The organism is Microlunatus kandeliicorticis (genome assembly GCF_014137855.1).
GTDB lineage: Bacteria > Actinomycetota > Actinomycetes > Propionibacteriales > Propionibacteriaceae > Microlunatus > Microlunatus kandeliicorticis.
Window position 1 is genome coordinate 345270 of record NZ_JACGWT010000003.1, and the last position, 228692, is coordinate 573961.

Consider the following 228692-nt stretch of genomic DNA (forward strand, 5'->3'; position numbering starts at 1 on the left):
AGCAGCTGCTGGTCAGCCTGCCGGTCACCGTGGTCTCGGTGACGCTGTACGGCGCCGGCTTCGACCGGGCGGTGGTGGTGGCCACCCGCGGACCCGGCGAGGACGGCGACCCCACGACCACACCGGCGCCGGCGCCGGCGGCGCCCGGACCGGCACCGGCCGTCAGCCACCCCTGAGCGCCCCACGACCCGATCGGTGCCGGCTCAGCGGTGGAGCTCGACCCCGTGGTCACCGCCGTCGACCTCGATCCGCAGCACGGCCCGGTCGGCCTTACCGGCGGGGACCAGGAAGGCCACGCCGATCCGGGCCGGCTGGTCGTAGGCGAGGGGCGCGTCGTCGGTGGCGCTGCAGGTGAGCCGTCGGGGCCGGGCGATGCGGTAGGTGACGGTGTCGTCGGTCTGCCAGACGTCATCGCCGGCTCGGAGGCTGACGTCGCAGAACTGCTCGTCGAGCGGTGACCGGCGGTCGTGGACCGTCCGGGTGAAGGTGACGAACACGATCTCGGTCCCGGCGGGGGCGCGGACCGGATCGTCTCCGGCCTCGTCCGGCGCGAACCGCGTGCCGACCGCGAACCGGTCGAGCCGGTAGTCGACGCCCGCCACCGTGACCGTGCGTCCCGGGCCCGCGGTGGCGTCGGGCCCGAGCGGCTCGAGGGCCAGGTAGGCGTGAGCCCCGGTGGCCAGCGCGACGAGCAGGGCGATCGCACCGGCGACGGCGGCGAACCGCGGCGCCCGGCCCGGCCCGGGACGCGTACTCATCCGGTCACCCGGACGGTGGAATCGGGCACCCGGACCGCTCCCGGGTCGATCGCGGTGGCCGCCGTCAGACCCAGGTCGACCCGCGTCGCCCGGGTGTAGAAGTCGAAGGCACCACCGTCGGCGTCGATCACCAGCCGGGACCCGGGGACGTGCTCGGGCGGCACCTCGAAGACCATGGTCGCGGTGCGGGTGAAGCCGGCCTGGGTGGTCGACAAGCCCTGCGAGACGAACTCGTCGCGGGGCTCGTAGGACAGCCCGGTCGTGGTGAGCAGGGTGACCCGGCTGAAGAGCCGCTGCCGGTGCCGGACGTCGACGGCGAGCCGGACCAGCACCAGCCGTTGCCGGCTGACGAACGGGTCGCCGTACGAGCGCGACGCCGAGCGGGCCAGCCGCACCTGCTGGACCGTGGTGGTCAGGTCCGGCTCGACCACGGACTGCCCGACCCGGCCGTCGACCCAGTCGCGCCGGACGTTCGTGGCCGGGTCCGGGGTGACCGCGGTCAGCACCAGCGCGAGCAGCACGCAGACCACCAGGGCCACCCAGCCCGAGCGGGCCCGGGTGCGCGCGCCGGTCACCGGCGGACGTCCCGGACCGGGGCGCTGACGTGGCCGACCGGCCCGGTCAGGCTCCAGTTGTCGTCGTCGAGGTAGGTCGGGCGGGAGTACTCGTCGCGGAGCACCACCTGCACCACGGCCGGCACCCGAGGTGCCGGCGGTTGGACGCTCTTCCCACCGCGAGCCGTCGGCGCGGGCCAGGCGTAGTCGAGGACCAGCGGCCGCGGGACGTCCGGGTCGAAGCCACCCTGGTAGCCGGCGGTGGGCACGGTGGTCGGTTGCGGGTCCGGCGCCGGACCCCCGGGGACCAGCAGGGTCACCAGTCCGGTGGTGGGGCCGTAGGTGGAACGGTCACCGGTCCAGGTGAGCCGGAGATGCAGCCGCAGGGTGGTCGGCCCCGGGGACCCGTAGGCGTCGGTGTCGGACAGCTCGACCCGGTCGACCACCACCTGCCAGCGGGCGAGCTCGACGGTGGCCCCCGGCGCCCAGCGGGCGGCACCGACCGGCGGGGCGGTGCGGAAGCCGCCGAACGCAGCGACCAGCCCGAGGACGATCACCACGGCCGCGGCGACGAGCGCCGCCCGGCCCGTCGGACCACGCAGCGCGGCGGCCACGGACCGGTTCGCCGAACCGCCCGTCGCCCGGCCCGTCATCCGGCGTGACCCCTGCACGGGGTCACAGTAGAGGCGGCCGGGTCCGGGACCCGGGCACCTGCGAGGGCCGGGAACGGCGAGAATGGCGCCCATGAGCGACCACACCGCCGAGGGCGACTTCCGGATCGAGCACGACACGATGGGCGAGGTGCGGGTGCCGGCCGCGGCGCTGTACAAGGCACAGACCCAGCGGGCGGTGGAGAACTTCCCGATCTCCGGAGTGCCGATCGACCCGGCGCTGATCGCCGCGCTCGGCCGGATCAAGGGAGCGGCCGCGCGGGTGAACGCCGACCTCGGGGTGGTCAGCCCGGAGATGGCCGAGGCGATCGCCACCGCTGCCGCCCGGGTGGCGTCCGGCGAGCACGACGGCGAGTTCCCGATCGACGTCTTCCAGACCGGGTCGGGCACGTCGAGCAACATGAACACCAACGAGGTGATCTCCACCCTGGCCACCGAGCTGCTCGGCGCCCCGGTGCACCCGAACGACCACGTCAACGCCTCGCAGTCGAGCAACGACGTGTTCCCGAGCGCGATCCACATCGCGGCCACCGACAGCCTGGTCAACACCCTCGTCCCGGCACTGGCCCACCTCGAGCAGACCCTGGCCGCCAAGGCCGACGAGTTCGCCGACGTGGTCAAGAGCGGACGGACCCACCTGATGGACGCCACCCCGGTCACCCTCGGCCAGGAGTTCGGCGGCTACGCCACCCAGATCGGCTACGGCATCCAGCGCGTCCAGGCCACCCTGCCGCGGGTCAGCGAGCTGCCGCTCGGCGGCACCGCGGTGGGCACCGGGATCAACATGCCCGCAGGCTTCGCCGCCGCGGTGATCGCGATCATCGCCGAGGACACCGGGCTGCCGCTGACCGAGGCGAAGGACCACTTCGAGGCCCAGGGCGCGCGGGACGGTCTGGTCGAGGCCTCCGGCGCGCTGCGGACCATCGCGGTCAGCCTGAACAAGATCGCCAACGACCTGCGCTGGATGGGCTCCGGGCCGCGCGCCGGGCTCGGCGAGATCGCCCTGCCGGACCTGCAGCCGGGCAGCTCGATCATGCCGGGCAAGGTCAACCCGGTGCTCTGCGAGGCGACCACGATGGTCTGCGCGCAGGTGATCGGCAACGACGCCGCCCTCGCCTTCGCCGGTGCCGGTGGCGCCTTCGAGCTCAACGTCATGCTCCCGGTGATGGCCCGCAACCTGCTCGAGTCGATCCGCCTGATCGCCAACGTCAGCCGGCTGCTCGCCGATCGTTGCGTCGCCGGGATCACCGCCAACGTCGAGCACTGCCGCACCCTGGCCGAGTCCTCGCCGTCGATCGTCACCCCGCTCAACCGCTACATCGGCTACGAGGACGCCGCCGCGGTGGCCAAGCAGGCACTCAAGGAGGGCAAGACGATCCGCGAGGTCGTGGTCGAGCGGGGTTTCGTCGGCGACAAGCTGACCGAGGAGCAGCTGGACGCCGCGCTCGACGTCCTCGCGATGACGCGCCGGGCGCAGTGAGGGTCGAAGGACTCCCGCCCCGGAGCGGCAGCCCGCACGGAGTGCGGTGCTCGGCCGACTCCACCCAGACGCCGGCGGCCGCCCGTCCGAGCGCGGGGGTGGGGACAGGGTGGCCGGGTGTGGTCGGGCGTCTGAGCGGGGCGCGATGCAGACCCGACGGAACTGCGGACGCAAGGCGCCCCGCGAGGCGGGCGGGACACCCTATCCCCACCCCCGCGCGGAGCGCACCCACCGAGCCCAGCGCGCTTCGACAGGCCAAGCGCGCTTCGACAGGCTCAGCGCACGGGCTCAGCGCACGGGCTCAGCCGGTTAGTACCAGCCGTTGGCGCTCTTGAACGCCCACCCACCGCAGGGGGTGCCGTAGCGGTCCTTGAGGTAGGACAGGCCCCAGGTGATCTGGGTCGCGGGGTTGGTCTGCCAGTCGGGGCCGGCCGAGGCCATCTTCGACCCGGGCAGTGCCTGCGGGATGCCGTAGGCGCCGGACGCCGCGTTGGTGGCGTTCACGTCCCACATGCTCTCGCGCATGATGATGTTGTTGAAGCAGGCGAACTGGTCCGACCCCCAGCCGTACTTGTTCTGCATGATCTGACGGGCGATCGAGCGCGGGTCGGTGGTGCCGGGCAGGTAGCCCTGCTGCTTGATCAGCGCGGCCCGGCGTGCAGCCGCCGCCTTGGCCTTGGCCTCGGCGGCCTTCTTCTTGGCCGCCGCCTCGGCCGCCTTCTTCTTGGCCGCGGCGAGCTGGTCGACCACCTGCTGCTGGCGCGCGCTGGCGTAGACCTGCTTGTCGTCCGCGGCCGCCGCCTGCGGGTCGACCGAGAGCGCGAGACGGGTGGCGTCACGCGAGGTGTCACCGATCCGCGACGCCGCGTCGCCGATCGGCGCGGTAGCGCCGGGCGGCGGCGCGACCGGCGGCGTGGCGTTCGCCGAGGACCCGCTCAGGACGGTCCCGATCACCGCGGTGGCGGTCACCGCGGACAGGCTCGTACCGATCAGGGCGTGTTTGAGGATTCGACGCACCGGGGCACCCTGCCACAGCCCCGTTACCGAAACGAAATCTTCTTAACGATCCAATAGGCCGTTTTGTGACGAATGCGACAGAAATCGATCAGAGTGGCACGTCTTCGAGCATCTCTGTGACGAGCGCCGCAATCGGCGACCGCTCCGAGCGGGTCAGGGTGACGTGCGCGAAGAGCGGGTGACCCTTCAGCTTCTCCACCACAGCGACCACGCCGTCGTGCCGTCCGACCCGCAGGTTGTCCCGCTGGGCGACGTCGTGGGTGAGCACCACCCGGCTGTCCTGACCGATCCGGCTGAGCACGGTGAGCAGCACGTTGCGCTCCAGGCTCTGGGCCTCGTCGACGATCACGAACGCGTCGTGCAGCGAGCGTCCCCGGATGTGGGTCAGCGGCAGCACCTCGAGCAGCCCGCGCTCGAGGATCTCCTCGATCACCACCTTCGAGGTGACCGCGCCGAGGGTGTCGAACACCGCCTGGGCCCAGGGGGCCATCTTCTCGCCCTCGTTGCCGGGCAGGTAGCCGAGTTCCTGACCGCCGACCGCGTAGAGCGGACGGAAGACGACCACCTTGGAGTGCTGCCGGCGTTCGAGCACGGCCTCGAGCCCGGCGCAGAGCGCGAGCGCCGACTTGCCGGTGCCGGCGCGGCCGCCGAGCGAGACGATCCCGACCGACGGGTCGAGCAGCAGGTCGAGGGCGACGCGCTGCTCGGCCGAGCGACCGTGGATGCCGAAGGCGTCCCGGTCGGCGTGGAGCAGCCGCACCTCCTTGCCCGGCATCACCCGGGCCAGCGCGGTCCCGGTGGGCGCGACCAGCCGGACACCGGTGTGGCAGGGCAGCCCGCGGGTCACCTCGAGGTCGGCGCTGCCGTGGGCGTAGAGCCCGTCGAGCTCGCCCGTGGTGACCTCGACCTCGGCCATCCCGGTCCAGCCCGACTCGACGGCCAGCTCGGCGCGGTACTCCTCGGCGGTCAGGCCGACCGCGGAGGCCTTGACCCGCATCGGCAGGTCCTTGCTGACCAGGGTGACCGACCGTCCCTCGGCGGCGTAGTTGAGCGCCACGGCGAGGATCCGGCTGTCGTTGTCACCGAGCCGGAAGCCGTCGGGCAGCCGGGTCGGGTCGGTGTGGTTGAGCTCGACGTGGACGGTGCCGCCGACGTCGTTGACCGGGACCGGCGCGTCGAGCCGGCCGTGGGCGATCCGCAGGTCGTCGAGCTGACGGAGCGCGCTGCGGGCGAAGTAGCCGAGCTCGGCGTGGTGCCGTTTGGCCTCGAGCTCGGAGATCACCACCACCGGGAGGACGATGTCGTGCTCGGCGAACCGGCGCATCGCGTGCGGGTCGCTGAGCAGGACCGAGGTGTCGATGACGTAGGTGCGGCGGCCGTCGGGGGTGGGATCGGTGGCCTGCGCGAGGTGCTGAGCAGTGGTCACGGTGCTGCCCTTCTGGAGGCCGCACGCATCCACAGCGCCCGGCCCCACGGTCAGGTGGTCGGCCGGGCGGTCGGGTCGAAGCCGACCCGTGATCGATGAACCGTCGAAGGACGGTGCATGCATCGCCTCCCAGACGGGCCGCTTCCCCACGGCCCGTGCCTCGCACGCTACGGTCCGCGCACGGCGGCTCCGGCACGACGCGCCGATCCTTCACGCAGCCGTCATATCCGTGGCGATCGGCGCGTCACGCCGGTCACCGGACCGGCGGTCAGCCCCCGAAGCGGCGCTCGCGCTGGGCGTAGGACCGCAGCGCGCGGATGAAGTCGATCTTGCGGAAGTCGGGCCAGAGCGCCTCGTGGAAATAGAACTCGCTGTGCGCCGACTGCCACATCAGGAAGCCGCTCAGCCGCTGCTCCCCCGAGGTGCGGATGATCAGGTCGGGGTCGGGCTGACCGCGGGTGTAGAGGTGCTCGGAGATGTGCTCGACCTCGAGCGTCTCGGCCAGCTGCTCGATCGAGGTGCCGTTGCGGGCCTGCTCGGCGAGCAGCGAGCGGAAGGCGTCGCGCAGCTCGTGCCGCCCGCCGTAGGACACCGCGACGTTGACCAGCATCCCGTCGATGTCCTTGGTCTCCTCGGCCACCGCGCGGAGCTCGGCGGCGGCGTCGGCGGGCAGCAGATCGAGCGCGCCGACCGGGTGGATCCGCCACCGGCGGGCCGCGGCCAGATCACCGACGAGACCCGAGATGACCTCCATCAGCGGGCCGATCTCGCTCTCGTCGCGTTCGAAGTTCTCGGTCGAGAGCACCCAGAGGGTGACGATCGGGATGCCGACCTCCTCGCACCAGCCGACGAACTCCCGCAGCCGGGCGGCACCGGCCTGGTAGCCGACCGCGAGCGGCTGCCCGGGAGCGTTCGCCCGGGCCCAGCGCCGGTTGCCGTCGGCCAGCACGGCGACGTGGTGCGGCAGCCGGGTCCGGTCGAGCTCGGCGATCAGCCGGTGCTCGTAGGTGGAGTAGAGCAGGCCGGACGGGTGCAAGCGGTCCACGAGTTCGCGCACCCGATCGAGCCTGGCCATGGCGTGAGGGTAGCCCCCGGCGGTGTGCCCGCCGACCGCCGTCGGCGCGCACGCGCGGGCCGGGCCCCGAGCGGTCCGCGGTCAGGCCGGACGACCGGACCTGACGGTTCCCGCGGCCGGCGTCTGAGCCGGCGACTGGGCCGGTGACTTGGCGGGTGCCTTGGCCGGTGTCTTGGCCGGTGTCTTGACCGGTGTCTGGACCGGTGTCTTCGCGGGGGTCTTGGCCGGTGTCTTCGCGGCGGTCCGGGCGGGCAGCCCGCGCTCGCGCCGGTCCTGCTCGAGCGCCCGGGTCAGCGCGGCGACGGTGGCGGTGAGCTCGTCGAGCTTCTGCTCGACCTCCTGCGCCTGGTCGCGCTCCTCCTCGCCGATCTGCTGCACCAGCCAGGCGGCCAGCGAGGCGGTGATCAGACCGAGCAGGGTGATCCCGCCGATCATCACCGCGACCGCGACCACCCGGCCGGTATCGGTGGTCGGGAAGTGGTCGCCGTAGCCGACGGTGGTCATCGTCTCGACGGCCCACCACAGCGCGTCCCCGAAGGTCTTGATGTTGGTCTGCGGGTTCGCGCGCTCGGCGTCGAGGATGGCCAACGAGCCGCAGAACAGCAGCAGCGCGCAGCCCGCGCCCGCATAGATCGCCACCCGACCGCGCAGCCCGCGCGAGGCACGCCGGTTGAGGAACCGGATCATGCTGGCCAGCCGGAGCAGCTTGAGCGGCCGGAACAGGCTGAGCACGATGATCGCCAGGTCAAACAGGTGGAACCAGATGTAGCGGCGCCGGTTCCGGTTGAGCGCGAAGCGGCCGATCGCGTCCACCGCGAACAGCGCCCAGGTCACCCAGACCACCACGTGGCACAGCCGCACCAGCCACGGGGCCATCCCCGGCTGCAGGATCGGCCAGGCGTACCCGACGAAGAAGAGGACGGTGGCGGCGACCAACGGCCAGGTGGTCAGCCGCTCCCAGCGGCGCAGCGGCGCCGAGCTCCCCCGGGAGGCCTTCTTCGGAGCGGACGTGCTCGGACCGCCCGACGACTTCGCCGGGCCCCCGGACGTCGCGGCGCTCACAGCCGCACGGTAGGTCGCCGGGGGCCGACTGCGCGAGCACCGTTCAGTCGCTTCGCAGTCTGCGTCCCCGTCCGGGCAGGCTGACCGCTCCGAACCCCTCGACGACCGGTCGCCGGACGTCGAGCGGCAGCGGTTCGTCCGTCGACTGAGAAGCGGCCTCTCGACAGCGTCCACCGATGGTCACCAGAACCTACGCTCCCGTAACCTACGGTCTGTAAAGTTGATTCCGACCCGGAGAGGAGCTCCATGGCCCACAGTGCCCCGACCGTTCCCACCCGACCTGCGGGCGACGCCGCACCGAGCCCGGCGGAGTCGCTGGGCCAGGTCGTCCGCCAGGTCAAGCCCCGCCTGCGCGGCTGGTTGCACGCCGGCATCACGCCGGTCGCGGTCGCCGCCGGCATCGTGCTGGTCTGCCTCGCTCCGACCGGGCTCGGCAAGCTCGGCGGCGCGGTGTTCCTGGCCGCCTCGCTGCTGCTCTTCGGCACCAGCGGGATCTACCACCGCTTCACCTGGGGTCCGCGCGGCGAGGCGGTGCTCCGCCGGATGGACCACGCCAACATCTTCGTGTTCATCGCCGCCACCTACACCCCGATGGCCCTGCTGATGCTCACCGGCTCGGACCGGGTGCTGCTGCTCAGCCTGATCTGGGGCGCGGCCGGTGCCGGGCTGGCCTTCCGGTTGCTCTGGCTCGGCGCCCCGCGCCGGCTCTACACCGTGCTCTACCTGGTGACCGGGTGGACGGCGCTGTGGTGGATGCCGACCTTCTGGCGGACCGGCGGCCCCGCGGTGGTCGCGCTGATCCTGGCCGGCGGGCTGCTCTATACCGTCGGCGCGGTCGTCTACGCCCGCAAGAAGCCGGATCCCTCGCCGCGCTGGTTCGGCTTCCACGAGGTCTTCCACGCCTGCACCATCGCAGCGTTCGTCACCCACTACGTGGCGATCTCGATCCTCACCTACTCGGCCTGAGCCGCGGTCCGGCGCCGGGCGCAGCGCTCAGAGCGCGGCGAGCTGCTCGGCCAGCTCGGCGGGCTCGGTGACCGGCAGCCGGCAGACGAAGTGCCGGCAGACGTACGCCGTCGGCCGGCCGTCCCGCAGCGGGCGGTCGGCGAGCAGCGCGACGCCCGACTGGTCCGGGCGGCCGACCACCACGACCGAGCCGGCGGGCGCCGCCCGGCGGGCCAGCGTGGCCAGCGCGGCGGTGGCGGGGTCGTCCGGGTCGCCGGCGATCGCGACCTGAACCGCGGACTGCCGGAGCCGGGTGACCGTGGCGGCCAGCAGCCAGCCGGCGAACCGGGGTGCCCGCCGGACCAGCACCGCGGCGGAGTCGAGCGCACGCTCGGCCCGCCGCTGCCAGCGCAGCTCGCCGGTGAGGTCCGAGAGCCGCTGCAGGGCCAGCACCGCCGCGCTCGTCCCGCTCGGGGTCGCGTTGTCGGTGGGGTCGCGGGGCCGGGTGACCAGCGTCTCGGCGTCGGCGGCGGTGTCGTAGAAGCCGCCGTCCGCCGCACCCTCGGCGCCGTCGGGTCCCGTCCCGAACGCGGTCAGCACCACCGCGGCCAACGCCTCGGCGCGCCCGAGCCAGGGGTCGGGCCCGAGCACCTCGGCCAGCCGAACGCAGGCCTCGGTCAGCGCCGCGTAGTCCTCGAGCAGCCCGGCAGCACTCCCGGCCACGCCGTCCCGCGAGGTCCGGCGGAGCCGTCCCGCTCCCCCGGCGGCGCCGGCGTCCCAGTGCAGCCGCCAGACCAGCTCCGCCGCGGTGCGGGCCGCGTCGAGCCAGTCCGGACGCTCGAACACCCCGGCCGCCTCGACCAGTGCGCTGACCGTCCAGCCGTTCCAGGCGGCGACCACCTTGTCATCGCGGGCCGGCCGGGCGCGTTCCTCTCGCGCCGCCCACAACCGCTCGCGCACCACGGGCCAGCGGCCGTCGTCGGTGAGGGTGCGGGCGTCACGCCGGGTCAGGGTCGAGGTGCCGCGCTCGAAGCTGCCGACGTCGCTCACCCCGAGCTCGGCCGCCGCCCGGGCACCGAGCTCGTCGCCGAGCACCGCGGCCAGCTGCGCGGGCGTCCAGACGTAGAAGGCGCCCTCCACCGGACGGCCGTCGGGGCCGGGCGAGTCGGCGTCCAGGCTGGCCGCGAACCCGCCCTCCGGCGTGCGCAGCTCGCGGAGCAGGAAGCCCACGATCCCCGCGGCCACCTCAGCGAACTGGGCCGCGTCGGGTCCGTCGGGGTCGCGCCGCCAGGCGTGGGTGTAGCAGCCGAGCAGCAGCGCGTTGTCGTAGAGCATCTTCTCGAAGTGCGGCACGGTCCAGGCGGCGTCGACGCTGTAGCGGGCGAAACCGCCGCCGAGCTGGTCGTGGATGCCGCCGTCGGCCATCGCCCGCAGCGTCCGGGTGGCCATGGTCACCGCCGGCTCGCCGCCCTCGCGGAGCAGCGCCTCGATCACCAGGGACGGCGGGAACTTGGGCGCCCGGCCGAACCCGGGGTGGTCGGTGTCGAAGTCGCCGTGCAGCAGGGTGACCGCCTGCTCGACGTCGGCGTCGTCGAGCCGGTCGTCGCCGCTCGAGGGTCCGAGCGGGCCGCCCGCCAGCCGGGCCAGGTCGGCGACGATCTGCCGGGCCCCCTCGCTCACCTCGTCGCGGCGCTGCTCCCAGGCCTCCGCGACCGCACCCAGCACCTGGCGGAAGGCCGGCATGCCGTGCGCGGGCACCGGCGGGAAGTAGGTGCCGCAGTAGAACGGAGCGCCGTCCGGGGTCAGGAAGGCGGTCATCGGCCAGCCGCCCTGGCCGGTCATCGCCTGGACGGCCTGCATGTAGACGGCGTCGATGTCCGGCCGCTCCTCGCGGTCGACCTTGACGGCGACGAAGTGCTCGTTGATCAGCGCCGCGGTCTCCGCGTCCTCGAACGACTCGTGCGCCATCACGTGGCACCAGTGGCAAGCCGCGTACCCGACGCTCAGCAGCACCGGGACGTCGCGGCGCCGGGCCTCGGCCAGCGCCTCGTCGCTCCACGGCCACCAGTCGACCGGGTTGTCGGCGTGCTGGAGCAGGTACGGGCTGGTCGCGCCGCTCAGTCGGTTCGCCACACCTCACCGTACGTGTCGGCGCACGGCGCGCCGGGCGGCGGGTTCAGCCGGCGGGGACAGCTGAACGGACCCGGCGCGGCCGGTGGTGGACCAGCAGCACCAGCAGCATCAGCGCGGCGCAGACCCAGGCAGCGCGGTCGCCGAGACCCGCACTGGAGAAGGCACCGACGAACACCCCGGCCACGAACCCGGCGAACGGCACCAGCAGGCTCCGCGGCACCCGCCAGCGGCCGGCTTCCCGGCCGGTCAGCGCGGCGAGCGTGGCGTTGATCATCCGCACCGAGTTGCTGGTCATCACTGTGGTGGTGAACGCCGAGTCACCGACCTGCCGGAAGCCGGCGATCTGCATCCCGGAGACGAAGGCGACCGTGCAGGTGACCGCCGGCTGCGGGAAGGTCGGCGGCAGGAAGCCGACGGCGGTGAGCACCGCGACCTGGAGCAGCAGGGTGAGCAGCTGGAGCGTGCGCTCGCGGCGAGTGCGGGTGACCTCGGTCGCCGACCGGCTCAGGACCCAGGCGGCCGCCACCCCGGCGGCGAAGGCCAGGTAGGTGACCAGCGGCAGCCAGAACGCGATCACCTCCGGGGCGACCGCGCCGATCGCGATCAGCACCAGGTTGCCGGTCATCGCCTCGGCGAACACGTGCCCGTGCTGCAGGAACACGTAGGCGTCGACCGCACCGGTGGCCAGCATCAGCAGGGCGCCGGCGGTCAGCGTGAGTGCGGGGTCCGGGGCGGCCGGTCGGGCGGCGCGCGTCCCCGGCCTCGGATCGGCAGAGGTCTCGGCAGAGATCGCGGCGGAGGTCTCGGCCTCCGCGTCATGCCCCGTCACCGTGAACCGGGAGACCGGTTCGGGAGGGGCAGGCGGCACCCGAACCCGAAGGCTGGGTGCCGCGGCGGCCCGTCCTCCCCCCGAAAGCGGGCCGTTGCGAACAGTCTGGACGATGAGGGGACGACTCGGGGTCGGGACAACACGTCTCTCAGACTTTTCTTGCCGATCCGGCGCCGCGAGGAGGCGGCGTTCAGCCTGGCCGGCGGGTGTCGGAGGCGGTCTCGCTACTCCCCGACTCGACCGCCGCGCCGCTCGCAGCGTTGGTCCGGACCCGCTCGCGCGCCTGCTCCTGCGCCTCGGTCTCGGCGCTGGGGATCTGACCGACGTTCGGACCGGGCGCCCGGCCGTAGGTCTCCTCGTCGCTGGGCAGGTCACCGATCCGCCGGAACTGGCGCCGCATGCTCCGGTAGAGCACGACCATCACCGCGGCGAGCACGAGCGTGATGATGAACGGCGTCCAGCCGGGCTTCACCACGTTCGGGTCGATGTCGAAGACGGTCACGGCTGCAGCCTACGCCCGCCCGCCGGGCCCGGGCCGGGTCGCGATCCCCGCGAAGAGGTCGTCCTCGGGCGCCTCCGGCGAGCCCTGCGCCGGCACCAGGCTGCGGGCCAGCTCGAAGTCCTCGGTGGGCCAGGCCTCCCGGTGGATCTCCAGCGGCACCGCGAACCAGGCGCCCTTCGGGTCGACCTGGGTGGCGTGGGCGAGCAGGGCCTGGTCGCGGACCGCGAAGTAGTCGGCCGCCGGTATCCGGGTGGTCAGCCGCGCCTCGTGCGCCGGGTCCGGCTCCCACTCGGCCAGCCGCTCGGCGTAGGGCGAGGTGAGCCCGTGCGCCCTCATCGCGGCGTCGAGCGCGACGAACCGCTGCCGGTGGAAGCTGAACTGGTAGTAGAGCTTGAGCGGCTGCCACGGCTCGCCGGTGCCCGGGTAGGCGTCGGGATCGCCGGCCCGCTCGAAGGCCAGCACCGAGATCTGGTGGCAGCGGACGTGATCGGGGTGCGGGTAGCCGCCGTTCTCGTCGTAGGTGGTCATCACGTGCGGCCGGAAGGCGCGGACCACCTCGACCAGCCGGCCGACGGCCTCGTCGAGGTCGACCAGGCCGAAGCAGCCCTCGGGCAGCGGCGGCTTCGGGTCGCCCTCCGGCAGCCCCGAGTCCACGTAGCCGAGCCAGACCTGGTGGATGCCGAGGATGTCGCGGGCCCGCTCCATCTCCTGACGGCGGATCTCGGCGATGTTCGCCGCGACGTCCGGCCGGTCCATCGCCGGGTTGAGGATCGAGCCTCGCTCGCCGCCGGTGCAGGTGGCGACCCAGACCTCGACACCCTCGGCGACGTACTTCGCGGTGGTCGCCGCCCCCTTGCTCGACTCGTCGTCGGGGTGGGCGTGGACGTTGAGCAGGCGCAGCGGTTCGCCGGCCTCGTCCAGCCGGAGCGGCGGGTGCAGCGAGTGTGGGGCACGGGACGTCACCGGGCCATGCTGGCAGACCGGCCGCCGCGCGCTCGCCGGTGCTCGCACCGGCCCGGCGGCGGGGACCGGGCCCGGCAGCGGAGACCGGGCCCGGCAGCGGGGACAATGGCTGCGTGCCCGATTCCACCGCGCAGGCCGAACGGGCGCGGATCGCCGCCAAACTGGCCGCCCGCTACCCGCCGCCGCGGTTCCCGAAGGCCGCGTTGGTCGGCCTGGTGGCGGTGCTGGCCGCCGGCTTCCTCACCTGGCTGGTCTGGGCGGCCTGGCTGCACGCCGAGCCGGCGGTGACCGCTCAGGTCTCCGCGTTCGCGTTCCCCTCCGACACCCGGGCCGACGTGACGGTGACGGTGCAGCGCCGCGATCCGGCCGAGCCGGCCAGCTGCCGGGTGATCGTCCAGGCCACGAACTTCGAGAACGTCGGCGAGATCGACGTGGTGGTGCCGGCCGGCACCGACAAGCTGGTCGACGCCAAGGAGACGATCCGGACGCTCCGTCGCGGCACCTCCGCCTCGGTCAGCTCGTGCCGGTTGATCGGCTGATCCCCGCGACGATCCCGCCGGAACGGGCTGCCCGGACGCACACCGCTTGATAGCCTGGCGGAATGTCTGAAACCACCTCGTCCCAGACGATCTGGCTGACCCAGGACGCCTACGACAAGCTCCAGCAGGAGCTCGAGTACCTCACCGGGCCCGGGCGCGCCGAGGTGTCGGCGCGGATCGCCGCGGCCCGCGAGGAGGGCGACCTGCGCGAGAACGGCGGCTACCACGCCGCCCGCGAGGAACAGGGCCAGCAGGAGGCGCGGATCCGCCAGCTCACCGACATGCTGCGCCGGGCCGAGGTCGGCGAGGCGCCGGACAACCCCGACGAGGTCGTCCCGGGCACCAAGGTGACCATCGCCTTCGGCGGCGACGAGGACGACACCGACACCTTCCTGCTCGGCTCGCGCGAGCTGCTCGGGGTGGACGACTCGGTCGACCTCAACGTCTACAGCCCGCAGTCGCCGCTCGGGTCGGCGATCCTGGGCAAGCACAAGGGCGACGCGGTCAGCTACCAGGCGCCCAACGGCAAGGACATCGCGGTCACCATCGTGGCCGTCGAGCCCTACCAGGGCTGAACACCCACGGACGCACGAACGGGCCCGGACGGATCATCCGTCCGGGCCCGCTCACGTCCGCGCTCGTCCCCCGGCGCCGCTCGCCGGGATCGGCTCGCCGGATCAGCTCGTCGGCAGCGACCCCGCCAGCAGCGTGGCCGCCTCGGCCGGGGTGAGGGCACCGCTGGCCACCTCGGCCAGGATCTGCTCCCGGCTCGGCGCGGCGGCCGGCTCCCCCGGCTCGGGCTCGGCGAGCCCCAGCTTGGCCAGCAGCTGGGTGAACCGCAGCCGCGCCGTGGGGTAGCTGACGCCGAGGTGGCGCTCGACCTCCCGCAGGTTGCCGCGCGAGGCGAGGAACACCCGGAGCGTCTCGAGGTCGGACTCGTCGAGCGCGCAGAACTCGCAGCTGCGGAAGACCCCGCCGATCTCGGTGCCGCACGAGGTGCAGCCCAGCCGGGTCAGCGCCAGCCCGTGCCCGCAGACCGGGCACTGGCTCGGCGGCCGGTGCAGCTCCGCGGCGGGCGTACCGGAGGTCATCAGGCGGTCGGTCCGGTCTGCCCGGCCGTTTGTCCGGTGGTCTGTTCGGAGCCGACCCGCACCGTGGCGTGGCCCATCAGCACCTCGACCTCGAGTTTGCCGCGCCCGTCGCCCATCACCACCTCGTCGCCCGAGCCGGTGTGGCCGCCGCCCCAGCTGACCTTGCCGAGCTGGGCGTCGGTGCTGACCGTGACGTCGGAGTCGTCGCTCAGCTGGATGCTCAGCGAACCCGACTCGGTGCGGATCCGCGACCGGCCGCCGGTGATCGTCCCCTTCACCGTGGCCTGACCGGCCTGGATCAGCGCGTCGCTGACCTGCGCGACGTCCAGCAGCTTGGCGCCGCCGGCGGTCACCCGCACCTTGCCGAGCCGCGGGACGCGCTCGGTGTGCAGGCTGCCCGCGGTCACCTCGACGTCGACGGTGATCGACGGGTTGACCCGCAGCAGCAGCTCCTTGCCGAGGCCGAGCGAGCGGAAGTCGTCGAGGTTGCGCGGGGCGCCGCGAAGGATCTGGAACCCGTCGACCGACGCGCCGAGCTCACCGTCGCTGGAGATCTCGAGCACCGAGCCGTTGCGCCGGAGCACGTGCGGCCCGTCCGCCGAGACGGTGGCCACCGAGGACTCGCCGATGATCCGGACCCGCCGGCCGATCGCCCGGACGCTGATCCGGTCCACGCCGCCGGGCGCGGTGACCCGGTTGACCCGGATCCGCCCCGGGGTCTCCTCGTCCTGCGGGGCGCTCGGCGTGACGGGCGCAGCGGCCGGGGCCGTCGCCGCCGGGCCCACCGGCTCACGGGTGTGGGTCGCCCGCTGCGGCCGGTCGGTGCTCTCGGCCCAGGCGTCCCCGCTCTCCTGCTCCACTGTCCCCGCGCTCTCCTGGGCGGCGGAGCCGGCTGCCGCGGACGCGTCGGTCGGGCCGCCGGACCCGGTCGTGGGACCGGTCGCCGACAGTGCGTCGATCCGTCGGGCCGCCTCGGCCGGGTCGATCCGGCCGGCGGCGAGGTCTTCGAGGATGGCCGGGAGTCCGGTGTCGTTGCTCATGCCGACCACCGTAGGTCCGCGGTTTCCATTCTGGAAAGGACTGCTTTCTACTTTCAGGGTCGGGTCAGGGTGGCTGACGGCTGCACCCCCGATCCTGTGCTGGAGCTGAGCCCGAGGGTCCTCAGCGAGATTTCATTTGCATGCATCACACAAACAAAAATATGCTTGCGGCATGCAATTGTCTGGATGGCAGCCCCGGACCCCCGAGGAGGGTCTGATCGCCGCGTTGATCCGCGTCGGGCGGATGTTCAAGTCCGCCGGCCGCGAGGCCGACCCGCACACCTACTGGCTGCTGCACATGCTGCGCTGCCGCGGGACCGTGCGGATGACCGATCTGGCCGCCGACCTCCAGCTCGACACCTCGACCGTCTCCCGGCAGCTCAGCCAGCTCGACAAGGCCGGTCTGATCGTCCGCTCCCAGCACCCGGACGACGGGCGGGCGCAGGCGGTCTCGATCAGCCCGGCCGGGACCGAGCTGCTCGACCGGGCCCAGGAGGAGCGGGTGCGGTTCGTCACCGAACGCACCGCCGACTGGGCTCCGGGCGACCTGGCCACCCTGACCCGGCTGCTGCTCGCGTTCGCCGGCGAGGACGCCGGCCGCGAGGAGACCCCGCACACCACGGAACCGCGCGACCGGTCCGCCGGCCGCACGCCCACCGACGCACGTACGCACGAACTGGAGCACGCATGATGTCCCGCAGATCCCGCCCGCAGGTGCAACCGCGGCACGCCCTCATCGAGGACGACCGGCCGGTGATCAGCACCGGGCGCAGCATGGCGCCCGCCGCCCCGCAGGTCGGCGCCGCGACGCCGGCCGCCGCCCCGGCCGGCGGGGGTGACGTCACCACCGCCGGCGGTGACTTCCTCAGCCACAAGCAGATCCTGGTGGTGCTGGTCGGCCTGATGGCGGGCATGTTCCTGGCCGCCCTCGACCAGAGCATCGTCGGCGTCGCGTTGCCGAAGATCACCTCCGAGCTCGGCGGCCTCGACAAGCTCTCCTGGGTGGTCACCGCCTACCTGCTGACCTCGACCGCGGCCACCCCGCTGTGGGGCAAGATCTCCGACCTGCTGGGTCGGCGGCCGATCTTCCAGACCGCGATCATCGTCTTCCTGATCGGCTCGGTCATCTGCGGCTTCGCCAAGCCGGTGTCCGACTGGTTCGGCGTGTCGGGCATCGACATCATGATCGCGGGCCGGGCCATCCAGGGTCTCGGCGGCGGCGGTCTGATGTCGCTCGCCCTCGCGGTGATCGGCGACGTGATCCCGCCCCGCGAACGCGGCCGCTACCAGGGGCTCTTCGGCGCGGTCTTCGGCGTCTCCTCGGTGGCCGGTCCGCTGCTCGGCGGCCTGTTCACCGACCACCTCGGCTGGGAGTGGATTTTCTTCATCAACCTGCCGATCGGCATCGCCGCGCTGATCATCACCTCCTTCGCGCTCAAGCTGCACCACGTCAAGCGCGAGGCCTCGGTCGACTACCTCGGCGCGGCCACGGTGGTCGGGTCGGTGACCTCGCTGATCCTCTACCTCAGCTGGGCCGGTCCGGACCGCGGCTGGACCTCCGCGATCGGCATCGGACTGCTGGTGGCCACCGTCGTCCTCGCCGGGCTGTTCGTGCTGGTCGAGAACAAGGTCAGCGAGCCGATCATCCCGATGCAGCTGTTCCGGCACTGGACCTTCGCCGGCAACATCATCTTCGCGATGATCATGGGCATCGGCATGTTCGGCGGCCTGATCTACCTGCCGATCTACCTGCAAGCGGTCAAGGGCTACAGCCCGACCGAGTCGGGTCTGGCCATGCTGCCGCTGGTCGTGGGCATGTTCACCAGCTCGATCAGCAGCGGCCAGATCATGAGCCGGACCGGCCGCTACAAGTGGATGCCGATCGTCGGGTCGGCCGTGGTCGGCGGCGCGCTGCTGCTCTTCGCCCAGCTGCACACCGACACCCCCTACTGGCACATCGCGCTGCTGATGCTGATGTTCGGCCTGGGCCTCGGTCTGACCATGCAGGTGGTGGTGACCGCGGTGCAGAACTCGGTCGAGCGCAAGCACCTCGGCACCGCGACCGCCTCGGTGACCTTCTTCCGGTCGATGGGTGGCGCGGTCGGCACCGCGCTGTTCGGCGCCATCCTCAACACCCGGCTGGCCCACCACCTCAAGGAGGTCGTCCCGGCGGCGCTCCAGGGCCGGGTCAGTGGCAGCTCGGGCGCGGTCAACGACGTCAGCGCGATCCAGCGGCTGCCCGAGCCGGTCAAGGGCTGGGTGCTCGAGGCGTTCACCCGCTCGATGGACGACATCTTCATGGTGGCCGCGCCGTTCATGCTGGTCGCCCTGCTGATCGCCGTCACCCTGCGGGAGAAGCCGCTCCAGGGCCGTCAGGCCGCCGGCGGGCAGCCGTCGCAGCAGCAGGACAGCGTCGCCGAGGAGCGGGAGCTGGTGGCCGTCGGCCACTGAGACCGACGCCCTCGTCAGGGCTGGCCGGCGGGCGCCGTGACCGAATCGTGAGCGAATTCGGTCCGGCGCCCGCCGGTTTTCGGCAACCAAAAGCCCCGACGCGGCATCAGGAAGAACGAGAATGGGGTTCGAGCAATTCGCGATCGGGACGAAAGTCACCGATACTGGCATGACCCGCACGGCCGGCGGCAGCCGGGTCCGCGGTGGGTCGTGCCGGACTCGCTCAGCCTCAGGCGGTCCCGGACACCGGATCCGCTCCTCTCCGCAGATCCGCCACCCGATCGAAAGAGACACGATGAAGCACCTGGTCAGGACCCCGATCACCCGAGGGCTCTCGGTCGCCGCCGTGCTCGGCCTGCTGGCCGTCGCCGGCTGCGGCAGCGTCCCCTCGCCGGGCCCCGACACCTCCGGTCAGGGCGGCACGACCAAGACCGGCACCACCACCGGCGGCGGCGGGTCGAACACCCCGAGCAGCACGCCGGAGGCGCCCGAGCCGGTCAGCTTCAGCACCAGCGTGGCCGACGGCGCGAAGAACGTGAAGGTCTCCTCGATCGTCTCGGTGAAGGCGGCCAACGGCACGCTCGACTCCGTCCGGGTGAGCACGACCCAGAAGAGCGAGTCCGGCAGCACCAGCAAGGTCACCGTGGACGGCGCGCTCAACGCCGACAAGACCACCTGGACCGCCTCGGAGGCGCTCGACCCGGGCTCGACCTACACGATCCGGATGAGCGGCGCGAACAGCGAGGGCACGCAGCAGAGCAGCACGGCGACCTTCAAGACCCAGTCGCTGACCCTCGACGAGCAGACCTTCCCGACGGTGTTCCCCGGCAAGGGCACCACCGTCGGCGTCGGCATGCCGGTCATCCTGACCTTCGACGTCCCGGTCAAGGACCGCGCGAACGTCGAGAAGCACCTCGCGGTGACCACCAGCCCGAAGCAGACCGGCACCTGGCACTGGGTCAGCTCGACCGAGGTCCACTACCGGCCCAAGACCTACTGGCAGCCGGGCACCAAGGTCAGCGTCGACGGCAACCTCAACGGGGTCAGCGCCGGCAACGGCGTCTACGGGCAGAAGTCGGTGGCCACCTCGTTCACCATCGGCCGTTCGCAGATCACCAAGATCGACCTCAAGCGCGACGTGGCCAAGGTCTACCGCAACGGCAAGGCCGTCCGGACCATCTACGTCAGCGCCGGCAAGCCCGGTTGGGAGACCCGCAGCGGGATCAAGCTCATCATGAGCAAGGAGACCAACAAGCGGATGACCAACCAGATGATCGGCGCCGCCGAGGAGTACGACCTCAACGTCGCCTACGCGCTGCGGATCACCAACTCGGGTGAGTTCCTGCACTCGGCGCCGTGGAACGCCGGCTACTTCGGCCGGGTCAACTCGAGCCACGGCTGCACCGGCATGAGCACCGCGGACGCCCGCTGGCTGTACGAGACCTCGCTGATCGGCGACCCGACCGTCACCACCGGCACCAACCGCGGGATGGAGAAGGTCAACGGCTGGTCGGACTGGAACATCAGCTGGAACGACTACAAGGCCGGCTCCGCGCTCTGACCGGCGCCGCCGCACGCGCGGTCTGCTGAGCCGAACGCCCCGGACTCCGACGGAGTCCGGGGCGTTCGGCGTCTGCGCGCGGCGCGGTCAGGTGTGCCGCGGGGCGGTGAGCTGACCGGCGGGTCCGGGCTCCCGGAGGATCCGCTCGACGAAGCTCTTGGTGAAGGCGAGCACCGGGACCGCGATCAGGGCCCCGACGATGCCGGCGATCACCACGCCGATGGCGATCGAGAGCAGCACGGCCAGCGGGTGCAGGTGCACAGCCCGGCCGAGCAGGAAGGGCTGCAGCAGGTGTCCCTCGACCTGCATCACCAGGATGATCACGCCGAGCATGATCAGCGCCTGCACCCAGCCGAGCGCGACCAGCGCGACCAGCACGGTGAGGAAGCCCGAGACGAAGGCGCCGACCAGCGGGATGAAGGCACCGATGAACACCAGGGCGGCCAGCGCCGGGGCCAGCGGGACACCGAGGATGAGCGCGCCGATCAGCACGCCGAGGGCGTCGACCAGCGCGACCAGGATGGTCGCGCGGACGTAGTGGCCGAGCGCCTCCCAGCCGTGCCGGGCGGCCGCGTCGACCCGGCCGCGGGACCGCTCGGGGAAGAACTTCGTGACGAAGCGGAAGATGCCGCGGCCGTCGTAGAGGAAGTAGAACAGCGAGAAGATCATGATCGCGAAGCCGGCGAAGAAGTGCCCGACCTGCGACCCGACGTCGGCGGCGTAGGTGGTGATCGTCGACTGCGACTCCTTGAGGAACTGCGTCACCCGCGACGTGAGCTGCGAGGTCTGCCAGAGCTCGGGGTTGAGCTTGAGCGGACCGTTCTCGAGCCACCCGGTGAGCTTGGAGAAGCCCTGGGTCGCGCTGTTCACCAGGCTGTCCGACCCCGACACGATCTGGGTGATGATCAAGGTCAGCGCCCCCGCCACCACGGCGAACCCACCGATCACGGTGATCGCCACCGCCAGGCCGCGCGGCAGACCCCACTTCTTCAGCCGGTTGGTCACCGGGGAGAGCAGCGCGCAGAGCAGGACGGCGATGGCCAGCGGGATCGAGACCTCGGAGAGGTAGCCGAGCAGCCAGCCGACGCCGCCGACCAGCGCGGCGATCAGGAACAGCCGCCAGGTCCACCCGGCCCCGACCCGGAGGGCGAGCGGGATGTGGCGCTCGGCCTCGGCGGGTTCGCTGGCGGGAACGCTGCGCCGGGCGGCGCCGAGACGTGCGGGCAAGACGGGACCTCCTGGAACCGGCAGACGACCAGACCGGCCCGAGACGGGGACGTCCCGCACCCGCTCCGGTCCGCCTACCGTACTGGAACCTGTGCGTCGTCTTGGTGAGGTGCGGGCCAGACTGGGCGCGTGATCCGCGCCCTGTCCACCCGTCTGCGTCGGGCGGACGGAGCCGAGCGACTGCCGCGCGAGGTGGGGGTGCTCGCCGTGGTCGCCTTCTGCGTCGCCGTCGGGTTCGGCGTGGTGGTGCCGGTGCTCCCGGTCTTCGCCCGCAGCTTCGGGGTGGACAACTTCGCGGTGGGAGCGGTCATCTCCGCCTTCGCCCTGATGCGGCTCTGCGCCAGCCCCTTCGTGGGCCGGCTGATCCGGGCCTGGGGCGAGCGGGTGGCGCTGGCGGTCGGCATCGGCATCGTCGCCCTGTCGAGCGGGCTGGCCGGTCTCGCTGCCACCTACCCGCAGCTGCTGGTGCTGCGCGGGATCGGCGGCATCGGGTCGGCGCTGTTCACCGTCTCGGCCACCAGCCTGCTGCTGGCGGCCGCTGGACCGGCCCGGCGCGGCCGGGCCGCCGGGCTGTTCCAGGGTGGGTTCTTAATCGGCGGGATGGCCGGGCCGGCGATCGGCGGGGTGCTGGCCGCGATCAGCCTGCGCGCGCCGTTCTTCTTCTACGCGGCCACCCTGGCCGTGGCCGGCGCCGTCGGGCTGGTCCTGCTGCGCTCCCCCGCCCGGCCGGCCGTCGACCCCGACGCGGTGGCCGGGATCCCGCAGCCCGAGGTCGACCGGACGGCCGTGCCGCTGCGCCGGATCGTCGCGGACCGCCGATTCCAGGCCGCCTGCCTGACCAACCTCGCCCAGGGCTGGACCTCGTTCGGCGTCCGCAGCGCGCTGGTGCCGGTGATAATCACCGAGGTGCTCGACCGCCCGGCCAGCTGGACCGGGATCGCCTTCGCCTGCGCCGCGGTGGTGCAGACGCTCGCGCTCTACCCGGCGGGGACGTTCGTCGACCGGGTCGGACGCCGGCCCGCGATGGTCGGTGCCGGGCTGCTGGCCGCCGTCTCGATCATGGCGGTCGCGCTGGCCCCGAACCTCACGGTCGCCGTGATCGCGCTGTGCGGCTACGGGGTGGCTGCCGCGTTCCTCGGCACCGCCCCGGCCGCCGCGGTCGGCGACGCCGGTGGCGCCCGGGGCGGCACCGCGGTCGCGGTGTTCTCGATGTGCTCGGACGCCGGGGCGATCGTCGGACCGCTGGTCGCCGGTGCGCTGGCCGACGCCGTGTCCTTCCCGGTGGCCTTCGGGGTCGGGGCGGCGCTGCTCGCGCTGGCCGCGCTCAACGCGCTGCGGATGCCCGGCGGGGTGCCCGGCGGCGGTCCGGCCCCGGCCACCGGGAGCACTACGGTGGCCCGGTCATGACCGAGCACCCCGATCGATCCCAGGCCATCTCCCCCGAACCGGCCGGACGCGAGCTGCCCGCCGACCTCAGCCCGGACTGGGCGGCCGCGCTCGCCCCGGTCCGCGACCGGATCGCCGCCCTGGGCGACTTCCTCCGGGCCGAGAACGCCGCCGGCCGCGGCTACCTGCCCGCCGGCGCCCAGGTGCTGCGGGCGTTCGCCCGGCCGCTGGCCGACGTCCGGGTGCTGGTGGTCGGCCAGGACCCCTACCCCACCCCCGGTCACCCGGTCGGGTTGTCGTTCTCGGTGGCCCCGGACGTCCGGCCGCTGCCACGGAGCCTGGTGAACATCTACACCGAGCTCGAGGCCGACCTCGGCATCCCGCCGGCGGTCACCGGCGACCTCACGCCGTGGTTCGAGCAGGGGGTGCTGCTGCTCAACCGGGTGCTCACCGTCCGGCCCGGCCAGCCCGCCTCGCACCGTGGCCGCGGCTGGGAGGAGGTCACCGCCTGCGCGATCGAGGCGCTGGTGGCCCGCGGTGGCCCGCTGGTCGCGGTGCTCTGGGGCCGGGACGCCCGCTCGCTGGCCCCCGTGCTCGGTGGCGTCCCGCGGATCGAGAGCGCCCACCCCTCACCGCTCTCGGCCCGCTCCGGCTTCTTCGGCTCGCGGCCGTTCAGCCGGGTCAACGACCTGCTGGTCGCCGCCGGCGCCGACCCGATCGACTGGCGCCTCGAGCGCTGAGCCGTCGCTGGGGCCCGGCCGCCCTGCGACACGCTCAGGGCACCGTGGGCCGGGTCGGGCAGTCGCCGCCGACCCGACCGCTCTTCGCCCCGCCGACCCCCCTCTGACCGCGACTTTGCGGCCGTTCCACGCACTCTGCGTCTGCTGCAGCAGCCGCACAGTGGGAGGAACGGAGGCAAAGTCGGGATCGGGGGCGCGGGCGGACAGGCCGAACGGATGCGCACGTCGGTGCGGCGCGAGTCGGTCCAGGCCGTGCGGGTCAGTCCAGGGCGCGGTCCAGGTCGGCCAGCAGGTCGTCGACGTCCTCGATCCCGACGCTGAGCCGGACCAGGTCGTCGGGCACCTGGAGGGCGGTCCCGCTGACCGAGGCATGGGTCATCCGGCCCGGGTGCTCGATCAGCGACTCCACGCCGCCGAGCGACTCGCCGAGGGTGAACACCTCGGTCCGGGCGCACAGGTCGAGGGCCGCCTGCGGACCGGCGGCCACCCGGAAGCTGACCATCCCGCCGAACCGGCGCATCTGCCGCGCCGCGACCTCGTGCCCGGGGTGGCCGGGCAGCCCCGGATAGAGCACCTGCGAGACCTTCGGGTGCTGCTCGAGGAAGGCGGCGACACGTTCGGCGTTGTCGCTGTGCCGCTCCATCCGGACGGCGAGCGTCTTGAGCCCGCGGAGCACCAGCCAGGCGTCGAACGGGCCGGGCACCCCGCCGATCGCGTTCTGGTGGAAGCGGAGCGACTCGGCCAGCGCGTCGTCGTTCAGCACCAGCGCGCCGCCGACCACGTCGGAGTGGCCGCCGCAGTACTTGGTGGTCGAGTGCACCACCACGTCGGCCCCCAGGGTCAGCGGCTGCTGCAGGTAGGGCGAGGCGAAGGTGTTGTCGACCACGACCAGCGCCCCGGCGTCGTGGGCCAGCGCGCTGAGCGCGGCGATGTCGGCGACGGTCAGCAGCGGGTTGGTCGGCGTCTCGATCCAGAGCAGCCGGGTGCTCCCGGGCCGGAGCGCGGCCGCCACCGCGTCGGGGTCGGCCAGGCTGACCGGGGTGTGCTCGAGCCCCCACCGCTGGTGCACCCGGGCCACCTGGCGGTAGGTGCCGCCGTAGGCGTCGTCGGGCACCACCAGGTGGTCGCCGGGCGAGGTCAGCGCCCGGATCAGGGTGTCCTCGGCGGCCAGACCGGAGGCGAAGGCCAGCCCGTGCCGTCCCTCCTCGAGCGCGGCCAGGCACTCCTCGAGTGCGGTCCGGGTCGGGTTGCCCGACCGCGAGTACTCGTAACCCTGCTTGAGGCCCTGGCGGAGCCCGCCCACCCCGTCCTGGGCGTAGGTCGAGGTGGCGTAGATCGGGGTGACGACCGCCCCGGTGGCGGGGTCGGGGTCCTGGCCCGCGTGGATGGCCTTGGTGGAGAAGCCGGTCATGGCCGCGAGGCTAGTCCGGGAATGGCCCCGGCCCGGTTCCCGTTGTGCTGAGCGGACATCTCGTAGAGAGGCAGACTGAACTCATGTCGTTCTTCGCGCAGCAGAAGGTCACCATGGTCGAGCAGGACCGCGCGCTCCGCGGCCGGTCGACCCCGGTGCTGACCCAGCCCACCTTCCACACCGTCTTCGGGACCCCCGTCGACGCCACCCCCGAGGGTTCGGAGGTCGCCTACTTCGGGCTCGGCTGCTTCTGGGGCGCGGAGAAGATGTTCTGGCAGATCCCCGGCGTGACCTCGACCGCGGTCGGCTACCAGGGTGGCTACACCCCGAACCCGACCTACGAGGAGGTCTGCAGCGCCAAGACCGGGCACGCCGAGGTGGTCCGGGTGACCTACGACCCCACGAAGGTCAGCTACGCCCAGCTGCTCAAGCGGTTCTTCGAGGACCACGACCCGACCCAGGGCATGCGGCAGGGCAACGACGTCGGCACCCAGTACCGTTCGGCGATCTACGCGACCAGCCCCGAGCAGCTGGCCACCGCGCTCCGGGTGCGCGACGAGTTCCAGGTCGAGCTGAGCCGGGCCGGCTACGGCCGGATCCGCACCGAGATCCGGGAGGCGCCGGAGTTCTACTACGCCGAGGACTACCACCAGCAGTACCTCGACAAGAACCCGTTCGGCTACTGCCCGATCCACGCCACCGGCGTGGCCTGCAACCCGTCGGCCCAGGCCGAGCAGGGCGTTCCGGTCGACGAGACGGCTCGCTGAGCGTGCGCGGCAGCGCCGAGGCCGCCAAGGAGTGGTCCGAGGCCCGGATGCGGGTGGTGGCGCTGCTCCGCGGCGTCCAGGCCACCGCGCCCGAGCGGCTCGGCGAACGGGTGCCGGCGTGCCCGGACTGGACGGTGCTCGAGCTGCTGAGCCACGTGGTCGGGCTCGGCGCCGACGTCCTCGCCGACCGCGAGGACGCCGTGCATGCGCCGGAGTGGACGCAGGCCCAGGTGGACGCCCGTCGCGACCGCACCCTCGACGAGGTGCTCGCCGAGTGGGCCGGGTTCGCCGACGCGATGCACCGTTACCTGAGCGAGGTCGACACCCGCCCGCTGGGTGACCTGGTCATCCACGAGCAGGATCTGCGCGGCGCGCTCGGCGAGCCGGGCGCCCGCGACACCGCCGGGCTGCGGGCCATCCGCTACCGGATGGCCCAGCGGCTCGCCGACCGGTTGGAGGGCCGGGCCCCGCTCCGGTTCGCCGGCGAGGACTGGACCTGGACGTCCGGTCCGGGGGAACCGGGGGTGGTGCTGGCCGCCGACGGCTTCGACGCGTTCCGGGCGCTGACCAGCCGGCGCAGCGCCGACCAGCTCCGCGGCTGGGTGGTCGAGGGCGACCTCGAGCCCTACCTCGAGGCGTTCGGCGGGCTGGGCGCGCTCCCGGCCGCACCGCTGCCCGAGGGAGCAGCGACCCGCCCGGACCGACCCGCGTGAGCGGTCAGCGGTTCGGGCGGGTCCGCCACAGCCAGGCCAGCCCGAGGAAGGGCAGCACCAGCGGGACGAACCCGTACCCGATCCCGTAGGTCGACCAGACGGTCGCGTCGGGGAACAGCGCCGGGTCGGCCACCGTCAGCGTCCCCACCACCAGCACGCCGACCAGCTCGAAGGCGATCGCGCCGATCGCGACCCGCCGTGAGGCGCGGGTGCCGAGCCCGAGGGTGATCGTCGCGACCACGTAGACCAGTCCGGAGACCAGCGAGAGCCAGTAGGCCAGCGGGGCGCGGTCGTACTGGATGAGGAGCTGGACCACGGCCCGGGTGGTGGCGGCCAGTGCGAACACCCCGTAGACGGCGACGAGGATCCGGCCCGGCCCCCGGTTGGTGCGACGCTCGGGGTTGCCGACCCGCCGCGGCTCAGCCACCGGGGGTCCAGAGCACGAGCAGGCGCAGGGTCATGGCCAGCACGCCGGCCTCGGCCACCGCGAGCACGGCGGGCGCCCACCGCGAGCGGTCGGTGAGGGCCCAGACCGTGGCCAGCGGGAGCAGCACCAGGATGCCGATCAGGTAGCCGACCGTGGTCGCGTACTCGGCCGGGCGGAAGCCGCCGGCCAGCCGGACGAACCCGATCACCGACTGGACCAGGGTGACCAGCTCGGACAGCGCGACCCAGCCGAGCAGCGCCCAGCTGGTGGTCCGGTTCCGTGCGGTGCTGATCACCGCCCAGACCACCCCGACCGCGGCGACGGCGATCACCGCGTAGGCCAACCCGTCGATCAACGCACTCCCCTTCTGCCCACCGTCCCGAGCCGGACGCCGCGGTGTCCCGCGTGCGGTCGAGCCGAGCGTAGTCACCGGGGCCAGATCCACCCGCCCGCCGGTACGACCGCGGGATGAGGCGGACGTACGCCGCGGGCCGATGCGGCGGCCCGCGGACCGCGCCAGGGTGGAGCCCGTGACCAGCGCGCTCCTCGACCGCCACCCCGCCGACCGCACGCCCTCCGCGATGACTGCCGCAATGACCCCCGCGATGAACACCGACAGCGGACGGCGTCGGGTCCCGCACCGCGGCCGGCGCTGGGCCGCGCCGCTCGGTGCGCTGCTGGCCGTCGCGCTGCTGATCGGCTTCGTGGCGGCCGGGGCCTCGCGGATGGTCGAGGTGACCGCCCCGGACCGCGCGCCCGCCGCCGCCCTCGCGACTGCGACCCACCACCACCGGCCGGCCGGGTACGGCGCTTCGCTGTGGCCGCTCGGCTTCACCGTGCACTGGAACGACGGCACCGACGAGACCCACCTCTGGTGGTGAACGACCCCGCGGCCGCTCCGGCATGATGACGGGGTGCGGGTGCTCGGACAGGACGGCGACGGGACGACGGTGGCCGACTTCCGGCTCGAGCACGGGGACGACCCGGTCCGCGCGCTGGCCCGGCTCGGCTGGGCGACCGACCACCCCGAGCGCGCCACCCGCGACGCCGACGACCTCGTCCTCGCGCTGCGGGTCCGTCCCGCCGCCCCGACGCCGCCCGAACGGGCCCGGGCGCACGTCCGGCGCGACCGCGACGTCCCCGCCGACGCCGTCCCGGTGGTCCACCAGCGCGCCGCCGCCTACGCGGTGGTGATCTCGGACCGCGGTCTGCTGGCCACCACCTTCTCCGCACTCACCGCCGCCGGCGGCCGCTGGGGCCTGCCCGGCGGCGGGATCGACCCCGGCGAGCAGCCGGCCGACGCGGCCGTCCGCGAGGTCCACGAGGAGACCAGCCAGGACGTCGAGGCCGAGGGCCTCGCCTACGTCGACACCGACCACTGGATCGGTCGCAGCCCGCGCGGCGTGATCGAGGACTACCACGCGGTCCGGCTGGTCTACCGGGCGCGCTGCCCCGCGCCGACCGACCCGGTGGTGCTGGACGTCGGCGGGACCACCGAGACCGCCCGCTGGATCCCCCTCGACGGCTGGGCGGACCTCGACTGGGCCTGGGGTTCGCGACGGGTCCTGCAGGTGCTGCTCGACCCGTCCGCCCGGCGCTGAGCCGGCCTAGCGGACGTCGCCGAGCAGGTCCTGCCGGGTGAGCACCCCGGCGGGCTTGCCGTCGTCGAGCACCAGCAGTGCGTCCTGCTCGGCCAGCGCGCCGACCGCGGCGTCCACCGGCTCGCTGGCCCCCAGGGTGGGCAGGGGCGGCTCCATCACCGACTCGACCGCGTCGGCCGGCCGCGCGGTCCGCCCGAACAGCGCTCCCAGCAGCCCGCGCTCGCTCACCGAGCCGACCACCTCGGCCGCCATCACCGGCGGCTCGGCCCGCACCACCGGCATCTGCGAGACGCCGTACTCGCGCAGGATCTCCACCGCCTCGGCGATGGTCTCGTTGGGGTGGGTGTGCACCAGCGCGGGCAGGTCGCCGCGCTTCTCCCGCAGCACGTCGCCGATCACCCGGACCGCCCCCTCGGGGCGGGCGGAGAAGCCGTAGCGGGCCAGCCAGCCGTCGTTGAAGATCTTGGTCAGGTAGCCCCGCCCGGAGTCCGGCAGCAGCACCACCACCACGTCGTCGGGGCCGAGCTCCCCGGCCAGCCGGAGCGCGGCCACGGTGGCCATCCCGCACGAGCCGCCGACCAGCAGCGCCTCCTCGCGGGCCAGCCGCCGGGTCATCGCGAAGCTGTCGGCGTCGCTGACCTCGATCACCCGATCGCAGACGCCGCGGTCGTAGGCAGTGGGCCAGAAGTCCTCGCCGACGCCCTCGACCAGATAGGGCCGCCCGCTGCCGCCGGAGTAGACCGACCCCGACGGGTCCGCGCCGATCACCTGGACCCGGCCGCCCGACACCTCCTTGAGGTAGCGGCCGGTGCCGCTGATCGTCCCCCCGGTGCCGATCCCGGCGACGAAGTGGGTGATCCGGCCCTCGGTCTGCTCCCAGATCTCGGGCCCGGTGGTCTCGTAGTGGCTCAGTGGGTTGTTCGGGTTGCTGTACTGGTCCGGCTTCCAGGCGCCCTCGATCTCGCGGACCAGCCGGTCCGAGGTCGAGTAGTAGGAGTCCGGGTGGTCAGGGTCCACCGCGGTCGGGCAGACCACCACCTCCGCTCCGTAGGCGGCCAGCACGTTCCGCTTGTCCTCGCTGACCTTGTCGGGGCAGACGAACACGCAGTGGTAGCCCTTGGCCTGGGCCACGATGGCCAGCCCCACCCCGGTGTTGCCGCTGGTCGGTTCGACGATCGTGCCGCCCGGGCGCAGCGACCCGTCGCGCTCGGCCGCCTCGATCATCCGGACCGCGATCCGGTCCTTCACCGAACCACCCGGGTTGAGGTACTCGACCTTGGCCAGCACCAACGGGGCCAGCCCGTCGGTGACCCGGGAGAGCCGGACCAGCGGGGTGTTGCCGACCAACTCGATCAGCGACTCGACGTAACGCACGGGCCGAGCCTAGAGGGCGGTCCCGCTCCCCGGGATCACGAAGTCCCTGGAACGACGACAGCCCGGGAACGACGAAGGCCGCCACCCCCGAGGGGCGGCGGCCTCCGGCCGTCAGGACGACGCGCTCAGCGGCGGATGTAGGACAGCAGCCGCAGGATCTCGACGTAGAGCCAGACCATGGTCACGGTCAGGCCGAACGCCCCGCGCCAGGACTCGCTGGCCGGCGCACCCATGGCGACCCCGCGCTCGATGTAGTCGAAGTCGAGCACCAGGTTGAGCACGGCGAGCACCACGCCGACCGCCGAGACCAGGATCATCAGCGGGCTGATCGCACCGGTCACGCCGCCGACCAGCCCGAGCCGGGCGCCGAACAGCGAGAACACGAAGTTGATCAGCATGGCCACCGCGAAACCGATGGTGGACAGGAAGACGATCTTGCGGAACTTCGGGGTGACCCGGATGTTGAAGATCTTGTACGCGGCCAGGGTGACGCCGGCGGCCGCGAAGGTGCCGATCACCGCCTGGACGACGATCCCGTCGTAGAAGGACTCGAAGACCTTGCTCAGCATGCCGATGAAGACGCCCTCGATGATCGCGTAGGCGAACACCAGCGGCGGGCTGACCCGGCGACGGAACGAGACGATCATGACCGCGACGAAACCGACCAGCGCCGACAGCACCAGGGCGGGCAGCATCAGGCTGACCGGGATCAGCAGCCACGACACGGCCGCGGACAGCATCAGCAGGCCCAGCACGATCGCGGTCTTGGTGATCACGTCGTCGAAGGTCATCCGGGCGCCGGAGTCGACCGGGCCCGAGCCGTAGGGCGTGCCCAGCTGCTGGCCGTAGGGGTCGTACTGCTGGCCGTAGCCCGGCTGGCCGTAGCCCTGCGGGGCGAACTGCTGGCCGTATCCCTGGCCATATCCCTGGCCGTACTGCTGGCCCGGGGCTGCCGGCGTGAACGCGTCCTTCTTGGAGAGGATCGGGTTCGAACTGCGCAACATCAAGGTCCTCCTGGTCGCTGAGCTGGATTGCTCGCTCCTCCAGTGTAGGTGCGGGAGCCGGTCCGGCCGCCGCCTCCGAACCTGTCGGTTCGCTGTGAGATCAGCCCACCGGGTGCGGTCCGGCCGCCCCGGCCGCCGTCACCACCGCCTGGTGACCGGGCAGCAACGAGCGCAGCCCGTGGACCAGGTCGGCGACCGACGCGTCGAGATCGAGCTCGGGTCGGCGGCCGGGCTCGACGCCCTCCGCGCCCCAGCCGCCCGGCTCGGCGGTGCGCCCGAGCACGCGGTGGAAGGTGACCACGCCGTGGATCATCGCCAGCAACGGCACGGCCAGCAGGTCGCCGCGCTCGATGCCGGCGTCGAGCAGCAGCTGGGCGAGCTGGTCCTGCATCCCCGCGACGCTGGCCGCCGCCGCGGCCGCCAGCTCCGGACGGTGCGCGGCCTGCAGACAGATCTCCCAGAACGTGAAGGGTTCGGTGCCGTAGAGCCAGATCAGCCCGCGGGCGACGTCGTCGACGGAGGCCATCCAGTCCGCCACGCTGGACCCCACCGGCGGCAGGGTGGCGAGCATCTCGCCGACCCGCTCGTGCCGGCGCACGCGCAGCTCCTCGATCGCCTCACCCAGCAGGTTGTCGAAGCCGCCGAAGAGGAAGCGCACCGACTCGTGGCTGACCCCGCACCGCAGCACCACGAGGTCGAGCGTGGTGTCGTGGAGACCCTGGGTGGTGAGCAACTGGACCGTGGTGTCGAGCAGCCGGTCGCGGCGCTCGGAGACCACACCCACCAGCCGCGGGTCTCCGGGTTCCATGGCCTTAGTTTGGCATCCAAAACGATCAATCGCGCATGCCGGATGCGCGGACGGGACGCCGGGCGAAGCACTTTCAGCGCTTGCGCGCCGCGCCGGGCCCTGCACCCTGGTCAGCGCGCGATACGGCCTCGACCGAGGCGCTCGCACCGTGCCCCCGATGGGATTCGAACCCATACTGGAGCGGGTTTAAGCCACCTGCCTCTGCCGTTGGGCTACGGGGGCCCGCTCGGGTCGGGCAGCACGATCGTAGGACGTGCGGTCGGCGTTCGCCTCCCGGTCACCGGCCGTTCACCGCGGTCTCGTTGGCTCTGCAGCCGTGACCGACTCCTCGAAGCGGCGGATCGCCGCCGGCGCGCTCGCCCTCGGGCTGGCCGCCTCCCTCGCCACGACGACGGCTCCGGCCGCCCCTGCCACGCCGGCCCGGATGACCTCGATGGCGCAGCGCCCGCCGGGCACCGTGTCGCTCCGGGTCTTCACCGAGCAGGTGCCGCGGCTGGCGACCTTCGGCGGCGTGGCCGTCGACGGCGACGGCTTCGGCTCGGCGGTCGCCCCCGTCCCCGGGCACCGCGACGAGGTCTACGGGCTGACCGACCGCGGGCCGAACGTCGACGGCCCCGACGGCAGCAAGATCGAGCCGCTGCCCGACTTCACCCCGGCGATCGGCCGCTTCCGGCTCCGCGACGGCAGGGCCGAGCTGCTCCAGCGGATCCCGCTGCGGGCCGCCGACGGCACCCCGTACAACGGCCGCGTCAACAGCCAGGCGAGCACCGGCGAGACCATCACCGACCTCGACGGACACGTGCTGACCCCCAGCCCCTACGGCTACGACTCCGAGGGCCTGGTCGCGCTCCGCGACGGGACCTTCTGGGTCTCCGACGAGTACGGCCCCTTCATCACCCACCTCGACCGGCGCGGGCGGGCCATCGCCCGGCTCTCCCCCTACGACGGGTCGCTGCCCGCCGAGCTGGCCCGCCGCACGCCCAACCGCGGGATGGAGGGGCTGACCATCACCCCCGACGGCCGCACCCTGGTGGGGATCATGCAGTCGGCGCTCACCCAGCCCGACGCGGGCAAGCCCAAGAAGGTCGCGGTGACCCGGATCGTCACCGTCGACCTGCGCAGCCACCGGACCCACGAGTACGCCTTCGTGCTCGACGACCCGAGCGCGAACGACACCGCGGTCAGCGAGATCACCGCGCTCTCGGCCACCCGGTTCCTGGTCGACGAGCGGGACGGCGCGTTCGGGCCCGGCGCGTACAAGAAGCTGTGGGAGGTCGACCTGCGCGGGGCCACCGACATCGGTCCGCGCAGCACCGTCGGTCACTACGACGCGACGAACGGTGGTCTGCTCGTCGACGGCCGCACGGTCGAGGCGATCGCGGGCACCGGTGACGTCGCCACCACCACGGCCGCGCTGCGAGCGGCCGGGATCACCCCGGTCAGCCAGAAGCTCCGGCTCGACCTCGGCGCGCTCACCGACGCCGTCGACCCCGACGGCGGCTTCTTCGACCACGACAAGATCGAGGGCGTGGCCGTGCTCGACCACGGGCGGACGCTCATCGTCAGCAACGACAGCGACTTCGGGCTGGGCGGCAGCACCGGCACCACCGCACCGTTCGGGCTGGTGCCCAAGACCACCCCGCAGGGCGGCGTCGACCGCGGTCAGTTCCTGGAGATCCGCTTCTCCTGAGCCGCCGGCCCGGGGCGGGTGGCGGGCCGGGGGCCCGTCAGCCGCCCTCGGGCTCGCCCTCGTTGCCGGGGGTGGTCGCCGACGGCAACGGGCTGGGCGGCGCGGTCTGCTCGTTCGACGCGCTGGCGCTCGCCGAGGCCCGGGCCGAGGAGGACACGCCGTCGTCCGGCGTCGCCGAGCCGCTCGGCGCCGCCTCGCCGGAGGCCTGTCCGCCGGCCTGCCCGGCCTGGCCCGACCCCTGTTGCTCCGCGCCGAGCCTGCGGCGGGTGGACTCGGGGAGTGCGGAGACGTCGCCGGTGGTGATGCGGCGGTCGACGATGCAGCTGCCGTCGGGCAGGAAGTGGACCGGCTGGACGCCGGTGATCAGGCCGGTGGCGTCGTCGCGGAAGTAGACGTAGACGTCGGCCTGCTTGCGGGGCGGGCTGAACGGCGTGCTGAACGAGGTGATGATCGGCTGGGCGATGCCGCCGGCGGTGCCCTGCTGCAGCGCGACCGTCCACGAGCCGTCGGTGTGCGGGATCACGGTGGGCCCGGCCTGGACGTGCATGTGGCCCCAGGCGACCAGCTTGGCCGGCGGGTTCGGCGCGGTGACGATCGGCTGGGCAGCCAGCGGCTGGTGCACCAGCATCATGTCGACGTCGCGCCCGGCCGCGGTGTTGAGCAGCCGCTGGCCCATCTGCTGCTCGGTCTCGTTGCGGACCTGGATCCGGGTCAGGCTGAACGGCAGGTTGTACTCCGGGTCGCCGTCGCCGAGGTAGCGGACGCCGCCGACGTCGGCCACCCGGCCGGTGAGCCCGATCGCGCCGACCCGGGCCATCTGCTCGGCGGTGGTCGGCGAGTCGTGGTTGCCGCGGATGTCGATGAAGGGCCGCTGCGCGGCGATCTCGCGCTCCTTGGCCACGCAGGCGCGCTCCACCGCGGTGCCGTTCATGGTGTCGTCGCCGGAGCTGAAGACCTGGACCGGGTCGGCGTAGCTGACCACCCGGCGGATCACCTCGGTCATCGCGATGCTGCAGTGCAGGTCGGAGAAGCCGACGATCCGGCTCTCGCCCGGCTGCGGCGTGGCCAGCCGACTGCTCTGCTTCGTGAACGAGGCCGAGGCGGTGACGATGTAGTCCTGGATCGCGGCCAGCTGGCGGTCGGCGAGCACCCGGATGCCGTGGATGCCGCGGTCGAGCAGGTCGGCGAGCAGCGGCGAGTCGACGGCCAGACCGGCGAAGCGGGTCCCGTCGGCCACCGAGACCGGATAGCGCACCTGCTCGGGGTCGGCCGGCACCGGCCGGAGCGTCGAGGCGACCACGACCAGCACGAGGGTCCCGTAGCCGATCCAGCTCCGCGGGCGCCGGGTGGCCTCGACCAGCCGCGGGCTGAGGTAGTAGCGACGCAGCCGCCAGACCAGCGCGAGCCCGACCAGCACCAGTTCGGCCCGGACGGCGTTGGTGACCAGTGCGTCGGACAACCGGTCCCGGACGCCGCGGATGGTCTGGTCGGGGTCGGTGTAGAGCAGCGTGTAGGAGTCGAGCGTCTCGGCGTTGAGCCCGGGCATCGCGGTGCCCGCGCCGCCGGTGCTGCCGCCCAGCCCGCCCTCGAGGCCGCCGACCTCGACCCGGACGCCGACCGGACCGAACGACTGCGGCAGGTAGGCGTTGCCCAGGGGTCCGAGGTCGAGGTCGACCTCACCGGAGAAGTTCGTCGAGAACTGCGAGCGCTGCGGGCCGAGGAAGTCGGTCACCGTGGTGTGCGAGACGGCCCAGACGGCGGCCAGCGGGGCGGAGAGCAGTCCGGCCAGCGCCAGCGCACCGAGGGTGCGCAGCACCCAGTCGGTCCACGGGTGTCGGATCAGACGTCGCACCGGTCCAGGCTACGAAAGACCGGCTCACCGCTCCTGAGCACGGCGGGTCCGGAACGCGCGCTGAGCCGGTCGAGGCGCCCTTCGACAGGCTCGGGGAACGTCGACGGGCTCGGGGCACCGCAGGCCCGGAACGCGCGCTGAGCCCGTCGAAGCGCCCTTCGACAGGCTCAGGGAACGTCGACGGGCTCAGGGAACGTTCGACGGGCTCAGGGCTTGTGGGGCGGGCTCAGGGCACGGTGGGCGGCGTCGCTCAGCGGCCGAGGAGCTCGAGGGCGATGCCGTCGAGGATGTCGGACTCGCTGACCAGCAGGGCGTCGGCGTCGACCCGTGCGGCCACCCGGGTGGCGATCAGGGTGCCGGCGGTGATGACGTCGGCGCGGCCGGGATGCATCGAGGGCAGCGTCCGGATCTGGTCGGCGGTGGAGACCCGCAGCCGGTCGAACAGGCCGGTCAGCTGGTCCCGGCTGATCCGCGCCCCGTGGACGAGGCTGCGGTCGTAGGCGGGCAGCCCGAGCGCGACCCCGGCCAGCGTGGTGGCGGTCCCGGCCACCCCGATCCAGCTCCGGACCGGGTTGAGGTCGACCGGGCTGCGGTCGAGCAGGCCGTCGACGAACGCCGTCGCGCGGGCGAGATCGTCGGCGGTCGGCGGGTCGGCGGTCCAGAACCGCTCGGTCACCCGGACCGAGCCCATGTCGAGCGAGACCGCGGCGTGCACGCCGTGCTCGCGGTCGCCGACGATCAGCTCGGTCGACCCGCCGCCGATGTCCATCACCAGCACCGGCTCGGCGTCGGACGGTGCCCCGGTCAGTGCCCCGCGGAACGACAACCGGGCCTCGGTGTCGCCGCTGATCACGTCGGGGCCGACCCCGAGCCGCCGGACGATGCCGGCGGCGAAGGCGTCGCGGTTGCGGACGTCGCGGGTCGCCGAGGTGGCGACGAACCGGATCCGCTCCGGCCCCACCCCGGCCGTGGTGATCGCCTCGGCGTAGCCGTCGACCGCGGCGAAGGTACGGGCCAGCGCGTCCGGGTGCAGCTCGCCGGTGGCGTCGACGCCCTGGCCGAGCCGGACGATCTCGGTCCGGCGGTCGAGCTCGTGCAGCCCGCCGTCGGGACCGGTCTCGGCGATCAGCAGCCGGATCGAGTTGGTGCCGCAGTCGATGGCGGCCACCCGGTCGGTCATCGGTCTCCCCCGTCGGTCTGCTGGTCGGTGTGCTGGTCGGTGTGCTGGTCGGTCTGCTGGTCGGTGAGACACGGCGGCGACCAGAACGCACCGATCCGGTCGAGCGCCTCGTCGCCGACCGGGTTGACCCCGCGGCCGGCGGCCAGGGCGTGCCCGACCAGTGCGTGCAGGCACTTCACCCGGTCGGGCATCCCGCCCGCGCTGACGCCGTCGATCTCGGGCACCGGGTCGCCGTCCAGCGCACGGCCGAGCGCCGCCCGGTCGTCGAGGTAGGCCCGGTGCGCGGCGCGGTAACCCCCGGCCAGCTCGGGGTCGGTGCGGAGCCGCTCGGTGAGCTCGGTCATCAGACCGGACGCCTCCAGCCGCGAGCACCCGGCGACCGCGTGCGGGCAGGTCAGGTAGTAGGTGGTCGGGAACGGGGTGCCGTCGGGCAGCCGAGGGGCGGTGGCCACCACCCCGGGCCGGCCGCAGGGGCACCGCCAGGCGACGCCAGCCGTGCCGCGGGCCGGTCGGCGCAGCTGCCGGCCGAGGGTCTCGAGGTCGGCGGGGGTCACGGGTTCCACGGGGCGGCAGTCTTCCAGAGCCGCCTCAGCGCTTGGGCGTGCTCTTCTCGGTGATCGTCGGTGCCGCGGTCGGCTTGGCCGGCGGGGCGTCGGCGGTCTTCACCGAGCCCCACAGGTCGTCCCACCAGGGCTTCGGTGCCGGCGGCGGCTGGTCGGCCCCGCTCGGGGCGGTGTTCGCGCCGACCGGGACGCCGTCCGGGCCGATCACGTGATAGCCGGTCTCCCCCGGCACGACCCACCCGAGCCGCGCCCGTGCCTGGGTCTTGACGTAGTCGGGGTCGTTCCACCGGGTCAGCTGCGACTGGAGCTGGCCGATCTGCTGCTCTCGCTGGGCGATCTCCACCTGGGTGGCCGCGATCTCGTGGCGCTGGGAGAGGTAGATCCGCAGCGACGACGCGTACGAGATCACCAGCACCAGCAGCACCACGGTGAGCGCGATGGCCCGGGTGGTCAGGCTCGACCGGCGTCGCAGCGCGTCGAGCATCCGGGTCTCGGCGACCGTGGCCGGCTGCCCCGGCCGCGACCCGGCCGCGGAGGCGACCGTCGGCGTCGGCTCGGTCCTGGTCGCCGCCGGGCTCGTGCCGGTCGGCTCGGACGCCGGTCCGGACGTCCGGGGCCCCCGGCCGCCCGCCCGGGGGCGTCGGGTGCCGGTGGCCGCGCCGCGTCCGCCGCGACCCGGCCCGGACCCGGGGCGGGAGGGAGATCGTCGGGTCGGCATCGGCGGCTCCTGCTCTCGGATCGGGCGGGTCGGGACGGTCGGGGCTGGGGCGGTCGGGAGGGGCGGTCGGGGCTGGTGCCTCAGCCGGTCAGCGGCGGAACCGCGGGAAGGCCGAGGCGCCCGCGTAGCGCGCCGCCTCGTCGAGGTCCTCCTCGATCCGGAGCAGCTCGTTGTACTTCGCGACCCGGTCGGTCCGCGCCGGGGCGCCGGACTTGATCTGCCCGCAGTTCGTCGCCACCGCGAGGTGCGCGATGGTGGTGTCCTCGGTCTCGCCCGAGCGGTGGCTCATCATGCAGGCGAAGCTGCTCCGCTGGGCCAGCGCGACGGCGTCGAGGGTCTCGGTCAGCGAGCCGATCTGGTTCACCTTGACCAGCAGCGCGCTCGCCGCGCGGTCGGTGATGCCGCGCTGCAGCCGCTCGACGTTGGTGACGAAGAGGTCGTCGCCGACCACCTGGACGCGGTCGCCGATCTTGCCCATCAGGGCCGACCAGCCGGCCCAGTCGTCCTCGGCCAGCGGGTCCTCGATCGAGACGATCGGGAAGTCGGCGATCCACTGCTCGTAGATCGCGGTCATCTCGTCGGCCGACTTGGCCGCACCCTCGAAGGTGTAGCTGCCGTTCTCGAAGAACTCGGTGCTGGCCACGTCGAGGGCCAGCGCGATGTCGGTGCCGACCGTGAAGCCGGCCTGCTCGATCGCGGTGGAGATCAGCTCGAGCGCGGCGCGGTTGGCCGGCAGGTTCGGGGCGAAGCCGCCCTCGTCGCCGAGCCCGGTCGACAGGCCCTGCTTCTTCAGCACCGACTTGAGCGCGTGGTAGACCTCGGCGCCCATCCGCAGCGCGTCCGCGAAGGTCGGCGCCCCGATCGGCGCGATCATGAACTCCTGGACGTCGACGTCGGAGTCGGCGTGCGCGCCGCCGTTCACGATGTTCATCATCGGCACCGGGAGCAGGTGCGCGTTGGCCCCGCCGACGTAGCGGTAGAGCGGCAGCTCGGCCGACTGGGCGGCCGCGTGGGCCACCGCGAGCGAGACGCCGAGGATGGCGTTGGCGCCGAGCTTGGACTTGTTCGGGGTGGCGTCGATGTCGATCATCGTCTGGTCGACCAGCCGCTGCTCGCTGGCCTCGAGGCCCTCGAGTTCCGGGCCGAGCTGCTCGACCACGTTGAGGACGGCGCGGGTGACGCCCTTGCCGAGGTAGCGCGACGGGTCTCCGTCGCGGAGCTCCACCGCCTCGAAGGCGCCGGTCGAGGCACCCGAGGGGACCGCCGCGCGGCCTTCTGACCCGTCGTCGAGGATCACCTCGACCTCGACCGTCGGGTTGCCTCGGGAGTCGAGGATCTCGCGTGCGCCGACGAACTCGATACTGGCCACGAACTGCTGCCTTTCTGCTGTCCTGCGTGCGTGTCTGGGTGCGCCCCGGGCGGGCCGGAGCCGATCGTCGGAAACCTATCCGGCGGGGCGGGCTGCCCACGCGCGGACCCGTTCCGCGGACCGTCCCGGCCACCTCCCCGGATCGACCGCGCGAGCGACCGTGCAAGCGACCCGGCGACCTCGACGTCGAGACCCTGGTCAGGGTATCGGCCGGCCCCGGCACGGAGCGGGGTCTCGCCGGGCGCGTCCGCGACTTTCCGTGCGGGACCGCAGCCGGCTCCGGCGCCGAGTGACCCCGGGCCGGGAGAGGGTGGAGCGGGTCCGACGGATCGCCGTCGCGGTGGTCGCCGGAACCAGGGAACGGGCGCGGTCAGGGGGTGGTGCTCGTTCCACCGCCGGGGTTATGGTCGCGAGGTCCCTCACAGCGGGCACCCAGCCTGCCGCGCGAGATCGTCGCGCCGGACCGGGCACACACCACAGATCGTCAGGCACGTCATCCCCCCGACGGAAGGAACTCCATGACCTGGAGCACCAGATCCACCCGCCAGCTCGGTCTCGCCAGCCTCGGCCTGGCGACCGCCGGCCTCGCCGCCGCGAGCTGGGCGGTGGCGCCGACCGCGAGCAGTGCGGCCACCACTCCGAACCGGACGGCCTCGTCCGCCGCGACCGCCTGCACGGTCGACAGCGGTGCCCGGAAGGTCCCCGGCGCGCACGCCAAGGACCCGAACACCCTGAGCGCGGCCGCCACCGCGGCGGTGGAGGCCAAGGCCCGCGACCGGGCCGCGGCCCGGGGTCTGACGCCGAACGCGTCCGGCGCGCTGGCCCGGACCCCGCGCTCGGCGCCGACCTTCGAGCGGGCCACCGCGAAGCGGGCCTTCACCAGCACCACCATCTCGGTCTACTGGCACGTCATCACCAACGGCAGCGCGGGCAAGCTGAGCAGCACCGCGATCAGCAAGCAGATCACCGTGCTCAACAACGCCTACGCGCCGGCCGGGTTCAGCTTCAAGCTGGTCCGCACCGACACCACCACCAACGCCGACTGGTTCGACACCACCGGTCCCACCGGGGGCACCGATGGCGACGCCGCGGACGCCAAGGCGATGAAGACCAAGCTGCACGTCGGGACGAAGTCGGACCTCAACATCTACTCGGTGGCCTTCTCCGACGGCACCCTCGGCTACTCGAGCTTCCCGTTCGCCGGGTCGCTGGCCCTCGACGGCGACGTGATCGACTACCGGAGCCTGCCGGGCGGCAGCTACACCGACTACAACCAGGGCGACACCGCGACCCACGAGATCGGGCACTGGATGGGGCTCTACCACACCTTCCAGGGCGGGTGCAGCGACACGAAGGGCGACTACGTCTCCGACACCGCCGCCGAGGCGAGCCCCGCCTACGAGTGCGACACCAGCCGCAACACCTGCGCGAAGCTGCCCGGCAACGACCCGGTGACCAACTTCATGGACTACACCCCGGACGCCTGCATGAACCACTTCACCGCGGGCCAGAACACCCGGATGCAGAACATGTGGCTGACCTACCGCAAGAGCCAGGCCTGAGCGACCCGGCACGACCGACGGCGCCCCGCCCCGCACCGCGTCCACCGGACCGGTGCGGGAGCGGGGCGCTCGCCGTTCCGGCCGGTTGCCGGGGCGGGAACAATAGGGCCCGGCTCGTCCGACTCGTCCTCGGGCCCGCGCCCCGCGCGGTGCCCGCCTGCTCGTCCCTGGGGGTCCGCCATCAGCACGCCCGCACCCACGTCCGCTCCTGATACTGCCATCGACGCCGGGGCGCCGTCCGCCCGCGAACGGCAGCCGGTGCTGCTCACCGTCGACGACGACCCGTCGGTCTCCCGGGCCGTCGCCCGTGACCTGCGCCGGCGGTACGGCTCCGAGTACCGGGTGGTGCGCGCGGACTCCGGTCCCGACGCCCTCGACGCGCTCCGCGAGATCGGCCGGCGCGGGGGCCGGGTCGCGGTGATCCTGGCCGACTACCGGATGCCGGTGATGAACGGCATCGACTTCCTGGAGCAGGCGATGGACCTGTTCCCCCGGGCCCGCCGGGTGCTGCTGACCGCCTACGCCGACACCGAGGCCGCGATCGACGCGATCAACCTGGTCGACGTCGACCACTACCTGCTCAAGCCGTGGCAGCCACCGGAGGAGAAGCTCTACCCGGTCATCGACGAGCTGATCGCCGGCTGGCTGGCCAGCCCCGACCCGGCGGCCGGCGAGACCCGGGTGGTCGGGCACCACTGGTCGAGCCGCTCCTACGAGGTGCGCGACTTCCTGGCCCGCAACCAGGTCCCCTACCGCTGGTTCGCCGCCGACGAACCGGACGGCGCCCGGCTGCTCGCGGTGGCCGAGGCCGATCCGGCCGCGATCCCGGTGGTGCTCACCCCGGACGGCCGGGTGTTCACCGACCCCGACCTCACCGAGCTCGCCGCCGCCGTGGGGCTGCAGACCACCCCGACGGCCGAGCTGTACGACGTGGTCATCGTCGGCGCCGGCCCGGCCGGGCTGGGAGCAGCGGTGTACGGCGCCTCGGAGGGTCTGCGGACCATGCTGGTCGAGCGCCGGGCGACCGGCGGCCAGGCCGGGCAGAGCTCGCGGATCGAGAACTACCTGGGCTTCCCCGACGGCATCTCCGGCGCCCAGCTGACCGACCGCGCCCGCCGGCAGGCGGTCCGCTTCGGGACCGAGATCGTCAGCGCGCAGCCGGTGACCGGGCTCGAGGTGACCGGCCCGACCAAGACCCTCACCCTCGGCGACGGCAGCCAGGTCCAGGCCCGTGCGGTGGTGCTGGCCACCGGTGTCGCCTACCGCCAGCACGAGGCCACCGGGCTCGCCGGTCTGGTCGGCCGCGGCGTCTACTACGGCTCGGCCGCGACCGAGGCCGAGGCCTGCGCCGGCCAGCACGTGGTGGTGGTCGGCGGGGCCAACTCGGCCGGCCAGGCCGCGGTGTTCTTCTCCCGGCACGCCAGCCGGGTCACCCTGGCCGTCCGCGGGCCCGACCTGGCCGCGTCGATGTCGAGCTACCTGATCGACCAGATCGCCGCGATCGACACCATCGAGGTGCGCACCTGCACCACCGTGGTCGAGTGCTGCGGCGACGAGCACCTCGACTCGGTCACACTGCTCGACGCCAACACCGGCGAGAGCACCGAGGTGCCGGCCAGCCACGTGTTCGTGTTCATCGGCGCCGTCCCCTCGACCGAGTGGCTGCCCGAGCGGGTCGTCCGCGACCCCCGCGGGTTCGTGCTCACCGGTCCGGACCTGGTCCACGACGGTCGGCGACCGGCCGGCTGGGCGCTCGACCGTGACCCGTACGTGCTCGAGTCGAGCGTGCCGGGGCTGTTCGTGGCCGGCGACGTCCGGGCCGCCTCGGTCAAGCGGGTGGCCTCGGCGGTCGGTGAGGGCGCGCTGGCCATCACGCTCGTCCACGAGTACCTGGCCCGGCACTGACATCCCGCCGGCCCCCTCGCCGGCCTCATGGTCGAGCGCGGCGGCGGTCGGCCGGGAAGAGCACCCCTCCCGCGGGTGTTGAATGGAGTGAGGAGATCTGATGACCGACACCACCAGCACCGACACCACGAGCACCGACACCACGAGCACCCCGCACGACGGCGAGGGCGGCGACCGCCTCACCCCGGAGCAGCTGCGCGAGCTGTTCCTGTTCGAGTCGCTCGACCCCGGGAAGCTCGACTGGATCGCCGCGAACGGTCACGTGGTGCACCGCGAGGCGGGCACCCGGATCTACTCCGAGGGCGAGCCGGCGACCTGCTTCTTCGTGCTCCTCGAGGGCACCCTGACCATGGCCCGTACGGTCGGCGGCAGCGAGCTCGAGCTGGTCCGGAGCAACCAGCGCGGCGTCTACCTCGGCGCGACCACGGCGTTCGTCCAGTCCGAGACGGTCCCGCCCTACCAGGGGTCGGCCAACGCCATCACCGACGTGACGCTGCTCGAGATCGACGCCCGCGCGTTCGGCGGCAAGATCCGCACCTGGTTCCCGATGGCCATGCACCTGATGGAGGGCCTGCTGCTCGGGATGCGGCGGAGCAACGAGCGCGTCGCCGAGCGCGAGCGGCTGCTGGCCCTCGGCCGGCTGTCGGCCGGTCTGACCCACGAGCTCAACAACCCGGCGGCGGCCGCGGTCCGGGCCACCGCCAGCCTGCGCGAGCGGGTGGCCAAGATGCGCCGCAAGCTGGCGCACCTGGCCGGCGGACGGCTCTCGGCCGAGAGCCTGCGCAACCTGACCGACCTGCAGGAGCGGGCGGTCGAGAAGCTGGCCAAGGCCCCCAAGCTGACCCCGATGCAGGCCTCCGACGCCGAGGACGAGCTGACCGACTGGCTGGAGGACCACGGCCAGGACACCGGCTGGGAGCTGGCGCCGACGCTGGTCGCCTCGGGCATCACCCCGGACTGGCTGGAGGAGAACCTGATCGGCGCGCTGCCCGGGGAGAACCTCGGCGACGGCGTCCACTGGCTCGCCTACTCCCTCGAGACCGAGCTGCTGATGAACGAGATCGAGGACGCCACCGACCGGATCAGCTCGCTGGTCGACGCGGCCAAGCAGTACAGCCAGATGGACCGTGCTCCGCACCAGGACATCGACGTCCACGACGGGCTCGACTCGACCCTGGTCATGCTCAGCGCGAAGCTGAAGAAGTTCGACATCATCGTGGCCAAGGAGTACGACCGGACGCTGCCGTCGGTCCCCGCCTACCCGGGCGAGCTCAACCAGGTCTGGACGAACCTGATCGACAACGCCGTGCACGCGATCAAGGCGGCCCAGCAGGCCGGCGGCACCAAGGGCGGCACGCTGACCGTCCGGACCCGGCGCGACGAGGAGCACGAGTCGGTCGTGGTGGAGATCTGCGACACCGGTGTCGGGATCCCGGACGAGGTGCGCGGCAAGATCTTCGAGCCGTTCTTCACCACCAAGCCGACCGGCGAGGGCACCGGGCTCGGGCTGGACATCAGCCACCGGATCGTCACCCAGCGGCACGGCGGCGAGCTCAGCGTCACCTCGGAGCCGGGCGACACCCGGTTCGCGGTCCGGCTGCCGCTCAAGGAGCCGGCCGAGATCTGAGACCGGCGGCCAGGCGCGGCGCGCGTCGTCCGCCGTTTGTCGGGCGGGACGGCGGGTACCGGCCGGGTGACCATTCCATGACGGAAGGAGCACCATGGCCACCGGAGAGACCGGGTTCGAGGACGTCAGCTTTGATCTGATCAGCGTCCAGTACCACTCGCTCAAGGCCGGGCACGACTACGGGCAGTACGTCCGGGACGCCCGGAACGCCGGCCTCGAGGACGTCGCCTCGTTCTTCGAGGAGATGATGGCGCAGGACTCCGAGCGAGCCCGCCGCTGCCACGACTTCCTCACCCAGGTCGGCGGCACCCCGGGCAGCTGAGCCCGTTCAGCGTGGACGGCGGTGCAGCAGCGCGCCGACCGCCCCCGCGGACGACCGACGCAGCGTCCGACCGATTCGGCGCACGACCGACTAGCGCCGCCGGTTGCGCCGCGCCAAGCCAGGGTGACCGCGACATCCCTTCGGCCATGGGCTCACCCTGGGCCCGCCGGAGCTACCCGCCGTCGGGTTCGCCCCGGACCCGACCCGCACCGGCCGGCGCTGAACCCGGCCTGAGGTCGCCTCCCTCTCGCCGGCCGATCCCGGTTGGATGGGCCGATGCCCACCCGTCGCCGCCTGCTCGCCGGAGCGGCCGCCGCGTCGATCGGTGCGGCAGCCGGGTGCTCGACCGACGAGCCCGGTCCGCGGCCCGACGGCTCCACCCCGCCACCGACCGCGTCGGCGAGGTCCACACCGGCCCCGCCCGCTCCGGCCAGGCCCGCCACCGCCGACGCCGCGTTCGACGTGGTCGCCGAGAACGCCCGGCCGGGTGACCCGGACTGGGGGATCACCGGCGCGAGCCCGTCGAACCCATCCGTCGAGGGCTGGGCCGACCGCAGCAGCGTTCCGGTCGGGGGCGCGTTCGGTCTGCACGTGAGCAGCCGCGCGGGCGCCTTCCGCGTCCGTGCCTTCCGGATCGGGTGGTACGGCGGCGCGGGCGCCCGACTGGTGTGGACCTCGCCGACCGTCGCCGGCCGTCGGCAACCCGCCCCGCGGGTCGCCCCGGTCACCCGCACGGCCCGGGCCGACTGGTCCCGCACGCTGGAGGTCGACACCTCCGGCTGGCCGCCGGGCTGCTACCTGCTCCGGCTCGACGCCGAACGCGGCAGCGGCCGACGGTTCGTCCCGCTCACCGTCACCGCGCCCGACGTCCGCGGCCGGCTGGTGATCATCAACGCGCCGGCCACCTGGCAGGCCTACAACACCTGGGGCGGTTACAGCCTCTACCAGGGTCCGGACGGCGCCCTGGCCAGCCGCTCGCTGGAGGTCACCCTCGACCGGCCGTACAGCCAGCAGCACGGGGCCGGCCTGTTCGCCGTCTACGAGCAGCCGCTGGTCCAGTTCGCCGAGCGGCTCGGGCTCCCGGTCGGCTATCTGACCGGCCCGGACGTCGCCGGGGACCCGCACGCGCTCGACGGCGCGGTGGCGATGGTCTCGCCCGGCCACGACGAGTACTGGTCGCCCGAGCAGCGCCGGCACGTGACCGCGGCCCGCGACGCCGGCACCAACCTCGCCGTGCTCGGCGCCAACGCCTGCTACCGCCGGATCCGGCTCGCGCCGTCCGACCCGTCCTCGGGTGCCCGGCCCGCGCGGACCGTGGTCTGCTACAAGGGCGACTACGCCCTGGACCCCGGCTACCGCGCCGGCGACCCGGCCACCACCGACTACCGGCTGGCACCGGACCGCGACCCGGAGAGCCGACTGCTGGGCGTCCTCTACGAGGGCTTCCCGTGCGACGAGCCGTGGCGGGTCACCGACCCGGGCGCGTGGGTGTTCGCCGGCACCGGCGTCCGCGCCGGCGAGAGCTTCCCGCACCTGGTCGGCGTCGAGTTCGACCGGGTCAACCCGGCCTACCCCACTCCGCGTCCGATCCAGGTGCTCGCCCACTCACCCGTGCTGATGGCCGACGGTCCCACCCACGCCGACGCGTCCTGGGCCACCCTGCCCGCCGGCGCCGGCGTGTTCGCCAGCGGCACCATGCGCTGGGTCGAGGCGCTCCGCGCCCGCGGCCCGGGGCGACCGGGCCACGACCACGGACTCGACGGTCGCACCGGCGCCTTCGTCCGCCGGGTGACCGCCACCGTGCTGCACACCTTCGCCGCCGGGCCGGCCGGCCGGATCCACCCCGCCACCGACGACCTCGACCGGGTCTACGGCTGAACCGATCGACCGCGGGGGGTCAGCCGCGCTCGGCGGCGACCACCCGCGCCTCGAGCGCGCGGAGGGCGTCCCGGGTGGCCTGTTCGGCGTCGATCCCGCTGGCCTGCGCGCGGGCGACCAGCGCCAGCAGCGCGGGGCCGAGCTCGTCCGCGCTGATCGGGGTGGCGTCCAGCTCGACGTCGACCCGGTGCGACCGCGCCCGGCCGACCACCTTGGCCGCGCGGGAGAGCGCCGACATGTCGGGGATCCCGTCGAGGGCCGAGCTGCGCTGCTTCTCCACCGCCTTGCGCCGCTCCCAGAGGTCGAGGAGGTCATCCGGGACGTCCTCGCCGGCGAACACGTGCGGGTGCCGGCGGACCAGCTTGTCCGCGATCCCGGCGGCCACGTCGTCGAGGTCGAACGCGCCGCGCTCGGCGGCGATCTCGGCGTGGAAGTAGACCTGGAAGAGCAGGTCACCGAGCTCCTCCCGGAGCTGGACGTCCCCCGCCTCGGTGTCGCCGGCGACCGTCTCCAGCGCCTCGACGACCTCGAAGGTCTCCTCCACCAGATAGGGCACCAGCGAGCGGTGGGTCTGCTCGGCGTCCCACGGACAGTCGGCCCGCAGCCGGTGCATCACCTCGGCCAGCCGGAGAAGCTCGCCGCCGGTCACGGGGTCTGCTGCAGCACCTGCGACAGCGAGCCGTTGCCGGCGATCACGGTCACGCTCTGCCCGGGCTGCCAGCTGCCGTAGCGCGGGTTGACCACCACGTCGGAGCCCGCGATCAGCTTGGCGAACTGCTGCTCGCCCAGCCGCTTGGTCATGATCGAGGTGTCGGCCACGTCGTAGACGAAGTCGCGGGCCGCCGGGACGGACAGCGCCTGCTCGCTGAGCTCGGCGTCCCGGTCGGCGTCGGTGATGGTGATCCCCTGCTGCTGCGCGACGTGCTCGGCGATCTCGCCCTGGATCAGCACGGTGAGCACCTGGTCGCGGCTGAGGGTGTTGCCGGATCCGGCCAGCACCTCCCCCGCCGCGGTGACCGACTGCTCGAGGGTGGACCGGCTGATCTTGCTGCCGTCCACCACCGCGGCGGCGTCGGGTGACTCGGTGCAGCCGCTGACCAGGACGCCGGCGACGAGCAGCGCCGAGACGACCGACCAACGACGGCGACCCGTGGTCCTATTCACTGCGGCATCCTCCTCGGTCGCGACGCCGGCGTCGCGGAGTCCGGTGGGTGGGTCCGGGCTCGGATCCTACGGCACCCGCCCCGCGCGGGACGGCAGCCCGGGACCGGCGCCGCGACGCTCAGGCGGCCGCGGCGGGCCGGCTGAGCAGCACCGCGTTGATCACCTCGGTGCACCACCGCAGCAGCTCGGCGTCGCGGACCGGGGCGCCGCCGATCACCGCGGTCTTGGGCCGCGGCACCAGCATCAGCCCGGCCGCCTCCTTGACGACGCTGCCCGGGTAGAGGCGCTTGAGCCGCAGCTGCTGGCTGTCGAGCAGCGACACCGGGGAGAACCGGATCTGGTTGCCCTGACTGATCACGTCGGTCAGCCCGGCCTGCCGGGCCACCAGCCGGAACCGGGCCACCTCGAGCAGGTTGGTCACCGCAGGACCGGGAGCGCCGTACCGGTCGGTCAGCTCGGAGACCACCGCGGCGATGTCCTCCTCGCCGCGGACCTCGGCGATCCGCTTGTACATCTCCAGCCGCAGCCGCTCGGACTCGACGTAGTCGACCGGCAGGTGCGCCTCGACCGGCAGCTCGATCCGCACCTCGGGCTCGGGCTCGCGGTCGTCGCCGCGGAACTCGGCGACCGCCTCGCCGACCAGCCGGATGTAGAGGTCGAAGCCGACGTCGGCGATGTGACCGGACTGCTCGCCGCCGAGCAGGTTGCCCGCGCCGCGGATCTCGAGGTCCTTCATCGCCACCGCCATGCCCGCACCCAGGTCGGTGTGCGCGGCGATGGTGGCCAGCCGGTCGTGCGCCGTCTCGGTGAGCGGCTTCTCCGGCGGGTAGAGGAAGTAGGCGTACCCGCGCTCGCGGCCGCGACCGACCCGACCGCGGAGCTGGTGCAGCTGGCTGAGGCCCATGGTGTCGGACCGCTCGATCAGCAGGGTGTTGGCCGTCGAGATGTCCAGACCGGCCTCGACGATCGTGGTGCAGACCAGCACGTCGGCGCGGCGCTCCCAGAAGTCGACCATCACCTGCTCGAGCCGGTGCTCCCCCATCTGGCCGTGCGCGGTGGCCACCCGCGCCTCGGGCACCAGCTCGCCGAGCCGCCGGGCCACCTTGTCGATGCTCTGGACCCGGTTGTGGATGTAGAAGACCTGGCCCTCGCGGAGCAGCTCGCGGCGGATCGCCGCCACCACCTGCGCCTCGTCGTAGGGACCGGCGAAGGTGAGCACGGGGTGCCGTTCCTCCGGCGGGGTGGTGATGGTGCTCATCTCGCGGATGCCGGTGATCGCCATCTCCAGCGTGCGCGGGATCGGGGTGGCCGACATCGCGAGCACGTCGACGCTGGTCCGCAGCCGCTTGAGCTGCTCCTTGTGCTCGACGCCGAACCGCTGCTCCTCGTCGATGATCACCAGCCCGAGGTCCTTGAACTGGATCTCGCCGGACAGCAGCCGGTGGGTGCCGACCACCACGTCGACGGTGCCGTCGGCGATGCCCTCGATGGTCGCCTTGGTGTCCTTGGCCGAGACGAACCGGCTGAGCGGGGCGACGTTGACCGGGAAGCCGGCGTACCGGTCGGCGAAGGTCGCGTGGTGCTGCTGGACCAGCAGCGTGGTGGGCACCAGCACCGCCACCTGCTTGCCGTCCTGGACGGCCTTGAACGCGGCGCGCACCGCGATCTCGGTCTTGCCGTAGCCGACGTCGCCGCAGATCAGCCGGTCCATCGGGATGACCTGCTCCATGTCGTGCTTGACCTCGTCGATGCAGGCCAGCTGGTCGGGCGTCTCGACGTAGTTGAACGCGTCCTCGAGCTCGCGCTGCCAGGTGGTGTCCGGCCCGAACGCGTGGCCGCGGGAGGCCTGCCGGGCCGCGTAGAGCTTGATCAGCTCCGAGGCGATCTCACGGACCGCCTTGCGGGCCCGGCTCTTGCGCTTCGACCAGTCCGCGCCGCCCATCTTGTCCAGCGTCGGGGACTCCCCGCCGACGTAGCGGGTGATCTGGTCGAGCTGGTCCATCGGCACGTAGAGCCGGTCGCCCGGTTGGCCGCGCTTGCTCGCCGCGTACTCGATGATCATGTACTCGCGGACCGAGCCCCCCACCGAGCGCTGGGTCATCTCGACGTAGCGGCCGACGCCGTGCTGCTCGTGCACCACCGGGTCGCCCGCGGTCAGCTCGAGCGGATCGATCTGGTTGCGCCGTTTGGCCGGCATCCGCCGGGTCTCGCGGTCGGTGCTGCGCTGGCCGGAGAGGTCGGAGGCGGTGAACAGCGCGAGCGAGACGCCGTCGAGCAGCACCCCGTGCCGCATCTCGCCGCAGCTGACGGTGACCAGCCCGGCCGACGGCGCCTCGTCGAGCTGCTCCGCCAGCCGGGCCGGGATCTCGCGGTCGTTGAGCAGCTCGGTCATCCGCCGGGCCGTGCCGCGGCCCTCCGCGACCAGCACCACCCGCCAGCCGTCCCGGGCCCGGCCGGCGATGTCGGCCACCGCCGCCTCGGTGTCGCCGCGGTGCTGCTCGACCGGGTGCGCGGCCAGGGTGCGGGACTCCACGCCGACGCCGCTGACCCGGGTGGAGAAGTCGACGATCTCGCCGTCCTCGGTGCGGACCGGCTGGGTCGCCGTCTCGGCGTCCGGGCCGGCGCTGAACGGCGACAGCGACCACCAGGCCAAGCCGTGGCCGAGCGCCACCTCGCGGACGTCGGCCAGGCTGCGGTAGGCCGAGGCACCCAGGTCGATCGGGGCCTTGCCGCCGCCGGCCGCAGCGGCCCAGGAGGCGCCGAGGAACTCCTGGCTGGTGGTGACCAGGTCCTGCGCACGGCCGCGGACCAGCTCGGGGTCGGCGATCAGCACGTGGCAGTCGTCGGGGAGCAGCTCGACCAGCAGCTCCATGCCGTCGACCAGGGCAGGGCTCAGCGACTCCATCCCCTCGACCGCGTGGCCCTGGGCGATCCGCTCGCACATCTCGGCCAGCTCGGGGTGGTCGGCGGCCAGTTGGGCGGCCCGGGCGCGCACCGCGTCGGTCAGCAGCAGCTCGCGGCACGGGCTGGCCACCACCTCGGTGACGGTGTCGTCGGCCGAGCGCTGGTCGGCCACCGAGAAGTGCCGGATCTCCTCGACCTCGTCGCCGAAGAAGTCGACCCGGACCGGGTGCTCCTCGGTCGGCGGGAACACGTCGACGATCCCGCCGCGGACGGCGAACTCGCCCCGCCGCTCGACCAGGTCGACGCGGACGTAGGCGGCCCCGACCAGCGCCGCCGCGAGGTCGTCGAGGGCGAACTCCTCCCCCACCGCGAGCCGGACCGGGGTCAGGTCGGCCAGCCCCTTGACCTGCGGCTGCAGGACGCTCCGGATCGGCGCGACGATGATCTTGAGCGGGGTGGCGTCCGGGTCGGGGTGCACCAGCCGGCGGAGCACGGCCAGCCGGCGACCGACGGTGTCCGAGCGCGGGCTGAGCCGCTCGTGCGGCAGCGTCTCCCAGGCCGGGTAGTAGGCGACCTGCTCGGGCGGCAGCAGCGAGCCGAGCTCCTCGGTGACCGCCTCCGCCTCGCGGTAGGTCGGGGTGACCAGCAGCACCGGACGGTCCGCCCCGCCGCGCTCGGTGCTCGCGGCGAGCACCGCGGCGACCAGCGGACGGACCTGCGGCGGCGCGGTCAGATCGAGCGCGCTGACGGTACGCGAGCGTGCGTCACCGACGAACTCCGAGACGCTGGGGTCGGTGGCGAACAGATCGACGAGTCCCGCCAAACTCACCGGACCAACCTACCCGTCCGCACCGACACCCGGGACGGCCGGACGGAGCGCCGCCGAACCCCGGCTCCGCCGCCGGGCTGCGCTTCCTGAGCGGACGGTTCGTATCACTGCCATTGCGAAGCTCAATAGCAAGGCTATCCGGCTGGTCTTCGCCCGGACCGCGGGTGATGATGGACCGGCCCGAACGTTCCTTCGCGTCCACGAAGCCGGTGTTCACCAGGTGATCCAGCCCTGATGTGCCGGGCCGCAGTGCGGCCCGACGGACCCACCTCGGGTCCCCTCGTCTCTCTTCCCCACTCCCCCACGTCTCGTCCGCACGCGCGCCCACGTCGCCGCGCGTCCCGGCCGGTCGCCGCGCGCCCGGCCCCTGCCTCACTGCTAATCGTCACCGCTCGTCTGGAGACCTTCTGATGTCCGGCCCCACGGCCACCCTGCTGCCCTTCCGCAGACCCCGTCCGATCCCGTCCTCCGCACCGCCCGTCGATCCGGCCGGCTCGGTGCCCGACGCCCCGGGGTGGTGGCCGCGGATCCGGCCGCACCTCGCCCGGCACAAGCTGATCGTCGGCTCGGCGATGACCCTGGCCGCCCTGTACGCGGCGCTGACCGCCTTCGTCCCGCTGCTCACCCAGCGGATCGTGGACGACGCGATCGTCACCCACCGGCTGCCGGTGGTGCCGATGATCGGCCTGCTCGGCGCCGCCGGTGTGGTGATCTTCCTGCTCTCGGCGACCTGGCGCTACCTGTCGGCCAAGGCGGCGCTGCGCGTCCAGCACGACCTGCGCAACGGGATCTACGACACCCTGCAGCGACTCGACTTCACCGGGCACGCGCAGCTGCAGTCGGGCCAGCTGGTCTCGCGGGCCAGCAGCGACCTGCGCTGGATCCAGGTCGGGATGGGATGGCTGCCCGAGGTCGCCTCGACGGTGATCGGGATCAGCGTCTCGATCGTCATCATGATCACGCTGTCCCCGCCGCTGGCCGCCGTGGTGGTGGTGATCATCGTCGTGGTCTTCGCGGTCACCCACCGGATGCGGACCCGGGTGCACGCGGCCGGTTGGGACGCCCAGCAGCGCGAGGCCGACATGACCACCGAGGTGGAGGAGTCGGTCACCGGCGTGCGGGTGGTCCGGGCCTTCGGCCAGGAGGACGCCGAGACCGCGCGGCTGCACCGCACCCTGCTGGCCATGTTCGCCGCCCGGGTCCGGGCGGTGCGGTTGCGCGCGCCGTTCTTCGCCTCGCTGATGGCCGGCCCGCAGGTCGGCCAGGTGATCATGCTCGCGCTCGGCGGCGGCCTGGTGCTGACCGGCCACCTGACCATCGGCGTGTTCCTGGCCTTCTCGTCCTACCTGACCGGGCTCGCCGGCAAGACCCGGGTGGCCGGGATGATCCTCAGCAACTTCCCGCAGACCCAGGCGGCGATCGAGCGGGTCGGCGAGATCCTCGACCTGCGTCCCTCGATGGTCGAGCCGGCCGAGCCGGTCCGGGCCACCGGCGCCGGGGCGATCAGCTTCCGGGACGTGTCCTTCGGCTACGCCGACGGCGACGGGCACCTGGTGCTCGACGGCTTCGACCTCGACGTGGCCGCCGGCGAGTCGATCGCGCTGGTCGGGCCGTCCGGCTGCGGCAAGTCGACGGCGATGCAGCTGGTGCCGCGGTTCTTCGACGCGGTCGACGGCCAGGTGCTGGTCGACGGCGTCGACGTCCGCGACCAGTCCGCCGCCGAGCTCCGGCGCCGGGTCGGGGTGGTGTTCGAGAACAGCTTCCTGTTCTCCGACACCATCGCGGCCAACATCTCCTACGGCGTGCCCGACGCGACCCCGGAGCAGATCGAGCGCGCCGCCCGGGCCGCGATGGCGCACGACTTCATCACCGCCACCCCGGACGGCTACGACACCGTGGTCGGGGAGCAGGGCATGACCCTGTCGGGTGGTCAGCGGCAGCGGGTCGCGCTGGCCCGCGCGATCCTCACCGACCCCGACGTGCTGCTGCTCGACGACGCCACCAGCAGCGTGGACGTCGCGGTCGAGCGCGAGATCCACGCCAACCTCGGCCCGTTCCTCGAGGCACGGACGACGATCATGGTCGCCTACCGCGAGTCGACGGTCCGGATGGCCGACCGGGTGGTGCTGGTCGAGGGCGGCCGGGTGCTGGACACCGGCAGCCACGAGGAACTGTTCGCCCGCAGCCCGCTCTACCGCGACCTGTTCGGCGACCTCGCCGAGGACGTCCCGGCCGGCACCGCCGGTGGCGAGCAGGCGGCGGCCGAGCTGCTGCCCGCGGCCCGGCGCGGCGAGTTCGAGCCGACCGCCTCGTCCTGGGAGTCGCGGGCCGACCAGACCGGCCGGCTGCCCGCCGCGCTGCGCTCGCTCTCCGAGCCCACCTCGCCGCGGATCGCGGCCCGGATCGCCGCGCTCCCCGACTTCGGGGACACCCCGGGTCTGGACCTCGAGGCCGAGGGCCGCACGCAGGAGCGGTTCACCCTGCTGCACTTCCTCAAGCCCTACCGGTTCGGGCTGCTCGCCGGCCTGCTGCTGGTAGCCGCCGAGGCGGTGCTCAACCTGATCAACCCGCTGCTGATCCGCGAGGGCGTCAACCTGGGCATGATCGGCAAGTCGACCACCGCGCTCGCGCTGGTGACGGCGGCCACCCTGGCGCTGGTCACCGGGCTGTTCTTCGTCCAGCGCGGCTCGCAGCTGCAGACCCAGCGGACCACCGAGCGACTGCTGGTCGCGCTGCGGTCGCGGGTCTACGGCCAGCTGCAACGGCTGGGCATCGACTTCTACGACCGGACCCAGACCGGCCGGGTGATGACCCGGATGACCTCCGACATCGACGCGATCGCCGAGCTGCTCCAAGTCGGGTTGATCAACCTGATGATGGCGGTGCTGACCTTCTGCGGCATGTCGGTGGTGATCGTCGGTCTGGACTGGCGGCTCGCGCTGATCGTGCTCTGCGTGATCCCGCCGGCCGCGCTGGGCACCTGGTGGTACCGCCGCCGGGCCTCGGTCGCCTACGACGAGGCGCGCGAGCGGACCTCGCTGCTCAACGCCAACCTGCAGGAGTCGCTGGCCGGCATCCGGGTCACCCACGCCTACCTGCGCGAGCAGCGCAACCTGACCGCGTTCTCCGGGCTGGGTGGGGACTTCATGCTGTGGTCGCGGCGGAGCGCGTTCGCGACCTCGACCTACGTCGGCATGATCGAGTTCCTGTCCACCGCGGCCACCGCGGCCACCCTCGGGGTCGGCTCGGTGCTGATCGGCAACGGCTCGCTGGCCCTGGGCACGCTGCTCGCCTTCCTGCTCTACCTGGCCCAGGCGTTCGCGCCGGTGCAGCAGATGGCGACCGTGTTCGACGTCTACCAGCGCGCCCGCGCCGGCCTGGTGAGGATCCGTGAGCTGCTCGGGCTGCAGACCTCGACGCCGGTGCGCGCCGACGCTCTCGACCCGGGTGCGGTCCGCGGCGAGATCGAGCTCGAAGGCGTCCGGCTGCGGTACGCCGGCACCTCGACCGACGCGCTCAAGCGGGTCGACCTGCGGATCCCGGCCGGTCAGCGGGTCGCCTTCGTCGGCCGCACCGGGGCCGGGAAGTCGACCACGGTCAAGATGGTGTCGCGGTTCTACGACCCGACCGAGGGCCGGATCCTGATCGACGGCGAGGACCTCGAGCACCTCGACCTGGCGCGCTACCGCCGCCAGCTCGGCTACGTCCCGCAGGAGCCGTTCCTGTTCAGCCGGTCGGTGCGCGACAACATCGCGTACGCCCGGCCGGAGGCGACCGACGCCGAGATCGAGGCGGCGGCCCGGGCCGTCGGCGCGCACGAGTTCATCTCGCGGCTGCCCGACGGCTACCACCAGGTGATCACCGAGCGCGGCCGGTCGCTGTCGGCCGGGCAGCGCCAGCTGCTCTGTCTGGCCCGGGCGCTGATCAACGACCCGGCGATCCTGATCCTCGACGAGGCGACCAGCAACCTCGACCTGGCCAGCGAGCGCAAGGTCAACCAGGCGATGCGGGTGGCCTCGCGCGGCCGGACCACGCTGGTGGTCACCCACCGGCCGCAGTCGCTGCACTGGGTGCAGCGGGTGCTGGTGGTGGCCGACGGCGAGATCGTCGGGGACCACGAGGCGCGTCGCTATCTGAGCGAGACCCTGGGCTCCGGCTCGGCCGACGACGTCACCGAGTCCGAGGACGTCGCTCTGGCCGGCTGAGGCTCCGCGTGGCCTGGGCCTGTCGAGGGGCGGGGGCACCTGCGCTTCGACAGGCTCAGAGCGCGTTCCTCACCACGGTGCCCGGAGCCCGTCGAAGGGCGGGAGCACCTGCGCTTCGACAGGCTCAGCGCGCAGACTGGGCGTGCGAGGGCGTCAGGAGTTGAAGGTGTTCTGGGTGCGCTCGAGGCCGACGGTGAGCAGCGACTCCACGGCGTCGGCGGCCCGGCCGACCTCGATCTCGAGGTCGGTGCGCGCGCCCGCGGGGAAGTTGCTGAGCAGGAAGTCGGCGGGGTCCTGGCGGCCCGGTGGACGCCCCACGCCGAACCGGACCCGGTAGAAGTCGCCGGTGTCCAGGCTGCGGCGCATCGACTTGAGCCCGTTGTGGCCGTTGTCGCCACCGGCGAACTTGACCCGCAGCTGACCGAAGTCGATGTCGAGCTCGTCATGGACGGCGACGATCCGGTCGGGCGCGATCTTGTGGAAGGCGGCGAGCTTGACCACCGCCGCGCCGGAGTCGTTCATGAAGGTGCGTGGCTTGACCAGCACCAGCCGTGGGCTCTCGGCCCCGGGCGGGCCGAGCCGGGTCTCGGCGACCTCGGCGCGCATCCCCCGCGGCGCGGCGAACCGCACACTGCGGCGTCGCGCGAGCTCGTCGACCACCATGAAGCCGACGTTGTGGCGGTGACCGGCGTAGGTCGGGCCCGGGTTACCGAGCCCGACCACCAGCCAGCTGTCTGCCATCGTGAGACGAACGACCTGCGCGCACCGGTCCGCACGGGACCGGCAGCGGTCAGGACTCGGAGTCGCCCTGGTCGGAGGACTCGGACCCGTCGGCGGACTCGCCGCCCTCGCCGTCCTCCGAGGACTCCTCGTCGGTCTCGGCCAGCGTCGGCTCGATGCCCACCTCGGCCTCGGCCTCGGCCAGGTCGGCCTCGATCTCCTCGGCGGTCGGCGCGTTGCTGACCCCGACGACCAACAGCTCGGGGTCGTCGACCAGGGTCGCGCCGTCGGGCAGCTTGAGGTCGCCGGCCAGGAACTGGGTGCCGGCGGTGGCGCCCTCCACCGAGACCGTGATCGCCTCGGGGATCCGGGTCGCCTCGGCCTCGATCGAGACGGTGTTGCGGTCGGTCACCACCAGGGTGTCCGGAGCCGCCTCGCCCTCGACGTGGACGGCCACGTCGACGGTGACCTTCTCGCCGCGGCGGACGATCAGCAGGTCGACGTGCTCGATGAAGCCCTTGATCGGGTCGCGCTGGACCTGCTTGGGCAGCGCCAGCTGGGACCGGCCGTCGACGTCGACGTCGAGCAACGCGTTGCTCGCGCGCAGCGCCAGCTGGGTCTCGTGGCCCGGCAGGGTGATGTGGATCGGGTCGGTGCCGTGCCCGTACAGGACGGCGGGCACCTTGTGGGCGCGACGGATCCGGCGGGCGGCGCCCTTGCCGAACTCGGTGCGCATCTCGGCGGTCAGCTTGACCTCGGCCACTTCGACTATCTCCTCGAACTTCGGAACTCGGTTGTGATGTCAGCGTCGCGACGACGCGACTGCCCGGAGCGAACCGGACGAGGTCAGTTTGATGACAGGCCCAAGAACTGGGCGGAACGTAGCGTCCTTGTCGATCACGGTCTGACCTGCCGACCCTCGCCGAGGCAACCGGTACAGCTTAGCCGACCGCCCCCAGGCCGTCACATCGCGACCGGCACCGTCGCCGGACGCTCAGGTCACCCCGACCGGCGACGGTCAGGACTGGCCGTTGAACAGGCTGGTGACCGACCCGTCCTCGAACACCTCGTGGATCGCGCGGGCGATCAACGGCCCGATCGAGAGCACGGTCAACCGGTCGAACCGCCGCTCGGGCGGGATCGGCAGCGTGTTGGTGACGATGACCTCCTCGAAGGCGGAGGCCGACAGCCGCTCGATCGCCGGCCCGGACAGCACCGGGTGGGTGGCCGCCGCGATCACCTTCTTGGCGCCGCGGGCGACCAGCGCCTCGGCGGCCTGGCAGATGGTGCCGGCGGTGTCGATCATGTCGTCGACCAGCAGGCAGACCCGGCCGCGGACGTCGCCGACGACCTCGTGCACCGCCACGGTGTTCGCGACGTTCGGGTCGCGGCGCTTGTGGATGATGGCCAGCCGGGTGTTCAGCCGGTCGCTCCACATGTCGGCCAGCCGCACGCGGCCGGCGTCCGGGCTGACCACGGTCATCTCGGAGGTGTCGTACTTGTCGACCACGTAGTCGGCCAGCACCGGCAGCGCCCAGAGGTGGTCGACCGGCCCGTCGAAGAAGCCCTGGATCTGCGCGGCGTGCAGGTCGACCGACATCAGCCGGTTGGCCCCGGCGGTCTTGAACAGGTCGGCGATCAACCGGGCCGAGATCGGCTCGCGGCCGGCGTGCTTCTTGTCCTGCCGGGCGTAGGGATAGAACGGCGCGACCACGGTGATCCGCTTGGCCGAGGCGCGCTTGAGCGCGTCGACCATGATCAGCTGCTCCATCACCCACTCGTTCACCGGAGCGGCGTGGCTCTGGATGACGAAGGCGTCCGAGCCGCGGACCGACTCCTCGAACCGGACGTAGATCTCGGAGTTGGCGTAGTTCAACGCCCGGGTGGGGACGATCTCGACCCCCATCAGCTCGGCCACCTCGCCGGCGAGCTCGGGATAGGCCCGGCCCGAGAACAGCATCAGGTGCTTGTCGTTGGGCCGCTTCACTCCGGTCACGCCTGGTCTCCCCCGTCCTGCGGGGCGCCGTCCCGGCCCCGGGTCCGCTGCTGTTCCTGCTCGTGGTGCGCGTGATCGGCCGCGTCCGGCGGGCGCGCCCCGGCCCGGTCGGCGGCCGCCGCCGTCCGGGTGTCCGGCCGGCGCCGGAACACCCAGCCGTCGACATTGCGCTGCCGGCCGCGGGCGACCCCGAGCTGACCGGGGCGAACGCTCTCGGTGACCGCCGACCCGGCGGCCACGTAGGCGCCGTCGCCGACCTCCACCGGATGGATCAGCACCGACCCGCTGCCGACGAACGAGTCCCGGCCGACGCTGCTCGGGTTCTTGGACACCCCGTCGTAGTTGGCGAAGATCGTGCCGGCGCCGATGTTGCTGCCCTCGCCGATCTCGGTGTCACCGGCGTAGGTCAGGTGCGGCACCTTGGCCCGCTCGCCGATCCGGGCGTTCTTGGTCTCGACGAAGGTGCCGATCTTGCCCTCGGCCCCCAGCACCGTGCCCGGCCGCAGGTAGGCGTACGGCCCGACGCTGGCGCCGGCCCCGATCACCGCCAGGCTGGCCTGGCAGCGGGTGACGGTGGCACCCTCCCCGACCTCGACGTCGACCAGGGTGACGTCCGGGCCGATGACCGCACCCTCGGCCACCGTGGTGGCGCCCTCGAGCGAGGTGTTGGGCAACAGGGTGACGTCGCTCGCCAGGTCGACGTCGGCGTGCACCCAGGTGCTGGCGGGGTCGACGACCGTCACGCCTGCGAGCATCCAGCGCTCGAGCAGCCGGCGGTTGATCTCCGCACCCATCCGCTGCAGCTGGACGCGGTCGTTGACCCCCTCGACCTCCCAGCGGTCGGCGGTCAGGTGCGCCCGGACCGGGCGGTGCCGGCGACGCGCGATGCCCAGGACGTCGGTCAGGTAGAGCTCGCCGGTGACCGGGCTGGGCACCAGCTCGTCCAGCGCCCCGGTGAGCACGTCGGCGGCGAAGACGTAGATGCCCGAGTTGATCTCGCGGATGGCCCGCTCGGCCGGGCCGGCGTCCTTGTGCTCGACGATCCCGAGCACGTCCCCGGCCTCGCCGCGGACGATCCGGCCGTAACCGGTCGGGTCGTCGACCTCGGCGGTCAGCACGGTGATCGAGGCCCCGGCGTCGCGGTGGGCGCCGACCAGGGCGGTCAGCGTCGCCGAACCCAGCATCGGCACGTCGGCGTAGGTGACCAGCACCTCCCCGGACAGCGGGCCGGTCCGCTCGGTGAGCACGCGGAGGCCGCACCGGACCGCGTGCCCGGTGCCGTAGGCGTCGTCGGTCTGCACCGCCACCGTGACGTGCGGGGCGATCTCGGCCAGGTGCGCCTCGACCTGATCCCGCTGGTGCCCGACGACCACGACCACGTGCTCGGCGCCGGCCTCGACCGCCGCGTCGACGGCGTAGTTGAGCAGCGAGCGGCCGGCGATCTCGTGCAGCAGCTTCGACCGCCGGGACTTCATCCGGGTGCCGGCCCCCGCGGCCAGGATCACCGCGGCCGCGACGCCGTGGCTCGGTGTCGTCAGATCGGTGTCGGGGTCGGGTCCGACGGGGCCGGTGGGGGGCGTCGGGTCGTCCGGGTTCCCGGGAGAGGCGGTCGCCACGCTGCTCCTCGCTGTCGCGCTGTCGGTCGGCCGGCGGTGCGGTCGAGCTCGTCGGGCGGCGCTCCCCGGGTAGGAGTCGAACCTACGTCGCTGGTCCTGATTCAAAGTCAGGCGGGCCCTGCCGGCAGACCAACCGGGGATCGCACGGCCGGACCGCCCCCAGGTCGTCGACTTGGTCACTCCCGCGGATCGGCCGAGGCCAACCTTACGCAGGTGGCTGCTCGGTCCGCACATCCTCCACGGCCCCGGTCCAGCCGTCACCCAGAATGGGGTCTCCGACCCGGGGAGCCACGAGGAGCAGCGATGACCGAGAGCAGGGAGCGGTCGCGGCGCGGCCGGGTGCGGATGAGCAGCGCCGAGCGTCGCGAGCAGCTGATCGACGTGGCCCGGCGGCTGTTCGCCGAACGGGGCTACGACCAGGCCTCGGTCGAGGAGATCGCGGCCCGGGCCGAGGTCAGCAAGCCGGTGGTCTACGAACACTTCGGCGGCAAGGAGGGGCTCTACGCGGTGATCGTCGACCGCGAGGTGCGGACCCTGCTCGACGTGATCCGCGGCTCGCTCAGCCGCGGCGAGGACCGCGAGCTGATCGAGTCCGCCGCGCTGGCCCTGCTCGACTACATCGAGACCCACACCGACGGTTTCCGGATCCTGGCCCGCGACTCCTCGGTCGGCACCACCGGCGGCTCGCTGGCCAGCGTCCTCGGCGACGTCGCCGACCGGGTCAGCGAGCTGCTCGCACCGGAGTTCCGGCGTCGCAAGCTCGACCCGAAGGCAGCGCCGATCTACGCCCAGATGCTGGTCGGGATGATCGCGCTGACCGGGCAGTGGTGGCTGGACAACCGCAAGCCGCGCAAGCAGGACGTCGCCGCCCACCTGGTCAACCTGGCCTGGAACGGGCTCCGCGGGCTTGAGGCCAAGCCGCGGCTCCAGGGCACCCACGACCTGTCCTGAGGTCGGCGCGCGAGCCCGGCCACCCTCCGCCGTCGCCGACTTGGTGGGTGATCGCCGAGCCCGTATCGTTGGCGGCGTCTAGATCGATTCAGAAAGAGCGCCTCGATGACCGCCCTGCTCGCGCCCGCCGCGACCACCCGCACCCCGCCGCTCGGCAGCCCGCGCTCCGTGCTCGCCGTGACCCTGATGTTCGCCGCCAACGGCGTGATCCTGGGCAGCTACGGTGGCGCGCTGCCCTCGCTCCGCGACCGGCTCGACCTCAGCGCCGTCCAGATCGCCGTCATGCTCTTCTCGGCCGGCGCGGCCGGGCTGGTGGCCATGCAGCTCGGCGGTCGGCTGACCGACCGGATCGGCGCCCGGACGATCGCCCTGGCCGCGCTGCCGATCCTGGTGCTCGCCGCGGTGACCCTCGGGCTGGCCCCGGTCTATCCGGTGGCCGTGGCCGGGGCGGTGCTGGTCGGGTTCGGCAACGGCGCGATGGACGTGGCCATGAACGCCCTCGGCGTCCAGGTCGAGTCGGGACGGCGGGCCCGCGGCGGTGGCGCGGTGATGAGCCGCTTCCACGCGTTCTGGTCGCTCGGCCAGTTCACCGGGGCCGCGATGGTGCTGCTACTGGCGGGCGTGTTCACCCTGCGCGGGGCGGCCGTGGTCGCCCCGGTGCTGCTCGCCGCCGCGCTGGTCGCCACCGTCGCCTGGCTGGTGCTGCTGCGGATCGCCCCGGTCGCCGTCACCGTCGACCACACCGTCGACGGCCGCAGGACGAAGATCCCGCGGGCCGCCTGGGTGCTCGGCGCGATGGCGCTGGCCTTCGGGCTCTGCGAGGGCACCGCGGTCGACTGGTCCTCGATCCACGTCACCGACGTGGCCCGGGTGGACTCGACCACCGGGTCGCTCGGGCTGATCGCGGTCAGCGGGTTCATGGTGCTGATCCGGCTGCTCGGCGACCGGCTGGTCGACCGGTTCGGGCACCGCGCGGTGGTCCGGTTCGGCGGCGCCTGCGCCGCGGTCGGCTACCTGGTCGTCACCCTCACCCACCCGCTGCCGCTGCTGGTCGACGGTTGGGCCCTGGTCGGCTTCGGGGTCGGGATGATCGCCCCTCAGGTCTACGCCACCGCCGGGCACCTCGGCGGCGGCCGGGTGCTCGCCGTGGTGGTGACCTTCGGCTACGCGGCGTTCCTGGCCGGTCCGGGCCTGATCGGCTTCGCGGTCCGACACGTCGGCGTCCAGCACACGATGGCGCTGCCCGCGGTGCTCAGCATCGGCATCATCGTGCTCGCCGCGACCATGCCGTCGCACCACGCCCGCGGGACGGAGCCCGAACTCTCTCGACGTCAAGAGTCTTGATCTAGAATCCCGGTCATGGCCGGGTCCGCCGCACGCACGTCGACGAGCGCGTCGACGTCCGCGCCCGCGAGCAGCTCCCGGGCCACCGACGCCGAGCCCGGTGCGCAGGCGCGGGACGAGGTCGACAGCCTGGTCGACGCCTGGCAGCGCGAACGGCCGGAGCTGGACGTCTCGCCGATGCACGTGCTGTCGCGGGTGACCCGGCTGGCCCGGCACCTCGACCGGGCCCGCCGGGACGCGTTCGCCGCCCACGAGCTCGAGTCGTGGGAGTTCGACGTCCTCGCCGCGCTCCGCCGCGCGGGGGCGCCCTACCGGCTCTCCCCCGGCCAGCTGCTCCGCGAGACGATGGTCACCTCGGGCACCATGACCAACCGGGTCGACCGGCTCAGCGCCCGAGGGCTGGTCACCCGCACCGACCACCCCGAGGACCGTCGGGGCGTCCTGGTCGGGCTCACCCCGACCGGCCGCGCCGCCGTCGACGCCGCCATGGACGACCTGTTGGCCGCCGAGCACGCCATCCTCGACGACCTCGACCGCGCCGAGCTCGACGCGCTGGCCGGCACCCTGCGTCGGCTGACCGTCGCCTACGAGGGCTGACCCGCCCGACGGTCCCGTCCGCTCAGTCGGCCTCGCCGTCCGGCGCCAGCCCGGCGACCACGATCTCCACCGCCAGCAGTCCGGCGCAGACCACCCCGGTCAGCACCTCGGGGAAGGGTGTGAACGCGGCGGCCAGCACGGCTAGGACGGCGACCCCGAACGGCACGGCGGTCCGCGGTCCCGGGTCGTGCCCGCGGACCTGGAAGAACCAGATCCCGGCCAGCAGCACCGCGACGGCCCCTGAGAGCAGCAGGGCCGATCCCAGACCCGAGTCGGGCGCGCCCTCGCCCTCGTGCAGCCCGACCGCGGTCCAGTGGTCGACCCGGGCGGCCAGCCCGGCGCCGACCGCCGCGGCCGAGGCGAAGATCAGGTAGTGGCCGAAGCCCCACAGGTAGTGCCAGCCACGGCCGGCGCCGCGACCGCGCTCGAGCACCGCGGCGGCGGGCCGGGAGAAGTACAGCCACCAGACGCTGAAGACGATCAGCACCCCGCCGACGATCACCGCGGCCAGGTGACCGCGCTCGGCGTCGTCGGCGCCCAGCGCCTCGGAGATCCCGTCCGCGCTGGAGAGGATCACCTCGCCCAGCACGATGATGAAGAACAGGCTGTAGCGCTCGGCGACGTGGTGCGCGTGCCAGCTGGTGGGGCCGGCCCGCTCGGCGATCACCGGCACCGCGAGGTCGGCAACGATCAGCAGCAGGAAGACCGGCAGTCGTTCGGCCAGCGGCACCAGCAGGGCGCCCACCCAGGCCGCCTGGACGATCAGGATGCCGACCGCGTAGCGCCGGCAGGTCCGGCGCCGGGCGGGGTCGTGCCGGGCGGCCCGCAGCCACTGGACGACCAGTGCGATCCGCATGATCAGGTAGCCGATGATCACCGTGGTCGGGTGCTCGAACAGGTGCGGGACGCCGGCGGCCAGCACCAGCGAGCCGAGGATCTGCAGGATGGTCAGCAGCCGGTAGACGACGTCGTCGTTGTCGTAGGCGGAGGCGAACCAGGTGAAGTTGAGCCAGGTCCACCAGATCGCGAAGAAGGCCAGCGCGTACTCGGGCAGCCCGGTCGCCAGGTGCTGCGCGGCGGCGTCGTGGTGCAGGGTGGCGGCGGCCCGCGAGACCGCGACCACGAAGCACAGGTCGGTGAGCAGCTCGAGCGGCGTGGCTACCCGGTGCGGCTCGGCCGGGTCGCGGGACCGCAGGACCCGGACGGCCGCGGGTCGGAGCGGGCCGGGCAGGACGGACACGGCGGCAGCCTAGTGAGCCGGCCGCCGCCGGTCTGCGGCGTCAGCCGATGATCCGCGCCCCGGGCGCCGGGCCGGTGGCCCGGCGGACCGTGCGGCAGACACCGTCGGCGCTCAGCGCGACCCCGAGGTCGACCGCGGCGGTCTCGGAGCCGACCAGGAAGGCGACCGTCGGGCCGGAGCCGGAGACCAGCGCGCCCAGCGCGCCGTACTCGAGGCCGGCCTCGAGCGTCCGGGCCAGCTGCGGCTGCAGGTCGATCGCGGCGGGCTGCAGGTCGTTGGTCAGGGTGGCCCCTAGCCGGGCCGGGTCGGCGGCGAGCAGCGCGTTGAGCATCTCGTCGGGCACCTCGAAGTCGGCCGGGGCCGGCGGGTCGCCGATCTCGTCGAACCGGCGGTAGACGGCCGGCGTCGAGAGCCCGTGCTGGGCGAAGGCGACCACCCAGTGAAAGGTGCCGCGGGCCATCGCCGGCACCACCGACTCGCCGCGGCCGCTGCCGATCGCGGTCCCGCCGAGCAGCGCGAACGGCACGTCGGAGCCGAGCTCGGCGCCCAGCTCGCGGAGCGCCTCGGGGCTGACGTCGAGGTCCCAGACCACCGCGCAGGCCAGCAGTGCGGCGGCGGCGTCGGCCGAACCACCGGCCAGCCCGCCGGCCACCGGGATCGACTTGCGGACCGCGAGCTCGACGCCGACCGGCTCGTCGGCCGCGTACCGCTCGGCGAGCAGCCGGGCGGCGCGCAGCGCCAGGTGGTCGTCGCCGTCGGGGACCAGCTCGGCGCCCTCACCGGTGGTGGTCACCTCGAACACCCCGGGCTCCGCGAGCGTGGCCTGGACCTCGTCGAAGAGCGAGATCGCGTGGTAGACGGTGGCCAGCGGGTGGAACCCGTCCTTGCGCGGCGGACCGACGCGGAGCGCCAGGTTCAGCTTGGCCGGGGCCCGCACCCGGACGCTGCTCGGTCCAGGGGGGATCGGAGAGGCCACCCGGTGAGCGTAGTGGCGGGTCGCGGGCGGGCCCGGCCCGGGTGATCCCGGCCGGTCGGGCGTCCTCAGTCCAGGCTGCGGTCGGGGTGGGCGGCGAGCCAGTCGGCCGCCCGCCGGGCCGAGGCCCGCGACAGCCACCCGTCGATGATCAGCTCGGCCAGCTGGCGCCGGGTCAGCTCCCCGAGCCGCGAGGCCCGGACCAGCACCGAGAGGTGGCCGTCGAAGTGCGGCGTGGTGAACGCCGGGTGGTCGGGGTCCTGCACCAGCGCCAGCTTGTCGGCCTCGTCAGGCACCCAGAAGACGATCACGTCGTCGTAGCGCTCATCGGTGTCCGGGTCGAACGCGTCGGGTCGCGGGTTGCGGAAGAAGACGAAGCTCTTGCCGCCGACCTGGTAGACCGCGTTGTCCCGGCTGCCGCCGACCTGCTGGACGTGCGGCATCGACGTGGCGATCGCGTGCACGTCGGCGACCGTGGCCGGCCGGTCGGCACCGCGCCCCGCCACCACCGCCGCCCGCTCAGGCCGGGTCCGGCAGCTCGAGCTGCACCCGGGAGATCTGCTCGCTGGCCCCGCCGATCAGCGCCCGGTAGCGGTTGTGCTCCTCGTCGGCGTCGTAGGCCCGGTAGGACTCGACGTCGGTCCAGTCGTTGACGATGGCGAACGTCCACCCACCCGGACGGAGCCCGGCGTCGCGTCCGACGGTCATCGACAGCTGACCCGGGAGCCGGAGCCCGGCGACGCCGGCCAGCCCCTCGTCGAGCCGGCGCGAGGTCTCCTCGTCGGCGTCGTCGGCCAGCCGCCCGGTCACCACGTTCCTGATCACGGCGTCATCATGCTCCGGGACGTCAGGTCCGCGCCCGCGGCCCCGGGGTCACCGGCAGCCGCTCGGCGATCCGGGCGAACGCCGCCACGTCGAGCGTCTCGCCCCGTGCCGTCGGGTCGACCCCGGCGGCGGTCAGCGCCTCGCTGGCGGCGGCCGACGAGCCGGCCAGCCCGGCCAGCGCCGAGCGGAGCATCTTGCGGCGCTGGGCGAACGCGGCGTCGATCACCGCGAACACGTGGGCGCGGTCGGCGGTGGTCTCCGGCGGCGGTCGGCGGGTGATCCGGACCAGCCCGGACTCGACGTTGGGGACCGGCCAGAACACCGCGGCCGGGACCGACCCGACCCGGGCGGTCTCGGCCCACCAGGCCATCTTGGCCGAGGGCACGCCGTAGGTCCGCGACCCCGGGCCGGCGGCCAACCGGTCGGCCACCTCGGCCTGCACCATCACCAGCCCGTGACGCCAGTCCGGGAAGGTCTCCAGCAGGTGCAGCAGCACCGGCACCGAGACGTTGTAGGGCAGGTTGGCCACCACCCGGGTCGGCGTCCGTGGCAGCGTCCGGACCGCCAGCGCGTCCGCGGTGACCACGGTCAGGGCGTCGGCGTGCTCGGGGCTCCGGTCGGCCACGGTGGCCGGGAGCGCGCCGGCCAGCAGCTCGTCGATCTCCACCGCGACCACCCCGGCCGCCGCGTCGAGCAGGGCCAGGGTCAGTGACCCCAGCCCGGGGCCGATCTCCAGCACCACGTCGTCGGCGGTCACCCCGGCCGTGGTCACGATCCGGCGGACCGTGTTGGCGTCGACGACGAAGTTCTGCCCGCGCTGCTTGGTCGGCCGCAGCCCGAGCCGGGTGGCGAGCTCGCGGACCGACCGCGGGTCGAGCAGACGCGTCACGGACGCCAGTGGATCACACGGCGGACGGCGACCGGGAACGGCGACGGGACACGCCCCGAGTGACTCGGTGCGTGTCCCGCAGCGCGTGTTCGGGGCCGGAGGCTCAGACGCCGGCCTTGCCGCTGCACACCGGCCAGGCACCCCAGCCCTGCGCGGCCTGGACCCGCTTGGCCACGGCGATCTGGGTCTCGCGGCTGGCGTTGTTGGGCATCCCGGTGCCGCCGTAGGCCCGCCAGGTCGACAGGGTGAACTGCAGGCCGCCGTAGAAGCCGTTGCCGGTGTTGATGCTCCAGTTGCCGCCGGACTCGCAGGCCGCGATCCGGTCCCAGACGCTGCCCGAGGCGACGCTCGGCGCCGAGCCGGAGGACGAGGAGCCGGACGAGCCCGAGGAGGACGAGCTGCTGGAGGGCGCCGGCGCCTCCTTGGTGCCGACCAGCACGATCCGGGTGACCGGCTGTTTGGTCACCTTCGAGCCGCTGGTGACCTGCTTGAACACCTTGCCGTCGTGCAGGGTCTGCGTGTAGGTGGTCGTCCGCTCGCCCTCACGACCCGGGTTCTCGATCTTGGTCTTGCCCTTGTCCAGCGAGCTCGAGTTCTTCCGGACGGTGGCGTAGTCGACGTCGGTCTTCTTGGTGATCTTCTTGACGTCGACGCGGGTGAAGGTGAAGGCGTTGACCTCGGTGAGCTCGGCGTCGGGGTCGACGCTGAGCAGGTCATTGCTGTCCTTGGTGATCTTGGCCGCGGCGAGCGCGTCGCTGACGGTGTCCCCGGTGGTCTGCACGGTACGGGTCTTGCCGCCCGCGGTGATCTTGACCGTCTTGAGGGTGTCGACGTCGAAGCTGATGCCCTGCCGGCCGATCCCGGCGCTGCGGCTGGTCGACAGGTCGGCCCCGGCGTTCTGGATGCCGGCCAGGTCGAGGGCCTGCTGCACGGTGGTCGCCGTGGTCCAGAAGGTCTTGCGCTCACCGTCGACGGTCACCGCGACCGGACGCCCGTAGCGGACCGCGATCAGGGTGCCGTCGCTGATCTTGCTGTCCAGCCCGGGGGCGACGACGTCGTGCGGGCCGACGGCGATCTTCTGGGCCTTGAGGACGTCGCCCACGGTCGAGCCGTAGGTGGTCAGGGCGCGCTGGCTGCCGTCGACGGCCAGCGTCACCTTCGAGCTCGCGCTGGCGACCCCGAAGGTGCCGCCGATGAGGGCGAGAGCGGCACCGCCGGCCGCCACGGGAATGATCTTGCGCACAGTGCTCCGCTTCGCTCGCGACCCGTGTCGGTACTGTCGGGTCGTGTGGTCTCGGTCACCGGCCGGACCAGTGGGTACCAGTGCGCCGGGTCGCAAATGCTCGTGGGAGCCTGCCAAATCCTTTCGAAGATCACAAATTGGTAACCACACGGGTCGCTCTGACCACCACGATCACACCGGCCCCTTTCCACCGCTGCATTCATCGGACCAGTGCGCGTGGTGGATCACCTCCGAGCGCGGCCGCCGGCCGCGACGCGCGGCGGACCCGGCCGCGCCCGGGCTCGTCGCGGGGTGGCCGAGCGTGACCACACCGACCAGCGCACGATCGTGCGGCACCCCGAAGTGGCCGGCCACCGGACCGACGGCCGCCTCGGGAACCCCGGCGAACGCCGCCCCGAGCCCGGCGTCGACGGCGGCGTAGAGCAGCGCCTGGACGCTCATCCCGGCGTCGACCCACCAGTAGGGCACCGACCACGGCAGCTGACCCGGCGCCCGGCCGTCACGGGCCGACGCCGGCCGCTTGTCGGGCTCGGCGTAGCGGGCCCGGTAGGCGGCCTCGGAGGTCCACACCAGCACCAGCACTGGCGCCGAGCTCATCCCGGCCAGCCAGCGGTCCGGCGGCCCGCCCGCGCCGGGTGCGCCTGCGACCCCCAGCCGCCAGAACGCCGCCCGGTCGGCGTCGGCGGTCAGCACCAGCAGCGCGACGCCCTGGCTGAACCCGGCCGACGGCGTCCGCCGGGCCGCCTCGAGCACCGTCTCCAGCACCGCCGGGTTCACCGTGCGGTCCGGGTCGTAGGCGCGCACCATCCGGCGGCGGCGGACGACATCGCCGAACTCCATCCCGGTCGCCGGTCAGCCGGCCGACGGCCAGGGGCCGCCGAAGGCCGCCGAGGTGTTGGCGTCGAGTGCCCGGCAGACCTCGGCCAGGTCGGTGCCGAGCGTCTCGGCGATCACCCGGGCGGTGTGCGGGATCAGATAGGAGGCGTTCGGCCGTCCGCGGTAGGGCTCGGGGGTCAGGTAGGGCGCGTCGGTCTCGGTCAGCACCCGGTCGAGCGGGGTGATCCGGAGCGCCTCGCGGAGCGCACCGGCGTTCTTGAAGGTCACCGTGCCGGCGAAGGACAGGTAGGCGCCGCGGTCGAGACAGGCCCGGGCCACGTCGGCGTCACCGGAGAAGCAGTGCATCACCCACCGCTCCGGCACCCCCTCGGCGTCGACCACCGCGAGCACGTCGTCGTGGGCGTCGCGGTCGTGGACGACCACCGTCCGGCCGTGCGTCCGGGCGATGGCCAGGTGGCGGGCGAACGACTCCCGCTGGGTGCGCCGGCCGTCGTCCTCGCGGGTGCGGAAGTAGTCCAGCCCGGTCTCCCCCACCGCCCGCACCACGGGGTCACCGGCCAGCGCGTCGATCGCGGCCAGCGCCTCCTCCAGGGCGTCCGGGCCGTTCTCGGCCAGCCGGGCCGCGTCGTTGGGGTGCACGGCGACGGCGGCCACCACCGAGGGCCAGGTCCGGGCCGCCTCCACGGCCCACCGGGACCCGGCGACGTCGCAGCCGACCTGGACGATCCGGGTCACCCCGACCGACGCGGCGGCCGCGACCGCCGCGGCCGGATCGAGGTCGGTGCGTCCGTCGGCGACGTCGAGGTGACAGTGGCTGTCGGCCACCGGCGCGGGCAGCGGTTCGGGACGGGCCGGGCGCTCGAGGTTGCGGCGTCGGCCGGTCTCGTCGGTGCCGGCGCGGCGCTCACGCGGCGCCGGCGGCTGGGCGGTGCTCACCGGCCCAGCCTAGGAAGCTCCGCTCCGCGGGCTCGGGGGTGTGGCGATCAGTGGGCGGCGAGCCCGCTCCACCGGAGCACGGTGGGGCGGCCGCCGACGTGCTCGACGGCCGGGGCCGCCGGTCGCTGCAGCTGGCGGACCCGCTCGCGGAGCCGGAGTCGCGCCGGCGAGGTCACCACCGACCCGGGGACGGCCGCGGGAACGGTCTCGGCGGTGCCGGTCTGGGTGGGCTTGGTCTGGATGGGCTCGGCCTGGGTGGGCTGGGACTGGGTCATGGTCACTCCGGCGGTTCGGGCGGGCGGGTGGAGGGCCGGCGCCTCGGTGCGGTCCGGATCCCGACGCTCACAGCCTGCCCCCGCCGACCAAGCCTCCGCCCGGCGCGAGCTTCGGATTCGGCCAGCGTTAACGCAGGATTTCCCGGGCCGAAACACGCCGCCGGTCAGGCCCGGGCGCGACGGGCGGCGAGCACCGCCTCGTAGAGCTCGTTGCGGGCCACGCCGGTCCGCTCGGCCACCGCGGTCACCGCCGGTTTGAGCCGTTCGCCGCCGGCCACCGCGGTCTCGACCTCGGCCACGGCGGCGTCCGGATCGACCACCGCCGGTGGTGCTCCGCCGACCACCACGGTGATCTCGCCGCGCACGCCGTCGGCCGCCCAGGCGGCCAGCGCTGACAGCGGGCCGCGGCGGACCTCCTCCCAGGTCTTGGTCAGCTCCCGGCAGACCGCGGCCGGCCGGTCCGGCCCGAGCGTCTCGGCCATCGCGGTCAGGGTGGCGGCCAGCCGGTGCGGCGCCTCGAAGAGGATCAGCGTCCGTGGCTCGTCGGCCAGCGCCCGCAGGGCCCGGTCGCGCTCGCCCGCGCGGCGGGGCAGGAAGCCCTCGAAGCAGAACCGGTCGACCGGGAGACCCGAGACGGCCAGCGCGGTGAGCACGGCCGATGGCCCGGGCACCGCGGTGACCGGCAGCCCGGCCGCGACCGCCGCGGTGACCAGCCGGTAGCCGGGGTCGGAGACCGACGGCATCCCGGCGTCGGTGACCACCAGCACCCGCGATCCGGACCCGACCGCGGACACCAGCTCGGCGGTCCGGGCCGCCTCGTTGCCCTCGAAGTAGGACACCAGCCGGGCCCCGGTGGAGACACCGAGCCGGTCCAGCAGCGCCCGGAACCGGCGGGTGTCCTCGGCGGCGATGACGTCGGCACCGGCCAGCTCGGCGAGCAGCCGCGGGCTGGCGTCCCCGGCGTCGCCGATCGGGGTCGCGGCCAGCACCACCGCCGCGTGCGGTCGCTCGGGCGGGGTGTCGTGGGCCACCCGCACAGCCTGTCACCGCCCGGCCACCGGGCCCACCGGCGCGCCCGGACACCCGCTCGCCGCGTTCCGCAGGACCGGGCCGGCTCAGGTCGGCTCCCTACTATGACCCGGTGACGCACGAGGCCCTGCTGGCCGAGCAGACCCGGCCGGCACCCCCCGAGCCCCGGGCGGACGTGCCGACCGCGGCGCCGCCTCCGCCCCGCACGGTCGACCGGCTCCGCGACCCGATGCCGTCCGACGCCCTGCTCAGCTGGGTGCTGACCGTGGCCGTCACCGCGCTGGCCTTCGCGATCCGGCTGGTCCACCTGGGCCGGCCGAGCCGGCTGGTCTTCGACGAGACCTACTACGCCAAGGACGCCTACTCGCTGCTCAAGTACGGCTACGAGCGCAACTGGCCCCAGGACGCCAACGCCTCGATCGTCGCCGGCCACCCGGACGTGATGCTCAAGACGGCCGAGTTCGTCGTGCACCCGCCGGTCGGGAAGTGGCTGATCGCCTCCGGCGAGGCGATCTTCGGGATGAACTCGTTCGGCTGGCGGTTCGCCTCGCTGGTCTTCGGCTGCCTGCTGATCGCCGTGCTGATCCGGCTGGTCCGGCGGATCAGCCGCAACACGGTGATCGGCTGCCTGGCCGGCGTGCTGCTCACCTTCGACGGGCTGCACTTCGTGATGTCCCGGACCGCGCTGCTCGACATCTTCCTGGCCTTCTTCCTGGTCGCCGCGGTGGCCTGCCTGGCGGTCGACCGCGACTGGTTCCGCGACCGGTTGGCCCGCGCGATCGAACGCTCCGGCGGCGCCGACCTCGCCCGCCGCTTCGGACCGGCACAGCTCTGGCGGCCCTGGCGGCTGGCCGCCGGCGTCTGCTTCGGGCTGGCGCTCGGGACGAAGTGGAACGCGCTCTACGTGCTCGCCGCGTTCGCGCTGCTCACGCTGGCCTGGGACGTCGGCGCCCGCCGGCTGGCCGGTGCCGGCCCCCGGGCCTGGTGGGCGGTGCTCCGCGACGGCGTGCCCGCCTTCGTCTACCTGGTCGTCGTCTCGGTGGTGGTCTACGTCGCCACCTGGACCGGCTGGCTGACCACCTCCGGCGGCTACGACCGCGACTGGGGCGCGCAGAACCCGCAGGCCACCACCACCCGGCTGCTCGGAGCGCCGCTGGCCTCGCTGCTGCACTTCACGAAGGACATCTACGCCTTCCACACCGGCAGCTACATCGACAGCCAGACCCACACCTACGCCGCCAACCCGTGGGGCTGGCTGATCCTGGCCCGGCCGATCGGCATCGACGCGGTCAACGGCATCAAGCCCGGCACCGACGGCTGCCTCGGGCCGGACAACTGCCTGCGGGTGATCAGCGGGATCGGCACCCCGGCGCTGTGGTGGGGCGCCGTCTTCGCGCTGATCGCGGCGGCGATCCTGTGGATCGGCGGCCGCGACTGGCGGTTCGGGATCCCGGTGGTCGGGGTGCTGAGCGCCTGGCTGCCCTGGTTCCAGTACACCGCCCGGCCGCTGTTCTTCTTCTACGCGATCGCGATCATCCCGTTCTCGGTGGCCGCGGTGGCGATGGCGCTCGGGCTGCTGGTCGGCCCGGCCCGGCCGGCCGACCCCCGCCGGCGGCTGTGGGGTGGCGTGGCCGCCGGGGTTTTCGTCGCGCTGGTGTTGGCGAATTTCGCCTACCTCTACCCCATCCTCACCGACCAGCTGCTGCCCTACCCGTCCTGGCTGTCCCGGATGTGGTTCCGCAGCTGGATCTGAGGCACAGAGCCGTCGGGGCCTGGGATTTTGCTGTGTTGCGACGAGGTGACAACCAGACCCTTGCTGGCTGAAGCTTTGTCGACCGCAGTTAGAGTCTGGCGGTGGTCGCCCGGCCCGGCACGCCGCCGCGCCCGGTCACGACGGCCACCCGCCTCGGGGAAAGGACACCGCGTCGATGGGTAGATACCTCGTCCGGCGACTGATCAACTACATCATCTTGTTGTTCGTCGCCATCTCGCTGGCCTACCTGCTGGCGGCGACCGCGCTGAACCCGCGGGCGCTCTACGAGGTCCGCAACCCGCCGCTCCCGCCGGCGTCGATCGAGGCGTCGCTGCGGCAGTACAACCTGAGCGACAAGGTGCCGATCCTCGAGCGCTACTGGATCTGGCTCAAGGGCGTCCTGTTCCACTGGAACTGGGGCTACAGCCCCACCGGCATCCCGGTCGGCCCGGAGGTGGCCCGGCGGATCGGGGTCAGCACCCGGCTGCTGGTGCTCGGCACCTTCATCGGCATCATCAGCGGTGTCGCCGCGGGTGCCTGGAGCGCGGTCCGGCAGTACGGCGTCCGGGACCGGGTGCTCACCGTGATCTCGCTGATCCTGCTCTCCACGCCGACCTTCGTCAGCGCGACGATCCTGATCATCCTGGCCACCGACTTCAACAACTCCACCGGGATCCCGTTCTTCGAGTTCACCGGCGAGACCGGGCAACAGGGCACCGAACCACTGGCCTGGCTGTGGGACCGGCTCCAGCACCTGTTGTTACCCACGCTGGTGCTGGTGATGGTCAACTTCCCGTTCTTCGTCCGGATCCAGCGCAACCTGATGCTCGACTCGCTGGGCGCCGACTACGTCCGGACCGCACGGGCCAAGGGCCTGCGCAAGGAGCGCGCGGTGATGAAGCACGCGCTGCGGACCTCGCTGATCCCCACCGGCACCTACTTCGCCTTCAGCGTGGCCACGCTGTTCACCGGCGCCGCGTTCACCGAGACGATCTTCTCGTTCAACGGGTTGGGTCAGTACGGCGTCACCACGATCAGCGGCAACGACGTCAACGGCACCGTCGCGGTCACCGCGTTCAGCGGCGTCTGCGTGCTGGTCGGCGCGATGCTCTCCGACGTGATGGTGGCGATCCTCGACCCGCGGGTGAGGCTGAGCTGATGTCCCCGACGCGTTCCCAGACCGTGCCGACCCGAGGAGAGTGGGCCTCATGAGCGAGCAACTGATCGGCGAGCAGGTCGTCGCCGCGGAGCTCTCGGGCGAGACCGACAACCCGACGCCGGAGGAGCAGCGCAGCGGCAAGCGGCTCAACCGCCGGCAGCTGATCGTCCGCCGGTTCCTGCGGAACAAGACCGCGGTGGTCGGCCTGGTCGTCTTCCTGCTGCTCGCGCTGCTGGCCATCGTCGGCCCCTACGTCACGCCATGGGGCTGGGACCAGATCGACGACAGCTCGTTCCTCTCGCCGCCGAGCGCGAGCCACTGGCTCGGCACCACCCAGGAGGGCCGCGACGTGCTCGCCCTCACCATCAAGGGTCTGAGCAAGTCGATGCTGGTCGGCGTGCTGGTGGCGCTGCTGTCCACCTCGATGGCCGCGCTGGTCGGCTCGGTGGCCGCCTACTTCGGCATGATCGTCGAGAAGACGCTGCTGTGGATCATCGACCTGCTGCTGGTCATCCCCTCGTTCCTGATCATCGCGGTGATCAGCACCGGCGGTCCGCAGGGCGCCTACTCCTGGCTGCTGCTGGTCCTCCTGCTCGCCGCCTTCGGCTGGATGCTGACCGCCCGCGTGGTCCGCAGCCTGACCCTCGCCCTCAAGGACCTCGACTACGTCCAGGCAGCCCGGTTCATGAGCGTGCCGGCCCCGACGATCATCGTCCGGCACATCCTGCCCAACATCTCCTCGCTGCTGGTCGTCGACGCCACCCTGAACGTGGGCGGGGCGATCCTCGGCGAGACCGGACTGAGCTACTTCGGCTTCGGCATCCAGCCGCCGGACACCTCGCTCGGCACCCTGATCGCCGACGGCCAGAGCAGCGCCACGGTGTTCCCGTGGATCTTCCTGTCCCCGGCGATCCTGCTGGTGATCATCGTGCTGAGCGTCAACGCCATCGGCGACGGCCTGCGCGACGCACTCGACCCCAACTCCGGCGCCAGTGGGAGGGCGATGTGAGCACCGACACCACCGACCGGTCGACCGCGACCGCGGCCCCGCGGAAGCAGCGGCGCACCACCGAGGGCACGGTCCTCACGGTCCGCGACCTCAACGTCACGTTCCCGAGCGAGGCCGGTCCGGTCAAGGCCGTCCGCGGCCTCAACTTCGACCTCGCCGCCGGCGAGACGATGGCCATCGTCGGCGAGTCCGGCTCGGGCAAGTCGGTCAGCTCCTACGCGATGATGGGGCTGCTGCCGCAGAACGCGCGGATCACCGGCTCGGTCAAGCTGCACGGCGACGAGATCCTCAACCTCGACGACGCCCGGATGTCGCGGATCCGCGGCCGCGAGCTGGCGATCATCTTCCAGGACCCGCTGTCGGCGCTGACCCCGGTCTACTCGATCGGCGACCAGATCGTCGAGGCGATCCGCACCCACGACAAGTCGGTGCCCAAGGCCAAGGCGATGAACCGCGCCGTCGAGCTGCTCGACCTGGTCGGCATTCCCAACCCGCAGGTCCGGGTGCGGTCCTTCCCGCACGAGTTCTCCGGCGGGATGCGGCAGCGCGCGATGATCGCGATGGCGATCGCCAACGACCCCGACGTGATCATCGCCGACGAGCCGACGACGGCCCTCGACGTGACCATCCAGGCGCAGGTGCTCGAGGTGCTCAAGACCGCGCAGCGGGAGACCGGTGCCGCGATGATCATGATCACCCACGACCTCGGCGTGGTGGCCGGGATCGCCGACCGGGTGACCGTCATGTACGCCGGTCGGCCGGTCGAGCAGGGCAGCGTCGACGAGATCTTCTACGCACCGCGGATGCCGTACACCATCGGGCTGCTGGGCGCCGTCCCGCGGCTCGACGCCAGCGAGAAGCAGCCGCTGGCCAGCCTCGAGGGCAACCCGCCGTCGGTGGTCAACCTGCCGCCCGGGTGCCCGTTCGCCCCGCGCTGCCCGATGCACCAGCCGGACTGCCTGACCGCCGAGCCGCCGCTGGTCCCGACCGACCGTCCCGCGCACACCGCGGCCTGCATCTACTCCGACACGATCGCCACCCGGGAGCTCGGCTACGCCGACATCTTCCCGGTGCCCGACCTGCGGCCGTCCAGCCTGGAGCAGGCCCCCCGCGAGAGCCGGCCGACCGTGCTCGAGCTGCAGGACCTGCACCGGCACTACCCGCTGATGAAGGGGGCGATCTTCCGCCGCCGGGTCGGCACCGTCTACGCCGTCGACGGCATCGACCTGGAGATCCGCAAGGGCGAGACCCTCGGCCTGGTGGGCGAGTCCGGCTGCGGCAAGAGCACCACGCTGCTCGAGGTGCTGCAGCTGAAGCCGCCGACCGAGGGCAACGTCGTCGTGCTGGGCAAGGACGTCCGGGAGATCAGGAGCGGGGCGGAGCGGCGCGAGCTGCGTCGGGACCTGCAGGTCGTCTTCCAGGACCCGATGGCCTCGCTCGATCCCCGGCTGCCGGTCTTCGACATCATCGCCGAGCCGATGACCGTGCAGAAGATGGACAAGCAGGCGGTCGAGAAGCGGGTCCGTGAGCTGATGGCGCTCGTCGGTCTCGAGCCGAGCCACGCCGACCGCTATCCCCAGCACTTCTCCGGTGGACAGCGGCAGCGCATCGGCATCGCCCGGGCCCTCGCGCTCGAGCCGAAGCTGCTGGTGCTCGACGAGCCGGTCTCCGCGCTCGACGTGTCCATCCAGGCCGGCGTGATCAACCTGCTCGACGAGCTCAAGACCCGCCTCGGTCTCTCCTACCTGTTCGTCGCGCACGACCTTTCCGTGGTGCGGCACATCGCCGACCGGGTGGCCGTGATGTACCTCGGCAAGCTGGTGGAGGTGGGTGACGTGGACCGGGTGTTCGACCACCCGACCCACCCGTACACCCAGGCCCTGCTGTCGGCCATCCCGCTGCCGGACCCGGAGAAGGAGCGCAGCCGGCAACGGATCCTGCTCACCGGTGACCTGCCGAGCCCGGCGAACCCGCCGTCGGGGTGCAAGTTCCGCACCCGCTGCCCGAAGTTCCAGACGCTGTCGGAGTCGCAGCAGCAGCTGTGCATCGACACGCCGCCGGACCTCTTCGACCTCGGGGTGCCCGATCACCGCTCGGCCTGCCACTACAACGCCGAGCTGCAGGTCATCTGAGTCCTGTCTGATGATCTGCGGGTCGCGAATACACGTAAACGGCCGCGATCGCGCAATTTGTTAGCAGGCTGTAACCGGCAGCGCTCGGTCGCGGCAGGGTGAAACCCGTAGAGTCACCACGTTATCCGGGTGGTCCGACCGCCCACGACAGGTTTCTTGGAGGACATGTGAAGGCACGAAAGCTCTTGGTGCTTCCGGCCGCGGGGGCGCTGGTGATCCTGGCGGCCTGTGGCGGCGGTGGCGGCGGGACCGGCTCCGGAACGGGTTCCGGCTCGGGCAGCAAGACCGCCGAGGCGCTCCCTGCCTCGGCGATCAACCCGCAGCCGCGGGACGCGATCGCCGACGGCGGCGAGCTGCGCCTGGCGGTCGAGGAGTTCGGCGGGCAGTGGAACACCCTGAACGTCAACGGCAACACCGGCGACAACAACACGATGATGGGGCCGATGCTCCCCACCCTGTTCGACTACAACGACAAGGGTGACTACACGCCGGACCCGAACTTCCTGAGCTCGGTGAAGTCCAGCGACTCGAGCCCGGAGGTCGTGACCTACAACCTCAACCCGAAGGCGGTCTGGGGCAGCGGTCGCAAGATCGACTGGACCGACTTCGAGGCCACCTGGAAGGCCTGCAACGGCCAGAACACCCAGTTCCAGTGCGCCAGCACCCAGGGCTACGACCAGATCGCCAGCGTCAAGGAAGGCACCAACGCCCAGCAGGTCATCGTGACCTACAAGGCGGCCTACCCGGACTGGGCCGGCACCTTCGGTCTGTTCCCCAAGGAGGGCGTGTCCTCCTCCAGCGTGTTCAACAACGGCTGGAAGGACATCACCAAGATCAAGGACTGGCTGGCCGGTCCGTTCACGGTCGACAGCTTCGACCAGACCCAGAAGATCCTCACCCTGGTGCCGAGCCCGACCTGGTGGGGTGACAAGCCCAAGCTGAGCAAGATCACCTTCAAGGCGATCTCCACCCCGTCGCAGCCGGCGGCCTTCGCCAACAACGAGATCGACACCTTCGACGTGGGCGTCGACGCCAGCGCGTTCGCCAAGGCCAAGGCCGTCAGCGACGGCGAGGTCCGCGCCGCAGCCGGTCCGGACTTCCGGCACATCACGCTGAACAGCAAGGCGGGCGCCCTCAAGGACCTCAAGGTCCGGCAGGCGATCGCCCAGGGCCTGAACCGCAAGCTGATCGCGGAGTCCGACCTCGCCGGCCTCAACGAGCCGGTGGCGCCGATGAACAACCACATCTTCGTGAACACGCAGACCGGTTACCAGGACAACGCGACCCCGGCCGGCGTGAACTACGACCAGGCCAAGGCGAAGCAGACGCTCGAGAGCGACGGCTACACCATGGGCTCGGACGGGTACTACCAGAAGAACGGTCAGGACCTGACCGTCAGCTTCGCCGCCCTCGACGGCATCAAGGTGAGCCAGAACGAGGCGCTGCAGGTGCAGAACCAGCTGAAGTCGGTGGGCATCAAGGTGACCATCGCCAACACGCCGGTCTCGAAGTTCCAGGACGGCTCGCTGCTGACCCAGCACGAGTTCCAGATGGTGGCCTTCTCCTGGCTCGGCACCCCGTACCCGTTCTCGGGCATCGGCCAGATCTACGGCACCGGGAGCGAGAGCAACTTCACCCAGCTCTCCATCCCCGAGGTCGACAGCCTGGTCAAGCAGATCAACGTCGAGACCGACAAGACCAAGCGGATCGAGCTGGCCAACCAGGCCGACAAGCTGATCTGGGAGAACGTGCACAGCATCGTCCTCTACCAGCGTCCGCAGAACACCGCGGCCAAGAAGAAGCTGGCCAACTACGGCTCGTTCGGCCTGTCCAGCGTGATCTGGCAGAACGTCGGCTTCACCAAGTGAGCTGAGAGCCCGTGACAGGTCCACCGACCTGATCACCGGCTGATCGAGGGCCCGGCACCGACACGGTGCCGGGCCCTCGTGCGTCCGCACCCTGAGCCTGTCGAAGGGAACCACGCGCCCTGAGCCTGTCGAAGGGCCCTGAGCCTGTCGAAGGGCCCTGAGCCTGTCGAAGGGCCGGTCCCGACACCTTCCCCGCGCTCCCCCGCTGGGCTAGAGTCGGCGCTCGAACCGGCCGGGGGTCGGGTCGCGGTCGTTCACCGAACACCGCCGGGGGACGTCGTCACCACCCTGGAGACCCCCGTGGACCACTTCCCCGCCGCACCGGCCCCGAGCCGGCCCCGCGCCGCCTTGCTGCTCGGCACCCCCGTGATCACCGCCCTGATCGGGCTGTCCGGTCCGCCGACGAGCGCCGACGCCGCCCAGGCCGCCACCAAACCCAGCGCCACCACGGCGTTCCGCCTCCAGGTGGTCAAGAGCACCGTGACGGAGCGGACCAGCCGGCACCGCAGCACGCTGGCCCGGCAGAAGTGCCTCGACACCCTGGCGCAGGCCCAGGCGTCACGGATGGCGAAGAAGCAGACGCTCTACCACCAGCCGCTCGGGCCGGTGCTCGACCGGTGCGGTCTCCGCGAGGTCGGCGAGAACGTCGCCTACGGCTTCCCGTCGGCCAAGGCCACGGTGGCCGGCTGGATGCGGTCGCCGGGCCACCGCGCGAACATCCTGCACTCCTCGTACCGCCGGATCGGCGTCGGCGCGGTCAAGGACAGCCACGGCCGCTGGTGGGTCTGCGAGCTGTTCGGCCGCACCGCCTGAAGCGGGCTCAGACCACGCGGAAGACGAAGCTGAACCGACGGTCTTCCTCGGTCAGCCGTGACGGCCGCAGCTGGTAGCCCGGCAGCACGCCCGGCCCGCAGGCCGCCGTGCCGACCCCGTGCTGGCGGTGGTCGAGCGTGAGGTGCACCGCGCCGTCCGGGACCAGGTCCGGGGTGTGGTCGGCCGCGGTCAGCGTCTCCGCCGACCAGGGCCGCGCGGCGAAGCCGAACTCGGGTCCGGCCACCGCGATCCCGTGCCCGTCCGCCCCGGTCAGGGCGACCTCGGAGGCCCGACGGGAGCCGTTCTCCTGCGGCCGGACGTAGTCGATCTGCAACCCGTCGACGTCCGAGCGGAACGTCCCCCACCGCTGGCTCTGCCCGGTGTCCGGGTAGGCCTGGCCGGGTCCGCGCCCGGACCAGCGGACCTGGTCCAGCTCGCCCGGCAGCGTCAGTTCGACGCCGATCCGCGGCCAGGTCCCGTCCCAGCGGCCCATCGCCTCGTCGACGGTGAGCTCGGCGCTCAGCCCGAGCGTCTCGCCGTCGCTGGTCCAGCGCAGCTCGAGCTCGCAGAAGTGGTCGGCGGTGGCGGTGCCGATCCGCTGCCGCACCGCGAAGGCGTCGCCGTCCGCGGCCGCGGAGAGCACCCGGACGCGGAGCCGGTCGAGACCCTGGCGGCGCCACTGGTCGGCCTCGATCGGTCCCTCGCTGCCGTCCTCCTCCCAGCCGCGACCGTTGTCGTTGTCGGTGGGCGCGCGCCACAGGGTGAGCGTCGGGCCGGTGACGGCGTGCGGGCCCAGCGCGACCAGCTCGCCGGTGGCCGGGTCGAACCGGCCCGGGCCGAGCTCGACCACCCCGCCGGTCGGTTCGGACGGCACCACCGGGGCCACCCCGCCGGTCGGGGCGGCCGGTGCGACCGGACGGACCGACTGGCCCCAGGCGATCTCGTGGCCGGCCGGGGCCCAGGACGAGTCGGCGGCCAGCACGGCCTGCACGGTCAGCACCGCGCCGGGGCGGTCAGCGGCCGCGGCCTCCGCGGGCAGGGCGGCCTCGACCGACGAGCCCGGCTCGACGTCGCCGACCGCGAGGTCGCCGCCGGCCAGCTGCTCGCCGTCCGCGTCGACCGACCAGCGGAACGCGAAGGCGGTCAGCCCGGCGACGTCCTGGCGGTTCTGCACCCGGACGCCGGACCAGTCGTCGGCCACCTCGACCAGCAACGGCGCGTACACCTTCTTGAGGTCGTGGAGCCCGGGCCGCGGCACCCGGTCGGCGGTGACGAGACCGTCGATCACGAAGACGCCGTCGTGGACCGGCTCGCCGAAGTCGCCGCCGTAACCGAAGCAGCTGACCCCGTCGCGCTCCATCCGGATGCCGTGCTCCAGCCACTCCCAGATGAAGCCGCCGTTGAGCCGGTCGTGGGCCCGGAACAGGTCGAGGTACTCGGTCAGCCCGCCCGGCCCGTTGCCCATCGCGTGCGCGTACTCGCACTGCACGAACGGCAGCGCCCGGCGGTGCGCGTCGAGCGCCGGGTCCTCGGTGCTCGCCTCGGTGCCCAGCCCGACCTGCTCGCAGTAGTCGGGCGAGGCGTACATCCGCGAGTAGACGTCCTGCCAGCCCGAGTCCCAGTCGCCCTCGTAGTGGATCAGCCGGGTGTCGTCGAGCTCGCGCGCGGCCTCGGCCATCGCCGGCAGGTTGGCCCCCACCCCGGCCTCGTTGCCCGTCGACCAGCTGAACACGCACGGGTGGTTGCGGTCGCGGGAGACCATCGTCCGCATCCGCGTGACCAGGGCGTCGGTCCAGGCCGGGTCGTCGGACGGGTTGCGGCGCCAGGCCGCGTAGATGAAGCCGTGGGTCTCGAGGTCGCACTCGTCCATCACGTAGAAGCCGAGCTCGTCGGCCAGCTCGAGCAGCAGCGGGCTCGGCGGGTAGTGCGAGGTGCGGATGGCGTTGACGTTGAACTGCTTCATCAGCTCGAGCTCGTGCCGGACCAGCTCGGGCGGGATGACCCGGCCGAGGTCCGGGTGGTGCTCGTGGCGGTTCACCCCGCGGAGCAGCACCGGGCGTCCGTTGAGCAGGATCCGGCTGTCGGCGACCGAGACGGTGCGGAAACCGATCGGCAGCTCGACCCGTTCCAGGTCGGTGCTCACCACCAGCCGGTAGAGGGTCGGCGACTCGGGCGACCACGGCTCGGCGCCGGCCACCTCGACCGTCGTCCCGGGCTCGGTGCGGACGTCGAGCTCGGGCAGCTCGACCGCGACCGGCAGGCCGGCGTCGACCCGCACGGAGAGCCGGCCGCCGCCGTCCCAGTCGGCCCGGACCCGGACGTCGCGGATCGCGCCGTCGGGGGTCGGGACGAGCGTGACGTCGCGGAAGATCCCGGGCAGCCACCACATGTCCTGGTCCTCGACGTAGCTGGTGGCCGAGAACTGGGCGACCCGGACGACGAGGACGTTGTCGGTCGGCCGGAGCACACCGGTGACGTCGAACTCGTGCGGCAGCCGACTGCCGCGGGTGGTCCCGAGCCGGGTGCCGTTGAGCCAGACCTCGCCGGCGTTGTCGACGCCGTCGAAGCGGAGCAGGGCGGCGGGACGCTCCCCCGCGTCGGCGAACCCGGGCAGGCTGGTGTCGACGTCGAACCGCAGCCGGTGGTCACCGACCGGGTTCTCGTCCGGCGGGTTGGGCTGGTCGACCGGGAACGGGAACTGGACGTTGGTGTACGCCGGCGCGCCGTGGCCGTGCATCGGCCAGCTCGACGGCACCTCGAGGTCGACGAACCCGCTGGCCTCGTCCCGGTCGTCGAAGTCTTCGGCCTCCACCCCGAGCGGGGCGCCGGCCAGGTCGGGCGACCAGTGGAACCGCCAGGAACCGTTGAGCGACTGCCGTCCCAGGCTCGACCGGAAGGTCGCGTGCGGTGGCAGGGTGCCCTCGGGACCGGCGGGGTCGGCCAGCCGCATCCGCTCGGCGAGCGCGGTGCGGGCGGAGACGCTGAGCCGGGCGGCGGACGGGCTGTTCATCGGTGGGACTCCGGTCTGCAGGGTGCGGGACGCGATCCGGGAGCGCCCGACGCGTCGTCCCACGCTATCGAAGCCGCCCACGCGGAGCGCCCCCGCGGTGAGCCCGTCCGCGGACCGCACACCGGCTGGTGACGGACCGCCGGCCGGGCCGCACCCGCTCCGACCAGGGCAGAGAGCCGGGCCACCGGTCCGGTCGCACACGACCGGTGCCGCCGTCAGCCGGCGCTCAGGTCGCCAGTAAGGTCTGGACCACACCGGCTCGCCTCCCGCTCGGGGTGGGCCTCGGATCCGGGGGGATCGATGCGGAGTCGAGCAGATCTGGCGTCCCGTCTCAGCGCGGCGATCGGCGCCCGCGTGGCGCGGGTGGCCGCCGTCGGAGGCGGCTCGTTCGGCCGTCCCTACCGGGTCACCACGGCCGCCGGCGACGAGTTCTTCGCCAAGGTCGCCCCGCCCGACGGTGACGGGATGCTGGCCCACGAGGCCGCCGGACTGCGCTGGCTCGCCGAGGCGGAGGCCTCGGGCGGCACCCGCGTGGCCCGGGTCGTGGTCAGCGAGCCCGACCTGCTGGTGCTCGACTGGGTTCCCGGCGGGACGGTGTCCCGTGCGTCGGCCCGGCGGTTCGGGGCGGCGCTGGCCGCCACCCACGCCCTCGGGGCGCCCGCGTTCGGCGCGCTCCCGGGCGTGGCCACCGGCTTCATCGCCAGCGAGCCGCTGCCGGACACGCCGCCGGTGGACCGCTGGTCGACCTTCTGGGCCGAGCAGCGGCTCCGACCCTTCCTCGACCGCGCGGTCGCCGCGGGGGCGATCGGCGACGAGGACGCGGACGCCGTCCGGGCGGTGGCCGACGACCTCGACCGGTACGCCGGTCCCGACGAGCCGCCCGCGCGGGTGCACGGCGACCTGTGGTCGGGCAACGTGCTCTGGACCGAGCCGGACGCGGTGCTCATCGACCCCTCGGCCCACGGCGGCCACCGGGAGAGCGACCTGGCCATGCTCGCGCTCTTCGGCCTGCCGCACCTCGACGACGTCCTCGAGGCCTACCAGCGCGCGGCACCGCTGGCGGAGGGGTGGGAGCGGCGGGTCCCGCTGCACCAGCTCTATCCGCTGCTGGTGCACGCCGTGCTCTTCGGCGGTCACTACGGGCGGGCGGCCGGGGCGACCGCGCGGACGGTGCTGGCGGCCGCCTGAGCCGGCTGTCCCCGTCCTGACCAGGGCACCGAGCCGAGGGCCGCGCCCGGGAGCGGCCTGCGCGGCGGGCTCCGCTGTGAGAACGTGCAGAGCGGATCCGGGCCTTCCTCCGCTCGGCGGGCGTCATTTCCCGAAATGTTTGCGATGATAGGCGGGACGCTTGTCGTCCGCGGTCTGGGTGCGGCGGGAGGCGCCCCCGAACTCCCGCTGCACCCTCCCCCGCGTCGGCCTGCCCCTGCAGGTCCGTCGACCGCACCGGCCGACCTCGGCCTCTTGCCCCCTGATCATGCTCGCCCGCACCGTGGTGCAGCCGCCGTCAGCTGTTGCCGAGCTGCTCCGCCGCCTGGTCGAGGCCTCCGGCGATGACGTCGAGCAGCCGGGTGAGCTCGGCCCACTCCGAGCGCGGGACCGCGTCGAAGGCCGTGGCCATCCGCCGGCGCGAGTCGGCCAGGATCCGCCGCCCGCGGTCGTCGAGCTCGATCATCCAGCGTCGCCGGTCGGCCGGGTCCTCGGTCCGTCGGGCCAGTCCGGCGCTCTCCAGCCGGTCGACCACGCTGGTGGTGGCCGCCGGGGTCAGGCCGAGGTTGGCGGCCAGGGCGGTCTGCGACTGGCGGCCCAGCACCTGCAGCGTGGTCAGCGCATGGGTCTCGGTGACCCCGACCCCGGCCGCCGCGGCCAGCACCTGGCGGTAGTTCTGGCCCGCGCGGAGCAGGTTGCGCAGCGCATCGACCGGCTCGGCGTGCTCGCGGGTCACCATCCGTCGCTCCTCACCGTCGTCGGGCGGCGGGGGCCCGCCGCCCCGCAAGGTAACCCATCGCGGTGTCCCCGGGCGTGGTCCCGTGGGAGGACCTCTCCCTCCGACGGGTCGGACCGGGTACTTATTGACCAGGCCGAGAACCGGGTGATCGGTCGCCCGCGACGCATCCGCCGCCTACACTCCTCCGCCGTGGACACTGCGCCGACCTCCGCGAGCGCGCCGACCCCGGCCCGGGTGGTCGTCGCCGACGACGAGGACGACCTGCTCGAGCTGGTCGAGCTCAAGCTGCGCCGAGCCGGCGTGGACGTCGTCGGCGTCTCCTCGGGCGCGGAGGCGCTCGAGGCCTACCGGGCCGCGCGCCCGGCGGTGCTGGTGCTCGACGTGATGATGCCCGGGCTTTCCGGGCTCGACGTGCTCCGCGAGATCCGGGCCAGCGACCCCGAGCTGCCGGTGATCCTGCTCACCGCCAAGGCCCACGACGTCGACCGCCACGAGGGACTCGACGCGGGCTGCACGGAGTACATCACCAAGCCGTTCTCGCCCGCCGACCTGCTGAGCCGGGTCCAGAGCTACCTCGCGGCTGCCTGAGGCCGGCCACCCGGCACGACCGCCCTCAGCGGACGTCGACGCAGTCGCTCGACCCGGAGACCGGCGCGGTGCTGCCGTTGCCGGCGTAGGCGAACCGGTAGCAGCCGTCGGCCCCGGCCTTGGTGGTCGTCCGGATCACACCGCCGCTGCCGGCGGTCACGGTCCTGAGCGTCTTGTAGGTGCTGCCCTTGGCCGTCGAACGCCACTGCAGTGCCACCTTCTGACCGGCGTAGCCACTGAACCGGCCCTGCTGCCAGTCGGCCCGCTGCAGGGTGCCCGTGACGGTGATCGTCCTGCCCTTGCGGATCGGCTCGGGGGCGGCGTCGGCGCCGAGCCTGGTCGCGCGCTTGAGCGTGAAGCTCGGGCCGCTCGCGGTCTGGGATCCCGCCGCGCTCTTCGCGGTCAGGCTCGTCCGCCAGGTGCCGGCGTCGTCGTTGCGGACGTCGTGCCGGGTGAAGGTGACCTGCACCGCCCAGTAGTTCTGACCCTTCTGCTCGCCCGCACCGACCTTCACCGCCTCGGTGAAGCCGTAGGAACCGGGGCTGCTCAGTCGGAACCGCACGCTCGTCGTCGCGCAGCCGTTGTCCTGGACGAGCACCGCGAAGGTGACCGCCTGCTTGTCGGTCGTGCCGAGCGCGCGGGCATGGACGTCGGAGTCGGCGGCGAGCACCGTCGGGGCCTTGCAGGTGGCGGCCTGGGCGGTGCCGGGGAGCAGGACGGGCAGCACGGTGCTGCCGGCGACGGCCAGACCGGCGACGGCGGCGCGGGCGAAGGGACGGGACGGGGTCATGACGGGCTCACTCGGGTCGGTGGGGGCGGGACACGCCCGCGGCTGGGAGCCCGCTGAGACGCACGCGGAGCGTACGGCCCGGCAAGGGTCATTCCGGGGGCTGAGCCGGGGTCTCAGCAGATCCTTGGCCGGACCTCACTCCACCGGCATCGAGCACATGGTCGCCGGACCCGGCGTCCTCATCTGCAACGAGTGCGTCGCGCTGTGCACCGAGCTGTTCGCGTCCCGACGGCCGCCGGGCACGCCGGAGGTGCCCTACTGGCAGCAGATGGACGACGACCAGCTGCTCGCGCAGCTGCCGCGGATCGCCGCCGTGGCGACCCAGGTCGAGGACAACCTCGGGATCTGGATCCGACGCGCGCGCGACCGGGGCATCAGCTGGGCACGGATCGGGCAGGCCATCGGGATGACCCGGCAGTCGGCCTGGGAGCGGTTCGCCGACGGCGCCGGGCGATGATCAGCTCTCTGCTCGGCGCACCGGGCTCGGGCAAGTCCTCGCTGGTCGAACCGTTGCGCCGGCTGCTGCCCGGACCCCGTCGTGCTCGACTGGGACGCCCTGATGGACCCGGCGGGCGAGCTGGCCGGCGCACCGATCCGCCGGACGCCGTCGACCTGGCCCGCCTACAGCCGGTTGGTGCGCGCGGTGACCGAGATCGTCGGCCCGGGGGACGTGATCTTGCTCGGAGTCTGCACCCCGGACGAGCTGCCGGACTGGCCCGACGGCCGCTGGATCCTGCTCGACTGCGACGACCAGGAGCGACGCAGACGGCTCGCGGACCGCGACGACGAGGGGCGAACCCAAGCAGCGCTGGAGGATGCGGCGGCCTACCGGGACCTCGGGATGGAGCGCATCGACACCCGTCGGCAGCCGCTCGCCGAGGTGGCCGAGCGGATCGCCTCCATGATCAACGGCCGGATGGATTGAACCTTTCGCTCAACGGGGCGGATCAGCCGCGTCCTCGCGGTCGGATCCGCCCCGCCGAACGCACTCCGGGACGAAAACGACTTGGCCCGACGTCACCGACCTGATGATCATGGCGGGATGCCGAGCGACGCCGACCGAACCAGGCAGTACTACGACGCGCTCGGCGAGCGCGAGTGGACGCGGCTGACCGACAGCGTCGCCGGGCGGGTCGCCTTCGAGGTGCACCGCCGGTTCCTGGCCCGGTTCGTCCGTGCCGGTGATCGCGTTCTCGAGATCGGCGCGGGACCCGGCCGCTTCACCCTCGAGCTCGCGGCGCTCGGTGCGCGGATCGTGGTCACGGACCTCTCGCCGGTGCAGCTCGAGCTCAACCGGCGCCACGTCGGCCCGACCGACGCCGAGCGCCGGGTGGAGCAGCGGATCGAGTGCGACGTCCGCGACACCGCGGGCTTCGGCGACGGCGCCTTCGACGCGGTCGTGGCCTTCGGCGGACCCCTCTCCTACGCCTTCGAGGAGGCCGAGCAGGCTGTGCGCGGGCTGCTGCGAGTCGTCGGGCCGCGCGGCGTCGTGCTCGCCTCGGTGATGTCGACGCTCGGAACCTGGCGGCAGGCGCTTCCGTCGGTCACCGGGGTGGCCGAGCGGGTCGGCGACGAGGTCAACGACGCCGTACTGGCCGACGGTGATCTTCGACTGATCGACCGGACCGAGCACGCCTGCCGCATGTTCCGGTGGCGGCAGCTCCGCGACCTGGTCGAGCAAGCCGGGGGCAGGGTCGTCGCCGCGAGCGCGAGCAACTGGGCGTCCCTGGGTGATCCGAGCGTGCTGGAGCCGCTCGAGCGAGACCCCGACCGTTGGCGCCACTTCCTCGACAACGAGGTGGGCGCCTGCGCGGAGCCGGGTGCGCTCGACGGCGGGACGCACCTGATCTTCGCCGCGACCTCCGCGGCCTGAGCGTTCAGCCCGCCGGGCGCAGCGAGCGCAGTGCGCCGGGCACCTCGGCCGGGCTGGCGCAGATCACCGCAGCACCCGCCGCCTCGAGCTCGCCCGGATCACCGGCCCCCCATCCCGCGCCGACGCAGGGCAGGCCGTGCCGGCGGGCGCCGAGGACGTCCTGGGCGCGGTCGCCGACCAACACCGGATCGCGGGTGCCGGGGTGCGCCTCGAGGCCGAGCCGGACCACCTGCTCCTTGTGCCGGACCGCCCCGTCCAGGGTCGCGCCGTGCACGCTCGCGAACGCGTCGAACAGCCCGACCGCGGCGAGGATGTCGCGAGCGAACACCTCCGGCTTGCTCGTCGTCACCGCGAGCACGGCACCGGCGGCGCCGAGCGCAGCCAACAGGTCGGGGATCCCCGCGAAGACGGTGACGTCGAACATCGCGCCCGCCCGGTAGTGCGTGCGGTAGGCGTCGACGGCCGCGTCGAGCCGGGCGGCCGGCACGCCGAGGACGTCGACGAAGCCCTCCTGCAGCGGTGGGCCGACCATCGCGTTCAGCTGCGTCGGAGTCGGAGCCGGCAGACCGAGCGCCGCGGCCGCGAACCGCACGCTGGCGTGGATCCCGGGGGCCGAGTCCACCAGCGTCCCGTCGAGGTCGAAGAGCACCATCCGCCCCGCCACCGAGAGCCCGGGAACTGGATCACCCATCGAGCCCGCTGACCTCGTAGTCGCGGGCGATCCCGGCGGTCTCCCGACCCCAGACGCTGCCGGCGATCCGCTGTTGGTGGGCGCGGAACGCCGCGGCGTCGGCGAACGTCTCCTCGACCCGCCAGACCCGCGGGTTGTCGGTCGGGTCGACGGCGAAGGCGAGGCAGCCGGGTTCGGCGCGGGTCAGGGCCACGTGCTCAGCGAGGAGCCGGCGGACGAGCGCCGTCTGGTGCTCGTCCGCACAGATCAGCCGGCCGGTGAGGTGGACGGTCACGCTCGATCCTCGCGCACCGGCGAATCCGTCACGGCGCACGGGAGCAGCCCGCGAGCGGACGACAGCCTCCTCACCTCTCGGGCCAGACGATCGCCTCGTACTGCGCGCGCAGCCGCCGGCCCTGGACGGGGCTGACCGACTCCACCCAGGTGATTCGGCCGTGCAGGTGCTCGCGAAAGTGCGGGTGGCGCTCGCGGTTGGCCGCCTCCGGGCCGTGCCGGCGAGCGTCGTGGAGCACGGCCCGCAGCCGGTCCCGGTCCGAGCGGGCGATCCCGGGCCGCCGGTTGGTGACGATGCCGGTGACGGTCTGCCGCTCCCCGGTGCGCCGGACGCGGCTCTTGCCCGGGTGCACCACGAAGCCCTCCGCGACGATGATCGTGGACACCGTGGCCAGCAGCGCCGCCGGTCGCGCGACCGGACCGGAGAAGGTCAGGTCGTCGGCGTAGCGGCTGTAGACCAGACCGGCCGTCTCGGCGTACCGCTGGAGGCGGTGGTCGAGGCTGAAGCAGGCCAGGTTGGCCAGCGCCGGCGAGGTCGGTGACCCCTGCGGCAGGTGCCGGCTGCGGAGGGTCGCACGCAGCCGGTGGCGCTCGCTCGGGTCGCCACCCGCCGGCATCCCGCTCAGCACCCAGCCCGGGGTGGCGTGCGTCGACAGTCCGGTCAGGACCCGGACGACCGCTTCGGGGAGACCCATCGTCCGGTAGAGCCCGCCGACTCGGGCCGCGGTGATCGTGGAGAAGAACGACCGCAGGTCGAGCGCGACCACCGTCGGGGCGCCAACGTGCCGGGCCGCGTTGGTGATCGCGCTCCGCCCGCCGACGAAGCCGTGGGCCGCGGGGTGCACCGGCACCCAGGCCAGGATCCGGTCGAGGATCCGCCGCTGCACCGCCCGGAGCAGCGGTCCCGGCGCCTCGAGCAGCCGGGGCGCCGCGTGCGGACGGGACCGCCAGCGGTGCTCGAACGCCTGGTAGGGACCGGGCGGGCTGCGGCGCTGCAGCCTCGCCGTGTCCGCGAGCCAGTCGAGCTGGTCGAGCGGCACCTCGAGCAGCCTGGCCAGCGCGACGAGGTCCGGCAGGTCGGGCACCGGCCACCGCCGCCGTCCCATCCGGCCCGGTACCGGCGCCAGCACCCGGACGCGCAGCGGCTCGTGCTCCTGCCGCACGGCGTGGGCGATCTCGGTCAACGGCGTCGCCAGCAGCAGGAAGCGGGCGAGCTCGTCCGGCCGGTCGGTCGGTGGTTCGCGGTAGGCGGCGAGGACCGGCCCGACGACCCGTCCGGCCCACTCGCACGGACGGCCGAGGGTGCGGGTCACCGCCGCCTGCAGGGCGTCCGCAGTCCAGTCCTCGGCCGCGAGCAGGCCCCAGGCGATGCCCCGGGCCAGCCCGTCGTCGGGCGCGAGGGTCACGGGGACGCCCCGGGGACGGTGCGACTCCCGCCGGGTGCCGTCGTCGCCGTCACGGCGGGTGTGAACGGGCATCTGGTGCCGGATGTGGTGGTGACGCCCGGCGACCTGTCGTGCCTCCGCGGGTGCGCTGCTGCGCGAAGCGCAGGGCGACACCCGCCGGCCTGCGGCAAGGTGACACTGCGTGCGCCGGAGGGAACCTCGGGCGTCGACCGCCGGAGCGGGCGAGATCTCGCGGACGTCACCACCACCGAGCCATCGTCGCACCCTGCGTCCTCGGCCGAGCCGGACAGCAGGTTCGCCCAGCCACCTCGATCACGCGGCACCCCGCGCCGAGCGCGGAGGCCGCGCCGCTCGGCACGGCTGCCCGGGCCGGCGGCGGACGCGATCAGGTCCAGTCGCCGTCGGCGGTCCCCAGCCGCCCCCGGCCGAGCGGCGTCACCGGGACGGCGGCCAGGCTGGTGATGCCGATGTCGAGGAGGGTGGCGCGGGAGAGGCCGACCGCCCCGAGGGTCTCCATCCCCTCGATCAGCGCGCAGAAGAACGCGCCGAGCGAGTCGGCGTCCGCGCTCTCGTCGATCTCCCCGGCCTGCTGGGCCTCGGCGATGCAGGCGGCGTAATGCGTCCGCATGGTCTCGAAAGCGGCCGCCGCCGTCGAGGCGACGGCCGGATCCCGGCCGGCGAGCTCGACGGCCGCCTTGGTGAACAGCGACGGCGGCGCCTGCGCGGCACCGTGCTCGACGGCCACCGAGACCAGCTGGGCCCGGATCCGGGTGATCGGGCTCTGAGACCCGTGCCGGATCGCCTCCACCGCGTCCAGGGCCTCGGCGGTGTCGGCGAGGAAGGCGCGCATGAACAGCTCCTTCTTCCCGCCGAAGACGTTGTAGAGGCTCTGGCGCGCCAGGCCGGTGGCCTCGAGCAGGGTGTCCAGTGAGGTCCCGGCGAAGCCGGACTCGGCGAACGCCTCGCGGGCGCGGGCGACGACCTCGGCTTCATCGAACGAGCGTGGTCGCGGCATGGCGTCCTCCTGACGAGTTCTTGACTGATCGGTCTATTACGGGCTAGTTTGAGACCAGTCAGTCAACAATATGTCTGGAGGGACAGGACATGACAGGGGTGCTGGAAGGCAAGACGGCGCTGGTGACCGGCGGGACGTCGGGGATCGGCCTGGCCGTAGTGCGGACGCTCGTCGGCGAGGGCGCGCACGTGGTGCTGTCGGGCCGGCGACAGTCGGCCCTCGACGCGGTGGTCGCCGAGCTGGGAGACGGCGTGACCGCGGTCCGGGCGGACGCCTCGGACCCCGCCGGGGTGGCGACGTTGTTCGAGGCGGTCGCCGCGCGCGGCTCCGGGCTCGACGCGGTGCACGCCAACGCCGGCGTCGGTGAGTTCGGTGCCCTGACCGAGGTGACTCCGGAGGACATCGACCGCACCTTCGGGACCAACGTCCGCGGCACCGCGCTGACGGTCCGCGGCGCGCTGCCGCACCTCAACCAGGGCGCGGCGATCGTCGTCACCGGCTCGACGTCGGCCCGGGGCACCGAGCAGGGCTTCGGCGTCTACGGCGCGTCGAAGGCGGCGCTGACCGTGATGACCCGCACCTGGGCTCTCGAGCTGGCGCCCCGCGGCGTCCGGATCAACACCGTGGTGCCCGGGCCGACCGAGACCCCCGGGCTCAAGGGGCTCGCCCCTCAAGACCCGGACGCGCTGTTGACCCAGATCGCGGCCGGGATGCCGCTCGGCCGCCTGCTCCGGCCCGAGGAGGTCGCCGCCGCGGTGCTGTTCCTGGTCTCGCCCGCGAGCTCGGGCATGACCGGCAGCGAGCTGCTCGTCGACGGCGGCAGCACCCTCGGCTGAGGGGCCGCCCGGCGCTAGGCGTCGGTGGCGAGCTGCAGGTCGGCGGCCACGACGACCGGCAGATCGAGCGGGAGTGCGGCGACGCCGATGGCCGTCCGGGCGTGGGCACCCACCTGCTCGCCGAAGACGTCGAGGACGACCTCGGAGAACCCGTTGACCACCGCCGTCGTGGCCGGGTAACCGGGCTGGGCGTTGACGAAGCCGCTGACGCTCAGCCAGGCCTCGATGCGGTCGAGATCGCCGATCGCCTGACGCACGCTCGCCAGCACCGACAGGGCGGCGACGCGCGCCGACTGCTGCGCCTGTTCGAGCGAGACCACGTCCGGCACCCGGCCGAACGGCCCCATCGGTGAGCCGTCGGACTGCTGGGCGCCGTGCCCGGAGACCAGCACCCGGGTCCCGACGACGCGCACCCAGCTGAACCAGACGCGCACGTTCGGCGGCATGACCGGACAGGCGGGCAGCTGGAGTCCCAGCTCGCGCAGTCGTTCCTCGACGGTCATCAGCACCCTCCTGGGGGGGCTCGTGTCCCGGGTCTCAGGACCGGGGGTCAGGTCGCAGCATGGCGCATCCGGTGGCCGTCGTCGTCCGGATCGCGGCCTTCGGGGTCGTCGGCCCTAGGCCGTTGCTCCCGCGTGCTGAACGGCGAGGTCGGTCGGTCGAGCCGCACCCCGTCCACGGTGATGTCGATCAGCTCGTTGTAGAAGGCGATCCGGCCCGCGATGGCCTGGACGGCCGGGTAGGGCTCGGCGTAGGACCAGGCGATGTCGCTGAGGTCCGGGCGGTCGCGGAGGCTCCAGTAGCGATCCGCGACCCCCTTGTACGGGCAGTGGCTCCGGGTGTCGCTGGCGACCAGCAGCCCGGGCCTCAGATCTGCTTCCGGGAGGTAGAAGCGGGTCGGCAGCGAGGTCTCGAGGAGCAGGACGGGTGCGTGGCTCTCGGCCAGGACCTCGCCGTCCACCGAGACGACGACGTGCCGGCTGCTGGCCAGTGCCTCGACGCGCTTGTGCGGATCGCGCGGGTGACCGGCGACGACCTCGTCCTCCTCGCGCCAGTCGATCGACGCCGGCCGCCACGTCAGCACGATCCGGTCGCCGAGCGCCGGGTCGTCACGCCGCCAGGCCGCCCGCGGCACCCGCCGGTCGCCGATGACGAGGTCGAAGACCTCCGAGACCGGCCCGTGGGGCTCGAAGAAGTCGAACCCGGCCGGCGCCGGCGTAGAGGTGGGGACCAGGAGGTCGAGGCGGACGTCCGCGCGGTCGACGGCGTAGTTCGGCACCGGGAAGGTCTCTTCCCAGAACAGCAGCGGTGTGCGGGTGTCGACCACGACGGTGTCCCCGACGCTGCCCCGGACCCACTTGTCGATCGGTTCGGTCTCCACGATCCGAGCGTGGCACTGTCGGCCGTGGCTGTCGATCATCGGCTGCGCGGCGGTGCCGCGGTGCCAGACTGCGCAGATGGGCGACCCGAGCGACGACCTGTTCGAGGCGGAGATCCGCGGCCACCACAGCATGCGTGATCACCTGCTCGATCTGCTGACCGACGCCGAGCTGTCGTTCGCGCTGCCGGGACGCAACCCGACCCTGGCCGGGCTGCTCGTCGAGCTGGGCCACCTGCAGGGCGTCTACAGCCACTCCTTCGCCACCTTCGACCTCGACTGGGACCACGTCGAGGTCGAGCCGCCGGACCGCTCGACCGTCGCGGCCTTCCGGACCTGGTTCGGTGTGCAGGACGCGGCGATGAAGGCGGCCCTGGAGCGACTGAGCGACGCCGACCTGCGGGCCGAGCGGATCGACCGGGGCGACGGGTTCGTGGCCTCGCCGTTCGTCCAGCACCAGATCTACCGCGAGGCCGTCTACATCTTCTACGGCAAGGCGAGCGTCTACCTCCGGGCCCTCGAGATCGACGCCGGGCCGAGCTGGGCCGCCTGGATCGGCTGACCCGTCCGGCGCACCGGAACCGCACTGCTTCAGGGGACGACGATGATCTTGCCCCGGACGCTGCGGCTCTCGATCGCGGCGAAGGCCGCCGCAGCCTCCTCCAACGGAAAGGTGCAACCGACGCGCGGGGTGATGGCGCCGTCGGCGAGGTAGCCGGTGAGCTCGGCCAGGACGCCGTCGGACTGCGCACCCTGACGGATGACCGTCAGGCCGAGGGAGTCCGCCTTCGCCTGGTCGATCTCACCGATGACGGTGACGAGGGTGCCACCGCGCTTGAGGATGCCGTACGACTTCTCCAGCGACGCGCCACCGACGGCGTCCAGGACGGCGTCGACGTCGCGGAGGTGCTCGGCGAAGTCGGTGGAGGTGTAGTCGAAGACCGCGTCCGCACCGAGCTCGCGGACGAGATCGAGGCCGTCTCCGCTGGCCGTGGTGACCACGTGCGCCCCGCGGAGCTTGGCCAGCTGGACGGCCGCGGATCCGACCGCGCCGGAGCCGCCGCTGATGAAGACCTTCTGACCGGGTCGCAACTTCAGGCTGTGGTCGATGGCCTCGACCGCGGTGGTCCCGGCGACCGGCATCGAGGCGGCGTCGGTGAAGCTCAGGTCGCCGGGGATCCGGGCGAGGTTCCCGGACGGGACGAGGGCCCGTTCGGCGAACGCGCCGCTGCCGCCGAGCAGGGTGTAGGCGTTGCCGTAGACGCGGTCGCCGACGGCGAAACCGGTCACGTCCGGACCGACCGCGGCGACCACGCCGGCCACGTCACCCCCGAGGGTGGCCGGAAAGTGCAGCGGCATGAGCGCCTGGGCGTAGCCGGCGCGGAGGGTCGCGTCGAGCGGGTTCAAGGCGGCGGCCTCGACGTCGATCAGGACCTGGTCGCCGGTGGGAGCGGCCAGCAAGACGTCGGTGACGCTCAGGACGCTGTTGTCGCCGTACTCGGTGATCTGCAGTGCACGCATGGATGAGCTTCCTTCTCTGGGGTCGGTCGTGAGGTCGGTCGTGAGGTCGGTCGTGAGGTCGGGAGTGATTGAGAGCGGCGGGTCACCGGTGCCGTCGAGGCCGCAGCTGGTCCCGAGCTCGGTGAGCTCGAGAACCCTCGACAGGTCGAGCTCCAGGGCCGGCCGCCGGCCGCTCGGTGCGGGAGTGCTCACGCCGAGACCCCTGCAGCGGCGCGGGCGAGGACGTCGGCATACACCTCGACGCTCTGCGCCCCGGCAACGGCCAGCCGGCCCCCGAGGACGGCGAACGGGACACCGGTGACGCCGAGTTCCCGGGCCTGCGCCTCGTCGGCGTGGACGTCGTCGGCGTACGCGTGGCCCGCGAGCACCCGCCGGGTGTCGCCCTCCGGGATGCCGTGACGCGCCGCCGCGGCCACCACCTGCTCGGGGTCGACGGGGTTGCTGCGCCCGGCGAAGTACTCGGCCTGCAGGTCGGTGAAGAAGGCGGTGCCGACCTCTCGCTCGTTCGCGAGCTGGAGGACCCGGTGCACGGCGAAGGTGTTGCCGACGGGACGGTCGACGACGAAGGGAAGGCCCTCGGCGGCGGCCTGGCGGGCCATCGCCTCCTCCCTCAGCCGTGCTTGCTCAGGACCGACACCGTGGGCGCGGGTGGCGACCTGCAGCAGCGGCTCGGTGGTGCCGGTGGGCCACTCCGGGTGCAGCTCGAAGGAGTGCAGGACGATCTGCGCGGCCACGCCGCTGGTCTCGATCGCCCGGACGAGTCGGTGCTCGCCGAGATAGCACCAGGGGCAGGTGAGGTCGGTTCAGACGTCGACCCGGACCCGTGTGCTGGAGGTGACTGAAGGATCTAGGGCTGAAGACATCTGGACCTACCATCAAGGCGCAACCGCACGCTTTGTGCGTAATGCGATGATGAGCCCCTCGGAGGAGGCTTACAAAAGGCACATCGGTGTTCGCAGCAGTGGGCACACCGGTGTGCGTGGACGGAGGGTCGGACGTGACGTCAGCAGCGGGAGTGCACCCGTCGCCGGTCCGCGAGGCGGGGGTCTGTTCGGGGTGGCCCAAGGAGAGCGGCTTCATCCGCGAGGTCCTCGACCGGATCGGCGACAAGTGGACCATCTTGATCATCGGCACCCTGCGCGACGGACCCCTGCGCTACACCGAGCTGCACAGCGTGGTGCCGGGCATCTCCCAGCGCATGCTGACCCTCACCCTGCAGCAACTGGCCCGCGACGGCCTCGTCACCCGCACCGCCCACCCGGAGGTCCCGCCCCGCGTGGAGTACGCCCTCACGCCGCTGGGCCGGAGCCTTCTCGACGTGGTGATGGCGCTCTCGGCCTGGGCCGTCACCCACTACGAGACGGTGGCCGCCAATCGACGAGCCGCGGACGAGGCGACCCGCTGAACAGCCCGGCGAGCCATGCGCCGTGCGTGCCACCACGGAGATGATCGCGACCGGCGGAACCGGGAATCGACGTGAGAGCCGCGATAGGAGATGTCGAGCGAAGTGTGGTCCTAACAGGGGCAAGCTCGAAATTTCTGCTCAAGCTTCGTTCCCTCTGCTCCCCTGCTACGGCCGTCCGCGACGAGTCCGATCCGGCGCCTGAGCCGCCCCGTCAGCATCAGCTGCAGCGCCGCCTGACCGACGACGAGACCGCGGTGCTGGCGGCGGAGTACCAGGCCGGCATCAGCATGAGTGAGCTCGCGCAGCGCTGGCGGATGCACCGGACCACAGTGGCGGCGCAGCTGCGCCGGGCCGGCGTCGAGCTCCGCCGCCAGGGCGTCCCGGACGGCCAGCTTGCTGAGGCTGCCCAGCTCTACCTGGACGGCTGGTCTTGCCACCGGCTCGGCGAGCGCTACGGCTGTGACGCCGAAGCCGTCCGACGGAAGCTCGTCCGGTACGGCGTCCCGATGCGGAAGCCGTGGGAACGCTAGTCCATTCCGGCAGCGGCCCGCTCGTCGTCGAGTCGACGCTGCTCTTGGTCGAGCAGCGCCCGCATGGCCGGCAACAACTGCCTTGGGTCTGGATCCGGTCGGAGCCGCGGGTGCACCGTGATTCGAAACGTCGAGCTCGGAACCCGACGACGGCCGGAAGTCGCAAGTGGTTGGGCCGAGTTGGCGGGCCGTTGTTCTGCCTTGGCCTGGTGCAGCGACTGCAAGGCGCGACCGGCGCGCTGCGGCAACGATGGGTGTACGCGCGAGACGACCTGCCGGTGAACGATGGCTTCCTGGTCGGACAGATCGTGGCTGGGACGGTAGAAGTCGTGGAGGCTGCGCTGGTCTTTCGACGACAGGCAGGAGAAGAAATTAGGTTTGGCGAGCCAGGCATCTATAACCAACAGGCGGTCTTGCAGGTAGCGTTGGTTGGTGAGTCGGGGCATTGGCTATAACGATACCCCCCCCCCCCCCGATTTTGCAACCAACTTTAAGCGATGTACAACCGGTGAAATACTTCAAAATCGCCAGCGCGAGCACTTTCATGCCCTCCTTAAAAGCTGTAAAATAACAAAACATCAACCGCAACTTCAGACCAGCTCGCTGATTACGAGGCGCTCATGAAACCCGGCTATGCCAACCGTTCTCAACTCAAAGCCTGGGCAGACTCAGTCCAGGCCCAAACTCAACTACCTCGTCTGATTCGTCGATTGATTCTCGAGACCGGAGCAGGCATTCTTCGTCTTGGCATGTCGGCGGACGAAGGCGTCTCGGTTGGTGGATGGGATGGGACCGTCTATGCGCAGGCCGCCTCACCTTGGGTGCCAGCCGGATTGTCAGTGTGGGAATTGTCCGTGAACAAGAGCCCCGGGACCAAGGCAACAGATGATTACTTGAAGCGTCAGGATACGCCCGACGGGAGCCCAACAGCCGAGGCTACTTACATCGAAGCAATCATGAGGACCTGGGCTTCGAGAGATCAGTGGGCGATGGATCGCCAAGCCGATGGAAGGTGGAAGGAGGTGCGGGCGTATGGATTGGACGACATCGCGACATGGCTGGAGTCTGCACCACTCACCTGGGCCTGGTTTTCCGAAGAGCTCGGACTGAGACCAGACGGGCTTAGGACAGGATCATCATTCTGGGCGGCTTGGTCAGGGGCCACGGAGCCCGCCCTTTCTCCAGGCGTCGTGCTTGCTGGTAGGGGCGAACAAGTACATAAAATCCGTGAAGTCGTACAGAGTCGATCCGTGACGACAGTGTCTGGATCGTCCGTCGAAGAGATTTGTGCCTTCATCGCAGCATTTGCTGTGAAGTGCGATGATGAGGGGGACGACGGTGTGCTGTCACGTCTTGTATTTGTCGAGGATCCCACCACCTGGCGGGGACTGTTGCGGGCTCCCCACCCAGAAATACTCGTACCCCTCGATCCATCGTTTGCGGACGATGTTGGCTCAGGGAATATACATGCCGTACTTGTCCCTACCGACGGTCAGGGTGGGGACATTAGCTTAGGACCCGTCGATAGCCAAGCCGTTGCCGAATCGTTGAGAACGTCCGGCGTCTCCGACCTCCGAAGGTCGGAACAACTGGGCAAGCTAGCTCGACGAAGTCTCAGCGCATTTCGTCGCCGCATCGCATCCAAGCCAGCACTTCATCAACCACGCTGGGCAAAGGGCGCGGTTCACCGGGATGTGAAAGGGTTTCTCTTAGCCGGCCGCTGGAACGACGCAAGCGATGGAGACCGCAGCCAACTTAAATTCCTAACAGGGCTATCGGACGACGGACTTCATAATCGCGTTTCAGATCTCGCTCTAGCGGACGACCCATTCATCACGGGACTAGGGTCAACTTGGTCACTCGTGTCACCGGTCGACGCCTGGTTGCTCTTGAAATCTTCGCTGCAAGAGGAGGACTTTAAGAGATTCGAGACCGTCGCAGTGACGGTCCTGGGTGAAGGAGATCCTACACTCGACATTGATCCGGGCGAACGTTGGTGGCGCACGTCGATATCAGGAACAGGTAAGAAGTACTCGCCGCAGTTAACGCGTGGCCTAGCTCGGAGCCTTGCGCTGCTCGGCACGCTCGGTAACGACGACGTTGGAACCGTTCATTCGGGTGCCGACTGGGCATCGAGCATTGTGAGGACACTGCTTGCCGCAGCCAACTCCGACGAGAGCGGCAGAGGCTGGGCATCGATTGCCGGGCAACTGCCGCTCCTTGCTGAAGCAGCACCAGGAGCCTTCCTTGATGCTGTGGAGGAGGCTCTCATCGGCAACGCAGTTGTAGCGCGAGCCTTCTTCTCTGATGGTCCAGATAGTCACCCCCTAACCACGAGTTCAATGCATACGCATGTGCTGTGGGGACTTGAGACGACTGCATGGTCAAGTGAGTACTTCAGTCAATCGGTCGACTTGCTCTGTAAGCTCGATTTGGTCGACCCTGGAGGTCAACAGGCCAACCGGCCGGCCAACTCTCTTCTCAACATCTTGCGACCCTGGCATCCCGACACGGCCGCTTCGCCCGGAAGCCGCTTGATGGTGTTCGACAACATCCGCAAGAACTACCCTGATCGCGCTTGGAAGCTTGGATTGGCACTTCTGCCAGAAGCTCACGGCAGTGTCCACTTCCCGACACGCAGCCCTGAGTACCGGGAGTGGAAGCCCGACAAGACATCAGTACCGGCTGCCGAGTACTGGGGGTTCATCGCCGAGGTACTTAATCGTTGTATACAGGATGCGGGAAACGACTGGGATCGTTGGGCTGAAATCTTTGATCGATATGCGAATCTCGCACCGAGTGATCGAGAGAAGATTCGAGCTAGCTTCCAAGGACAGATTCCAAATCTCACCTCGGGGTCCGATCGGGCAAAGCTATGGAGTCATGTCCGAAAAGTGATTGCTGATCACCGCGAGTTCCCGGAAGCTGCTTGGTCACTTCCCGAAGAGGAGATTGTCAAACTTGACGACCTGATAGAAAAGCTGGCGCCCCCAGAGCCCCACGCACAACACGAGTGGCTCTTCCAAGACTGGTCTCCACATTTGGAAGGGGCTCGCATTCTGGATAACTATGACACATACGAAGCATTACTGGAACAGAAACGTGAAGAAGCGATTGCTTCAATTGTTGATTCAGAGGGCCTGACCCAGATATCACAACTAGTTTCAAACGTCCGAGTACCTGAGGCTGTTGGGTGGTCCCTCGGTGGGGCGCGCCCAATCTTCGATGATGAGCTCCTGGAGAGCCTCAAGCTCAGTGCATCGGCAGCTGAGCGTCAACTTGCCGAGCGCTACTTTGCTCGACGCTTCGTGGATGAAGGTTGGGATTGGCTTGAAGGCCTGCTGACGAAGCGCCCTGAATTGTCAGCATACCAACGAGCATTGCTTCTGCTACTCAGTCGGGACTTTCCCAGGTCCGCCGACACTGCGGAACAAGACGCGGAGGTAGCAAAAGTCTTCTGGTCCCACTTCTCGCCCCCTACGGCTTGGGGAATAACTTTGTTTTCATTGAACGTGCCGCGACTGGGTTGATAGCTAATAGCCGTAATGCAGCTGCTGCGAAGTTGCTTGAAGTCTACTTGACGAGAAGCGATTTCGAGGTGTCGACGGCACAACTTTTTCTCCTCATGAACGTGCTCGAAAGGCTGGCCACCGATACGGCCGACCCTGAGTTGGACGCTCTACGCCAGTATGATTATGAGTCTTTGTTTGAAGTCCTCGAGACTCATCGATCCAGCCTTGATGCAACCCGCCTGGGTCGTCTCGAGTGGCAGTTCCTGCCTGCGCTCGGGTACAGCCCAAGTGTGCCTGTACTTTTTGAGGAACTGGCGAAGGATCCGAAGTTTTTTGTTGAGGTCATCTCGACGGTCTACCGACGGCACGACGGCGAAGAGGACGCGGAAAATATGCAGGAGCCAGCCAATCGCGAGACCATGGCAATGAACGGGTATCGGTTACTCGAAGCGTGGGATGTCCCGCCCGGGTTTGACGGAAATGCTATGGACGCGAAAGCCCTAGCCACGTGGCTCGAGGAGGCAACGCCGCTGCTGCACGAACGAGATCGCTATCGCAGCGGCTTACATCAGTTTGGACAAGTCCTCGCCTCATCGCCTGCTGATCCAGATGGAACTTGGCCGGGGACGGCCGTAAGAGAGGTCATTGAAGCAGCCGAGACTGATGCCATTGCCTCAGGATTGTTTCTCGCAATCGTGAACGGCCGGGGCGTTACAACGCGAGCCCTCGGAGAAGGCGGCGAGCAAGAACGTAAGCTGGTTGAAAAGTATAGCGACTTGGCACAAAAGTTGCAGGACGGGTCACCGAAAACAGCGAGAATCCTTCGCAAGGTGGCTAAATCATACCAATCGGATGCTCGCAGAGAAGACCTCGAAGCAGAGAGCTTCCTGAGCGGGATGGACGACTAGTCACTTCTCGCCAATACATGAAGCAGTATCGGTACATGCCACCCTTGTCAGCGTTCGGCCGGAAACCATGTACCGATGACCATCCGGGGACAAAGCTCGAAATTCTGTAACAGGGGTCGCGCACAGACTTCGAGCGCCGACAGTGTCGATGCTGATGTACCGACGAACGCAAAAACCGCCCCTGTAACAGGGGCGGTTTTCACACATATGTTCTAATGCTGGTGGAGCTAAGGGGATTCGAACCCCTGACCTTCTCGTTGCGAACGAGACGCGCTACCAACTGCGCCATAGCCCCGGATGGGTCGCCGTCCGGCCTTGACGGCCGGAGTGCGGCGACCAGAGTAGCACCGACCCGCCCCTGCCTCCGAGTCGAGCGCCGGAGGCTGCGGCTACTCGCCGACCGCCCGGCCGAGGTCCTGCTCGTCGGCGGTCCGCGGCGCCTCGGCGACCGTCGGAACGGTCGGCCGGACCAGGCCGACCGCGGGGCCGTCGGCGGTGACCGGGAGCCCGAGCCGGCCCGACGACGTGACGTCGGGAGCACTCAGGTCGATGGTGCGGACAGTCCGCGGAGCTAGCGGCTTCGAGACGTAGGTCGGCATGGTGATCGGCAGCGGGTCCCACAGCCCCACGGTGTTGGCCGACGCCGGGCTGGCCGCGGCGACGACCGCGGGCTGGGTCTGCGGCTTGAGCTTCAGGTCGGTCCGGCGCAGGAAGACGGTCTTCTCGTCGTTGCCGTGGCAGATCCGCGCGAACCGTGCGTCGAGGTTGCGGCGCATCGCGCGGACGCTGAACCGCGAGACCACCACGAAGGCCACCAGCAGGCCGCCCGGCACCGCGAGCCAGGCCCAGTCGATGAAGCGGCCGGCGCAGGCGCCGAGCACCAGCGTGACCACCGCCATCAAGATCAACAGCACCCGTCGCCGCCGGCCCGCGGCCACCAGCTCCATCCGGCGGAGCTCGCGGATCGCCGCCCGGCGCGTCATCGGGGTCGAGATCTCCACCGCGACCATCGGCGTCAGATCCTGATCAAGGACCGGCGCGGTGCCGGACCGGACGATCCGCACCGAGTCGGAGAAGCGCTCGCGCGGATCGGTCTCCGCCCGCGACTCGTGATCACGGCGACGGAGGTAGGTGGGGATCAGGAAGGCGAGCCAGGCCACGGCGATGGCAGCGTAGATCAGGCCGGTCATGCTCACACGACGAACTTAGGTGCTGCGCCCCGCTCCCCCGGTGACGCTGGCGGGTGTGTCGGCCGGAACACCCTGTGATCAGGGAGATCTCAGCGCGGGCTCGGCTTCGGGACGGGGTCAGGCGGGCGCCGACGGACGCAGCCGCTCCCACCTGTTGATCATGCCCTCGGGCACCTCCTCGGCGTTCAGCGCGAACACCAGATGATCACGCCACTCGCCGTCGATGTGCAGGTAGCGCGGCCGCAACCCCTCCGGGCGGAAGCCCAGCTTGGTCACCACCCGGAGGCTCTTGCCGTTCTCGGGCCGGATCGCCACCTCGATCCGGTGCAGCCGCATCACCCGGAAGCAGTAGTCGCAGGCCATCGCCACCGCGGTCGGGACGATCCCCCGGCCGGCCCACTGCTGATCGATCCAGTAGCCGACCTGCCCCCAGGACGCCGAGCCCGCCACGATCCCGCTCACCGTCAGCTGCCCCACCAGCTGCTGGCGGCCGTCCGGGTCGGCGTAGACGATCAGCCAGGGCAGCATCCGGCCCTCGCGGGCCTGCTTGGTCAGCATCCGCACCAGCGCGCCGTAGCTGTGCGGTCCGGCCTGCGACCCGGGCGGCATGGTCGCCTCCCAGGGCCGCAGCCAGTCGAGGTTCCGCCGCCTCACCCGCTCCCACTCGGCTCCGTCGCGGAGCCGCATCGGCCGCAGGGTGACCCGGCCGTGGGTCAGCGTGACCGGCCACCGGTGGGTGCCGTACTGGCCGATCAATGGTCCTCGCCCCGCAGCTGGGCCACTGCGTGCGGCAGCACCGGCCCGAGCACCGCCATCCCGTCCCGGACGCCGCCGCGCGAGCCGGGCAGGTTGACCACCAGCGTCCGGCCGGCCACCCCCGCAACACCACGGCTCAGCACCGCGGTCGGGACGCCCTGGGCCAGCCCGTGCGCCACGATCGCCTGGGCCACCGCGGGCAGTTCGTAGTCGAGCACCGCCCGGGTCACCTCGGGCGTCCGGTCCGCCGGGCCGATCCCGGTGCCGCCGGTGGTCACCACCACCGCGACGCCGTCCGCGACGGCCCGTCGGAGCTCCGCGCCCACCGGGTCCCCGTCGGGAACCACCACTGCCGGCTCGACCGCGAACCCCAGCCCGGCCAGTGCCTCGACGACGATCGGGCCGGAGCGGTCCTCGTAGACCCCGGCGGCCGCCCGGTCGGAGGCGGTGACCACCCTGGCGGTCGGCCGCTCGCCGGCCGGTTCAGCCACCGCCGGACCCCGGGTCGCGGACCCAGTCACCGCGCCGTCCGCCGGTCTTCGCCTCGACCCGGACGTCGGTGATCACCGCCCCGCGGTCGACCGCCTTGATCATGTCGATCATCGCCAGCCCGGCCACGCTGACCGCGGTCAGCGCCTCCATCTCGACCCCGGTCCGCTCGGCGGTCCGGACCGTCGCGGTGATCAGCACCCCGTCGTCGACCACGGTCACGTCGCAGTCCACCCCGGTGATCATCAACGGGTGGCAGAGCGGGATCAGCTCGGGGGTCCGCTTGGCCGCCTGGATCCCGGCGATCCGGGCCACCGCGAGCGCGTCGCCCTTCGGCACCTCGCCGGTCCGCAGGGCGGCGACCGCCGCCGCGGACAGCCGGACCCGGCCGCTGGCCGTCGCCGTGCGGACGCTGACCGGCTTGTCGCTGACGTCGACCATCCGCGCGGCCCCGCGCTCGGTCAGGTGCGGCAGCCGGGCGGGGTCAGCCGGCTGCGTCGGGTCCGTGGTCACCGCTCACTCGTCGCCGAGCAGCCAGACGTCCACCTCGTCGCCCTGGGCCACGAAGTCGACGTCCTCGGCGAGCAGCACCAGCGTGTTCGCCCGGACCAGCCCGCCGAGCAGGTGCGACCCCGGTCCGCCGACCAGCGACACCGCCCGCCCGCCGTCGCGGTCGCTCTCGACCAGCCCGCGGGCGAACTGTAGCCGGTTGGGCAGCGACCGCATCGGGTGCGCAGCGCGGCAGCGGACCGGTTCGCGCTCGTAGGGAGTGGCACCCATCAGCCGCCGGATCACCGGCCGGACGAACGCCTCGAACGAGACGAAGCTGCTCACCGGGTTGCCAGGCAGCATGATCATCGGCACCCGGTCCTCGCCGATCAGCCCGAACCCCTGCGGCTTGCCCGGCTGCATCGCGACCCGGGCGAAGTCGGTGGCGCCGAGCTCGGGCATCACCTGCTTGATCACGTCGTAGTCGCCCTCGCTGATCCCGCCGCTGGTGAGGATCAGGTCGGCCCGGACGAGCTGGTCGGAGATCAGCTGCTTGACCGCGGCCGGGTCGTCGTCGACCAGCCCGACCCGGAACACCTGCGCGCCGGCCGCCTTGGCCGCCGCGGCGAGCAGGTAGGAGTTCGAGTCGTAGATCTCCCGGTCGCTGCTGAGCCGGTGGCCGGGCTGGACCAGCTCGGTGCCGGTGGAGACCACCACCACCCGCGGCCGCGGCCGCGGCCGCACCGTCACCTTGTCCAGGCCGATGCCGGCGAGCAGCCCGATCGCCCGCGGGCCGAGCCGCTGGCCCTCGCGGAGCACCACGGTGCCGGCGGCGACGTCCTCGCCGCGCCGGCGCACGTGCTGGCCGAGCACCGACGGCTCGACCACGGCGACCTCGCGCTCGCCGCGGTCGGTCGCCTCGTAGGGCACCACCGCGTCGGCGCCGGGCGGCAGCGGGGCGCCGGTCATGATCTTCATCGCCGACCCGGGCGAGAGCCGGTGCGGCGCCACCTGGCCGGCGGCGATCTCCCCGACCACCGGCAACCGGACCGGGGTGTCGCTCGAGGCCGTCTCGACGTCGTGCGCCTGGACGGCGTACCCGTCCATCGCCGAGTTGTCGAAGCCGGGCAGGTCGACCGCCGCGCTGACGTCCTCGCACAGGCACAGCCCGACCGCGTCGAGCAGCTGCTGGCTGAACGGCGGCAGCGGGTCGACGCAGGTCAGCAGGTAGTCGCGGTGGTCGGCCATCGCGCGCAGCCCGTCGACGGTGTCGGCGGGCGGGGCGGGCAGCGCCGGCCGCTCGGTGCGCTCGACCAGCGGCCGTTCGGAGTCGCGTCGTCGACCGAACAGGGGCATGGGCCCCACCCTAGTGTTCGACCACGGCCGAGCCGCGGACCTCGGCGCCGGGGTGCGGGTCCTTGTCGCCCACCGGCGTCGGTGCCGACCAGTAGCGTGAGGACATGGCCAGCAGCAAGCCGCCCGCCGCCGAGCTCGAGGTGGGCGGCCGCACGGTGAAGATCACCAACCCGGACCGGGTCTACTTCTCCGCGCGGGACGAGACCAAGCTCGACCTCGCCCACTACTACCTCGACGTGGCCGACGGGATCACCCGGGCGCTGTACGAACGACCGTGCATGCTGCACCGCTTCCCCACCGGCACCGACGGCGAGAAGGTGCACCAGAAGCGGCTGCCGCACGGCGCCCCGGACTGGGTGGAGACCGTACGGGTCACCTTCCCGCGGTATGCGCGGACCGCCGACGAGCTCTGCGTCACCGAGCCGGCCATGGTGGTCTGGGCGGTGCAGATGTCCACCGTCGAGTTCCACCCGTGGAACAGCCGCCGTGCGGACGTGGAGAAGCCCGACGAGTGGCGGATCGACCTCGACCCCGGGACGGAGTGCGACTTCGCCCGGGTGCAACGGGTGGCCGGAGTGGCCCACGAGGTGCTCGACGAGCTCGGGGCGGTCGGCTGGCCGAAGACCTCGGGCGGGAACGGGCTGCACGTCTACGTCCGGATCGGTGCCGAGCACGGGTTCGGCGACCTGCGCCGGGCCGCGCTGGCCTTCGCCCGCGAGGTCGAGCGGCGCACCGACGACGCGACCACCACCTGGTGGCGCAAGGACCGCGACCCGTCGAAGGTCTTCGTCGACTACAACCAGAACACCCGCGACCACACCATCGCCGCCGCCTACTCCGTCCGCGGCAACCCCGAGGGCACCGTGTCGACGCCGGTCCGCTGGGAGGAGATCGACGACGTCGACCCGCGCGACTTCACCATCGCCACCGTCCCGGCCCGCTACGCCGAGCTCGGCGACCTGCACGCGGGCATCGACGACGCCGTCTTCTCCATCGCCCCGCTGCTGGAGTGGGCCGACCGGGACGAGAAGCAGGGCGCCGAGACGCCGCCCGAACCCGAGGCCTGACGACCGCGCTTCGACAGGCTCAGCGCGCGTTCCTCGGCGACCACCCCGTGCCCTGCGCTCAGCGCGCGTCCCCCAGTGGCCACCCGGGGCCCTGAGCCTGTCGAAGGGCCAGGGCCGTGCTCCCCCGCCGCGCTTCGACAGGCTCAGCGCGCATGCTCCCGGCGCGCGAGCTCCCCGGCGCGCTTCGACAGGCTCAGCGCGCGTTCTCAGTCCAGGACCAGGTGCTGGCGGCCGTCGATCAGCTCGCGGACGGCGTCGGCGTGGCCGGCGTGGGTGGCGGTCTCGACCAGCAGGTGCACCAGCACCTCGGTGCCGGTCGCGGGACGCCAGTCGCCGAACAACCCGTCGGGCCACCAGGCGACCGGGGCGGCCAGGTCGATCCCCGCCAGCACGGCGTCGCTCCGGCCGCACTCCGCCGTGTAGCCGGCCACGGCGTCCGCGGCGCTGATCCCGGCCCCGAGCCGCCAGCCGTCCTGGTTCGCCGCCAGCAGCTCGGCCGCGCGCGGATCACCGCCGAGCACCCCGCTGACCCAGAACAGCTCGTCGTCGTGGGTGACGTGGCTCAGCAGCTGGGGCAGCGTCCAGCCCGAGGGCAACAGCACCCGCTGGGCGGTCTCCTCGTCCAGCCCGTCGAGCGCGTCGAGCAGGTGCCGGCGCTGGGCGGCCAGCTGTCCGAGCAGCTGCTCGCGCACCGGGTCGGGTTTCGGCCGGGACGGCGGGCCGGCGGGCGTTCCGGCGTCATCGCTCATGACCGTCACGCTAGGGCCTGCACGTAGACTCGTGGGTCGTGATGCGGACGATGTTCAAGTCGAAGATCCACCGGGCCACGGTGACCCACGCGGATCTGCACTACGTCGGTTCGCTCACCATCGACGCCGAGCTGATGCGGGCCGCCGACCTGCTCCCCGGCGAGCAGGTCTCGGTGGTCGACGTGACCAACGGCGAGCGGCTCGAGACCTACGTGATCGAGGGTGTTCCCGGCTCCGGGGTGATCGGCGTCAACGGCGCCGCGGCCCACCGGATCCACCCGGACGACACGGTGATCATCATCTCGTACGGCCAGTTCGACGACGCCGAGGCGCGGACGTTCACCCCGACCGTCGTGCACGTCGACCGCCAGAACGCGATCCTCGGGGTCGGCTCCGACCCGGCCGAGTCGCTCGACGACCGGGCGGCCACCCCGGTCGGCGCCCTCCGCGCCGCGCAGGGCTGACCGCCGTGCCTCGACGGGTCCGGATCCCCGACCTCCAGGCGGCCAAGCGCGAGGGCCGGCGCTGGGCGATGCTGACCAGCTACGACACCTCCACCGCGGCGATCTTCGAACAGGCGGGCGTCGAGGCGCTGCTGGTCGGCGACTCCGCCGCCAACACCGTCTACGGCTATCCGAGCACCCTGGCCGTCACGGTCGACGAGCTGATCCCGCTGGCCGCCGCGGTGGTCCGCTCGACCAGCCGCGCGCTGGTGGTGGCCGACCTGCCGTTCGGCTCCTACGAGCAGGGGCCGGCCCAGGCGCTGGCCACCGCCACCCGGTTCATGAAGGAGACCGGCTGCGCCGCGGTCAAGCTCGAGGGCGGGGTCCGGATGGCCGCCCAGATCGCCGCGATCACCGCCGCCGGCATCCCGGTGATGGGACACATCGGCTTCACCCCGCAGTCCGAGCACGGCCTCGGTGGTTACCGGGTGCAGGGCCGCGGCGAGCAGTCCGACCGGGTTCGCGCGGACGCCCGGGCGGTGGCCGAGGCGGGCGCGTTCGCGGTGGTGCTCGAGATGGTCCCGGGGCCGCTGGCCACCGAGATCACCCGCGAGCTGCCGATCCCCACCGTGGGCATCGGCGCCGGGGCGGGCACCGACGCCCAGGTGCTGGTCTGGCAGGACATGGCCGGTCTGACCCCGCGGACCGGCAAATTCGTCAAGCGGTACGCCGAGCTCGGCACCGTGCTCGGGGACGCGGCCCGCGCCTACGTCACCGAGGTGGCCGAGGGCACCTATCCGGGACCTGAGCACACCTTCGACCTGCCCGCCGACCCGGCGTGAGGCGACGGTGAGGGTCGCGCGGTCGAGGGCCGAGCTGGCCCAGCTGCGGCCCGAGCTGACCGGTCGGCTGGGTTTCGTCCCCACCATGGGCGCGCTGCACGACGGGCACCTGTCGCTGGTCGAGCAGGCCCGGAGCCGCGCCGACGCGGTCGCGGTGAGCATCTTCGTCAACCCGCTGCAGTTCGGGCCGACCGAGGACTTCGACGCCTACCCGCGACCGATCGAGGACGACCTGGCCCGGTGCGAGGCGGCCGGCGTCGCCCTGGTCTTCGCCCCCACCGCCGCCGACCTGGTCGGCACCGACCCGCAGGTCCGGGTCAGCGCCGGGGCGCTCGGCACGGTGCTCGAGGGCGCCAGCCGCCCCGGGCACTTCGACGGCGTGCTCACCATCGTGCTCAAGCTGCTGCACCTGGTCGCGCCGGACGTCGCCGTGTTCGGCCGCAAGGACGCCCAACAGCTCGCCTGCATTGAGGCGATGGTCGCCGACCTGGACGTGCCGGTCGAGATCGTCGGCGCGCCGATCGTCCGCGAGCCGGACGGGCTGGCGCTGTCCAGCCGGAACGCCTACCTGACGCCCGAGCAGCGGGCCGACGCGGTCGCGCTCTCCCGGGCCCTGACCGCCGCGGCCTGGGAGACCGACGCCGAAGGCGCGCTGCGGGCCGGCCGACGGGTGCTGGCCGCCGCCGAGGCCGCCTCGCCCTGGGTGGCCACCGACTACGCGGCCCTCGTCGACCCGCGGACGTTCGCGCCGGTCGGCGCCGACCACCGCGGTCCGGCTCTGCTCGCGCTGGCCGTCCGGGTCGGCAGCACCCGGCTGATCGACAACCGGCTGCTCGAGCTCACCGGGCCGTGAGCGACGACCCGACCGCGGCCAAGCGAGCGCTGCGCCGCGAGCTGCTGGCCGCCCGCCGGGACCGCCCGGAGGCGCTCCGGGCCCGGTCGGACAAGGCCCGGCTTGCGGTGCTCGGCGCGCAGCTGGCCGCCACCGCGCCCGCCTGCGTGGCCTGCTATCTGTCCGCGCCGCCCGAGCCCGACACGGTGAAGCTGATCGGTCGGCTCGCCGCCGCCGGAGTGGAGGTGCTGCTCCCGGTGGTGCCGGCGGTCGACCGGGCCGGTGGGCTGCCGGAGCCGGACTGGGCGCTCTACGCCGGCCCGGACCGGTTGGCCGAGGGCGGCTTCGGGATCGTCGGGCCCACCACCGCCCCACAGGGCGCCGAGGCGCTCGGCGGGGCCGAGCTGATCATGCTCCCCGGGCTGGCCGGCACCCGGCACGGTGACCGGTTGGGCCGGGGCGGCGGCTGGTACGACCGGGCGCTGGCCCACGCGACCCCCGGCGTCCCGACCGTGCTGCTGCTCGACGACGACGAGGTGCTCGAGACCCTCCCGACCGAGCCGTGGGACCGCCGGGTGAGCACGCTGGTCACCCCGCGCGGCTGGATCGACTGCGGTTGAGCCGCGCCCCCGCCGCTCACTCCTCCCCCTGGAGCGGCGACGGGGGCGCGTGGTCCTGTTGGGCCGGTCAGCTCGCCGGCACGAAGGCCGAGCGGTGCACGGTGACCACCTGGCCGGCGTCCTGGATGCCGACGAACCCGGCGATCGCCCACGCCGAGGCGTAGAGCCGGCCGTGCGACCAGAGCAGACCGGACGGCATCGTGACGGCGGCGAAGGTCTGGTGACCGCAGCGGTCGATCCGGACGATCCGGCCCACCGTGCTCGGGTCGAAGTCCGGCCCGGGCTCGCCGGCCGGGGCGCCGTAGGTCACCTCGGAGGCGTAGACGTTCCCGCGCCGGTCGAGGGCGACCCCGGTCGGCGCGTCCAACCCGCTGATCACCCGCAGGATCCTCCAGGTGCGGGCGTCCAGCACGTAGATCCGGCCCTGACCCGGAGCCTCGGCCGAGAGCCCGGACACGTACAGCGTGTTCCGCGGACCGGCCACGATCCCGGTCGGCACCGGGTCGCACCCGGTGCCGTCGGCGGTGTTGTTGCCGGTGTTCCCCGAGCAGAGACTGCCGGTCCGGACCAGCGGCAGCGCCTTCGCCCGGGTCACCGCGCCGTCCCGGAGCCGCACCCGCAGCAGGTCGTTCGCGCCCGCGTCGGCCACGATCACCGAGTCGCGGTGCACGGGGTCGGGGACCACGTAGTAGGGGTTGCTCAGGCTGTCGGCGTCCGGACCGGTCTGCTGGACCTGTCCGTCGGGGTTGTTCGCCTTCTCGTAGGCGAGCAGGTCGGTGATCTTGCGGGGCGTCCCGCCGTCGCGGGCCACGAACACCGAGGCCGCCGTCGACGGCAGCGGGGTGTCCTGACCTCCGCCGGTGACGATCACCAGCCACCGGCCCATCCGCGTCACGCCCTGCGGCTGCGCGTCGCCGAACCCCGTCACGGCGACGCTCTTCGCCCCGGTCCATCGGTCGATCCGGGTGATCTGTCTCGGCCCATTCTCGGCCACGTACAGGTAGCGACCGCCGTCGGCGATCTGGAACGGCCCGTTGAGACCCGAGGCCACCACCCGGACCGGTGACGGCGACCCGCCTCCCCGGCTCTCGGCCGCCGCCGGTGCGACGGTCAGTCCTACGGCACAGGTCGCCGCCGCGGTCACGGCGAGCACACGCGCTGCGTTGCGCATTCGATCCCCCAAGACGATCACCGGACGGACCCCGGTGGCCCGTTCTCCGGGCAACGTAGCGGCTGCGCTGTGCTTTCGCTGAGAAACTCAGAAAGTCAGAAAAGTGGACGATCCCGCCACCGGCGAGCGCCGCGACGGGCCCGTCCGCGGGTGCGGACGGGCCCGCCGGGGCAGGCTCTCACCGCCGGCGGTCGAAGGTCAGCGACGCTCGAGCGCGACGACCCAGACCGCGCGACCGCCCCCGAGGTCGACCCGGGTGTCGCCGCTCGGATCTGCGACCTCCAGCTCGAGGGTCAGGGTCTCCTCGCGGATCAGCTCGGCGTGCCGTTCGACCGCGGCCCGGACCTCGTCCTCACCGCCGAGCACCAACCGGATCCGGTCGCTGACCTCGAGCCCGGCGTCGCGTCGCGCCTGCTGGACGGCCCGGACGACGTCGCGCGCCACCCCCTCGGCGGCCAGCTCGGGCGTCACCTCGGTGTCCAGCACCACGAAGCCGGAACCGGGCAGGGTGCCGACCGCGCGGTGGTCTTCCCCCTCGCCGGCGCCGGTGATCACCGTCTGCAGGGTGTACTCGCCCTCCTGCAGGGCGATGCCGCCGCTGACCACGGTGCCGTCGTCGCCGACCGACCAGTCCCCGCTCTTCGCGGCCCGGATCGCAGTCTGGACGTCCTTGCCCAGCCGTGGCCCGGCGGCGCGGGCGTTGACCTGGAGGGTCTGGCTGACCCCCATCGCGGCCCCCGCCTCGGACAGCTCGACCAGCTCGACCCCGCGGACGTTGAGCTCGTCGGCGATCAGCGCGGTGAACGGCGCGAGCGCGGCCGCGTCCTCGGTGACCACGGTCAGCGAGGTCAGCGGCAGCCGGACCCGCAAGCCGTTCGCCTTGCGCAGGGCCGATCCGGCCGAGCAGACGTCGCGGACGCGGTCCATCGCGGCGACCAGCCCCGGGTCGTCGGGCAGGGCGGTGGCGTCCGGCCAGTCGGTCAGGTGGACCGACCGCTCACCGGTCAGCCCGCGCCAGACCTCCTCGGTGATCAACGGCAGCAGCGGCGCGGCCACCCGGCAGGTGGTCTCGAGCACGGTCCACAGCGTGTCGAACGCGGCGACCGAGGTCTCGCTCTCGCCGTCCCAGAAGCGGTCCCGCGACCGCCGGACGTACCAGTTGCTCAGCACGTCGAGGAACCCGCGGACCGCGTCGCAGGCCGCGGCCACGTCGAGCTGGTCGAGCGCGCTCTCGACCTCCACCACCAGCTGGCGGAGCTTGGCCAGCACGTAGCGGTCGAGCACGTCGGTCGAGTCGACCGACCGCTTCGCGTCGTACCCCTGCCCGCCGCGGGCCACCCCGGCGTAGAGCGCGAAGAAGTACCAGGTGTTCCACAGCGGGATGATCACCTGCCGGACGCCCTCGCGGATGCCCTGCTCGGTGACGATCAGGTTGCCGCCGCGCAGGATCGGGCTGGACATCAGGAACCAGCGCATCGCGTCGGCACCGTCGCGGTCGAAGACCTCGCGGACGTCGGGATAGTTGCGCAGCGACTTGCTCATCTTCTGCCCGTCGCTGCCCAGCACGATGCCGTGGCTGATGCAGCTGCTGAACGCCGGCCGGTCGAACAGCGCGGTGGCCAGGACGTGCATGGTGTAGAACCAGCCGCGGGTCTGCCCGATGTACTCGACGATGAAGTCGCCCGGGTAGTGGTGCTCGAACCAGTCGGTGTTCTCGAACGGGTAGTGCACCTGCGCGTAGGGCATCGAGCCGGAGTCGAACCACACGTCGAGGACGTCCTCGACCCGGCGCATGGTCGACCTCCCGGTCGGGTCGTCCGGGTTGGGTCGGGTCAGCTCGTCGATGAACGGCCGGTGCAGGTCGGTGACCTCCACCCCGAAGTCGGCCTCGAGCTCGGCGATCGAGCCGTAGACGTCGATCCGCGGGTAGGCGGGGTCGTCGGAGCGCCAGATCGGGATCGGGCTGCCCCAGAAGCGGTTCCGGCTGATCGACCAGTCGCGGGCGTTGGCCAGCCACTTGCCGAACTGGCCGTCCTTGACGTGCTCGGGCACCCAGGTGATCTGCTGGTTGAGCTCGCCCATCCGGTCCTTGATCGCCGTGACCTGGACGAACCAGCTCGAGACGCCCTTGTAGATCAACGGGTTCCGGCACCGCCAGCAGTGCGGGTAGGAGTGGGCGTAGCTCTCGTGCCGGAGCAGCACCGTGCCCCGGGTGACGGAGCTGCCCTTCGACGGGCTCAGGGCACCGTGGTCCTGGCTCAGGGCCCGGGTGCTCGCCTTGAGGTCGTCGATGATCGGCAGGTTGGCGTCGAAGACGAGCAGCCCGGCGTAGTCGTCGACCGGCGCGGTGAACTTGCCGTCCGGACCGACCGGCATCACCGCCTCGATGCCCTCGCGGTCGGTGACCTCCTTGTCGTCCTCGCCGAAGGCCCCGGCAGTGTGCACCAGACCGGTGCCGTCCTCGGTGGTGACGAAGTCGCCCGGGACGATCCGGAACGCGTTCTCGTGCCCCAGGTAGTAGGAGAACGGCGGCGTGTAGGACCGGCCGAGCAGGTCGGACCCCTTCAGCCGTTCGACGACCCGGTCCGCGGCGTCCTCCCCGAGCTCGCGCGCGTACGCGCCGAGCCGGGCCTCGGCGATCACGAACCGCTCGTCGGCGTAATCACCGGTGCCCTGCACCACCACGTAGTCGATGTCCTCGCCGACCACGATGGCCAGGTTGCTCGGCAGCGTCCACGGCGTGGTGGTCCAGATCAGCGCCAACTCACCGGTCTCCAGCCGCAGCCCGACGGTCACCGCCGGGTCGTTGCGGATCTGGTAGACGTCCTCGTCCATCCGCAGCTCGTGGCTCGACAGCGGCGTCTCGTCGTTCCAGCAGTAGGGCAGCACCCGCCAGCCCTCGTAGACCAGACCCTTGTCGTACAACGACTTGAAGGCCCACAGCACGCTCTCCATGAAGGTGATGTCGAGCGTCTTGTAGTCGTGGTCGAAGTCGACCCAGCGGGCCTGCCGGGTGACGTAGTCCTGCCACTCCTCGGTGTACTTGAGCACCGAGGACCGGCAGGCCTCGTTGAACTTCTCGATGCCCAGCCCGAGGATGTCCTCCTTGGTCTTGAGCCCGAGCTGGCTCATCGCCTCGAGCTCGGCGGGCAGCCCGTGGCAGTCCCAGCCGAAGCGGCGCTCGACGTGCCGGCCGCGCATGGTCTGGAAGCGCGGGACGATGTCCTTGACGTAACCGGTCAGCAGGTGCCCGTAGTGCGGCAGCCCGTTGGCGAAGGGCGGGCCGTCGTAGAAGACGAACTCGTTGGCCCCGTTCTCGCCGGTCGGGTTGCGGTCGACCGAGGCGGCGAAGGTGCCGTCGGCTCGCCAGTAGCCGAGCACCCGCTCCTCGATCTCGGGGAAGCGCGGACCGGACGGGACGCGGAACGCCTCCTCGCCGGGAGTGCGGCCGCTGCTGGCTTTCGGGTAGACCATGGTCGTCGTCTCTCTCGTGCTGCGTTCCGCACGAGGACGACGCGCCGACCTGCCGGTCGCCGACGCCGCGGTACCACCTCGCTTGCCGTCCGCACCGGGGTCCCGGGCGGACGACCGCTCGTTCGACGGCTGTCACGGGCCTACCCGTCCGGGTCTAGTGAGGCCCGCCGCGACGGGCCCGTTCTTCCGGAGGCTCACCGGTGATGGCCGGATCACTGCCTGTGCGGACGATCCTAGCGAAACGCCTGACGGCGGCCCAACGGATTGCCTTCGGCACACTGGACGCATGAGTCACGGCCCTCTCGCCCCTGGGGGCGCCGTCCCGGTCGGTCCGGAGCCGCCGCTGAACCAGCCGGCCTACGTCATCGGTCTCGGCGCCGCGGTCCGTCGCGCGCTCCGGAAGTACGCCGTCTTCCACGGCCGGGCGAGCCGGCGCGAGTTCTGGTGGTGGTGTCTGGCCCAGGTGATCTGCTTCGCCGTGATCGAGGCGCTCACCCTGTCGATCGGCGCCGCCACCGCGGACGCCGCCGGCACCTCGCAGAGCCCGCTGCTCGCGCTGCCGCTGACCCTGCTCGGCCTCTGGGTGCTCGGGACGATCGTGCCGAGCATCGCGGTCAGCGTCCGCCGGCTGCACGACGCCGGCCACACCGGCAAGCTCTATCTGCTCAACCTGCTCAACGCGTTCGGCTTCGTCGGCGCGGTGGTCGTGCTGGTCTTCTGCGCACTGCCGAGCTCACCGTCCGGCGTCCGGTACGACCGGCTCGAGCCGGGCCAGGCGCCGATCCTCCCGGCGGGACCGGCCGGCTGGACGCCGGCGTCGCCCTACCCCGCACAGGCTTGGCCCCAGCAGCCCTACCCGCAGCAGCCGTTTGCGCAGCAGCCGTATGCGCAGCCGTTTCCGCAGCCGCAGGACTATCCGCAGCAGCCCTACCCGGGTCCGTCGGCCAGCGATCCCGACGAGGTCTGGCGGCGGCCGCCGCCCGGGAGCTGATCGGTCACGTCGCGGCCGGTCCGGGGCAGCGGCCGGCGCTCCTCCCCGACCGCCAAGTCCCGGAGCTCAGAGCCCGGCGCGCTCGGCCAACCCGCGCAGGTAGGCGGCCTGACCGACGTGCTGGGTGATGTCGCCGATCACGCTGACCAGCCGGGCCGACAGGGTCACCGGCGGGTCCCAGTTCTCGTCGACCACCCGGGCCAGGTCGTCCTCGGTGAGCTCCTCGACGAACTGGATCGTCGCCGCGTGCACCTCGCCGTGGTACTCGGCCAGCAGGGCCGGGTCGACGCGGACCTTCGCGACGTCGTCGCTGTCCTGGGCGTAGCCGGTCTCGTCCGGGTCGAACGGCAACCCGAACTGCTCACGCCACTTCGGCCAGATCTGCTCGGTCCCGGCCACCCCCGCGACGTGGTCGTCCTGCACCCGGCTGAGGTGCCAGACCAGCCAGTCGATGGTGTTGGCCTCGGCGTCGGGCCGGTAGGTGGCGGCGTCCAGACTCAGCCCGTCGGTCACCGCGACGACCAGCTCGTGGACCCGCTCGAAGGCGTCGACGAGCAGCACGTTGGCAGCGTTCATGCTCCCCAGTCTCGACCTCGGCGGGCCGCTGCGCCCGACCGGGGGCCCACCGGTCGTGCATCCGGCTCCGGCCGGCCGCGCGAACCTCGCCGACGAGCGGCGGCCGGACGGTCCGCTGTCCCGCGAGCGGAGGAGGCACGGGTGCAGGACCAGGAACCGGCGGTGCTGGTGGTGGGCGCGACGGGCGTGCTCGGGCAGGCGATCGCCGCCCGGCTGGCCGAGCGCGGGGCCCGGCTCGCGGTGATCGGGCGCGACGCCGACCGGCTCGCGGAGGTCGCCGAGCGCACCGGCGCGGTGAGCCGACAGACCGCCGACCTGATCGACGCCGACGCCGTGCGGTCGGCGGTGCAGGCATCGGCCGAGGCGCTCGGCGGGCTCGACGGCCTGGTCGTGGCGGCGGGCGTGGCCGCCTTCGGGCCTGCGGTCGACGAGGACGACGCGGTGGTCGAGGAGCTGTTCGCGGTGAACACCCTCGGCGTGATGACTGCCGTCCGGTCCGCGGTCCCGCAGTTGCGCGAGGGCGGCGCGGTCGCGGTGATCAGCGCGGTGCTGGCCGACGTCCCGACCGCCGGGATGGCCGCCTACTCGGCCAGCAAGGCTGCGACGGCGACCTGGCTCGAGGTGCTCCGGCGCGAGCTCCGGCGCAGCAGGATCGACGTCCTCGACGCCCGCCCGCCGCACCTGGAGACCGGGCTGTCCGACCGCGCGCTGGCCGGGCAGCCGCCGAAGCTGCCCCCGGGCGGCGACATCGACGAGGTGGTCCGGCTGATCGTCGAGGGCCTCTACGACGGCCGCCGCGAGCTGGTCGCCGACCTCAAGGCGGGCACGCTCGAGCTGCGCTGAGCCGGTGCCCCGGCGGGTGCCGCGGCCGGCCGCGACGCTCAGGAGGAATTAGTCAGCCGCTGGGGGTCAGCACCAGGGTGTGCCGGCGGGCGGCCTCGACCGCGGGCCGGGTGAACGCGAACGGCAGGAACCGGCCGGCCACCCACAGCGCGGTCTGGTCGTCGTAGTCGGGGTTCCAGGCGTGTCCGGACACCCCGCTCTGGTTGACCCAGCGCGAGGCGTCGACGGCGGACCAGTCCACCAGCATCCGCATCGCAGGGCCGTTCTGGACGCTGTAGCCGTCGTTGCCGAAGGACATCGCGTTGACCACCGCGGGACCGCCGGGCACCGGGAACGGACCGACGTTGAGCAGCCACTCGACCGGCTTGATCCCGCTGGTCCCCAGCGTCTGGTTGCGCAGCGTCACCTGGTGGATCCGTCCCCAGCTCCATCCGCGGGGGTCCCGGGACATCAGGGCGGTGATGTCCTTGCGGGCCTGGGTCATCGCGGCGACCAGCATGTCGTCGCGGGTCTCCCGGCGCGGGGTGCGGGCGTCGTCCCACCACGGGTTGTCCGGCTGTTTCAGCAGCCGGGCCACCACCGCGTACCAGCGGTCCCCGCCGTCGGCCTGTTGGTCGGCGGGCAGCTGGTCGTCGAAGGTGACTTTCAGCAGGTCGGCGAAGACGACGCTGAACCACGCCGCCGCCGCCGAATCGGTCCCCGCCCGGTAGTCCCAGCCGACCAGCGTCTGCTGGCCCTCCCGGACCCACGGGTCGTTCACCCTGACCTTGAGCAGCGCGGGCACGATCTGCTCGGCGTAGCGCATCGTGTCGTCGCTGAACAGCTGCTCGGCCGCCTCCGGGCTCAGCGGCCGGGTGGCCGAGATCCGGTCGATCAGCTCCTGGCTGCGCCAGCCGTAGGAGTAGTCGGCGCCGAGCTTGTACGGGTACTGCGCGCCGATCACCGTCTGGTTTGCGGTGACCACGAACCCCCGCGACGGGTCGAGCTCCCAGGGCAGCGCGTCGAAGGGGATGCTGCCGCGCCAGTCGTAGGCCTTGTCCCAGCCGGGGGCGGGAAGATCACCGGATCCCCTGCCCCGCAACGGCAACCGGCCGGGCAGCTGGTAGCCGATGTGGCCCGCCCGGTCGGCGTAGACCATGTTCTGCGACGGCCCGGTGAACAGGCGGGCGGCGTCGCGGAACTCGGTGAAGTCCTGCGCGGTGTCGATCGCGAACAACGCGTCCATGCTGCGTCCTGGGGTCAGCGCCTCCCAGTCGAGCGCGACCGCGTAGCCGTCGCCGGGTGGCCGCCCCGACTCCCCCGTCGGCCCGTCCCGGCCGACCTGCCGGAGCTGCGGGTCGACGTCGGAGAGCAGTGGGCCGTGACGCGACACCCGGACGGTGATCGTCCGCGGGGTCGCCTCGCCCCGCACCCGGATCTGTTCGGTGCGGACCTGCAACGGCTGCCAGGACGACCCGACCCGCGCGGTGTCGCCGCGGAGCTGCTCGAGGTAGAGGTCCTGGGCGTCGGGATAGGAGTCGGTGAAGCCCCAGCTCATCGCGTCGTTGTGGCCGATGATCACGCCGGGCATCCCCGAGAACGAGAAACCGCTGACGTCGAACGGGCAGCGCGCGCTCACCGTTCGGCAGTGCAGCCCGACCTGCATGAAGATCGACGGGATCGAGACCGCCAGGTGCGGGTCGTTGCCGAGCAGCGGGCGTCCGGTGGTGGTCCGCGACCCGGACACCGCCCAGGCGTTGGAACCGATCCCGGCGTCCGAGCCGCCGCGGCCGAGCACCGCCGGGATCGTGGTCCAGGCCCGGGCGGCCGCCTCGAGCGCGGGGACGGCGGCGTCGAGCTGGCCACCGGTGAGCCCGTCCAGACCCGATCCCGACGCGCTCCGCCCCGAGCCGGTCGACGAGCCCGTCACGGAGCCCGGGGACGTCCCGAGCGGTGCCGGCCGACCCTGGCTGCGGCCGGCGGCGAGGTCGAAGCGGCCGTCGCGGACCGTCCCGCTGCCCACGATGGGCTGGAACTGGTCGAGCTGCTGCGGCGGGTAGAGGTCGGCGGCGCGGGCCGCTCCCAGCTTGGCGGTGATCAGCGCGCGAGCGGTCTCCTGGTCGCTGTTGCCGTCGAGGTCCCAGGCCATCGCCTTGAGCCAGGCGAGCGAGTCGACCGCCGTCCAGTCCTCCGGGGTGTAGTCGAGCCCGGTCAGCCGCAACAGCGAGTACTCGACCGACATGTCGGCCGGCGCGTTGTTGCGGATGTAGGCGTTGACCCCGGCGGCGTAGGCGTCGAGATAGCGCCGGGTGCTCGGCGAGAGCACCGCCAGCTCGGCCTGGGCGGCGCGCCGCCAGCCGAGGGTGCGGATGTAGGCGTCGGTGCCGACCTGCGAGGCCCCGAACAGCTCCGACAGCCGGCCCGCGGTGATGTGGCGTCGGACGTCCATCTCGAAGAACCGGTCCTGGGCGTGGACGTAGCCCTCGGCCTCGAACAGGTCCTCCGGGTCGTCGGCGTAGATGTCGGGGATGCCGTTGGCGTTCCGGATCACCTCGACCGGCGCGCTGAGGCCGGCGATCCGCAGCTGCCCGTCGACGGTCGGGAACGGACGACGCACGGTGGTGACCAGCAGGCTGCCGCCGGCCGCGAGAACCAGGACCAGCACGAACACGCCGAACAGCAGCCAGCGAGGGATCCGACGCACCGCGTCATGCTAACGACGCAGCCGCGCCGCACCGGCTTAGCAGTCGTTATGCTTGAGTGCCAGTCGAAACCGTTGACGGCCCGGGCACCACCCGGCGCCGGTGTCGATGCGAGAGAGTCCGATGCCTACCTACCAGTACCGCTGCACGTCCTGCGGTCGCGACCTCGAGGTCGTCCAGAAGTTCACCGACCCGGCCCTGACCGAGTGCCCGACCTGCCAGGGCGAGCTCCGCAAGGTCTTCAACGCGGTGGGCGTGGTGTTCAAGGGCAGCGGCTTCTACCGGACCGACAGCCGCTCCGACCCGAAGGGCGGCTCGGAGAAGAAGTCGTCCACGGAGAAGAGCTCGTCCGACACCTCCTCGACCTCCTCCACGGATTCCTCGAGCGGCTCGTCGGGCGGCTCGTCGAGCGGTGAGAAGAGCAGCGGCAGCGGCTCCACCGGCACGAGCAAGGCCGCCGCCGGCACGAGCTCGAACTAGTCCTCCCGTCCGCGGCCGGCCGTCCGTCCACAGGACGCCGGTTGTCCTGGCGGCTCGCGTGGAGCCTGTGGACGACACCCGCGGGCCCGGGCCGACCGTCCCAGGGTGGTAGGCATGAGGCCTCTCCGTCCCGCACCGACGCCCCGCCGCTCTGCCACCGGGTCGCGGCGCCGACGGTCGCTGTTCCACGACCTGTATCACGAACTGGGCCGGGCGGTCTCCTGGCATCGCCGCAAGCTCGCCGCGGTCGCCGCGGTCGGGGCCGTGCTGGCCACGGTCAGCGCGGCGCTCCCGCCCGACCGCCCGAGCACCGAGGTGCTGGTGACGACTACGGCGCTGGCCGGCGGCGTGACCCTCGGGTCCACCGACGTCACCCTCCGCCGCCTGCCCGAGGACGCCGTGCCGACCGGGGCCGCGACCGATCCGGCCGCGGTCGTCGGACGCACCCTGGTCGCGCCGCTGCCCGCGAACGCCGTGCTGACCGACCTCAGCGTGCTGTCGGACCGCACCCTGGCCGATCCCGGGCTGGTGATCGCACCGCTGCGGATCGGTGACGCCACGATCGCCGGTCTGCTCCGGGTGGGCGACCGCGTCGACGTCGTGTCCGGGGCCACCGCCGGGTCGCGCGCGACGGTGGTCGCCTCCGACGTCCGGGTGGTCGCCCTGCCCGCCGACCCCGGCGCGGACGGCCTCGGCGTGACCGCCGGTGGGAACGGCGGGCAGCTGGTGCTGGTGGCGGCCACCCCGGAGCAGGCGGCGGCCCTGGTCGACCTCGGCACGGACGCCGGCGTGATCTTGCACTGACCGACCGCGACGGTGCTGTCGTGGAGCCGTCGCCAGGCCCTACGCTGTTGCCGCTCAGTCGACGGCCTGACCGAGCAGCGGTCGCGACATCGGTTCGTCTCGAACCGATCCCGTCGCACAGACCGTTCCGTCGTCAGCACTAGAGGGGGAACCACCCATGAGCACGAACAATCCGCAGCCGAACCGCAACGACCGTCTCCGTGGCGCCGGGGGTGCGCTCGCCAAGGGCACCGGCGACACCCTCAACGGCTTCAAGAACTTTCTTCTCCGCGGCAACCTCGTGGAGCTGGCCACCGCCGTGATCATCGGCACCGCCTTCACGGCCGTGGTCAAGAGCTTCACGGACATCCTGTGGCAGATCATCGGCAAGTTCGGTGGCGTGCCCGACTTCACCAACAAGCTGGTGTGGGGACTCTCGGTGGGCGCCTTCCTGAGCGCTGTGCTGTCCTTCCTCCTGATCGCCGCGGTCCTCTACTTCCTGGTGATCACGCCCTACAACCGGGCGCGCGCACTCAACTCGCAGAAGGAGGAGGCCGAGCCCGCGGTCACCAGCGAGGACCTGCTGACCGAGATCCGCGATATCCTCCGCGAGCAGCAGAACGGCACCTCCACCACCGTCACGGACCCGACCCGCCCGATCGCCTGACCCTCCGGTCCGCGTGATCGTCCGCGCGGACCACAGCACGGTCGTCGAGAGCCCGTCGCGTCTCCGCCCACCCGGCGGCGACGCGGCGGGCTCGCCGCGTTCCGGTGTGGCGGTGGTGATCATCACCGCGTCGACCGGCCGCACTCGGTGGTCGCGATCAGTAGTGCGGGGGGACGTCGCGGAGCAGCCGCAGCTCGTCCGGCCCCGGCGCCCGGTCCTTGATCACCGGAGCCCGCTGCGACGCCTGGGGGAGACCTCTGCGCTGCAGCTCGGTCATCAGCTCGGTCATCAGCGCAGCCAGCTGAGCGGCCCCCAGTCCGGCGCGCAGCCGGTCCGGCACCGGGTGCGGCCAGGGCTGTCCGGTGGCTCGGGCGTCCGCCTGCGCCGCAACCGGGCTCTCCCCCGCCTCGGCCAGCCGCGCGAGCACCCGGTCGAGGTCCGGCGCGACGGCGTCGGGCCAGTCGGGGTGGTCGTGACCGGTGAGCGCCCACCCGAGGGCGCGGTCCCAGGGCGCGGGGTCGGCAGACACCGCGCCAGCCTAGGACCGCGGCGCGCGAACGCCGGTCGTCCTGATCCTCAAGAAACCCGATCGCTATTGACTCATCAGTCATTACTGTTGACCACATGGTCAACAAGCGCGACTTCTCGCTCTCCACCGCCGCCCCGCTGCGCGCCGCCGTCGGCGTCTATGTCGCCCTGGTCGCGGCCACGCTGGTCGCACTCGCGGTGCTGTCGGCGGTCGATCCGCCCCTGGCGACGTCGGAGGCCTGGGGTCATGCCATCGTCGTGGCCGTGTTCGCCGTCCTGCTGCCGCTCCGGCTCCGCGCCGCGCTGCGCGGCAGCCGCGGGGCGCTCCGCGCGGTCGGCCTGATCGCCGGGCTGCTGGTGCTGGTCAACGCGGTGGAGGCGGCGATCCCGCGGTTCGTCCCGACCTGGATGCGGGTCGAGATGGTCGTGGTCGCGGTGCTGATGGCCGCGGTGGTCCTGCTGGTCGCCCTCACCGCCCGGGCTCGCGACGCCGGACGGGCGTGAGCCCGGTGGCGGAGCGGCGGCGACTGAGTCCCGAGGCGCGGCGCGCCCAGCTCGAGCGAGCCACCCTGGAAGTGGTCGCCGCGGTGGGGTACGCCGCCGCCGGCGCGGACGCGATCGCCGCCGCCGCCGGGGTGTCCAAAGGGTTGCTCTGGCACTACTACGACGACCTCGACGCCCTGATGGCGGCCGCCGCCCGGCGCGGGCTGGCCGAGCTGGTCGGTGAGGTCGCCTCGGCGGTGGAGCTGGAGGCGCCGGTGCCGGCGCTGCTGCGCGGAGCGATCCACCGCGCAGCCCGGCTCCCCCGGACGCATCCGGACCACCTCCGCGCGATCCGCCAGATCGTCTCCGGTCTGCGGCACGCCGACGGCTCCCCGGTGCTCGACGAGGCCGAGTACGCCGGCCTGCAGACCGCCCAGCAGGCGCTGTTCGCCCGGGGCCAGGCCGAGGGGGACGTCCGCCCCGACCTCGACGCCGGGATGCTGGCCGCCACCTACCAGGCCGCGGTCGACGGGATGGTCGACCGACTGCTCCGGCACCCCGAGCTCGACCCGGGACCGGTCGCCGAGCTCACCGCGACCGTGCTGCTCGACGGACTGGCCCGCGACGCCCACACCGGGTGACCCGCTTCACACCCGGGGCGGGAATCCCCACGAGACGGTTGAGGTTTCAACCGCCATGACCACCCTCGACTACGATCTACGCTCCCTCGACCAGGACTTCGAGAGCGACCTGCTGGCTCTGGACCCCGAGGCCCAGCAGCTGCTGTTCACCGAGGCCCGGACCGCCAACGCCTTCACCGACGAGCCGGTGAGCGACGAGCAGATGCGCGCGGTGCACGACCTGGTCAAGTGGGCTCCCACCGCGATGAACACCCAGCCGCTGCGGGTCGCACTGGTCCGCAGCCCGGAGGTCCGCGAGCAGCTGGTCGCCGCGATGAGCGAGGGCAACCGCGACAAGACCCGCACCGCCCCGCTGGTCGCCGTGCTGGCGGCGGACGTCGACTTCCACGAGGAGATGGACCGGACCGCGCCGCACGCGACTGCCGCCCGGGACCGCTTCGCCTCGGCCGAGCAGGCCCGCGAGGACGTCGCCCGCACCAACGCGCTGCTGCAGGCCGCCTACTTCATGATCGGCGTCCGCGCCGCCGGGCTGGCCGCCGGCCCGATGGGCGGGTTCGACGCCGATGCGGTCAGCCGGGTCGCCTTCCCCGACGGCCGGCACCGGGCCGTCCTCGTGGTCAACATCGGCCACCCCGCCGAGGGCGCCTTCCGGCCGCGCCAGGCGCGACTCGGCTTCGACGAGGTCGTCACCGTCCTCTGAGGCACGACCACGACGCCCTTCGACAGGCTCAGGGGCCGTCCTGGGTGGGAGGGCTCAGGGCACGATCCGCCCGCCCTTCGACAGGCTCAGGGAGCTACTGGGTGGGAGGGCTCAGGGCACGATCCGCCCGCCGCGCCCTTCGACAGGCTCAGGGGCCGTCCTGGGTGGGAGGGCTCAGGGCACGGATGCGCGTACCGCGCCCTTCGACAGGCTCGGGTCACGGGTCTCCGACGGGTCACGTGCCCTGAGCCTGTCGAAGGGCCGGTACGTCAGCCGCTGATCAGCGCCCCGGTGGCCACCACCTCGGGGCTGCCCTGGTCGGGCAGCTCACCGGCGCCCTCCACCACGACGCCGCGTTCGAAGGTCCAGTCGCCGCGGACGGTGAGGCTCTTGGCCCGCTTCAGCGAGGGCGCCCCGGCCGGGAAACGCTGCTCGAACTTCCCGATCGTCTTGTAGAACGACGGGTCGAGGTCGATCAGCGGCGCCGGGTCGGCGACCCGGGTCAGCCGGCCGTCGCCGCCCACCTCGTAGACGTCCGAGCGCAGCAGCAGCAGGTCGTTGGTCGTCTTCACCGGCAGGAACCGCTCGCGGCCGACCCCGAGACAGGTCGCGCCCTCGAACACCTCGACCGCGGCGCCCATCGCGCTCTCGAGCTGGATCACCGCGGGTGACGAGCTGTCGGCCGGGTCGACGGTCTTCTCGTTCTTGATCAAGGGCAGCCCGAGCACCGCGTGCCGCTCCTTGAGGGTGGCGTCCAGCACCTCGAGGTCGAACCACAGGTTGTTCGTGTGGAAGTACGGGTGCCGCGACTCGTCGGTGAAGTAGTGCATGTCCTCCTTGGGCGTCTGCGCGGTCTCGCGCAGGATCAGCCGGCCGTCGGACTTGCGGATCGCCAGGTGGCCGCCCTTGACGTCGGCCGGGGTGCGGCGGCACAGCTCGGCCGCGTACGGCGCCCCGCTGGCCGCGAACCAGGCCGCGATCTTCGGGTTCGGCGCGGCCCCGAGGTTGTCGGAGTTGGAGACCGAGGCGTACCGGTAGCCCGCCGCGAGCAGCCGCTCGAGCACCCCGGAGGCGGCCAGCGCGGTGTAGAGGTCGCCGTGACCCGGCGGGCACCACTCGAGGGTCGGGTCGGCGGGCCACTCGACCGGGGCGAGGTCGTCGGCGCGGAGCTTCGGCTCCTGGTTCTGGACGAACTCGAGCCCGAGCCCGCCCACCTCGAGGCCGTCGTACCCGCTGAGTGCGGCGAGGGTGTCCTCGGAGGTGCGGAAGCTGTTCATGAACAGCAGCGGCAGGTCGACCCCCCACTGCTCGCGCGCCGCCCGGACCTGGGTGACGATCAGGTCGAGGAAGCTCTGCCCGTCGCGCACCGGGAGCAGCGACTTGGCCTTGTCCATCCCCATCGAGGTGCCCAGCCCGCCGTTGAGCTTGATGATCGCGGTCCTGGCGAAGGCGGCCCGCTGCTCCTCCTCGCCGATCTCCACGTCGGCGATCAGGGTCGGCTCGGCCACCGGGTCGATGCTGTCCTCGGGGATCATCCCGGTCGCGCCGGACTCGAGCTCGCCGTAGTAGTGGCTGAACACGGTGATCGCCTCGTCGGCCACCCCCGCGGCCCGCATCTTCTCCTGCGCCTGCTTCAGACCGTCGCTCATGGCCCCGATCGTAGGGGCCGGGTGCGGCGGCCACCACGCTCGGTCAGCCGGTGCGGGTGGCGCTCGGGCTGGGTCCGCTCGTCCCACCCGCGGTGCCGCTCGGGGTGGCGCCCGGCCGACCGGGCGCTGTCCCGGCAGGCAGGGCGGCGAGGAACTTCTGGGTGGCGGCGGCGATCTGCTGCTGCGCGCGCTCCCGCGACACCGTCGGCACGCCGTCACCGGGCTGGTTGCCGTAGTCGCCGAAGAACGCGTGCACCCCGCCCTGGACGACCACCGCGGTCGCGTCGGCGGGCAGCCGGTCACGGGCGGCGGCGATCCGGTCGGGGGTCTCCAGCCCGTCCTTCGACCCGGACACCGACAGCACCCGGAGGTCGGTGCGGGTCAGCGTCCCGGCCGGCTCGGAGGCGTAGAGGACCAGCCCGGTGAAGGTGCGGTCGTCGTCGGCGACGGTGGCCGCGGGGATCCCGCCGAGCGAGTGACCGCCGACCACCCACCGGGTGACCTCGGGATAGAGCGCTGGGATCCGACGGGCCGCGCCCGGGTCGAGCAGGCCGATCCCGAATGGCTCCTTGACCACCACGACGACGTAGCCGGCCTCGGCCAGCGGGCGGAGCAGGGCGGCGTAGGCGCGGGCGTCGACCCGGGCGCCGGGATAGAAGACCAGGCCCGTGGTGGGCGGGATCGCCGCCCCGGTGCGGGTCTCGCGGGTGGGGAACAGGGTGTACGAGGTCAGCCGCTGCACCACCCGGACCGTCGTGGTGGTGTCGAGCGCCTGCAGTGCGACAGGATCCGCGGCGAACGGCCGGCTCCAGCCGAGGAACCCCGTGGTGGCGAGCAGCAGGACCAGCACCGGGACCGACACCGCGGTGCGCCAGCGTCGGCGGGGCGGGTTGTCGCCGCCGCGCCGTCGTCGCAGCCGGTCGACCAGGACGACGACGGCGCAGATCGCCCCGACCACGCCGGTCACCAGCAGCGCGAACCCGATCACCAGGGTGACCGGGTGGCCGTTGAGCATCGGGTCCGGTCGGGTCAGACCGACCCAGGCGGGCACTGCGACCAGAGCCAGCGAGGCGACCAGCCAGACCGCCGCGAGCGCGCCACTGCTGCGCCGCTCGGGTCGGGTCGTCCTCCGCTGGGCCACCCGCGGAGTCTAGGGGCCGGGCGCGGCCCGCCTACAGTGCTCGGGTGACAGCGCGCGACTGGGCGGACACCGTGATCTGGTGGCAGGTGTTCCCGCTCGGCTTCGCCGGCGCGCCCGCCGAGGGCCTCCCGGAGGCGGGCGATGGGGATGTCGCGGACGGGCTCCCGGGTGAGGGCTGGCTGGACCACCTGGTCGACCTCGGCTGCAACGGGCTCGCGCTCGGGCCGGTGTTCGCCGCGCAGTCGCACGGCTACGACACCCTCGACCACCACGCCGTCGACCGCCGGCTCGGCGACACGCAGACGCTGCGGACGCTGCTCGACCGCTGCCGCGCCCGCGGCGTCCGGGTGCTGCTCGACGGCGTGTTCAACCACCTCGGGCGCGACCACCCGATCGCCCGCCGCGCGATCGAGGCCGGGCCGGACTCCGAGCCGGGACGCTGGCTCCGCTGGACCGCCGGTCCCGCGGGCTGGCCCGAGCCCGAGGTGTTCGAGGGGCACAGCCGGCTGGTGGTGCTCAACCACGACAACCCGCAGGTGGCCGACCTGGTCGTCGACGTGCTCGACCACTGGCTCGACGCCGGCGCGGACGGCTGGCGGCTCGACGCCGCCTACGCGGTGCCCGCTCCGTTCTGGGCTCAGGTGCTGCCGCGGGTCCGTGAGCGGCACCCGGACGCCTGGTTCGTCGGCGAGGTCATCCACGGCGACTACGCCGGCTACGTCGAGGCGTCCGGGTTGGACGCGGTCACCCAGTACGAGCTGTGGAAGGCGGTCTGGTCGTCGCTCCGCGAGCGCAACTTCTTCGAGCTCGACTGGACGCTGCGGCGGCACGCCGAGCTGCTGACCTCGTTCGTCCCGCTGACCTTCCTCGGCAACCACGACGTGACCCGGATCGCCAGCCAGCTCGGCGACCGGCGGCTGCTGCCGCACGCGGTCGCGCTGCTGTGCCTGCTGCCAGGGGTGCCGAGCGTCTACTACGGCGACGAGTTCGGGCTCGAGGCGGTCAAGGAGGAACGGCTCGGCGGCGACGACGCGATCCGGCCGGCCTTCCCCGACGACCCCGCCGAGCTCGAGGAGCGTCCCGGCGGCGGCGTCGAGGACCTCTACCGGATGCTGATCGCGGTCCGGCGCCGGCACCCGTGGCTGGTCGACGCCGAGCTGAGGACCGAGGATCTGAGCAACGAACAGGTCGCGGTGGTGCTGACCGCCCGGGCCGGCGCCGAGCACGGCCGGCTCGCGCTGCTGCTCAACGTCGGCGAGAAGAGCGCGGAACTCGTGCCGGGTGATGGCGACTGGACGGTGGTCGAGCGCTCCCCCGGCGACCCGGGCCGCGGGCCCTCCGTGGTCGGCGCCCACGGCTGGTCGGTGCTCGCGGGCTGAACGGCGCCCTCGACAGGATTCGAACCTGTGACCAACCGCTTAGGAGGCGGTTGCTCTATCCCCTGAGCTACGAGGGCCGGCGCCACATCCTACGGCCGTCCCGTCGAGCGGGGCCGCCGACGCTGTCGGGCATGCGAACGGCCCGCGGTCGAGGACCGCGGGCCGTGCAGAGCGTGCTGTGGGGCGGGGTTCAGTTGCCCTGCGCCTCCGCCTTCATCTTCTCGACCTCGGCGTGCACCTGGTCCATGTCGAGGTCCTTGACCGCGCGGACGACCTCCTGCAGCTGCGGCGCGGGGAGCGCGCCGGCCTGGTTGAAGACCAAGACGCCCTCCCGGAAGGCCATCAGGGTCGGGATGCCGGTGATGCCGAGCCCGGCCGAGAGCTCCTGGTTGGCCTCGGTGTCCAGCTTGGCGAACACGACGTCGTCGTGCTCCTCGGAGGTCTTGTCGTAGACCGGTGCGAAGCGCTTGCACGGACCGCACCAGTCGGCCCAGAAGTCGACCAGCACGATGTCGTTGTCGGCGATCGTCTGCTCGAAGGTGTCGGCGCTGATGTCAACGGTGGCCATGAAGAGGCTCCCTCGGATCTGCTCGTGGTGAGTGGTGTTCAGCCAGCACAACGGGCCGCGACCGGCGGGTATTCCCCGTCGGGCGGCCCGCGTGCACGCGGCCCAGAGCTGGTCGGGTCAGAGCTTGTTGGCTCAGAGCTTGTTGGAGAGGGCGACCAGCACGCCGGCCAGCGCGAAGTACTTGTTGGACCCGAGGTCGCGGACCGTCTTGATCCCGAACGCCTGCTGCAGCGCGGCGGCGTCGGCCTCCGAGACACCGGCCAGGGCGGCCGGGGAGGCGCTGAGGATCTCCTCGAGGGTCTTGTCCTCGTAGGCCTTGTCGAGGCCCTTGGCGAGATCGACCGAAACTGCCATCACACACTCCTTCGTGGGGATGCCCGCGGTGCGGGACGTGGGAGCCGGGACGGCTCTCGGGCCGATTGTGGCACCGGCGACCCGAGCCGTCACTTGATGGCGACCAACCGCCTCATCGGCACCGCGAGACTGACCGGCCCGCGCTCGTCCACCCGGCTGCTGAGGTGCTCGACCGCCGCCTGCACCCGGGCCGGCCGGGTCTGCGGCAGGTAGAGCGCCGAGAGCATCAGCTCTGCGTCGGCGCGGTCGGCGACGGTGAACGCGTACCGCTCGCGGGCGTCCTCGACCTTCTGCAGTCCGTGGGCCCGCAACGTCTTGGCGAATCCGGCCAGCTCGAGCGGCCCGGGGAACTGCGGCGAGGTGCGCAGGATCCCGGTCAGCCGGCTGAGCACCCGCAGGTCGCGGGCGGCCAGCGGACGGGCGGCCGGGGCGATCGCGGCCAGCACCCCGCCGGGACGCAGCACCCGGGCCACCTCCGCCAGCACGGCCCCGAGCGGGCGGACCACCACCAGACCCATCGAGGAGGTGACCGCGTCGACCGAACCGTCGGCGAACGGCAACCGCAGCGCATCCGCCCGCACCCAGGGACCGGGACCGCGCTCGGCGGCCAACGCCAGCTCCTCGGCGGAGAGGTCGACCCCGACCACCGTCCGGCCGTCGTGGACCAGCTCCCGCGACATCGGCCCGGACCCGCACGCCAGGTCGACGACCAGCCGCGCCTCCCGGGAGACCGCCCGGGCCAGCCAGCGGTAGGGGTTGTGGTCGCCGGCCAGGCTGCGGGACAGCACGGCCTCGGCCGCGCCCGCGTGGTCGCGGTGGAAGGAGGCCAGGAAGTCCGGCCAGCTGAACGGGTCGTCAGCCATCGTCGCGGTGAGCCCCCGCCGCCCTCATCATCGTCGCGTGCCTCCGGACGTCGTCGTGGCGCTCATCCTGCCACGGCGACCACGCCGCGTCGGTCAGCCGGCGAGCCGGTCGACGAACAGGTGGGTGGCCGATTCCTTGTCGATCTCGGCGGTCGGCCGGTCGGCGACGCTGAGCACCACGCCGAGTCCCCCGGTGCGGACGCCGACCTCGGCCCCGGGCAGCACCCCGGCCTCGCGCAGGGTCGACATCATCGTGACGTCCTTCTGGATCTCCTCGCTCATCCGGCGGATCCGGACCCGGATCTCGCCGTCGTGGTCGGGGAGGATGTCGCTGAGCATCGCGTTGCCGTCGCGGAACACCGCCGGGGCGTCGGTCACCCCGAGCTCACCCATGCCGGGGATCGGGTTGCCGTACGGCGACTCCTGCGGACGGTCCAGCAGGGTGACCAGCCGGCGTTCGACGTCCTCGGAGATGACGTGCTCCCAGCGGCAGGCCTCTTCGTGGACGAGCTCCCAGTCGAGCCCGATGACGTCGGTCAGCAGCCGCTCGGCCAGCCGGTGCTTGCGCATCACCCGGGTGGCGCGGTCGTGTCCCTCGTCGGTCAGCTCGAGGTGGCGGTCCCCGAGCACCCGGACCAGCCCGTCGCGCTCCATCCGGGCGACGGTCTGCGACACAGTCGGGCCGCTGTGGTGCAGGCGTTCGGCGATCCGGGCCCGGAGCGGGACGATGCCCTCTTCTTCGAGCTCGAAGATCGTCCGGAGGTACATCTCGGTCGTGTCGATCAGCTCGCTCACGCCTGCGCCTCCTCCGTCGCCCCCGGCCGTCCACCCTGGGCCTCGCGGTCGAGAGGGGTGTCGGCGCTCGCGTGCAAGATTAGAGCATGTCCAGAAAAGCCGGGGTCGCCGTCTGCTGGCTGCGCCGCGACCTCCGGCTGGCGGACAACCCGGCCCTGTTGGCTGCCGCCTCCGCCGGCGCGGTGCTGCCGCTGTTCGTGCTCGACCCGGTGCTGCTGCGTCGGGCCGGCGAGGTGCGCACCCGCTGGCTGCACGCCGGTCTGCGCGCGCTCGACGCCGACCTTCGGGTCGGCGGCGGTCCCGGCCTCACCGTGGTGGCAGGACGCCCGGCCGAGGCGGTGCCCGCGGTCGCCGCCGCGACCGGGGCCACCGAGGTGCACGTCAGTGCCGACTTCGGACCGTACGGACGGCGTCGGGACGCCGCAGTCGCCGCCGCACTCGCCGAGAGCGGCGCGGCGCTGGTGGCCACCGGATCGCCCTACGCGGTGGCGCCCGGGACCCTGCGGAACGGCAGCGGCCTGCCGTTCCGCGTGTTCACCCCGTTCCACCGGGCCTGGGAGGCGCACGGCATGCACGGCCCGGCGGAGCGGCTCGACCCGGCGTCCGCCTCCTGGGTCGGCCAAGAACGGGCGCGGGCGCTGCCGGGCCGGGTGCCCCTGCCCGAGGCCGACCCCGACGACGTCGCCGCGGCCTCCGAGGGGGCGGCCCGCGAGGCGTGGGCGGACTTCCTGCAGCCCGGCACGGCCGGAGTGAGCGGCTACAAGACCAACCAGAACCTGCCCGGGGCGGACGCGACCTCGCGGCTGTCGGTGCCGCTGCGCTGGGGGCAGCTGCACCCACGGACGCTGCTGGCCGACCTGGCCGGCTCCGAGCTCGGCCGCACCGCCGGTGGTGCGGCGCTGGCCCGGCAGCTGGCCTGGCGCGACTTCTTCGCCGACGCCCTGCTGCAGCGCCCCGACGCGGTGTCGGCACCGATCCGGGCCGAGTTCGCCCGGCTGCCGGTCGAGGAGCCGGGGCCGGCGTTCGAGGCCTGGAAGCAGGGCCGGACCGGCTATCCGCTGGTCGACGCGGGGATGCGGCAACTGCTCGCCGAGGGCTGGATGCACAACCGGGTGCGGATGCTGACGGCCTCGTTCCTCACCAAGGACCTGCACATCGGCTGGTGGCACGGTGCGGCCTGGTTCATGGAGCGACTGCGCGACGGCGACCTCGCCCAGAACCAGCTCAACTGGCAGTGGGTGGCCGGCTGCGGTCTCGACGCCGCCCCCTACTACCGGGTGTTCAACCCGACCACCCAGGCGGAGAAGTTCGACCCGGACGGGGCCTACATCCGGCGCTGGGTGCCCGAGCTGCGCGACCTGCCGACCCAGCACCTGGCCGAACCCTGGGACGCCCCCGGCGGGCCTCCGGCCGGCTACCCGGCCCCGATCGTCGACCACAAGACCGAACGGCTGGACGCCCTCGAGCGCTACAACCAGGTCAGGATCAACTAGGCGGGGCGCTTCGACAGGCTCAGCGCACGGGACAGCGGGACGCGCTTCGACAAGCTCAGCGCACGGACAGCGGGACGCGCGCTTCGACAGGCTCAGCGCACGGGACAGGGGACGCGGGCTGAGCGCACGGCAAAAGCGCGGGCTCAGCGCACGGCACGACGCGGGCTGAGCCTGTCGAAGCCCTTCGCCGTACGTCAGCGGGCGAGCAGCGTGATCAGCCGGGTGACCTCGTCGGCCACGGCCTCGCGGGCCGGGGTGAGGTACTTGCGCGGGTCGACCAGGTCGGGGTCGGCCCCGAGCCGCTCGCGCACCGCGCGGGTGAACACCACGTTGAGGTGGGTGCCGATGTTGATCTTGCGCATCCCCGCCTCGACGGCGCGGACCAGCTCGTCGTCCGGCACCCCGGAGCTGCCGTGCAGCACCAGCGGCACGGGCAACCGGTCGCGGAGCCGGGTGATCAGCTCGAGGTCGAGGCTGGCCGTCCGCTCGGTCATCGCGTGCGAGCTGCCGACCGCGACCGCGAGCGCGTCCACCCCGGTCGCCTCGACGAAGGCCGCCGCCTCGTCCGGGTCGGTCCGGGCGCCGGGCGCGTGCACCCCGTCCTTGCCGCCGACCTCACCGAGCTCGGCCTCGACGTCGACGCCGGCCGCGTGCGCCTTGGCGACCACGGCGGCCGTGGCGGCGACGTTCTCGTCGTAGCCGAGCTTCGAGGCGTCGAACATCACCGAGCCGAAGCCGAGCGCGATCGCCTCCTCGGTGAGATCGGTCCGGGTGGCGTGGTCGAGGTGCACCACCACCGGGACCGCCGCCGCCTCCCCCGCCGCGAGCGTGGCGCGAGCGATCGGCTCGAGGGCACCGTGGTACTTCACCGCGTTCTCGGAGATCTGCAGCACCACCGGCTGTCCGGCCCGCTCGGCGGCGGCCACCAGCGCCTCGGCGTGCTCGATCATGATCACGTTGAACGCGCCGACCGCCCGGGGGCCGGAGCCGCCGAGCACCTCGGTCAGTCGCACCAGACTCATCGCGTCTCCTCCTCGACCCAGCGTCCGTTCTGCATCACCCGCACCAGTCCGGCGTCGTCGTCGAGCAGCACCAGGTCGGCGCGACGCCCGGGCTCGAGCACGCCGACCCGGTCGAGCCCGTGCCAGCGCGCCGGGGTGGCCGCCGCCACCGCGGCCAGGTCGGCGAAGCCGAGCCCGACCTCGCGGTGCAACACCTGGACCGCACCACCGGTCCCGAGGGTGGAGCCGGCGATCGACCCGAGCGTGCCGTCCGGGTTCCGCAGCCGGGCGACGCCGCTCTGCACCCGGACGTCGAGTCCGCCGAGGGCGTAGTCGCCGTCGCTCATCCCGGTGGCCACCATCGCGTCGGTGACCAGGGCGAACCGGTCCGGCCCGGCCGCGGCGAAGGCCATCGCGAGCACCTCAGGATGGGTGTGCACGCCGTCGCAGATCAGCTCGACCAGGCAGCGCTCGTCGGTCAGCAGCCGCGGCACCGGACCGGGCGCGCGGTGGTGGATCGAGCGCATCGCGTTGAACAGGTGGGTGGCCGCGGTGGCGCCGGCGTCGAGCCCGGCCAGGGTGGTCCGTTCGTCACCGTCGGTGTGGCCGATCGCCGCGGTCACCCCGGCGGCACGCAGCCGGCGGATCGCGTCGAGCGCCCCGGGCAGCTCGGGAGCGATGGTGATCATGCTGAGGCAGCCCTGACCGGCCTCGAGCAGCCGCTCGATGCTCTCCGGGTCGGGCGGGCGGAGCAGCGACGGCTCGTGCGCCCCGCGCTTGGCCGGCGAGAGGAACGGCCCCTCGAGGTGGATGCCGGCCAGCTCGCCGGACCGGACCAGCGGGACGACCACGCCCAGCTGGTCGACCAGCTCGTCGATCTCGGCGGTGACCAGGCTGGCGAACGTGCTGGTGGTGCCGTGCGCCCGGTGGTAGGCCGCCGCACGGCGGATCTCGTCGGCGTCGCCCCGGGCGTAGTCGGCTCCGCCGCCGCCGTGCACGTGGGTGTCGACGAAGCCGGGCAGCACCCAGCCGTCGTGATCATGGTCGACCGGCTGGTCGGCCGCCGTGGCCGGGTCGGCCGGCCCGACCGCGACGACGTCGCCGTCCTCGATCGTGATCACCGCGTCGTCGATCACCTGCGTCCCGGTGGCGAGGTGCCGGGTGCGGATCCTCACCGGGCCGCCGCGATCAGCTCGCGACCGACCAGGGCGGCTCCGACCACGCCGGCCCGGCTGCCGAACTCGGCCACCGCCAGCCGGGGCCGTCGCTGGAAGGCGAGGTGGGCGGTCAGGTAGTCCTCGACGGTGGGCAGGATCAGGTCGGCCGCGCCGGACAGCCCGCCACCGATGACGATCACCTCGGGACCGAGCAGCGTCAGCGCGGTGAGCAGCGCCTCGGACAGCGCGGTGCCGGCCAGGGTGAACGCCTTGACCGCCGCGGGTGCGCCGGACCGGGCCAGGCCCGCCACCTTGTCGGCCGGCGTGGTCATCGTGCGCCCGGTCAGCCGCGCGAAGGTGCGCTCGACCCCGGCGGCCGAGGCGACGATCTCCAGGCAGCCGGTCGCGCCGCAGGCGCACCGGGTGTCGCCGGCGCTGGGCACCGGGATGTGACCGAGCTCGCCGGCGTACCCGTCGGCCCGGAGCAGCCGGCCGTCGACCACCAGCGCGGCGGCGATCCCGGTGCCGAGCGGGACGAACATCAGGTTCTGCACACCGCGCCCGGCGCCGAGCTGCCACTCGGCCCGGCCGGAGGCGCGGACGTCGTGGTCGACCCCGCCGGGCAGGCCCAGCCGCTCGCTCAGCCCGGCGGCCAGGGGCATGCCGTACCAGCCGATGTTCGCCGCGGCCACCACCACACCGCGGTCGACGATGCCCGGCACCACCACGCCGAAGCCGGTCACCGCCCGGCCGGGCAGGGCGGGCAGCGAGGCGTCGACGAAGCGCGCCATCTCGGCGGCCAGCCAGTCCCGGCTGCCGCTGCCGTCGTCGCCGACCTCGCGGGCGGACAGGTAGGTGGGCACGCGGTCCTCGGCCAGCACGCCACCGGCGGCGTCGACCAGCGCCATCTTGGTGAACGTGCCGCCGAGGTCGACCGCACAGATCAACGCGGGGTCGAGCAGCGCGGAGTCACCGCCGGGCACCGGATCCATGGACGGGACAGTACGAGAGCCGCACGGCGCCCCGCCCGGGTGGTCCAGACCTCGGGCCGGCCGAACTCGTCCGGAAACACCGTTGACCGCTCTTGATCACCCGACCTACCGTGGACGTACACGAGAAGGGAGGTGGTCCGATACATGAGTGGTTTACGGACGCGTGAGGTGACGGCGAGCTAGCCGTCCGGTCTGACCGGGTCAGCACCTGCTGACCCACCCATGGCGGACCGGTCGTAGCGGCCGGCTCAATCCAACGCCAACACCCGAACCCGCGGGCGCCGGAGAGTCCATCCGGCCGGGGCTTCGACCACCTCCTCGGAGGGAAGCCTCGCCCAGCCCGCGGGTTCGTCCACGTCCGGGCCCGGAACCCGGCCCGATCGCTGCGGAGGTGTCGTGCTGTCCGACGCTGCGATCCCCGACCGCGAGGTCGCCGTCGCCCGGGGCCGCTGGCCCGGCTGGCTGGCCCGCTATCGGACCAACCATCCCGACACCGTGGCCGCCGCGACCGCCACCGAGGTCCGGCTCGACTCCCCCGACGGTGCCCGGGCGGTGGTCAGCGTGCCCTTCCCCCCGCTCGACCCCGACGCCGGGACCACCGGCGACGCGGCGCTCGACGCACTGACCAGGCACATCGCCCGCGACCACCGCTTCGGGGTGCTGCTGGTCCGCCGCGGCGGGCACGCCGTCGGTGTCTTCGAGGGCGACCGGCTGGTGGTCTCCAAGATCGGCGGCGGCTACGTCCAGGGTCGCACCAAGGCCGGTGGCTGGTCGCAGCAGCGCTACGCCCGCCGCCGGGCCAACCAGACCCGTCAGGTGTACGAGGCCGCCGCCGAGCTGGCGGTCCGCTTGCTGCTCCCCGAGACCGACCGGCTCGAGGCGCTGGTCACCGGTGGCCACCGCGAGGGCGTCGAAGCGGTGCTGGCCGACCAGCGGCTGGCGGCGCTGCGTCGGTTGGTGCGGCCGGGGCTGGTCCCGACCGCGGACCCGCGGCTGCGGGTGCTGGAGGAGGTCGGGACCGCCGCGCTCGCGGTGTCGGTCACGCTCAACGCCCTGGCCTGACGAGCAGGATCTGACCGCTCGACGACGCACCGGCCGCGACCGCCCGCTCGGACCTACGGCAACACGAAAACGAGCGGCCGTTTCCTGCCGCGTCAGCGAGGATCGGCGGGTGCTGATCCGTCCCGCCACCGTCGCCGACGTCGAGGCGCTCGCCGCGCTGCACGTCCGCGGCTGGCAGATCGGGTACGCCGGGCTGTTGCCGCAGGAAGCGCTCGACCGGCTGTCGGTCGAGGAGCGGACGGCGCGCTGGCAGGAGATCGTGGCCACCAGCGACCTGCCGCGCCGCGGTCCGCTGGTCGCCGCGGTCGACGGCGTGGTCGCCGGGTTCAGCTACGTCGGGCCGAGCCGGGACGGGGCGAGTGGCTCGGACGACGGGCCGGGCGGGCACGGCGAGGTGTGGTCGTTCTACGTCGACCCCGACCGGTGGCGCGGCGGGATCGGCCGGACACTGATGGCCACCGCCCTCCGGACGCTGCGCGAGGCCGGGCGAACCGACGCGGTGCTCTGGGCGCTGGCCGACAACGCGCGAGCGATCGCGTTCTACGAGGCCACCGGCTGGACCCGGGACGGCCGCACCAAGACCGACACCTTCGCCGGCGTCGAGATCGCGGAGGTACGGATGCACCACGACCTCCGCGGCCCGATCTGAGGGCACGGCTCCTGCCCTTCGACAGGCTCAGGGCACGATGGGGGCGTTCCGCTCGCTGAGCTCGTCGAAGCGCAGGCCCTTCGACAGGCTCAGGCCACGGTGGTGGCGGCATTCCGCGCGCTGAGCTCGTCGAAGCGCGGGCCCTTCGACAGGCTCAGGCCACGGTGGTGGCGGCATTCCGCGCGCTGAGCTCGTCGAAGCGCGGGCCCTTCGACAGGCTCAGGCCACGGTGGTGGCGGCATTCCGCGCGCTGAGCTCGTCGAAGCGCGGGCCCTTCGACGGGCTCAGGGCACGGTGGAGTGGCTCAGGGCGCGGTGGCGGGCTCAGGGGGCGAGGCGGGTGATGGTCCAGCGCTCGGCGTCGCGGGTCCAGAGCAGCCGGTCGTGCATGCGGCTCGGCTGGCCCTGCCAGAACTCGAGGGTCTCGGGGCGCACCCGGTAGCCGCCCCAGTGCGGCGGGCGGGGGACGTCACGGTCGGCGAACCGCGCCGCGATGGCCGCGTACTCCTGCTGCAGCTGATCGGCGGAGGCCACCACACTCGACTGGGCCGAGGCCCAGGCGCCGAGCTGCGAACCACGCGGCCGGCTGGCGAAGTAGGCGTCGGACTCCTTCGCGCTGGTCCGCTCCACCGGCCCCTCGACCCGCACCTGACGCTGCAGCGGGTACCAGCCGAAGAGCAGCGCGGCCCGCGGATCGGCGTCGAGCTCGCGACCCTTGCGCGAGTCGTAGTTGGTGTAGAACACGAAACCGTCGGCATCGGCGGCCTTGAGCAGCACCGTCCGGACGCTCGGTCGGCCGTCGAGGCAGCTGGCCACCACCATCGCGGTCGGCTCGGGCAGCGTTCCGGTCTCCTTGGCGGCGAACGCATCGGCCAGCCAGCGGTCGAACAGCTCCATCGGGTCGGCGGGGACGTCGCTCTCGCGGAGCTGCCCGCGGTGGTAGTCGATCCGCTCGGCGGCCAGGTCGGGACTCACCCTTCCAGTCTGGCAGCCCGCGGATGACACAATCCGGCGGTGACCGTGGCACCCACCGACCTGCGGATCCCACCCGACCTGCTCCCCGTCGACGGTCGGTTCGGGTGCGGTCCGGCGAAGATCCGTCCCGAGGCCGTCGAGGCCCTGACCCGCAACCGGCTGCTCGGCACCTCGCACCGCCAGGCCCCCGTCCGCGACCTGGTCGGGCGGGTCAAGACCGGGCTGGCGACGCTGTTCCGGGTGCCGGACGACTGGGAGATCGTCCTCGGCAACGGCGGCTCGACCACCTTCTGGGACGTCGCCGTCTGCTCGCTGATCGAGCGGCGGAGCAGCCACGCGAGCTTCGGGGAGTTCTCGGCGAAGTTCGCCGCCGCGGCCGCCCGGGCGCCGCACCTCGACGAGCCCGCGGTGGTCAGCGTGGCGGCCGGCACCACGGTGCTCCCCGAGCCGCTGCCCGACGCCGACGTCTACGCCTGGGCCCACAACGAGACCTCGACCGGCGCGCTCGCCCCCGTGCAGCGGATCCACGGCGCCGACGACCGCGCCCTGGTGGTGGTCGACGGCACCTCGGCCGCGGGCGGCGTCGACCTCGACGTCACCGCCACCGACGTCTACTACTTCGCCCCGCAGAAGAGCCTGGGCTCGGAGGGCGGGCTGTGGATCGCGCTTTGCTCCCCCGCCGCGGTCGAGCGGATCGAACGGATCGCCGCCACCGACCGGTGGATCCCCGAGAGCCTCAGCCTGGGCCTGGCGCTGCAGAACTCGCGGCAGAACCAGACCCTCAACACGCCGGCGATCGCCACCCTGGTGCTGCTCGAGAACCAGCTCGACTGGCTCAACGGCCTCGGTGGGCTCGCCGCGGCCGGTCGCCGCAGCGCCGACTCGGCCACCCGGCTGTACGGCTGGGCCGAGCGCAACCCTTGGGCGACCCCGTTCGTCGGCCGGCCTGAGGAACGCTCGCCGGTGGTGGGCACCATCGACTTCGCGGGCGTCGAGGCCCCGCAGCTCGCCGCGGCGCTCCGGGCCAACGGGGTCGTCGACACCGAGCCGTACCGCAAGCTCGGCCGCAACCAGCTGCGGATCGGGATGTTCCCGACCGTCGAGCCCGACGACGTCTCCGCGCTGTGCCGCTGTCTCGACTGGCTGCTCGAACGGCTGGGCGGACCCGCAGCCTGACGCACCACCCGATCGGGGGCAAAACCCGGGATCGGGTTGAGCCTGGCTGACCGAACCGCTTTACTGCCAGGGTGACCGGCGGGTTCGAGGGGTCGAACCGCCCGGACGGGCGCGGCCCGCTCCGGACGTCGGTCCTCGCACGCCTGGTCGCGCTGCTGATCGCCCTGGGGGCCGGACTCGTCCTGCTCGTCCTCGGTGCCACCGCGGCGCACGCCGACGACACCGCCACCACGGGTGACACCACCAGCACCACGATTAGCACGGCCACGACGAGCTCGACCAGCACGACGAGCACGGGCAGCACCAGCGCGTCGACCTCGGACCGGGCCACGGCCTCTTCGTCGAGCAGCACCGCGAAGCGCACCGCCAAGGCCCGCCAGGCCGAGCGCGCGTCGACCACGCGGGACCGCGCCGCCGCCCGGAGCGTCAAGCAGCTGGTCGAGCGCCTCACCACGCCCGGACACGGCCGCAGTGCCGACCAGCGCAAGGACGGCCGTCACCGGGCCGGGAACGGGCAGACCGCGAACGGCCAGACCGGCTCCGACCAGGGCGGGACCGGCCAGACCGGCACGGGCACCGGCGGCAGCCAGAGCGATGGCGACGGCCAGTCCGGCAGCGACAGCGGCGCCACGGACGGCAGCGGTGGCGCCACCGGAGGTTCCGACCCGTCCGGTTCGAACGACAGCGGAGCAACGCCAGGACAGACCGGCGGATCGGACACCTCGAGCGATCCGAGCGGCTCCGGAGACTCAGTCGGCTCGGGCGGCTCGGACGGCTCCGGCACCTCGGACGGCTCCGGCACCTCAGGCGATCCCGGCACCTCAGGCGATCCCGGCACCTCGGGCGATCCGGGCACCCAGACGCCGCCGACCACCGGCGGCGACCAGACCGGCGGCGACCAGACCGGCGGCGACCAGACCGGAGACGGCACCGGCCAGGACGGCCCGGGATCCGGCGGTCCGGTCATCGTCTGGCCGACCCCGGTCGGCCCCATCACCGTCCCGGTGCCGGACCCCCGGACCGGCGGTTCGGGTTCGGCCGGCCAGGACGGCAGCCAGTCCGGGAGCGCGTCCGGCGGCCACTCGGGCCACCAGTCCGGCGGCTTCCCCTGGTCCCAGTTCGGCGGGGCCGGCCAGGGCAGCTGGGGTGGTCATCCGAGCGGCCCGCAGCCCGGCACCGGGAACCAGGGCGGCACGGTCTCCGGCGGCGAGAAGCCCGGCAGCACCGGCGCCGCCGGCACGAGCCCCGTCGGTTCGAGCCCCGCGAAGACCGCCGACGACAGCGGCCCGAGCCGTCCGGAGGCCGGAGCGACCCCGATCGTGAGCCTGTTCGCTCCGAACCGAACCGTTCCCGGTGCCACCCAGATCAGTGCCACCCAGGCCGTCGCCACCCCGTCCGACGCCCTCGACGCCGTCGCGACGTCGGGCACCGGTTCCACCGCCGGCCACGACCGGTCGGCGACCCGCAGCGCCCACCGGACGGACGACCCGTCCGCGCTCGGTCAGCACCGGCTGGGTCCGGTCGACCTCGAGCAGCACCACCGCAGCACCTGCCCGGGTGGTCCGACCAGCACGGGCAGCGCCGACGGGGGCGCGGTCAGCGCCCCGAGCGGCGGCCAGACCCTCGCAGTCATCGCCGCGGACCCGGTGGCGGTCGCGCACGGCTCGAGCGTGCGCACGTCGCGAACGGACGGGCTGTCGAGCACCCGCCTCACCCTGGTCAAGCACCGACCCGACTGACCCGCGCCCCGAGGCGCGGCGAACGCCCGACCCTGCGGTCGGGCGCTTTCGGTCACGCACCCACCCGCACACCGGTGACCTCCCGGGCGTCCTCGCGGCGCAGGGAACCTCCATGGCGACCGGCGTGCTCGATCGTGACCACCTGTCCGCGCCGCCCACGGCCCCCTCGCCGAGAACCTGGTAGAGGGCCCACGGGGGCGCCCTCTACCAGTACGGGCCCCGGTGCGCAGTGCGGTCTGCACGGTGCACCGGGGCCGTTCTCGTTCTCGGTCTCGTTGTCGGCGACGGGTCGAACGGCGCAGGATCGCCGCCCGCGGCTGGACCGGTCAGGAGCGCGAGCGCGCCAGGTAGGTCACCAGCCCGGCCACCACCGCGAGCACCGCGGCCAGCCCGACGACCAGCGCGGTGTCCGAGCCGGGAACCACGTCCGCGCTGTCCGCGGTCGAGCCCGAGCCCTGGTCGCCGGCCGCCGACGCGCTCGCCGACGGGGCCGGGGTCCCCGGGGTCGGGCCACCGGTCGGCGCACTGCCACCCTGCTGCGGGATGTCCATGGCGTAGACCGGCTGGTCGACGCCCTCGCTGTTGAGCAGCAGCCGGCGTCCGCTGAGGTCGACCGCGACGCCCTCGCCCTGCTTCTGCGCCGGGGTCGGTGCCTGGGCCACGATCTTGTAGGTGCTGGCGTCGAGCACCAGCACCGAGACGTAGGTGCGCAGCACGATCCGGTCGCCCTGCGGCAGGAAGGTGCCGTCGGTGACGTAGGAGGGTGCGTCCGCGACCCGGGTCAGCTTGTTGACCCGGAGCCGGGACGGCGCCTGCGGGGCCTCGTAGATGCCGCCGGCCGCTTCCTTGCTGACCAGGAAGATCCGGCCGGTCGGGCTGACCAGCAGCGTCTCGGCGTCGCGGGGCCCGTCCGGGTAGACGAAGTCGAAGGCTTGGTACTCCACCGTCCGGCCGTCGGGCTGCGGGTTGTACAACCGGTAGACGGTGACGCTCTGCCGGGTGGCGTCGTTGTCGCCGATGTCGGCGATCCAGAGGCTGCCGCCCTGGTAGGCGACCGCCTCCGGGTCGACGGTCTTGGCCCGGTAGGCCACGTAGCCGAGGACCCGGCCGCTGCGGTTGAGGGCGTAGGCCCGCGCCGGGCTGCCGGAGTCGTTGACCGTCCAGTACCGCTGGCCGGGGACGTCCCGGGTCAGCCCGGACGCCTCGGTGATGGCCGGGTCGGAGACGGTGAAGGCGACCTCGGCCGCGTGCGCGACCCCGGCGTCCAGGCCGAGCCCACCGGCGACCCCGCCGGCCAGCAGGGTGGCGAGGGCCAGCGAGGCCAGCCGCCGTGGTGACCTGCGTCGGCTCATCGTGGCGGACCCTCTCGCGTCGAACGGCTGCTGGGCGGGACCCGCCGACGGCGGCACGCCAGGAGGAGGCTACGCGATCACGCGGGCGACACCGCTGAGCGGCGCGACGCCCCGGCCCCGCACTCCGGCCGGGTCAGCGCAGCTGCGGCCAGAGCGCCCCCACGAGGACGATCACCAGCAGCGCCACCAGCAGACCCGAGACGATCAGCCGTCGGGTCCGTGGGTTCACACGCTGAGCCTATTGACCGGGCGGGAACGCGGTCGTCCCCGGTGCTCGAACCGCCTCACCCGGTCGGTGTTTCGGTGGTCGCCGACCGGCTCCCGAGGTTAATCTCAGCCCATGGGTGTGCTCCGGTTGTACGCCATCGCGATCGACGAGGTCCGCAGCATGGTCGGCGCGCGCCCGGAGGACGCCGAGCGACTGCGCACCCAGGCCCAGGCCGCCCTCGCCCCGCCGACGCCGGGCCCCGACCAGCGGCACGGGTTGCTGGGCAAGCTCGGCCCGATCTTCCGACGCGTCCCCGGCACCCCGGTGCTCGACCCCGGTGAGCCGTCGATGCACGACTACGAGGTGCTGATCACCGGCGGCTACGTGCCGGCCGAGCGGGTCGGTGCGACCTGGCGGGCGCAGGAGCGCCTGGTCCGGGAGAACTGCTGGGGGACGCTGCGGCTCGACCTGACCGCCGCCCAGCTCGACGACCTCGACTTCGCGCTCGCCCGCGGCCAGGTGTCGGCGGCCTACGGGCTCCGTCACCTGCTCAACAGCTCCGCCTCGCTCAGCCTGCTGCCGGTCCGCGGGCTCTGGGTCGGCTACCACCGCCACGACACCGCGCTGGCCATGGGCGACGCCTACCGCGCCGCGCTGGCCGCGATCCCGACCGAGGAGCAGCGCGAGCTGGTCACCACGCTGGTCGACTGGCTCGACGGCTTCCCGCACTGGGCGCCGGTCGCCGCCCAGCTCGGACGGCCGGCGCCCGACCTGATCGGCTTCTGGAGCGAGTGAACCGGGCCGTCCGCCGGGTCAGCGCTGCGCGGCCTTGGCGATGGTGATCGCGCCGGTCAGCCAGTCCCCGCCCGGCACCCAGTCGTCCTCGACCGCCCACAGCACGTTGCACAGCTCGCGGACGATCACCCAGTCCCGGACCCGGTCCTCGTCCCACTCCATCGCGTCGACCACGGTCCAGATCCGGTCGAGGATGCCGTCGCGGATCCGGTCCGCCGGGTACTCGTCGAAGCGGTTCCAGAGCAGCGGGGCCACCTCGTAGGTCGAGTCGCCGGACAGCGGTTTGGGGTCGATGGCCAGCCACGGTTCGTCCTCGCGGAGCGAGCCCAGCACGTTGGCGTAGTGCAGGTCGCTGTGGATCAGGGCTCCGTCGGTGGCGGGATCGCTGGCGAAGTCGCGGGCCAGCGAGGCGGCGTGCTCGATCAGCCGACGGGGCGCGGCCCCCGAGTTCCGGATCCCGTCGAGCCGGGTGGCCCAGCCGGCGGTGACCTCGGACAGCCGCCGGACGTTGGGCGGTGCCGGCCGGTGCAACCGCGGGTAGAGCCCGGTGATCACCGCGAGCGCGCGGTCGAGCGGCACCTCGGTCAGCGTCCGGGCCGGGTCGGCGCGCTCGAGCAGCAACGCGTAGCGCCGGGGGTCGGCCCGGAGCAGCCGGACCGCACCGTCGCCGTTCCAGTCGCGCAGGGCCAGGTGCTCGGTGTCGGCCTCCCAGTGCGGCCAGCTGATCTTGAGCGCGGCCGGAGTGCCGTCGGCGGTCCGCACCGGCACCACCAGCGCGCAGGCCCCGGCCATCGCCGCGCCGTCGACCCGTAGCCCCCACTCGGCGAGCAGATCGTCCCGCAGCCGGGGCAGCCGGGCCAGCCAGTCGTCCCGGCCCGGCATCCGCAACGAGTCGGGGATCATCCTCCGACCCTACGAGCCGGTCCGACCGGACCCGGGCCGGGCCACCGTGGTGACCCGGCCCGCATCCGGTGCCGCGGGGAGCGGCAGGAGAGTCGGCCGGGCGGTCAGAACCGGTCGGCAGCCACCCGCACGGCGTCCGACGACGCCCCGCCACCGGGCTGGACGACGCCGTTCACGGTGAGCGTGTACGTCGCCGGCGTGGCCAGGGTCTCGGTCGGCTCGTCGTAGCCGATGATCACCACCACCCGCGGATAGCTGCGGAAGGCGGCCAGCCTCGCCGCGCCCAGGGTGAACGAGCGGGCGGTGTAGCTGCGGACCAGGGCCTTCTTCCGGGCGGTGTCGAGACCGATCACCCGGACCGCGAACCCGGCCACCGGCAGCGGCCGGACCTGGGTGGCCGACCGGAAGGCGGTCAGACTGCTGCCGTCGCTCACGGTGGTGCCGCCCACGGTGACGTCGTCGATCCACCAGCCGCCCTCGTTGACCGCCGGGTCGGTGACGTACCGGAACCCGAGCAACACCTGACGGCCGGCCCAGGCGCTGAGGTCGTAGCGCTGGGTGGCGAACCCGGTGCTCGACCCGGTGAGCGCCGGCCCGAGCGGACCGGTGACCGTGTTCGCGTTGGCCAGCGCGGTGTAGGTGCGGCCCCCGTCGGCGGAGACCACCACGTAGCCGTAGTCGAAGTCCTTCTCGATCTGGTGCCGCTCGGTGAGGGTCAGCGTCGGGTCCGAGGTCGGCACGGTGACCGAGGTGAGCGCGGTGGCGTCGGTCGACGGGACGTCCCCCGAGAACAGCGTCGCGTTCCCGGCCCGGCCAGGGGCGTCGCTGACGCTGCTCCAGCGGAGCGGGTCCGGGGTCAGCGTCTTCGCCCCGGCGAACCGGAGCGAACGCAGCTGGTTGCCCTTCAGGTAGAGACCGCTGGCCGCGCGGACCCCGACGTAGTCGGCGCCGTTGGCCGGCGCGCCCGGCTCGGCGTAGCTGCGCGGGTTGCCGAGGTTGACCGTCGAGCTGAGGCTGGCCGAGGTGACCCGCGACTTCGCGATCCCGGCGACCTTGCCCTTCCGCCCCTCGACGACCCGGTCGAGCAGGGTCGAGGTCTGGAAGTCGTGCACCACGTCGAGGACGTCGGTGCCCGGCGCGTAGCCGTCGAGCACCCGCTGGACGCCGACCAGCCCCTGGTCGCGGCCGTCGCGGTGCAGCTGGCTGACGAAGCCGAGGCCGTAGCGGTCGTAGAGGAAGAGCAGGAACGAGTACGCCGCGCCGTAGTCGGCCAGGATGCTCCCGCCGCCCGGCTGGTCGCCCCAGAGGGTGAGCGAGTTCTCCGGTCCGCCGCAGTCGCTGGGGTTGGGGTTGTACGCGGTCCGGACGGTGTTGAAGCCCTGGTAGCAGGTGATGTGGCCGTCCGAGCCCGGCTCGAAGACGGTCTTGCGGGCGTCGACGTAACCGACCAGCGTCTGGGCGAAGTCCGACAGTCCCTCGTTGAGCCAGGTGGCCTCGTCCGGGTCGGTGTAGTAGTGCAACAGGTGCTGGTACTCGTGCGCGAAGGTGCCCTCGTAGAGCCGCGGCTGCGCGGACCGGCTGGTGCAGGCGTCGGAGGTCGGCTCGTCCGGCGGGTTGGCCCCGGTCCGGTGCGCCCAGTCGAAGGCGTCGATGGTCATCACGTTGCGGTCGAGCAGCTCGTTGATGGTGCTGAAGAAGAAGCCGGCGATGTAGGTCGGGGCGTTGCCGTAGTAGCTGTCGTCGCGGACGTTGTCGACCAGCGTCATGACCTTGTCGCCGTCGCCGGTGGCGTCGATCCCGGCGGTGGCCTTGCTGCCGTCCCGGTCGGGCGCGACGCTGAACGCCGCGGACTCCTTGGGGAAGATGTTCCGGTCGAACTCCGCGGCCAGCGTCTCCGCCTGGGCCCGGGTCACCGTGGTGCTGCCCGGGACTGCGTTGCGGCAGTCGCCCGCCGGGAAGGCCGTGTCGTCGGCCACCCAGACCTCGATCTTATCGCCCACGGCCTGCAACGTGTACGGCTTGGGATAGAGGGTGTTGGTGGTGTCGTCGAGACCGACCAGCGTCCGGGTGGTGCCGACCGCGGGCGTGCCGGCGGCAGCCCGGGCGGCCTGGCGGCGCTGCTGTGCGGTGGACCGCCCGAGCTTCGCGCTGTCGAAGCTCTGGCCCCGCTGGAGCTCGCGGACGTCGGAGGCGGTGCCCGCGGTGATCGCGGCGCGCGGCGGGTCGGTCGGGGTCGGGGGCAGGGCCCAGGCGGGCGTCGGCACCAGGGCGGTGCCGGCGACCAGCGCGACGACGGCGGCCAGGGTCGGCCAGCGTCGTCGGGAGGGACGGGGTGAGGTCACGGAGGGGCTTCCCTTCTCAGCGGGGACTCAGGAAGCCTCGTTCCTAATGGAGATCCCCCCCGACACGCCAGACCTTGGCGGGATCGCACCCCTCGGCCGCACCTCTTCCGGTGCGGCCGCCCACCGGGCTCAGGAGATGACCAGTACCAGATCGCCGCCCTCGACCTGCTGGACCGACGACAGCGCCAGCCTCGAGACGGTGCCCGACTTCGGCGCGTTGATCGACGCCTCCATCTTCATCGCCTCGATGGTCGCCACGCTCTGCCCGGCCTCCACGGTGTCTCCCTCGGCCACCGACAGGCTCACCACGCCGGAGAACGGCGCGGCCACGTGGCCGGGGTTGGAGGTGTCGGCCCGCTCGGCCGCCTTGAGGTCGACCTTGATCGAGTTGTCGCGCACCCGGATCGGTCGGAGCTGGCCGTTGAGGGTGCACATCACGGTCCGCATGCCGCGTTCGTCGGCGTTGCCGATCGCCTCGAGCCCCAGGATCAGGTTGACCCCGCGGCCGATCCGGGCGGTGTGCTCGGTGTCCGGACGCAGACCGTAGAGAAAGTCGAGGGTGTTCAGCCGCCCGACCCGACCGTAGGTCTCGCGGGCCTGCTCAAACGCCTTCGTCGGCCCGGGGAACAGCAGCCGGTTGAGCGTGGTCTGCGCGGTCCGGCCGCCCTCGTCGAGCAGCTTCTCGTCCTCGGGGCTGAGCTCCTCCTCGCGGATCGGCACCTTGCGGCCCTGCAGCGCCTTGGTGCGGAACGGCTCGGGCCAGCCGCCGGAGGGCTCGCCGAGCTCGCCGTTCAGGAAGCCGATCACCGAGTCCGGGATGTCAAAGTTGCCCGGGTTCTGCTCGAAGTCGTCGGGATCGGCCCCCACGGCGACCAGGTGCAGCGCGAGGTCGCCCACCACCTTGGAGCTCGGGGTGACCTTGGTCGGACGCCCGACGATCCGGTTGGCCGCGGCGTACATCGCCTCGATCTGCTCGAACTTCTCCCCCAGACCGAGCCCGATCGCCTGCTGGCGCAGGTTGGACAGCTGGCCGCCGGGGATCTCGTGGTCGTACACCCGGCCGGTCGGGCTCGGCAGCCCGGACTCGAACGGCTGGTAGACCTTGCGGACCGCCTCCCAGTAGGGCTCGAGGTCCATCACCGCCCGTAGGTCGAGGTTGGTCGAGCGCTCCGTGTGCTCGAGCGCGGCGACCAGCGCCGAGGCGGGCGGCTGGCTGGTGGTCGACGACATCGGCGCGCTCGCCACGTCGACCGCGTCGACCCCGGCGTCGATGGCCGCCATCAGGGTGGCCAGCTGACCGCCCGCGGTGTCGTGGGTGTGCAGGTGGACCGGCTGGTCGAACCGCTCGCGGAGCGCCGCCACCAGCTTGGCCGCGGCCGGCGGACGCAGCAGCCCGGCCATGTCCTTGATCGCGATGATGTGCGCACCCGCCTCGACGACCTTCTCGGCCATCCGCAGGTAGTAGTCGAGGGTGTAGACCGGCTCGTCGGGGTCGTTGAGGTCGGCGGTGTAGCACAGCGCCACCTCGGCCACCGCGGTGTCGGTCTCGAGCACCGCCTCGATCGCCGGACGCATCTGCTCGACGTCGTTGAGGGCGTCGAAGATCCGGAAGATGTCGATCCCGGTGCGGGCCGCCTCGGCCACGAAGCTGCTGGTGACCTTGGTCGGGTAGGGCGTGTACCCGACGGTGTTGCGGCCGCGGAGCAGCATCTGCAGGCACAGGCCCGGCATGTTGTAGCGCAGCGCCTCGAGCCGCTCCCACGGGTCCTCGTTGAGGAACCGCAGCGCGACGTCGTAGGTCGCCCCGCCCCAGCACTCGACGCTGAACAGTTCGGGGGTCATCCGCCCGACGTACGGCGCGATCCGGATCAGGTCCTTGGTGCGGACCCGGGTGGCCAGCAGCGACTGGTGCGCGTCCCGGAAGGTCGTGTCGGTGACCTCGACGTGGGTCCGGTTCCGCAGGTCGGCGGCGAACCCGGCCGGGCCGAGCTCGAGCAGCCGCTGCCGCGAGCCGTGCGGGGACGGCTGGCTCAGGTCGACCCCGGCCGGCAGCTTCTCGATCGGGTCGAGGGTGGTCGGCGCCTCGCCGTGGGGCTTGTTGACCGTGACCTCGGCCAGCCAGCGGAGCAGCTTGGTGCCGCGGTCGCCGGAGCTCCGGGCGCTCAGCAGCTCGGGCCGCTTCTCGATGAAGTCGGTCGAGACGTTCCCGGCGTTGAACTCGGGGTCGTCGAGCACCGCCTGGAGGAACGGGATGTTGGTGGAGACGCCGCGGATCCGGAACTCGGCGAGCGCGCGCCGGGCCCGGGCCACGGCGAGCGGGAAGGTCCGCCCACGGCAGGTGAGCTTGACCAGCATCGAGTCGAAGTGGGCGCTGATCTCCACGCCGGTGTCGACGGTGCCACCGTCGAGCCGGACCCCCGCGCCGCCGGCCGAGCGGTAGGCGGTGATGGTGCCGGTGTCGGGGCGGAAGCCGTTGGCCGGGTCCTCGGTGGTGATCCGGCACTGCAGCGCGGCGCCCTTGATCGCCACCGTCTCCTGGCTGAGCCCGAGGTCGGCCAGGCTCTCGCCGCTGGCGATCCGCATCTGGGACTGGACCAGGTCGACGTCGGTGATCTCCTCGGTCACCGTGTGCTCGACCTGGATCCGCGGGTTCATCTCGATGAAGACGTGCTCGCCGGCGCGCTCGCCCTCGGTCTCGACCAGGAACTCGACGGTGCCGGCGCAGGAGTAGTCGATCGAGGTGGCGAACTTCACCGCGTCCGAGGTCAGGGCGTCGCGGAGCTCCTGGCTGATGTTCGGCGCCGGGGCCAGCTCGATCACCTTCTGGTGTCGCCGCTGGAGCGAGCAGTCCCGCTCGAACAGGTGCATCACGTGGCCGGTGGTGTCGGCGAGGATCTGCACCTCGATGTGACGGGGACGCGCCACCGCCTGCTCGATGAACACGGTCGGGTCGCCGAACGCGCTGTCGGCCTCGCGCATCGCCTGGCTGATCGCGTCGCGGAGCTGGCTGGGCTCGTCGACCCGCCGCATGCCGCGTCCGCCGCCGCCGGCGACCGCCTTGACGAAGACCGGGAAGCCGATCTCCTCCGCCCCGGCGGCCAGCTGGTCGAGGTCGTCCGACGGCGGGGTGGAGGCCAGCGTCGGGATGCCGGCGGCGCGGGCCGCCTGGAGCGCCCGCACCTTGTTGCCGGCCAGCTCGAGCACCTCCGGCGGCGGGCCGATGAACGTGATGCCGGCCTCGGCGCACGCCGCCGCGAGGTCGGGGTTCTCGCTCAGGAAGCCGTAACCGGGGTAGACCGCGTCGGCGCCGGCCGCCTTGGCCACCCGGATGATCTCAGCGACGTCGAGGTAGGCCCGGACGGGGTGCCCGCGCTCGCCGATCTGGTAGGCCTCGTCGGCCTTGATCCGGTGGACGGCGTTGCGGTCCTCCCACGGGAACACCGCCACCGTCTGAGCGCCCAGCTCGACCGCCGCACGGAAGGCCCGCACCGCGATCTCGCCCCGGTTCGCCACCAAGACCTTGGAGAACATGGCGAGAGGCTATCCAGACTCTGTTACCGCCCCGCAACAGCGCCTGTGATCTGGACGCGCCCGCGGCGTTCCGGCCCCCTGCGCCGCCCACACGGTGCCCTGAGCCTGTCGAAGGGCGCTTCGACAAGCTCAGCGCGCGTTCCCGACCACGGTGCCCTGAGCCTGTCGAAGGGCGCTTCGACAGGCTCAGCGCGCGTTCCCGACCACGACGCCCTGAGCCTGTCCAAGGGCAGTGCAACGGGCTCGGTGCACGTTCCCGAACCCCGTGCCCTGAGCCTGTCGACGGGCAGTGCGACGGGCTCGGTGCACGTTCCCGAACCCCGCGCCCTGAGCCTGTCGACGGGCAGTGCGACGGGCTCGGTGCACGTTCCCGACCCCCGCGCCCTGAGCCTGTCGACGGGCGCTGCGACGAACTCAGCGCGAGTTCCCGACCCCCGAGCCCTGAGCCTGTCGAAGGGCAGTGCGACGGGCTCAGCGGGCCGGGACGCCGTCGTCGGGGGGCGGGCCGCCGTCGCCGGGGCGGAGCGGGCTGACCGGGCTGATCGGGCCGGGGAAGAGGTCCTCGACGGTGGTCGGGTTGTCGGCGGGGAGCACCGCGCCGAGGTCGGGGTCGCTGATCCGGAACCGGACGGTGACCCGGCCGGTGACCTCCTGCTCCTCCGGCTCGAGCTCGAGCGGCGGCTGCTCGTCGGGGAGTCCGCGCGCGAACGCCGCTTGGGCCCGCCAGACCGGCGGCGCGGGTTCGAGGTCGCTGACCCCGAGCAGCCCGACGACGAGCGAGCCGAACGCGTCGGCGTAGTCGTCGGCCCGCTGGCGGGCGTCCTCGACCGCGGCCAGCCGGGCCGAGCGGTACATCGGGTTCTCTCGGCGCAGCGACCAGGCCGGCCCGGTCACCGCGGACTGCTCGACCTCCCCGAGCGCCACCACCAGCGCCCCCAGCTGGGCGAAGTCGTGGACGACCACGGTGCTGGTCACCGACCCCTGGTAGCCGCGCGGCCGCAGCACGCTCCCCCGCTCGAAGGTCGGGCCGACCTGGAGCCCGGTGCTGGCGGTCGACTCGATCGCCCCGGAGAACCGGTCGAGCTCGGTGCGCAGCCGGGCGGAGCGCCGGGCCAGCAGGTCGGTGACCTCGTCGGGACGGCGTCCGTCGGCGCGGATCGTCACGGTCAGGGTGGCCAGGTCGGGCATGCCCCGCAGGGTCGCCTCCCCGCGCACCTCGACCACCGGACCTGCGGTGGGGATCGGGACCTCGGTCATGCGCGGAGGCTACCGCCGCCGCGCGGTGCCGACGAGGGGTCAGGCGAAGGGCCTGGCGAGGCCGTCAGTCAAGGCCGTCAGTCGAGAGCCTCAGGCGAGAGGGTCAGTCGGCGGTGCGGTGCGGGAGCGCGCTGCGGATCACCACGCCGTTGGCCCGGGCCAGCAGCAGCACCGAGACCACCACCCCGAGCAGGGTCAGCCCGCCGCCACCGATCAGCGTCCAGCGGGCGCCGAAGGTCTGCCCGACCCAGCCGAGCAGCGGGGCGCCGACCGGCGTGCCGCCCATCATCACCATCGCGTAGATCGCCATCACCCGGCCCCGGAACTGCGGGTCGACGCCCATCTGGACGCAGGCGTTGGCCGCGGTCAGCGTGGACAGCGAGACCAGCCCCATGATCGGCAGCGCGGCGGCGTAGCTGACGTAGCTCGGCATCATCCCGACCACCATCTCGACCACCGCGAAGACGCAGGCCATGATCACGATGAACCGGGCCCGCGGCGGGTGGGTCCGCCGGGCGGCGAGCAGCGCGCCGGCCAGCGAACCGACCGCCATGAAGGTGCCGAGGATGCCGTACTCGGCCGCACCCTTGTGGAAGACCTGGGTGGCCATCAGCGCCGAGGTCATCTGGAAGTTCATCCCGAAGGTGCCGACGAAGAACACGGTGAACAGCACCACCAGGATGTCCTTGCGACCCCAGACGTAGGCCGCGCCCTCGCGGAGCTGGTGGGCCGCCCGCTTGGTCGGGGTGACCAGGTGCAGCCGCCCGGCGTCGATCAGCACCAGCGCCAGGATGAAGGCGACGTAGGAGACCGCGTTGCCGAGGATCGCCCAGCCCGAGCCGAACGCGGCGATCACCACTCCGGCCACCGCCGGGCCGATGATCCGGCCGGCGTTGAAGTTGGCCGAGTTCAGCGCGATCGCGTTGGTCAGCTTCTCCCGGCCGACGATCTCGGACACGAAGCTCTGCCGGGCCGGGTTGTCGAAGGCGGTGGCCAGACCGAACGCGAAGGCGATCAGGTAGACGTGCCAGGTCTCGGCGTGGCCGGTGATGGCCAGCACGCCGAGCAGGCCGGCGGTGAGGGCCATCCAGGCCTGGGTGAGCTTGAGGATGAACCGCTTGTCGAACCGGTCGGCCATCAGCCCGCCGTACGGACTGAGCAGCAGCATCGGCAGGAACTGGAGCGCGGTGGTGATGCCGACCGCGACACCCGAGCCGTGCGACAGCTCGAGCACCAGCCAGTCCTGGGCCACCCGCTGCATCCAGGTGCCGACGTTGGAGACCGCCGCACCGCCGGCGTAGATCCGGAAGTTGCGCTCGGTCAGCGCCGAGAACATCCCGCCCGAACGCGGCCGGCCCGATCCCCGCCGCCAGGGCAGCCGCGAGGCCCGCGGCGCGGCGACGGCCTGGTCGACACCGGGCGTCGCGCCCGCGTCGGTGAGGGGATCAGCGATCGTCTCGTGCGTCGTCGACCGAGGGGAGCTCGTCTCCACCTGCGTCACGCGTGGTTCACCTTCTCGAGGATCGGTACGGCCTGGCGGAGGATGTCCCGCTCCGCCGGGGTGAGCTCGGCCAGCCGGACGGCCAGCCACGAGTCGCGGCGGCGGCGGTTGGCGATGATCATGTCGCGGCCCCGGTCGGTCAGCGAGACCAGACTCTGCCGCTTGTCGTGCGGGCCCGGCTGGCGGGTGACGTAGCCGCCCTCCTCCAGGTCGTTGACGATCCGGGTCATCGATGGCGGGCGGACCTTCTCGCGCTCCGCGAGCTCCCCCATCAGCTGGTCGCCGTGGTTGAACAGCACGCTCATCGCCGACAGCTGGTTGCTGTTCAGCTCGGCGGACTCGTCACGCATCTGCCGGAGCCGGCGGGCCAGCCGCAGGATCGAGGGACGCAGCGCGCTGGCCAGCCCCGGGGTGCTGCGGAGGTTGGGCGCGTGCAGGTCCTTGGTGGACTGCTGGACGACCTCGCGCGTGCTCACGTCGGCCAGTCTATTGTTTAGCACCGCTAATTACAACTGCTAAATACGTCGTCGAAGGATCGTCCCGGACAGCCTGTCCGAGGTGTGCACGGAATGCCGATCGGGTCTGCACCCAGCGCCGAGACCCGGGCTGCGCGGGCCCGTAACGTTCTCGGTGTCAGGAACGGAGCAGGTGGCCCCCGACACCGAGACCGGACCGGACACACAGCAGGACCGACGTGACTCGTGATCCGCCCGGTGGCCCCCGACGCCGAGCACCTCACCCGGACCGTCGACCGACAACCCGTCCCTTCGAACCGTTCACCGTCGAACGCACGAGACCGGACCGGCAGCTACGTCCCCAGTCCCCCTGGGTCGCAGACGCCGGTCCGGTTTCTCGTTCCCCGATGTCGAGGAGGACGCCGAGCCCCCCGCCCGGCGTCCCCGACAGTGCCGTCGGCCCCGTACGTCCACCGGTCCACCGACAGGACCGGCGGTGGACGCCACGGGGCCGACACCCCCGGTGCACCGGTCAACCGGGCGCGACGGGTGTCCGTCGAGGTGCCCTGGGAAACCACCTCGGCGAAACGGATGTCCCCCAGGGCGGCGTCCCGGGGCCCGTCCGCCTCGGCCACCGTGATGACCTCGGCCGACTCCCCCGGTGAAGCACCGCACCCAACCGTTCCGTCGACACCCTCGCCTCCCGTGCTGACGGTTCACCGTGTCACGGGCGCGTGGGCGATCGCGTCACTCCGCGGGGCGATCCGGGTCATCCTGCGGGTGGAGATCGACGCGCAGGTGCGCGTGGGTGCTGTCCACGGCCTCCGCGTGCAGCGTCCGGCCCCGCTCGATCAGCCGGTCGTCACCCCGGATCACCCCGACGAGCTCGGTCAGCCGGCCCCGGACCGCCGTCCACCGGTGCGCCAGGTCGGTCGGCGGGACGCCGTCGGGCCGACCCTCGCCGTCGGCGTCCTCGGGCCGGAGCAGCCGCCGGACGTCGACGTCGCCGCGTTCGGGTGCGGGCACCCGGGCGTGCGCCACACAGAGCCGGGCCACCTCGGTCGCGTGGGCGTACATCACCGAGTGCGCCGCGCCGGGGATCTCCCAGGCCCGGGCCCGGGGCAGGGTGTCGGCCACCCGGTCGACCCAGTCGCGCGGGGAGTTGCCGTCGCACTCCCCACGGATCACCAGCGTGCTGGCCCGGACCTCCGGCAACCGGTCCTCGAGCCGGTAGCTCATCATCTCGGGCAGCACCCGCCAGAACCACCGCGGACCGCACACCAGGTAGGCGCTGAGCGCGAGCGCCTTGACCCGGCCGGGCTCGCGGAGTGCGCAGCCGAGGAACCGCCAGGCCTGCCGGCCGACCGTGCGCTCGGCGGCGTTGACCACCGGGCCGATCAGGACCAGCGTGCTCAGCCCGGGGCGGCGGGCGGCCAGGTCGGTGACCACCTGGCTGCCCATCGAGTGCCCGACCAGCACGGGGTCCTCGAGCCCGAGGTCGTCGAGCACCGCGCCGACGAGGTCGGCGAACCGCGGGATGGTCAGCGTCTCGCCGCCGTGCGGGACGCCCCCGAACCCGGGCAGGTCGAGCGCGTGCACCGGGCCGTACTCGTTGAGGTAGGGCGCGAGCCGCTCGAAGTAGTTGCTCGAGACCCCGATCCCCGGCACCAGCACGAAGGGGCGGTCGCCGGTGCGGCCGATCGAGCTGACCCTGACCCACAGCCCGCCGCGCCGGACCCGCGAGACGGTCACGTCGGTCGAGCGCCGCGCACGGTGGCGGGCGGCTGCGCGGGTCACCGGCCCGGCCCCGGCCGGCCGGGCGGGTGGCCCGGGACGCGCACCGGCTCAGCCATCGGACTCGTCGAGTCCCTCGATCACCGTCTCCAGCAGCGAGGCGAGGGCGTCGGTCTGCTCCGGGCTGAGCGAGGCGATCAGGTCGGCCTCCACCAGGTTCGAGCTCTGGATGACGTCGGCGTAGAGCTGCCAGCCGGCGTCGGTCAGCCGGACCAGCACCCGGGTCCGGTTGTCGGGGTCGACGTCGCGGACCACCAAGTCACGGGCGACCAGCCGGTCGAGCCGGTGGGTCATCGAGGACGCGGCCACGTCGGTGGCCTGGGCCAGCTGGCTCGGGGTCAGCGCCTCGTCGCCGCGGACCCGCGCCAGCTCGCTGAGCACCGCCCACTCGTTGGCCGAGACGTTGAGGTCGGCGAGCTGGGCGTCGTACCACTTCTCCAGCCGCTTCGAGAGCCGGTGCACCGCGGTCACCACCCGCTGGACCTGCTCATCGGCGCCGGCCGCGACGTAGGCCCGGACGGCGGCGCGGTAGGCCGCGCTCTCGGTCTGCCGTGCTCGCATCGGCTGCCCCCGCAGGCTCGGTGTCGGCTGGTCTCGGGCCCGGCCGTCAGTCGAACAGGGTGTCCGGCTGGTCCCAGGCGATGGTGTCCCACACCGGCGGCGGCAGCTCGCCCGGCTTCTCGTCCGGGGTGACCGAGGAATGGGCGCCACACCCGTGGTCGACGGTCACCACCCGGCCGTCGGACGGCGAGTAGGCGTTGGCGCAGACGCCGAAGGTGCGGCCGAGACTGCCGCGGATCCGCAGGAAGAAGCCGCAGCTGACGCAGACGCCGGGTGCCTGCTTGGTCATCTGGTTGTCGGGGCCGCCGTCACCGGCGTCCCACCGCTCGGCGGCCTCGTCGTGGCCGAAGGCCGACAGCACCCGCTCGCGACCCAGACCGAGCTCGGCGACCACGGCGCGGATCTGGCTGGCCTCGGCCGGATCGGGGTCGGCCGCCTCCTCGCCACCGGTGTAGCCGGGCTCCAGCCGCGGGTCGTCCTCCGGCGACGGCATCAGCAGGCCGGGCTGGACGTCGCCGGGCTGGATCCGGTCGGCCCACGGGATCCACTCGGCCGAGCGCAGCGCCTCCTCGCCGGGCAGCAGCACGACCTCGTCGACGGTGGCCTTGCGGGCCCGCGACGCGCGCGCCAGCGTCACCGACCAGCGCCAGCCGACGTAGCCCGGGTGCGGACAGGCGAACCAGTGCGAGACCACCCGCTCGCCCTCGGCCTGCACGCCGAGGTGCTCGCCGACGCCCATCACGCCGGCCTCGGCCTCGGCCGCCTCGCGGGCGAGGTCGACCGCCTCGGCGCAGATCACGTCGGGCTTGGCGCTCGACCTGGACGTGCGGACGGTGCTGGCCATGGTCTCCATTCTGACAGCGGCGTCACCCGGACGGGGACGGTCGCGGGCCGCGGTCGTGACCGCGCCCGGGGGGCTCGGCTCAGACGTCGAGCTCGTCGGCGACGGCGCGCAGGACGGTGGCCACCTTCGTGCCGACCCGTGCGTCGGGGTGCCGGCCGCGACGGTAGCCGTTGCCGATCCCGTCGAGCATCTTGATCAGGTCCTCGACGATGACGGCCATCTCGTCCGGCGACTTGCGCGCGGCCTTGGCCAGCGACGGCGGCTGCTCGAGCAGCCGGACCGAGAGCGCCTGCTCACCGCGGCGGCCCTCGACGATCCCGAACTCGACCTGCTGACCGGTCTTGAGGCTGGTCACGCCCGGGGGCAGCGCCGAGGAGCGGACGTAGACGTCCCCACCCTCGGTCTTGCTCAGGAATCCGAACCCCTTCTCGGAGTCGTAGAACCTGACCTTCCCTGTTGGCACCGTGACCTCACTCGACGAACGACTGCGCTGAGCCGCGGACCGGGCCGGTCCGAGCGGCGGGACGGCGTCGAGGGCCGCACCATCCGGTCCCCGAACACCAAAAGGTCCGGTGCCGTGGAAGCCACCGGACGTCTGCCCCAAGCCTATCCCCGTCCAGCGCAGCGACCCAACCGGATTCCGCCCGGCCGGGCTCTCGGGCACCGGCGCCGCTAGGGGCGGAGCGGGGCCAGCGGCAGGTGCCGGATCGCCCGGGTCAGCGCCTCGACCGGCTCGCGGGCCGACCGCGCGTTGGCCACCAGCGCCATCTCGACCTGCGGCAGCGGCGGCAGCTGGAACCGCCCGCTGAGCGAGCGGAGGTCGGGCGGGATCCGGCTCTGGGCGAGCACGCAGATCCCGATCCCGGCCCGGGTGGCGGCCAGCACGCCGTTGATCTCGCGGCTGTTGCAGGTGATCCGCCAGCTGCGACCGGCTGTGGTCAGCGACTCGATCGCCGCGGTCCGGCTGAAGCTGGGCGCCGGATAGGTGATCAGCGGCACCGGGGCGGTCGGGTCGAGCTGGGCGTTGTCCAGCCCGACCCAGGCCAGCCGGTCGCGCCGGACCATCCGACCGCGGTCGCTGCCGGCCTCCTGGTTGATGAAGATGAGGTCGAGACGGTTCGCCTCGAGCCGGCGCAGCAACGTGCCGCTCTGGGTGACGGTGAGCTCGAGGTTGATCCGCGGGTTGTGCTGACGGAAGTCGCGGAGGATCCGGGGCAGCTCACCGAGCGCGAGCTCGTCGGCCGCCCCGAACCGGAGCCGGCCGGCCATCGCGGTGCCCCGGAAGTAGGACACGGCCTCGTCGTTGGCGGCCAGGATCGTCCGGGCGAAGCCGGCCATCGCCTCCCCGTTGTCGGTGAGGCCGACGTGCCGGGTGTCCCGGCTGACCAGCACCCGTCCGCACGCCTCCTCGAGCCGGCGGACGTGCTGGGAGACGGTCGGCTGGCTGAGCGACAGCTGTTCGGCGGCGCGGCTGAAGCTGAGCTGGTCGCAGACCGCCAGGAAGGTGCGCAGCAGCACCGGGTCGAACGACTCCGTCGGCACTCGTCACCCCCAGCGGAAGGCTCACGTCGAGTCATTGCGTGGCGCAATGGAACTTATAGACCCCATCTTGCGCGGCAATAGCATAGCTCTGCTTATGGTTGTCGCGGTCCATCTGTCGCTCCGGGCTCCGGTCCAGCCGGTCACGGGGCGGTGCACACCGCGGTGCCGGTGGACCCGTCTTGTCCGACCACTCCGCCGAAGCTGGTGTGTTCCTCGTGTCCGTGGCGTCCGCCGCCCGTGTCCACCCGCCCGTCACCTCACCGTCCTCCACCGACGACGCCGCGCCCGTCCGCGCCGAGCGCGTCGGGACCCCGGCCGCCACGATCGCCGAGCCGCCGGTCGCGCGCCGCGGCTGGCCGAAGAGCTTCCGGGCCCTCGAGGTCCGCGACTACCGCCTCTACCTGAGCTCGCAGGTGGTGGCCACGACCGGGCTCTGGATGCAGCGGATCGCTCAGGACTGGCTGATCCTCCAGCTGACCGGCAAGGTGAGCATGGTCGGCATCGCGGTCGCCCTGCAGTTCGCGCCGGTGTTGATCTTCGGGCTGTTCGGCGGGGTGATCGCCGACCGCTTCCCCAAGCGCAGGATCCTGATGATCACCCAGTCGACCGCGGCGCTGATGGCGATCGCGCTGGGCACCCTCGCGCTCACCCACACCGTCCAGGCCTGGCACGTGCTGGTGATCGCCACCGTCCTCGGCTTCGTCACCGTGGTGGACAACCCGACCCGGCAGGTGTTCGTCTCCGAGCTGGTCGGCCCGCAGCACATCCGCAACGCGGTCAGCCTCAACTCCTCGGTCTTCCAGCTCGGCGCGCTCGTCGGCCCGGCGATCTCGGGTGCGCTGATCAGCGCGGTCGGTCAGGGCTGGTCGTTCCTGATCAACGCCGCCTCCTGCCTGCTGGTGGTGATCATGCTCGCGGTGATCCGGTCGAAGCCGGCCGCCGCGCCCGGCCCGGCCGCCGCGGACACCGTCCCGGTCGAGCGCTGGAGCGAGGGGCTGCACTTCATCCGCCGTACCCCCGAGGTCGGCTGGACGATCGTGCTGGTCGCCGCGATGGCGTTGTTCGGGCTGAACATGCCGGTGATCCTGTCGGCCTTCGCCGACCACATCTTCCAGACCGGCGTCGGCGGCTACTCGATCTTCAACTCGATGACCGCCGTCGGGGCCCTGCTCGGCGCCCTGCTGTCGGCCCGCCGCTCGGGCAAGCTCCGGCTCCGGGCCCTGGTCGGCTTCCTCGCCGGGCTCGGCGCGATGCTGGCGGTCGCCTCGCTGGCGCCGACCGACTGGCTCTTCGCCGCGGTGCTGGTCAGCGTGGGGCTGTGCACCCTGCTGTTCCTCACCGGCGCCAACTCGCTGGTCCAGATGACCGCCACCCCGCAGCTCCGCGGCCGGGTGATGAGCGTCTACCTGCTGGTGCTGCTCGGCGGTCAGTCCGTCGGCGGTCCGCTGGTCGGCCAGCTCGTCGACCTGATCGGCGCCCGCGCCAGCATGGCCGTCTGCGGGCTGATGGTCCTCGTGGTCTGCGGCGTGGCCGCGATCAAGATGGCGCGCGCCTCGCACCTGCACCTCACCTGGCGCGACCGGCACCACGGCGTGCTGCCGCACATCGTCCAGCACTGAGCCGGCCGGCACCGACTCGTCCGGCACCGACTCTTCCGGGGCCGTCGGGCGGGATGATGGCGGGGTGACCCAGCCCGATCCCGTCCGGCCGGCGGCGGACGAGTCAGGGCCGGCCGTGCTCGGCCCGGTGGTCGACGACCAGACCCGGTGCGCGCACTGGTCGGGGCCGACCGACGTGGTCGCCATCCGGTTCGCCTGCTGCGACACCTTCTATCCCTGCCTCAGCTGCCACGCCGAGACCGCCGTCCACCCGGCGCGACGGTGGCCGCGCGACGCGTGGGACACGCCGGCGGTCCTCTGCGGCGTCTGCCGCACCGAGCTCACCGTCGCGACCTACCTCGGCCTCGACGCCGACGCGCCGGCCTGCCCGCAGTGCGGCGCGGCCTTCAACCCGGGCTGTGCGCGGCACCGGCACCACTACTTCGAGGTCTGAGGCCGGTCCCGGGGCGGCTGCCCCCGCCCCGATTAAGCTGACGATCATGGCCAGCTGGCAGGACGGACCGGAGTACGCGCCGCTCGAGCGGCCGTCCGCGTTCGACCCGTCCGGGCTCGCCCCGCTCGACCAGGCCCCGCCGTTCGTCCAGCCGGCCGCCAACGCCCCGGCCGAGCGCCCGCGGTTCGACGGGCCCGGGGTCGCGCTGGCCCCGCTGGCGGCGCTGGTGCCCGCCGAGGAAGGACCCCGGCGCGACCCGCACGAGCCGTTCGCCGTGGCCAGCAGCACCCTGACCGAGACCACCAGCGCCTGGAGCGCCGCCCGCGGCACCGCCGGATCACTCGGCGGCGCCCCGACCGCCGCGTCCGCGCCGGGGCAGGCCGGTGCCGTCCAGGCCGGTCCCGTCCAGGCCACCCCCGTCCAGGCCGGCTGGGGTCCGCCCACCGGTGACCCGGTGACCGCACCGCCCACGACGGGTTGGCCGCCGCCGGACCAACCGCTGGTGCTCACCTCCGCGGCACCGCCCAGTCAGAACGGCTTCGCCGCGCCCGGCAGCAACGCCTGGTTCGGCGCGCCCCCGCTGCAGCAGCCGGCCCCCTGGGGTCCCCGCCGGGTCACCGCCGGCGAGGTGTGGCGCGCGGTGACCCCGGGCGTCTGGGTCACGCTCGGCCTCGGCATCCTCTTCGGGCTGCTCACCTCGATCACCCCGCTCGCCTACGCGATCGCCTGGGTGCTGGCCACCCGGATCCGGGTCGCCCGGAAGCACATCCTCCGCTCGTTCACGATCGGGCTGGGCGTGATCATCCTGCTCTGGCTGATCTCGCTCGCCCTGAGCAGCGGTTACCTCACCGGGTTCGAGATCCTCTCCCGCTGCACGCTCGCCGTGTGCCTCGGGCAGCTCGTCTCGCTCCCGACGCTGGCCTACCTCGGTCTGCGCCGCGGCGAACAGCCCGCGCCGCCGCCCGGCCAGTACCCGCCGCGCTCGCCGTGGGGGTGACCCGCACGGGGTCGAGCGCGAGCGCGACGCCGCGGAGCCTGGGTGAGGCGGTCCGCGGTCTCGACCGCGACGGGCTGGTCGCGCTGCTCCGGGCGCGTCCGGACCTCTCCTATCCGCTGCCGCGCGACCTGACCGAGCTCGCCACCCAGGCCGCGACGTCGCCGTCGGTGCGGCGCGCCGTCGACCGTCTGGACGCCTGGCAGCGGCACGTGCTGGAGGCGCTGGCCTGCGGCGACGACCCGTGCACCCTCGACGACCTGCTGCCGCTGCTCGCAGGTCCCGGGGTGACCCGCGCGGCGGTGGCCGCGGCGGTCGATGCGCTCCGGACGAGGGCCCTGCTCTGGGGGCCCGACGACGGGCTCCGGCTGGTCCGTGCGGTCCGCGAACACCTTGGCGCCTATCCCGGCGGGCTGGCCCCGCCGTCGTCGCGGCCGCTGCCCGAGGCGGAGATCGCCGCGGAGATCGAGGCCGCCGGCGTGGAGGCGGCAGCGGTGCTGCGGCGGCTGCAGTGGGGTCCGCCGACCGGCGCGGTCCGCGACGCCGAGCGCGCGGTCAGCGTCGCGCAGGCGCGCACCCCGGTCGAGCGGCTGCTGGCCCGGCGGCTGCTGCGACCGCAGGGACCCGACACGGTCGTGCTGCCCCGCGAGGTCGCCCTGCACCTGCGCGCCCGCGACGGCGGCGGATTGCTGGCCGAGCACCCGCCGGCACCGACGCCGCCGGTGCTGTCCGCCGAGCAGCGCGACGTCGCCCGGACCGACCGGGCCGCGACCGGGGCCGCGCTGGCCGCGCTGCACGACGTCGACGTGGTCGTGCAGGCGGTCGCCGAGCAGACGCTGTCGCTGCTCCGGGACGGCCGACTGGCCACCCGCGACCTGACCACCGTCGCCCGCCTGCTCGCGGCCGAGGCCGACTACGCCACCTTCGCGATCGAGCTCGCCGCGGCCGCCGACCTGATCGAGGGCCGCCCGGGGCTCCGGCTCCAGGCGACCACCGTCTACGACCGCTGGGCCGCCGCCGACGCCCCGACCCGGTGGCGGCGGCTGGCCGACGCCTGGCTCGGCGCCGACCGCTACTTCCTCGCCGCCGCCGCCGACGGCGGACGTCCGCTCGGCCCCGAGGCCGGGTCGTCCCGGGCCCGCGAGACCCGTGCTCTGGTGCTCGACTGCGTGGCCACCCTCCCGCCCGGCTCGCTGGTCGACGTCGATCCGGTGGTCGAGCTGGCCCGGTGGCGGCGCCCGGCGCTGGCCCGGCCCGAGCGGTTGCTCCGCCAGGTGGTCGAGTGGACCTGGCGTGAGGCGGAGTGGCTGGGCTTGAGCGCCCTCGGCGCCACGTCCACGCACTGGTCGCTGCTGGCCCGCCGGCAGCCGCTGACCGACGCCCTCGCCGGACTGTTCCCGGACCCGATCCGCGAGATCGTCATCCAGTCCGACCTGACCGCGGTCGCGCCCGGGCCGCTGGCCCACGACGTGGCGACCGACCTGCGGCTGATGGCCGACGAGGAGTCCCGCGGCGGCGGCGCGGTCTACCGGTTCGGGCCGACCTCGATCCGGCGCGCCTTCGACGCCGGCTGGGCCGCCCAGCAGCTGCACGCCTGGCTGGCCGAGCACTCGGTGACGCCGGTGCCGCAGCCGCTGAGCTACCTCGTCGACGACGTCGCTCGGCAGCACGGCAGCATCCGGGTCGGACCCGCCGAGGCCGTGCTCCGGATCGAGGACCCCGCCCAGCAGGCGTCGCTGCTCGGCCACCCGGAGGCCGGCGCGCTGCGGCTGCGGGTGCTGGCTCCCGGCGTGCTGGCCAGCGGGGCACCACCCGAGGAGGTCGTCCGGCTGCTCCAGCGGATCGGGCTGACCCCGATCGCCGAGGACGACGACGGCCGGGTGCTCTCGGCCCGGCCGCCCGAGCGCGCGGTGCTCCGCCGCGAGCAAGCGCCCCGGCTGCCGGAGCCCGAGGAGGTGGCCGACGCGGTGCTGGCCGCTGACGCGCGGCGCGGCTCGGTGCCCGAGCCCGACACGGCCGGCGCGCTCGAGCTGCTCACCGACGCCGCCCGCGCCGGACGTCCGGTCCGGATCGGTTGGGTCGACCCCGACGGCGACCGCACCGAGCGGGTGCTCGACGGGCTGAGCCTCTCCCCCGGTCTGGTCCGCGCCACCGACCCGGCGACCGACGAGACCGTCAGCATCCCGCTGGCCCGGATCTCGGTCGTCCGGCCGACGGACTGACCCGGTCCTCTCAACCGGGCCCTGCTGGACGCGCCGCTCAGCCCCTGCCGTCGGGTCAGTTGAGCCGCGAGGTCCAGTCGGCGGGGACGCGGTCGGCCGGGCCCGGAGCCGGCTGGTCGACCGGGTGCTCGGTCGGGCCGACCAGCTCGGGGCCCTCGAAGGCCACCTCGGTGCGGAAGTCCCAGAACCAGTCCTCGCCCGGCTCGAAGCTGGTCATCACCGGGTGGCCGGTCTCGCGGTAGTGGCCGGTGGCGTGCTGGGACGGCGAGCTGTCACAGCAGCCGATGTGCCCGCACGCGGCGCAGCGCCGGAGGTGGAACCACCAGCCGCCACCGGCCTCGCACTCGGCGCAGCCGTGGCCGCTGGGCGGCACGTCCGGATCGATCTCCACGGGCTCTGCGGTCGCCATGGGCCGACTCTAGCCACGCCGGCCCGGGCCGGTGCAGAGCCGACCTAAGCTGGAGCGATGCCCGCTCGTCCGTCCAAGGAGCACGTGTGAACGCAGGTCCTCTGGTCGTCCAGTCCGACCGCAGTCTGCTGCTCGAGGTCGACCATCCCGACGCCCCCGCCTGCCGGATCGCCATCGCCCCGTTCGCCGAGCTGGAGCGGGCCCCCGAGCACATCCACACCTACCGGCTGACGCCGCTCGGGCTGTGGAACGCCCGCGCCGCCGGGCACGACGCCGAGCAGGTGGTCGACGTGCTGCTCACCTACAGCCGCTACCCGGTGCCGCCGTCGCTGCTGGTCGACGTCGCCGACACCATGGACCGCTACGGCCGCTTGCGGATCGAGAAGCACCCGACCCACGGTCTGGTGCTGGTCAGCACCGACCGCGCGGTGCTCACCGAGGTGCTCAAGAGCGCGCGGGTCAAAGGGCTGCTGGGCAACCGGATCGACGACGACACCGTGGTGGTGCACCCGTCGGAGCGCGGCCACCTCAAACAGGTCCTGCTCAAGCTGGGCTGGCCCGCCGAGGACCTCGCCGGCTACGTCGACGGCGAGGCGCACGCGATCGACCTGACCGAGGACGGCTGGTCGCTGCGGCCGTACCAGAAGGAGGCGGCCGAGTCGTTCTGGCACGGTGGGTCCGGCGTGGTCGTGCTGCCCTGCGGCGCGGGCAAGACGATCGTCGGCGCGGCCGCCATGGCCGCGGCCCGCGCGACGACGTTGATCCTGGTCACCAACACCGTCTCGGCCCGGCAGTGGCGCGACGAGCTGATCAAGCGGACCACGCTGACCGCCGACGAGATCGGCGAGTACTCCGGGGCCAAGAAGGAGATCCGCCCGGTCACCATCGCCACCTACCAGGTGATCACCACCAAGCGCGGCGGGGTGCACCCGCACCTCGAGCTCTTCGACGCCCGCGACTGGGGTCTGATCCTCTACGACGAGGTGCACCTGCTGCCGGCCCCGGTGTTCCGGATGACCGCCGACCTGCAGGCCCGGCGTCGGCTCGGGCTGACCGCGACGCTGGTCCGCGAGGACGGCCGCGAGGGCGACGTGTTCAGTCTGATCGGCCCGAAGCGCTACGACGCGCCGTGGAAGGACATCGAGCAGCAGGGCTACATCGCCCCGGCCGACTGCGTCGAGGTGCGGGTCACGCTGACCGACCACGAGCGGATGACGTACGCGGTGGCCGAGGAGGACGTCAAGTACCGGCTGGCCGCGACGGCGGACACCAAGACCGACGTGGTCGTCGACCTGGTGGCCAAGCACCGCGGGGTGCCCACCCTGGTGATCGGCCAGTACGTCGACCAGCTCGACGAGCTGGCCGAACGGCTCGGCGCGCCGTTGATCAAGGGCGAGACCAGCGTCCGGCAGCGGGAGAAGCTCTACGAGCAGTTCCGGTCGGGCGAGATTGACCTGCTGGTGGTGAGCAAGGTCGCCAACTTCTCGGTCGACCTGCCCACCGCGCAGGTGGCGATCCAGGTCTCCGGCGCCTTCGGCTCGCGGCAGGAGGAGGCCCAGCGGCTCGGCCGGCTGCTCCGCCCCAAGCAGGACCACACCACCGCCCGCTTCTACGCCGTGGTCTCGCGCGACACCGTCGACGCCGAGTTCGCCCAGCACCGGCAGCGTTTCCTCGCCGAGCAGGGCTACGGCTACCGGATCATGGACGCCGAGGACGCGATCGCCGCCGAGTGATCACCTCACCCCGAGTGTCCTGAGCCCGTCGAAGGGCAGCAAACGGAACCCGGACACCCAACCCCTGCACGGTGCCCTGAGCCCGTCGAGGGGCAGCAAACGGAACCCGGACACCCAACCCCTGCACGGTGCCCTGAGCCTGTCGAAGGGCGAGAACGGCGCCTCAGCAGTGAACTCCTGAACGGTGCCCTGAGCCTGTCGAAGGGCAGCCGACCCGAGCTGTGGACAACCGAGCGTCATCCACAGATGCGGAACACGCCCGACGATCGCACCGTCCACCGCTCCACTCTCGAAGCGTGCCGTACACCTACATCCTCGAGTGCGCAGACGGGTCGCTCTACGTCGGGAGCACCCGGAACCTCGATCAGCGGGTCAACGAGCACGCGCTGGGCACAGTCGCCGGGCACACGGCGACCAGACGGCCGGTGAAGCTCGTCTGGTACCAGGAGTCCGAGCGGATCAGTGACGCCTACTGGCTCGAGCACCAGCTGAAGCGATGGCGACGGGAGAAGAAGCTCGCGCTGATCGAGGGGCGGGTTCATGATCTCCCTGCGCTTGCGCGTGGTGCGCGGAGATGATGGCGCTTCGACAGGCTCGGGCACCCCTGAAGGGGTTTGCTGCCCGGGTTCCGTTTTCCGCCCTTCGACAGGCTCAGGGCACCTTTCCACCATCCGCCCTTCGACAGGCTCAGGGCACCTTTCCACCATCCGCCCTTCGCAGGCTCAGGGCACCGTTCTCCCGACCCACACCCGAAGGGCTCAGGGCACCGGTTCCCGGCGCACTGCCCGTCGACAGGCTCAGGGCACCGTTCACGCCCCTCGACGGGCTCAGGGCGCGGTTCCGGGTTCAGGAGACGGGGTCGTCGGCGTGGCGGGTGAGCAGCAGGTGGGCGACCAGGGCGGTCCAGCCGGTCTGGTGCGAGGCGCCCAGACCGGCGCCGGTGTCGCCGTGGAAGTACTCGGAGAAGGTCGGGTCGGCGTTCCAGCGGGGGTCGGTGGCGAACCGGGAGCCGGTGTCGGAGGGACGGACCCCGTCGGGGCCGGGGAGGAACAGCCCGGCCAGCCGCCCGGCGAGGTCGTCGGCGACGTCGTGCAGCCGGAGCCGACGCCCCGAGCCGGTCGGGTACTCGACGGTGAAGTCGGCCCCGAGCACCTCGTCGTAGCGGCGCAGCGCCTCGACCAGCAGCACGTTGAGCGGCATCCAGACCGGTCCGCGCCAGTTGGAGTTGCCGCCGAACAGCGCGGTGGTCGACTCCCCCGGTTCGTAGTCCACCCCGGCCGACACGCCACCGAGCTCGACCCGGAACGGGTGCTCGCGGTGCCAGGCCGACACCGAGCGGATCCCGTGCGCCGACAGCATCCCGGCCTCGTCGAAGGCCGCGGCCAGCACCGTCCGCAACCGGTCCGGGTCGACCAGCGCCAGCAGTCGGTGCTCGACGCCGTCGCGCGGGTGCCGCTGCACCGCGCCGGCCAGCTCGGGATGGTGGTCGGTGAACCAGTCGGCCCGGGCGGTGAAGTCGGGCAGGTCGGCCAACGGCATCTGCTCGAGACTGCTGACCGCAGTGACCGGGATCAGCCCGACCAGCGACTTCACCCGCAGCGGGACGTCGGTGCCGTCGGTCAGGTGCAGGACGTCGTAGTAGAAGCCGTCCTCGGGGTGCCACAGGCTGGCGTTGTTGGCCGCCCCGGCGATGGTGAGGAACTGCTCGAAGAACTTGGTCGCCACGTCCTCGTAGCTGCGGTCGCGGCCGCACAACGTGATCGCGATGTCGAGCATGGTCAGCGCGTAGAACGCCATCCAGGCGGTGGCGTCGGACTGCTCGAGCGTGCCCAGCTCCGGCGGCACCGCCGAGCGGTTCAGCGGGGCGATGTTGTCCAGACCGAGGAACCCGCCCTCGAAGAGGTTGTTGTCGCCGTGGTCCTTGGTGGCCACCCACCAGGTGAAGTTGATCAAGAGCTTGTGGAACACCCGGGCCAGGAACGCGGTGTCGCGGCCACCGTCGATCAGGAACACGGTCAGCGCCGCCCAGGCGTGCACCGGCGGGTTGACGTCGGAGAAGTCCCACTCGTACGCCGGCAGCATCCCGGTCGGGTGCAGGTACCACTCGCGCAGCGCCAGGATCAGCTGGGCCTTGGCCAGCGCCGGGTCGACGTGGGCCAGCGTCACGCAGTGGAACGCCCAGTCCCAGACCGCGAACCACGGGTACTCCCAGACGTCCGGCATCACGATCACGTCGTGGCAGCTGACCTGGCGCCAGTCACCGTTGCGGACCGCCCCGCGCCGGGCCGGCGGTCGGGGTTCGGCCGGGTCGCCGTCCAGCCAGGTGGCGACGTCGTAATGGTAGAACTGCTTGCTCCACAGCAGTCCGGACAGCGCGCTGCGGACCAGCCGGCCCCGGTCACCGGTGCACCCGGCGCGCTCGGCCAGCTCGGACCAGAAGGCGTCCGCCTCCGCCCGGCGGTCGGTGATCACCTGCGCGAACCCGTCCCCGAGGTCGACCGCGCCGTGGTCCGACCCCGGGCTCGCCTGCAGCCTGAGCCGGACCGTCCGTCGCTCCCCGGGCCCGACCCGCAACCGGTGGTGCAGCGCCGCCTTGGTCCCGCTGCGCGACGGGTCCACGGAGTCGGTGCCGTGCAGCACGTGGTCGGCGATGCCGTCCTTCGGGTACCGCGGTCCGTCGGTCGCCCCGTACAGCCGGGCGGTGTTGGTCTCGTTGGCGCAGAACAGCGGCTCGAACTCGCCGTCGGCGGCCAGCACCAGCCGTCCCGACCGGTCGCTCTCGGCCACCACCCGGTCACCGGTCCAGCGCAACGACGGCCGCGGTTCCCCCGCGCTGGTCGGGGCGCCCCACGACCACCGGTTGCGGAACCACAGGGTGGGCAGGACGTGCAGCTCTGCCGGGTCGGGCCCGGCGTTCTCGACCGTGATCTCCATCAGCAGGTCGTGCGCGGCGGCCTTGGCGTAGGTGACCTCGACCACCCAGTAGCGGTCGTCGTCGAACACCCCGGTGTCGGCCAGCTCGTACTCGGGGTCGGTCCGCGACCGGGACGCGTTGGTGGCCACCAGGTCGTCGTAGGGGAAGGCGCGCTGCGGGTAGTGGTAGCGCCAGACGTTCCAGCTGTGCGTCGGGGTGGCGTCGACGTGCCACCAGTACTCCTTGACGTCCTCGCCGTGGTTGCCCTCGGGTCCACCGAGCCCGAACATCCGCTCCTTGAGGATCGGGTCGGCGCCGTTCCACAGCGCCAGCGCCAGGCACCAGTCCTGCCCGTCGTCACAGAAGCCGGCCATGCCGTCCTCGTTCCAGCGGTACGCGCGGGAGCGGGCGTGGTCGTGCGGGAAGCTCCGCCAGGCGTCGCCGTCGGCGCTGTAGTCCTCCCGGACGGTCCCCCAGGCCCGCTCGGCCAGGTAGGGGCCCCAGCCCCGCCAGTCGACGGTCCCGGTGTCGGCCTCGTCCAGTCGCTGCTGTTCCGCACCGCGGCGGTCGGCGTTCACCCCGCCATGATCACCGGACGGCAGGTGCCGCACCGCGCCGGGCGGTCCCTTCTCAGCCCGCTCTCGGGCTGGGACGCCGGATCCCTCGCCGCTGGCGCACAGTAGCGTCGAGGTCGTGAGGCACCGGTGACCGCGACCCCGCTGAGCCGGAGCCGGTGGTCCGACCGGCCGGTCGTCCGCAGCGTCCGGCTGCTCGCCGGGCTGGTGCTCTTCGGGCTCGGTCTGGCGCTGCTGGTCCGCGCGGGCCTCGGCCTCGACCCCTGGACCGTCTTCGCCTCCGGCGTCTCCCAACGGTTCCACCTCACCCTGGGCGAGGTGACCGTGATCAGCTCGGCCGGCGTGCTGCTGCTGTGGATCCCGCTCCGCCAGCGCCCGGGACTCGGGACCGTGGCCAACGCGCTGCTGGTCGGACCGGTCCTCGACCTCGGCGTCGCCCTGCTCCCCACGGCCGGCCCGTTGGCCCTGCAGATCGTCTATCTGGTGCTGGCACTGCTCTGCATCGCCGTCGGGACCGGTCTTTACGTCGGCGTCGGCTGGGGACCCGGCCCGCGCGACGGCCTGATGACCGGACTCCACCGGCTCGGCGTCCCGATCTACCTGGCCCGCATCCTCATCGAGGGCTCGGTGCTGCTGGTCGGCTGGCTCCTCGGCGGCACCGTCGGCGTCGCCACCGTGGTGTTCGCGCTCACCGTCGGCCCCCTGGTGGGCCGGGCGATGCCGCTGCTGGCCCTCGCCCCGAGCACCGCCGGACCCACCGCGCGCTGAGCGGACCGTTCGCCCCCGGGCACAGGGGTTGATCAAGCGGGGGCGTCAGTCGTCGATGGTGCGGCGGATCCGGTAGCCGAGGAAGCCGATGAAGCAGGCCGTCGAGGCGAGCAGCAGCGGCCAGACCAGCAGACCGAGCAGACCGGTCGGGACGTGCAACCCGGTCGAGTCGTACGCCACCCACCACAGGGCGATGTGGATCGCCCCGAAGACCAGCCAGCCGGCCAGCAGCAACCGCGAACGACGGCGCAACCGACGTCGCCGCAGCGCCTGGTGGAGCATCGGGTTGAGCAGCTCGGGCGCACTCAAGGTCGTCACGGCGGCCTCCTGGGGAAGACGAGCGAAGGACTACGGGGAAGACGGCCCGTCGCGCCGCGCGGCCGGGCCTGCGCTCATTGTCGGAGCCGAAGCTGGGACCGCCCTGGCAGCCGACCGTCGACGCGCCGGGGCCGCGACCCATTCGTGACCTCACCCGACCCGGCGCGCGCTCCCGCGTCGCCCGGCAGCGACCCGTGCCGACCCGGTGACCGGTCAGCTCGGCTCGACGCCCAGCTTCTGCTGCAGCCGCTCGATGTGCTCGGAGGCCTCCGCCTTGGTGAGATCGGCGCTGATCTGCTCGCCGGCCTGCCGGGCCAGGCTGTCCAGGTAGCTCTTCTGCGGTCCGGTGGCCGGCTGGTCGCCGGTCACCCACTGCTCCGGGTCACGCTGGGCGCCGCTCTCCGGCTCCGGCGCGCCGAGCACCTCCGGCTCCTGGGACTCGTCGCCGACGGACGCACGCGGTGATTCGCTCATGTGTTCGAAGCTACCACGCGGCTCAGACGGGCCGGGTGGACTCCCCCGTCTCGGTGCCGAGGTCGAGCGGCCACCGGTCGGGACGGTGCTCCAGACCGACCAGCTCGACCAGTCGGCTCGGCCAGATCCACTCGGCGGTACCGGTCAGCTCGGCCAGCGGCCACCAGCGGTGGTCGAGCATGGTGACCTTCTCCTCCTCGGTGAACGCCGACACGTCCACCTCGAACGGGTCGACCCGGGCCAGGTAGAAGCACTCCGCCTGCTCGAGCACCTGGTCGGAATAGCCGTGGACGGCCACCCGGCGGGCCACCGGCCCGATCAGCTCCTGCTCGGTGATCACCGCCCCGGTCTCCTCCGCGACCTCGCGGACCGCCGCCTGCGCCTCGGTCTCGCCGGGGTCGACGCCACCGCCCGGGGTGACCCACCACCGGTACTGGGGCAGGCCCGGATCGCTGTCACAGAACAGCAGGACGCGGTCGTCGGGGTCGAGCAGCACCACCCGCGCGGCGGTCCTGGTCCTGCGCGGCCGGTCGGCCGGGTCCTCGGGGATGGTGAAGCTGCGTTCCGGACTCACGGTGCACAGTCTGGCGGTCCGGAAAAGCCGTGGACGCGCAGGCGTCCGGCGGGTAACGTCTCCGCGCCCACACCACCTCGCGAACCGATCTCCATCGGAGGTTCCTGCGTGCCCGAGAGCGAGCCCGACCAACCCCGACCCGACCCGTCGCACCCACCCGACCCGGCGCTCGCGGCCGAGCAGCAGCACCTGGCCGACTCCCGCGCGGCCCTGGCCCGGATGCGCGCCCACACTGCCGGGCTGACCGCCGTCGGCGGCGACCGCGTCTCGACCGAGCACCTCAAGCAGGTGCTCTGGCGCCGGATGCAGGCGCTCGAGGACGACCCCACCGTGCCGCTCTTCTTCGGCCGGCTCGACTACGACCCCGCCCTCGGCGCCGAACGCGCGGAGCGGCTCTACATCGGACGACGACACGTCACCGGCGAGGCGGGCGGCGAACCGCTGGTGATCGACTGGCGCGCGCCGGTCTCGCTGCCGTTCTACCGCGCGACCGCGACCGAACCGATGACCGTCGCGCTGCGCCGCCGGTTCGGGTTCTCCACCGGCCGGCTGACCGCCTACGAGGACGAGGACCTGGCCCACGGCGAGGGCACCGCGCCGTCCGAGGGACCCGGCACCGCCTCGGAGATCCTCGCGGCCGAGATCGAGCGGCCTCGCACCGGCCCGATGCGCGACATCGTGGCCACCATCCAGCCCGAGCAGGACAGCATCGTCCGGGCCGACCTCGCCACCTCGATCTGCGTCCAGGGCGCGCCGGGCACCGGCAAGACCGCGGTCGGGCTGCACCGGGCCGCCTACCTGCTCTACGCCTACCGCGAGCAGCTGAGCCGGTCCGGGGTGCTGGTGGTCGGGCCGAACGACAGCTTCCTGTCCTACATCGGCGACGTGCTCCCCGCGCTGGGCGAGATCGACGCCACCCAGGCCACCGTGGCGTCCATGATCACCAAGGCGACCGGGGCGGAGGTCCGGGGTCTCGACGAGGTCGGCGCCGCGCTGGTCAAGGGTGACGCCCGGATGGCCGAGGTGATCCGCCGGGCGGTGTGGGACGGCGTCCGCGAACCGACCGAACCGCTGGTGGTGCCCCGCGGTGCGCACCAGTGGCGGGTGCCCACCTATCTGGCCGCCGAGATCGTCGCCGAGCTCCGCGGCCGCGGGATCCGCTACGCGGCCGCCCGCGACATGCTGCCCCAGCGGCTGGCCCACCAGGTGCTGCTGCGGATGGAGGCGGCCGGCGACTCCCCCGACGACCGGGTGCAGAACGCGGTGGCCCGCAGCAAGCCGGTGAAGAGCTGGGTCGACGCGGTCTGGCCGGCCCTCGACCCGGCGAAGGTGATCCTGCGGCTGCTCACCGAGCCCGCCTTCCTGGCCACCCACGCCGAGGGGGTGCTCGACCCCGACGAACAGCGGATGATCATGATGCGGAAGCCGGCGCGTTCGGCGCGGGCGGCGCGGTGGAGCCTGGCCGACGTGGTGCTGATCGACGAGGCCCTCGACCAGCTGCACCGGACGCCGAGCCTCGGTCACGTGATCCTCGACGAGGCGCAGGACCTGTCGGCCATGCAGCTCCGGGCGGTCGGCCGCCGGGCCAGCACCGGGTCGGTCACCGTGCTCGGCGACCTGGCGCAGGCGACCACGCCGTGGGCGACCCGGTCGTGGGCGGAGTCGCTGCAGCACCTCGGCCAGTCCGGTGCGCACGTCGAGGAGCTGGTCGCCGGGTTCCGGGTGCCCGCCGCGGTGATCGAGTTCGCGGCCCGGCTGCTGCCCACCATCGCACCGTCGCTGACCCCGCCGTACGCGATCCGGCGGAGCCGCGGCGACCTGGTGCTCCGCGAGGGCCGGCCGGAGGACGAGCTGGTCACCAGCGCCCGGCTGGCCCTGGACCGCGAGGGCAGCATCGGCGTGATCGTCCCGGACGCCCGGCTCGACTGGGCCCGCCGGGTGCTGGACGGGGCCGGGATCGGCTACGGCGTGCTCGGCGAGCAGACCGACCCGCTCGACGAGGAGGTGTTCCGCACCCGGCTCGACCTGGTGCCGGCCTCGATCGCCAAGGGTCTCGAGTTCGACCACGTGGTGGTGGTGGAACCGGCTGCCGTCGTGGCGGGCGAGGCGGACACGGTCACCGGTCTGCGGCGGCTCTACGTCTGTCTGACCCGCGCCGTCACCTCGCTGCAGGTGGTGCACCAGGAGCCGCTGCCCGTCCAGCTCGCCGCCTGACCCGCCGTTCCGCCGGCCGGCACCGACCGGGTCGCGGGAAGCGGAGGCGGGAAGAGGGGAGGAAACACGAGGACCGGCGATCGCGACTCCGGGGGATGGGAGACGTCAGCGCCGGTCCTCAGTGCTTGTGGGTCTTCGGTTGTGGGTGCTGCCGGGGCGTCGGAGGTGCGTCCGTCGCGGCGTCGGGGGCCACCGCGTCGACCTCACCGGGTGACGTCGTGTCGTGCGTGTCCTGCGGTGATCCTGTCCTCGGGAGCCGGCGTCGGGGGCCACCTGCTCCGGTCGGGTCCGGATCGTCGTCGGTCGTTCCTGATCGTGGTCCGGGGCGTCGGGGGCCACCTCGGGTTGCGGATCGATTCCTTCCGACACCCAGAACACTACGGACTCCGGTGCCGGTCTTCTCGGCGCTCGGTGCACACCTGGTCGGCAATCCGTGCAGTCCTCGATCCGGCCTCACGAGGCCGTGCGGTCAGGGCCTCCGCTCGGCCGCGCGGGCCATCCGGGCGGCCAGCCCGGCCAGGCTGTCGCGGAGCTCGGGCGGGTCTACCACGGTGAACTCGACGCCGGTGGAGGCCATCCAGACCGCGATCGCGGCGTGGCTCTCGGTCGCGGCCCGGAACTCGGTGGTGTCGGCGTCGACCGCGGTCAGCTCACCCCAGCCGGGGTCCATCCAGGCGGCCAGCCGGTCCCGGGGCGCGTGCAGCCGGATCACCACCGGATAGCGCCGGGTGAAGGCCTCGACCCGCTCGGTGACGAACCTCCCGGCGTCGCCACCGGGGACCGGTCGTGGCTCGAACCGCGGCCCGCCCGGCGTCCGCAGCAGCATCCGGTCGAGCCGGAAGCTCCGCCAGTCACGGCGGTCGAGGTCCCAGGCCACCAGGTACCAGCGTCCGGCGCGGTGCACCAGCTCGTGCGGCTCGACCCGGCGCGGCCGCTCCACCGGCGGCGTCGCCCCTCCGGCGGTCCAGGCCGGGCGGTCGTAGTCGAACCGCAGCCCCTCGTGGTCGCGGCACGCCTGGGCCACCGCGATCAGCAGCTCGGGCGGCACCCGCGGCCCACCGTCGGGCAGTACGGTCGAGACGCCCTGGACCGCCTCCACCCGGCGCCGCAACCGGGCCGGCAGCAGCGCGACGATCTTGGTGAGCGCCCGGAGCGCGACCTCCTCCATCCCGCCCAGCGCACCACTCGCGCCGGCGTGCAGGGCCACCGCGACGGCCACCGCCTCGTCGTCGTCGAGCAGCAACGGCGGCAGCTCGGCCCCGGGTCGCAGCCGGTAGCCGCCGGTCGCCCCGGGCCGGCCGTCGACCGGATAGCCGAGCTCGCGGAGCCGCTCGACGTCGGCGCGCACCGTCCGGGTGGACACCCCGAGCCGGACGGCCAGCTGCGGACCGGTCCAGTCCCGCGGGGTCTGCAGCAGCGAGAGCAGCCGCAGCAACCGGGCCGAGGTGGAGAGCACGGCCCCGAGTCTGCCGGAGAACGCGGAACCGCTCGTTCCGCATCACGCCGGGAGCGACGCGGGCGCCGGTACGCCGATGAGTTCCGGTCCCCCGCGGGGTCCCACCCGGCATGAGCGACGTGACCCAGGAGACCACGGCCGCCCGGTTCGGCACCGAGCTGCGCACCGCCGGCGGACGGGTGTTCCTGCACCTGCTGATCAGCACGCTGGTCGTCTCGGTGCTCAACTACACCGTCTGGTTCGCGGTCACCTTCTGGGTCTATCTCGAGACCCGGTCGGTGTTCGCCACCGGCATGATCGCCGGCATCTTCCTGGTCGCCACCGCGAGCACCGGGATCTGGTTCGGCAGTCTGGTCGACGCGCACCACAAGAAGACGATCATGCAGGTCTCCGCGCTGGTCTCCGGGGTCTTCTACGCCGTCGGGCTGACGCTCTCCCTCGTGCTGCCCGACGCCGCCTTCCGTGATCCCGCCAGCCCGTGGCTGTGGGTGTTCGTGGTGGTGTTGATGATCGGGGTGATCGCCGGCAACCTGCGGACGATCGCGCTGCCGACCCTGGTCACCTTGTTGATCACCCCGGCGCACCGCGACCGGGCCAACGGGCTGGTCGGCACCACCACCGGTGTCGCCTTCCTGCTCACCTCGGTGATCAGCGGCGTGCTGGTGGCCCGCAACGGGATGCTCGGGGTGCTGCTGCTGGCCCTCGGGCTGATCCTGCTGGCCCTGATCCACCTCGCGCCGGTGCGGGTCCCGGAGACCCGGGTGGTCCCCGCGGCCGGGAGCGAGGAGGCCGCCACCACCGGCCGGGTGGACCTGCGCGGCACCCTGCGGCTGATCCGCGGCGTCCCGGGGCTCGGAGCGTTGATCGTCTTCTCCTGCCTCAACAACTTCCTCGGCGGCGCCTTCATGGCGCTGATGGACGCCTACGGGCTGTCGCTGGTCCCGGTGCAGACCTGGGGGCTGCTCTGGGGCGTGCTCAGCACCGGCGTGATCATCGGTGGGCTCGCGGTGGCCCGCACCGGGCTGGGCACCAACCCGGTCCGGTTGCTGCTGGTGATCAACCTGGTGCTCTGGACGGTCACCATGGCCTTCCCGCTGCGGTCGTCGGTGGTGCTGCTGGCCGCCGGGATGTACGTCTACATGCTGCTGATCCCCTATGCGGAGGCGGCCGAGCAGACGATCCTGCAGAAGGTCGTCCCCTACCAGCGCCAGGGCCGGGTGTTCGGCTTCGCGCAGAGCGTGGAGCAGGCTGCCTCGCCGATCACTGCGTTCCTGATCGGCCCGCTGACCCAGTTCGCGTTCATCCCGTTCATGACCGACGGCTGGGGCGCGCGGACGTTCGGCGGCTGGTTCGGGACCGGGGCGGACCGCGGGATCGCGTTGGTGTTCGTGCTCACCGGCGTGGTCGGCGCGGTGCTGACCCTGGCCGCGCTGGGCAGCCGCTACTACCGGCAGCTCGCCCACCGTTACCGGGAGCCGGCCGGGGCGACGGGCTGAACGACGGGCTGGGCGACGGGCTGAACGGCGGGCTGGACGACGGCCACGACAGCAGAGGACCGGCACTCGCGACTCCGTGGGGGAAGGGAGACGTCAACGCCGGTCCTCGTGCTGTGCTGCGTGTGCGGCCGGGCGCTGGGCCAGGCGTTGTGGGTGCTGCGGGGCGTCGGTGGTGAGGGGCGTCGCGGCGTCGGGGGCCACCGCTCCGACCTCACCGGGGTGACGTCGTGGTCGTGCTCGCGGGTCGTGCTGTCCGGATCTGATTCCGCGGTCGGCGTCGGGGGCCACCGGCCGCGGTCTGTTCCGGTCCGTCGGCTCGCGGTGCGGGAGCCGGTCGGTGTCGGGGGCCACCGGGCGGTTCCTGCTGCGTGCTGACAACCAGAACGTTACCGACGCCGCCGCGGGCGGCGCTCGGCGTTGGCTGCACACCTGATCGGCAATCCGTGCAGACCCCCGGGTGCGGCCGCGGCACCGGTCAGCAGGCCCGCAGCACCGCCGTCCCGGAGCCGACCCCGAGCCGGACGGCGGCGCCGAGCGGGACGGCGAGGTTGGTGTCCGCGTGGCCGACCGGGGCGGACCGCAGCACCGGCACGCCGAGGTCGCCGAGCCGTTCGGCGAGCACGGCCTCGACCACCGACGCGTCGTCGACCAGGGTGAAGTCGCCGAGCACGACCCCGGTGACCTGCTCGAACCATCCGCTGCGCCGCAGCTGGGTCAGCTGGCGGTCGAGCCGGTAGCTCTCCTCGTCGACGTCCTCGAGGAGCACCACGCTGGGCACCGCCGGGGGCGGCTCGATCCCGACGTCGGAGGCGATCAGGCTGAGGTTGCCCCCGATCAGCCGGCCGGTGGCGGTGCCCCGGGCGCTTCCGTCGGCCAGCGGCCGGCCGTCGAGCAGCGTCGTCCCCGGACCGGCGCCGTCGACCAGCAGCGCCCGGACCCGGTCGGCGTTGACCGCCCGGTCGAGCTGTCGGCTGGTCGCGGTCGGGGCGTGCAGGGTGACCTGGCCGAGCGCCGCGCCGATCCGCGCGTGCAGCGCGGTGATGTCGGAGAAGCCGAGCAGGTGCTTGGGCCCGGCTGCGCGGAGCGCGTCGAGGTCGAGCAGGTCGATCATGCGCTGCGCGCCGTAGCCGCCGCGGACGGCCCAGACGGCGGCGACGTCCGGGTCGGTCCAGGCGGCCTGCAGATCGGCCGCACGGTCGGCGTCGGTCCCGGCCAGATAGCGCAGGCCCGGGTGCCGGTCGACGACGTGCGCGCCGCGGCGGACCCGGAACCCCCACCGGTGCAGCAACGCCTCGGCGGCGTCGACCGCCTCGACCGCGGACGGGCCGCTGGGCGAGACCAGGGCCACCGTGTCGCCCGGCACCAGGTGTCGCGGCCAGCGACGGCCGAGCGGTTCGTCCACCTCGACGATCACCGCGCCAGCCGGGACCGCTTGGGGCGCCGCAGCCCGGCCGCCCGGAGCGCGGCGACCAGCTCGCGCGAGCGGACCACCCGGGCGCCGGCCGCGACGCAGACCGCGAACCGGTCGGCGACCACGTCGTAGTGATCACGGTCGAACGCCCGCCGCGGGATCCCCACCCGGTTTGCGAAGTCGTGCAGCTCGTCGACCGAGGTGTCGCTGACCAAGTGGGACCAGAGCCGGCCGTGGCCCGGCCAGTTCGGCTCGTCGATCAAGATCATCGGGTCGGGTGGTCGGCGGTCAGGCGGTCGGCTCGGGCGGCACCGAGTCGTTGACCAGCTTGCGCCAGCTGCGCACCAGCCCGGCGTCGACGTAGGCCTTCCAGCTGCGGTCCGGACGCACCGAACGCCCCAGGTGGTAGGCGCGGACGCCGGCCCGGGCCAGCCAGGGGACGTGCTCGGGCGACAGCCCGCCACCGGCCATGATCATCCGCCGGGCGAACGGGTCGGCGGTCGCCCGGGCCACCAGGTCGTCGAGGCCCTCGGTCACCGAGCGGGCCGACCCGGCGGTCAGCACCTGGTCGAGCCCGGGCAGCTGCGGCAGCGTCCGCCAGGCCCGGTCGGTGGAGATACAGGAGTCGATCGCCCGGTGGAAGGTCCAGCCGTGGCCGGGCTGCTCGCCGACGATCGAGAGCACCACGTCGACGTCGATCTCGGTGTGGGCGTTGAGGAACCCGAGCACGAGGCCGTCGGCGCCGAGCATCAGGTACTCCTCGGCCAGCCCGCGGAGCCGGACCACCTCGCCGCCGTCGGTCCCGAACCCGTCGCGCAGCCGCACCATCACCCGGATCGGCAGGGTGGTGGCCCGCCGGACCTGGCCGACCAGCGCCGGCTCGGGCGACAGCCCGTCGTAGTCCATGCTGCCGACCAGCTCGATCCGGTCGGCCCCGCCCTCCTGGGCCCGTTCGGCGTCGGCCGGGTGCCGGGCGATCACCTCGAGCAGCCCGTTCACGCGTGCACCACCGTCCGGGCGGGAGCGGCCGGCGTCGCCGGTCTCGTCCGGCGGAGCTCGACCGCCCGCTCCTCCACCGCGGCGAAGGTCCGGCAGACGTTGCCGTGGGCGAGCTTGGTCAGGTCGTCCTGGCTCCAGCCGCGGTCGGCCAGCGCGGCGAACAGTCGCGGGTAGGCGGCGACGTCGTCGAGCCCGTCGGGCAGGTCGCGGACGCCGTCGAAGTCGCCCCCCAGCCCCAGGTGGTCGATCCCGGCGACCTCGCGAGCGTGCTCGAGGTGCGCGACCACGTCGTCCAGACCGGCGCGCGGCTCGGGCTGCGGGTAGCGCGCGGTGAAGGCGGCCATCGCGTCGAGGTCGCGGACGTCGACCCCGGCGGCGGCCGCCGTCTCCTGCACCCCCAGCTGCCAGCCGCGGACCCGCGGGCTGACGAAGCTGGGCACGAAGGTGATCATGCAGATCCCGCCGTTGCCGGGGAGCTGCTCGAGGACGTCGTCGGGGACGTTGCGCGGGTGCTCGCAGACGGCCCGGGTCGAGGAGTGGCTGAAGATCACCGGCGCCTCGGTGCAGTCGAGGACGTCGCGCATGGTGGTCGCCGCGACGTGCGACAGGTCGACCATCATCCCCAACCGGTTCATCTCGGCGACCACGGCACGACCGAAGTCGCCGAGCCCGCCGACCGCCGGCTCGTCGGTCGCCGAGTCGGCCCAGGCGGTGTTCTCGTTGTGGGTCAGGGTGAGGTAGCGGACGCCGAGCCGGTAGTAGTCGCGCAGCACGCCGAGCGAGTCGTCGATGCTGTGCCCGCCCTCGGCGCCGAGCAGCGAGGCGATCGGCCGGCGGCCGTCCGGTCGCCGGTCGGCGAGGCTGCGGGCCAGCCCCTCCGCGCTGGTCACCAGCACCAGGTCGTCCGGATAGCGCTCGACCATCGCGTGCACGGCGTCGATCTGCTCGAGGGTGGCGGTCACGGCCTCGGCCCCGGTGTAGCGACAGGGGACGAAGACCGACCAGAACTGCCCGCCGACGCCGCCGGCTCGCAGCCGGGGCAGGTCGGTGTGCAGCTCGGGACGGTGGACGGCGATGTCGCGGGCGTCGAAGTCGTAGCCGACGCCGCGCATCGCCCACGGCAGGTCGTTGTGCCCGTCGACCACCGCCGGGACCGGCCGGGTCACGCCGTCGGTCCCGTCACGTTGCGCCCTGTCACGCGGCACATCCTGTCACCGCCCCGACCGGCGCGCCGGAGCCACACCGACTGGCCTAGGCCACCCCCGCCCGGACGTCCGGGTCGGGCGGCCGCCACCCGCCGCGCCCAGGCACACCCCGGAACGCCGCGAGGCGGCCCCGGTGTCCCGGGACCGCCTCGTGGTCGTCGTACTGGATCCGGCTCGCGAGCCGGGTCGTGCGGGGTGCCTGGACTCAGAAGTCCATGCCGCCCATGCCGCCGTCGCCACCCGGAGCCGGCGCAGCCTTCTCCGGCTTGTCGGCGATGACCGCCTCGGTGGTGAGGAACAGCGCGGCGATCGACGCGGCGTTCTGCAGCGCCGAGCGGGTCACCTTCACCGGGTCGTTGATCCCGGTGGCCAGCATGTCGACGTACTCACCGGTGGCCGCGTTGAGGCCCTGGCCGGCGGGCAGGTTCGACACCTTCTCCGCCACGACGCCGCCCTCGAGGCCGGCGTTGGTGGCGATCTGCTTCAGCGGCGCCGCGCAGGCGTTGATGACGATCTGCGCGCCGGTCGCCTCCTCGCCGGTCAGGTCGAGGCTGATGGTCTTGGCCGCCTGGACGAGCGCCACGCCGCCGCCGGCGACGATGCCCTCCTCGACCGCAGCCTTGGCGTTGCGGACGGCGTCCTCGATCCGGTGCTTGCGCTCCTTGAGCTCGACCTCGGTGGCCGCGCCGACCTTGATCACCGCGACGCCGCCGGCCAGCTTGGCCAGCCGCTCCTGCAGCTTCTCGCGGTCGTAGTCGGAGTCGGAGTTCTCGATCTCGGTGCGGATCTGGGCGACCCGGCCGGCGATCTGGTCGGCGTCACCGGCGCCGTCGACGATGGTGGTCTCGTCCTTGGTCACCTGGATCTGCCGGGCCTGCCCGAGCAGGGTGAGGTCGACCGAGTCGAGCTTGAGCCCGACCTCCTCGGAGACGACCTGGCCACCGGTGAGGATGGCGATGTCGCCGAGCATGGCCTTGCGACGGTCACCGAAGCCCGGGGCCTTGACCGCGACGGACTTGAAGGTGCCGCGGATCTTGTTGACGATCAGCGCGGCCAGCGCCTCGCCCTCGACGTCCTCGGCGATCACGGCGAGCGGCTTGCCGCTCTGCATGACCTTCTCGAGCAGCGGGAGCAGGTCCTTGAGGGCGCTGATCTTGGAGTTGACGATCAGCACGTAGGGATCGTCGAGGACGGTCTCCATCCGCTCCGTGTCGGTCACGAAGTACGGCGAGATGTAGCCCTTGTCGAACCGCATGCCCTCGGTCAGCTCGAGCTCGAGCCCGAAGGTGTTGGACTCGTCGACGGTGATGACACCTTCCTTGCCGACCTTGTCCATCGCCTCGGCGATGATCTCGCCGACGGAGGTGTCGCCCGCGGAGATCGACGCGGTGGCGGCGATCTGCTCCTTGGTCTCGACCTCGGTGGCGCTGGCGATCAGTTTGTCGCTGATCGCGGCCACGGCCTTCTCGATGCCGCGCTTCAGGCCCATCGGGTTCGCCCCGGCGGCCACGTTGCGCAGGCCCTCGCGGACCAGCGCCTGGGCCAGCACGGTGGCGGTGGTGGTGCCGTCGCCCGCGACGTCGTCGGTCTTCTTGGCGACCTCCTTGACGAGCTCGGCGCCGATCTTCTCGTACGGCTCCTCGAGCTCGATCTCCTTGGCGATGGAGACGCCGTCGTTGGTGATGGTGGGGGCGCCCCACTTCTTCTCGAGCACGACGTTGCGGCCCTTCGGGCCGAGGGTCACCTTGACCGCGTCGGCGAGCTGGTTCATGCCCCGCTCGAGGCCGCGCCGTGCCTCGGTGTTGAATTCAATGAGTTTCGGCATTGTGCTCCGCGAGTCCTCCCGCGTCGGTCGGCGGCATCGAGCCGCCGTTGGCTTGGTCAGGTGCAGCGCCACCCCGACGGTGCCCGCGACGGACGATGCCGGGCCCGTGGGCCCGGCGCTCTCACCGGTGGGTGGTGGCACTCGGGCAGCCCGAGTGCTAAGTCAGTTTTAGCACTCGACCCCACCGAGTGCAAAGGGGGGACGGGCTGCGAGCGGCGGTCGGACCGCGCCCGGAAGCACAGCCCGGGAATATTGTCGGCTCCGGGTGGTTGGCTCAGTCCGTGGCCCAGCAGCAGGTGACCCCGGCGAAGGTCAGCCGACGCGACGTCGGCTTGCGCTCCGAGCGGGGGCCGGTGCTGCTCTCGGTGATGATGAGCGTGGCCCTGGTGGCCATAGACGCGACCATCCTCTCCACGGCGGTCCCCTCGATCGTCCGCCAGCTCGGCGGCTTCGCCCAGTTCCCCTGGTTGTTCTCGGTCTACCTGCTGGCCCAGGCCGTCTCGGTGCCGATCTACGGCAAGCTCAGCGACCAGTTCGGCCGCAAGCCGATCATGCTGATCGGTGTCGGGCTGTTCGTGCTCGGTTCGGTGCTCTGCGGGGTGGCCTGGAACATGGGCGCGCTGATCGCCTTCCGCGCCGTGCAGGGCCTGGGGGCCGGCGCGGTCCAGCCGATCAGCATGACGATCATCGGCGACCTCTACTCGGTGGCCGAGCGAGCCACCGTCCAGGGTTACGTGGCCAGCGTCTGGGGCGTCGCCTCGGTGATCGGCCCGACCCTCGGTGGCGTGTTCAGCGACTTCCTCAGCTGGCGCTGGATCTTCTTCGTCAACGTCCCGGTCGGCGCGGTCGCGGCCTGGCTGCTCGCCCGCCGCTTCCGCGAGGAGGTGACCCCGAGCAAGCACCGGATCGACTTCGCCGGCTCCGCCCTGCTCACCGTCGGGGCCAGCCTGCTGATCCTCGGCCTGCTCGAGGGCGGCGTGGTCTGGAGCTGGACGTCGCCGGTCAGCATCGCGGTCTTCGCGGTCGGTGTGGTGCTGCTGGTCGGCTTCGGACTCAACGAGCGCCGTGCCGCCGAGCCGATCCTGCCGGGCTGGGTGTTCCGCCGACGGATCCTCAACGGCACCAACCTGACCAGCCTGACCGTCGGCATGCTGCTGATCGGTCTGACCTCCTACATCCCGCTGTTCGTGCAGAACGTGCTGGGCGCCAACGCGCTGATCGCCGGCTTCGCGGTGGCCGCGCTCAGCCTCGGCTGGCCGATCGCCGCCTCGCAGGCCGGTCGGCTGTATCTGCGGATCGGCTTCCGCAACACCGCGCTGATCGGGTCGGTGCTGGTGGTGGTCGGCACCGCGCTGCTGTTGCTGCTCGACCGGACCAGCTCGGTGTTCCAGGTCGGCGCCACCTGCTTCGTGATCGGACTCGGCATGGGGCTGGTGGCCAGCCCCACCCTGGTCGCCGCCCAGTCCACCGTCGACTGGCGCAGTCGCGGCGTGGTGACCGGGACCAACATGTTCGCCCGGTCGATGGGCAGCGCTGTCGGCATCGCCGTGTTCGGCGCGATCGCCAACGCCACCATCGCCCGGGCCGGGGGCAGCGGGACGGTGGTCGCGCACTCCGGGTCGGCGACCGGCGTCCCGGTGGCGGCGCTCGAGAGCGCGGTGCACGACGTCTACGTCGGCAGTGCCGTGATCGCGGTGCTGATGGTGGTGGCCGTGCTGCTGGTGCCTCGGCACGTCGGTGACGAGCAGCGCTGAGCAGCGCCGAGCGGCCACCGAGCCTCCGAGCGGCACTGAACACCGCCGGTCGGCGTCGGATCGTGCCCGGGGCCTGCACGCCGGTTCTAGATTGACCGGGTGCGCACCCGGCGCCGGCCCGTCGTCGAGCCGGTCGTTCTCCGGTCCCGGCGTCTCTCCCCGTCGGCGGGACGAGCGGGTGGCCTGCGCACGCTCCTCGGCGCCCCTGTCGCGCTGCTGGTGAGTCTGGTGGTGGCGCTGCTGCCCGCGGGCTGCAGCTGGTCGAGCCAGGAGCCCGGGCTGTTCCGCACCCCGGCGCCCGGACCCATCGACCCGACCCCGACGCCGACCGCGGTCTGGACGCCGAGCGACAACCCGCGGTTGCCCGTCCTCGGCGCGTGGGTCTGGGCCAGCGCCGACGGGACGGGGACCCGCTACCGGATCGCCGTCCACGCCGTCCGCCGGGTGGTCGCCGCCACCGTCCTCGACTGGTCGGTCACCCCGCTGACCGGACCCGGCGACCGCGTCGGCGCCGTGCTGCCCGACGTCCCCGACCTCGGCCTGACCCGGTTCAGCGAGGGCAACCTCAACGTGGTGCTGCTCGACCGAAGCCACGACGCCGCGCTCCGCCCGCTCACCGCCGTCGGCCAGGGCAGCCAGCAGCACTGTCTGTGCACGCCACCGTGGGTGGTGCAGCGGGTGCTCCGGTTCGGGGTGACCACGCTGCTCCAGGCCGCTTTCCCGGCGCTGCCCCGCGGCGTCGACCGGGTCGACGTCGACATCACCACGCTGCCGGTGTTCCCCGACGTCCCGGTCACCCCCGAGGGCGAGGCGCCGTTCGGGACCGACGCCACGGCCGCGGCCGCACTGGCCCGACCGGGCACCCCCGCCGGACCGGTGGTCCGCACCCCCGACTTCGCCTACCCCTCCCCACCGGGCCAACGGCTCCGGCTCGGTGTGGTGTCGGTCCTCGCCGGCCCGGGCACCACCTCGGTCTCGTGGACGATCGAGAGCCGCAGCGACGGGAACGAGATCACCGGGATCACGGTGCCGCCGCTGGTGGCGACCGACCACGACCAGCGCTACGGCTACGCCGGTGGGTACGCCAGCGCCCCGTCGGTGGTCGCCGTCGACGGCCGCCGGCGCTCGCCGCTGGTCGCCCGGAGCCTGACCACCGACCTGTCCGGACTCCACCAGCAGGAGTGCCTGTGCACCGACCTGCGGCTGTGGACCAAGGGGCTGGTCCGGGCCGGCACGACCGCGACGGTGGTGACCGACCTGCCGGCGCTGCCCCGCGGCGCCCGCACCGTCGACATCGCCTTCCCGGGCCTGCCGGTGCTCCGCGACATCCCGGTGCACCGGATCACCGCGCCGACGGTCGCGGCGGTCACAGAGCCCGCACCGGTACGCACCTGGACCTTCCGGATGGAGGATCCGCAGGCCGGCTGGCCGGTCGACCAGTGGCCGACACCGGTGCCCAACCCGCGCCAGCTGGGTGGTTACCAGGCCACCGTGGACCGGCTTCGCTGACCCGGACGTCTTGACGTCCCGCCGTACCCTGTGGACATGAGGACGAGGACGCCGGTGATCGGCGCGGTGGCGGTGCTGGTCGCGGCTGGGCTGCTGGCTGCCTGCTCCGGGCCGGCCAGCCCGAGCGCGGGCGAGCCCCGGTCCTCCGAGAAGAGCAGCACCACCCCGGCCGGGAAGACGCCGTCGCAGCAGCCGGGCGCACCGCGCACCGGCAAGCCCGCCGACGACCGGATCCGTGAGGCCCGCTCGGACACCCAGCCCACCGGAGGCTTCACCATCCGGCACCTCGAGGACGGCAAGATCAAGCAGATCGACGTCCCCGACTTCAAGCACTGACCAGCACGGCGCCCTTCGACGTGCTCAGGACGGCGCCCTTCGGCAGGCTCAGGACGGCGCCCAGCGCTCGACCAGGTCGACCAGGTCGGCCACCGAGTCGACGATCTGGCTGGGGCGGTAGGGGAACCGGCTGATCCGCTCCACCGAGGTCGACCCGGTCAGCACCAGGAACGTCCGCAGCCCCGCTTCGATCCCGGCGATCACGTCGGTGTCCATCCGGTCCCCCACCATCACCGTGGTCTCGGAGTGCGCGTGGATCCGGTTGAGCGCCGATCGCATCATCAGCGGGTTCGGCTTGCCGACGTAGTAGGGCTCGAGCCCGGTGGCCCGGGTGATCAGCGCGGCCACCGACCCGGTGGCCGGCAGCGACCCCTCGGCCGACGGGCCGGTCGCGTCGGGGTTGGTGGCGATGAACCGCGAACCGCGCTCGAGGTAGCGGATCGCCTTGGTGATGGCCTCGAAGGAGTAGGTGCGGGTCTCGCCGAGCACCACGTAGTCGGGGTCGGTCTCGGTCATCACGAACCCCGCCTCGTGCAGCGCGGTGGTCAGTCCGGTCTCGCCGATCACGTACACCGAGGCGCCGGGGCTCTGCTCGGCCAGGAACTGCGCGGTGGCCAGCGCGGACGTCCAGATGCAGTCCTCCGGGACGTCGATCCCGCTGGCCAGCAGCCGGGCGCGCAGGTCGCGCGCGGTGAAGATCGAGTTGTTGGTCAGCACCAGGAACCGGAGCCCCGAGCGCTGCAGAGCGGCGATGAACTCGGCCGCCCCGGGGATGGCGCGCTGCTCGTGGACCAGCACCCCGTCCATGTCGGTGAGCCAGCAGGCGACGGGCCGGTGCTCGCTGCTGATCGGCTCGTCGTCCTGGTTCGCACCCGTGTCGCTCACACCGGCACGGTAGCGACCCGCGCCGACCGGGTGGTCCCCGCCGGGGCACACTGACCCGGTGAGCGCCACCGTCGTCGACGACCTGCGCCGGGTGCTCCCGGCCGAGGTGCTGGTCACCGACCCCGACGTGATCGCCGGCTACAGCCACGACGACGCCGAGTGGGCACCCTGGCAGCCGGCGGCCGCGGTGGTGCGGCCGCGCGACGCCGCGCAGGTGCAGGCGGTGGTCCGGGCGTGCCTGGCCACCGGGACGCCGGTGGTCCCGCGCGGGGCGGGCACCGGGCTGTCCGGTGCCGCGAACGCGACCGCAGGCAGCGTGGTCGTCGCCTTCGACGCGATGGACGCCATCCTCCGGATCGACCCGGCCGAGCGGCTCGCCGTCGTCCAGCCCGGCGTGGTCAACGACCGGCTGCGGGCCGCGTGCGCCGAGCAGGGCCTCTGGTATCCCCCGGACCCGGCGAGCTCGCCCTGGTCGACGATCGGCGGCAACGTGGCCACCAACGCCGGCGGCGTCTGCTGCGTGAAGTACGGCGTCACCCGCGACTACGTGCTCGCCCTCGAGCTGGTCAACGGTCTCGGCGAGCTGGTCCGGGTGGGCCGGACCACCGCGAAGGGGGTCGCCGGCTACGACCTGTGCTCGCTGCTGGTGGGCGCCGAGGGCACCCTCGGCGTGGTCACCGAGGTCACCGTCCGGCTCCGGCCGGCGCGGGCGCCCGAGCACACCGTGGTCGGCTACTTCGACTCGGTGACCGCGGCCGGGGCTGCGGTGGCCGAGGTCGGCCGGGCCGGTGTCACCCCGTCCGCGCTCGAGCTGGTCGACCGCCGCTGCCTGGAGGCCGTCGACGCCTGGAAGAACATGGGTCTGACCGCCGAGGCCGAGGTGCTGCTGCTGGGCCGGGTGGACGCCCCGGGCGCCGCGGGCGAGGCCGAGGCGGACGCACTGGTCGGCTGCTTCGAGCGCGGCGGCGCGAGCTGGGCGGCACGGTCGGCCGACGCCGAGGAGGCGGACGCCCTGTTCGCGGCCCGACGGTTGGCCTACCCGGCGCTCGAACGCCTCGGCCCGGTGCTCACCGAGGACGTCTGCGTCCCGGTGGGCGCGGTGCCCGAGATGCTGACCCGGATCACCGCGATCGCGGCCCGGCACCACACCGTGGTGGCCAACATCGCCCACGCCGGTGACGGCAACCTGCACCCGTTGTTGATCACGCCCGCCGGTGACGAGGCCGCCCGGAACCGGGCGCAGGCGGCGTTCGCCGAGATCATCGACGGCTGTCTCGAGCTCGGCGGCACGGTGAGCGGCGAGCACGGCGTCGGCCTGCTCAAGCTGCCCGGGCTGGCGCGCGAGCAGAGCCCCGCGGTGCAGGCGATGCAGCGGGCGGTCAAGCAGGCGCTGGATCCGCACGGGATCCTCAACCCGGGGAAGGCGATCGTGTGAGCGGACGGCAGACGGCGGCGGGCGACCCGACGGTCGAGCTCGACGAGGGGGTGCTGACCGGACGCCGGATCGAGACCCCGGACGGCGACGAGCCGCTTGCGTTCTTCGGCGGCATCCCGTACGCGGCCCCGCCGGTGGGCGCCCTGCGGTTCGCGCACCCGGCGCCGCCGACCTGGTCGGGTCCGCGGGACGCCCGGGCGTTCGGACCGAGCGCGCCGCAGTTCCGGGTGGACGGGGCGCCGTTCGACCTGCGGTGCATCGGCGCGCCCGCCGAACCGGTCGGCGAGGACTACCTCGCCCTCAACGTCTGGACCCCGTTCGCGGCGCTCGACGGCGGTGAGCCCCGGCCGGTGATCGTCTACGTCCACGGCGGGGCGTTCACCGGCGGGTCCGGCTCGGCGCCCGCCTACGACGCGCAGGCCTTCGCCCGGTCCGGGCTGGTCGCCGTCACGATCAACTACCGGCTCGGGGTGCCCGGGTTCGCCCACCTGCCCGGGGCACCGGACAACCGCGGGTTGCTCGACCAGCTGGCGGCGCTGCGCTGGGTGCGCGAGCACGCCGCCGCGTTCGGCGGCGACCCGGAGCGGGTGACGATCTTCGGTGAGTCGGCCGGGTCGATCAGCGTCTGCGCCCTCGCCGCGGCCGCCCCGCCGGGACTGTTCGGCCGGGTGATCAGCCAGAGCGGCGGCAGCCACGGGCTGAGCGTCGAGCAGGCCGCCGTCGCGTCGCGACTGGTGGCCGAGCGGCTCGGCGCGGAGCCGACCGTGACCGGGTTCGCCGCGGTGTCCGACGACGTGCTGGCCGCGACGCTGACCCAGTGCGTGCTGGCCGGGATCGACCTCGCGGTCGGTGGCGCGACCGACCCGACCATGCGGTTGTCGCCCTTCGGTCCGGTGATCGACGACGAGCTGCTGACCGACACCCCGGCGGCGATGATCACAGCCGGGTCCGGCCCCGACGTCGACCTGCTGGTGGGCAGCAACACCGAGGAGCTCAACCTCTACACGGTGCTGCTCGGCGCCGGCGTGCCCGACGACGCCGCGCTCCGCGCGGTGGTGGCCCGGCTGCACCCGGAGCCCGACGCGCTGATCGCCGGCTACCGCGAGGCCGGTCGGGCGAGCACGCCGAACGAGCTGTTCGCCGCCATCGGCACCGACCGGGTCTTCGCCGTCCCGACTCTGCGGATGGCCGAGGCCCAGCTGGCCCGCGCCGGCCGGGTCTGGTGGTACGAGTTCGGCTGGCGCTCACCCGCCCGCGGCGGCGCGCTCGGGGCCTGCCACGGCATCGAGCTGCCGTTCGTCTTCGACGGCGTCGGCCGGGTCGACTACGGCGACCTCGGCGTCCGCGACGACACACCGACCCGCGCGCTGGCCGCCGACGTCCATGCCCGCTGGGTCGGGTTCGCCCGGGACGGCGACCCCGGCTGGCCCGCCTCCACCGACCTCGCCGGCCCGCAGCCGCTCGGGGTCGACGCCGTGGCCGACCACCCCGAACGCGACCTCTGGACCGGCGTCATCTGACCGCTGGGTCCGCGCCCTGAGTCAAGCCCCGTGCCCTGAGCCTGTCGAAGGGCCTCCGGCGCGAAGGAGCGCGCTTCGACAAGCTCAGCGCACGTGCTCCCACGCGCCCTGACCCCCTCCCGCGCCCTGAGCCTGTCGAAGGGCCTCTGGTGCGAAGGAGGAGCGCTTCGACAAGCTCAGCGCACGTGCTCCCACGGTGCGCTGAGCCAACCCTCCCGTGCCCTGAGTTTGTCGAAGGGCCTCTGGTGCGAAGGAACGCGCTTCGACAAGCTCAGCGCACGTGCTCCCCCCGCGCTCTGAGCCCATCCGTTCCCTGAGCCTGTCGAAGGGGACCCCGACCAGCTCAGCGCACAGGACCTTCGGCACGAGCCTCAGCGGGTGAGCAGCTCCAGCTGCGCGAGCGCACCGCCCCGCAGCGCGGTGAACCGGAACCGCTCGGCGGCGACCGGCGGGTCGAGCAGGAACGGCCGGGTCTGCCGGTCCCAGACGAACGCCTCCTCGGTCCGCTCGTCGACCGTGCGCCAGTCGTCGCCGTCGGAGGCCTCGAGCCGCCACCCGGTCACCGCGGTGTCGGTCGAGGCCGTCACGGTGTAGATCTCGACCGGCGCGCCCGCATCACCCGGCAGCACGACCGACCAGCCCGAATCGACCGCCACCGGCACGTCGCTCCGGTCGGCGACCAGGGCCGCCGTCTCGCCGGGCAGCGTCGCGCCCCGGGTCAGGTCGCGCCAGGGGCGCGGTCGCTCACCGGCCGGGGTCAGCGACGGCGGCACGGCGTCGGCTCCGGTGCCCCACGCCCCGGGCTCGGTGCCGAGGTCGACCTCGATCCGGGCGCCCCGCCGGAGCCGGGCGATGTCGATCGAGGTCTGGGCCCAGCTCTCGCCGTCCACCCGCACCGCGTGGACGTAGCAGGCCGCCGGGTCGTCGCGGTGCGCCTCGATCACCAGCTCCGCGCCGTCCTCGAGGGTGATCACGGTGCGGTCGAACCGCGGCGCGGTGATCACGTAGCGCCCCGACCCCGGGACCAACGGATAGAGACCCAGGGCGGCGAAGACCCACCAGGCCGACATCTCGCCGTTGTCCTCGTCGCCCGGGTAGCCCTGCCCGAGCTCGGAACCGAGGAACAACCGGTCGACGCACTCGCGCAGCACCCGCTGCGCCTTGGCCGGCGCCTGCGCGTACAGGTACATGAACGGGATGTGGTGCGCCGGCTGGTTGGAGAGCCCGAGCATCCCCATCCGTACGTTGCGGGCCTCGGTCATCTCGTGGATGGCGTGCCCGTAACTGCCCTTGAACCGGGGGCTGCCGGTCTCGGGCTCGGCGAAGAACTCGTCGAGGGCGGTCTCGAGTCCCGCGCGGCCGCCGAACAACGCGGCCAGCCCCTCGCCGTCGTGCGGCACGGTGAACCGCATCCCCCAGGCGTTGGTCTCGGTGTAGTCGCCGCCCCACTCGCGCGGGTCGAACGCGTCGGCGCTGAACCGGAAGCCGCCGTCGGGACGGACCCCGGCGAAGAACCGGGTGGCCGGGTCGAAGTGGTTCGCGTAGTGCCGGGCGCGACCGTCGAAGTAGACCGCGCAGGCGGCCAGCTCGGCGGCCCGCGGGTGGTCCGGCTCGCGCTCGAGCAGCGCCGACGCGAGCCGGCTCACGCCGTAGTCGTTGAGCGCGTTGTCCATCGACCAGGACAGGCCCTCGTCGGTGTCGGTGTCGGTGACCCCGGTGAACACGCCGACGTCGAGGCCCTTGCGGCCGACGTGCGGGTCGGTGGCCGGCACGGTCGCGTTGCGGAGCGCGGAGTCGAAGGCATCCCACAGGTCGAAACCGTCGACCCCGGCGGCGAGGACGTCGGCGAAGACGATGTCGGAGCTGGTCCCCACCATGCAGTCGCAGTAGCCGGGGGCCGACCAGCGCGGCGTCCACCCGGAGTCGCGGTAGTGCTGGACGAACCCGTCGGCCAGCGCGGCGGTGCGGGTGGGCGCCAGCAGCGCGAGCAGCGGCCAGGCGGTCCGGTAGGTGTCCCAGAAGCCGTTGTTCACCGCGATCTCGCCGTCCATGATCACCGCGCCGGTGTGCTCGGTGGTGTGCGCGGATCGCAACGGGGACAGGAAACTGGCGTACTGCGGCCGCGGTGCGTCGGCGCTGCCGGTGTTCTCGGCGGCGTCGTTGGGATAGCTGAAGAGGCGGTAGAGGTTGGAGTAGAGGCTGGTCTGCTGGTCCTCGGTGGCCCCCTCGACCCGCACCCGGCCGAGCAGTGCGTCCCAGGCCTGCTTCGACCGGTCCGCGACGGTGTCGAAGCCGGCCTCGCCGACCTCGAGCTCGACGTTGCGCCGGGCCTGGTCGACGGACACGAACGAGGTGCCGAGGGCGATCGTCACGGTGCCGCTGCTCGGTCGCACCCAGCAGCCCATGCCGGGACGGTCGGAGCCGGGGAACCGGCCGTGCTCACTGACCGGCCCGTCGGTCCGGGCCCAGACGAACATCCGCAATTGCTCCTCGCCGCGCGCCCACGGCCCGTCGGTCCAGCCGGTCAGCACCCCGCGGCCCTGCGCGTCGGTGTCCCAGCTCAGCTCGCCGTGGTCGTCGATGCCGTCGGCGATCACCGTGGCCCCGTCGGGCTGCCGCAGCCGCAGCACCAGGACGTGACTGGTGGTGGTCAGCTCGGCGGTGCTGCCGTCGGTGAACGCCACCCGGTAGAGGTGCGGGTGCGCGGTCTCGTCGGCGTGCCGGAACGTCCGGGCCCGGGCCCCCCGGTCGAGCGCGGGCTCGGCCCCGCCGGGGGCGAGCTGGACGACGCTGCGGTCGGCCATCCACGGGCTGGCGATGTGGCTGACCGCGAACCCCTGCAGCGCGGACAGCCCGGGGGCGACGTCGTGCTCGCTCCACGCGTACGGCCAGCGGTTGGTGCCGGCGTCGGTGACCGGGATCGCGAACGCGGCCCCGTGCGGGACGGTGGTCAGCGGAGCGTTGTTGCCGCGGGAGAAGCGGCCGCTGGCGTGGGTGCCGCGGGTGGTCAGCACCCACTCGGCGGGGCTGCGCTCCGGAGCCGGCGCGGCGACCTCGACGGCGAGCCCGTCGATCCAGCCGACCGCCGGGCGGTCGTCGGACGCGGACAGCGCCGGGTCGAGGACGACCTCGGCGGCGACCACCCGTCGCCCGGCCAGCGCGGTCAGGTCGACCCGCTTGAGCGTCCACTGGTCGGCGCAGACGGTCTTGGACGCGGTCTGCGCGCCGATCTCGGCGACCACGCCGTGGTGGTCGGCCAGACCGTGCTCGGACAGCCGGCTCCCGTCGTCGAGGACCAGGTCGACGGCGACCGCGGTGGCACCCCAGCCGCCGTGCGGGTCGCGGTCGTTCCCGCCGAACTCGGCGTAGACGGCGTACTGCAGGGTGCTCCGCGGCTCGATCGTCACGTCGAGCGCGGTCAGCGGCTCCCGCAGCGGGGCCCCGTCCGCCTGACCGGCCGGGTCGGACCCGAGCGCGTACCGCCACGGGGTCGCCGTGAACAGCCCCGACCGGGGCCGTGCGCTGAGCGGGGCCTCCGGCCCGTCGTCGACCGTCACCGACATCGTGTAACCGGGCACGGTCGGCCACGCTAGTCCACCCGCTGGAGGAAGTCCCCGACGGTCAGACCCGGTCGAGCTCCTCGACCACCACCTCGATCGCCCGGGCGACCTCGGCGAAGCGCGTGGTCAGCGGCGAGAGCCCGAGCCGGATGCCGTCCGGGCGCCGGAAGTCCGGGATCACCCCGCGCGCCCACAGGCGCGGGGTCAGCTCCTCGAAGCCGGTGCGGCTGATCGTCAGGTGGCCACCGCGATGATCATGGTCGCGCGGCGAGCCGAGCCGGACGCCGCGAGGCACCAGCAGCTCGTCGATCATGCTCAGGGCGAAGTCGGTCAGCGCCAGCGACTTGGTGCGGACCGCCTCGATGCCCGCCTCGGCGACGTCACCGATCCCCAGCCGGAGCGGCACCATCGCGAGGATCGGCGGAGTGCCGGTGACGAAGCCGCGGATCCCGGCGGCCGGCCGGTAGCCCGGGCCCATCACGAAGGGCTCCGCGTGCCCCATCCAGCCCTGCAGCGGCTGCCGGGCGTGATCATGGTGGCGCGCGGCCACGTAGCCGAAGGCGGGGGCACCCGGACCGCCGTTGAGGTACTTGTAGCCGCAGCCGACCGCGAAGTCGACCTCCCAGGCGTCGAGCATGATCGGGACCGAGCCGACCGAGTGGCTGCAGTCCCAGAGCACCGGGGCGCCGGCGTCGTGGGCGACAGCGGTGATCGCCGCCGCCTCGGCCAGGTAGCCGGAGCGGTAGGCGACGTGGCTGGCCAGCACCAGCGCGGTCCGCTCCCCGACCACCTCGGCGACGAGCTCGGGCGTGACCCCGAGCTCCGGGTCGGTCTCGATCCAGCGGAGGACCCGGCCGGTCTCCGCGGCGATCCCCTCGAGCAGGTAGCGGTCGGTCGGGAAGTTGTGGGCGTCGAGCACGATCTCGTCGCGCTCCGGCCCGCTCAGCGACAGCGCGGCGCGGGCCAGCTTGTAGATCAGCACCGAGGTCGAGTCGGCGATGATCGTCTGCCCGGCGGCCGCACCGAGCGCCGCAGCGGCCAGCTCGTCACCGACCAGCAGCGGCCAGTCCATCCACGGCTCGTCACCCTCGCTCCAGCCCCGGATCAGCCGGTCGGCCCAGGGCCCGCGGACGAAGGCGTCGAGCGCAGCCGGCAGGTCGCGGGGCGGGCGGCCGAGCGAGTTGCCGTCGAGGTAGGCCACCAGGTCGTCGCCAGCGGGGACGAAGCGTCCCGGCCAGTGGCCCAGCGGGTCCGCGGCGTCGAGATCGGCGGCGGTCGCGGCGAAGTCGGTCACCGCTGCAGGGTAGGCAGTCGCGCTCCTCGGCGGGTGAGCGCGGGTGAGCGCGGGTGTGGGGGCGGGTGGGGCGTCAGGGGTGACCTCGGGACGCGGAGCGGGCCTGCCAGACTGCGGCGATGGCCGACCCGCTCCCCGATCCGGCCCTGCTCGTCCTGATCGGGGCGTCCGGGTCGGGCAAGACCACCTGGGCCCGTGCGCACTACCGCGAGGTCGAGATCGTCGGTTCCGACGCGCTGCGGGCGGTCGTGGGCAGCGGCGAGAACGACCTCGACGCCACCCGGGACGCCTTCGACCTGCTCGACCGGATCGTCGAGGCCCGGCTCCGTCGCGGGCTCACGGTGGTGGTCGACACCCTGGGAACCGACCGGGCTCGGCGCCGCCGCTGGCGCGAGACCGCGGAGGCGGCCGGGCTGCCCGCGGTCGCGGTGCTGTTCGACACTCCGGCGGCGCTCTGCCGGTCCCGGAACCGCGAGCGCGCCCGGCCGGTACCGGCTGCCGTGCTCGCCGCGCAGCTCCGCGGCCTGCGCGAGACGGTCGCCGAGCTCGACGACGAGCCCTGGGCCCGGGTCGAGTCCGTGGCGCCGCCGGCGGAGCCCGCGACCCCGCCCGCCGACCCGACGGCCGGGGTGGCCGCCGCGGCACGGCCACGGTCGGGCACCGGGCCGAGCGGGACGGCGGCCGCGGCGCCAGTCAGCGCCCAGGCGGTGAGCGGCCGTTCGGACGGCACGCCGGTCGCGTCGGCGGCGAGCCTGGAGGTCGTCCTGCAGCTGTCGCGCTTTCCCTGGGGCGAGGACCCGGTGCGGTGGCTGACCGGGATCGCTCGCGAGGCCGACCGGGTCGGGATCACCGGGATCGCGCTGATGGATCACCTGATCCAGATCCCGCAGGTCGGCCGGGTCTGGGAGCCGATCCCCGAGCCGTGGGTCACGCTGGGTCTGCTGGCCGGGCTCGACACCTCCCTGCGGCTCGGCACGCTGGTCTCGCCGGTCACCTTCCGTCCGCCCGGGGTCACCGCCAAGGCGGCCGCCACGCTGGACGCCCTGAGTGACGGACGCGCCTTCCTCGGCTTGGGTGCCGGCTGGTGGGACCGCGAGCACGCCGGTTTCGGGCTGCCCTTCCCTCCGGCGCGGGAGCGGCTCGACGCGCTCGAGAGCGGGATCGAGCTGATCCGCGCGCTGTGGTCGCCGGGAACCAAGCCGCACCGCAGCGGCCGGGTCGACCTGCCCGAGACGGTCAGCTATCCGCGACCGGTCGGACGCCTGCCGATCGTGGTCGGTGGCTCGGGCGAACGCCGGACCCTGCAGATCGCCGCCCGGCTCGGCGACGCCTGCAACCTGCCGAGCGATCCTGACCTGCTCGCGTACAAGATCGCGATCCTCCGCGATCACTGTGTGGTCGCCGGACGTGACCCGGCGGACGTCGCGATCACCGTGCTCGACCTCCCGGTCGTTGGGACCGACCGCGAGGACGCTGCCCACCGGGTGGAACGGCTCCGTGGCCGGACGCCCGCGACCACCTTCGCCGCCCGCCACCACGCGGGGACACCGGAACAGACGGCCGAGCGCTACCGGAGGCTGGCCGACCTGGGCGTCAGCACGGTGTTCTGCGCGCTGCCGGACCTCGTCGAGCCCGGCGATCTCGACCGGCTCGCCGCGGTGGTGGAGGCGCTGCGCGGCACGCAGGGTCAGCCCGCTTGACCGTGCGCTGAGCCTGCGGAAGCGCAGGAGCCGCGCACCCTCGCTCCAAGCCCTTCGACAGGCTCAGGGCACCGTTGGACCCGAGCGCTGAGCTTGTCGAAGCGCAGGAGCCGCGCACCCTCGCTCCAAGCCCTTTGACGAGCTCAGGGCACCGTGAGTCCGTCCCGCACCCGCGCGCTGGGCACCGTGGGTCCGTTGCCCGATCCGTGCGCCGAGCCTGTCGAAGCGCGCGCACCCAATCGCCAGCCCTTCGACAGGCTCAGGGCGCCGTGCTGGCGTTCCCGCACCCGGCGCAGGACACCGGATCAATGGTTCAACGCTCAGGAACGACCCGCGGCGACGCGGCGACCGACCATGGTGGCGATCGCGATGGTGATCGCTCCGGTACCGACGAGGCACAGCAGGCCGCCGACGATCACCGGTGCTCTGCCCAGACCGACCGCGGTGGCGATCATCATCCAGATGACGGCGGAGAGCAGGCCGCCGACCACTCCACTGCGTACGTTCATGCTCATGCTCGTCCCCCTCCAGGATCGATGACTCGATCACTGTCGCCCGCGAGGGAGGTCCGGCGCGATGACGGACGTCACCGCTTGGCGCTGTCGATCGTCAGGCGCCTCCTGATCAGGGCAGTTGGTGGATGGACAGAGGCAGCACCGCCTGGGCGCCCACCGTGCCGAGCAGCTCGGCGGCGACGGTCGAGGTCCACCGGGACCGGATGGTGTCGTCGACCAGCAGGACCGGCCCGTCGAGCTGGATGCTGTCACGGACGCGGGTGGTGGCCAGCAGGTCCGTCACCCGGGTGATCGACGAGGCGTTCTCGGCGGGGCGTCGACCGCTGACCTCGAGCGCCTCGACCACGGGCAGCCGACCGACCCGCCCGAGGTGGTCGGCGACCGAGCGGATCAGGGTCGGATAGCGCCGCGACGGCATCGGGACGATCGCCGTCGGCCGGAACCAGGTGCGCGACCAGCGCTTGAGCACCTCGACCATGCCGTCGAGCACGGCCGGCGGCGCCTCGGCGTCCCGGCGCCAGAGGGTGGTCAACACCTCCTGCCAGGCCGGGTCGTCGGCGAACGCGAGCGCGCGCCCCTCGGTGACGACCTTCAGCTTGCCCTTGTGGCCCGGGGTCCCGGTCGGCCACAGCTTGCGGGGCTCGACCCGGACCTCCTGACCGCGGAAGAACCGCTGGGCCGCCGCCACCGTCTCCGCGGCCGGCGCGGCGCCGGGCGCGGGCAGCCGTCCGTCGCACACCGAACACCGTCCGCAGGGCTGCGGATCGGGATCGTCGAGCGCCTGCTGGAGGAACTGCATCAGGCAGCCCTCGCCGTGCGCGTAGCGACGCATGAGGTCGGCCTCGTCGGCGCGGACCTTCTTGAGCGCGTCCCACTTGGCGGTGTCGTAGAACCACTTCTTGCCGGTGGCCACCCAGGTGCTGCGTTCGCGGGCCACCACGTCGTCGACGGCCAGCAGCTTGAGCAGCCCGTCGAGCCGGGTCCGGCGGAGCCCGGTCGCGCTCTCGAGATCGGCGACCGTGCGCGGGCCGTCGCGGAGCGCGTCGAGGATCCGTTCCACCTGGTCGTCGTCGGGGATGCCCGCGGTGGCGAAGTAGTCCCAGATCCGCTCGTCGGACTCGGAGGGCACCAGCACGGCGGTGGCGTCGTCGAGCGCCCGCCCGGCCCGGCCGACCTGCTGGTAGTAGGCGACCGGCGAGGCGGGCGACCCGAGGTGCACGCAGAACGCGAGATCCGGTTTGTCGTAGCCCATGCCGAGCGCCGAGGTGGCCACCAGGGCCTTGACCTCGTTGCGTCGCAGCCGGTCCTCGAGCTCCTCGCGGTTCTCGGTCTGGCCCGAATAGGCCGCGACGTCGAGCCCCTGCTCGCGGAGGAAGCCGGCGACGCGCTCGGTCTCGGCGACCGTGAGGACGTAGACGATGCCCGAGCCCGCGAGCTGGTGCAGGGCGTCGGCGACCCAGGCGTACCGCTCGAGCGGGGTCAGCTGCGGCACGACGGCGAGCCGCAGCGAGGACCGGGCCAGCGAGCCGCGGAGGGTCAGGGTGTCGTCCCCGAACTGGCGTGCGACGTCGGCGGTGACGCGTTCGTTGGCGGTCGCGGTGGTCGCCAGCACCGGGGTGTCGTCGCCGAGCTGGAGCAGCGTGCGGGTGAGCCGCTGGTAGTCGGGACGGAAGTCGAAGCCCCAGTCGCTGACGCAGTGGGCCTCGTCGATCACCAGCAGGCCGGTCGAGCCGAGCAGCCGCGGGAGCCGGTCGGCGAAGTTGGGGTTGGCCAGCCGCTCGGGGGAGATCAGCAGGACGTCGAGCGAGCCGTCGGCGATCGAGGCGAAGACGGAGTCCCACTCGTCGAGGTTGGTGGAGTTGATGGTCGCGGCGCGGAGCCCGGCTCGCTGCGCGGCGGCGATCTGGTCACGCATCAGCGCGAGCAGCGGCGAGACCACCAGGGTCGGTCCGGCGCCGGCCGCGCGGAACGCCGCGGTGGCGCCCCAGTAGACCGCCGACTTGCCCCACCCGGTGGCCTGGACGACGAGCACCCGGCGCCGGTCGGTGACCAGGGCCTCGACCGCGGCCACCTGGTCGGCGCGCGGCGTGGCCTCGGGACCGGCCACCGCGCGGATGGTCGCCGCGAGGTGCTCGGCCGGGGTCAGGGCGGTGCTGGCTGGCATGTCCCCATCCTGCCCGGGCGGTCCGACAGGATCGGTCCCGGTGGCGCGGGGCTGTGGACGGGGCTCCGGAGTCGGTGCGGGCCGTGGACGGGCGCCGGTGCTGCCCTTCGACAGGCTCAGGGCACGTAGTGGAGGCGGCTCAGGGCACGTTGGCACGCCACTCGACAGGCTCAGGACACGTCATGGAGACGGCTCAGGGCACGTCGGGCCGCCCTTCGACAGGCTCAGGGCCCGTGGTGGAGGCGGCTCGGGACACGTGGGTGGGGGGCTCAGGGCACGTTGGTGCGCCCTTCGACAGGCTCAGGGCGCGGGGTACCCCGGGCACCTCAGACGACGACGGTGCCCTCGGTGGCGGTGAGGTCGGCGTAGGCGGCCCGGAGGCGGGCGGTGAGCGGGCCGGGGTCGCCGGCGCCGATCGGACGTCCGTCGATCTCCAGCACCGGGGTCAGGCCGCCCATGGTGCCGGTGACGAAGGCCTCGTCGGCGGTGTAGAGATCGGTCAGGCTGAAGTCGCCGACGGCGGTCGGGATGCCCTGCCGGTCGCAGAGCTCGAGCACGGTCTCGCGGGTGATCCCCTCGGGGCAGGCGCGGGTGGTCGAGGTGCGCAGCACGCCACCGGCGGCGTGGAACACGTGCGTCGCGTTGGTCTCGGCGACGAAGCCCTGGTCGTCGAGCATGATCGCGTCGTCGGCACCGGCCACGTTGGCCTCGATCTTGGCCAGGATCGAGGTCAGCAGGTTGTTGTGGTGGATCTTGGGGTCGAGCGAGTCGGCCCGGTGCCGGCGCACCGACGAGGTGACCAGGGTGATGCCGCCGGCGTCGTAGACCGGTCGCTTGAACTCGGCGAGGACGATCAGCGTCGGGCCCGCCTGGTTGAGCCGCGGGTCCATCCCGCTGGTGATCTTGACCCCACGGGTCAGGGTCAGCCGCACGTGCACCTCGTCGGTCATCGCGTTGGCGGCCAGGGTGCGTCGCAGCTCCTCGATGATCTTCGCGTCGTCGGGGATCTCGGTGAAGGCCAGCGCCTGCGCCGAGCGCCGCAGCCGGGCCAGGTGCTCGGTCAGCTTGAAGATCCGGCCACCGAACAGCCGCAACCCCTCCCAGACGGCGTCCCCGCCCTGGACCACCGAGTCGAACGGACTGACCCCTGCCTGGTCGCGGTGCACCAGGGTCCCGTTGATGTTGATCATGAGATCGGCGTTGCGCGGGTCGAACGTCTGCAGCACGGGTCAGCCTTCCGCCCGCAGCCGGTGGGCCGCGAGCCGTTCGTAAAAGGGGCGGCACTGCTCGAGCAGCGGGAGCAGCCGGTCGGGCAGCGGGTCCGAGGAGCCCGGGCTGTGGGCCGCGAACCCGGTCGAGGCCTCCACCCCGGCGTACCAGTGCGGGGCCCAGACGCCGTCGCTGTCCCGGGGGCCGGCCGGCCAGGACAGCATCGCCGGGTCGAAGGCGAGGCCGAGCGCCGCGCACAGCCGACGCAACACCCCCTCGGGTGCGGCCAGCAGGTCCGCCGCGTCGACCACCGGGCCGCCGAACCGCTCGAAGATCTCGACCTGTTGCGGCAGCCCGAGGTCGGCCAGCGTCGGCTCGTCTCGCACCTTGCTGTAGCTCACCAGCACCCGCTCGGGGTCGCGGATCAGGAACGCGTGCTGCAACCCGGCGAGCGCGCCGCGATCGACCGCGGGGAGCAGGTGGTGGGTCATGTGCTTCTGGTACTGCACCGGCGTCGCGACCGGCCCGGAGGTGATCGCCGCGACCACGCTCGGCCAGTCCTGCGGCTGGCTGGCCAGGACGTCCTCGCGACCGGGGTGGTCGAGCCCCGTCTCGGCGAGGTAGTACGCATAGAGCGGCTCGTCGACGACCGAGCAGTCGGCCCGGTTCTCGAAGCTGCGCATCAGCGCCGTGGACAGGTTGCGCGGGCCGGACCACATGGCGATCCGGACCGGCTGGCTCATCACGCGGCACAACCTACCGGGCAGCCCGCCACCGCCGGTCGGGCACGATCGCCGTCGCGCGGGGACGTCCTCGGACTGCACTCAGCCAACCGCAGCAGGATGAGACCCCTCCCGAAGGAGTTGCTGTCGATGGACGATCGTCCTCCGCGCCCGACCCGCCCGCGCTGGCCGCGGAGCGCCCGGGTGACCTGCGCCGTGCTCGCCGCCGCCGTCGTCGTCCTCGGCGCGTCGCTCTCCGCCTCGGCCGTGATGGCGAAGCGCTCGGCCGTCGCCGGGATGTCGATCGCCGGCCCGAGCACGTCCGCGACGGGCACACCGGGGCCGTCCGCGGGGCGCACCCCGGGACCGGTGCAGTCCGGCGACGTCCGCGCGAGCGCCCGACCGGTGCCGACGGTCGACGCCGAGCAGGCGATGGTCGGGCCCCTGTTCCCGAACGGCCTCAGCGGCAGCCACTCCTGCACCGGAACCGTGGTCGCCTCGAGCCAGGGGGACACGGTGCTCACCGCCGCGCACTGCATCTCGGGGTCGGCCCGCGGCTGGCTGTTCGCCCCCGGCTACGAGAAGGGCGAGACCCCGAACGGCACCTGGACGGTGACCGGCCAGTACGTGACCAGCGCCTGGATGCACGACCAGTCGGCCGACGACGACTTCGCGGTGCTGACCGTCGCGCCCCGGACGATCGACGGCCGGAGCACCACGATCGCGACGGCTGTCGGTGCCGCGCAGGTGTCGGCGACGCCGTCAGCGCGCACGCTGATCCGGGTCATCGGCTACAACGCCGGCCGTGACGACGCGGCCACCACCTGCACGGTGCCGTTGCTCCGGAGCCGGGCCGGGAACCCGACCTTCTTCTGCCACGGTTTCGTCGGTGGCAGCAGCGGCAGCCCGTGGCTGCTGGCGAACGCCGCGACCCGGACGATCGTCGGGGTGATCGGCGGCCGGCACCAGGGCGGCTGCACCGAGTACACCTCGCACTCCGCGGTGTTCGGCAGCGCGGTCACCGCCCTGGTGGAACGCGCCTCGGACGGCGGCACGCCCGACGACGTCCCCGGCGCCGGCAGCGACAACTGCCCGACGACCTGACCGCGATCGGCTCGGGGTCACGGTCGCGTGCGACCGGTCCAGTTGGCCAGCTGCTCGGTGGGTCCGGCGTCGGCCGCCGGGGTCACCGGCTCGGCGAACGGGAAGTCCTCCCGACCCTCCGCGGGCAGCGCCCGGCGCATCACGCCGAGCGCGATGCCGGCCAGCTGCGGGTCGGCCTCGCACGGCTGCCCGGTGGCGACCGCCAGGTCCCAGCCGTGCGTCAGGTGCTCGGACAGGTAGACCCCGGCCACCAGCGCGGCCGGCGCCGGCCCCCAGGGCGCCTCGACCGTCCGACCGAGCGACGCGTCGTCGGACCAGGCCCGGCGGGCAGTGGCGGTCCGCTCACGGAACGCGCCGGCGAGGTCCTCGGGCAGCGCGTCGACGTACGCCGGGACCGAGACCGGATCGCGCCCCTCCCCCACCGCCACGGTGCGGTCCGCGACGCCGTAGAGGTGGCTGAGCAGGCCCGCGACGTCGAACTCGGCACACGGGGTCGGGTGGTCGAGCTGCTCGAGGCGGACACCCTCGATCAACCCGGCCAGCCACTCCTGCGCGGCGAACAGCGGCGCGCGGAGATCGGGCAGTGCTTGCGGCGCATCGGTCATGTCGGCGGGTCGGGCGGTCTGGCTCGTCATGATCACTCCGTTCGTCGGCTCGGGCGGATCCCGTGCTCGGAGCGAGCCTGACGCTCATACCTGACATCTCGTGTCGTGTATTTCTGACAGGATCAGGAGGTGCGTGCGGACCGTTTGCTGCAGATCACCACGCTGCTCCGCGTCCACGGCCGGATGACCGCGACCGAGCTCGCCGAGCGGCTCGAGGTGACTCCGCGCACGGTGCTGCGGGACATGGAGGCGCTGTCGGCGGCCGGCGTCCCGCTCTACGCCGAACGCGGCCGGCACGGCGGGTTCGCGCTGCTACCCGGCTACCGCCCGGCGACCGAGGACCTCACGGCCGTCGAGATCCAGGCGCTGCTGCTCTCGAACACCGGCGCGATCGGCGGGATCGGGCTCGACGCACCGCTCCGCACGGCGCTCCGCAAGGTCTCGACCCGGCTCGCGCCCGACCTGGTGGACGCCGCCGAGCGAGCCGCCGAGCGGATCCTGGTCGACCAGGCCGGCTGGTTCGGCCGCGGCGACGACGCCATGCCCTGCTTCGACACGGTGCGCCGGGCCGCGCTCGGTGACCACCGGCTCCGGCTGGGATACCGGCCGCGGAACGCCACCCGCGCCAGCACGCGGACCGTCGACCCCTACGGCCTGCTCCAGGCCGGCCGGTCCTGGTATCTGATCGCCGCGCACCGCGGGCGGCCGCACACCTACCGGGTGGACCGGATCGAGCGCGCGGAGCCGCTGTACGAGCCGAGTGCCCGGCCGGCCGACCTCGACCTGGTCGCGGTCTGGGAGCGGCTGCGGGGCGAGTGGAGCCGCCCACCCGAGCTCACCGTGCGGGTCGAGGTCACCGACGGCCGGCCGAACGAGGCGTTGATCATGCTCGGCAGCGTCGGCTCGTCGGTGCCGCGGATCACCCCGGGGCCGCCGATGATCATGGAGCTCGAGGTGCTGTCGGTGCGGACGGCGGTGGCGGCGCTCGCCGGGCTCGGCACGCGGGTGCGGGTGCTCGACCCGCCCGAGCTGATCATCCGGCTGCACACGACCCTGACCGAGACCGCGGCCCTCTACGCCTGAGCGGTCCGCGGCGGCCAGACCACGGTGTCACAGAACTCCTCGACCGCCGTGGTCAGCCGGGCCAGGTTGGCCACCGAGTCGGCCAGCGGTCCCGGCACGAAGAGGCCGTGGTCGGCGCCAGGAAGCTCGCACACCAGGGGCGACAGAGCGCGCGCGACCTGGCCGTCCCAGAGCGGGTCACCGGTGCCGCCGACCAGCAGCACGGGAGCCCGGGCGGCCCGCAACGGCTCCACCACCTCCGCGGCCCGGAGCAGCGGCGTGACCAGCACCAGCGGGAGTGCGGCCTCGACCAGCAGCCGGGCGGCGCAGGTGCCGAGCGACTTGGCCACCACCAGGGTGCGGCCCGGATCGAGACCGGTCAGCACCGGTCGCACCCTGGCCTCCACCTGCGCGACCATCGTCGGCATCTCGGAGGAGGGGACGTCGTCACCCCACTCGAGCGCGACCAGCTCGGCGCCCCGGCGGACCGCGGCCATCGCCGGGAGGAAGACCTGCGGCACGTACGGACCGAACGCGCGTCCGGGCAGCACCAGGACGCGACGACCGCTCGCCGGCGGAGGGCCGGACGACGGGTCGGTCACCGCGGGAACGGCCTTCAGCCGCCGGCGACGGCGGGGATGATCGAGACCTTGGCGCCGTCGGGCACCTCGGCGGCCAACCCGCCGACGAACCGGACGTCCTCGTCGCCGACGTAGACGTTGACGAAACGCCGCAGGTCGCCGCTGTCGTCGACGATCCGACCCTTGATGCCGGGGTGGTCGTTCTCCAGCGCGTCGAGCAGCTCGGCCAGCGTGCCGCCCTCGGCGGTCACCTCGTTGGCGCCGCCGGTGTAGCTGCGCAGGATGGTGGGGATGCGGACGGAGGCGGTCATGCCTCGAGCCCCTTCCAGAAGTCGGCGAACTGCTCGTAGCTCGGCCGGATGGTGGTCTTCGGACCGACCTGGCCGGCCACGGCGTCGAGGGTCTTGAGGCCGTCGCCGGAGTTGATCATGACCGTCTCGGCGTCGGGGTCGAGGTCGCCGTCGGCGATCAGCTTGGCCACGCAGCCGAGGGTGACCCCGCCGGCGGTCTCACCGAAGATCCCCTCGGTCCGCGCCAGCCGGCGGATGTTGGCGACCACCGTCTCGTCGTCGACGTCGACGATCCGGCCACCGGTGCGGCGGGCGACGTCGAGCACGTAGGGCCCGTCGGCCGGGTTGCCGATGGCCAGGCTCTTGGCGATGGTGTCGGGCTTGACCGGCCGGACCACGTCGTAGCCGTCGCGGTAGGCCTGCGAGACCGGCGAGCAGCCGGTCGCCTGCGCGCCGAAGATCCGCACCGGCTTCTCCTCGACCAACCCGAGCTTGATCAGCTCGGTGATGCCCTTGTCGATCTTGGTCAGCTGGGAGCCAGAGGCCACCGGGACCACGATCTGGTCGGGCAGCCGCCAGCCGAGCTGCTCGGCGATCTCGAAGGCCAGCGTCTTCGAGCCCTCGGCGTAGTAGGGGCGGACGTTGACGTTGACGAACGCCCAGCCCTCCTCCTCACCGGCGATCTCGCTGGCCAGCTTGTTGACGTCGTCGTAGTTGCCCTCGATGGCGATCAGCGTGGTGTCGTAGACCGCCGAGGCGAGGATCTTCTGCTGCTCGAGGTTGCTCGGCACCAGCACCACCGAGCGGATGCCGGCGCGGGCGGCGGCCGCGGCGACGGCGTTGGCCAGGTTGCCGGTCGACGGACAGGCCAGCACCTGCAGTCCGAGCTCGCGGGCCGCGGACAGCGCGACGGCCACCACCCGGTCCTTGAACGAGTGGGTCGGGTTGCCCGAGTCGTCCTTGACGTGGAACTTGCGCAACCCGAGCTCGGCGGCCAGGTTGCCGGCGTCGACCAACCGGGTGAAACCGGGGTCGGTGGAGCGGAAGCTCGCGATGTCGGCGGGCACCGGGAGCAACGGCTGGTAGCGCCAGATGCTCTTCGGGCCGGCCTCGATCTGGGCCCGGGTGATCGTCGGGAAGTCGTAGCCCACCTCGAGCGGGCCGAAGCACTCCATGCAGGCGTAGAAGGGGCCGAGCGGGCTCTGTGCGCCACAGGCGCGACAGACGAGGTGGCTGGCGTTCCCGAACGCGCCCTCGCGGGGCGTGCCCGTGGTCGCGTGGGTCGGATCGGTGCCGATCACGGCGGTCATGAAGACTAAGTCCTTCGTTCGTCATCTGTCCCGGCCGACGTTCGGCCGAGTCGGACTTGGCACCGTGTCCGCCCGGAACGCCCCAGTCGGAGCGCTCGGCCAGCCGGTTGCCGGAGGGTCATCGGGCCGAATCCCTCGCCCCCTCTGGATGCACCTTGCGCGGGCCAGCCTACGGTCGGGCCGGCCGGACGCGCACAACGCCTTCTCGCCATCCGGGACGCGAGTCCATCATGCGAGACCAGCCCTGTCTCGGACTCAACGCTCCTCGGTCGGCGACCCGATCCGGGTGCCGACCACCGACGCCAGACCGGTGACCATGGGTTCGTCGAGGTCGACGGTCACGCTCTCCAGCCCGCGCCGGAGCGCGACCAGCGCCCGGCCGACGGCCTCCGGCTCGATCGCCACGGGGTGGCTCTCCCCCATCCAGGCCGGCACCGGACGGTCGGCGTTCTGCACGCTGACCGCCCCGAACAGCGGGTAGTCGACACCCTCGCGGGCCGCCAGCAACCGCCAGACCTGCCGCCGCGCCTCCTCCAGCGAGGTCACCGCCCGCCAGAGCGACCCGCGGCGCAGGTGCTTGGCCGCGTCACCCAGCTCCCACCAGGCCAGGAAGGCCCACTCGCGGAGGGCGTCGGGGTCGGCGCGCAACACGCTCGGCGCGAAGTCGACGGTCAACCGGCCGCTGCGGTCGAGCACGGCCACCGACCCCCGGGCCAGGCCGGGCCGAGCGGTCGCGGGCATCACGGCCAGGCTGAGCTGGCGACCGTCGGCGTACTGGATGGCGTGGTGGGTGCCGGTGCGGCCGAACGGCGTGCTCAGGTGACCGGCGACCGGGCCGAACCGGAGGGCGGCGCAGAGGGCGGCCTCGGCGGCCCGGCTGACCTCGCCGTCCGGGCTGACGCCGGCACCCGCGTCGACGTCGGAGGCCTCGTCACCCGCACCGCGACCGAGCGAGCCTGCCACCTCGAGCCACGCACACCACGAGGTCGAGGCCAGGTAGTCACGGAGCGCCCCGACCAGGGCCCACGGCCCCGTCGGCGTCCGTCCCACCGCTGCTCCCCTCCGTTCCGTCGAGCCCGTCCCCCGACCGGCTCCGCGCCGACCCGTCCGCGCGTGGCTAGCATCCGCGAAAGGAGGTCTGCCCGTGCCCGTCCCGTCGTCCGAACCGTCTGCGCCGTACGCACCGTCCGGGGTGCCGCTGCCGACCCGCGGCTGGCGGTTCCGCCGGCTGGCGAACGCCGTCAATCTCAGCACGCCGCTCGGGCTGGCGACAGCCCGGCTCGGACGGGCGGTGCCGCGCCGCGGACCGGTCGGGCTGTGGCTGGCCGAGGGGTATCGGCTGGGCTTCCCGGTCGCGTCCGCCTTCACCGTCGGCAACGTGGTGATCACCGCGCACCGGTTCGACGACCTGCTGACGGCCAACCCGCGGCTGCTGCTGCACGAACAGCGGCACAGCTGGCAGTACGTGGCCTGTGGTGGTCTGCCGATGCTGCCGCTCTACGCGCTGGCGATGGGATGGTCGTGGCTGCGGACGCGCGACCGCTGGTCGGCCAACGTCTTCGAGCGGCGAGCCGGACTGGCCGACGGCGGCTACCGGTCGCCCGCGACCGACTGATCGACCGGCTCTCCCGTGCTGATCCGGGAAGGCGGTCCGGAGCCGTCGAGGAGAGCGGCGAGCTGTCGGACCGGGTGGTCGGGAGCGGGGTCCGGACCCGGCTCGGGCCAGGAGAACAGCGCACGCAGCTGGTACGCCGTGCGGACGTAGCGGATCCGTTGGTCGAGCCGGTCGACCCGGAGCTCGGGCGCGTGGTGGAGCAGCCGGTCGAGGAACTCGGCGTGCTGGTCGAGCCCCTCCACGGCGTCCTCGGCCAGGTTGTCCGCGACCCGGGCGAGGTCGAGCCAGCCCGGGCCGAGCCGTACCCACTCGAGGTCGAGCAGCCCTCGGACCGCGGCGGTCGTGTCGTCCCACCAGACGTTGTGCAGGTGCAGGTCTCCGTGGGTGACCTCGAGGCCCGGCCGGTCGAGGTCGGGAGCCAGGTCGGGATGACCGGCCAGCCATTCGAGGGCCGCGTCGACGAGGGCGGCATCCACTCCCGGGCGGGTGCGCGCGGCGGCGGCGAGCACCCGGACCCGCGGGAGCGGCAGCGGGTTGAGGGTCGCACCGAAGACCCCGACCGGGTCGGTGCGGCGAGGCCAGGACAGCAGGCGGTCGGTGAGGTAGGCGGAGGGACGCCACCGGTGCAGCGCTCGCAACCGGGTGGCCACCGCGGCACTGGCCCGGTCGCGGGCTGCGGGGTCGAGCTCGTCCCAGACGTCGCCGAGCGAACGCCCCGGCCACCGCCGGGTGAGCGACCAGGTCAGGTCCAGGGCGTCGCGGGTGCAGCCGAAGCCGAGGACCTGCGGGACGCCGACCGAGGCGGGCGCGGCCCGACCGACCCGGGACTCGGTGATCAACCGTCCGGGGTCACCGCGCCAGCAGATCCGCAGCACACACGCGCCGCGTGCCGGGTCGTCGAACAGCCAGGTGTCGTTGGACCAGCTAGGCACCCGGACCGGCGGGCTGGTCCACCGGACCGCGGCCAGGTCGGCGATGACCGCGAGGCGCTGCTCGGCGGTGGTGGCCTCCCGCGGGTCGGGCCGGGCGGTCTCCCGGGTCGCGGTGGTCACGTCCGGCGACACTACCCGGCGCCTCGGCGCCGATCCCGGTGCTTTCCCGGGACGGCTCAGCGCTTCGACGAGCCCAGCGCGCGGAACCCGCCCACCGTGCCCTGAGCCTGTCGAAGGGCGAGCGCCGCTCAGCGGACCGGGAGCCGGTGCAGCGGCGAGGAGGCGACGTCGTCACCGATCCAGCGGATCAGGGCCCCGGCGTCGTCGAGCAGCGGGTAGGCGGTGGCGCCGGGCGGGGTCGCGGGCGCGGCCGCGCCGACCACGGTGAGCACGTCGACCACCCGGTGCGTCCCCAGCAGCCCCGGGAGCTCGCGGAGCCCCGGCACCAGGTGCTGGTCCTCACGGAGCAGCGGCACACCGGCGTGGTCGATCGCGGTCCGGCTGACCAGCCGGCCGCCGAGCTCGCCGGTCCGGCCGAGCACCGTGGTCTCGCGGACGGTGACCCGGGCCCCGGCGGCGACGTCGAGCCGCAGCGTCCGGACGACGTCGGCGCCGTCGGCGACCACGAACGGCTCGCCGGCCAGCACCAGCTCACCGCCGGCCTCGACGGTGGCGGTCACCGACCAGGCGCAGGCCCGGCCGCGACCGTGGTACGCGACCGTGCCGGCCACCTCGAACGCCTCCAGCCGGGCCCCCGCCTCGACGTGGAGGTCGAGGTGGACCTCGTCTCCGCCGAGCAGCAGCGCGGTGTTGGCGATCAGCGCGACCCGGCCCCAGCCCGGGCGCGCGTGCACCTGCTGAGCGCGGAGCGGCCCGGAGGTCAGCCGCAGCCAGGGCCTCCCGTCGGTCACGCCGGCGACCACGCCGGTCCGGCCGACCACCCCTGCCGCTGCGGACACGGTCGATGCCCGGGTGATCACCGCCCCACGGACTGGTGCCCGTGATCATGGTCGTGTTCACGGGCGTGATCATGGTCGTGGCTGTGCACGGCCCCGTCGGCGTGAACGTGCGGCGCCATCGGACCGGGGTCCTGCGGCACCAGCGACCCGTCCCGGAGCGCGGCGATCCGGCCGAGCACCCAGTCGACCAGCGCCTGCACCGAGTCCCGGTCGTGCTTGCTCAGGGCCAGCACCGGACGGCCGTCCCGGGCGCGCTCCGCGTCGGCGACCATCCGCTCGACGTCGACGCCGACATAGGGCGCGAGGTCGGTCTTGTTGACCAGCAGCAGGTCGGCCCGCCCGATCCCGGGACCGCCTTTGCGGGCCACGTCGCCACCGCCGGCGACGTCGAGTACGAAGAGCTGCGCGTCGATCAGTGCGGGCGAGAAGGTCGCCGTGAGGTTGTCGCCGCCGGACTCGACCAGCACCAGGTCGAGCGGCGCGAAGTCCGCCTCGAGGTCCTCGACGGCCAGCAGGTTCTGGGTGACGTCGTCGCGGATCGCGGTGTGCGGGCAGGCACCGGTCTCCACCGCCCGGATCCGTTCCGGGGCGAGCACGCCGGCCGAGCGCAGGAAGCGGGCGTCCTCGTCGGTGTAGATGTCGTTGGTGATCACGCCGACGCTGATCCGGGTGCCGAGCTCGGCGCACAGGGTGGCGATCACCGAGCTCTTGCCGACGCCGACGGGCCCGGCCACGCCGAGCCGCAGCGATGTACGGGCAGCTCCGGGTGTCTGATGATCATGAGTCGTCACGCGACGTCCTCTCCTCGTGGTTCGGTCCGGTCCGGGGTCGGACGGTCAGGCACGGAACAGCCGCCGTTCCTCGGTCTCGTGGGCCTGCGCCCACTGCTCCATCAGCGGGGCGCCGACGGCGGGCAGGTCGTCGGCGCGGGTGCAGCCGGACACCCGCGCGACCATCGCCTCGACCCCGGCCCCCGCCTCGGCCACCCAGCGGGTGGCCAGCACCGGGTCGAACGGGTCGAGCTTGAGGGTGGCGGCGACGACGGTCTGGACGTCCTCGTAGCCCAGCACCCGGGCCACCGCGGCGGCCGACAGCCCGGCGGCCGCGCCGACGCTCCCGATCACCACCGCCCGGCACCACGGGTGTCCGGTGGCCAGGCCGAGGTCCCACAGCGCAGCGGTGGTGCGGAGGTAGCCGCGGCCGAGCAGGTCGGCGGCCGCCCGCATCGCCGCCGCGGGCGTCCGGACCCGCCAGGCCCGGTCGACGACGTCGAGGGCCGTGGTCCGGTCGGTCGGCTCCGCGGCCAGCCACACGTGCCGGGCCACCACCGCCGCCGCGGCCTCGGTCTCGGTCACGGTGGCCAGCCGGGCGCGCAGGTAGTCCGGGACCTGGGCCGACCTCATCCCGTTCCGCAGCGCCGGCTCGAGCCCGGCCGACTGGGTGTGCGCGCCGGTGGGCAGCCGGGCGTCGGCCAGCAACAGCGCGACGTACTCGGCCGGCACCGTCGCCGTGCTCCCGGCGGCCTGGGTCAGCTCAGAAGAGGGCATAGAGCTGGGCCAGCGGGAGCTCGGTGGCCGGGTCGGGGGTGATCAGGTCGCCGTCGACGGTGATCGCGAAAGACTCCGGGTCGATGACGATCTCCGGCAGGTGGTCGTTGTTGATCATGTCGGCCTTGGTCACCTGGCGGGTCGGGGCGACCGCGACCGGCTGGTGCACCAGCCCGAGCTCGGCGGCCAGCCCGGCCTCGACCGCGGCCGGCGCCAGATAGGCCTGCGAGAGCGCCGCGCCGGCGTCGTGGTAGAGGGCCGGACGCATCAACACCGGTTGCGGGGTGGGGATCGAGGCGTTCGGGTCGCCGAGCGCGCCGATCACGATCGCCCCGCCCTTGATCACCACGTCGGGTCGGTAGCCGAAGAACCGCGGGTCCCAGAGCACCAGGTCGGCCAGCTTGCCGATCTCCACCGAGCCGATCTCGTGGTCGACGCCGTGGGCGATCGCCGGGTTGATCGTGTACTTGGCCACGTACCTGCGGGCCCGGTGGTTGTCGGCGGGCAGCCCGCCGGCCATCGCGCCGCGGACGTGCTTCATCACGTGCGCGACCTGCCAGGTGCGGGTGATCACCTCACCGATCCGGCCCATCGCCTGCGCGTCGCTGGAGGTGATCGACAGCGCGCCGAGGTCGTGCAGGTGGTCCTCGGCGGCGATCGTCGTGGCCCGGATCCGGGACTCGGCGAAGGCCAGGTCCTCCGGCACCGCGGGGTTGAGGTGGTGGCAGACCATCAGCATGTCGAGGTGCTCGTCGACGGTGTTGACCGTGTGCGGCAGCGTCGGGTTGGTCGAGCTGGGCAGCACGTTGGGGTGGCTCGCCACCGTGAGGATGTCCGGCGCGTGCCCGCCGCCCGCCCCTTCGGAGTGGAAGGTGTGGATGGTGCGACCGGCGATCGCGTCGAGCGTGCTGGCCACGAAGCCGGCCTCGTTGAGCGAGTCGGAGTGCAACGCGACCTGGAGGCCCCACTCCTCCGCGCCCCGGAGGGCGGCGTCGAGCGCGGCGGGCGTGGAGCCCCAGTCCTCGTGCACCTTGTAGCCGCCGGCGCCCCCGAGCGCCTGCTCGGCGAACGCGCCCGGGCTCACCGTGTTGCCCTTGCCGAGCAGCAGGTAGTTGACGGGCAGCGGGTCGAGCGCCTGGTGGGCGCGGGCCAGGTGCCAGGCGCCGGGGGTCACGGTGGTGGCCTTCGACCCCTCGGACGGCCCGGTGCCGCCACCCCCGATCGTGGTCAGCCCGGTGGCCAACGCCTCGTGCAGCTGCGAGGGCGACAGCAGGTGCACGTGGGTGTCGAACCCGCCGGCGGTGAGGATCCGGCCCTCGCCGGAGATCACGTCCGTGCCCGGCCCGATGACCAGCGCCGGGTCGACGCCGTCGGCGATGTCGGGATTGCCGCTGCGGCCGATCCCGACGATCCGGCCGGCCCGGATGCCGACGTCGGCGCGGACGATCCCCCAGTGGTCGAGGATGATCACGTTGGTGATGACGGTGTCGAGCGCGCCCTCGGCCGAGAGCACGCCGGACTGGTTCATCGACTCGCGGATCGACTTGCCGCCGCCGAAGACGCTCTCCTCGCCGCCGACCGTGCGGTCCTCCTCCACTTCGATCCACAGGTCGGTGTCGCCGAGCCGGATCTGGTCGCCGGCCGTCGGTCCGAAGATCGCCGCGTAGTCGGCGCGCGGGATGCGGGTCATCGGTGCTCCCTCACTCCTCGTCCTCGACCGGGTCGGCGCGGCGCGCCTCGAGGTCGGCGTGCCGGGCGTTGCCCGGCTGGATGCCCGGCACCCGGCGGGCGCCGCGGAGAGCCACCACCGGCACGGTCCGCGAGGCGCCCGGCTCGAACCGCACCGAGGTGCCGGCGGCGATGTCGAGCCGGAAGCCGTAGGCCCGCTCGCGGTCGAAGGCCAGCCCGGGGTTCACGTCGGCCAGGTGGATGTGCGAGCCGATCTGGATGGGTCGGTCGGCGGTGTTGGTGAAGGTCAGCACGTCACGCTCGTCGTCGCCGCGGTCGGCGTTGATCTCGACGTCGCCCTCGCCGAGCCGGATCGCCCCGGGCCCGGTGCTGCTGGTGCCGGCCACCTCAACCACCGATCGGGTGGTGGAGGGTGACCAGCTTGCGGCCGTCGGGGAAGGTCGCCTCGACCTGCACCTCGGTCAGCATCTCGGCGACGCCCGCCATCACCTGGTCGCGGCGCAGCACCTCCCGACCGGTGGTCATCAGCTCGGCCACGGTGTGCCCGTCCCGGGCCCGCTCGATCACCCAGGTGGCCAGCAGCGCCACCGACTCGGGGTAGTTGAGCTTCACCCCGCGGTCCAGCCGGTCCCGGGCGACCATGCCCGCCACCGCCTGCAGCAGCTTCTCGGTCTCCGACGGTGCCAGGTGCACGGCGCCTCCTCGCTCCGGCTCGGCCGCGGCCCGGCGACCGCGGCGGACGTCCCGGCGGGACCGGGCCCGCGAGCGACACTAGTGCGGTCCGTGTTTCGGGCGGGTTTCGTCGGCTGAGCGGGTGCCGACGACGACGGCTGCGGGCGGCGTCAGGGTCGCGGGATAGCGTGACGGACGTGTCGGGGAACCACGTCGCGCGCCGGTCGCACCGGTTCGGGACCGCCGCCGTGCTCGCCGCCACGACCGTGCTGGTCGGGCTGGGGCTGGTCGCCGCCGCCGTCCGCCCGGGGTGGCAGGTCCGCTACCGGACCTTCGACCTGCCGCGTCCGACGCCGCGGTTCACCCCACCGCCGCCCCCGTCGTTCACCGCCGTCCCGGCGCCGCCGCGCGAGACCAGCACGGCCGGCCAGACCGTGGTCGCGGTGCTGCTCGTCGTGCTGATCGCCGTCGGCGTCGCGGTGGTCGGGCTGCTGGTCTTCGTGCTGGTCCGGTGGCTCCGGCGCCGGCTGGCCGCGGTCGAGGTGACCGAGCTCGAGGACCGCGAGACCCGGCCGCAGCTGCCGGTGCTGCGCCGAGGCGCCGAGGAGGCCGAGCGCCGGCTGCTCCGCGGCGGCGACCCGACCGACGCCATCCTCACCGCCTGGCTGGCGCTCGAGGAGGCGGCCAGCAGCTCGGGGGTGCCTCGACAGCCGAGCGAGACCCCGACCGAGTTCACCGTGGCGGTGGTGGAGCGCACCGGGATCGACCCGACCCCGATCCGCGAGCTGCTCCGGCTCTATCACCGGGCCCGGTTCACCGCCGCCGGGGCACCCGCCGGCGACATCGAGACCGCTCGCCGGTGCGTCGCCGAGATCGCCGCTGCCTGGCGGGCGTTCGATCTGGACGCCGACACCGGCGCCACGGCCGGTTCGGCCGGCTCGCGGACCACCGAGGAGCGCTCGTGAGCGGCGCGTACGTCCCGCCGCCGCGGCTGAGCGAGCGGTCGAGCACCGTGCTGACCCTGGTGCTCACCCTCGTGGTGGTGCCGGTCGCCGCCTGGCTGTTCGGGGTCGCCCTGCTCCAGTGCGTGCTGGTCGCCGCGATCGGCGTCACCATCGGCCTGGCGATCCGGTTCCGGCCGCGCGGCGAGGAGTCGGTGTGGTCGCCCGAGACCGTCGACCTGGCCCGCGACCGCGGCGCCCGCCGGGACGTGGCCCGGTTGTCCTGGAGCGTCGGCGACGACCAGGTCGGGCGTGCCCTGCGGATCCGGCTGTACGAGCTGGCCGAACGCCGGCTCGCCACCCGCGGGCTCGACCTCGACGAGCCCGGCGACCGCGAGGCGATCGAGACCCTGCTCGGCCGCGACGCCGTCCGGGTGCTCGACGCCGAGCTCGGCCGGGCCGTCCCCGCCCACGCCTTCGAGCGGGCGGTGGCCGCGCTCGAGCGGCTCGACCAGCCCGACCCGACCACGACGACCACCCCGGTCACCCCGACCGGGACCCACGAAGGAGTGCGATGAGCGCCGGCGAGAACCGCCCCGAGACCGAACCCCGACCGGGCGCCGACGTGGCGCCGCTGCCGGTGGAGGACGTCGCCCGGTTGTGCCGCGAGGTGCTCGCCGAGGTCGGCACCGTGGTGGTCGGGATGAGCGAGGCGCTGCGGACGGCGCTGGCCGCGGTGCTGGCCGGCGGGCACGTGCTGTTCGAGGACGTTCCTGGCCTGGGCAAGACGCTCGCCGCGCGCAGCCTGGCCTCCGCGCTCGGGCTCGACTTCCGCCGGCTGCAGTGCACCCCGGACCTGCTGCCGGCCGACATCACCGGCTCCTACGTCTTCGACCCGGCGACCTCGTCCTTCGCCTTCCGGCCGGGCCCGCTGTTCACCGGGCTGTTCCTGGCCGACGAGATCAACCGGACCGCACCGAAGACGCAGTCGGCGCTGCTCGAGGCGATGGCCGAGCGCCAGGTGACCGTCGAGGGCACCAGCTTCGTCCTCGACCGCCCCTTCCACGTGATGGCCACCTCGAACCCGGTCGAGTACGAGGGCACCTACCCGCTGCCCGAGGCCCAGCTCGACCGGTTCATGGTCCGGCTGGCCGTCGGCTACCCCGGGCACGACGCCGAGAGCGACGTGGTCCGGCGGCGGCTGGCCCGCCGCCGGGAGGAGACCGAGGTGCGCACCGTCGTCGACCCGGCCACCGTGCTGGCCATGCAGGCCGGCGTCGAACAGGTCGAGGTCGACCCCGACGTCGTCGACTACAGCGTCGAGCTGGCCGCCGCGACCCGCCGCCACCCGGCCGTCGAGGTCGGCGCCTCACCGCGCGGGTCGCTGGCCCTGGTGCTGGTGGCCCGGGCCCGGGCAGTGCTCGACGGCCGCGACTTCGTGGTCCCCGAGGACGTCAAGGAGGTGGCGGTCAGCGCCCTCGCGCACCGGCTGACCCTCACCCCGCAGAGCTGGGCCAGCGGCACCACCGCCGCCGAGGTCGTCGGCTCGCTGCTCGCGCAGGTGGCCACCCCGACGTCCACCCGGCTCGCCGCCCGGTGAGCCTTCCCGACTCCACGCCGGGCGGGCGCCCGCCGCCCACGGTCGACCGGACGCACTGGCGCCGCGGCGCGGGCATCGGCGTCCCGGTGCTGATCGCCGTGGTGATCCTCGCCGTCGGCATCCTCAGCGGGCGGGTCGAGGTGGCCGGCCTGGCCCTCCCGGTGCTGCTCAGCGTCGCCTGGTCGCTGCACCGGCGACCGGACGCGGCCGAACCGGAGGAAGGGACCGGACGCGTCGAGGTGACCGCCGGCGACCACGACGCCGGCGCCGGGCGGATCGGCGGCCGGGTGGTCTGGCGACCGGGCCCGCGGAGCGAGCAGCTGCGGGTCACGGTCAGCGCGCCGGGCCACACCGCCGCGCGGATGGTGCTCGGCCGTCGCCCGCGCGCGACGGACCCCGCACCCGACGCGGAGGGCGGCGTCCGCGCGGTGCCGGTGAGCATGCGGTCGGTCCGCACCGGGCGTCGGCCGGTCTTCGGCGTGGAGGCGGTCGAGACGTGCGCCGGCCAGGTGCGGATCCGCCCGGCCCAGCAGCTGCCGCCGATCGCGGTGACCGTGCTGCCGACCGCACGCGGACTGCGCGAGCTCCCGCTGCCGCCGCGTCTGCAGGGCCTGACCGGGCCGCACGGGTCCACCCGGGCCGGTGACGGCGGCGACCTGCGCGACATCAACCTCTTCCTGCCCGGTGACCGGCTGCGCCGGATCGACTGGCGGGTCACCGCCCGGCACGCCGGTCCGGGCCGGCTGACCGACCTCTACGTCCGTCGGACGTTCGCCACCGCGGACGCCACCGTGATGCTGGTGCTCGACTCGCGCGACGAGGTCGGCGCCGACGTCCGCACCTGGGGTGACGTGTCCGCGGTCCGCGAGGACCAGCCGACGTCGCTCGACCACGCCCGCGACGCCGCCGCGACGGTGGCCCGCAGCTACCTCGAGGCCGGCGACCGGGTGGGGCTGGACGACCTGGGCCGGCTGCGGCGTCCCGTCCCGCCGGCCGGCGGGCGGCGCCAGCTGGACCGGCTGCGGCAGCGGATCGCGGTCTCCGAACCCGACGGCGAGCCCAAGCAGCGCCGTCGGGTCCCGCGGCTGCCGTCGGGCTGCCTGATCGTGCTGTTCTCGACCTTCCTCGACGACGAGGCGATGTGGCTCGCCCAGCAGTGGCGCAGCTCCGGCCATCGGGTGGTGGCCGTCGACGTGCTGCCGGTGCTGCGGCTGACCGAGCTCGACCCGCGCCAGCGGGTGGCCTACCGGATCGTCGCGATGGAACGTCGCGACCGGCTGGCCGCGCTGGCCCGCTCCGACGTCGAGGTGGTCCGCTGGCTCGCCGATCCCGCCGACCCCGGTCAGCCGCCGCTCGACGTGGCGATGACCGCGCTGGCCCGACGGAGGGTGCGGCGGTGAGCGGCTTCGACACCGGGTCCCGCCCGGCCCGGCTCCGGGCGGCCGCGCACCGGCGGCTGGTCCGCTCCCGCGGCCGGTGGGGCGGACGGTTCCGGGCCTCGCTCGAGGCGCTGTTCTCCCCGCTGCCCCGGGTCCGCACCAGCCCGTCCCGTTGGGTCCCGGGTTGGGCGCCGCGGCTGCTGCTGGTGGCGCTCGGGATCGCGGTGATGGTGCTGCTCGGCGTCGGCCCACCGAGCGGGGTGCTGCTCGGCTGCTTCGTGCTCGCGCTGCTGCTGGTGCCGTCGACCCGGACGGGTGCGGCCTTCTGCGTGCCGGTCGCCTTCCTGTGGCTGGTGCTGCCCGGCGACCCGCTGTCCTGGCGCTCGGCCGGGCTGCTGCTGCTCACCGCCGCGGTCTTCGAGCTGGCGACGGCGATCGAGGCGGTCTCCCCGCTCAGCCGGGTGGAGCTCTGGGCGCTCTGGCCGTCGCTGCGGCGGTTCCTGGTGATCCAGCTGATCAGCCAGCCGGTGGTGCTGGCGCTGGTCGCGCTCCGCAACTCGCCGGCGCACCTGAGCGCCGCCGCGCTGCCGGTCGCGGTGGTCGCCGCCGCCGCGGTGGCGGCGGGTGCGGCGTGGCTGCTCCCCCGGCTCGGACGTCCGCCCCGCCGCTGACGCGCTCTCGCGCGCGAGCCGTGGCCGCTGGTCTCAGAGCGGCCGCCGCACCGCGCGGAAGACCGTGTCGCGGATGGTGATCTCGCGACCGTCCGGGTCGGTGGCCGACCGCGGGACGGCGCCGTCGGCCCGGACGTCCCACGCGGCCGGGTCGAGCAGCGCGGTCAGGTCGTCGCCGGAGAAGAACAGCTCGGGCACGTGCGGTCGCGGCATCGTCGTCTCCAGGTCGGAGACGTGGTGGCCGACGATCAGCAGCGTCCCGCCGGGGCGGACGGCCCCGGCGAGCCGGCCGAACAGCGGCATCAGCTGACCGGGCGGCAGGTGGAGGAACTGGCTGTTGACCAGGTCGGCGCTGTCCGGTTCGGGCTGCCAGGTCACGAGGTCCTGGTGCCGCCAGCTGATCCGGGCCGCGACCTCGGCGCCGACCTGCTCGGCGGCGCGGCGACCGCGGTCGAGTGCGGTCCGGGACCAGTCGAGGGCGAGCACCTGCCAGCCCTGACGGGCGAGCCAGATCGCGTCGGCGCCCTCCCCGCAGCCGACGTCGACCGCCCGACCCGGACGCAGCGCGCCGACCTCGCCGACCAGGTGCGGGTTGGGCCGACCGCTCCAGACCGACGGTCGACTGCCGTACCGCTCCTCCCAGAACTCCTCGGTGAAGCGGACGGCGGTCGGGTCCCCGGCGATCCCGGACCCGTCGACGTGCCCGTGGTCGTGCGCTTGCTCGTGCCCGTGGTCGTGTGCGGTGGTCATGGGGCGTCCTCCTCCGGTCACGCCGCCGACCCGGCGACCAGCCGGGCCTCCTCGACGGCCTGCTCGATGGTGTCCTCCAGCAGCGACGCGACGATCGTCGCCCCCGCCCAGGCACCGGCGGCGACCGAGGTCGACACCTGCGCGGTCGGGTTGGCCACGGTGCCCGCGGCCCAGACGCCGGGCACCGACGTGCGTCCGTTGGCGTCCACCTCGAGCACCTCGCCGAACCCGGTGGGATGCTCGACGGTGCGCAGCCCGAGCCCCTCGAGCCCGGCCAGGTTGAGCGTCCACGGCGGCCCGACGGCCAGGGCCTGGACCGGGACCTCGGTGCCGTCGGCCAGCCGGACGCCGGTCAGCCGGTCGGCCTCGACGACCAGCCCCTCGACCCGGCCGTCCATCAGCCGGATCCCCCGCGCCCGGAGCGGACCGGCGACGGTCTCGTCGAAGCCTCCGGTGCTGTGGGTGAAGACGGTCACGTCGTCGCTGAGCAGCCGGAGCAGCTGGGCCTGGTGCGCGGCCATCGGGGTGGTGGCCAGCACGCCGATCGCCTGGTCGCGCACCTCCCACCCGTGACAGAACGGGCAGTGCAGGACGTCGCGGCCCCACCGCTCGCGCACCCCCGGCACCTCGGGTAGGGCGTCGGTCATCCCGGTGGTCACCAGCAGCCGGCGCGCCCGCAGAACGCTCCCGTCACCCAGCTCGAGCCGGAACGCCGTTGCCTCCCGCGCGACCGCGGCGACCCGACCGGTGAGGATCCGGACGCCGTACCCGGTCACCTCCTCGCGCCCGCAGCGCAGCAGTTCCTGCGGCGGGATGCCGTCCCGGCTCAGGTAGCCGTGGACGCCCTCGGCCGGCGCGTTGCGCGGCCGGCCCTCGTCGATCACCACCACCGACCGGCGCATCCGGCCGAGGGTGAGCGCCCCGCTCAGCCCGGCCGCTCCGCCACCGATCACCGCCACCTCGACCGTGGCCAGGTCCTGCTCCGTCATCTCGTTCCTCTCGTCACGCGGACGCCGGTGCGCCGCCGTCTACCAGCGTGCTGCGCGCAGGACAGACCAGCAAGTATCTTTGCTGTTCCGGCAAAGACGACAGCAGGAGGTCATCGTGAGCGAGGAGCTCGACACCATGCTCGGCTCGGTGGGCCAGCGGCTCCGCGAGCTGCGGCTGCGCCGCGAGGTCACGCTGACCGAGCTGGCCGAGCGGACCGGGATCTCGGTCAGCACCCTGTCCCGGCTCGAGTCCGGGCAGCGCCGGCCGACGCTCGAGCTGCTGTGGCCGCTGGCCCGTGCGCACGACGTGTCGCTCGACGAACTGGTCGACGCCCCGGCCACCGGCGACCCCCGGGTGCGGCTCCGCCCGGTGGTCCGGCACGGACGCAGCTACCTGCCGCTGACCAACCGGCCGGGCGGGCTGCGGGCCTACAAGGTGGTGATCCCCGGTGGACCGCGGCGGATGGACGTCCCGCTCGGCACCCACGAGGGCTACGAGTGGCTCTACGTGCTCGACGGACGGCTGCGGTTGCTGCTCGGCGAGCACGACCTGGTGCTCGAGGCGGGCGAGGCGGCGGAGTTCGACACTCGTACGCCGCACGCCGTCGAACCGGCCGACGACCAGCCGGTGGAGCTGATGACCCTGTTCGGGCCGCAGGGCGAGCGGGCCCACGTCCGGGCCCGGACGAGAACCGCCGCCGACTGAGTCGGCGGCGGAGTTGAGTCGGCGGTGGAGTGCTGGGCGGGGAGCGGGTGAGGGCGCTCGTCCCGGGCGAGCGACGCCTCAGGCGTCGACGTGCAGGTCGATCCCCAGCCGACGGGCCGAACGGGCCCGCTGGCGCGAGGCGCGGAGCCGGCGCAGTCGCTTGACCAGCAGCGGGTCGTGGGCGAGGGCCTCGGGCTTGTCGATCAGGGCGTTCAGGATCTGGTAGTAGCGGGTGGCGGACATCTGGAACCGGTCGCGGATCGCCTGCTCCTTGGCGCCGGCGAACTTCCACCACTGACGTTCGAAGGCCAGCAGCTGCGCGTCGCGATCGCTCAGCCCGGCGCCCCCCTCCGGTTCCGGAGCGGTGGCCGCTTCGTCCGTCGCAGAAACCATGCCCACATCCTAGAGCCGAACTACACGGCTGTCATTCATCCCCGGACCGCCCCACCGGGGCGGATCCGGCCGTCCGGGCCCGGTCCGGACCCGCGTTCCGGGCCGGCCGACCTGCCGCCGACCCTAGCAATCGGCGTCCTGGACGGCGTGCGGTTGGATGGGGTCATGAGCGAGCCGACCCCGTCGTCCGAGCCGCGTCGCATCCGCTGGGGGGTGCTGAGCACCGGCCACATCGCCGGGGTGTTCGCCCGCGACCTGGCGCTGCTGCCCGAGGAGGCCGAGCTCACCGCGGTCGCCTCGCGCGGCCTCGACAAGGCCGAGGCGTTCGCCGCCGAGCACGGCTTCGCCCGGGCCTACGGCAGTTACGCCGAGCTGGCCGACGACGACGAGGTCGACGTGGTCTACATCGCGAGCCCGCACAGCGACCACCTGGCCTCGGCCCGGCTCTGCCTCGAGGCGGGCCGCGCGGTGCTGGTGGAGAAGTCGCTGACCGCGAGCGTCGCCGAGGCCGAGGAGCTGATCGGGCTGGCGCGCGAGCGCGGGCTCTTCTGCATGGAAGCGGTCTGGATGCGCACCAACCCGCTGATCCGGCGGGTGGCCCAGGCCCTTCGCGACGGCGAGATCGGCGCGCTCCGGCACATCGAGGCGGGGTTCGGGTTCGCCTTCGACGGCCCCGACGAGCACCGGCTGCTCAACCCGGAACTCGCCGGCGGGGCGCTGCTCGACCTCGGGGTCTATCCGGTGCACCTGGCCAACCTGGTGGCCGGCGAGCCGACCGCGATCCACGGCACCGGGCACCTGGCCTCGACCGGCGTCGACGCGCACGCGGTGGCGGCGATGACCTTCGCCGGCCAGCCGCCGGTGACCGGTGCGCTCACCTGCACGCTGGAGACGACGCTGCCGACCTCCGCGGTGGTCTACGGCACCGAGGGCCGGATCGAGATCGACAACTTCATCAAGCCCGACGAGGTCCGCATCTACCGCGGGAACGACCGGGAAACATCACCGGAGGTGTTGATCACCCAACTGCCCGGCGGCGGCTACACGCTGCAGGCACAGGAGGTCATGCGGTGCCTGCGCGCGGGTGAGCTCGAGTCGCCGCTGGTGCCGTGGGAGGACAGCCTGGCCTGCATGCGGACGCTGGAGACCTGGCGTGCGGCGGTCGACGCGGCCGCCACCCGAGCACTGGGTGGCGGAGGGAGCAGCAACGAGGAGTGAGGAGCGCAGATGATCACCACCATCGGTGGCCGGATCCAGCCGTACGCGTGGGGGTCGACCACCGCGATCCCGGAGTTGCTCGGCCGGACGCCGTCGGGTGAGCCGCAGGCCGAGCTCTGGCTCGGCGCGCACCCGCTCGCACCCTCCGATCTCGACGGAACCCCGCTCGACCAGGCCGTCTCCCGGGACGCCGTCGGGCTGGTCGGCCAGCGCTCGGTCGAGCGGTTCGGTCCGCGACTGCCCTACCTGACCAAGATCATCGCGGCGGCGCAGCCGCTGTCGCTGCAGGCCCACCCGAGCCGGGAGCAGGCCGAGGCCGGCTTCGCCCGGGAACAGCAGGCCGGCGTCGCGCTGGACGCGGCCAACCGGACCTACAAGGACGACTGGCCCAAGCCGGAGATGATCTGCGCGCTCGGCGAGTTCCACGCGCTGTGCGGTTTCCGCGACCCGGTCGAGACGTACGCGATGTTCAGCACGCTGGGCGTCGACCAGGTGCTCGACGTGGTGGAGCCGCTGCGTGGGGGCGGCCCCGAGGCCGTACAGAAGGCGTTCGCCCGGCTGCTCTACGCCGAGCACCCGGAGATGTTGGTCAGCGTGGTGATCACGCTCTGCCAGGGACTGGTCGGGCGCGACGATGCGCTCGGGTCGTTCGCCCGCACCGCGGTCGGGCTGGGTGAGCACTACCCGACCGACCCCGGCGTGCTGGCCGGACTGATGATGAACAAGATCACGCTGCAGGAGAACGAGGCGATGTTCCTGCCTGCGGGGAACCTGCACGCCTACCTCGACGGCACCGGAGTCGAGGTGATGGCCAACTCCGACAACGTGCTGCGCGGCGGGTTGACGCCGAAGTTCGTCGACCGCGACGAGCTGCTCGACATCCTCGACTTCACCCCCGGCCAGCCGGACCTGGTGGTGGCCGAAGAGGAGCAGACCGGGGTGTTCCGCTACCGGACGCCGGCGCCGGAGTTCGCGGTCTGGCGGCTCGCGCCTCACGGCGGCACGGTGACCCTGCCCGCCGACGGCAGCGGCCGGATCGTGCTGGTCACCGACGGCGAGGTGGCGCTGGGCTCGGGCCTGCGCAAGACCAAGCTCAGCCGCGGCCAGGCGGCGTTCGTCACCGCCGGCGAGACCGGCGTCGGGGTCAAGGGCTCGGGCACCGCGTTCGTCAGCGCGCCCGGCGTCTGAGGGCGTCCGGCGGAGCCCCGCGCCGTCAGCCGACGGAAGCCGTTGGCCCCTGTGCTGATCGGTCGGTAGCCTCGACCCCTGCCGCGCGAGCGGCTCGGCTGGCGTGGCGCAATCGGTAGCGCACCTGTCTTGTAAACAGGGGGTTAGGGGTTCAAGTCCCCTCGCCAGCTCTCGTTTGCCAGCCTCAGCGCGATCCGCTGGTCGGCAGATCGGCGGCCAGCAGCTGTTCGCAGCACTCGAGGATCGCTGCCCGCTGTTCCGGCGAGAGCCGGTCGAGGAACCGCGCGCGGACCGTACGTTCGTGGACTCGTTCCGCCGCCTCGATGACGGCCCTGCCCTGGTCACTGAGCGTGCAGGAACTGCGCCGTCCTGCAGCTCCCCGCTCGGTGCGCTCGATGAATCCGCGGCTCTCCATCCGGGTGAGCAGGTGCGACACCCGGCTCTTCTCCCAGTCGAGACGCTGGACGAGATCAGTGACCCGGAGGGTCAACAAGGCTGCAGGTCACGGTGCCGACCGAGGGGCCGGCCTCGAGTGGACCCCGCTGCGCCTGCGCCGAGGGAAGCGCGCTGTCCTCGACATACGTGCGACCGTCCCAGACCAGCAGGGCGGCGAAGTCCTGGGTAGCGTTGTTCGAGCCGGGTATCACCGAGGGACAGTTGCGAACAACCTGCCGCCGAGCCTCCGGCTCATCTTCGACGCCGCAGCCTGTCACCGCCGCGACCGCCACCAAGCCCACCACGGCACTGGCGAGTCGGCCGGCCCGGTTGGCAGACATCACCTCCTCATCGTCGGACAAATCCACGACGCGGGAAAGCAATGTCCGATAACGATGCGTCACCGCGGTGGCGAAGCCGACCATGGCTCCCGAACGACGCATGATCACCGTACGGAGACCGGCCGTCGGTGATCGTGGGCGAGTCCCGCCGGCCTCGCTGTCTCCCTGGTCGCCGAGCACTTCGGAGCGGAGACAGCGGCAGGCCTGGCTCGCGGGTAGCCCGCGGACCATTCAGGACCGGCCAGAGCGTTGAGGCGCTTGGTCGGTTCCAGCCGCAGCGGTCGCTGGTCAGTCGCGCTGTTCGGTAGCCGATCGCCGCTGACGGAGCCGCCTGACCGCCCGGAAGGTGGTGAGGCTCGCGCTCACCACCATCGCCAGGCAGAGGACCGCGAGAAAGACGCCCGCCGACCGACTCGAGGTCAGCGCGACGACCCCCAGCACCAGGAAGAACGCGACCACGATCGGCCCGAGCACCAGCTGCACCCGGTCGAGCCGCAGGAGGTGAGCGCTGGCCCGCTCCTCGCGGCGTGTGCGCGCCGCTTGCGCGACCTCGTCGGTGCGGGGCTCGGGCGGCACGGATCCACTCACCTGGCGATCATCCCACCGCGCGCCCAACCGCCCCGACCGCTGCGAGCGCCGCAGGGTCTGCCGGCGGGCGTCCAACAGAATCTGCTCAGTCTCGGATCCTTCACGGCCGACTGCTGACATGCGTCACTCACCACCTGCCTGACCACGGCCCGACACTCGGACCATGGACACATTCACCGTGGGCGACACCGTCCAGATCACCGGCCCGACGATGACCGGCAACGTCGGCACCGTCATCTGGGTGGACGAGAAGGCTGAGCGCTATCTGGTCCGGATCACCCCGGCGACGCAGAACTACTTCACGGCGGCAGAGCTCGAGCTCTTCCGCTCCTGACCTGGGCTCAGGCGCACCGGCGGCCGCAGACGAGCCCGCCACGTCACGTGACGACGGGCCAGACTGTGACCATGCCGGGCAGGATGGTCGCCATCGTCGGGACCTCGAGCGTGGGCAAGACGACGGTCGCTGAGCACCTCCAGACGATCATGCCGAGCCCCTACCTCGTGGTCGGCCTCGACCACTTCCTGAACATGTTCCCGCAGCGTTGGTCCGGCCAGGACTGGGGACCGGGACCGGGGATGTGGTACCACGACACCGTCGACCCGGACGGCCATCCACGGACGAGGATCCGTTACGGCGACGCGGGTGCGCGGCTCCTCGCCGGGATGCGCGCGGCCGTGCGAGCACTGCTGGACACCGGTAACGACGTCATCCTCGACGAGATGCCCCTCGACGAGACGATCCTCCCGGCCTGGCGTCGCGAGCTGGCCGACTACGACGTCGTCTGGGTGTGGTTGCACGCGCCACTGGGCCTCGTCGAACGCCGTGAGGCACAGCGCACCCGGGGCCAGAAGATCGGGAACGCCCGCGGCCACCTCCACCTGACTGCCGGCGAGACGTACGACCTGGAGCTCGACGTGTCGTCCCTCACGCCGGTTGCCGCAGCCGAGGCGATCCTGGCCGCCGTCCGAGCTTCTTGATCACGACGGGCTGCGGGACCAGCTGCTGAGCCGATCCGCCGCCTCCTGCAGGACCGTCCGCAGCTCGTCGGGCTGCTCGACCACGACTTCGGCTCCGAGCGCCAACAACGCGCCGGGCAACCACTCCAGCGACTCCGAGTGGATCGTCGCTCGCAGCCAGTCCGGGTCGAGGGGTTCCAGCCGCGCGACGCTGGCCGGGAGATCGCGCCGGACATCCCCGACGGTGGCCCGAATGCGCAGGACCACCTCATGACGGTAGCCCGCCGTCACCAGCCGTTCGGTCAGGTCGGCGACGGCGTCGTGCGGCGGTGGTGCCGGGAAGGTGCCGCCGAGCACGTGGGCCGAGGTCACCCGGTCGAGCCGGAAGGTGCGCACCTGCTGGGTGGCGGCGTCGAGACCGGCCAGGTACCAGCGGCCGGAGTAGGCGACGAGGTCGTGCGGTTGCAGGCTCCGGTGCGAGGACTCGCCGGACCGGTTGCGGTACGCGAGCGCGATCGGGCGGCGGTCGCGGACGGCTGCCGCCACCGTGAGAACGACGTCGGGATCGACCGCCGGTGCGGGATCCGCGTGTGGGCCCGGGCTGATCACCGCTGTGTCGAGCAGGGTGGCCGCGCGTTCGGCCAGCCGTTCGGGCAGGCTCCGACGGATCTTCGCCATCGCCGTCGCGAGGCCGCTCGACAACTGCACCGTCGCCGTTCGGGTTGCGGCCTGCGTGAGCGCGACGAGCACGGCGATCGCCTCGGCATCGTCGAAGACCAGCGGCGGCATCCGATAGCCGGCGCTCACGCGATAGCCGCCGTACCGACCCCGGATCGCCTCGACCGGGACGCCGAGATCGCGGAGCGCCTCGATGTCCCGACGCGCCGTCCGCTCGTCGATCCCGAACCGCTGCGCCAGCTCGGGAACGGTCCGAGTCCCCGAGGACTGCAGCAGCTCGAGGAGGTCGAGGAGACGCGAGGTCCGGGACACCCCGGCAGATTAACTCGCATACCGGGCGGCGATCGCCCGGTATTGCTCCTAGCGTCGTCGGCACGAGCGCCACCAGCCGGCGGCGCCACGACGAGAGGACCCCGATGACCCACACCGCCCGGCAGCTGGTGTCGCGCATCTTCGCCCACGACGTCGACGGACTCGTCTCGTTCTACGAGCGAGTCACCGGGCTCGAGGCGGCGAGGCACCACCCGCTGTTCGCCGAGCTCTCGGTCGGGTCGGCCACCCTGGCGATCGCCAGCACGCAGACCGCCAGCGCCCTGGGCCAGCCGGTCACGGTGGCCGGGGACAGGGCGCTGTGTCTCGACTTCCTGGTCGACGACGTCGACGCCTGCTTCACCGAGCTTCGCACCGAGGGTGTGCCGCTGCTCGGCGAGCCGACCACCATGCCGTGGGGCAACCGGTCGCTGCTGCTGCGCGACCCGGACGGCCGGTTGATCAACCTGTTCACGCCGGTGACCGCGGAGGCTCGGCGCCGGTTCGGGCTCGACCACGCCGCCTCCAGCGGAGGCTGACAAGGGACGGGCCAAGATCGGCGGCGCGGTCGACGATCGTGACGCGCTGACGAGAGGCGAGATCCGATCCGGACGCCGACTCTCTCATCGCTGGTCGCGGTCGGGCGCTCTCACTAGAGTCCGATCATGGGGACACTCGGCAGCGACTGGCGCCGCATTGACGGCGCCGCGATGGCCTGGTTCGGCGCCGACGACCTGAGCCAGGGTGCCCAGTTCGCCGAGCGGGTGTTCGAGCGGGAATCCGCAGCCACGCTCGAACTGCGACCGGTCGGCGTCCGGATGAGGGCGCGAGACGACGACACCGTGGCGCTGTCGACGATCGCCGCTGACCTCGGCCTGGTGGCCGATCCGAGCGTCCTGCAGCAGGTCGGGCTGACGTTCTGCTCGTCCGAACCGCAGTCCATCGCCCCGTTCTGGCGATCGGCGCTCGGGTACCAGCCGAGCCAGCAGGGCCTGAGCGACCCGCTGCGTCGCGATCCGGACGTCCGGTTCGAACCACTGTCCGACCCCCGCCCGCTCCGCAACCGGATCCACCTCGACGTCGTCCGCCCCGAGCCGGTCATCAACGGCCTCGGTCTCGGTGCGGGGACCGGTCCCTACGGCGTCTGTCAGGTCGATGCGGAGGGCAACGAGGTCGACCTCGTCCCGGGTGAGCCGCTCGGAGGGCGACCCGAGATCTCCGACTGGTGGGCCGTGTTCTCGGCGGTCGCCTGCTATCGCACGTCGACGGTCGAGCAACAGACCGCTCTGACGGCCGCGGCCGCCCGCGCCGCCGATGGTGTCGGCTTCCCACTGATCATCGACCTGCGGCCGGGACTCGTGATCATCGACAGCGGCAAGGACCGGTGGGAGCCCGCGGCGCACGGCCTGTCGATCGACTTCGCCGACCTCGCCGCAGCGGTGCAGAGCGACGCGCGCCGGCTCGGCGCGACGGCGGACCCAGCCCTGCCCCGGTTCGTCCAGGTCTTCCTCGATGCCGCTGACGTCGCCACCGTCCGGCGCTTCTGGAGCACCGCCCTCGGTTGGGTGGCTGACCCACGTCCCGGGGTGACCGACGTGCATGACCCCCTCCGGCTGGGACCCTCGCTGGTCTTCCAGGAACTTGACCCGGCCGAAGTTGACCGACGGCAGCAGCGCAACCGGATCCGGATCAACCTCACCCTGGCCGCCGACAGCGTCTCCGCGCGACGGGAGGCCTGTGTGTCCGCGGGCGGGCGGCTGCTCGACGTCTCAGACACGCAGACGCTGGTCACCGACCCCGAGGGCAACGAGCTGCTGATCATCGCCGCAGCCTGACTCAGGCGTCGGGCCAACCGACGCGCGATCTCCCGCCTGTCATGATCGCCGCCGAGTCAGCCGGAGCACGCCGACGTCCACCGGTGGCCGTGGGGTGAAGGCGTGTCGAGGCAGCTCCAGCGCTGCGCTGCTCGTGAAACCGGAGGCATGCCCCTGCTGCCGCGCAACCCGGTCGCGGACGACCGACCGCTTGAGCAGGAGATCGGCCTGACGGAGTCGGTGATCACTGCTGGTGATCCGCATGATCAACGGACTGGTGATCGCGAACGGCGGATTGGCCACGATGCGGAAGGGCCGTCGGGGCCAGTGGAACGCCAGCAGATCCACCTGGACCACCGCCAACCGCCGATCCGCGACGGCCGCCGCGAACCGTCGACGCAGGCGGGTGACCCGACCAGGGTGCAGCTCGACGGCGATGACGCGAGCGCCGACGTCGAGCAGCGGTTCGGTCAGGGCACCGGTGCCGGCACCGAGATCAAGCACCAGCTCGCCCGGACGCACACCCGCAGCGGTGACGATCGCCTCCGCCCAGTCAGCCTGGAGGCGGTGCCATCCCCAGAACGGCTTCGCTGCAGTCTGCCGACTGTGGCCGCCCGGAACCTCGGACACGGCGGACCATCCAGCTGAACCTGATCATGACCGCCACGCTAGGGGTCGGAACTCGCCGCGTTCCAGCCATTTTCCTTACGGCGGCGCGCGAACCAGCGTGCCGGGCCCGCCACCGACTGGCTACCGTGCGGGCATGATCGAGTCCGACCGCACCGACGACCCGTCCGCCGCACCGCTCCGCCAGCCGCTGCTGCACGACTCGCTGGTCACCCTGACCGCGCCGATGCAGGTCTGGTCGACCCAGACCGGGGAGGTCGGCGGAGCACCGATCCACGGCTACTGGGCCGGTGACCAACGCTTCGTCTCAGCGCTCAGTGTCCGGGTCGGCGGGGTGGTGCCCGAACCGATCGGACTGGTGGA

The 228692-nt window shown here is 72.9% G+C and carries 216 protein-coding genes, 5 tRNA genes, 1 pseudogene and 1 riboswitch (2 of these 223 cut by a window edge); of the genes and pseudogenes, 93 read left to right on the plus strand and 129 right to left on the minus strand.

All coding sequences use genetic code 11. From position 1 onward, the window contains the following. Positions 1–176, plus strand: the end of a protein-coding gene (locus tag FHX74_RS10670) for a hypothetical protein (RefSeq protein WP_182560094.1). It extends 1186 nt beyond the left edge of the window; only the last 176 of its 1362 coding nucleotides appear in the window; its start codon lies beyond the left edge, outside the window; its stop codon occupies positions 174–176. A gap of 27 nt (positions 177–203) precedes the next feature. Here the strand turns inward: FHX74_RS10670 and FHX74_RS10675 are convergent, their stop codons facing one another. The 3 genes from FHX74_RS10675 to FHX74_RS10685 are packed head-to-tail and all read right to left on the minus strand — an operon-like array spanning position 204 to position 1983. After that, positions 204–758 (minus strand): hypothetical protein, encoded by a 555-nt coding sequence (locus FHX74_RS10675; RefSeq protein WP_182560095.1) that lies wholly within the window; start codon positions 756–758, stop codon positions 204–206. Beyond that, positions 755–1333: a hypothetical protein gene (locus tag FHX74_RS10680; protein ID WP_182560096.1), complete on the minus strand. Its 579-nt coding sequence runs from the start codon at positions 1331–1333 to the stop codon at positions 755–757. The genes FHX74_RS10675 and FHX74_RS10680 overlap by 4 nt, the downstream gene beginning before the upstream one ends. Beyond that, complete coding sequence (locus FHX74_RS10685; protein WP_182560097.1) at positions 1330–1983, minus strand: hypothetical protein; 654 nt, start codon at positions 1981–1983, stop codon at positions 1330–1332. The genes FHX74_RS10680 and FHX74_RS10685 overlap by 4 nt, the downstream gene beginning before the upstream one ends. Positions 1984–2056: 73 nt before the next feature. On the opposite strand from FHX74_RS10685, the gene FHX74_RS10690 reads away from it, so the two are divergent. Continuing rightward, entirely contained in the window at positions 2057–3463 is a 1407-nt protein-coding gene (locus FHX74_RS10690; protein WP_182560098.1) for a class II fumarate hydratase, read from the plus strand. A gap of 309 nt (positions 3464–3772) precedes the next feature. Here FHX74_RS10690 and FHX74_RS21090 read toward each other — a convergent pair whose 3' ends face one another. The 4 genes from FHX74_RS21090 to FHX74_RS20270 all read right to left on the minus strand — a co-directional run bounded on the left by FHX74_RS21090 (position 3773) and on the right by FHX74_RS20270 (position 8043). Beyond that, positions 3773–4480: an aggregation-promoting factor C-terminal-like domain-containing protein gene (locus tag FHX74_RS21090; protein ID WP_182560099.1), complete on the minus strand. Its 708-nt coding sequence runs from the start codon at positions 4478–4480 to the stop codon at positions 3773–3775. An 88-nt stretch (positions 4481–4568) separates the two neighbouring features. Next, positions 4569–5906: a PhoH family protein gene (locus tag FHX74_RS10700; protein ID WP_328823759.1), complete on the minus strand. Its 1338-nt coding sequence runs from the start codon at positions 5904–5906 to the stop codon at positions 4569–4571. Positions 5907–6174: 268 nt separating this feature from the next. Then, positions 6175–6981 carry an isoprenyl transferase gene (locus FHX74_RS10705; protein ID WP_182560100.1) on the minus strand — a complete coding sequence of 269 codons (807 nt, stop codon included), beginning with the start codon at positions 6979–6981 and terminating at the stop codon, positions 6175–6177. A gap of 81 nt (positions 6982–7062) precedes the next feature. Continuing rightward, entirely contained in the window at positions 7063–8043 is a 981-nt protein-coding gene (locus FHX74_RS20270) for an ion transporter (protein WP_182560101.1), read from the minus strand. A gap of 246 nt (positions 8044–8289) precedes the next feature. Here FHX74_RS20270 and trhA point away from each other — a divergent pair, with 246 nt between their 5' ends. Beyond that, positions 8290–9009: a PAQR family membrane homeostasis protein TrhA gene (gene trhA, locus FHX74_RS10715; protein ID WP_182560102.1), complete on the plus strand. Its 720-nt coding sequence runs from the start codon at positions 8290–8292 to the stop codon at positions 9007–9009. A gap of 27 nt (positions 9010–9036) precedes the next feature. Here trhA and FHX74_RS10720 read toward each other — a convergent pair whose 3' ends face one another. The 4 genes from FHX74_RS10720 to mca all read right to left on the minus strand — a co-directional run bounded on the left by FHX74_RS10720 (position 9037) and on the right by mca (position 13415). Continuing rightward, a complete protein-coding gene (locus tag FHX74_RS10720; protein ID WP_182560103.1) occupies positions 9037–11121 on the minus strand; it encodes a thioredoxin domain-containing protein in 2085 nt (694 codons plus the stop codon). Positions 11122–11164: 43 nt separating this feature from the next. Beyond that, positions 11165–11950, minus strand: coding sequence for a YoaK family protein (locus FHX74_RS10725; protein ID WP_182560104.1), 786 nt, complete (start codon positions 11948–11950; stop codon positions 11165–11167). A 190-nt stretch (positions 11951–12140) separates the two neighbouring features. Beyond that, on the minus strand, positions 12141–12452 hold the full coding sequence (locus FHX74_RS10730; protein ID WP_182560105.1) for a hypothetical protein: 312 nt from the start codon (positions 12450–12452) through the stop codon (positions 12141–12143). A gap of 9 nt (positions 12453–12461) precedes the next feature. Further along, the gene (gene mca / locus FHX74_RS10735; RefSeq protein ID WP_407941476.1) at positions 12462–13415 is read right to left on the minus strand and encodes a mycothiol conjugate amidase Mca; all 954 of its coding nucleotides are present in this window, start codon (positions 13413–13415) and stop codon (positions 12462–12464) included. A gap of 113 nt (positions 13416–13528) precedes the next feature. On the opposite strand from mca, the gene FHX74_RS10740 reads away from it, so the two are divergent. Further along, on the plus strand, positions 13529–13954 hold the full coding sequence (locus tag FHX74_RS10740) for a DUF4307 domain-containing protein (RefSeq protein ID WP_182560106.1): 426 nt from the start codon (positions 13529–13531) through the stop codon (positions 13952–13954). A gap of 62 nt (positions 13955–14016) precedes the next feature. Further along, positions 14017–14529, plus strand: coding sequence for a transcription elongation factor GreA (gene greA, locus FHX74_RS10745; protein WP_182560107.1), 513 nt, complete (start codon positions 14017–14019; stop codon positions 14527–14529). 102 nt (positions 14530–14631) lie between these two features. Here greA and FHX74_RS10750 read toward each other — a convergent pair whose 3' ends face one another. Both FHX74_RS10750 and FHX74_RS10755 read right to left on the minus strand, forming a co-directional pair. Then, positions 14632–15045 carry a DUF2089 domain-containing protein gene (locus FHX74_RS10750; RefSeq protein ID WP_182560108.1) on the minus strand — a complete coding sequence of 138 codons (414 nt, stop codon included), beginning with the start codon at positions 15043–15045 and terminating at the stop codon, positions 14632–14634. Continuing rightward, entirely contained in the window at positions 15045–16085 is a 1041-nt protein-coding gene (locus FHX74_RS10755; protein ID WP_182560109.1) for a hypothetical protein, read from the minus strand. Before FHX74_RS10755 ends, FHX74_RS10750 begins: the two co-directional genes overlap by 1 nt. 172 nt (positions 16086–16257) lie before the next feature. Between FHX74_RS10755 and FHX74_RS10760 the strand changes: the two genes are divergently transcribed. The 3 genes from FHX74_RS10760 (at position 16258) to FHX74_RS10770 (ending at position 20097) form a co-directional block, all read left to right on the plus strand. Beyond that, the gene (locus tag FHX74_RS10760) at positions 16258–16776 is read left to right on the plus strand and encodes a MarR family winged helix-turn-helix transcriptional regulator (protein WP_182560110.1); all 519 of its coding nucleotides are present in this window, start codon (positions 16258–16260) and stop codon (positions 16774–16776) included. Continuing rightward, a complete protein-coding gene (locus FHX74_RS10765) occupies positions 16773–18536 on the plus strand; it encodes an MDR family MFS transporter (protein ID WP_235970549.1) in 1764 nt (587 codons plus the stop codon). Before FHX74_RS10760 ends, FHX74_RS10765 begins: the two co-directional genes overlap by 4 nt. Positions 18537–18831: 295 nt before the next feature. Further along, entirely contained in the window at positions 18832–20097 is a 1266-nt protein-coding gene (locus tag FHX74_RS10770; protein WP_182560111.1) for a L,D-transpeptidase, read from the plus strand. Positions 20098–20184: 87 nt separating this feature from the next. On the opposite strand, the gene FHX74_RS10775 is transcribed toward FHX74_RS10770, so the two are convergent. Then, positions 20185–21324 (minus strand): AI-2E family transporter, encoded by a 1140-nt coding sequence (locus FHX74_RS10775; RefSeq protein ID WP_182560112.1) that lies wholly within the window; start codon positions 21322–21324, stop codon positions 20185–20187. A 129-nt stretch (positions 21325–21453) separates the two neighbouring features. On the opposite strand from FHX74_RS10775, the gene FHX74_RS10780 reads away from it, so the two are divergent. Both FHX74_RS10780 and FHX74_RS10785 read left to right on the plus strand, forming a co-directional pair. Beyond that, positions 21454–22731 carry an MFS transporter gene (locus FHX74_RS10780; protein WP_328823760.1) on the plus strand — a complete coding sequence of 426 codons (1278 nt, stop codon included), beginning with the start codon at positions 21454–21456 and terminating at the stop codon, positions 22729–22731. Beyond that, positions 22728–23450: a uracil-DNA glycosylase gene (locus FHX74_RS10785; RefSeq protein ID WP_182560113.1), complete on the plus strand. Its 723-nt coding sequence runs from the start codon at positions 22728–22730 to the stop codon at positions 23448–23450. The genes FHX74_RS10780 and FHX74_RS10785 overlap by 4 nt, the downstream gene beginning before the upstream one ends. A gap of 259 nt (positions 23451–23709) precedes the next feature. Here the strand turns inward: FHX74_RS10785 and FHX74_RS10790 are convergent, their stop codons facing one another. Then, positions 23710–24861, minus strand: coding sequence for a cystathionine gamma-synthase (locus tag FHX74_RS10790; protein ID WP_182560114.1), 1152 nt, complete (start codon positions 24859–24861; stop codon positions 23710–23712). An 83-nt stretch (positions 24862–24944) separates the two neighbouring features. Between FHX74_RS10790 and msrA the strand changes: the two genes are divergently transcribed. Both msrA and FHX74_RS10800 read left to right on the plus strand, forming a co-directional pair. Continuing rightward, positions 24945–25628, plus strand: coding sequence for a peptide-methionine (S)-S-oxide reductase MsrA (msrA, locus tag FHX74_RS10795; protein ID WP_182560115.1), 684 nt, complete (start codon positions 24945–24947; stop codon positions 25626–25628). Between the two features lie 2 nt (positions 25629–25630). Beyond that, a complete protein-coding gene (locus tag FHX74_RS10800) occupies positions 25631–26341 on the plus strand; it encodes a maleylpyruvate isomerase N-terminal domain-containing protein (RefSeq protein ID WP_182560116.1) in 711 nt (236 codons plus the stop codon). Between the two features lie 4 nt (positions 26342–26345). On the opposite strand, the gene FHX74_RS10805 is transcribed toward FHX74_RS10800, so the two are convergent. Both FHX74_RS10805 and FHX74_RS10810 read right to left on the minus strand, forming a co-directional pair. Continuing rightward, entirely contained in the window at positions 26346–26768 is a 423-nt protein-coding gene (locus FHX74_RS10805) for a hypothetical protein (protein WP_182560117.1), read from the minus strand. After that, positions 26761–27123 (minus strand): hypothetical protein, encoded by a 363-nt coding sequence (locus FHX74_RS10810; RefSeq protein WP_182560118.1) that lies wholly within the window; start codon positions 27121–27123, stop codon positions 26761–26763. The genes FHX74_RS10805 and FHX74_RS10810 overlap by 8 nt, the downstream gene beginning before the upstream one ends. Before the next feature lie 175 nt (positions 27124–27298). Here FHX74_RS10810 and FHX74_RS10815 point away from each other — a divergent pair, with 175 nt between their 5' ends. After that, positions 27299–27649, plus strand: a complete 351-nt coding sequence (locus FHX74_RS10815) for a hypothetical protein (RefSeq protein ID WP_182560119.1) — start codon at positions 27299–27301, stop codon at positions 27647–27649. Between the two features lie 33 nt (positions 27650–27682). Then, positions 27683–28369 carry an NUDIX hydrolase gene (locus FHX74_RS10820; protein ID WP_182560120.1) on the plus strand — a complete coding sequence of 229 codons (687 nt, stop codon included), beginning with the start codon at positions 27683–27685 and terminating at the stop codon, positions 28367–28369. 6 nt (positions 28370–28375) lie between these two features. Here FHX74_RS10820 and FHX74_RS10825 read toward each other — a convergent pair whose 3' ends face one another. From FHX74_RS10825 to FHX74_RS10840, 4 genes are all read right to left on the minus strand, one after another. Further along, the gene (locus FHX74_RS10825) at positions 28376–29743 is read right to left on the minus strand and encodes a cystathionine beta-synthase (RefSeq protein ID WP_182560121.1); all 1368 of its coding nucleotides are present in this window, start codon (positions 29741–29743) and stop codon (positions 28376–28378) included. Positions 29744–29868: 125 nt separating this feature from the next. Continuing rightward, the gene (locus FHX74_RS10830; protein WP_182560122.1) at positions 29869–30747 is read right to left on the minus strand and encodes a Bax inhibitor-1/YccA family protein; all 879 of its coding nucleotides are present in this window, start codon (positions 30745–30747) and stop codon (positions 29869–29871) included. A 100-nt stretch (positions 30748–30847) separates the two neighbouring features. Then, positions 30848–31555 (minus strand): TetR/AcrR family transcriptional regulator, encoded by a 708-nt coding sequence (locus FHX74_RS10835; protein ID WP_182560123.1) that lies wholly within the window; start codon positions 31553–31555, stop codon positions 30848–30850. 149 nt (positions 31556–31704) lie between these two features. Next, a tRNA-Leu gene (locus tag FHX74_RS10840) sits at positions 31705–31777 on the minus strand. Positions 31778–31871: 94 nt separating this feature from the next. Between FHX74_RS10840 and FHX74_RS10845 the strand changes: the two genes are divergently transcribed. Continuing rightward, positions 31872–33245: an esterase-like activity of phytase family protein gene (locus FHX74_RS10845; protein WP_220483757.1), complete on the plus strand. Its 1374-nt coding sequence runs from the start codon at positions 31872–31874 to the stop codon at positions 33243–33245. 37 nt (positions 33246–33282) lie between these two features. Here FHX74_RS10845 and FHX74_RS10850 read toward each other — a convergent pair whose 3' ends face one another. The 5 genes from FHX74_RS10850 to eno all read right to left on the minus strand — a co-directional run bounded on the left by FHX74_RS10850 (position 33283) and on the right by eno (position 38927). Beyond that, positions 33283–35097: a metallophosphoesterase family protein gene (locus FHX74_RS10850; RefSeq protein WP_182560124.1), complete on the minus strand. Its 1815-nt coding sequence runs from the start codon at positions 35095–35097 to the stop codon at positions 33283–33285. Positions 35098–35347: 250 nt separating this feature from the next. Then, a complete protein-coding gene (locus tag FHX74_RS10855; RefSeq protein WP_182560125.1) occupies positions 35348–36277 on the minus strand; it encodes a Ppx/GppA phosphatase family protein in 930 nt (309 codons plus the stop codon). After that, positions 36274–36840, minus strand: coding sequence for a DUF501 domain-containing protein (locus FHX74_RS10860; RefSeq protein WP_182560126.1), 567 nt, complete (start codon positions 36838–36840; stop codon positions 36274–36276). The genes FHX74_RS10855 and FHX74_RS10860 overlap by 4 nt, the downstream gene beginning before the upstream one ends. 25 nt (positions 36841–36865) lie before the next feature. Further along, the gene (locus tag FHX74_RS10865) at positions 36866–37558 is read right to left on the minus strand and encodes an FtsB family cell division protein (protein WP_182560127.1); all 693 of its coding nucleotides are present in this window, start codon (positions 37556–37558) and stop codon (positions 36866–36868) included. A gap of 88 nt (positions 37559–37646) precedes the next feature. Then, positions 37647–38927, minus strand: a complete 1281-nt coding sequence (eno, locus tag FHX74_RS10870) for a phosphopyruvate hydratase (RefSeq protein ID WP_182560128.1) — start codon at positions 38925–38927, stop codon at positions 37647–37649. Positions 38928–39445: 518 nt separating this feature from the next. Here eno and FHX74_RS10875 point away from each other — a divergent pair. The 5 genes from FHX74_RS10875 to FHX74_RS20740 all read left to right on the plus strand — a co-directional run bounded on the left by FHX74_RS10875 (position 39446) and on the right by FHX74_RS20740 (position 46221). Beyond that, entirely contained in the window at positions 39446–40489 is a 1044-nt protein-coding gene (locus FHX74_RS10875) for a zinc metalloprotease (RefSeq protein ID WP_182560129.1), read from the plus strand. 258 nt (positions 40490–40747) lie between these two features. Next, on the plus strand, positions 40748–42394 hold the full coding sequence (locus FHX74_RS10880) for an FAD-dependent oxidoreductase (RefSeq protein WP_182560130.1): 1647 nt from the start codon (positions 40748–40750) through the stop codon (positions 42392–42394). A 100-nt stretch (positions 42395–42494) separates the two neighbouring features. Further along, positions 42495–44021, plus strand: coding sequence for an ATP-binding protein (locus tag FHX74_RS10885; protein ID WP_182560131.1), 1527 nt, complete (start codon positions 42495–42497; stop codon positions 44019–44021). A 94-nt stretch (positions 44022–44115) separates the two neighbouring features. Beyond that, positions 44116–44343, plus strand: coding sequence for an acyl carrier protein (locus FHX74_RS10890; protein ID WP_182560132.1), 228 nt, complete (start codon positions 44116–44118; stop codon positions 44341–44343). A gap of 276 nt (positions 44344–44619) precedes the next feature. After that, positions 44620–46221: a N,N-dimethylformamidase beta subunit family domain-containing protein gene (locus tag FHX74_RS20740; protein ID WP_182560133.1), complete on the plus strand. Its 1602-nt coding sequence runs from the start codon at positions 44620–44622 to the stop codon at positions 46219–46221. A gap of 19 nt (positions 46222–46240) precedes the next feature. Here FHX74_RS20740 and FHX74_RS10900 read toward each other — a convergent pair whose 3' ends face one another. From FHX74_RS10900 to mfd, 3 genes are all read right to left on the minus strand, one after another. Then, complete coding sequence (locus FHX74_RS10900) at positions 46241–46834, minus strand: MazG family protein (protein WP_182560451.1); 594 nt, start codon at positions 46832–46834, stop codon at positions 46241–46243. 32 nt (positions 46835–46866) lie between these two features. Next, positions 46867–47385, minus strand: a complete 519-nt coding sequence (locus tag FHX74_RS10905) for a SurA N-terminal domain-containing protein (protein WP_182560134.1) — start codon at positions 47383–47385, stop codon at positions 46867–46869. Between the two features lie 118 nt (positions 47386–47503). Beyond that, positions 47504–51118: a transcription-repair coupling factor gene (mfd, locus tag FHX74_RS10910; RefSeq protein ID WP_182560135.1), complete on the minus strand. Its 3615-nt coding sequence runs from the start codon at positions 51116–51118 to the stop codon at positions 47504–47506. A gap of 410 nt (positions 51119–51528) precedes the next feature. On the opposite strand from mfd, the gene FHX74_RS10915 reads away from it, so the two are divergent. Continuing rightward, entirely contained in the window at positions 51529–55323 is a 3795-nt protein-coding gene (locus tag FHX74_RS10915; RefSeq protein ID WP_182560136.1) for an ABC transporter ATP-binding protein, read from the plus strand. A gap of 153 nt (positions 55324–55476) precedes the next feature. Here the strand turns inward: FHX74_RS10915 and pth are convergent, their stop codons facing one another. From pth to FHX74_RS10940, 5 genes are all read right to left on the minus strand, one after another. After that, a complete protein-coding gene (pth, locus tag FHX74_RS10920) occupies positions 55477–56064 on the minus strand; it encodes an aminoacyl-tRNA hydrolase (RefSeq protein ID WP_182560137.1) in 588 nt (195 codons plus the stop codon). A 49-nt stretch (positions 56065–56113) separates the two neighbouring features. Beyond that, positions 56114–56806, minus strand: a complete 693-nt coding sequence (locus FHX74_RS10925; RefSeq protein ID WP_182560138.1) for a 50S ribosomal protein L25/general stress protein Ctc — start codon at positions 56804–56806, stop codon at positions 56114–56116. Positions 56807–57061: 255 nt separating this feature from the next. Next, positions 57062–58039 carry a ribose-phosphate diphosphokinase gene (locus FHX74_RS10930; RefSeq protein WP_182560139.1) on the minus strand — a complete coding sequence of 326 codons (978 nt, stop codon included), beginning with the start codon at positions 58037–58039 and terminating at the stop codon, positions 57062–57064. Then, positions 58036–59655, minus strand: a complete 1620-nt coding sequence (gene glmU, locus FHX74_RS10935; RefSeq protein WP_328823761.1) for a bifunctional UDP-N-acetylglucosamine diphosphorylase/glucosamine-1-phosphate N-acetyltransferase GlmU — start codon at positions 59653–59655, stop codon at positions 58036–58038. The genes FHX74_RS10930 and glmU overlap by 4 nt, the downstream gene beginning before the upstream one ends. A gap of 61 nt (positions 59656–59716) precedes the next feature. Next, positions 59717–59795, minus strand: a tRNA-Gln gene (locus FHX74_RS10940). 163 nt (positions 59796–59958) lie between these two features. Here FHX74_RS10940 and FHX74_RS10945 point away from each other — a divergent pair. From FHX74_RS10945 to FHX74_RS10955, 3 genes are all read left to right on the plus strand, one after another. Continuing rightward, entirely contained in the window at positions 59959–60606 is a 648-nt protein-coding gene (locus tag FHX74_RS10945) for a TetR/AcrR family transcriptional regulator (protein WP_182560140.1), read from the plus strand. A gap of 105 nt (positions 60607–60711) precedes the next feature. Beyond that, the gene (locus tag FHX74_RS10950) at positions 60712–61950 is read left to right on the plus strand and encodes an MFS transporter (RefSeq protein ID WP_182560141.1); all 1239 of its coding nucleotides are present in this window, start codon (positions 60712–60714) and stop codon (positions 61948–61950) included. Positions 61951–61965: 15 nt separating this feature from the next. Then, entirely contained in the window at positions 61966–62547 is a 582-nt protein-coding gene (locus FHX74_RS10955; RefSeq protein WP_182560142.1) for a MarR family winged helix-turn-helix transcriptional regulator, read from the plus strand. Between the two features lie 22 nt (positions 62548–62569). On the opposite strand, the gene FHX74_RS10960 is transcribed toward FHX74_RS10955, so the two are convergent. The 10 genes from FHX74_RS10960 to rsmI form a co-directional block, all read right to left on the minus strand. Then, complete coding sequence (locus FHX74_RS10960) at positions 62570–63787, minus strand: low temperature requirement protein A (RefSeq protein WP_220483758.1); 1218 nt, start codon at positions 63785–63787, stop codon at positions 62570–62572. Between the two features lie 40 nt (positions 63788–63827). After that, positions 63828–64763 (minus strand): 4-(cytidine 5'-diphospho)-2-C-methyl-D-erythritol kinase, encoded by a 936-nt coding sequence (locus FHX74_RS10965; protein ID WP_182560143.1) that lies wholly within the window; start codon positions 64761–64763, stop codon positions 63828–63830. 65 nt (positions 64764–64828) lie between these two features. Continuing rightward, positions 64829–65269: an MmcQ/YjbR family DNA-binding protein gene (locus FHX74_RS10970; RefSeq protein WP_328823762.1), complete on the minus strand. Its 441-nt coding sequence runs from the start codon at positions 65267–65269 to the stop codon at positions 64829–64831. Positions 65270–65279: 10 nt separating this feature from the next. Further along, positions 65280–65585 (minus strand): Dabb family protein, encoded by a 306-nt coding sequence (locus tag FHX74_RS10975; RefSeq protein WP_182560144.1) that lies wholly within the window; start codon positions 65583–65585, stop codon positions 65280–65282. A 22-nt stretch (positions 65586–65607) separates the two neighbouring features. Then, entirely contained in the window at positions 65608–66483 is an 876-nt protein-coding gene (gene rsmA, locus FHX74_RS10980) for a 16S rRNA (adenine(1518)-N(6)/adenine(1519)-N(6))-dimethyltransferase RsmA (protein WP_220483857.1), read from the minus strand. Between the two features lie 94 nt (positions 66484–66577). Beyond that, positions 66578–67699, minus strand: a complete 1122-nt coding sequence (locus FHX74_RS10985; protein WP_182560146.1) for a ubiquitin-like domain-containing protein — start codon at positions 67697–67699, stop codon at positions 66578–66580. 189 nt (positions 67700–67888) lie between these two features. Next, positions 67889–68557 carry a nitroreductase family protein gene (locus FHX74_RS10990; RefSeq protein ID WP_182560147.1) on the minus strand — a complete coding sequence of 223 codons (669 nt, stop codon included), beginning with the start codon at positions 68555–68557 and terminating at the stop codon, positions 67889–67891. A 12-nt stretch (positions 68558–68569) separates the two neighbouring features. After that, a complete protein-coding gene (locus tag FHX74_RS10995; RefSeq protein ID WP_182560148.1) occupies positions 68570–69490 on the minus strand; it encodes a TatD family hydrolase in 921 nt (306 codons plus the stop codon). Between the two features lie 47 nt (positions 69491–69537). Further along, on the minus strand, positions 69538–69765 hold the full coding sequence (locus FHX74_RS11000; protein ID WP_182560149.1) for a hypothetical protein: 228 nt from the start codon (positions 69763–69765) through the stop codon (positions 69538–69540). Between the two features lie 164 nt (positions 69766–69929). After that, positions 69930–70796, minus strand: coding sequence for a 16S rRNA (cytidine(1402)-2'-O)-methyltransferase (gene rsmI, locus FHX74_RS11005; protein WP_182560150.1), 867 nt, complete (start codon positions 70794–70796; stop codon positions 69930–69932). Between the two features lie 227 nt (positions 70797–71023). On the opposite strand from rsmI, the gene FHX74_RS11010 reads away from it, so the two are divergent. From FHX74_RS11010 to FHX74_RS11030, 6 genes are all read left to right on the plus strand, one after another. Next, a complete protein-coding gene (locus tag FHX74_RS11010) occupies positions 71024–72547 on the plus strand; it encodes a dolichyl-phosphate-mannose--protein mannosyltransferase (protein WP_182560456.1) in 1524 nt (507 codons plus the stop codon). 175 nt (positions 72548–72722) lie between these two features. Next, positions 72723–73706 (plus strand): ABC transporter permease, encoded by a 984-nt coding sequence (locus tag FHX74_RS11015; RefSeq protein WP_182560151.1) that lies wholly within the window; start codon positions 72723–72725, stop codon positions 73704–73706. Between the two features lie 49 nt (positions 73707–73755). Next, on the plus strand, positions 73756–74715 hold the full coding sequence (locus tag FHX74_RS19855) for an ABC transporter permease (protein WP_220483759.1): 960 nt from the start codon (positions 73756–73758) through the stop codon (positions 74713–74715). Beyond that, positions 74712–76847 carry an ABC transporter ATP-binding protein gene (locus FHX74_RS21095; RefSeq protein ID WP_328823763.1) on the plus strand — a complete coding sequence of 712 codons (2136 nt, stop codon included), beginning with the start codon at positions 74712–74714 and terminating at the stop codon, positions 76845–76847. Before FHX74_RS19855 ends, FHX74_RS21095 begins: the two co-directional genes overlap by 4 nt. Positions 76848–77035: 188 nt before the next feature. After that, positions 77036–78715 (plus strand): ABC transporter family substrate-binding protein, encoded by a 1680-nt coding sequence (locus FHX74_RS11025; RefSeq protein WP_182560153.1) that lies wholly within the window; start codon positions 77036–77038, stop codon positions 78713–78715. Between the two features lie 300 nt (positions 78716–79015). Then, positions 79016–79528, plus strand: coding sequence for a CAP domain-containing protein (locus FHX74_RS11030; protein ID WP_182560154.1), 513 nt, complete (start codon positions 79016–79018; stop codon positions 79526–79528). 7 nt (positions 79529–79535) lie between these two features. On the opposite strand, the gene FHX74_RS11035 is transcribed toward FHX74_RS11030, so the two are convergent. Further along, positions 79536–82538 carry a glycoside hydrolase family 2 TIM barrel-domain containing protein gene (locus FHX74_RS11035; RefSeq protein WP_220483760.1) on the minus strand — a complete coding sequence of 1001 codons (3003 nt, stop codon included), beginning with the start codon at positions 82536–82538 and terminating at the stop codon, positions 79536–79538. Between the two features lie 300 nt (positions 82539–82838). On the opposite strand from FHX74_RS11035, the gene FHX74_RS11040 reads away from it, so the two are divergent. Beyond that, positions 82839–83726, plus strand: a complete 888-nt coding sequence (locus tag FHX74_RS11040) for a fructosamine kinase family protein (protein ID WP_182560155.1) — start codon at positions 82839–82841, stop codon at positions 83724–83726. 316 nt (positions 83727–84042) lie between these two features. Here FHX74_RS11040 and FHX74_RS11045 read toward each other — a convergent pair whose 3' ends face one another. Continuing rightward, positions 84043–84483 carry a MarR family winged helix-turn-helix transcriptional regulator gene (locus FHX74_RS11045; RefSeq protein WP_182560156.1) on the minus strand — a complete coding sequence of 147 codons (441 nt, stop codon included), beginning with the start codon at positions 84481–84483 and terminating at the stop codon, positions 84043–84045. Positions 84484–84672: 189 nt separating this feature from the next. Here FHX74_RS11045 and FHX74_RS21100 point away from each other — a divergent pair, with 189 nt between their 5' ends. Continuing rightward, complete coding sequence (locus FHX74_RS21100; protein WP_328823764.1) at positions 84673–85071, plus strand: response regulator transcription factor; 399 nt, start codon at positions 84673–84675, stop codon at positions 85069–85071. A 25-nt stretch (positions 85072–85096) separates the two neighbouring features. On the opposite strand, the gene FHX74_RS11055 is transcribed toward FHX74_RS21100, so the two are convergent. Beyond that, entirely contained in the window at positions 85097–85861 is a 765-nt protein-coding gene (locus FHX74_RS11055; RefSeq protein WP_182560158.1) for a hypothetical protein, read from the minus strand. Positions 85862–86018: 157 nt separating this feature from the next. Here FHX74_RS11055 and FHX74_RS11060 point away from each other — a divergent pair, with 157 nt between their 5' ends. The 3 genes from FHX74_RS11060 (at position 86019) to FHX74_RS11070 (ending at position 87734) form a co-directional block, all read left to right on the plus strand. Continuing rightward, on the plus strand, positions 86019–86318 hold the full coding sequence (locus FHX74_RS11060; protein WP_182560159.1) for a ClpX C4-type zinc finger protein: 300 nt from the start codon (positions 86019–86021) through the stop codon (positions 86316–86318). A gap of 81 nt (positions 86319–86399) precedes the next feature. Next, the gene (locus FHX74_RS11065) at positions 86400–86786 is read left to right on the plus strand and encodes a hypothetical protein (RefSeq protein ID WP_182560160.1); all 387 of its coding nucleotides are present in this window, start codon (positions 86400–86402) and stop codon (positions 86784–86786) included. 117 nt (positions 86787–86903) lie between these two features. Further along, the gene (locus FHX74_RS11070) at positions 86904–87734 is read left to right on the plus strand and encodes a class I SAM-dependent methyltransferase (protein WP_182560161.1); all 831 of its coding nucleotides are present in this window, start codon (positions 86904–86906) and stop codon (positions 87732–87734) included. 4 nt (positions 87735–87738) lie between these two features. Here FHX74_RS11070 and FHX74_RS11075 read toward each other — a convergent pair whose 3' ends face one another. From FHX74_RS11075 to FHX74_RS11090, 4 genes are all read right to left on the minus strand, one after another. Then, positions 87739–88425 (minus strand): HAD hydrolase-like protein, encoded by a 687-nt coding sequence (locus FHX74_RS11075; RefSeq protein ID WP_182560162.1) that lies wholly within the window; start codon positions 88423–88425, stop codon positions 87739–87741. After that, a complete protein-coding gene (locus FHX74_RS11080) occupies positions 88418–88699 on the minus strand; it encodes a putative quinol monooxygenase (RefSeq protein ID WP_182560163.1) in 282 nt (93 codons plus the stop codon). The genes FHX74_RS11075 and FHX74_RS11080 overlap by 8 nt, the downstream gene beginning before the upstream one ends. A gap of 70 nt (positions 88700–88769) precedes the next feature. Continuing rightward, on the minus strand, positions 88770–90104 hold the full coding sequence (locus FHX74_RS11085) for a reverse transcriptase family protein (protein ID WP_182560164.1): 1335 nt from the start codon (positions 90102–90104) through the stop codon (positions 88770–88772). 385 nt (positions 90105–90489) lie between these two features. Then, positions 90490–91119, minus strand: a complete 630-nt coding sequence (locus FHX74_RS11090; protein ID WP_182560165.1) for a TetR/AcrR family transcriptional regulator — start codon at positions 91117–91119, stop codon at positions 90490–90492. Positions 91120–91208: 89 nt separating this feature from the next. Between FHX74_RS11090 and FHX74_RS11095 the strand changes: the two genes are divergently transcribed. Further along, the gene (locus FHX74_RS11095; protein WP_182560166.1) at positions 91209–91955 is read left to right on the plus strand and encodes an SDR family NAD(P)-dependent oxidoreductase; all 747 of its coding nucleotides are present in this window, start codon (positions 91209–91211) and stop codon (positions 91953–91955) included. Positions 91956–91969: 14 nt separating this feature from the next. Here FHX74_RS11095 and FHX74_RS11100 read toward each other — a convergent pair whose 3' ends face one another. After that, positions 91970–92458, minus strand: coding sequence for a RidA family protein (locus tag FHX74_RS11100; protein ID WP_182560167.1), 489 nt, complete (start codon positions 92456–92458; stop codon positions 91970–91972). 47 nt (positions 92459–92505) lie between these two features. Beyond that, positions 92506–93336, minus strand: coding sequence for a DUF427 domain-containing protein (locus tag FHX74_RS11105; RefSeq protein WP_220483763.1), 831 nt, complete (start codon positions 93334–93336; stop codon positions 92506–92508). Positions 93337–93412: 76 nt separating this feature from the next. On the opposite strand from FHX74_RS11105, the gene FHX74_RS11110 reads away from it, so the two are divergent. After that, positions 93413–93895, plus strand: coding sequence for a hypothetical protein (locus FHX74_RS11110; protein ID WP_182560169.1), 483 nt, complete (start codon positions 93413–93415; stop codon positions 93893–93895). A 29-nt stretch (positions 93896–93924) separates the two neighbouring features. On the opposite strand, the gene FHX74_RS11115 is transcribed toward FHX74_RS11110, so the two are convergent. After that, positions 93925–94854 carry an NADP-dependent oxidoreductase gene (locus tag FHX74_RS11115; protein ID WP_182560170.1) on the minus strand — a complete coding sequence of 310 codons (930 nt, stop codon included), beginning with the start codon at positions 94852–94854 and terminating at the stop codon, positions 93925–93927. Positions 94855–95042: 188 nt separating this feature from the next. Continuing rightward, positions 95043–95642 (minus strand): annotated as a pseudogene (locus tag FHX74_RS11120) (DsbA family oxidoreductase); the annotation flags it as partial. 209 nt (positions 95643–95851) lie between these two features. On the opposite strand from FHX74_RS11120, the gene FHX74_RS11125 reads away from it, so the two are divergent. After that, the gene (locus FHX74_RS11125; RefSeq protein WP_328823765.1) at positions 95852–96259 is read left to right on the plus strand and encodes a winged helix-turn-helix transcriptional regulator; all 408 of its coding nucleotides are present in this window, start codon (positions 95852–95854) and stop codon (positions 96257–96259) included. A 254-nt stretch (positions 96260–96513) separates the two neighbouring features. Further along, positions 96514–96789, plus strand: a complete 276-nt coding sequence (locus tag FHX74_RS11130; protein ID WP_182560171.1) for a hypothetical protein — start codon at positions 96514–96516, stop codon at positions 96787–96789. On the opposite strand, the gene FHX74_RS11135 is transcribed toward FHX74_RS11130, so the two are convergent. Beyond that, positions 96786–97235 (minus strand): hypothetical protein, encoded by a 450-nt coding sequence (locus FHX74_RS11135; RefSeq protein WP_182560172.1) that lies wholly within the window; start codon positions 97233–97235, stop codon positions 96786–96788. The two genes, FHX74_RS11130 and FHX74_RS11135, sit on opposite strands and share 4 nt — an antisense overlap. A 174-nt stretch (positions 97236–97409) precedes the next feature. Here FHX74_RS11135 and FHX74_RS11140 point away from each other — a divergent pair, with 174 nt between their 5' ends. Continuing rightward, the gene (locus tag FHX74_RS11140; RefSeq protein ID WP_182560173.1) at positions 97410–100319 is read left to right on the plus strand and encodes a hypothetical protein; all 2910 of its coding nucleotides are present in this window, start codon (positions 97410–97412) and stop codon (positions 100317–100319) included. A 68-nt stretch (positions 100320–100387) separates the two neighbouring features. Then, on the plus strand, positions 100388–101209 hold the full coding sequence (locus tag FHX74_RS11145) for a hypothetical protein (RefSeq protein WP_182560174.1): 822 nt from the start codon (positions 100388–100390) through the stop codon (positions 101207–101209). A 219-nt stretch (positions 101210–101428) separates the two neighbouring features. Here the strand turns inward: FHX74_RS11145 and FHX74_RS11150 are convergent. The 6 genes from FHX74_RS11150 to glp form a co-directional block, all read right to left on the minus strand. After that, positions 101429–101504, minus strand: a tRNA-Ala gene (locus FHX74_RS11150). A gap of 94 nt (positions 101505–101598) precedes the next feature. Then, entirely contained in the window at positions 101599–102399 is an 801-nt protein-coding gene (gene sepX, locus FHX74_RS11155; protein WP_456238307.1) for a divisome protein SepX/GlpR, read from the minus strand. 117 nt (positions 102400–102516) lie between these two features. Further along, a complete protein-coding gene (locus tag FHX74_RS11160; RefSeq protein WP_268926004.1) occupies positions 102517–103155 on the minus strand; it encodes a GNAT family N-acetyltransferase in 639 nt (212 codons plus the stop codon). Continuing rightward, positions 103152–103646 (minus strand): MogA/MoaB family molybdenum cofactor biosynthesis protein, encoded by a 495-nt coding sequence (locus FHX74_RS11165; protein WP_182560176.1) that lies wholly within the window; start codon positions 103644–103646, stop codon positions 103152–103154. Before FHX74_RS11165 ends, FHX74_RS11160 begins: the two co-directional genes overlap by 4 nt. Further along, entirely contained in the window at positions 103639–104085 is a 447-nt protein-coding gene (gene moaC / locus FHX74_RS11170) for a cyclic pyranopterin monophosphate synthase MoaC (RefSeq protein ID WP_220483861.1), read from the minus strand. Before moaC ends, FHX74_RS11165 begins: the two co-directional genes overlap by 8 nt. A gap of 75 nt (positions 104086–104160) precedes the next feature. Continuing rightward, positions 104161–105489, minus strand: coding sequence for a molybdotransferase-like divisome protein Glp (gene glp / locus FHX74_RS11175; RefSeq protein ID WP_182560178.1), 1329 nt, complete (start codon positions 105487–105489; stop codon positions 104161–104163). Positions 105490–105593: 104 nt separating this feature from the next. On the opposite strand from glp, the gene ligD reads away from it, so the two are divergent. Next, a complete protein-coding gene (gene ligD, locus FHX74_RS11180) occupies positions 105594–106556 on the plus strand; it encodes a non-homologous end-joining DNA ligase (RefSeq protein WP_182560179.1) in 963 nt (320 codons plus the stop codon). A gap of 206 nt (positions 106557–106762) precedes the next feature. On the opposite strand, the gene FHX74_RS11185 is transcribed toward ligD, so the two are convergent. Further along, entirely contained in the window at positions 106763–107305 is a 543-nt protein-coding gene (locus FHX74_RS11185) for a mycothiol transferase (protein ID WP_182560180.1), read from the minus strand. A 41-nt stretch (positions 107306–107346) separates the two neighbouring features. On the opposite strand from FHX74_RS11185, the gene panD reads away from it, so the two are divergent. Genes panD through FHX74_RS11205 form a run of 4 tightly spaced genes read left to right on the plus strand, consistent with a single transcriptional unit; the run spans position 107347 to position 110042 of the window. Beyond that, complete coding sequence (gene panD, locus FHX74_RS11190; protein WP_235970632.1) at positions 107347–107769, plus strand: aspartate 1-decarboxylase; 423 nt, start codon at positions 107347–107349, stop codon at positions 107767–107769. Between the two features lie 5 nt (positions 107770–107774). After that, positions 107775–108590 (plus strand): 3-methyl-2-oxobutanoate hydroxymethyltransferase, encoded by an 816-nt coding sequence (gene panB / locus FHX74_RS11195; protein WP_328823766.1) that lies wholly within the window; start codon positions 107775–107777, stop codon positions 108588–108590. 7 nt (positions 108591–108597) lie between these two features. Further along, positions 108598–109443: a pantoate--beta-alanine ligase gene (gene panC / locus FHX74_RS11200; RefSeq protein WP_182560182.1), complete on the plus strand. Its 846-nt coding sequence runs from the start codon at positions 108598–108600 to the stop codon at positions 109441–109443. Beyond that, positions 109440–110042: a 5-formyltetrahydrofolate cyclo-ligase gene (locus tag FHX74_RS11205; protein WP_182560183.1), complete on the plus strand. Its 603-nt coding sequence runs from the start codon at positions 109440–109442 to the stop codon at positions 110040–110042. Before panC ends, FHX74_RS11205 begins: the two co-directional genes overlap by 4 nt. A gap of 67 nt (positions 110043–110109) precedes the next feature. On the opposite strand, the gene FHX74_RS11210 is transcribed toward FHX74_RS11205, so the two are convergent. Further along, positions 110110–111195 carry a ScyD/ScyE family protein gene (locus FHX74_RS11210; protein ID WP_182560184.1) on the minus strand — a complete coding sequence of 362 codons (1086 nt, stop codon included), beginning with the start codon at positions 111193–111195 and terminating at the stop codon, positions 110110–110112. A gap of 216 nt (positions 111196–111411) precedes the next feature. Further along, entirely contained in the window at positions 111412–114687 is a 3276-nt protein-coding gene (gene ileS / locus FHX74_RS11215; protein ID WP_182560185.1) for an isoleucine--tRNA ligase, read from the minus strand. A 286-nt stretch (positions 114688–114973) separates the two neighbouring features. Here ileS and FHX74_RS11220 point away from each other — a divergent pair, with 286 nt between their 5' ends. Then, entirely contained in the window at positions 114974–115678 is a 705-nt protein-coding gene (locus tag FHX74_RS11220) for a DUF805 domain-containing protein (RefSeq protein ID WP_182560186.1), read from the plus strand. Between the two features lie 66 nt (positions 115679–115744). Here the strand turns inward: FHX74_RS11220 and FHX74_RS11225 are convergent, their stop codons facing one another. Next, the gene (locus tag FHX74_RS11225; protein ID WP_328823767.1) at positions 115745–116254 is read right to left on the minus strand and encodes a mycothiol transferase; all 510 of its coding nucleotides are present in this window, start codon (positions 116252–116254) and stop codon (positions 115745–115747) included. A 141-nt stretch (positions 116255–116395) separates the two neighbouring features. Here FHX74_RS11225 and FHX74_RS11230 point away from each other — a divergent pair, with 141 nt between their 5' ends. Continuing rightward, a complete protein-coding gene (locus FHX74_RS11230) occupies positions 116396–117097 on the plus strand; it encodes an SDR family NAD(P)-dependent oxidoreductase (RefSeq protein WP_182560187.1) in 702 nt (233 codons plus the stop codon). Positions 117098–117149: 52 nt separating this feature from the next. On the opposite strand, the gene FHX74_RS11235 is transcribed toward FHX74_RS11230, so the two are convergent. Continuing rightward, positions 117150–119780 carry a penicillin acylase family protein gene (locus FHX74_RS11235; RefSeq protein WP_182560188.1) on the minus strand — a complete coding sequence of 877 codons (2631 nt, stop codon included), beginning with the start codon at positions 119778–119780 and terminating at the stop codon, positions 117150–117152. A gap of 121 nt (positions 119781–119901) precedes the next feature. Here FHX74_RS11235 and FHX74_RS11240 point away from each other — a divergent pair, with 121 nt between their 5' ends. The 3 genes from FHX74_RS11240 (at position 119902) to mscL (ending at position 121708) form a co-directional block, all read left to right on the plus strand. Further along, positions 119902–120258, plus strand: a complete 357-nt coding sequence (locus tag FHX74_RS11240) for an FmdB family zinc ribbon protein (RefSeq protein ID WP_182560189.1) — start codon at positions 119902–119904, stop codon at positions 120256–120258. 114 nt (positions 120259–120372) lie between these two features. Beyond that, on the plus strand, positions 120373–121062 hold the full coding sequence (locus FHX74_RS11245) for an SAF domain-containing protein (RefSeq protein ID WP_182560190.1): 690 nt from the start codon (positions 120373–120375) through the stop codon (positions 121060–121062). 157 nt (positions 121063–121219) lie between these two features. Then, positions 121220–121708 (plus strand): large conductance mechanosensitive channel protein MscL, encoded by a 489-nt coding sequence (gene mscL, locus FHX74_RS11250; protein WP_182560191.1) that lies wholly within the window; start codon positions 121220–121222, stop codon positions 121706–121708. A 157-nt stretch (positions 121709–121865) separates the two neighbouring features. Here mscL and FHX74_RS11255 read toward each other — a convergent pair whose 3' ends face one another. After that, entirely contained in the window at positions 121866–122237 is a 372-nt protein-coding gene (locus FHX74_RS11255; protein WP_182560192.1) for a hypothetical protein, read from the minus strand. Between the two features lie 95 nt (positions 122238–122332). Between FHX74_RS11255 and FHX74_RS11260 the strand changes: the two genes are divergently transcribed. Genes FHX74_RS11260 through FHX74_RS11270 form a run of 3 tightly spaced genes read left to right on the plus strand, consistent with a single transcriptional unit; the run spans position 122333 to position 124060 of the window. Then, positions 122333–122740, plus strand: coding sequence for a hypothetical protein (locus tag FHX74_RS11260; protein ID WP_182560193.1), 408 nt, complete (start codon positions 122333–122335; stop codon positions 122738–122740). Next, on the plus strand, positions 122737–123360 hold the full coding sequence (locus FHX74_RS11265; protein ID WP_182560194.1) for a TetR family transcriptional regulator: 624 nt from the start codon (positions 122737–122739) through the stop codon (positions 123358–123360). Before FHX74_RS11260 ends, FHX74_RS11265 begins: the two co-directional genes overlap by 4 nt. Before the next feature lie 55 nt (positions 123361–123415). Next, a complete protein-coding gene (locus FHX74_RS11270; protein ID WP_182560195.1) occupies positions 123416–124060 on the plus strand; it encodes a malonic semialdehyde reductase in 645 nt (214 codons plus the stop codon). 269 nt (positions 124061–124329) lie between these two features. Here FHX74_RS11270 and FHX74_RS11275 read toward each other — a convergent pair whose 3' ends face one another. Both FHX74_RS11275 and FHX74_RS11280 read right to left on the minus strand, forming a co-directional pair. Then, entirely contained in the window at positions 124330–125709 is a 1380-nt protein-coding gene (locus FHX74_RS11275) for a UTP--glucose-1-phosphate uridylyltransferase (RefSeq protein WP_182560196.1), read from the minus strand. A gap of 43 nt (positions 125710–125752) precedes the next feature. Further along, positions 125753–126850 carry an alpha/beta hydrolase gene (locus FHX74_RS11280; RefSeq protein ID WP_182560197.1) on the minus strand — a complete coding sequence of 366 codons (1098 nt, stop codon included), beginning with the start codon at positions 126848–126850 and terminating at the stop codon, positions 125753–125755. Positions 126851–126894: 44 nt separating this feature from the next. Here FHX74_RS11280 and FHX74_RS11285 point away from each other — a divergent pair, with 44 nt between their 5' ends. Further along, positions 126895–128229 carry an alpha-amylase family protein gene (locus tag FHX74_RS11285; RefSeq protein WP_182560198.1) on the plus strand — a complete coding sequence of 445 codons (1335 nt, stop codon included), beginning with the start codon at positions 126895–126897 and terminating at the stop codon, positions 128227–128229. A 4-nt stretch (positions 128230–128233) separates the two neighbouring features. Here FHX74_RS11285 and FHX74_RS11290 read toward each other — a convergent pair. From FHX74_RS11290 to FHX74_RS11310, 5 genes are all read right to left on the minus strand, one after another. Further along, positions 128234–128306, minus strand: a tRNA-Arg gene (locus tag FHX74_RS11290). 113 nt (positions 128307–128419) lie between these two features. After that, entirely contained in the window at positions 128420–128797 is a 378-nt protein-coding gene (trxA, locus tag FHX74_RS11295; protein ID WP_182560199.1) for a thioredoxin, read from the minus strand. A 132-nt stretch (positions 128798–128929) separates the two neighbouring features. Next, the gene (locus FHX74_RS11300) at positions 128930–129151 is read right to left on the minus strand and encodes a hypothetical protein (RefSeq protein WP_182560200.1); all 222 of its coding nucleotides are present in this window, start codon (positions 129149–129151) and stop codon (positions 128930–128932) included. A gap of 89 nt (positions 129152–129240) precedes the next feature. Continuing rightward, positions 129241–130014, minus strand: a complete 774-nt coding sequence (locus FHX74_RS11305; RefSeq protein WP_182560201.1) for a class I SAM-dependent methyltransferase — start codon at positions 130012–130014, stop codon at positions 129241–129243. Positions 130015–130107: 93 nt separating this feature from the next. Further along, on the minus strand, positions 130108–130809 hold the full coding sequence (locus tag FHX74_RS11310) for a metal-dependent transcriptional regulator (RefSeq protein WP_182560202.1): 702 nt from the start codon (positions 130807–130809) through the stop codon (positions 130108–130110). Positions 130810–130895: 86 nt separating this feature from the next. Between FHX74_RS11310 and FHX74_RS11315 the strand changes: the two genes are divergently transcribed. Beyond that, positions 130896–132302, plus strand: a complete 1407-nt coding sequence (locus FHX74_RS11315) for a cryptochrome/photolyase family protein (protein ID WP_182560203.1) — start codon at positions 130896–130898, stop codon at positions 132300–132302. Positions 132303–132496: 194 nt separating this feature from the next. Here the strand turns inward: FHX74_RS11315 and FHX74_RS11320 are convergent, their stop codons facing one another. Genes FHX74_RS11320 through FHX74_RS11330 form a run of 3 tightly spaced genes read right to left on the minus strand, consistent with a single transcriptional unit; the run spans position 132497 to position 135452 of the window. After that, positions 132497–133324: a class II fructose-bisphosphate aldolase gene (locus FHX74_RS11320; RefSeq protein ID WP_182560204.1), complete on the minus strand. Its 828-nt coding sequence runs from the start codon at positions 133322–133324 to the stop codon at positions 132497–132499. Continuing rightward, positions 133321–134478 (minus strand): N-acetylglucosamine-6-phosphate deacetylase, encoded by a 1158-nt coding sequence (nagA, locus tag FHX74_RS11325; RefSeq protein ID WP_182560206.1) that lies wholly within the window; start codon positions 134476–134478, stop codon positions 133321–133323. The genes FHX74_RS11320 and nagA overlap by 4 nt, the downstream gene beginning before the upstream one ends. Then, positions 134475–135452, minus strand: a complete 978-nt coding sequence (locus FHX74_RS11330) for an ROK family protein (RefSeq protein WP_220483764.1) — start codon at positions 135450–135452, stop codon at positions 134475–134477. The genes nagA and FHX74_RS11330 overlap by 4 nt, the downstream gene beginning before the upstream one ends. Before the next feature lie 396 nt (positions 135453–135848). On the opposite strand from FHX74_RS11330, the gene FHX74_RS11335 reads away from it, so the two are divergent. Both FHX74_RS11335 and FHX74_RS11340 read left to right on the plus strand, forming a co-directional pair. Further along, positions 135849–136514 carry an acVLRF1 family peptidyl-tRNA hydrolase gene (locus FHX74_RS11335; RefSeq protein WP_328823768.1) on the plus strand — a complete coding sequence of 222 codons (666 nt, stop codon included), beginning with the start codon at positions 135849–135851 and terminating at the stop codon, positions 136512–136514. Positions 136515–136623: 109 nt separating this feature from the next. Then, positions 136624–137163 carry a GNAT family N-acetyltransferase gene (locus FHX74_RS11340; RefSeq protein WP_182560208.1) on the plus strand — a complete coding sequence of 180 codons (540 nt, stop codon included), beginning with the start codon at positions 136624–136626 and terminating at the stop codon, positions 137161–137163. A 323-nt stretch (positions 137164–137486) separates the two neighbouring features. On the opposite strand, the gene pdxH is transcribed toward FHX74_RS11340, so the two are convergent. Further along, positions 137487–138137 (minus strand): pyridoxamine 5'-phosphate oxidase, encoded by a 651-nt coding sequence (pdxH, locus tag FHX74_RS11345; RefSeq protein ID WP_328823769.1) that lies wholly within the window; start codon positions 138135–138137, stop codon positions 137487–137489. Between the two features lie 39 nt (positions 138138–138176). Here pdxH and serC point away from each other — a divergent pair, with 39 nt between their 5' ends. Together serC and FHX74_RS11355 are read left to right on the plus strand one after the other, a co-directional pair. Next, complete coding sequence (gene serC / locus FHX74_RS11350) at positions 138177–139313, plus strand: phosphoserine transaminase (protein ID WP_456238304.1); 1137 nt, start codon at positions 138177–138179, stop codon at positions 139311–139313. Between the two features lie 71 nt (positions 139314–139384). Then, positions 139385–141052, plus strand: coding sequence for a hypothetical protein (locus FHX74_RS11355; RefSeq protein WP_182560209.1), 1668 nt, complete (start codon positions 139385–139387; stop codon positions 141050–141052). 326 nt (positions 141053–141378) lie between these two features. On the opposite strand, the gene FHX74_RS11360 is transcribed toward FHX74_RS11355, so the two are convergent. Then, positions 141379–142404: an esterase-like activity of phytase family protein gene (locus FHX74_RS11360; RefSeq protein ID WP_182560210.1), complete on the minus strand. Its 1026-nt coding sequence runs from the start codon at positions 142402–142404 to the stop codon at positions 141379–141381. 340 nt (positions 142405–142744) lie between these two features. On the opposite strand from FHX74_RS11360, the gene FHX74_RS11365 reads away from it, so the two are divergent. Beyond that, complete coding sequence (locus FHX74_RS11365) at positions 142745–143407, plus strand: DUF7691 family protein (RefSeq protein ID WP_182560211.1); 663 nt, start codon at positions 142745–142747, stop codon at positions 143405–143407. An 18-nt stretch (positions 143408–143425) separates the two neighbouring features. Here FHX74_RS11365 and FHX74_RS11370 read toward each other — a convergent pair whose 3' ends face one another. From FHX74_RS11370 to FHX74_RS11420, 11 genes are all read right to left on the minus strand, one after another. Continuing rightward, complete coding sequence (locus FHX74_RS11370) at positions 143426–144310, minus strand: aminoglycoside phosphotransferase family protein (protein WP_182560213.1); 885 nt, start codon at positions 144308–144310, stop codon at positions 143426–143428. A 104-nt stretch (positions 144311–144414) separates the two neighbouring features. After that, entirely contained in the window at positions 144415–146652 is a 2238-nt protein-coding gene (locus FHX74_RS11375) for an immune inhibitor A domain-containing protein (RefSeq protein WP_220483765.1), read from the minus strand. A gap of 129 nt (positions 146653–146781) precedes the next feature. Continuing rightward, positions 146782–150183 carry a pyruvate carboxylase gene (locus tag FHX74_RS11380; protein WP_182560214.1) on the minus strand — a complete coding sequence of 1134 codons (3402 nt, stop codon included), beginning with the start codon at positions 150181–150183 and terminating at the stop codon, positions 146782–146784. Positions 150184–150654: 471 nt separating this feature from the next. Continuing rightward, the gene (locus FHX74_RS11385; protein WP_182560216.1) at positions 150655–151440 is read right to left on the minus strand and encodes an SIMPL domain-containing protein; all 786 of its coding nucleotides are present in this window, start codon (positions 151438–151440) and stop codon (positions 150655–150657) included. Between the two features lie 103 nt (positions 151441–151543). After that, positions 151544–152941: an MFS transporter gene (locus FHX74_RS11390; protein ID WP_328823770.1), complete on the minus strand. Its 1398-nt coding sequence runs from the start codon at positions 152939–152941 to the stop codon at positions 151544–151546. Beyond that, positions 152938–153417 carry a MarR family winged helix-turn-helix transcriptional regulator gene (locus FHX74_RS11395; RefSeq protein ID WP_328823771.1) on the minus strand — a complete coding sequence of 160 codons (480 nt, stop codon included), beginning with the start codon at positions 153415–153417 and terminating at the stop codon, positions 152938–152940. Before FHX74_RS11395 ends, FHX74_RS11390 begins: the two co-directional genes overlap by 4 nt. A gap of 726 nt (positions 153418–154143) precedes the next feature. Continuing rightward, entirely contained in the window at positions 154144–155148 is a 1005-nt protein-coding gene (locus FHX74_RS11400; RefSeq protein ID WP_182560217.1) for an alpha/beta fold hydrolase, read from the minus strand. Positions 155149–155241: 93 nt separating this feature from the next. Next, positions 155242–155751, minus strand: a complete 510-nt coding sequence (locus FHX74_RS11405) for a MarR family winged helix-turn-helix transcriptional regulator (protein WP_182560219.1) — start codon at positions 155749–155751, stop codon at positions 155242–155244. A 46-nt stretch (positions 155752–155797) separates the two neighbouring features. After that, positions 155798–156604 (minus strand): DUF3027 domain-containing protein, encoded by an 807-nt coding sequence (locus FHX74_RS11410; protein WP_182560221.1) that lies wholly within the window; start codon positions 156602–156604, stop codon positions 155798–155800. A 70-nt stretch (positions 156605–156674) separates the two neighbouring features. Beyond that, entirely contained in the window at positions 156675–157058 is a 384-nt protein-coding gene (locus FHX74_RS20300; protein ID WP_182560222.1) for a cold-shock protein, read from the minus strand. Positions 157059–157267: 209 nt separating this feature from the next. Next, positions 157268–158137 (minus strand): LysR substrate-binding domain-containing protein, encoded by an 870-nt coding sequence (locus FHX74_RS11420; protein ID WP_182560223.1) that lies wholly within the window; start codon positions 158135–158137, stop codon positions 157268–157270. A 215-nt stretch (positions 158138–158352) separates the two neighbouring features. On the opposite strand from FHX74_RS11420, the gene FHX74_RS11425 reads away from it, so the two are divergent. The 4 genes from FHX74_RS11425 (at position 158353) to FHX74_RS21105 (ending at position 163405) form a co-directional block, all read left to right on the plus strand. Next, positions 158353–159756, plus strand: a complete 1404-nt coding sequence (locus tag FHX74_RS11425; RefSeq protein ID WP_328823772.1) for an MFS transporter — start codon at positions 158353–158355, stop codon at positions 159754–159756. 64 nt (positions 159757–159820) lie between these two features. Then, on the plus strand, positions 159821–160189 hold the full coding sequence (locus FHX74_RS20305) for a CHY zinc finger protein (protein WP_220483768.1): 369 nt from the start codon (positions 159821–159823) through the stop codon (positions 160187–160189). Positions 160190–160235: 46 nt separating this feature from the next. Further along, the gene (locus FHX74_RS11435; RefSeq protein WP_182560224.1) at positions 160236–161186 is read left to right on the plus strand and encodes a hypothetical protein; all 951 of its coding nucleotides are present in this window, start codon (positions 160236–160238) and stop codon (positions 161184–161186) included. Beyond that, on the plus strand, positions 161183–163405 hold the full coding sequence (locus FHX74_RS21105; protein ID WP_182560225.1) for a helicase-associated domain-containing protein: 2223 nt from the start codon (positions 161183–161185) through the stop codon (positions 163403–163405). The genes FHX74_RS11435 and FHX74_RS21105 overlap by 4 nt, the downstream gene beginning before the upstream one ends. A 55-nt stretch (positions 163406–163460) precedes the next feature. On the opposite strand, the gene FHX74_RS11445 is transcribed toward FHX74_RS21105, so the two are convergent. Next, positions 163461–163814, minus strand: coding sequence for a UBP-type zinc finger domain-containing protein (locus FHX74_RS11445; protein ID WP_182560227.1), 354 nt, complete (start codon positions 163812–163814; stop codon positions 163461–163463). Positions 163815–163900: 86 nt separating this feature from the next. On the opposite strand from FHX74_RS11445, the gene FHX74_RS11450 reads away from it, so the two are divergent. After that, positions 163901–165547: a DNA repair helicase XPB gene (locus FHX74_RS11450; protein WP_182560228.1), complete on the plus strand. Its 1647-nt coding sequence runs from the start codon at positions 163901–163903 to the stop codon at positions 165545–165547. Positions 165548–165843: 296 nt separating this feature from the next. Continuing rightward, entirely contained in the window at positions 165844–166125 is a 282-nt protein-coding gene (locus FHX74_RS11455; protein WP_182560230.1) for a GIY-YIG nuclease family protein, read from the plus strand. A gap of 268 nt (positions 166126–166393) precedes the next feature. Here FHX74_RS11455 and FHX74_RS11460 read toward each other — a convergent pair whose 3' ends face one another. Then, a complete protein-coding gene (locus tag FHX74_RS11460; RefSeq protein WP_182560231.1) occupies positions 166394–169039 on the minus strand; it encodes an MGH1-like glycoside hydrolase domain-containing protein in 2646 nt (881 codons plus the stop codon). 126 nt (positions 169040–169165) lie between these two features. Between FHX74_RS11460 and yczE the strand changes: the two genes are divergently transcribed. Further along, on the plus strand, positions 169166–169804 hold the full coding sequence (gene yczE, locus FHX74_RS11465; RefSeq protein ID WP_220483769.1) for a membrane protein YczE: 639 nt from the start codon (positions 169166–169168) through the stop codon (positions 169802–169804). Between the two features lie 45 nt (positions 169805–169849). Here yczE and FHX74_RS11470 read toward each other — a convergent pair whose 3' ends face one another. The 3 genes from FHX74_RS11470 to FHX74_RS11480 form a co-directional block, all read right to left on the minus strand. After that, a complete protein-coding gene (locus FHX74_RS11470) occupies positions 169850–170122 on the minus strand; it encodes a hypothetical protein (protein ID WP_182560232.1) in 273 nt (90 codons plus the stop codon). 213 nt (positions 170123–170335) lie between these two features. Next, positions 170336–170596, minus strand: a complete 261-nt coding sequence (locus FHX74_RS11475; protein WP_182560234.1) for a DUF3072 domain-containing protein — start codon at positions 170594–170596, stop codon at positions 170336–170338. 22 nt (positions 170597–170618) lie between these two features. Continuing rightward, positions 170619–171170, minus strand: coding sequence for an NUDIX hydrolase (locus tag FHX74_RS11480; protein WP_328823773.1), 552 nt, complete (start codon positions 171168–171170; stop codon positions 170619–170621). 108 nt (positions 171171–171278) lie between these two features. Between FHX74_RS11480 and FHX74_RS11485 the strand changes: the two genes are divergently transcribed. Then, on the plus strand, positions 171279–173384 hold the full coding sequence (locus FHX74_RS11485) for a HelD family protein (RefSeq protein ID WP_328823774.1): 2106 nt from the start codon (positions 171279–171281) through the stop codon (positions 173382–173384). A 469-nt stretch (positions 173385–173853) separates the two neighbouring features. Here the strand turns inward: FHX74_RS11485 and FHX74_RS11490 are convergent, their stop codons facing one another. Continuing rightward, positions 173854–174840: a helix-turn-helix transcriptional regulator gene (locus FHX74_RS11490; RefSeq protein WP_182560236.1), complete on the minus strand. Its 987-nt coding sequence runs from the start codon at positions 174838–174840 to the stop codon at positions 173854–173856. A gap of 110 nt (positions 174841–174950) precedes the next feature. Between FHX74_RS11490 and FHX74_RS11495 the strand changes: the two genes are divergently transcribed. Beyond that, positions 174951–176336, plus strand: coding sequence for an MFS transporter (locus FHX74_RS11495; protein WP_182560238.1), 1386 nt, complete (start codon positions 174951–174953; stop codon positions 176334–176336). 475 nt (positions 176337–176811) lie between these two features. On the opposite strand, the gene FHX74_RS11500 is transcribed toward FHX74_RS11495, so the two are convergent. From FHX74_RS11500 to groL, 5 genes are all read right to left on the minus strand, one after another. After that, positions 176812–177750 (minus strand): S66 peptidase family protein, encoded by a 939-nt coding sequence (locus FHX74_RS11500; protein ID WP_328823775.1) that lies wholly within the window; start codon positions 177748–177750, stop codon positions 176812–176814. Further along, the gene (locus FHX74_RS11505; RefSeq protein ID WP_182560240.1) at positions 177747–178016 is read right to left on the minus strand and encodes a DUF4031 domain-containing protein; all 270 of its coding nucleotides are present in this window, start codon (positions 178014–178016) and stop codon (positions 177747–177749) included. Before FHX74_RS11505 ends, FHX74_RS11500 begins: the two co-directional genes overlap by 4 nt. A 19-nt stretch (positions 178017–178035) precedes the next feature. Continuing rightward, positions 178036–178746: a copper homeostasis protein CutC gene (locus tag FHX74_RS11510; protein WP_182560242.1), complete on the minus strand. Its 711-nt coding sequence runs from the start codon at positions 178744–178746 to the stop codon at positions 178036–178038. After that, positions 178743–179912: a dipeptidase gene (locus FHX74_RS11515; protein ID WP_328823776.1), complete on the minus strand. Its 1170-nt coding sequence runs from the start codon at positions 179910–179912 to the stop codon at positions 178743–178745. The genes FHX74_RS11510 and FHX74_RS11515 overlap by 4 nt, the downstream gene beginning before the upstream one ends. Positions 179913–180156: 244 nt before the next feature. Beyond that, positions 180157–181776, minus strand: coding sequence for a chaperonin GroEL (gene groL, locus FHX74_RS11520; RefSeq protein WP_182560243.1), 1620 nt, complete (start codon positions 181774–181776; stop codon positions 180157–180159). 281 nt (positions 181777–182057) lie between these two features. Here groL and FHX74_RS11525 point away from each other — a divergent pair, with 281 nt between their 5' ends. From FHX74_RS11525 to FHX74_RS11535, 3 genes are all read left to right on the plus strand, one after another. After that, entirely contained in the window at positions 182058–183530 is a 1473-nt protein-coding gene (locus FHX74_RS11525; protein ID WP_328823777.1) for an MDR family MFS transporter, read from the plus strand. Between the two features lie 219 nt (positions 183531–183749). Then, positions 183750–185039 (plus strand): hypothetical protein, encoded by a 1290-nt coding sequence (locus tag FHX74_RS11530; protein ID WP_182560245.1) that lies wholly within the window; start codon positions 183750–183752, stop codon positions 185037–185039. A 36-nt stretch (positions 185040–185075) separates the two neighbouring features. Then, complete coding sequence (locus tag FHX74_RS11535) at positions 185076–185375, plus strand: hypothetical protein (protein ID WP_182560247.1); 300 nt, start codon at positions 185076–185078, stop codon at positions 185373–185375. Positions 185376–185423: 48 nt separating this feature from the next. On the opposite strand, the gene FHX74_RS11540 is transcribed toward FHX74_RS11535, so the two are convergent. Next, complete coding sequence (locus tag FHX74_RS11540; RefSeq protein ID WP_182560482.1) at positions 185424–186182, minus strand: HAD-IIA family hydrolase; 759 nt, start codon at positions 186180–186182, stop codon at positions 185424–185426. 136 nt (positions 186183–186318) lie between these two features. On the opposite strand from FHX74_RS11540, the gene FHX74_RS11545 reads away from it, so the two are divergent. Both FHX74_RS11545 and FHX74_RS11550 read left to right on the plus strand, forming a co-directional pair. Next, a complete protein-coding gene (locus FHX74_RS11545) occupies positions 186319–187695 on the plus strand; it encodes an FAD-binding oxidoreductase (RefSeq protein ID WP_182560248.1) in 1377 nt (458 codons plus the stop codon). Beyond that, complete coding sequence (locus tag FHX74_RS11550; RefSeq protein ID WP_182560250.1) at positions 187692–189215, plus strand: carboxylesterase/lipase family protein; 1524 nt, start codon at positions 187692–187694, stop codon at positions 189213–189215. Before FHX74_RS11545 ends, FHX74_RS11550 begins: the two co-directional genes overlap by 4 nt. Positions 189216–189586: 371 nt before the next feature. On the opposite strand, the gene FHX74_RS11555 is transcribed toward FHX74_RS11550, so the two are convergent. Next, positions 189587–192793 (minus strand): GH92 family glycosyl hydrolase, encoded by a 3207-nt coding sequence (locus tag FHX74_RS11555; protein WP_182560251.1) that lies wholly within the window; start codon positions 192791–192793, stop codon positions 189587–189589. A 43-nt stretch (positions 192794–192836) separates the two neighbouring features. Beyond that, complete coding sequence (locus FHX74_RS11560) at positions 192837–194069, minus strand: kynureninase (protein ID WP_182560253.1); 1233 nt, start codon at positions 194067–194069, stop codon at positions 192837–192839. Between the two features lie 119 nt (positions 194070–194188). On the opposite strand from FHX74_RS11560, the gene FHX74_RS11565 reads away from it, so the two are divergent. After that, positions 194189–195769, plus strand: coding sequence for an LLM class flavin-dependent oxidoreductase (locus FHX74_RS11565; protein ID WP_182560255.1), 1581 nt, complete (start codon positions 194189–194191; stop codon positions 195767–195769). A gap of 320 nt (positions 195770–196089) precedes the next feature. Here FHX74_RS11565 and FHX74_RS11570 read toward each other — a convergent pair whose 3' ends face one another. The 4 genes from FHX74_RS11570 to FHX74_RS11585 all read right to left on the minus strand — a co-directional run bounded on the left by FHX74_RS11570 (position 196090) and on the right by FHX74_RS11585 (position 200400). Then, positions 196090–196284: a hypothetical protein gene (locus FHX74_RS11570; protein WP_182560256.1), complete on the minus strand. Its 195-nt coding sequence runs from the start codon at positions 196282–196284 to the stop codon at positions 196090–196092. 109 nt (positions 196285–196393) lie between these two features. Further along, on the minus strand, positions 196394–198448 hold the full coding sequence (locus tag FHX74_RS11575) for a DEAD/DEAH box helicase (RefSeq protein ID WP_182560257.1): 2055 nt from the start codon (positions 198446–198448) through the stop codon (positions 196394–196396). 326 nt (positions 198449–198774) lie between these two features. Then, the gene (locus FHX74_RS11580; RefSeq protein WP_182560258.1) at positions 198775–199674 is read right to left on the minus strand and encodes an aminotransferase class IV; all 900 of its coding nucleotides are present in this window, start codon (positions 199672–199674) and stop codon (positions 198775–198777) included. 3 nt (positions 199675–199677) lie between these two features. After that, on the minus strand, positions 199678–200400 hold the full coding sequence (locus tag FHX74_RS11585; protein WP_182560483.1) for a sulfotransferase-like domain-containing protein: 723 nt from the start codon (positions 200398–200400) through the stop codon (positions 199678–199680). 129 nt (positions 200401–200529) lie between these two features. On the opposite strand from FHX74_RS11585, the gene FHX74_RS11590 reads away from it, so the two are divergent. Further along, complete coding sequence (locus FHX74_RS11590) at positions 200530–201483, plus strand: trypsin-like serine peptidase (protein ID WP_182560260.1); 954 nt, start codon at positions 200530–200532, stop codon at positions 201481–201483. A 17-nt stretch (positions 201484–201500) separates the two neighbouring features. Here FHX74_RS11590 and FHX74_RS11595 read toward each other — a convergent pair whose 3' ends face one another. After that, positions 201501–202118, minus strand: coding sequence for a TIGR03086 family metal-binding protein (locus FHX74_RS11595; RefSeq protein ID WP_220483770.1), 618 nt, complete (start codon positions 202116–202118; stop codon positions 201501–201503). Between the two features lie 99 nt (positions 202119–202217). Between FHX74_RS11595 and FHX74_RS11600 the strand changes: the two genes are divergently transcribed. Continuing rightward, positions 202218–203171: a helix-turn-helix transcriptional regulator gene (locus FHX74_RS11600; protein WP_182560261.1), complete on the plus strand. Its 954-nt coding sequence runs from the start codon at positions 202218–202220 to the stop codon at positions 203169–203171. On the opposite strand, the gene FHX74_RS11605 is transcribed toward FHX74_RS11600, so the two are convergent. From FHX74_RS11605 to FHX74_RS11620, 4 genes are all read right to left on the minus strand, one after another. Next, positions 203162–203752, minus strand: a complete 591-nt coding sequence (locus FHX74_RS11605) for an alpha/beta hydrolase (protein ID WP_328823778.1) — start codon at positions 203750–203752, stop codon at positions 203162–203164. The genes FHX74_RS11600 and FHX74_RS11605 overlap by 10 nt on opposite strands. A gap of 14 nt (positions 203753–203766) precedes the next feature. Then, positions 203767–204042, minus strand: a complete 276-nt coding sequence (locus FHX74_RS11610; protein WP_182560262.1) for a MoaD/ThiS family protein — start codon at positions 204040–204042, stop codon at positions 203767–203769. Then, entirely contained in the window at positions 204039–205331 is a 1293-nt protein-coding gene (thrC, locus tag FHX74_RS11615) for a threonine synthase (protein ID WP_182560263.1), read from the minus strand. The genes FHX74_RS11610 and thrC overlap by 4 nt, the downstream gene beginning before the upstream one ends. Positions 205332–205349: 18 nt before the next feature. Continuing rightward, positions 205350–205485, minus strand: a riboswitch (SAM riboswitch). Between the two features lie 101 nt (positions 205486–205586). After that, on the minus strand, positions 205587–206381 hold the full coding sequence (locus FHX74_RS11620) for a hypothetical protein (protein ID WP_182560264.1): 795 nt from the start codon (positions 206379–206381) through the stop codon (positions 205587–205589). Positions 206382–206475: 94 nt separating this feature from the next. On the opposite strand from FHX74_RS11620, the gene FHX74_RS11625 reads away from it, so the two are divergent. Then, the gene (locus FHX74_RS11625; RefSeq protein WP_328823779.1) at positions 206476–206946 is read left to right on the plus strand and encodes a hypothetical protein; all 471 of its coding nucleotides are present in this window, start codon (positions 206476–206478) and stop codon (positions 206944–206946) included. On the opposite strand, the gene FHX74_RS11630 is transcribed toward FHX74_RS11625, so the two are convergent. The 7 genes from FHX74_RS11630 to FHX74_RS11660 form a co-directional block, all read right to left on the minus strand. Further along, a complete protein-coding gene (locus FHX74_RS11630) occupies positions 206922–207998 on the minus strand; it encodes a phosphotransferase family protein (protein WP_182560265.1) in 1077 nt (358 codons plus the stop codon). The genes FHX74_RS11625 and FHX74_RS11630 overlap by 25 nt on opposite strands. Before the next feature lie 128 nt (positions 207999–208126). Beyond that, positions 208127–208837, minus strand: coding sequence for an urease accessory protein UreD (locus FHX74_RS11635; protein WP_182560266.1), 711 nt, complete (start codon positions 208835–208837; stop codon positions 208127–208129). Between the two features lie 17 nt (positions 208838–208854). Then, on the minus strand, positions 208855–209571 hold the full coding sequence (gene ureG / locus FHX74_RS11640) for an urease accessory protein UreG (protein ID WP_328823780.1): 717 nt from the start codon (positions 209569–209571) through the stop codon (positions 208855–208857). A 102-nt stretch (positions 209572–209673) separates the two neighbouring features. Beyond that, positions 209674–210384, minus strand: coding sequence for an urease accessory protein UreF (locus FHX74_RS11645; RefSeq protein WP_182560269.1), 711 nt, complete (start codon positions 210382–210384; stop codon positions 209674–209676). Further along, positions 210371–212074, minus strand: a complete 1704-nt coding sequence (locus tag FHX74_RS11650; RefSeq protein WP_182560271.1) for an urease subunit alpha — start codon at positions 212072–212074, stop codon at positions 210371–210373. The genes FHX74_RS11645 and FHX74_RS11650 overlap by 14 nt, the downstream gene beginning before the upstream one ends. Before the next feature lie 10 nt (positions 212075–212084). Beyond that, on the minus strand, positions 212085–212459 hold the full coding sequence (ureB, locus tag FHX74_RS11655) for an urease subunit beta (RefSeq protein ID WP_182560272.1): 375 nt from the start codon (positions 212457–212459) through the stop codon (positions 212085–212087). A gap of 1 nt (position 212460) precedes the next feature. Next, on the minus strand, positions 212461–212766 hold the full coding sequence (locus FHX74_RS11660; protein WP_182560273.1) for an urease subunit gamma: 306 nt from the start codon (positions 212764–212766) through the stop codon (positions 212461–212463). Positions 212767–212942: 176 nt separating this feature from the next. Here FHX74_RS11660 and FHX74_RS21110 point away from each other — a divergent pair, with 176 nt between their 5' ends. From FHX74_RS21110 to FHX74_RS11685, 5 genes are read left to right on the plus strand one after another with little or no spacing between them, the layout of a single operon-like run. Then, complete coding sequence (locus FHX74_RS21110) at positions 212943–213710, plus strand: DUF4129 domain-containing protein (RefSeq protein ID WP_182560274.1); 768 nt, start codon at positions 212943–212945, stop codon at positions 213708–213710. Beyond that, positions 213707–214264 carry a hypothetical protein gene (locus FHX74_RS11670; RefSeq protein WP_182560276.1) on the plus strand — a complete coding sequence of 186 codons (558 nt, stop codon included), beginning with the start codon at positions 213707–213709 and terminating at the stop codon, positions 214262–214264. Before FHX74_RS21110 ends, FHX74_RS11670 begins: the two co-directional genes overlap by 4 nt. Further along, complete coding sequence (locus tag FHX74_RS11675; protein ID WP_182560278.1) at positions 214261–215286, plus strand: AAA family ATPase; 1026 nt, start codon at positions 214261–214263, stop codon at positions 215284–215286. The genes FHX74_RS11670 and FHX74_RS11675 overlap by 4 nt, the downstream gene beginning before the upstream one ends. Beyond that, positions 215283–216686 carry a DUF58 domain-containing protein gene (locus FHX74_RS11680; RefSeq protein ID WP_182560279.1) on the plus strand — a complete coding sequence of 468 codons (1404 nt, stop codon included), beginning with the start codon at positions 215283–215285 and terminating at the stop codon, positions 216684–216686. The genes FHX74_RS11675 and FHX74_RS11680 overlap by 4 nt, the downstream gene beginning before the upstream one ends. Beyond that, positions 216683–217336 carry a hypothetical protein gene (locus FHX74_RS11685; protein ID WP_182560280.1) on the plus strand — a complete coding sequence of 218 codons (654 nt, stop codon included), beginning with the start codon at positions 216683–216685 and terminating at the stop codon, positions 217334–217336. The genes FHX74_RS11680 and FHX74_RS11685 overlap by 4 nt, the downstream gene beginning before the upstream one ends. A 33-nt stretch (positions 217337–217369) precedes the next feature. On the opposite strand, the gene FHX74_RS11690 is transcribed toward FHX74_RS11685, so the two are convergent. Together FHX74_RS11690 and FHX74_RS11695 are read right to left on the minus strand one after the other, a co-directional pair. Further along, positions 217370–218086: a class I SAM-dependent methyltransferase gene (locus FHX74_RS11690; RefSeq protein WP_182560281.1), complete on the minus strand. Its 717-nt coding sequence runs from the start codon at positions 218084–218086 to the stop codon at positions 217370–217372. 17 nt (positions 218087–218103) lie between these two features. After that, the gene (locus FHX74_RS11695; RefSeq protein WP_182560282.1) at positions 218104–219075 is read right to left on the minus strand and encodes an NAD(P)/FAD-dependent oxidoreductase; all 972 of its coding nucleotides are present in this window, start codon (positions 219073–219075) and stop codon (positions 218104–218106) included. 115 nt (positions 219076–219190) lie between these two features. Here FHX74_RS11695 and FHX74_RS11700 point away from each other — a divergent pair, with 115 nt between their 5' ends. Then, positions 219191–219781: a helix-turn-helix domain-containing protein gene (locus FHX74_RS11700; protein ID WP_182560283.1), complete on the plus strand. Its 591-nt coding sequence runs from the start codon at positions 219191–219193 to the stop codon at positions 219779–219781. A gap of 78 nt (positions 219782–219859) precedes the next feature. Here the strand turns inward: FHX74_RS11700 and FHX74_RS11705 are convergent, their stop codons facing one another. Next, complete coding sequence (locus FHX74_RS11705) at positions 219860–220174, minus strand: DUF3263 domain-containing protein (RefSeq protein WP_182560284.1); 315 nt, start codon at positions 220172–220174, stop codon at positions 219860–219862. 165 nt (positions 220175–220339) lie between these two features. Here FHX74_RS11705 and FHX74_RS11710 point away from each other — a divergent pair, with 165 nt between their 5' ends. The 3 genes from FHX74_RS11710 to FHX74_RS11720 all read left to right on the plus strand — a co-directional run bounded on the left by FHX74_RS11710 (position 220340) and on the right by FHX74_RS11720 (position 222750). Further along, positions 220340–221392 carry a Gfo/Idh/MocA family protein gene (locus FHX74_RS11710; RefSeq protein WP_182560285.1) on the plus strand — a complete coding sequence of 351 codons (1053 nt, stop codon included), beginning with the start codon at positions 220340–220342 and terminating at the stop codon, positions 221390–221392. 9 nt (positions 221393–221401) lie between these two features. Further along, positions 221402–222580, plus strand: coding sequence for a mannose-6-phosphate isomerase, class I (gene manA, locus FHX74_RS11715; protein ID WP_182560286.1), 1179 nt, complete (start codon positions 221402–221404; stop codon positions 222578–222580). Between the two features lie 97 nt (positions 222581–222677). Further along, positions 222678–222750, plus strand: a tRNA-Thr gene (locus FHX74_RS11720). 14 nt (positions 222751–222764) lie between these two features. Here the strand turns inward: FHX74_RS11720 and FHX74_RS11725 are convergent. From FHX74_RS11725 to FHX74_RS11735, 3 genes are all read right to left on the minus strand, one after another. Next, positions 222765–223073, minus strand: a complete 309-nt coding sequence (locus FHX74_RS11725) for a MarR family winged helix-turn-helix transcriptional regulator (RefSeq protein ID WP_182560287.1) — start codon at positions 223071–223073, stop codon at positions 222765–222767. Then, entirely contained in the window at positions 223051–223464 is a 414-nt protein-coding gene (locus FHX74_RS11730; protein ID WP_182560288.1) for a hypothetical protein, read from the minus strand. Before FHX74_RS11730 ends, FHX74_RS11725 begins: the two co-directional genes overlap by 23 nt. 180 nt (positions 223465–223644) lie before the next feature. After that, positions 223645–224064: a hypothetical protein gene (locus FHX74_RS11735; RefSeq protein ID WP_182560289.1), complete on the minus strand. Its 420-nt coding sequence runs from the start codon at positions 224062–224064 to the stop codon at positions 223645–223647. 43 nt (positions 224065–224107) lie between these two features. Between FHX74_RS11735 and FHX74_RS11740 the strand changes: the two genes are divergently transcribed. Further along, a complete protein-coding gene (locus FHX74_RS11740) occupies positions 224108–224278 on the plus strand; it encodes a KOW domain-containing RNA-binding protein (RefSeq protein ID WP_182560290.1) in 171 nt (56 codons plus the stop codon). A 71-nt stretch (positions 224279–224349) separates the two neighbouring features. Next, a complete protein-coding gene (locus FHX74_RS11745) occupies positions 224350–224922 on the plus strand; it encodes a phosphotransferase-like protein (protein WP_182560291.1) in 573 nt (190 codons plus the stop codon). Here the strand turns inward: FHX74_RS11745 and FHX74_RS11750 are convergent, their stop codons facing one another. Continuing rightward, on the minus strand, positions 224923–225891 hold the full coding sequence (locus tag FHX74_RS11750; RefSeq protein WP_182560292.1) for a helix-turn-helix transcriptional regulator: 969 nt from the start codon (positions 225889–225891) through the stop codon (positions 224923–224925). It lies immediately after the preceding gene. A 104-nt stretch (positions 225892–225995) separates the two neighbouring features. On the opposite strand from FHX74_RS11750, the gene FHX74_RS11755 reads away from it, so the two are divergent. Further along, complete coding sequence (locus tag FHX74_RS11755; RefSeq protein WP_182560293.1) at positions 225996–226427, plus strand: VOC family protein; 432 nt, start codon at positions 225996–225998, stop codon at positions 226425–226427. 126 nt (positions 226428–226553) lie between these two features. Then, a complete protein-coding gene (locus FHX74_RS11760; protein WP_182560294.1) occupies positions 226554–227723 on the plus strand; it encodes a VOC family protein in 1170 nt (389 codons plus the stop codon). 39 nt (positions 227724–227762) lie between these two features. On the opposite strand, the gene FHX74_RS11765 is transcribed toward FHX74_RS11760, so the two are convergent. Next, entirely contained in the window at positions 227763–228332 is a 570-nt protein-coding gene (locus tag FHX74_RS11765; protein WP_182560295.1) for an rRNA adenine N-6-methyltransferase family protein, read from the minus strand. A 133-nt stretch (positions 228333–228465) separates the two neighbouring features. On the opposite strand from FHX74_RS11765, the gene FHX74_RS11770 reads away from it, so the two are divergent. Then, positions 228466–228692, plus strand: partial view of a glycogen debranching N-terminal domain-containing protein gene (locus FHX74_RS11770; protein WP_182560296.1) — the start only. The gene runs 1705 nt beyond the window's last position; only the first 227 of its 1932 coding nucleotides appear in the window; the start codon lies at positions 228466–228468; its stop codon lies beyond the right edge, outside the window.

Bases quoted from the DNA above. Each gene is read 5' to 3' on its own strand.
- trxA (WP_182560199.1), bottom strand. From the start codon at position 128,797: ATGGCCACCGTTGACATCAGCGCCGACACCTTCGAGCAGACGATCGCC.
- FHX74_RS11330 (WP_220483764.1), bottom strand. From the start codon at position 135,452: ATGGATCCGGTGCCCGGCGGTGACTCCGCGCTGCTCGACCCCGCGTTG.
- FHX74_RS10785 (WP_182560113.1), top strand. From the start codon at position 22,728: ATGACCGAGCACCCCGATCGATCCCAGGCCATCTCCCCCGAACCGGCC.
- msrA (WP_182560115.1), top strand. From the start codon at position 24,945: ATGTCGTTCTTCGCGCAGCAGAAGGTCACCATGGTCGAGCAGGACCGC.
- pth (WP_182560137.1), bottom strand. From the start codon at position 56,064: ATGGCAGACAGCTGGCTGGTGGTCGGGCTCGGTAACCCGGGCCCGACC.
- FHX74_RS10690 (WP_182560098.1), top strand. From the start codon at position 2,057: ATGAGCGACCACACCGCCGAGGGCGACTTCCGGATCGAGCACGACACG.
- FHX74_RS11695 (WP_182560282.1), bottom strand. From the start codon at position 219,075: ATGACGGAGCAGGACCTGGCCACGGTCGAGGTGGCGGTGATCGGTGGC.
- mscL (WP_182560191.1), top strand. From the start codon at position 121,220: ATGAGCACGAACAATCCGCAGCCGAACCGCAACGACCGTCTCCGTGGC.
- FHX74_RS11300 (WP_182560200.1), bottom strand. From the start codon at position 129,151: ATGGCAGTTTCGGTCGATCTCGCCAAGGGCCTCGACAAGGCCTACGAG.
- FHX74_RS11015 (WP_182560151.1), top strand. From the start codon at position 72,723: ATGGGTAGATACCTCGTCCGGCGACTGATCAACTACATCATCTTGTTG.
- FHX74_RS11760 (WP_182560294.1), top strand. From the start codon at position 226,554: ATGGGGACACTCGGCAGCGACTGGCGCCGCATTGACGGCGCCGCGATG.
- greA (WP_182560107.1), top strand. From the start codon at position 14,017: ATGTCTGAAACCACCTCGTCCCAGACGATCTGGCTGACCCAGGACGCC.
- FHX74_RS11305 (WP_182560201.1), bottom strand. From the start codon at position 130,014: ATGGCTGACGACCCGTTCAGCTGGCCGGACTTCCTGGCCTCCTTCCAC.
- FHX74_RS11690 (WP_182560281.1), bottom strand. From the start codon at position 218,086: ATGACCACCGCACACGACCACGGGCACGAGCAAGCGCACGACCACGGG.
- FHX74_RS11245 (WP_182560190.1), top strand. From the start codon at position 120,373: ATGAGGCCTCTCCGTCCCGCACCGACGCCCCGCCGCTCTGCCACCGGG.
- ligD (WP_182560179.1), top strand. From the start codon at position 105,594: ATGGCCAGCAGCAAGCCGCCCGCCGCCGAGCTCGAGGTGGGCGGCCGC.
- sepX (WP_456238307.1), bottom strand. From the start codon at position 102,399: ATGACCGGCCTGATCTACGCTGCCATCGCCGTGGCCTGGCTCGCCTTC.
- FHX74_RS11610 (WP_182560262.1), bottom strand. From the start codon at position 204,042: ATGACCGCCTCCGTCCGCATCCCCACCATCCTGCGCAGCTACACCGGC.
- FHX74_RS10955 (WP_182560142.1), top strand. From the start codon at position 61,966: ATGGCCGGGTCCGCCGCACGCACGTCGACGAGCGCGTCGACGTCCGCG.
- FHX74_RS10865 (WP_182560127.1), bottom strand. From the start codon at position 37,558: ATGCCGACCCGACGATCTCCCTCCCGCCCCGGGTCCGGGCCGGGTCGC.
- FHX74_RS11090 (WP_182560165.1), bottom strand. From the start codon at position 91,119: ATGCCGCGACCACGCTCGTTCGATGAAGCCGAGGTCGTCGCCCGCGCC.
- FHX74_RS10790 (WP_182560114.1), bottom strand. From the start codon at position 24,861: ATGACCGGCTTCTCCACCAAGGCCATCCACGCGGGCCAGGACCCCGAC.
- FHX74_RS19855 (WP_220483759.1), top strand. From the start codon at position 73,756: ATGAGCGAGCAACTGATCGGCGAGCAGGTCGTCGCCGCGGAGCTCTCG.
- FHX74_RS11075 (WP_182560162.1), bottom strand. From the start codon at position 88,425: ATGGGTGATCCAGTTCCCGGGCTCTCGGTGGCGGGGCGGATGGTGCTC.
- FHX74_RS11740 (WP_182560290.1), top strand. From the start codon at position 224,108: ATGGACACATTCACCGTGGGCGACACCGTCCAGATCACCGGCCCGACG.
- FHX74_RS11010 (WP_182560456.1), top strand. From the start codon at position 71,024: ATGCCGTCCGACGCCCTGCTCAGCTGGGTGCTGACCGTGGCCGTCACC.
- FHX74_RS11315 (WP_182560203.1), top strand. From the start codon at position 130,896: ATGTCCAGAAAAGCCGGGGTCGCCGTCTGCTGGCTGCGCCGCGACCTC.
- FHX74_RS10835 (WP_182560123.1), bottom strand. From the start codon at position 31,555: ATGGAACCCGGAGACCCGCGGCTGGTGGGTGTGGTCTCCGAGCGCCGC.
- ileS (WP_182560185.1), bottom strand. From the start codon at position 114,687: ATGGTCTACCCGAAAGCCAGCAGCGGCCGCACTCCCGGCGAGGAGGCG.
- panD (WP_235970632.1), top strand. From the start codon at position 107,347: ATGCGGACGATGTTCAAGTCGAAGATCCACCGGGCCACGGTGACCCAC.
- FHX74_RS10750 (WP_182560108.1), bottom strand. From the start codon at position 15,045: ATGACCTCCGGTACGCCCGCCGCGGAGCTGCACCGGCCGCCGAGCCAG.
- FHX74_RS11585 (WP_182560483.1), bottom strand. From the start codon at position 200,400: ATGAGCCAGCCGGTCCGGATCGCCATGTGGTCCGGCCCGCGCAACCTG.
- FHX74_RS11475 (WP_182560234.1), bottom strand. From the start codon at position 170,596: ATGAGCGAATCACCGCGTGCGTCCGTCGGCGACGAGTCCCAGGAGCCG.
- FHX74_RS10760 (WP_182560110.1), top strand. From the start codon at position 16,258: ATGCAATTGTCTGGATGGCAGCCCCGGACCCCCGAGGAGGGTCTGATC.
- FHX74_RS10830 (WP_182560122.1), bottom strand. From the start codon at position 30,747: ATGTTGCGCAGTTCGAACCCGATCCTCTCCAAGAAGGACGCGTTCACG.
- FHX74_RS11370 (WP_182560213.1), bottom strand. From the start codon at position 144,310: ATGATCCCCGACTCGTTGCGGATGCCGGGCCGGGACGACTGGCTGGCC.
- trhA (WP_182560102.1), top strand. From the start codon at position 8,290: ATGGCCCACAGTGCCCCGACCGTTCCCACCCGACCTGCGGGCGACGCC.
- FHX74_RS11225 (WP_328823767.1), bottom strand. From the start codon at position 116,254: ATGAACGCTGCCAACGTGCTGCTCGTCGACGCCTTCGAGCGGGTCCAC.
- FHX74_RS11405 (WP_182560219.1), bottom strand. From the start codon at position 155,751: ATGCGAGCACGGCAGACCGAGAGCGCGGCCTACCGCGCCGCCGTCCGG.
- FHX74_RS10855 (WP_182560125.1), bottom strand. From the start codon at position 36,277: ATGACCGACCGGGTGGCCGCCATCGACTGCGGCACCAACTCGATCCGG.
- FHX74_RS10900 (WP_182560451.1), bottom strand. From the start codon at position 46,834: ATGCACCGGCTGCGGGCCGACTGTCCGTGGGACGCCGAGCAGACCCAC.
- FHX74_RS10945 (WP_182560140.1), top strand. From the start codon at position 59,959: ATGACCGAGAGCAGGGAGCGGTCGCGGCGCGGCCGGGTGCGGATGAGC.
- FHX74_RS11185 (WP_182560180.1), bottom strand. From the start codon at position 107,305: ATGAGCGATGACGCCGGAACGCCCGCCGGCCCGCCGTCCCGGCCGAAA.
- FHX74_RS11540 (WP_182560482.1), bottom strand. From the start codon at position 186,182: ATGGACGGGGTGCTGGTCCACGAGCAGCGCGCCATCCCCGGGGCGGCC.
- FHX74_RS10950 (WP_182560141.1), top strand. From the start codon at position 60,712: ATGACCGCCCTGCTCGCGCCCGCCGCGACCACCCGCACCCCGCCGCTC.
- FHX74_RS11110 (WP_182560169.1), top strand. From the start codon at position 93,413: ATGGGCGACCCGAGCGACGACCTGTTCGAGGCGGAGATCCGCGGCCAC.
- FHX74_RS11000 (WP_182560149.1), bottom strand. From the start codon at position 69,765: ATGACCCAGTCCCAGCCCACCCAGGCCGAGCCCATCCAGACCAAGCCC.
- FHX74_RS11260 (WP_182560193.1), top strand. From the start codon at position 122,333: ATGGTCAACAAGCGCGACTTCTCGCTCTCCACCGCCGCCCCGCTGCGC.
- FHX74_RS11645 (WP_182560269.1), bottom strand. From the start codon at position 210,384: ATGCCCTCTTCTGAGCTGACCCAGGCCGCCGGGAGCACGGCGACGGTG.
- FHX74_RS11365 (WP_182560211.1), top strand. From the start codon at position 142,745: ATGGGTGTGCTCCGGTTGTACGCCATCGCGATCGACGAGGTCCGCAGC.
- FHX74_RS11040 (WP_182560155.1), top strand. From the start codon at position 82,839: ATGCGGAGTCGAGCAGATCTGGCGTCCCGTCTCAGCGCGGCGATCGGC.
- manA (WP_182560286.1), top strand. From the start codon at position 221,402: ATGATCACCACCATCGGTGGCCGGATCCAGCCGTACGCGTGGGGGTCG.
- FHX74_RS11045 (WP_182560156.1), bottom strand. From the start codon at position 84,483: ATGGTGACCCGCGAGCACGCCGAGCCGGTCGATGCGCTGCGCAACCTG.
- FHX74_RS11575 (WP_182560257.1), bottom strand. From the start codon at position 198,448: ATGCCAGCCAGCACCGCCCTGACCCCGGCCGAGCACCTCGCGGCGACC.
- FHX74_RS11570 (WP_182560256.1), bottom strand. From the start codon at position 196,284: ATGAGCATGAACGTACGCAGTGGAGTGGTCGGCGGCCTGCTCTCCGCC.
- FHX74_RS11100 (WP_182560167.1), bottom strand. From the start codon at position 92,458: ATGACCGTCGAGGAACGACTGCGCGAGCTGGGACTCCAGCTGCCCGCC.
- FHX74_RS11070 (WP_182560161.1), top strand. From the start codon at position 86,904: ATGCCGAGCGACGCCGACCGAACCAGGCAGTACTACGACGCGCTCGGC.
- thrC (WP_182560263.1), bottom strand. From the start codon at position 205,331: ATGACCGCCGTGATCGGCACCGATCCGACCCACGCGACCACGGGCACG.
- FHX74_RS10915 (WP_182560136.1), top strand. From the start codon at position 51,529: ATGTCCGGCCCCACGGCCACCCTGCTGCCCTTCCGCAGACCCCGTCCG.
- FHX74_RS11735 (WP_182560289.1), bottom strand. From the start codon at position 224,064: ATGTCAGCAGTCGGCCGTGAAGGATCCGAGACTGAGCAGATTCTGTTG.
- FHX74_RS11035 (WP_220483760.1), bottom strand. From the start codon at position 82,538: ATGAACAGCCCGTCCGCCGCCCGGCTCAGCGTCTCCGCCCGCACCGCG.
- moaC (WP_220483861.1), bottom strand. From the start codon at position 104,085: ATGGTCGACGTCAGCGACAAGCCGGTCAGCGTCCGCACGGCGACGGCC.
- FHX74_RS11055 (WP_182560158.1), bottom strand. From the start codon at position 85,861: ATGACCCCGTCCCGTCCCTTCGCCCGCGCCGCCGTCGCCGGTCTGGCC.
- FHX74_RS11240 (WP_182560189.1), top strand. From the start codon at position 119,902: ATGCCTACCTACCAGTACCGCTGCACGTCCTGCGGTCGCGACCTCGAG.
- FHX74_RS10675 (WP_182560095.1), bottom strand. From the start codon at position 758: ATGAGTACGCGTCCCGGGCCGGGCCGGGCGCCGCGGTTCGCCGCCGTC.
- FHX74_RS11745 (WP_182560291.1), top strand. From the start codon at position 224,350: ATGCCGGGCAGGATGGTCGCCATCGTCGGGACCTCGAGCGTGGGCAAG.
- groL (WP_182560243.1), bottom strand. From the start codon at position 181,776: ATGCCGAAACTCATTGAATTCAACACCGAGGCACGGCGCGGCCTCGAG.
- FHX74_RS11060 (WP_182560159.1), top strand. From the start codon at position 86,019: ATGGTCGCCGGACCCGGCGTCCTCATCTGCAACGAGTGCGTCGCGCTG.
- FHX74_RS11495 (WP_182560238.1), top strand. From the start codon at position 174,951: ATGAGCGACGTGACCCAGGAGACCACGGCCGCCCGGTTCGGCACCGAG.
- FHX74_RS11140 (WP_182560173.1), top strand. From the start codon at position 97,410: ATGAAACCCGGCTATGCCAACCGTTCTCAACTCAAAGCCTGGGCAGAC.
- FHX74_RS11590 (WP_182560260.1), top strand. From the start codon at position 200,530: ATGGACGATCGTCCTCCGCGCCCGACCCGCCCGCGCTGGCCGCGGAGC.
- FHX74_RS11435 (WP_182560224.1), top strand. From the start codon at position 160,236: ATGGCCAGCTGGCAGGACGGACCGGAGTACGCGCCGCTCGAGCGGCCG.
- FHX74_RS20740 (WP_182560133.1), top strand. From the start codon at position 44,620: ATGCCCACCCGTCGCCGCCTGCTCGCCGGAGCGGCCGCCGCGTCGATC.
- FHX74_RS10770 (WP_182560111.1), top strand. From the start codon at position 18,832: ATGAAGCACCTGGTCAGGACCCCGATCACCCGAGGGCTCTCGGTCGCC.
- FHX74_RS11755 (WP_182560293.1), top strand. From the start codon at position 225,996: ATGACCCACACCGCCCGGCAGCTGGTGTCGCGCATCTTCGCCCACGAC.
- FHX74_RS11275 (WP_182560196.1), bottom strand. From the start codon at position 125,709: ATGAGCGACGGTCTGAAGCAGGCGCAGGAGAAGATGCGGGCCGCGGGG.
- FHX74_RS11710 (WP_182560285.1), top strand. From the start codon at position 220,340: ATGAGCGAGCCGACCCCGTCGTCCGAGCCGCGTCGCATCCGCTGGGGG.
- FHX74_RS10765 (WP_235970549.1), top strand. From the start codon at position 16,773: ATGATGTCCCGCAGATCCCGCCCGCAGGTGCAACCGCGGCACGCCCTC.
- FHX74_RS11535 (WP_182560247.1), top strand. From the start codon at position 185,076: ATGAGGACGAGGACGCCGGTGATCGGCGCGGTGGCGGTGCTGGTCGCG.
- FHX74_RS11320 (WP_182560204.1), bottom strand. From the start codon at position 133,324: ATGAGTCTGGTGCGACTGACCGAGGTGCTCGGCGGCTCCGGCCCCCGG.
- FHX74_RS11445 (WP_182560227.1), bottom strand. From the start codon at position 163,814: ATGGCGACCGCAGAGCCCGTGGAGATCGATCCGGACGTGCCGCCCAGC.
- FHX74_RS10990 (WP_182560147.1), bottom strand. From the start codon at position 68,557: ATGGAGTTCGGCGATGTCGTCCGCCGCCGCCGGATGGTGCGCGCCTAC.
- FHX74_RS11115 (WP_182560170.1), bottom strand. From the start codon at position 94,854: ATGCGTGCACTGCAGATCACCGAGTACGGCGACAACAGCGTCCTGAGC.
- FHX74_RS10755 (WP_182560109.1), bottom strand. From the start codon at position 16,085: ATGAGCAACGACACCGGACTCCCGGCCATCCTCGAAGACCTCGCCGCC.
- glp (WP_182560178.1), bottom strand. From the start codon at position 105,489: ATGCCCCTGTTCGGTCGACGACGCGACTCCGAACGGCCGCTGGTCGAG.
- FHX74_RS10890 (WP_182560132.1), top strand. From the start codon at position 44,116: ATGGCCACCGGAGAGACCGGGTTCGAGGACGTCAGCTTTGATCTGATC.
- FHX74_RS11270 (WP_182560195.1), top strand. From the start codon at position 123,416: ATGACCACCCTCGACTACGATCTACGCTCCCTCGACCAGGACTTCGAG.
- FHX74_RS10705 (WP_182560100.1), bottom strand. From the start codon at position 6,981: ATGGCCAGGCTCGATCGGGTGCGCGAACTCGTGGACCGCTTGCACCCG.
- FHX74_RS11650 (WP_182560271.1), bottom strand. From the start codon at position 212,074: ATGACCCGCATCCCGCGCGCCGACTACGCGGCGATCTTCGGACCGACG.
- FHX74_RS11565 (WP_182560255.1), top strand. From the start codon at position 194,189: ATGGCCGACCCGCTCCCCGATCCGGCCCTGCTCGTCCTGATCGGGGCG.
- FHX74_RS10875 (WP_182560129.1), top strand. From the start codon at position 39,446: ATGACCTGGAGCACCAGATCCACCCGCCAGCTCGGTCTCGCCAGCCTC.
- FHX74_RS11385 (WP_182560216.1), bottom strand. From the start codon at position 151,440: ATGACCGAGGTCCCGATCCCCACCGCAGGTCCGGTGGTCGAGGTGCGC.
- FHX74_RS11380 (WP_182560214.1), bottom strand. From the start codon at position 150,183: ATGTTCTCCAAGGTCTTGGTGGCGAACCGGGGCGAGATCGCGGTGCGG.
- FHX74_RS11360 (WP_182560210.1), bottom strand. From the start codon at position 142,404: ATGAGCCGACGCAGGTCACCACGGCGGCTGGCCTCGCTGGCCCTCGCC.
- FHX74_RS11505 (WP_182560240.1), bottom strand. From the start codon at position 178,016: ATGATCTTGATCGACGAGCCGAACTGGCCGGGCCACGGCCGGCTCTGG.
- FHX74_RS11595 (WP_220483770.1), bottom strand. From the start codon at position 202,118: ATGACGAGCCAGACCGCCCGACCCGCCGACATGACCGATGCGCCGCAA.
- FHX74_RS11410 (WP_182560221.1), bottom strand. From the start codon at position 156,604: ATGGAGACCATGGCCAGCACCGTCCGCACGTCCAGGTCGAGCGCCAAG.
- FHX74_RS11705 (WP_182560284.1), bottom strand. From the start codon at position 220,174: ATGGTTTCTGCGACGGACGAAGCGGCCACCGCTCCGGAACCGGAGGGG.
- FHX74_RS11135 (WP_182560172.1), bottom strand. From the start codon at position 97,235: ATGCCCCGACTCACCAACCAACGCTACCTGCAAGACCGCCTGTTGGTT.
- FHX74_RS11095 (WP_182560166.1), top strand. From the start codon at position 91,209: ATGACAGGGGTGCTGGAAGGCAAGACGGCGCTGGTGACCGGCGGGACG.
- FHX74_RS11675 (WP_182560278.1), top strand. From the start codon at position 214,261: ATGAGCGCCGGCGAGAACCGCCCCGAGACCGAACCCCGACCGGGCGCC.
- FHX74_RS10885 (WP_182560131.1), top strand. From the start codon at position 42,495: ATGACCGACACCACCAGCACCGACACCACGAGCACCGACACCACGAGC.
- FHX74_RS11220 (WP_182560186.1), top strand. From the start codon at position 114,974: ATGAGTCACGGCCCTCTCGCCCCTGGGGGCGCCGTCCCGGTCGGTCCG.